Below are 168,738 nucleotides of genomic sequence, written 5' to 3'. Positions count from 1 at the left end.
TGGGATACCGCTTTCGATCACCCATGACCGGGTTAACGCCCGATCCGCCCAGGCGGTCACGACCAGAACTCACATTCAACCCATCGACTGGTCGCCATCAATGGCGAATCTGCCGCAAGGCCACCAACCGGACGCAACGTATAGATCAGATCAAGTTACTGCGGACCGCCCTCTGAAGAGTGGCTTCAGACCCAGAAGAGGGGGTCGCCGAGATTTTGCTGATCGCTGAGGGGCTGGCGGATTGGGCTTGAAGCACCGTCGAGGCTCGTGGTGTACCAGCCAGTGGAGTCGTTGATCGCCACCCGTCTCTTGTCGGAGGCGGGCAGGACCGTCGGTCGGGAAGCCTTGCTCGCCGGCGCGACCTGCTTGACCGTCACCGTCCCAGCAGGCATGTCGACCGTGGCCAGAGCGACGCTCCCGTAATACTGGCGCGACATGTCGAGGGCGGAGGTGCACAAGAACGAGGCCTTGTCGACCTGCGTCTCGCAGTCGTACGAGAAGTCGCCGCTGAGGACATCACCGCCCGGCTTGACCCCGGTGACTATCAGACTGGTGACCGTGTTGCCGCGAACGTAGACCCGCACATCAGACTTCTTCAAGTCGGCGATACGGAACTCTTTCTCCTGTCGAACGCTTCCCGCGCCCTCATCTCTCGGAGCTGTGTCCGGCTGGACCGGATCGACTGACATGACCCGGCCGGGCTCAGACACCGTGGCGCCGACCGTGGCTCGGATCCGGCCGTCCTCGCCGAAAGTCGGGTTGTCGAAGCACTGCTTTGGCTCGCCGAACGTCTGCGGTGGCTGCCACCGTCCCGACGGGACGTAGGTGCCACCGGTCAGCGTCGCCACTTGCAGCTCGCAATCGTTGGTGTAGGCCAGGCGTTGCATCGTCGCGTCGAACGCCTCCCGGCGGTTGACCTCGGCTTCGCCCGGCGCCACCGCAGTGGCGAGCAGATTGCCCGTGGTGACGTCATACACCAGCAAGCCCTTGCTACCAGCGGAGAAGTCGTCCTTCGAGACCACGATCCCCGACGGCAGACCAACCTGGCCCGTCGGCTCGATCACACCGTCGTCGCCCACCGGGGCGCTACTGCTCGTGGGCTGCTCAGACGAGCCTCCACCGCACCCACTCAACAGCACAGCAACAACACACACCACCGCGACCCGCCGCACGACAACCTCCCCAGGCCCGAGGCCGGGTGACGACCCCGCGAGCAGTGATCCTAAGCCACGCAGCTACACCCTGTAGTCCCCTCAATCCGGTCGACCGTGGCCGAGGTAAAGGCACGAGAATCGCTTAAGCCGGCGCAGGGCGAGATTGAGGTTCCCCCGGTAGCTCGGAGGCTTTCGATCAGTCCTGGGTATCGGCTCGTGACGCCAGGCCGGGATGGCGATCTCTTGCCCACACGCCCACGGCGCCGCGCTCATACGGACGCGATTCCTGACCCTGATCGGTAGCTGTCTCCATCAGTCACCACCGGTCAGGTAGGTGAACGCTTGCAGCTGCAGTCGCGCGGCCGCATTGGCAGCGAACCAGGCGAAGAATTCGCTGGTCGGGTCCAGCCCGCCGCGAGCCGTGTCGCACCAGTCCCGCCGATTGAGCACCGCGAGGTACTGCCGCACCAGTTCGTCTCGCTGCCCGCTGGTGCATCCGGACCGGTCAGGGGTGTTGTCGGCCAGGTGGTCGGCGATGGTCGCCGCGTCGACGTACCTGTCGACGGTGGGTGCCTGCCGGGCCAGGTGAGCAGCATGCGCGGCGAGGACGACCGGTGCCGGCGGATAGCGCGAGGGTCATACCCATGCCGCCGCAACCGGCCATGATCTTCAACAGGCACCCGGTGTGGTCGACCAGATCCTCGTCGACCTCACTGCCCACGATTGCCTCGTGCTGGTGAGCCGCGGTGGCCACCTCGCCGGCGAAGTGGGCGAGCCTGGCCCTGCTGGTCGCCGCGTCGGTGGCGACCGCCGGACCGACCCTCATCGCGCTCGTCGCGTACCGGCTGCGGCTGGTCCGGACCGCGGCCGTCTTCCTGGTGCTGGCCATCGTGATCGCCGTGCCCGCCGTACCGTTCGCCGTGCTCGCCGGCCGGGACCTCGCCCCGGCGCCGGCAGCGACGACGCCCGGACCACCGGGGTACTGCGTGGAACACAGCGGCGGTGACACCCGCTGCCCGGGCGGCTGACCGCAGCGGTTCCGTCGGACCGTCGTGCCATGATGCCGCTCACCTCAAGGCAATGGCCACCTGGCTCCGAGACTAACGGTCCGGATTTGTCTCGCTCAGACCGTGTGCTAGAGCCTGTGTCGAAGTCGGTCACCGCTACTCGTTGGTCGCGGCGACCCCTGCCCGGGGCCGCCGCCCCTGGGTCAGCCGGCCAGCATGGGCAACACCGCGACGGCGATCGCCCGGCTGGTATTTCTGGTGGCGTCTGCGATCGCCGGATCGAAGGCGTTGTCCGGGAGCCGGTTGGGCCAGACGACCTCCGTGTACGCGTACCCATTGTCGTTGTTGTACGCCGTGCAGTAGAGGTAGTAGCTGACGATGTCACCCTTGCGGGGCAACGGCAGCTCCGGGTCGAAGTCGGGTGACCAGAGTGTGCAGGACGGCGGTGCGAGCTTCGGCACCAGCTGGGTGTTGGCCGCGCGCAGGGTGTTCTTCAGCCCGTCGGTGGTCAGGCCGGTCCGGGCCCGTGCCACCAGGGCGATCGGCGTCACGATGTTCATCGCGAAACCGAGCTGGTCCACGCTCGCCTTGTCGGTCAGCGCGGAGATCATGCTCTCGATCGCCACCGCGCAGCCGGTGGCGTCCTGGGCGAACCGCTGCATGTTGTCCGGCGTCATCCGCTCGATGTCGAAGAACTCGATCACGGCGTGGTTGGCGCAGGCCCGGCTCTGCGCCGTCGCGATCGTCTGGATCTGCGCCAGGATCTCGGTTCGGGCCGAGTTGACCGCGGTCAAAATCTGCCGGGTCGCCTCCTGGATCGCGGCCTGAGTGTTACCGGCGCTCGCCCACGAGCTGACCGCACTGATCGCTGCGGTGATCACCTGGGTCCAGGCGATCGCGTACGCCGGTCGAGCGCCGGTGGGCGCCACCACCACGATGGACAGCAGGGCGGCCAGCAGGACGCGCACCGGCCGACTCCCGGCTCTCCTCTTTCCTCGGGTCATTTCTACGCCCTCTCGTCGGGGAGCCATCAGAGTCGACCATCCGGGTGACGGTGAGTGGCCGGTGCGGACGCGCCGCGTCACGGTACCGTGATGCCGCCGGTCGGATGCACGCTGCCGACCGCCCCGGCCGGACAGCACCGGACAGCCGGCGGCCGACCCCACCAGCGAGCGAGCGGAAGGTTCACGCCCGTGCCCGCCGACGATCCGGACGAGTTGCTCCGGCACTTCTGCGCTGATCTGCGTCTGCTCTGGACGCAGGCGCGGGGACCGAGCCTGCGGCTGGTGAGCGCCCGGGTCGGTCTCGGCAAGAGCCAGGTGGGCGCGATCCTCAACGGCACGGTCCGCCGGCCACCCGACTGGGACGTGGTGCGTCGCCTGGTGGAGTGCTTCCACGACCACGCGCGGGCACACCACCGGCTGTCCCAGCTGTCCCTGCGTACCGGGGTCGAGGAGACCTGGCGACCCCGGTACGCGATGCTGGAGTACGCCTTCCAGCGCAGGCGCACCCCGCCGGGTGGCACCGGTTCCCGCCCGCCGGCGGCGTCCCGCCGGTGGCCGATGCCCCGGCAACTCCCCCCGGTCGCCCGACACCTGGTGGGCCGGGCAGCCGAACTGGCCACGCTCGACAGGGCCGCCGCGAGCTGCGAAAACCAGGGCGGGTCGGCCACCGTGGTCGTGATCGACGGTACCGCCGGTGTCGGCAAGACCACGGTCGCGCTCTGGTGGGCGCACCGGGCCGGCGGCCGGTTCCCCGACGGACAGCTCCACGTCGACCTGGGCGGCTTCGACCCGAACGGCACCCAGGTCTCCCCCGAGAACGCCCTGCGGGGATTCCTCATCGCGCTGGGTGCCGACCCCCATCGGATGCCGGACGACCTGTCCACGCGCGTCGCGCTCTATCGCAGCCTGCTGGCCGATCGTCGAGTGCTGGTGGTGCTGGACAACGCCCGCGAACCGGGCCAGGTCCGCCCGCTGCTACCCGGCGGCCCCTCCTGTATGGCGCTGGTGACCAGCCGCAACCAGTTGACCGGCCTGGTCGTGGGCGAGGGCGGGCTGCCGCTCAGGCTGGAGTTGCCGACCCCCACCGACGCGGCGGAGCTGTTCGCGTCCCGACTCGGCACCGGCCGGGCAGCCGAGGAACCGGCGGCCGTGGCGGAGATCGTCGACCGCTGTGCCCGGCTACCCCTGGCCGTGGCCATCGCCGCCGCCAGCGCGGCCGCCCGCCCCGACGAACCACTCGCCGCGCTCGCCGCGCAGTTGCGGACCGGCACCGCGGTGCTCGACACGTTGTCCACCGGTACCGACGGCGCCGACGTCCGTACCGCCTTCTCCTGGTCCTACCGACGGCTGAGCCCGATCGCCGCGACCCTGTTCCGGGCGCTGGGGCTGCACCCTGGTCCCGACGTCACGGTGGCCGCCGCCGCCAGCCTCACGGGCGTACCCGTGCGGCAGGTCCGGCCGGCCCTGGCGGAACTGGCCCGCGCGCATCTCGTCTCGGCGCCCTATCGTGACCGGTACCGTACGCACGATCTGCTGCGCGCCTACGCGATGGAGCTGGCCCGGGCCACCGATCCCGGAGCGCGTCGACGGATGGCGCAGGGCCGGCTCCTCGACCATCTGCTCCACACCGCCTACGCCGCCAGCCGGATGCTGGACCCCCAGCGTCACACCATCGCCATTCCGCCGCCCGACGAAGGGGTGACCGTGGTCCCCCTCGGCGACGAGACCGCCGCACTGGACTGGTACGCGGCCGAGGAAACCACCTTGGTCGCGGCGATCCACAGCGCCGCGCGCACCGGCTTTCACGCCCGTGCCTGGCAACTGACGTGGGCGTGCGAGCCGATGCTGTACCGCCAGGTGCCCCGCCAGCAGTGGGCCGTCCTGCAACGGTTGGCACTGGCCGCGGCGCGGCGGCTCGGCGACCCGCTGGCCCAGGGCCACGCCCATCGCGGACTCGGCCGCGCCTACAGCAGCATCGACAACCGCAGATTCCGGGCCAGCATCCACTTCAACCGGGCCCTGAGGAACTTCGCCACCGCCGACCGGCCCGTCGACGAGGGCTACGTACGCTTGAACCTCAGCCTGCTCTGCGAGCGAAACGGTGAGTACCAGGCCGCGTTGAAGCACACCCGATGGGCACTGGAACTCTTCGAGCGTGCCGGTCACCGTCCCGGGCAGGCCCGCGCGTACAACGGCCTGGGCTGGCAGCATGCGTTGCTCGGCGACTACGAGGTCGCGCTCGCCTCCTGCGCCCGCGCCCTCGACCTGATGCGGGCGGTCGGAGACCGGCTCGGCCAGGCCCAGGCCTGGGACAGTATCGGCTTCGCCCACCATGGGCTCCGGCAGTACGGGGAAGCGGTCACCGCCTACCGCCGCGCGCTGGCCCTCATCCGCCGGATCGGTGAGCGGAACAACGAGGCGGAGATGTTGGTGCATCTGGGCGACACCCACCAGGCGGCCGGCTCCCCGGAGGCGGCCGGGCATGCGTGGCGGCAGGCGCTCACGATCCTTGACGAGCTTGGCGTCTCCGAAGCGGCCGCCGTGCGGGCACGGCTCGACGGAACACCGCCCACGCGGCCGGCAACGCCACTCGGCTGACGCGGACGGCGCCGTCCCGCCACCGGCGGCCCCTGTTGTGTCGGTCCCACCCGTCAGGGCCTACGTCGCACTTGTCAGCGGCGCGCGCAGGAGGACTCTTTTCTGGGTCTTCTGCCCGATTCGTGGGTCGTTGTTGATCATCTGCTGCGGAGTTGGGGTCGGTGGCCTCCGAGGCTGAGCATGGCCCGGTCCGCCGACGCTGGTGATGCGGCCGCCAATGGTTTCCGAGCGTCGGCAGGGTATGACGCTTCAGCTGGCCGGCCACAGCCCTGGCCCGGTTCGCGGTGATCAAGCGATCATGGCCGGAAAGCAGGCCGGATGAGGTGGTCAGCCACCGAACGGCTGTCGAGACGGCACAGCGCAGCAGAGGAGCGGTATGTCTGACGAGCTCGGCGTGACCGGCACTCCCGCCTTCGTCAGCGGCTCACCGCGTGACGTCGCGGTGATCGGAGCAGGCATGGTGGGCCTGTCCACGGCCTGGTTCCTGCAGGAAGCGGGCGTACAGGTGACGCTCTATGAGCGTCATCACGTCGGCGCCGGCTCGTCGTGGGGCAACGCTGGCTGGCTGACTCCGGGGCTGACCGCCCCACTGCCGGAACCTGCGGTGCTGCGTTACGGTCTGCGCGCGGTGCTCAGCGCCCGATCCCCGGTGTACCTGCCGCTGCGGGCCGACCGTGACCTGTGGCGCTTCCTGCTGTCGTTCGTGTTCCACAGCACCGCCAGGCGGTGGCGGCGGGGCATGGCCGCCTACGTCCCCCTCAACGAGCGCTGCCTGGATGCCTTCGATGCCCTCGCGGCCGGCGGTGTGAGCGCCGTGACGACGCCGGCGGATCCCTTCCTGGCCTGCTTCGCCCGCGAGCGTGACAGCCGTGGGCTGCTGGACGAGTTGGAACAGATGGGCGACGCCGGTCAGGACGTCACCTTCCGCCCGGTGACCGGACAGGTGGTCCGATCGATGGAGCCCGTTCTGAGCGACCGGGTCGGCGCCGCTGTCCAGATTTTCGGGCAGCGGTACCTGAACCCTCCCGAGTTCATCCTGTCGCTGGCGGATGCGGTCCGGGCCCGCGGCGGCCGCATCATCGACAGCAGCGAGGTGACCGGCCTGCAGCCGGAAACCACCGACGTCCGCGTCACCGGCCCATCCGGGCAGCAGCACCGCCATGACGCTGTGGTCATCGCCACCGGAGCGGAATTCGGTGAGCTGGCCGCACGCTTCGGGGTACGCCGCCCGGTACAGGCCGGGCGCGGCTACAGCTTCAGCGTGCCCGTCGAACGGATGCCCGCCGGCCCGCTGTACTTCCCGGCGCAGCGGGTCGCCTGTACTCCGTTGGGCGGCCGGTTGCGGGTGGCCGGGATGATGGAGTTCCGCCGGCCTGCCGACGAATTGGACCCGCGACGCATCACCGCCGTCGTCGACGCGGTGCGGCCGTTGCTCAACGGGGTGAACCTTGATGACCGCCGCGACGAGTGGGTCGGTTCCCGGCCGTGCACCCCTGACGGCCTGCCCTTGATCGGCACGACCGCCGCGCCGCGGGTGTTCGTCGCCGGTGGCCATGGCATGTGGGGGATCGTTCTGGGGCCGATCACCGGCCAGTTGGTGGCCCAAGCGGTGCTCAAGGGTGAGGTGCCCGCGGAGCTGGCGCCGTTCGACCCGCTGCGTTAGCGGGTGCGTCAGCACTGCCGAAGCCCTTGCCGAACTTCCGGAACGATCAATTCAAGGTGGTCCGATGCTGCTGGTGAGTTCTCGCTTGCACACCGTCGCTGCGGTCGCGGCGTTCGGAGCTGTCGATCTCACGGTGCCGCGGCTGATCGCCGCAGTTTCCGACGGCTGCTCCTCGAGCATGACGACGACCGGGCAACGCAGCCCGCAGCCGTCGGGTCGAGACCCACCGGCGAGCGGGGTAGTTCACATCACGCGACCGATCGCCAGGGCGAAGCCATTCGAGCTTCCGCCCTTCTTGCTTTCCGAAGCACTTTCGGCTTCCCGACCAAGGAGCGGCACATGAGCGTCGACATGGAAGTATCCGACCAGGGCCGGCTCGCTGGCCTCCGCGCGTCGCTGAGCGAGGACTTCGCGGCCCAGACGACCCGGCTCAAGGAACTGACGGAGATCTCGGCCGACACCGGCGACCCCGGCGAAACACACAACCGCGCGGCACTGGTGGCGGCCACCCGGCACAACCTCGAGCAGATCACCGGCGCGCTGCTCCGCATCGCCGAGGGCAGCTACGGTCGCTGCGAAAAATGCGACAGCCCAATCCCCGCCGAACGGCTCGAAGTGCTACCGCATGCCCGGTTCTGCGTCCCCTGCCAGCAGAAACACAAGGGCTGACGGAATGCTGCGGCAGCGGCCGCGCCGGCCTTGTCGCCGGCGCGGCCGCTGATCGTGGCAGCACTCAGCCCCGTCACCCGGCAGCCGGATGGCGGGGCTGCCGAGCGCCGGTGACGTCTACGTCGATGACGTCCAGGATGCCCAGCAGTCCCGCCAACGCGATCGCCTCGCCACGCGAGAGAGTCAGGCTGCAGGTGGCATCGGGATCGTCGCTGACGCCGTGAATCAGCTCGCGTCGACCGCCGGCGTAGTGGGTGACAACGCCGACCCGATGACCGGTGACGGTGGTGAACGCGTGGCACTGTCCGATGCCCGGCAGCGGTGTGAATTCGACGTCCATGACAAAACTCCGGAAGAAGACGACCGCAACCGCGGCCGGGAAGTAGATACGGGTGCGGGACCGGCCCAGGTCAGCCCGTGAGTAGACGGCGCAGGCCGGTGAGCGTGGCCAGCGGAGGTTCGGCGGGCATCGTGACGGAGCGGCCGGTCAGCGCGGCCAACCTCGCGGCGGTTCCGGGGGTGGTCGCACCACCACCGGTGAGCAGCAGCCGCCGCTGACCACCCCGCGGACGGTCGAGACGGCGCACACAGTCGGCGATCGCCGGGATCCGGTCGACGGATCCGGCGTCCTCGACACGCTCCGCCGCGACGATGCTGCGGTCACAGATGCGTGCCACTTCGGTACGTCCAGATCCGATGTCCACCACGACCACGTCACCGCCCGGGTCAGGACGGCAGGCCAGTGCGGCCGCGAGTGGCTCCTCCACTGCGTTGACCCGTCCGCCGACGGCACGGCGGACCGCGGCGACGAGCACGTTGCGCTGGCGCAGGGTCGCGGTCGCCGGCACACCGACCAGTACGGGATAGGCAGTGTCGGATGGTAGGCGGATATCGGCGGTCAGGAGCCGGAGCAGGTACACGCAGGCGAAGAAGTCGCGCACCACACCGTTGCGCACCGGCCACGTGGCGGTCACACCGCGGGCCTGCTCGGTCAGCGCGGCTCGTCCGGCCACCTGCCGGTCGGTGCCGTGGCGGCGGAGCACCATCGGTTCAGTGATCACCGTTCCCGCCTGCGGCGTCCATAGCCGGACGGTGGACGTTCCGAGGTCAAGGGCAAGGCAAGACTGTACGCCCGGACGAGCGTAGGCACCGGCGGTCAGCATGTCGCCCACCCGGGTGCGTCGGGGACCAGGTGTCGAGGGTCAACGAAGGGAAGCGACGTCGCCGGCAGGTCAACGGGCGTGCCGAAGCGAAAGTCATGAACGAAGGGTGGCATGGTGCTCCCAGCCAAGGGGCAGCGTCGTGTCCGACGCCGCGCAACGGGCGGCTTCAGGCGGTGAGCGTCCACGTCGGCGGGGCCCGGTCCGCCGACCATGCCGGTACACAGGCCGGGACCGCACGGCGGGTCAGCCGGAAGACGATGCACAACCCGATGTCCCGGGCGGTGGACACGACCAACACCAGCACAGCCCATACGAGTAACGTCGGCACCGCGACTCGCCGGCCGACGCCGCCGAAGCCGGGTCCGTCATGCATGTCGGCCACCATAGCCGTCCAGAACAGGAAGGGCCACGACACCACGCAAGCCGTCGACCGAGGTCTCGGGCATCCGGCCTGCACCGCGGCCCGTGACCGCAGGCCGGGTTGCCGGGCGTCGGCAACGGGCACGACGAAGCTTCGCCCGATCCGACCGCTGTCACTCAGCTGTTCAGCGGCGACGATGGGATTCGGCAAACGCTCGTATCAATGAAAGTGATCGGTGTGACCGTGTCCGCGAACGTTCTCTCGCCCGACCAGCGCGCTGCCGGCATGTGTCGCTCTGTCCCGCCGACCGCGGTCGCGATCGACTTCGGCAGCAGCTTCATGGGCGTCTGGGCGGCGCACCGCGGCACCATCAGCGCGCCGTGCGGGGACGCGTTCACCTCCGCCGGTACTCTGATCCGGCGCGGCCGCATCGTCGACGCCGACGGCTGCGTGATCCTGCTGTCCCAGTTGATCCGCCGCTTCAGCGAACCGGTACCTCCCGGCGGTGTCGTCGCGGCCTGCCGCCCGGTCCTGGCCGGCGAACACGAGCAGACCGTGATGCGCCGCGTCGTCGAGGCGGTCCTCGCACCCTCCCGCCTAGGTTTCATCGACACCGTCCGCGCCGCCGCGATCGGCTCGGGAGCAGCCGCCGGCAGCCTGCTGGTCACCGACGTCGGAGCCCAGCTGACCGAGGTCGCCCTGCTGGACCACGGGCGGATCGTCGCGGCCCGTCGCGCCGACATCGGCACTCGCGACCTCGCCCGCGGCGCCACCGTCGACCTGGTGAGCGACGTCGTCGCGCACCACCTCAAGGCCCTGCGGGGCACGACAGCGCAGACGCAACTGGCCCCCGCCCTCACCCGCGGGCTGCTGCTCGTGGGCGACGGCGCCACCCATCCCGGCCTGTCCGCAGCGTTGTCCGCCGCGCTCCGCCTGCCGGTGCACCGCGCCGTGTCTCCCCGCACCGCGGCGCTCAACGGTGCCGGGCTGGCCGCCATGTCGTTGCTGCGCCATCCCGCCCCGATCTGACACTCGGCATCGCTGAAGGACACCGATGACAATCCTCAGCACCCGACCGAGACCGGCGGTGATCGGCGAAATCCCTGGAACTGCTGTGCGCCATGATCGAGGAGCAGTTCCGGCGCCGCGTCACTCTGTTGTCGGTGGCTGCCCTGCTCGGCGGTGTGGTCGGCAAGTGCTGCTGCTGACCACACCGTCTCACGCGTTCAACGCTGTTGTGCCGGTCCTGGTGCTGGCAGCGAGTCTTCTGCTGGCCGTGCAACCACGTATGGCGCGGTTGTCGACCCGCTCCGGCGAAGAACGTGCGACCGACGCGCCGGGAGCCAATCCGCGGTCTGGCTTCATCCCGCCGGAGGCGGACGGCACCATCACCTGGACGGCGGCCACCAGGATCGTTGTCCGGTTGTACGCCGATGGGCAGACCGGCACCGGCTGTGGTGGTCACGCTGCCGGGTACGTCACGTGTCCGTCTGCGTCGACCGATGGCATCGCGCCCCACTGGCCCAGTTCGTGCCGTCGTGGCTCGGCGTCTCCGATCAGGTGCCACACCGTCCAGCCCTGGGCCGCGAGGGTGTTGGCGATGAGCAGTCGGTGGCAGCGCCACGGCATTGGCTCGCCGCACATGACCGCGACGCGGTGGTTTTCGGCGAGGCCGGTCAATGTCTCCATGCCTTTCCGATACCCGGTTTCGAGGGTGTAGTCGGCGTAGTTTTTGAAGCTTGGCAGGCGCCACCCGGCGTTGATTTCAGGGTCCACGTCCTGCTTGCGGCGCCGGCCTCCCAGTTCGGGCAGGTGGACGTAGTCGATGCCGGCCCGAGTCAGCCAACGCGGCATCGCGTCGCGCCCGAACTGCGGGTTGCGTCGCGATCCAGGCTGCGCGCGCACGTCGGCGAGCAGATTGATGTCGTGCTCGTGCAATGGCTGCAGGAATGCCGATTCCGGACACGTCCAGTGCCCGATCGTCCAAATCTCTCGCGATGTCATATGCCGGCTTGGTTGGCGTAGAACTGGTGGTCTTCGCGCCAGCCGCCTGCCGCATGCCGATGTGGCGGTAGTCGACGACGGACCCGACAGCCCTGACCCATTTGACCATTTTGAAGCCGAGCTGGGTTTCCAGCCGGAGCCGTGCGGGCGCGCCGTGCTCGATCGACAAGGGAGCGTCGTTCATGTCCAGGGTCAGCACGGCCTGCGGTGCGGCCACCAGAAACAGCGGGATCGACTCGTAGTGGACGCCGGAGTTGCCTTCGGTCTCGGCCTTGTCGTCGAAGGCCGGAGCGGGCCAGCAGCAGCAGGAAGAAGATGCTGAGGAAATGGGTGAGGATCATCCAGAGCGGAAAGAAGCTGGGCATACCGGCCTCCCGGCTAGCCGGCCGGATTGCTTCCCACGTGCCCGGCCGGATCGTTCAACGCCGCCCCTCCCGGGCGGTCAGGGCAGTGCGGCCTCCAGCACGCCGTTCGTGATCCGCGTGGCCAGCACCTGCTGGTCTGTGCTGGCCGGACCGTGCACCGCCGCTCCGTCCTTCAGTTGGAAAGTGCTGCCGTGCCAGGGACAGACGACACAGGCCTGCCCGTCGACCTGGACCAGCTTCCCCTGGTCGAGCGGCCCGCTCTGGTGAGCGCAGCGGGCCGGCATCACGGTGATGTCGCGGCCGTCGCGATAGACCACCGGCCCGCTCCTGCCCGGGCGTCCGTCGCCGCCCGGGCATCAGGTCAAGGATCGCGCTGCTCATCCAGGCGCCTATCGGGATCTGCACCAGCGCCGGGTGCAGCGGGTGGCCCAGCCACACACCGTGCAGAGCATCCTTGACCCGTTGCGGCCGCAGCAGCGACCACACCTTCGGCTGGAGCCGGTCCCCCACACGATCCAGCGCGGACGCCCGCTCCAGCTTGTTCATCAGCCCAGCGCGCATGGCGCCGCCTTTACCCCGCCATCGAGCCCTCAAACCCCACCGCCCGCTTCCTTCGCCTCCGACGAGGCCCACCACTCTCGAAGAACTCGGGCCTGCTGCACGGGTAGGCCCGCCCGACTGGCAGGGTCGGGGGCAATGGCCATATCTGGCTCCTGCCAGCAAGCAGCGGAGGCGTCGAATAACCCGGCTCGCGTGGGCACTGAGGTCCGGGTGTACGTCGTCTGCACCCAACAAGCCACCTACCGAGGTCGCGCGCCCCGCATGCCGCTCGCCACCAAAGTAGGCATGGCCTGGTAGTGGACTGGCCGAACCGGGGACAACCCTGCCGCCGAGCGTTACGGAGGGGCGACTGTACTGCGCCCGGACAGCGGCAAATCCGGGTGCTCGGACGGTGTCGTGGTCGGATCACCCTGGCGAGGGCTCTGGCGTGACTGGATGGTTTACCCGGGCAGTCGGTCCCGACTCGGGTCGGCCGGCACGCTACCGTCTGCATATCGTGGCGGTTACGCTTCCAGATCCGCAGCGAATAGCCCCGTCCTGAACAGCACGAGGAGACACCGATGGCCGACGCCACCAGCGACGCCGATCCCACCGCTGACGCCGAAGCGGGAACCGAGGAGCAGCCGCAGCCCTTCGAGAACCGGGCGGCACGCCGGTCCAAGGGCAAGGCCACCGTCAACCACATCGGGGGTACCGCGAGCCGCGTCCACGGCCGTTCCGGCACGGTGCAGGGTCCTCGCCAGTATGGCAACCGTCGAAGCGGCTGATCTTCGGACCTCCTGGTCACGGCCGTGTTCGGTAGCTGTGGCCGCTACCGGCGTCCAGCCGCTGCCGCAGGTTCGTTGCAGGACGGTGAAGGCGAGCCACCCGGGTGACGATGAGGGCACGGTTAGTACCGGCGCTGTTGCAACAGCAGACTCGACTCGGCAGGAGCCTGCGTCGGCCTCCAAACGGGCCGTGACCGTCGGGTAGCGCGTGACTCGCGGCAGATCAGGACGTGTGATCTTGGCGGCTCGGCTGGCAAATGCGGTGGCGTCAGGTCGCGCCGAGGAGGTCCCACCGGTTGCCGGCGATGTCGAGGAAGACCGCAACCCGGCCATAGGGCTCGGTCCGCGGTCCCCGGACGAAGGTGACACCGGCCTCGTCCATCCGCCGGTAAGCAGCGTCGAAGTCGTCGACACGGAGGAAGAACCCGACCCGGCCGGCTACCTGGTTACCGACAGCGGCACGCTGGTGTTCTCCGTCGGCGCGAGCGAGCAGAATCCCGGTCTGGGCACCCGGGGGCCGGACGACGACCCATCGCTTGGGTCGTCCGTCATTGGTCAGCGATGGAGAGTCCTCGATGAGGTCGAAGCCGAGTACGTCGATGAAGAACGCGATCGCCGGGTCATACTCCTCGACAACCAGGGCAACCAAGTCGATCTGCACCGCGGCAGCGTACGCGGGGTCGTGTCATGCTCGCCGCTCGCGTGCCGACAGCGGCAGAACAGTGCACGTGATCTCGTGCTCGCGTCCACGAATTTCGCCAATATGGAGCCCTTTTCATCCTGCGTAGCGGTTGGCTTCGACGTGGTGCAGGACGAGGATGGCCTGCACGATCGGAGTCGCTCGGCGTGGGCAGCAGCGCAGCTTGGCCAGGATCTTCCAGGTCCTGAGAGTGGCGATCGCACGTTCGCCGCGGGCGCGGATCTTCGCGTGGGTCCGGTTGACGGCTTTCTGCCGGCGTGACAGCTTCGGCCGGAATCGGCGTCGCTTGAATGGGGTGCGCACGCTGCCGCGGGCTCCTTGGTAGCCCTTGTCAGCGACGGTCATCGCGTCTGCGCTGGTCAGCGCGTCGATGATGCCGTGGGTTCGGGCGGCGGTCAGGTCATGGACCGAACCGGGCAGGCCGGGTGAGGCCCTTCGGTGACATGTCCCGTGGCTGATCTACGTCGAGGTCTCGCTGATCATGAAAAGCGTGAGTGTTGGGCTATGCCGTCGATGACGGTGAGGTGGTGCTTGAGTCGGTATGCGTCCTTGATCGCGACGCGCCTGATGACAGGTATGGCCAACCTGTCGATAGTTGGTTCGGGTGACGTTCGATGAGGACGGCCCAGTAGTGGTGGTCCGGCTGTCGATTCCGGTGCCCAGGGCTGCGTCTCGGCCCTGAAGACCGTAATCTTGCGGCGTCGGTCACTGGTGCGTCTCGGAGAGTAGCGAAGAAGTGTTGGTGAGTGCCGCGCCGCGACGATGGCGCGGTAGGTAACGGTCGTCTGGGAGGAACTGCGTGCCGAACCCGCCACGGCTGTGGTGGCAGGACATCGATCCGGTCGTGTGGCGGTGCTTCGGCCAACCCGAGGACCTGGCGCGCGAGCGCAACACGGCAGTGTTGGCAGCCCTGGAGGAGTTGGCGACACGCGCCCCGATGTCGACGCCGGCCGACATCGCCGCGCAGATGCGCGACGTCGGCTTCCGCGACCAGGTGACAGAACTCGAGCTGCGTACGGTGCTCGACTACCTGACGAGCGGGCATCTCGTCGAGCCGTTCCGGGACTATGCGGCGCTCAACGCGGGTTTGGATGCGGTGGTCCGCCGGCAGGAGGCGTGGGCGCTGACCAAGATCGGCCGGGCCGTGGTGGCCGCGGTGCGCACGGCTGTCGTCGACTCGCGGCGGGCGTTGCAACTGCCGAGCCGTCTTCTCGACAGCGTCGAACGCACGGTCCGTGATCTGATCGAGCATCTCTCTTCCGACGCTGGGCTGCTGCCAACTGACCTGGATGACGTCCGGACGAGGCTGGACGAGATGCAGCGTGTCACCGCCGACTTCTACGCTGCGCTGGCGCAGATGGTGCAGTCCGACGTCACCGATGATCTGCTGTTCGGGGAGAACCGTGATCGTGTCATCGAGGCCCTGCGGCAGTTCCCGCGCGAGTATGGGCGAGCGCTGCGCCGGGTCGAGGCGGCCCTGACCGACTTGGAGTCGGCCGGGCACCGGCCGCTGGTCGAGACCGCCGCCATGCACGCGGGCCTGCTCGACGCCCGCGATCAGCAGGACTGGATCGACGAGCGGGTGCGTCGGCTGTCCGACCTTGCCGCCTGGTTCGCCCCTTCGGGTTCGGTGCAGCGGCTGATCTCCTCGGCGGCCGGCGCCGTGCACACCCTCCTGGTGGCCATCGATCGACGCTACACAGCCCTGCGGCGCGGCTCGGATCTGGCCGCCGACTTCCGGGAACTCGCGTACAGCTTGTTCGCCCAGCCGGACGACGAGGCTGCCCGCCGAGTGTATGCGGCCGCGTTCGGCCAATGGCCTGCCGTGCATGCGGTCGTCGGGACGGCCGAAGAAGACGTCGCCCACGCCACCCCGGCAGCCGGTGGGATCAGCCGGCACCAGGTGGATGTGATCCTGCGCGAGCACGAACGCGTCGGTCGCTCCAGCGGCCGTCCCCGCAAGGTCCCGGACGCCGGTGCTGCCCGGGCTGCCGCTCTGGAGAAGGCCGCCGCCACCGCAGCGAACCGGCGGCGCTTCAGCGCGTTGCTGGCCACCGACGGCGAAGTGCCGCTGAGTCATTTCACCGGTCTGGAGACACCGGCGTTGGTGATCCTGCTCGGCGCGATCGAAGTAGCGCGCAACACGATTGATGCCGCTACCGGACACGGCGAAGTCCATGCCGAGGGTGCCAGCGTGGTCGTCCGGGTCCGGTTGGGCCGCCCCGAGACCCACCTGCCGGTCCGGTTTGCCGAAGGGACCCTGGTGGCGCCGGAACTCTTGATCACCGTGACCCCGACCGAAGCCGCCCACGATCCGCAGGTCGTGATGACGGAGGGCGCCGCATGACCCAGCGGCTCCTCGACCCGGATCTCGCCGACGCGGCACGCCACCTGATCCTCACCTGCCGGATCTCTTCAGCCGATGACCCGGTTCGCTACCGTGTGGTGCTGCGCGGCCGGCGGGAGATCACCGACTTCTTCCGTACGGAATTAGGGTGGACTCTGCACATTCACGACGTTGGTGGGATGGTGCGCCTGCATAAGCGCCGTGACGATGTTCCCGGGGACCGCGGACCGCGGCTGCAGCGGCGAAGCGGACGAGGCGAGTTGGCTCCCGCTCAGGTGCTGGTGCTGGCCGCGCTGGTCTGTGAACAGCTGTGGCGGCGTCCGCGGATCAGCCTGCGCGAGCTGTTGCAGTCGGTGGCTCAGGTGTGCGCCGCCGAGGCGGCCACGGGTCGGCTACCGGCTTTCCGGATCGTGGCAGCGGACGGGGTCAGCAAGCGTGAAGCACAGGCCGCACGGGCGAACATCGTGGACGCGATAAAGCTGCTGCAGGTCGACGGGGAGATCAGCGTCGACGCGGACCTGGACCGGGCAGTGACAGACGAGAACGCGGAGGTGTTCATCACCGCTGACCGCGACAGCCTCGCCAACAAGTTCGCCTCGCTGTCACCGACGCTGTTGTCGTTGAGCGACCGGGCCCCCAGTCAGCACGTCACCACGCTGACAGCGATCTCGCTTCCTGACGCCGAGCCGGACGCCGTCGCGCAACGGCAGGCCAGCGTGGAGGGGCGCCGGCTGACCGCGCTGCGGCGGGTGGCGGACGACCCTGCCGCTGACCCGGAGGACGACCCGAACCCGGTCGGCTACCTCGCCACCTCGACCGGCCGGGAACGCGCGTTGAACATCGCCGCCGCGCTGGGGCTGGTCGCCACCGTGCGCCGCGACTGGTGGGAGATCACCGACCCGACGGGAACCGCCTCTGAATTCGACTTCCCGCAGGGCCGCAAGACAGAGCGCCAGGGTGCGCTAGCCCTGCTGTCGCACCTGCCGCACCACGGCGCGTCCGAGGTAACCGCCGGGGAGATCACGACATTGTTCGAGGAGATCCGTCGAGACATGCCGCGGTGGGCGGCCGGCTATGCCGAACGACTGCCCGTTCTGGCCCGTTCCGCTGCCGGGGAACTGGTCACCGCCGGCCTGCTCCGGGTCACCGGCGACGAAGACCGATGGCAGATCACACCGGGCGTGCACCTGTGGCGCGTGCGGGCACGGCATGGCCAGCCCGCTCGTCCGGGCCGCCACCGCACGGAAGCCGACTCGGACACGAGGGAGGAGCCGGCGTGACCCTCATCGCGCACCCAGGCCGACAGCCGACCGGAAGCCACGACAACGCCGGCCCGGTGGCGGATTGGAACGACGGACCGGTCGCTGCCGACAGGTGGCAGCCAACCCGGGCCGGTGCGGTGAACTCGTGGGCGTGGACCGACGAGACGCTCATGTTCGCCGACGGCTGGCTGGCGCTCGCCGGGCCAAACGGATCCGGTAAGTCCTTGACCGCCTCGATGCTGGTCACCGTCCTGCTCGACGGCGAGGTGTCGCAGAAGGCGCTGTCGGTGTCTGGTGAGGCCGTCGGCACGCTGATAGACCGGCACACCGACCGCAACGCCAAGGAGGACCGCACCGGAGCGTGGTGGCTGGAGTACGGCTACCACGACAGCGGCACCGGTGAGGTTCGCTACCTGACGACCGGGTTGTGGCTGCGCTCGCAGAGCAGCGGGTTGCAGAAGGCGTTCTTCATCATGCCGGGCCGCGTCGGAACCGACCTCTTCCTCGCCAGACAGCGGGACCCGGTACCGATCGAAGGGCTCGCCGAGCAGGTTGGCGCCGCGAACGGCCGACTGTTCACCTCCCACGACCGTCTCACCTTGAAGGTCCGGGACTATGTGAACCTTGCCGAGGAGAACCAGTACCGCGACGCGATCCGTACGACGTTGTTCGCGCCGTTGGACTCGGTGCAGTTCGACGCTCTCGTCGGAGTGTTACGCAGCCTGCGCAGCGTTCGCACCGCAGAGGCGATTTCCCCGAATCAGATGCGCGCGGTGCTGACCGAGGCGCTTCCGGCGCTGGATCCTCGCGCGTTGCAGTTCATCGCCGACACCATGGAACGCATCGCCGACCTCGAGGCACAACTGAAGCAGGCCCGTGCCGAGATTCGGCAGCTGGAACAATCGGAGCAGCAGTACCAGCGCTATATCGACGCGATCATCGCCGAGGAAGCCGCCCGCCTGGCGAATGCCCAGACGGTCTTCGACGACCACGCGCGCGAGGCGCGCACCGCCGAGCAGCAGTTGGCGGACGCGCAGGCACACGCTGCGCGGGTGCAGGTCCGGCGCGAGGAACTGCGCGGCGAGATCGCCGGTGTCCGCGGCCGGCTCCAAGCCGCCGAGGACGCGCTGCGTGACCATGCCGGCGCCGAGCTTCCGCATCTCGAAGAACGCCTCACAGATCTACGCAAGCAGCAATCCGAGCTGGAAGCAGCCGGCCTGGACTTGCAGGAAGAGTCACAACACGCCGCCCAGCAGGCAATGGAGTCCGCGGATCAGTTCCGCAACAGTCAGCGCCATCTGACCGGGATCGGCTCGCGGCTACGCGCGACAGCCGCCGATGTCGGGGCGCACGCATTCGTCGATCGTCTCACCGAGGTCACCGAACAGGTAACGGCAGCCAACAGCCTCGACCAGGACCCACCCAAGATTGACCTCGCACAGATCGCCGAAACCCCCCGCGGCTGGATCGAGACGCGCACGACGACCCTCAACGGCATTGACACCACGCTGCACGAACACGACATGGCACAGATCGAACAACGAACCGAGGCCGGGCATCTCCGCGCCGCCGAGGAGGCCCAGGACCGTGCCGCCGACTGCGCTGGCGATGCCCGCGCCGAACGCCGTGCCGCCGAGCAGGACCTACTCGACGAATTGGACCGGTGGGACAGCCGCCGTGCCCAGCTTCCGTCCGTCCCGGCGGACCTGACGACTGATGCCGAGGACCGAATCGACCCTGACCGGTTGGTTGCCTGGCTGCATGAGGCGGGGACCGCCACGCGGGAACGGATCGCCCTGGCAGCCCGGGAACAGGACGTCGTGCACGGCACCCGCCTCGTGCATGCTGCAGAGGGTGCGGTACACCGGGCCGCGCAGGCTCGGGATAGGGCCGAACAAGTCGCCGATCAGGCCCGCCGTGCCCTGGAGGACGCGCAAGCGCAGGCCGACATCGACCGTACGGCCGTCGACGAACAGGCACGCCAAGCCCAAGCCGTCCATGACGCCGCCGTGGACGCTGCCCACGCCACCACCGTCACAGCTGAGCAAGCTCTGGCGGACGGCCGCGTGGACGCCACCCTGGCAGCAACCGAGTGGGGCCGCCAAGTAGCCGGGTGGCGCGCCGGGCTCGTCCACCTCGATGGCCGTACGGTGAACCTGCCCGACGATCCGGATGTCATCGATCTGCGGCAGCCTTTCCTCGATCTGGAACGGGCCCACTCGGCGGCCGTCAGCGGTCTGCAACGCGCGATCGCCGAGGCAAGGCGTGCCGTCGATGATGGGAGGCAACGAGTCACCGGGATCGAGGACGAGCTCGGACAGGCCCGGCGACAGCTGCCGGTGCCGCAGGCGCCGCCGTGGCGGTCGCCGCGCGGTCCGGGCCGTGGCGTGCCGTTGTGGGCCGCCGTTGCTTTCGCCGAGCACATCAGCGCCGAACAGGCCGACCGTATCGAAGGTGCCCTGCTGACCGCGGGGCTGCTCGACGCGCTGATCACCGGAGACCGCCTGGTCGGCGACGGTGACCTGGTGCTCGCCGGGGACCGTCCTGTGATCGGGCAGAGTCTCGCCGACATTCTCATTGCGGAGAACGGCTCGGGCGCCGATCCGCGGCACGTCGAATGGCTGCTGCGGGCCGTCGCCATCGACCTGGCCGGCAGCGACCTCAGCATCGGGCACCTGCGCACCGGCAACGTGATCGCGTCGGCTCCGCCAAACTACCGAGCCACGTTCATCGGCCGGGCCGCCCGCGAACGGGCGCGGCTCGCGCTCGTCGCCGACCTCGAACAGCGACTGACCACCGCGCGCCACGACCTTGAGGCTGAGAAGCAACGCGTTGAGCTCCTTGAAGCCGCTGTCCACGCGTCCCGCCGAGAGCGGGATGACTTCCCTCCCGCCGACGCGGTTGCCATGGCACGCGAGCAGGTCAGCCAACTGCAGCTCGGCGTCGCGAAAGCTCAGCAACAAACCACGCAGGCACTCGCCACCGCCGCAGCGCAACTCACCGGGCTGCTCGCCGAGTTCGACGCTGCCCTCAACGCCATAGACAGGACGATGGAGACTGCCCGCCGACGGCTTGAAGAGGCAGCCGGCGCACTAGGACGATCCCGGCAATCCGAGTCCAACGCCGGCGATGCCCTGATCACCGCGCGGGAGGAGCTGGCGGAAGCCACCGAGCGGCGGCACGAGGCCCGAACGGCTCAGCATCTGTGCGCCGCCGAGGAAGAGCGATTCCCCGACGTGGAGCGTCTGCGCCGCACCACCCGCGATGAGGACGTCGCCGAACGGGACGAGGTCGCCGCCCGCGCCTCTGTCGACGAACACCGCCGCCGGCACCAGCAAGCCAGCGACCGCGTCCGCACGGCGCTGCGCGCACTGCATACCGCCGCGACGCTGCCCGACGGCGCCATCCTGCCAACCGACCGAGAAGTGCTACGACGGCACCGGGACCTGGTCGCTACCCTGCTGCAGCAGATCGAGGCCTGGCAGAGCGCCGGGCAGCGAACCCTCGACCTGCTCGCAACAGCCCAGCGCGAGCAGCGGACAGCGGACCGGGTCGCCGGCCGATTCCAGAAAGCGGTCGCCGCCGCGGACCAGATCCGGCTCACCGCCGAGGAACTGGACGCCCGGATGGAGCAGACCCGCGCGCTGTACGGGGCGGAATACGCCGAGCTACGCCAGACGAAAGACCGGCTCGCCGACGAACTGACCGACAAACTGGCCGAAGTCGAGCAACGCGAGGCCGAGTTCCGCACGCATGACAATGCTGCGGTCGCCGCCACCACCACGCTCGACAAGATCGCGCCGCGTCGTCGAGAGGCCGACCAGCACCGCACCGACTGCTTCGATCGAATGTGCCTGCTGATCACTCACGGCTTCGCCGAAGTGCCGGAAAACCTGCCGCGTGATGGCGACAACCGGCCTGCCAACCTGACCGCCGCACTCACCTGGTCGCGTCAACTGCTCGCCGGCAAACCCACCACCAGCGCCCGGCTGGACACCTTGAGGATTGCTCGGGAACGGGTGCAGAAGCAGCTCGAGAGCACAATGCGGTCCGTCAACCAGGCCCTCGCAGAGTTCGATCAGCAGCTCGACAGCACCACCCTCGAGGGCACCGAGTGGCGGCGCATCACGCTCGCGGCACCCAACGCCGCCGTCGGCGAGGATCTGCGGCAAGCCGCCGAGACACTCCGCGCCACAGCCGAAGGCCTCGAACGAGATCTGCGCCAGGACGTCAAAGCGACTCTCAAGACGTCGATGTTCACCCAGCTGCGGCGTGACATCCAGACCCGCCGCGAGGCGGCAAGGGAACTTGTCCGACAGATCCGGGCCACCCTCGAGAACGTTCGGACCGGCGTGGCCCGCGTCGGCGTCCAGGTCGACTGGAAGGTCCGCGACGACGGCAACTCCCAGCAAATGGTCGCCCTGCTCAAAGCGCCGCCCTCCGACGAGGTCTTCGATCAGATGTACGACATCCTGCGGGAACGGATGGAGGACGCCGGCGAGGAAACCTGGGCCGACCGGGTCGCCCACACCTTCGACTACCGCTCCTGGCACCACTGGGAGGTCAGCGTCACGCACAGCAGCTTCGGCGCGGACCAGTTCAAGCCGGTGAACGCCCGATCCAACCCGCTCAAAGGCCTATCTACCGGCGAATCCCGACTCGCGACGATGCTCCCGCTGCTGGCCGCCGCCTGGTCTATGTACTCCGGCGACACCTACCAGGGGCCTCGCCTGCTGTCCATCGACGAGATCGACGCCGCCTTCGACGACCGCAACCTGCGCCAGATCCTCACCCTGCTGCGAACCTGGGATTTCGACGTCCTCGCTACCACACCCACGATCGCCCCGCTGATCAAACGCGAAGCTCAGCACGTCGTCGTCCACGAAGTCATCACCGACGGGCGGCACCGCGTGACCGTCCCGTGGTTGTGGACGGGCAGCGGGGAACCGACGCCCCTACCCCTCGCCGCACCTACCGCAGACACGACTGCCGGCCGGACACTGAACGATGCCGGCTGACCTCACCTACCTGGCGGAAGACGTCGACCTGCATCCTCTTTGGCGCGCCGTTCACGGACGTCTCTGCGCTGGCACCCGCCCCGAGGCGATCAACACGGTTCGGGTCCTGGCACTGAGCACAGCCGGTATCGCGCAATTGCGGACCTGGCTCGACACCTCCACACGCCGACGCCGCGGCACATCCGCCGTCAGCGTGTCCGGCGATACCGCCACGGTCCCGCTGCGAGAACTCCTCGCCGCGCTCGACATCGATCGAGATGCGCTCATCGCACTGGTCGAGAAAGCGGTGGGGGAACCGGTCGTCGACCGTAGCGCCGCTACGCTCGCCGCGGCGGACCGTCGTGCGCAGCTGTGGCAGTACGCGACCGAGGAGCTTCCCGACCTGCCGCAGCTCGTCACCCGGATGCGGGTCACCGGCGTCGGCGAGGACGATACCGAGATCCGGCACAGCATCGCCGCGCTCGCCGCAGCCCTGCGACGCATTCCAGCCCGGCCACCGGTACCTCTGGCGAAGCTCGCCCACGACATCACCGGCGACCCGCACTACTTCGACCTGACCACCCTCAACGGCATCCGCCTCGTGGCCGCAATCGCCGAACGCGCCGGCCAACCCGAGCCGAATCGGCCGGATCTTGTGCGCGCGCTGCTGGCCACCGTCGGTGTCATCGCGGACCGGCTGTACGCGACCGTCCTGCTCTTCAACGTCGAAGCTGTCGGCGACGGACCGATCGACCGGCGACTGCGCGATTCACCTGCGCCGGTGGCGCTCACCCTGCTCGACCTCGTACACCATCCGCCCATTCTCGCGCCGCAAACCCTGACGGTCGTGGAGAATCCGTCGGTCATGGAAATCGCTTTCACCGCCGGAGTGCGGCAGCCGATCGCCTGCACAAGCGGCCAGTTGCGCGCGATCGATCATGTGCTATTTCAACTCGCTGTCGCGCACGGCGTGCATCTGCGATACGCCGGCGACATCGACGCCGCGGGCAGACAGATCGCGGCGGTCGTCGCATCGACCTACGGCGCCGAAATCGTCGCGATGGACGACGACACTGCGTCCGAAGCTCGACATCACCCGCCGGCTACACCCCGGCCCAGGCCGCGCGAAGGTGAGCAGTCCCATGCGCTCACTGCCGCAACGGCCGCCGTTTACCAGGAACACGACGTCCTCCTCGCGCGAGTCCTCGGTGCTCACCGGCTCTGAACCCGCATGGCCCCGGCGTCCCGGGGTCAGCAATGATCCTGCCGCCCTCGCTGTCTCTTGCAGGGCAGCCCAGATGGAGCCACGCCTACCCGCCAGATTCCGCTGCTACAAGGTCAGCGCCGGGTCCGCCGCAGCAGCCGATGTGAGCGACCCACGCAAAAATCGTCGGCGTTCGCTCCTGGTAAGCGGCGTTGTAGCGGTGACGATCTTCGAGTAGGTGGTAAGCGCCTGCATAGCGGGGGTCACTGAACTGCTCGAATCGAGGCCCGCCGGGTACATGAACCAGAACGATCGCTGGCAGCCGGACCCCAGCCTGGACCGCACGGCGGAGGCTTTCGATCTTGGCGATCCCCTCGGCGTCGTCGGGGTCATCGTGGAGCTGCCATTTCTCGATCTCGGCAACGGGGACGTGCTCCTTCCGGAAGCAGCGCAGTTCGTCGCTGGCAGGCACCGTGCGGTGATCGTTCTTCCTGGCGCAATGCGCACAGCGCCCTGGTGCAGGTGCAAGACCGTAGCGGGTTACGGAAACTCCTACTGCACGCGCCGTGGCTTTTGGACCAGCCGGCAGCCCAGTGGGTCGTCGCTGCAGGGATCGGCCACCTGCTGCCTCTCATGGCACCGTTGCACGCTTTCAGGGGTGCACGAGGATGCGGTTCTGGCGGGGCAAGGCGGCCAGGAGCACGGGTTCACCGGTGGCGATGCCGCACAGGTGTCGGGCGGCGGCCGGTAGGGGCAGTTCCTCGCGGGTGCCCACGACATGCGCGCCATCGGCGGCCGGGGTGATCAGGATTGCGCCGGTTACGACGTCGACGTGCAGCGTGAGGCCCGGTGCCCAGCCCAAGGCCCGCAGCAGTGGACGAACAGTGACCCGGCCGGCGGCGTCGGGCCGGCCCACGTCGAACAGCGCGCCATCGTTACTACCGATCGCGGGCGCGGTCAATGTCGGCAGCGACGCTGGCTCCGGCGATGCGACCGACAGCGGGGTAGGTACTCGTGCCTCGACGAGCTGCTCGTCGGGTTGGCGGGAACGCGGGCGGCCAAGCCTCATTTAAGCCCTTGCCAGGGCGGACGCCGTGGTGTCAGCGCAGGTAGAAGCCACTCCCAGCGTCTGATTGCACAAATGAAACGTAGCGGTTCCCGTCCCCACGCGAGGGGAGTTGATCTCGCGTGGATATCCACACGTAGTGGTGTCCGAGGGGTGATCGATAGCAACCCCACCGTCGCAATCCGCTGACGATTAGGAAACTGCCAGAGACACGCGGCGGTGTGCCGCAGGTCGTGCAAGCGTCGGTCCACACTCGGAGCCACGAGATCGGGCGCATCACGTCGTCGATCGGCGCGCCGTGGCTGACAAGCCACAATGTTGCATCAGGTCAGGATCGAACAGGGCATGCGGGCACTGGAGGTCGGGTCCGGCTGTTGTCAGTCGAACTACTCAACCGCGCTTTGAAACGGTGTCGTTGACAATCTGCCACATCTCATAGTTCCCGCATTCCGCCGTGATCTCAGCCGTCGCCTGAGCTGCGGCGAAGAAGTCGTTGACCAGCGGCGAGGTGCGTGACGCGGCCATCGCGACGAATACCTGGTCGGGCGCCAGATCCGGGACGGGCACGTAGCTGATGTCCGGTCGTGAGTAGAACACGGTCTCCGAACGCCCCACGAACGAGATGCCACGGCCGGCCGCGACGTGCTCGAGCTTTTCCTCCACCCCGCGCACCCGGAGTCCGGAATCGGGGTGTGGGCGTCTGGTGGGCTGCGTGCTCGTGTCGGCGTGCCAGATCAGCGGCTCGCCGGCCAGGTCGGCCTCGGTGACCTCCGCCTTGCCGGCCAGCCGGTGGCCCATGGGCAGCGCCACCATGCGGGGCTCGGTGTAGAGCGGAGTCAGGCGCAGGCCGGTATCGTCGATGGGCAGCCGCACATAGGCGACGTCGACGCGGCCGTCGAGCAGCATCGGGGCCTGGTCGTCCCATTCCATTCGTTGCACGTCCACGACTGCGTCTGGATGCTGGGTCTCGAACACCCGCGTCGCCGGGATGACCGGGATGCCGGCCCGGAAACCGACCACCAGCCGCTGGCCGCCGCGTTCTGCCACGGACACTCGGCGCCGGACCGCGTGCGCGGAGGCGAGTAGCGGGCCTGCGTCGTCCAGCAGCTGTCGGCCCGCGTCGGTCAGCGTGACGCCGTGGCTGTCGCGGGTGAAGAGCGAGGCGCCGAGGTCCTGTTCCAGCGCGCGGATCTGCCGGCTGAGCGCCGGCTGCGCGATGTGCAGCTCTTCGGCGGCGCGGCCGAAGTGCAACCGGTCGGCGACGGCGACGAAGTAGCGCAGCTTGCGCAGGTCCAGATCCACGGAACCTCCCGGTCCGGCAATGCCTCGAGGGTATCACCACGGCTAAAACAGGTCTTGGACACCCGATCAGGGCGGTGGCAATGTTCATGAGGCCGGGAGAACTCGGCACAAGAATTCGGGGTCCGCATTTGACGGCAGTGCCCACAACAAGGATGAGCACATCAAGATTTGGGCCTCTTCTGTTCCTTTCTCGGAAATCCATCAATTCAAAGGAGTGACCGTGGGAAAGCTCGATGGCAAGGTCGCGGTGATCACCGGTGGATCCACCGGTCTAGCACTGGCCGGGGCCAAGCTGTTCGTCGAGGAAGGAGCGTATGTCTTCATCCAGGCCCGGCGGCAGGAAGCGCTGGACGACGCCGTCAAGCTGATCGGCCGTAACGTCACTGCCGTCCAGGGTGACGCGTCCGATCTGGACGACCTGGAGCGCTTGTACGACACCGTCAAGCGGGAGAAGGGCTCGATCGACGTGCTGTGGGCCAGCGCCGGGTTCGGTGAACCTGCCGTCCTCGGCGAGATCACGGAGGAACAGTTCGAACGCTCCTTCTCGCTCAACGCGCGCGGCACCCTGTTCACCGTGCAGAAGGCCCTGCCGCTGATCAACGACAACGGCTCGATCCTCATGACCGGTTCCAACGCCTCCCTCGGCGCCTTCCCTGGCTGGAGCCTCTACGCCGGCAGCAAAGCCGTCCAGCAGGCCTGAGCCCGCGTCTGGCTCAACGAGCTGCGCGACCGCAAGATCCGGGTGAACGTCCTGACCCCCGGCCAGGTCGGCACCGCCAAGCAGGAAGAGCTGTTCGACGAGGGCCGCGTTCGAGTCCCTCATCCCCCGCGGAACGATGGGCCGTCCCGAAGAGATCGCCACCATCGCCCTCTTCCTCGCCTCCAACGACTCCAGCTACGTCAACGGCCTGGAGCTGGTCGCCGACGGCGGCACCACCGCCATCTGAACCACACCACCTGATCCACACACGAACGAGTCAGAGCGGCGCCTGGAGAACAGGGCGCCTTGAGAACAGGAAGAGAGCACAGCTCATGAGCAGCATCACCTTCATCGGTGCGGGGAACATGGCCCGCACGATCGGCACGCGCGCGGTGGCGGGCGGCAACACCGTCGAGATCATGGCACGCGATCAGTCCAAGGCCGATGCCCTGGCCAAGGTTCTGGGCGGTGGCACCACGACAGGTAAGTGGGGTGCCGTCCCGGCCGGGGACATCGTCATCACGGCCGTGTTGTACGCCGGTGTCGTCTCGGCCGTCGCCGAGTACGGAGACGCCCTCGCGGGCAAGATCATCATCGACATCAGCAACCCCTTCAACGCCGCGTTCGACGGCCTGGCCCACAGCGAGCCGACATCGATCGCGCAGGAGGTCGCCAAGGTGGCCCCGGCCAGCGCCAGCGTGTTCAAGGCCTTCAACACCATCTTCCGTGGCGTCCTGGAGAACGGCCGGCCCGACGTCTTCTTCGCCGGCGACGACCCGCAGGCCAAGGCAGACGTGGCGACATTTATCGAGAGCCTCGGACTGCGCCCGCTGGATGTCGGCGGCCTGAAGATGGCGCACTGGCTGGAAGGAGCGGGAGTGCTCACGGTAGGCCTCGCGGGCAACGGGATCGGCCACGGGAACTTCGCCCTGGGCGTCAACGAGTTCACGGGCTGACCTCCTGGGATTGGCCAAACAGCCGGCAAACAGGTTGACGGACCACGGGCTCATCGACGTCAGACATTAATAGTAGCGAAGGAATTCGCCCGAGGAGGCTCATCGCAATGCAGCTCGGTTTTGTGATTCCTGTTGTCGGGCCCTCCGTCAGCGACGCCCCTGCCCTGAGCGCTTTCGTCCGCGGGCTCGAGGACCTTGGCTACGACACCCTGTGGATCGGTGATTGCCTGGTCACGCCGGTTGATGTGGGCAGCGGCTATCTGGCCCGAGGGCCGCAGATGGCCCGCTCTTCGATCCGGTGCTGCTGTTGACCGTCGCTGCGGCGGCGACCAGCCGGGTGCGTCTGAACACCAGCACGCTCAGCACGTTCTACTACGAGCCGCCGCACCTGGCCCGGCAGCTGACCACGCTCGACGTGCTCAGCGGCGGACGCCTCGGCGTCGGAGTCGGGGTGGGGTGGATGAAGCAGGAGTACGACGCGGCTCGCAACGCGGACTGGCAGCGGCGCGGCAAGATGCTTGACGACACGCTGGCGTTCCTGCAGGCGTGGTGGACGACCAGTCCCGTGTCCTGGGACAGCGAGTTCTTCACCATGCCACAGGTCCACGCCGACCTCCGGCCGGTCCAGGCGGGCGGGCCGCCCATCTGGATCGGCGGTGCCAGCGAGGCCGCGATGCGCCGAGTCGGCCGCAGCGGGGTCGGATGGCTCGGGGTCGAGGGGCCGGCACCCGCCGCGTCGATCAGCAGTCAGGACGAGGGCGCCGACCACCTGTGGTCGATCGCGCGTCGAGCGGCGGAAGACGCCGGCCGCGATCCCGACGCACTGAAGACGGCCATGCGGATCAACCTCGAGCCGGGCACGTCCGTCGACTCGGTCGCGGACCAGCTGAAGCGGTACGCCGACTCCGGTGCTGACGAGGGGTACTTCGATGCCTTCGCGATGTTCACCAGCCTTGACCAGCTGCTCGACTTCGCCGGCCAGGTGATCGAGCGTACCGGCCGGTTGTGACCACCTAAGAAACAACCACCCAGAAACGATCACCCACGAAAGAGAGCACTCACCATGAGCAGCATCAGTTTCATCGGCCTCGGGGGCATGGCCCACGCCATCGCCTCCCGCGCGGTCACAGGCGGGCACTCCGTCGAGCTCATCGGCCGCGACCCGGCCAAGGCCAAGGGCCTGGCCGCCGAACTCGGCGCCGGGGCCACGGCGGGGACCTTCGGCACCGTCCCTGTGGGCGACCTCGTCGTCCTCGCCGTGCCGTACACCAGCGCCGTGCCGGTCGTCGCCTGGTACGGGGAGGCACTGGCCGGCAAGGTCATCATCGACATCTCCAACACCTTCAACGCCGACGCCACCGGGCTGCTCACTCCTGAGGGCACGTCCGGTGCGCAGGAGATCGCCAAGGCGGCCCCGGCGAGCGCGCACGTCGTGAAGGCGTTCAACACCGTCTTCGGCCATGTCCTGGTCCAGGAGCGTCCGTTGGACGTGTTCTTCGCCGGAGACGACGCGGTCGCCAAGGCGAGCGTGTCGGCGTTCATCGAGACCCTCGGACTGCGTCCCCTCGACGTCGGCGGCCTGGAGATGGCCCGCTGGCTGGAAGGGGTCGGGCCGCTGCTGATGGGCCTGGCCCGCAACGGCGCGGGCACTTTTGACGTCGCCCTCAGCGTCGACTTCCCCGGCTGAGCGCACCCCTGCTAGTAGCCCGCGGCGCTCCCGCCGCGGATTCTCACGGAGGAGTTATCGTGCGTCTGATATGGCAGCTCTTGGCGGTTGTGGCGGTCTGGATCCTCGGCAATCTGGGCACCGCAGCGGTGAAGGACAAGCCCTGGCTGGCGCTCGTCGCCGGCCTGTTGACGGCCGTCGTCGCGGTCGTGGTCTACGGCCGGGTGGTGCGGCGAACCGAGCACCGGGCCCCCGTCGAGGTGTCGCTGAAGGGAGCAGGTGCCGGGATTAGCTGGGGCACGCTGCTCGGCATCGCGCTGTTCGGGGCAGTCATCGCGAACATCGCCTTTTTCGGTAACTATACGATCAACGGCCTGGGCACACCGTCGAGCGCCGTCGCCCTGCTCGGGATCATGGCGGGTGCCGCCGTGACCGAGGAGCTGGTCTTCCGCGGTGTCCTGTTCGGGAACGTCGAGCACTGGACCGGAACCTGGATCGCGCTCGTGCTGACCGGCTCGCTGTTCGGCCTGATCCACCTGCTCAACGCGACCGCTACCCTGTGGGGCGCCATCGCTATCGCCATCGAGGCAGGCGGGATGCTGACCGCCGCGTACGTCGCCACCCGCAAGCTGTGGGTGCCGATCGGTCTGCACTTCGGCTGGAATATTGCCGCGAGCGCCATCTTCAGCACCAAGGTGTCCGGCAGCAACACCCCGCAGGGCCTGCTGGACGCGACGATGTCGGGTCCCGCGCTGGTCACGGGCGGCGACTTCGGGCCGGAGGGCAGTATGTACGCCGTCGTGTTCGGCGTGGTGGCCACCGTCGTGTTCATGTGGCTGGCACACCGGCGTGGTCATGTGGTCCCCGTCCGTCGCTCGGCCCGGGCGGACGTGGCCGCTAGGCTCACCAGTTGATCGAACCCCCGCCGTCGCGCACGTCGTGAAGGCGTTCAACACCGTCTTCGGCCGCCATGGCGCGGGGAGCTTCAACTTCACCCTCGGCGTCAACACTTCTGCCTGAGCGCGCCCGCACCATTACTTCTCCCCCACATCAATCATAAGGACCAGTAGCATGCGCGTTTTTGTCACTGGCGGGACCGGCCATACCGGTTCGTACATCGTCCCCGAGCTCATCGCCGCCGGGCACGAGGTCACCGGCCTGGCCCGATCGGAGGCGGCCGCGGCGGCATTGTCCGCGCTCGGTGCGAAGGTGCGCCGCGGCGACCTCCAGGATCTCGACGGGCTCAAGGAGGCGGCGGCAGACTCCGACGGCGTCATCCATGTCGCGCACAGACAAGACCTGCTTCCGTCCGGCGGAGTCGCCGCCGTGGCCGCCGCGGAGCTCCCAATCATGCTCGCGTACGGCGAGGCACTCGCGGGAACCGGAAAGCCGCTGGTCGCAGCGGGGAGCATTGGCTCGCCCGGGCAGGGATTCCTGGGCCGGATGGCCACCGAGGAGGACCCGGCCCTTCCCAGCGGCGATGAGCACAAGGGCACCCTGCGGGCCCGTAACGTCGTGGAAACCACCGTAATCGGCCTCGCTGAGCGAGGGGTGCGATCTTCGATCGTGCGGCTCGCCAACATCGCGCACAGCACGACCGACCGTTCCGGCTTCCTCCCCACGCTGATCGCCCTGGCGAAAGAGAAGGGCTTCGCCGGCTACCCCGGAGACGGCGCGAACCTGTGGAACGCCGTGCACGCCCGCGACGCCGCCTCCTTGTTACGCCTCGCGTTGGAGAAGGGTGACGCTGGCAAGTACTGGCACGCAGTGGGGGACGGCGGCATCCCGTTCCGCGAGATCGCCGAGGCCGTTGGCAGCCGCCTGGGCCTGCCCGCCGTGAGCGTGCCCTTGGACGAACTGATGCTGCCGGGATACTTCGGGTTCCTCGCGAACGTGGTCACGCAGAGCTACCCGGCGTCCAACCTCATCACCCGCCGGACCCTCGGCTGGGAACCCGCTCAGCCCGGCCTGCTCGCCGATTTGGACAACGGCCATTACTTCCCGTCAACTGACGGCCCCGCGATCTGAGGGCACACCAAACCCAGGGCCCCGGCAAAGTCGTTGGCCACCAGTCCTGGCAGTGCGGGGCCGCGAGGTCCGCGACCAACACGGGACCACCGCTGATCGCGTCGACGGACGGGCCCTCCCCCAGGGTGAGGGTCAGCTCCTCCAGGTCGGAGGCCACCAGGTCACTGGCACCCAGGACCTCCCGTGGGCTGTCGCGCAGGCACACCGCGACGGCTGCGCAGTCGACACCGGTCACCGCCACCGACACGCCGCAGAGGTGCTCGACCGCGACGGTCGCACCCCGCCCTCGGCCACGGCCACGGCCACGGCCACGGCCACGGCCACGGCCACGGCCAGGGCCTGCGCTCGGTGCTCACCGACACGCCGCAAAGGATACGACCGGGCAGGTTCTGTCGGACTCAGCCGGCCCTGGCGGGTCCGTCGAACTGAACAAGGCCCAGCGGTGCGGTGTCGGGATCTGACCCCGTTGAAAAGCTCGTTTATGATTCACTCCATCAAATAGTTGACGGACAGCCGCCGGGTAGCTGACCGCGGCACGGCATTTGGCCAGTCGAGGCGACCCGTCGAGTAGCTGCAGGTAAGTCAACCCGCGCGATGTCGCCACCCCAATCACAGCCATAGAGGTGCATCGTGGCGAGGGCGGCGTGTCTAGGTTGTCGCGACCCCTTGTTCTTGCGATACGTCGTGCACGATGGTGACCGGGCAGGCCGCGTGGTGCAGGACGGCGTGGCTGACCGAGCCGAGGCGGCGACCATGAAGCCCGCCGCGTCCGCGGGCCCCGAGTACGACAAGTTGGGCGCGGTCGCTGGCGGCGACGAGCGCGTGTGCCGCTCGGCCGGTCGCCAGTTGCCGCTGCACGACCACCTGCGGGTACTTTTGCGACCAGCCCGCCAGTGCTTCGGTCAGGACCTGGTCCTGCTCGACGTATTCGGACCCAGAGTCGCCCATGGCCATCGAACCGTGGTCGGTGATGTTCGATTCACGCCGAGTATGCAGAGCCCGCAGATCAACACTGCGAAGCGCGGCCTCGTGGAAGGCGAAACCGATAGCGGCGTGGTTGCTTGGCGAGCCGTCCACACCGACCAGGACCTCACCTCCGGTCGTCGGCGTCCCACGTGTGATCAGGACAGGGCAGGCGGCGTGCGCGGCCACCGTCACCGCGACCGAACCGAGCAGCAACTCGGGAAAGCCGCCCCGACCGCGGTGTCCGAGAACGAGGAGATCCGCGTCGGCTGACTCGCGGATCAGGACGGTGGTCGGGTTCCCGGCCAGCACCTCGCCGGTCACCGGCACCTCGTCGGTGTTTGCTCGGTCGATGGCGGCTCGGATGGCCCGCTGCGGGTCCGACAGAACTCCGCCGGCCAGTTCGCCGGCCGGGTCGTTGTGCGCCCAGGCGGGGTGATCGGCCCATGGGTCGCAGTAGACGATGCGTACCGGACGTCCGCGTAGCGCGGCCTCACGGACCGCGAGGTCAACCGCGGCGAGGCTGCAGTCAGACCCGTCGACTCCGACAAGGATGGGTGGGCCGGTCATGGTTTACCTCCGGTGGGCGCTGATGAATGTTCGGTGGGCCCTGTACCGCGGGGGTGGGATGGGCGGTGAGGCATCCCGGTCATGAGTGCTTGGCGACGGTGAGCAGCACCGCGGCGTCTTCGAGCGCTTCCAGCGTGTGCAGGCGATCCGGCACGATCAGCAGGTCGCCAGGTGCGCCGTCCCAGGACATTTCGCCAGCGCCGAGCCGGACCCGGCCGTGCAGGACGTGGACCGTGGCCTCGCCTGGGTTCTCGTGTTCGCTGAGCATCTGGCCGGCGGTCAGCGCGATCACCGTCTGGCGGAGTTGGTGCTCGTGGCCGCCGTGAACGGTGGAGCTGCTACGGCCACTGGAGGCGCTGTGCGCGAGCTTGAGCTGTTGGCGGGCCAGTGCGGTCAGGGAGAATTTCTGCATGACACATCCTGAAAGTCTCGTCGTGCGGGTTCTCGTGAACCGCTCGGCCAGCTCAGGTCGACTCCGAGGATTCCGAAATGGGCCTACCAACCTCCGCTGGTGGTGGCGGGGTCGAGTGGATGCGGCGGTCGAGGCGGATGGCGGCGTAGCCCAGGACGGACACGGCCGTCACGATCAGCAGGTCGGTTGCGGTGACCGGTTCGGTGCCGAGCAGCTGACGCAGCGGCGGAGCGTAGATGGCGGCGAGTTGCAGCAGTAGAGCAGCGCCGACCGCAGCGAACAGCATGGGGTTGGCGGCTGTGCCGGGGCGGGCGCGTGATCCCAGGGCCACGGCGAGTTGGGTGAGGCCCAGAGCGAGGAACGTCAAGGTCTGCCATGGCCGGTCGGTGGTGTGCGCCCACACGCCGACGCCGATCGTAACGGCGGCGATGACCGCCGCGACACGCAGGACGCGTTGCCACAGGCCGGCACCGAGGACGGTTTCGGCCGGCGGGCGTGGGGGCTGGCGCATGGCGTCGGGGTCGGCGGGTTCGCTGCCCATTGCCAGGCCGGGCAGGCCGTGGGTGAGCAGGTTGATCCAGAGGATCTGGGCTGGGAGCAGCGGCAGGGGCAGGCCGATGAACGGCCCGACCAGCATCACGGCGATCTCGGCGGCGCCGCCGGAGAGGGCGTAGAGCAGGAACCGGCGGATGTTGGCATAGACGCGGCGGCCCTCCTGGGCGGCGGCAACGACGGTGGCGAGTTCGTCGTCGGCGAGGACCAGGTCGGCGGCTTGGCGGGCGACTTCGGTGCCGCGCTTGCCCATGGCTACGCCGATGTCGGCGCGGTGCAGTGCTGGGCCGTCGTTGACGCCGTCGCCGGTCATCGCGACGACTTCACCGGCGGCACGCAGGGAGTCGATGATGGCGACCTTCTGCTGCGGGGTGGCGCGGGCGAAGACCCGTACGCCGCGGGTGGCTGCCGGGCCGGGATCGGTGGTACGACAGTCGACCGCGGTCTCGCCGGCGTCGATGATGTGCAGTTCGGTAGCGATCGCGGTGGCGGTGGCGGGGTGGTCGCCAGTGATGAGGACCGGGGTGATGCCAGCGTCGCGGCACGCGACGATGGTGGCCGCGGCGGACGCGCGCGGCGGATCGAGGATCGCCACGAGGCCCAGTAGTCGCAGGCCGTGCTCGTAGCCTGCCGCGTCGCCGGGCACGGTGTCGCGTTCGGCCCGGGCCACGGCGAGGACACGGTAGCCCTCTCGGGCGAGCGTGTCGGCTCGGTAGGTGGCCTGACGCAGCACGTCGGGGTGGTCGGTGAGGATCGCCGGTTGCAGCAGCGATTCCGGGGCCCCCTTGCAGTTGATCTGGATGCGTCCGTGGGCAAGTTGGTGTGCGGTGCTCATCCGTTTGCGGTCGCTGTCGAACGGCGCCTCACCGTGCCGGGGCGACGCCTGGTGCAGCGCGTCGACGTCGATGCCGAGCTTGCCGCCGGCGGTCAGCAGCGCTGCCTCGGTGGGATCACCGACGGCCATCCAGTCGTCGTTGTCGGGGCTGGGCGCGCGCAGCGACGCATCGCTGCAGAGCACGGCCGCCCTCAACAACTCCACGAGGTCGGGAGCCTGGTCGCCGACCTGGCCGGCGCCGACATTTTCGCCGTCTCGGTGGATCTGCCCGTCCGGGGCGAAGCCGGACCCGGTGACCGACGCGTCCCCATGTGGGGTCCACATCTGCCGTACGACCATGGTGCCTTCGGTGAGGGTGCCGGTTTTGTCGGTGGCCAGGATCGTTACCGATCCGAGGGTTTCCACTGCCGGCAGCCTGCGGATCACGGCGTGGCGGGCGGTCATCCGGCGTGCGCCCAGGGCCAGGCTGAGGGTGACCACGGCCGGCAGTGACTCCGGTACGGCGGCCACCACCAGGCTGATCGCGGTGACGATCATCAGTTGCAGCGGTTGTCCACGCAGCAGGCCGAGGGCCAGGACCAGCCCGCAGAGCAGCAGCGCGCCGAAAGCGAGCTGGCGGCCCACACCGGCCAGGCGACGCTGCAGGGGCGTCAGGCCGGGGCTGGTGACCATCATGGCGGCGATGCGGCCCATCGCGCTGGCCGAGCCGGTCGCGGTGATGACGGCGCGTCCGCGGCCCCGGACGACGACCGTGCCGGCCGACACGACCGCTGAAGAAGCCGAGTCCGCGCCGGTGGCGGCGAGGGATTTGTCGACGGGGGCGGATTCTCCGGTCAGCGCCGCTTCGTCGACGAGCAGTGCGACCGACTCCACGAGGCGGGCGTCGGCGGGCACGACGTCGCCTTCGGCCAGGATCAGCAGATCGTCCGTGACGAGGTCTGCGGCAGGAACTTCGCGTTGCTTGCCATCGCGGACCACCCGGGCAGCCGGGGCGGACAGGGCGGACAGGGCAGTGATGGCCCGCTCCGCCTTGATCTCCTGAAGCACGCCGACGGTGGTGTTGACGGTGATGACCAGCAGGATGACGGCCGCGTCGGTGAAATCGGCAGTCGCCAGGGTAAACCCTGCCGCGGCGAGCAGGACCAGCACCAGCGGGTCGCGCAACTGGGTGGCGATCCTTCGCCACAGCGGTGTGGGTTGCGGCGTCGGCAGCACGTTGCCACCAACGCGGGCCAGCCGCGCCGCGGCGTCGCCCGACGACAGACCACCGGCATCGGCCAAGGCGGGGTGCAGGTCGCCGTTCGGCGGGGGCTCCGAGCCCACATCCGGTGGGGCCTGCGTCTTCGATACGCTCATTGTGGTTCTCCGCCTTGTTGGATCGTGGTCACCGCCTCGCGGGGGCCGATGGTGTGCGACGGCTGGTCAGGCCCGTTCGATGACCTGTTCGGCGGGGAGCCGTGGGGTGTGCGCAGGAGCGGTGCCGGCCGGATCCGAGGTGCTGAGGCGCAGCACCAGTTGCGGGTGGCCGAGGTCGGCCAGCAAACGCCGCAGGTGTTCGCGGGTGACGGCCACTTCGATCGTGGCGCTCAACGGCAGGACGGAAACTCCGAGTTCGGTGGCGGTGAGCCAGGCGGCGGAGAGTGCCTCCCCGGCACGAAGCCAGTCGAGCTGGCCGTCCTCGAGTCCGTAGAGGATCGCGAAGGTGGCCACGTTCTCGTGCGCCTCGGAGATGGGCAGGTCGCCGTGGTGGCCGAAGTCGCGGCCGGGCACCGTTGCCTGCGGGGCGCGGTCCGGGATGGCCGCGTCCGGGACACCACTGCCCAGGGGCCGGGTGCCACCGGTCCAATAGGTGAGCTCCGACTGCCAGGCGGCCTCGCCGGATTCGGTACGTTGAGCGCAGTCGGCGGCGGCGGCGGCCAGGTCGTACACCTGGTCGGGTTGGAGCAGGTGCAGCCCGGCGCCGGCGGATTCGACGGCCGCGACGATGGAGCGCAGCTTGTCGGCGGCGACCGGGGTGCTCACGACGGGCCTGCGGTCGGTGTGCCGCAGAGCGATGGTTTGCCGGTGGCGTATCGCTGCCGGAGTGACCGGGATGCGGTGGTCTAGGCGAAGCTGTGCGAGGTGGTCGGGGTGTGCGGGGTTCGGCATGCGGGCGATGAGCGTGTGCCAACCGGCGGCGGCGAGGCTGACCAGTGCGTGGTGCAGCGCGGCGCCGCAGCTCAGGATGGCGAGGCGGGAGTCGGGGTCGGTGATCTCGAGGCCCCGGCTGTGATCGAGGTAGAGGTCCAGCTCGTTGCTGGTCAGCCGCCAGCGCCAGGGTTGGGTGTTGTGGATCGACGGGGCGTGGCCCGCCAAGGTCGCGGCGGCGGACAGTGCCCGCACCTCGGCGCGGGTGTCGGCGGCTCGGATGGAAGCGTCGGTGCTCATGGTGGGATCTCCTCCTGCACTGCGAGCGTCTGGCCGATCAGGGCGTGTGCGGCCAGGTCCAGTCGCGGATCTCGGGCAGGTCCTCGCCGTTACGCCGCACGTAGGCGCGGTGCTCGGCGCGCTTGTCGACCATCTCCTGGCGCAGGACGGCTGCCTTGCGGCCAAGGCCGGGGACCCGATCGATGACGTCCATGACGAGGTGGAAACGATCCATGTCGTTGACGACGAGCATGTCGAACGGCGTGGTGGTGGTGCCTTCCTCCTTGTAGCCGCGCACGTGCATGTTCTGGTGGTTGGTGCGCCGGTAGGTCAACCGGTGGATCAGCCACGGGTAGCCGTGGTAGGCGACGATGATCGGCCGGTCGGTGGTAAAGATCGCGTCGAACTCGGGATCCGACAGCCCGTGCGGGTGTTCGGAGTCAGGCTGTAGGCGCATCAGGTCGACGACATTGACCACCCGCACCTTGAGCTCGGGCAGGTGCCGTCGCAGCAGGTCGGTCGCGGCGAGGATCTCGTAGGTCGGTACGTCCCCGGCGGCGGCGAGAACCACGTCGGGGTCGCCGTCGTCGTTGCCCGCCCAGTCCCAGATGCCGAGGCCACGGCCGCAGTGCAGGACGGCGTCGTCCATGTCCAGCCAGGTCGGAGCGGGCTGCTTCCCGGCGACGATGACGTTGACGTAGTCGCGGCTGCGCAGGCAGTGGTCGGCCACCGAGAGCAGGGTGTTGGCGTCCGGCGGCAGGTAGACCCGCACGACTTCGGCTTTCTTGTTGACGACGTGGTCGATGAACCCGGGATCCTGGTGGGAGGTGCCGTTGTGGTCCTGCCGCCAGACGTGCGAGGTGAGCAGATAGTTCAGCGACGGGACGGGGTTGCGCCAGCCGAGGTGCCGGGTGGTCTTGAGCCACTTGGCGTGCTGGTTGAACATCGAGTCCACGATGTGGATGAACGCCTCGTAGCAGGAGAACAACCCGTGCCGGCCGGTCAGCAGATACCCCTCCAGCCAGCCCTGGCAGGTGGTCTCGGAGAGGATCTCCATCACCCGGCCGTGGCGGTCCAGGTGTTGGTCCACCTCGTCGATGCGGGCCTGCCACGCCTTGCCCGTGGTGTCGAGGACCGCGCCCAGCCGGTTCGACTCGGTCTCGTCCGGACCGATGACCCGGAAGTTGCGGTATTCGGCGTTCGCGGTGAGCACGTCACGGAGCCAGCCGCCCAGCACCCGGGTCGCCTCGGCGGTCTCGCCCGCCTTGACCGCGTGGTCGCGAAAGTCGGGCAGCTCCAGGTCGCGGGGGTAGCGGCCGCCGTTGGTGTGGGGGTTCGCCGACATCCGCAGGTCACCGGCCGGCAGCCAGTCCACGACCTCCGCCCGGGGAGCGCCGGCGTCGTCGAACAGCTCCGCCGGCCGGTAGGAAAGCATCCACTCCCTCAGGGCATCCAGGTGCGCCGCGTCGTCGCGGGCCGCGGTGAGCGGGACCTGGTGGGCGCGCCAGGTCCCCTCCACCTGCACGCCGTCCACCACCTTGGGACCGGTCCACCCCTTGGGGGTACGCAGCACGATCATCGGCCACCGCGGACGCTCCGTGGCACCGTCCGCGCGGGCGGCCCGCTGGATCTCGGCGATCTCGTCGAAGACCGTGTCCAGGGTGGCCGCGAGCAGTTGGTGCACGGTGGCGGGGTCGTCGCCGGAGACGAGGTACGGCTGGTGCCCGTACCCGACCAACAGCGCGCACAGCTCGTCGTCGCCGACCCGGGCCAGCACCGTCGGGTTGGCGATCTTGTATCCGTTGAGGTGCAGGATCGGCAGCACCGCCCCGTCACCGACCGGGTCGAGGAACTTGTTGGAGTGCCACGACGCCGCGAGAGGTCCGGTCTCGGCCTCGCCGTCCCCGATCACGCACGCCACCACGAGGTCGGGGTTGTCCAGGGCCGCTCCGTACGCGTGCGAGAGCGAATAGCCGAGCTCGCCGCCCTCGTGGATCGACCCGGGCGTCTCCGGCGCGACGTGCGACGGAATGCCACCGGGAAACGAGAACTGGGTGAACAACCGACCCATCCCGGACGCGTCCTGCGAAATCCTCGGGTAGACCTCGGAGTAGGTGCCCTCCAACCAGGTGTTCGCGACCAGGCCGGGGCCACCGTGGCCCGGACCGGTCACATAGATGACCTCCCGGGACCGGGCCGCGACGATCCGCGACAGGTGCGCGTAGAGCAGGTTCAGACCGGGCGTCGTGCCCCAGTGTCCGAGCAACCGCGGCTTGACGTGCTCCGGCAGCAGCGGCTCCCGCAGCAGCGGGTTCCCCATCAGATAGATCTGACCGACGGACAGGTAGTTCGCGGCCCGCCAGTACGCGTCGAGGCGGTCGAGTTCGTCCGTGCCCAGCGGCGCGGCCTCGGCGATCTGGAAGGTCGTGGCGTCCAGCTCAGGTGGGGTGCTGGTCACGGTCATCGGGGTATCGCCTTTCCGGCTTGGAGCGTCATGCGACGCGGTGGCGCGGCGGGGGGACGAGTCGCGACGAGTCGACGGCACGCCCGGGGGGGGGCAGCCTCAGGAGGCGGGCACCGCACGGACCGCGCCGTTGACCGGCGGGGTGGCGTCCACGACGGGGCCGCGCGACCCCGGAACGACGCCCGCCGCACCGGCCTCCCGGGCGAGGAAGGCACCGAGCTCACCGATCGTGCTCATCAGCGGCGCCGGGAACACCACGGTGGTGTTCTTGTCCACCCCGAGCTCGACCAGGCTCTGCAGGTTACGCAGCTGCAACGCCAGGGGGTGGGCCATCATGATGTCCGCGGCGGCGCCGAGCGCGTCCGCGGCGAGCGCTTCGCCCTCAGCCGCGATGATCTTCGCGCGCTTCTCGCGCTCCGCCTCGGCCTGACGGGCCATGGCGCGCTTCATGCTCTCCGGCAGCTGGATGTCCTTCAGCTCGACGATGGTGACCTCGACACCCCAGTCCTCGGTGGCCACGTCCAGGATCGTCTTGATGTCGACGTTGATCCGGTCGGTCTCGGACAGCGTCTCGTCGAGGGTGTGCTGCCCGACGACCTTGCGCAGGGTGGTCTGCGCGATCTGGTTGATCGCGGCGCCGACGTTCTCGATCGCGACGACGGACTTCACCGCGTCGACGACCCGGAAGTACGCGACCGCGGAGACGTCGACGCTGACGTTGTCCCTGGTGATGATGCCCTGCGACTGGATCGGCATGGTGATGATCCGCAGGCTGACGCGTTTCAGCACGTCGATGAACGGGATGATCACGGTCAGGCCCGCGCGGCGGACCCCGATGACCCTGCCGAGCCGGAACAGCACACCCTGCTCGTACTGCTTGACCACCTTCAACGCCAGCGACAACAGGAACAGAACCAGTACCAGGACGACGACGAGCCACACGTACGACATGACAGGTTCCTGACTTCGGCCGTAGCCGGATCTTCGTGCCCGAGAGACAGTGCCCAGCGAGATACGCACCCGATCGCTGCGGAGGCGAAGAACGTCGACGTGCCCGCAACGGCCAACTACCGGCCACCGGGGTCCAGGGCGACAACCTGACCATACGCCTGTTGGCGGCCTCCGTCGTCCCGCGCGCTCCGCGGCGCTGATCGACAACGCCGACCACGCGCATGGCGCGTACGGTGAGGTCGTCACTCGGGACCCCGGTGGCCCCCTTCCGCTCGCCCCGGCAGGGACGCGGTCGTCGAGCCGACCCTCTGCTGACGGCCTCGGCCCGGTACCGCTCGCACCCGGCCGAGCGCCACCGGCTCGCGCACGACGCGTCCCGCCGTATCCGCGCACTCCGCCCCGCCGACCGCCGCATCGCGCCGCTCCCGCCCCGCACTGCCTGTCCTCGACACCTGAAGGACGCCACGATGACCGCACGGACACCGGCCGCCCCGAGCGACACCGTCCCCTCGGCCGACGGCACCGGATCGGGCGGTCGGCCCGCCGGCGGTGAGGTGGACGCGCGGGAGCCGCTCGTCGAGTTGTTCCGTGACCTGCGCACCTCACCGCACGGGCTGGCCGGCCGCGAGGCCGCCCGCCGGCTGGTCGTGTACGGGCCGAACGGGCTGGCCCGGCGTACCGGTAGGCGCTGGCCGGCCGAGTTGCTCTCCCAGTTCACCTAGCCGCTGGCGATCCTGCTGACGCTTGCCGCCGTCCTGGCCTGGGCCGGCGGCACACCGGCGCTGGCGGTCTTCGGCACCGCAGCGCTCAGTCTCGGCCAGCTGGCAGTCATCGCCCCGTTCCCGTTTCTGGTCTGGGGAGCCGACGAGGTCGCCCGGTGGGTGCTCCGGCGGCGAGACATCGCTCGGTGCGACGCCGTCGACAACCTGCCGGACCCGACCCCGGCCGGTCTGCCCGCCCCGATCACGGCGAGGTGAACGTGCCTCCGGTCATAGCTCTTTGGCGAGCGTGGTCAGCATTCCCTCGACGATCGGCTGTGCCCGGCGCACGCAGTCACAGTTCACGCCGTGAGTGTCCCGGTGCCAGGCGATGAGGTACTGCAGGGCGAGCTGGTTGACCTGGTAGTCGTGCTCGGCCTTGACCCGGTCGGTGTCGGCCTGCCGGTTCTGGCTGAGCAGGATCAGCGGGGCCGCGTACGCAGCTTGGGTGGAGAAGAGCAGGTTGAGCAGGATGAACGGGTAAGGGTCCCAGCGGTACAGGACGGCGATGATGTTCACCGCGATCCAGACGGTGACGATGCCGGTCTGGATGATGATGAAGCGCCAGGAACCGAACACCGCGGTCACTGAATCGGCCAGGCGCTGCCCAGCGTTGCGGTGGTCGTGCCGGTACTGGTTGACGGGATGCCGGTGGTGTGCCGAGGCCATCGTGGCCGCCTCCCTTCCTGAGGGGACGCGTCGTGGGACGCAGGGACCCGGCGGGTGGGTGCCCGACCGTGGTCGGTCGACGATCCGGTCCGGGCCAGCAACTACGGCGTCGTCATGCCGGTGCCGCGACATCGGCGCTGGCGCTCCGCGGCAGGATGGAGAACCGAACTCGGATCGAATCAGCCGGGACGGGGCGGCCGTCGACAGCCCGGAACTCGGTGTTGTGCGTCGGGCGGGCCACCCGCAGCTCCGCCGGGCGAACACGTCAGCGAAGACGGTCAGAGCCACCGGGGTCCGGGGCGGCGCCCTGACCTTACGCGCGGCACGCCGCAGCCGACACCCACCCACCTCGGGAGATCGCCCGTACCGATCAGTGCACAACCCCCGGCGCCTTTTCCACCGACTGGGCGTAGAGTGAGGGCGTCGCTCGGGCCCCCGGTGGCTGACCGCCCACCGTCGTCGATCCGCCCAGGAGCTGACCGGTCCCCCACTGCCGCCGACAACGCCACACGCGTGGTGGAGCATGTCGCGGCCTGTGGATCGCCTTCCTGGCAACCGGAACCACCCATGGTCTCTTCAGGCTGTGGGCCCGTAGTTGAGCAGCGAGGGAATGTGAGTGCGATGGCCTACATCGCCAAGGACCACAACGGCGCGGCGCGCGTCGCCGTACCAACCGCCAGGCTGGCGCAACCGGCGACCGATGTCGCTGGGCACCTGCCCGGGCCGGGTGAACCGGTCGGTCCGGCACCCACCGCGGCACACCGCGGAGCGACCCCACCCGCCGGGACGGGAGTCGGTCCGCAGTTGAGCGCACCGGTCCGTTACCTGCTGGCGGGGATCCGTCTCGCGCTGGGCTGGATCTTCCTCTGGGCCTTCCTGGACAAGATGTTCGGCCTGGGACACGAGACGACCGCGGCGAGGTCCTGGGTCAACGGCGGCAGCCCGACCAAGGGGTTCCTGGGGTCGGCGGCCACCGGCCCGTTCACCGGCTTCTACCACTCGATCGCTGGCGGCTGGCTGACGGACCTGCTGTTCATGGGGGCGCTGCTCGCGGTTGGTGTCGCGTTGGTTTTCGGGGTCGCGATGCGACTGGCCGCCGGGGCCGGCGCGCTGCTCACCGTCATGATGTGGACCGTGGTCCTGCCGCCGGCCAGCAATCCGTTCATGGACGACCACCTCGTCTACGCCGCCGTGCTGGTCGTCCTCGCCCTCCTGGGCGCCGGCCACACCCTGGGCCTGGGCGCGCGGTGGGCCGAGATCCCATTGGTACGACGATCCGCATGGCTGAGGTAGGACCGGCCGATGCCGGCGACTCGAGAGGCCGGGAGGACGACGACATGGTGAACCAGGTCGAGGAACACGACCGGCGCATCGTCGTCGGCGTTGACGGATCGGCGGGGTCCAGAACGGCACTGCGCTGGGCGATGAGCCAGGGCCGGTTGACCGGCGCGAAGGTCGAAGCCGTCAGCGCGTGGCAGGGCCCGCCCGTGTACGGGTTCGCGTACGGGTGGTCGCCGTCGGTGTTCGAGGACGTCGACCTCGCCGCCATCACCGGAAAGATGCTCGCGGAGGCGGTCGAGGACGAGGCCGCCGGGCGGCCACCGGCGGAGATTCTAACCCGGGTCGTGCACGGCCATCCGTCCCAGGCGCTACTCGAAGCCGCCCACGGGGCGCAGATGCTGGTGGTGGGCAGCCGAGGGCACGGCGCGTTCGCCGGGATGCTGCTCGGATCGGTCAGCCAGCACTGCGTTCAGCACGCACCCTGCCCGGTCGTGGTGGTCCCGTCGACCGACCCCGAGCGGAACGAGATCGGGAGTCGGCGATGACCGCCGCCGGGTACGGCTTGACCGGAGGGCGCGACGACGTCGTCCCTCGAACTGCCACCGTGCCAAGCCGATTCGAGGTTCTCGTCGCGGCGGGGCACGGCGACCGGGCGCGCGCCGTGCTGGGGGGCGCGGCACGCTGATCCGGAGACGGTCACGGCCCGACCGGTGTATCCGGTCGGGCCGTGACCCGGTGAGGAATTGCAGGCTGACGTTGCTGCCAGACCTGGTCCGTGACCGCGGGGCAGCAGTCGGGACGTCAGACGCGGCTGAGCACGACCTTCAGCGCTCCGGTCCGTCCGGCGTCGCTGAACGTGTCGTAGGCCCGGATGATGTCGTCCAGGCCGAAACGGTGGGTGACGAAGCGCGCCGCGTCGACCCGGCCGGCGGCGAGCAGGCGCAGCAGGGTCGACGTCGAAGAGGTGTCGACCAACCCCGTGGTGATCGTCAGGTCCCGCGACCAGAGCCGCTCCAGGTGCAGGGTGACCGGTCTGCCGTGTACGCCGATGTTGGCGACCCGCCCCGCCGGCCGCACCAACTCCACTGCCAGCTCGAAGGTCGCCGGCACTCCGACGGCCTCGATCGCGACGTCGGCGCCGAGCCCTCCGGTGAGGTCCCGCACCGCCGCGATCGGATCCTGCTCGGCGTTGTTGACGAGCACGTCGGCACCGAACTGTTTCGCTGCGTCGAGCCGGCCCGGCAACCGGTCGATCGCGACGATCAGACTGGGACTGAACAACCGGGCCCCGCTGATCGCCGACAGCCCGATCGGCCCCGCGCCCACCACGACGACGACGTCGCCCGGTTGGACGTTGCCGTTGAGGACGCCGACCTCGTAGCCGGTGGGCAGAATGTCGGCCAGCATCAGCAACTGCTCGTCACTCACCCCCTCCGGCACCGGATAGGTCGAGTTGTCCGCGAAAGGAACACGCACGTACTCCGCCTGGGTCCCGTCGATCTCGTTGCCCAGGATCCATCCGCCGTCGGTGCACTGGCCGTAGCGGCGGTCTCGGCAGAACCGGCAGGCGCCGCACGCGCTGACGCACGACACCAGCACCCGATCGCCGACCGCGGTGGTCCGGACCGCGGCACCGACCTGGGTGATGGTGCCGACCGCCTCATGTCCGATGATCCGACCGTCCACCATCGCCGGCACATCACCCTTGAGGATGTGCAGATCCGTCCCGCAGATCGTGGTCGTGTCGACCCGCACGATCGCGTCGCTGTCAGTGGCGAGCTCGGGGAGAGCGACGTCCTCCCATGCCTTCGCGCCTGGTCCGTGATAGACGAGTGCCTTCATCGTGAACTCCAAGGTCCGTCGAGCGGCGGAAGTGGGCAGCCACCGGGGACCAGAGCGACAGCTTCACGGTACGCGCCGTGCGCCTGCGGCGGGCTCCCTGTTCCACCGCGTCGGGTGCCCGACCCCCGGGCGGCGTTGTGCTCGGACGGCCTCGTCGGCCACGGTGCCACGGGGGGCCTGGCCTGGCTCCGGGCTTGACCGCCGGCGTACGCTGACGGTAGTTCCAGCCGCCCTGGTCCCTGGTGGTGCCCCGTAGCCGCAGGCACACCTCCAGGAGCGTCGGATGTCGGTTCCGCCGAACGTCGTCATGCCGGGCCCGGAAACAGTCAGTGATCTTGTGAAGCGGATCGGCGACCGCGACCGGGCCGCCTTCGGTCGCTTCTACCGCCGGCTCGTCCGCGCCGTGTTCACCCAGCTGTCGGACAGTCTGGACAGTCCGGCGCTCGCGGTGGCCGTGACCCGGGCGGTCTTCGTGGAGGTGTGGCGGCTCGCGCCGGGGCACGCCTCGCACCACCTCGACGGACTCGCGTGGGTGAACGCCATTGCCGCTCGCCATGTCGCAGACAGGATTGCGGAGTTCGAGCAGCACCGACGCCGGAGCGCTACCGGCGTCGACGACACGCTCGGTCGCGGATTCGTTCTCACTGTCGGGAAGGAACCGTTGGCACGGGCTGGAACGCCGATCCGGCCGCCTCACCGGACCGGTCCGGCACCTGCGTCCTGAACCGCGGACGCACCTGCGACCAGATGGTGGGGCAGACGGTGCCGGGCCCCGTCGGTGGTCTTGTCGGGACGGGCGTGGTCCGATGATACCCGTCGGTCTTCGCGCGGTACGGCGTGCCGATGAGTCCCGAACGCAGGCTCCGGTTGTGGGACCTGGTCGTCGCCGAGGCGCGTGGCGCCGTCGTTGCGGTGGAGCATGTCTGCGCGGTGTCGGTGACGGTGACCGGTGCCGACTCCGCCGCGGTCGCGGTATCACTGCGTAGCACCCCGCGGGAGGTGCTGTGGGCCAGTGACCCGGTCGCTTCTCGCGTGGCGGAGCTGACCGTGACCTTCGGGGAGGGGCCGTCCGTCGATGCGACCAGTGGCGTCCCCGCCCTGGTCGGGGACCTGACGGCACCGTACTGCCAGGCCCGCTGGCCGGCGTTCGCGCCGGCCGCCGTGGCCGGCGGGGTCCGTGCGGTGTTCGCGCTGCCGCTGCAGATAGGCGGCATCCGTCTCGGTGTGTTGGATCTCTACCGCGCGCGTGCCGGGGACCTCGACGGTGAGCAGTTGGCCGATGCTCTGGTCCTGGCTGACACCGTGTGCGCGGTGCTCCTCGACGGGCCGGCCCAGTCCCGCCCGGACCAGGACGGGCGTTGGCCCGCGCAGCCGGAACTGCGGCATCCCGAGGTGCATCAGGCCACCGGGATGGTCACCGTCCAGATGGGGGTGTCGGTGGACGTGGCGCTCGTCCGCCTTCGGGCCTACGCGTACGCACACGACCGAAGCCTGCGGGACGTGGCGGGCGACGTGGTCGGCCGACGCCTGCGCTTCGAGCCCGAACCAGCAGCGGAGCGGGACTCGTGACGAGCGGGGACGGTGGAGCCGTTCACGTACCAGCCGCCCTCCTGTCCGGTATCGCCGACGTACCGGTGGGTCTATGGTGTGGCTGAAGGTGGGTGACATGGCCGAGAGCCAGTTGACGGACGTGTTCGTGGAGATGGCCGACACGCTCGTCGGTGACTTCGACGTGCTCGAGTTCCTGTACGTGCTGACGGAGCGGTGCGTCGAGCTGCTGGGTGTCTCGGCGGCCGGGTTGCTGCTGACCGACCAGCAGGATTCGCTGCAGCTGGTCGCCGCCTCCTCCGAGCGGACCAGGCTGCTGGAGCTGTTCCAGCTGCAGACCGACCAGGGCCCCTGCGTCGACTGCTTCCGCACCGGCCGACCGGTGTCGGTGACCGACCTGCCCGCCGCGCAGCGGTGGCCGAGGTTCTCCGCCGCCGCGGCCGAGGTGGGGTTCGCCGCGGTACACGCCCTGCCCATGCGGCTGCGCACCGAGGTGATCGGCGCGCTGAACCTGTTCGACGTCCAGCCAGGTGCCCTGGACGACGGCAAGCTGCGCATCGGCCAGGCGCTCGCCGACGTGGCGACCATCGGGCTGCTTCAGCACCGCGCCATCCGCCGCGGCGACATCCTCACCGAGCAACTGCAGACCGCGCTCAACAGCCGGGTCCTGATCGAACAGGCCAAGGGCGTCCTCGCCGAACGCCTCCAGGTCGACGTGAGCGACGCCTTCGCCCTGCTGCGCGACGGTGCCCGCAGACACAACCGCCGGTTGTCGGAGCTGGCTCAGGCAGTCGTCGACGGCACCGAGCAACTCGTCCCGAACGTGGTCCCCCACCCTCGCGGCTGATCACCAGCCCCAGGCGGACGCGGCTGAAGGAAGAGACCTCCACCGTCGATCGTCAGCCGCGCCCACTCGGACGACGAATCGTGTGGCAGCACACGGCCCCGTTGGCGCCGGCTCCATCGGCAGAGGACACCGGCTGCCGACACCACGATGCACGCCGATCACCCACATCGCGGTCCGACGCAGCAGGGCGTACGATGAGGTTGTCGCTCAGGTCCCCGGTGGCGAAGAGCCCAGAGCCGTCGAGTGCCCCTCCGTTGCCAGCAGGGGCGTCCACCGAGTCGACCTCTATCACGCAGCATGTCGCGCTATCGCTACGGCAGCACCGCGCTCCCGATCACCGGGGCCGCACGGCCGTTGATCCCGGCAGGCAACGCGTCAGCCGTCGGCACGACCTACTTCTTCGGCTGGGACCGAACCGTCCCAGTTGCCCATCGATGTACCTTGAGGGCGTGATGCAGCCATGCTGCTCCGATTCGATCCGTTCCATGACCTGAACCGACTGGCCGACGAGATCCTCGGTGGACGGCGGCTACCGCAGACGATGCCGATGGATTGCTACCGACACGGCGACGCGCTCCACCTGCACTTCGACATGCCCGGCATCGACGTGGAAACCCTCGACGTCACCCAGGAGAGCAACACGCTGACCGTGCGAGCCCTCCGCAACGCCGCCGCGCCCGAGGACGCCACTTTCCTGGTCGACGAGCGCTCCGGCGGGTCCTACGCCCGCCAGCTGATCGTCGGCGACGGCCTGAGCCTCGACGCGATCGTGGCGAACTACCAGGATGGCGTGCTCACGTTAACCATCCCCGTCGCCGAGCAGGCTCAGCCGCGTCGGATCGACGTGAGTACCGGCGAGGACCACCACGAGGCGATCGATGGGTCCGCCACCGAGACCGACCGGCTGGTCAGGACCGCGGGCTGACCCTTGCCACCTCCCACCCCCGCTGACAGAGACCGCCGAGCAAGCGCCAGGAACAGTCCGGTACGACGTAGGTGGATCATCCACTCGAGGGAATGAGAATGCCGTGACGCACACCATGCAGAGGACAGATGCCGAACTAAAGACCGCGGTGACCGAGGAACTCGCCTGGGGGACGCCCGGCGTGAACAGCACACACATCGGTGTCGCCGTCAACCACGGCACCATCACCCTGTCCGGGCAGGTCGACAGCTACCCGGAGAAGCGCCTCGCCGAGCACGCCGTGCTGCGAGTCCGTGGCGTCACCGCCGTCGCCGAGGAGATCACGGTGCATACCCGCTGGGGAGATGTCACCGACACCGACATCGCCCGCGAAGCCGGACAGGCACTCGATCGCTCCGTAAGCGTGCCGGACGGCCTGGTGACAGCGACCGTCCACAACCACATCGTCACGCTGGCAGGTCAGGTGCCGTGGCACTATCAGCGGGAAGCTGCCGAGCAGGCGGTCCGTCACCTCAAGGGCGTCACCAACCTCCTCAACATGATCACGATCCGGCCCACCGCCTCGGCGGCGGGCATCAAGACCGCGATCACCGCCGCGCTGGTGCGCGGCGCCCAGACCGACGGTCGAAACACCACGGTCACCGCCGACTCGGATGGTGCCGTCACCCTTGAAGGTTCTGTTCACTCCTGGTCCGAGCGCACCGACGCGGAGCACGCCGCCTGGTCGGCACCCGGAGTGACCGACGTGACCAACCGTCTCCGCATCCAGTACTGACATCAGGGGCGCGGTCAACCATCGACGGTGAGCACGGCGGGCACCCAGGAACCACCGGTTCTGCCCGTCGCTGCAACACCCGCGCCCAGGCGCCGGTCAGGGTGGTGCGCCCTGACCGGCACGGCCCGCGTCGCCGTACCCCGCGGCGATCCCGCAAGTCCGCCCAGATCCGCGGTCCACGCCACGGCGGTCGCGTCAGCGCCCCGCGGACAGGCGGCCGTACGCAGGGTCGTCCGGCACTGACGGGCGCGGCGGCGTCGCGTTCTGATCGAGGTAACAGATGTCGGAGATGCCATGAACCGTTTTCCCGTCCAGGTGCATGCCCACCGCACAGAATCCCTGAGCCGATGGCTGTGGCTGGTGAAGTGGCTGCTGCTGATACCGCACTACCTGGTCCTCGCGGTGCTGTGGGTCGCGTTCGTCGTGACGACCGTTGTCGCGTACGTCGCGGTGCTGGTCACCGGCCGGTACCCGCCGGCGATCTTCGCGTTCAACGTGGGCGTGCTGCGCTGGACCTGGCGGGTGAACTACTACGGCTACCAGGTGCTCGGCACGGACCGGTACCCGCCGTTCACACTCGCCGACGTCGTCGACTACCCGGCCCGGCTACACGTCGAAGCGCCGACCCGGCAGCCCCGATGGCGGCCGCTGGTCGCCTGGCTTTTCGCCATCCCGCACCTGGCGCTGATCGGAGCGCTCAGCGGCGCCGCCTGGCGGTTCCGGAGCGACGACACAGCAGCCTCGATGCCGCTCGGCGTCGTCGGCCTCGGTCTGCTCATCGCGGGAACCGGCCTGCTGTTCGCCGGCCGCTACCCCCGTGGCCTCTACGACCTGCTGCTCGGCGTCGCCCGGTGGAGCCTGCGGGTGACGGCCTACCTGGCGCTGCTCACCACCCGGTACCCGCCGTTCCGCCTCGACCAGGGCGACGACGAGCCCGACGGCCCGACCGGACCCGACAGCCCCGACGGCTCGTCGATCCAACCCCATGCCGACGACGGCGCCCGCCTGATCACCGAAGCCCCGCCGCAGGGACCCGCGGCGCAGGGATCAGCGGCTACTCCGGCGGTCGCCCTGGTCGCCGGGGTGGCGATGCTCCTGCTGGGCGCCGGCACCGGCGCGGCAGGCGCGGCCCTCATCGGCCTCGGTCACAACAGGGACGCCAACGGCTACGTGACCAGCCCGAGGCTGCAGGTCAGCAGCCCGACGGCGGCGATCACCGTGGAGGGAGTCAGCCTCCACGTGGGTGATCTGTGGACGCGCAACCTCAGCAGCATCGGTGGGGTCCGCGTCACCGCGACCAGCGCGGCCGGGACACCGCTGTTTCTCGGTATCGCCGAGCAGAACGCCGTCGACGAATGGCTTACCGGCACCGCCCACGACGGAATCATCAACCTCACCAGGACCGGCAGCCGGTACGAGCGCACCAGCGGCACCGTCCGCGGCGTGCCCGCCCCAGCCGGGCAGAGCTTCTGGCTCGCCACCGCCACCGCCACCGGTGCGGCCCCGACGGTCTTGAACTGGCAGGCCACCGACGGCGACTTCGCCGTGGTCCTCACCAACGCCGACGGCACCCCAGCTGTCTCCCCCGCGACCGTCACGGTCGCGACGCAGGTTCCCGATCCGACGCCGCTGGCAGTCGGCCTGCTGGGTGGCGCAACAGCCTTGGTGATACTCGGATTCTGGCTCGTCTACCTTGGCGCGACCCGGATCGGCCGCCGCCACCCGCCCAACCCGCCGGGTGGGTCGCCGACCTCGCCGCCGGTTCCGACTCCGGTCCCGGCTCTCGTTTGAGCCACCAAAGCACCCGCCAACGACACCCACCTCACCAGCAAGCAATCAGACCAGGCGTACGAGGTGCCGCTCCCGTTCGTCGTCGCCCTGGACGACGGCCTCGGAACCGCGCCCCTCAGGGCGCCGAACGTAGCGCCCCGGTGACCTCCGGCACTACCCACACCCGAACAGGACCATCAGAATCGAGCGACGACCGTGAGGGTTCTTGTCAGCAGCGCCAGCAGACACGGCTCCACCGACCAGGTCGCGACCCGCATCGCGCTGACGCTGCGGGTCGGTCTGCGCGGTGACGCCGTCGTCGATGTTCGTCCGGCCGCCGAGGTGAGTGACGCGAGCGCCTACGACGCGGTGGTCCTGGGCAGCGCCGTCTACCTGGGACGGTGGCTCGGCCACGCCCGTCACCTCGCGGACCGGATCGCGACGCGTTCTCCGCGTCCGGTATGGCTGTTCTCGGTCGGCCCGATCGGCGTACCGCCGAAGCCCACCGAGGAACCGGCCGAGATCCGCGCTATCGTCACCTCCACGCGCGCCCGTGAACATCGCCTCTTCGCCGGGCGCCTGGACCGGCACCGGCTCGGCTTCGCCGAGAAGGCCGTGGTAGCCATGCTGCACGTACCGGACGGCGACTTCCGGGACTGGGCCGCGATCGACGCCTGGGGAACGCAGATCGCCGCTGAACTGACCGGTGCCGACGCTCCGGCCGAGGGGACCTGACGCGGGTGCGTACCGTCGGCGCTCCACCCACCGCCGGCCCGCGCACGGTGATCGAGCGGACGAGTCCCACCGACCTGATGCAGCTCACCTGCGAGGTTCCCGGCTCACCGATGCAGGTCGCGGCGGTCCTCGTCCTCGGCGCGGCCACCGCGGTGGACCTGACCGCTGTCCGCGACGTGATCGGTCGACGTCTGTCCTCGGTGCTGCGGCTGCGGCAGCGCCTGGTCCGGGCACCGCTCGGGGCCGGGCGACCCGTCTGGCTCGACGACCCGGACTTCGACGTGGGCCGGCACGTCGACGCCGTCGCCTGCCCCTCTCCAGGCGATAAGACCGCCATGCTCGGCGTCGCCGCCGACGTTGTCATCCACCCGTTGCCGATCGACCGAGCGCTGTGGCCGGCCACCCTGGTCACCGACATGGCTTACGGCAGGGCCGCGCTGATCGTGATGCTCCACCACGTCCTCGCCGACGGTATCGGTGGCCTGGCCGTCCTCGCCCGGCTGGTCGACGGGGCGCCCACCGCGTCGGAGCCCGAATTCCCCGGGCACCGACCGGGCCGCCGCGCTCTCTTCCTCGACGCGTCCGGCGCGCGGCTGCGGGCGCTCACGGCGTCCACGGGCGGCAATTCTCCCTACCCGAGGCCGCCTGCCACCACGTCAACGAAGCAGCCCAGGCCAACCAACACGCGGGGAATCCCGGAGGTCACGGCTGGTGGTTCCGTGTCGCGTTGATCAGGCCAGTGAAGAAGATCCCGTCGTCGGTCAACGTCACCACAACCAGATACACCCCCGGGTGGTCCTGGCGTAGCCAGGCATGCCGCGCAGATGTTGCAATTGGCCGAGTCCTACAGGCCGCTCCATCGTTGTCCATCCATGTCGATAGCTATGGCTGACGGCAAGCCTCGGCATGGGAGGGTTCTGATGCAGTACGCGCCGGAGCTCGATGGCCCTGACCTGCTCGGCTGGTGGACACGGCAGCCGAACCGGCGAGGCCGCCCGCGGAGACGGCGCCCGACAACACACAATCCCTTGGGCATTCGGTTCGCGTTCTACGGCCGGATGTCGACGCGGGAGTTCCAGGACCGGTTGTCGTCGGCGCGGTGGCAGCGCGACTTCGCCGAGGACGTGATCGACGGCCGGGGCGTAATCGTCGCCGAGTTCTTCGACGTCGGCGAGTCCCGTCAGGTGCCCTGGACGCGCCGCCCGCAAGCCGCACGACTACTGGCAGCTCTCGCGGACCCTGGCCGGGGGTTCGACGCGGTGGTCGTGGGAGAGTTCGAGCGAGCGTTCTACGGCAACCAGTTCCGCGACCTCGCGCCGCTGTTCAACCTGTACGGCGTGCAGCTGTTGGCTGCCCGAGCTCAACGGACCGGTCGACGCCAGCAACGAGTTCCACCTGTCGCTGCTGGCCCTGCTCGGCGTGCACTCGAAACGAGAGGTCCAACGCTCCCGGTTTCGGGCCAAGGCGGCGATGCGCGCCCAGGTGGTCGAGCAAGGCCGTCATCTCGGCGGCCGACCGCCCTACGGCTACCGGCTGGCCGACGCGGGCCCGCACCCGAACCGGGCCCACGCCAAATGGGGACGCATGGCCCACCGGCTGGAACCCGACCCCGCCACCGCCCCGCACCTGCAGTGGATGTTCGCCCAGCGCCTCGCCGGCCGCAGCGTCGCCGGGATCACCCGCGACCTCAACGATCAGCATGTGCCCTGCCCGTCCAGCGTCGACCCCGGCCGAAACCCGCACCGCAGCGGCACGGGATGGACCCTGCGCACGGTGGCGTCGCTCCTCGCCAACCCCCGCTACACCGGCCGGCAAGTCTGGAACCGGCAGCACACCGACCGCGGCCCACTCGACGCCGCCGATGACCTCCTCGGCCAGTCGGAGGCACGCCGCTGGAACCTGATGCAGCAATGGGTGATCTCCCGGGACATAGCGCATCCGCCGCTGGTCAGCGAACACGACTTCGTCGCCGCCCAGCAGGCCAACGCCCTGCCCGCACCGGCCGACGGATTGAGCGGACGCTACCTACTCACCGGACTGATCCACTGCCAGGAATGCGACCGGATCCTCGACGCGCACTGGGTCAACAAGCACGCCGCCTACCGCTGCCGCCACGGCCACCGCACCGCCTCAACAGGTGACGCGCCCCGGCCGCGCAACGTCTACATCCACGAAGCCAAAGCGATCACACAACTCGCCGAGTGGCTCGGCGTCCCGGCCACCGACCCCCATGCCGTCACCGACGCACTACTCGAGCACGATCTGCACGTCACCTGCGCAATCGGCGGAACACTGACCATCACCGAGATCCCTGCCCGGGTGCCGGCGCACCGGGCATCCGCGGTCCCGAACCAGCGCGGAACAGCAGTAACCCCCACCGAGGCGCTCCACTGACCGTGAAGACCACCCGTGGGGGCTAACGTGTCCGAGGGGGGACTTGAACCCCCACGCCCTATACGGGCACTAGCACCTCAAGCTAGCGCGTCTGCCATTCCGCCACCCGGACCTGCACGTCCAGCCTACCCAATCGACCGAGGTGATCGCCTCACCGCATCGGCCGGCCCGGCGGGCCGCACGGGGGATTACTGTACACGGCCCGGAACGATCATGCACATCACCACAGCGGCGCCACGTTCGAGCAGCTCAGACCCCCTGCGATCCAGGCGGGTAGCGCGGAACCAGCGAGTCCGGGCAGCATTGCTCACGTGTCCCACCCCTCCCCGCTGACCGCCGCGCAACACCAGGCCCTGGCGCTTCGCGCCGCGGGCGACCTGACCGGAGCCCGCCGCCTGCTCACCGACGCGATCACCGCGGCCCGACCGGCGTACGGCGAGGACCACCAGGACGTCCTGGCCACCGGTCACCTGCTCGCCCGGCTGCACCGGGAGGCCGACGACCCGGCCGCCGCCCGACGGGTCCTCGAGGAGGCGTACGCGGCGGGCGAGCGCCGCCGCGGTGACGCCGATCCGCTGATGCTCGCCCTCAGTTTCGACCTCGCCGGCGTGGCGGAGGAGCTGGGCAACCGGCACGAGGCCCGCCGCAACTACGGCCGGGTGGCCACCGCCGGGCCCGCCGTGCTCGGTCCGGACCATCCCGCGGTACGCGCAGCCCGCCACTACCTCGGCGGCTCCGCCGCCGCTCCCGGCGGTTACGGCCCACCTCCCGGCGGCTCCGCCGCCGCTGCCGGCGGTTCCCCCGATCCGGCCTTGTCCGGGCCCACCGTGTCGCTGCCGGCGGTCACGCCCTCCTACCCTCCCCGTCCCGTCCCACCGCCACCCCCCGCGCCCACCGCGGGACCGGCGCCGGGGGCCGAGTGGGCGCCACCGCCGGGGCCGGCATCCCGGGCGCCCCGGCCAGGTTCCGCGCAGCCGCCCCGGAGCACGCCCCTGCCGCCTCCCCCGGTGATCCCCGCGTCGGCACCCCCGGCCCCGCCTTCCGGAGCGGATCGGCAGGCGAGTCCCTGGGCGCCCCCTCCGACGCCGTCCGGGGACGCGGCCACGCGTTTCCCGGCACCGCCCGAACCGACCACCGCCCGCTTCTCGGCACCCCCCGACCAGGGCACGGCCCCCTTCTCCGCGCCCCCCGCGCCGGCTTCCCCGCGCTTCTCGACACCACCCGACCAGGCGACCGCGCTTTTCTCCGCGCCCCCCGACCAGGCCCTCGCACGTTCCTCGGGGCAGCCCGATCAGGCCGCCCCCCACTCGCCGGCGCCGCCCCACGCCGCCCCGCCGCCCGCGACGGTCCCGCCGCGCACCCCCGCCGCCCCGCAGGTCCCGGGAGTGACGCCGGTCGCGCCGGGCCACGGTGTGACGCCGGTCCCGCCCCGGCCGCCGCTCGTCCCGCCGCCGCTCCCCGGGCGACCGGCGTCGACCGCCGCGGCTGTTCCGCTGCCTCCGGCGCCGGTCATCCCGCCGCCCCGCCGGCCGTCACCGCCGCCCGCAGCCGGGGCGGATCCAGGTGCGCCGGCCCGCACGACGCCCGCGCCCGCCGCGCCGGTGGCGCCGCCTCCGTCCAGCGTGCCGCCGGCACCCCGCCACCCGGCCCCGGTCTCGGGCCCGCCGGCGGGTGGCGTCCTGCCGCAACCGCCGAGCGTCCCGGCCACCCCGCCGATCCCCGTACCGCCCGCCCCGGTGCCGGTATCGGGTCCGCCGGCACCTGCGCCGATGGCTGCGCCACCGCCGGCGGCAGCTCCGGAGCAGGGGCCCGGGCCGGCGGTCGCCCCGCCCGCGCACACGCCGGTCCAGCCGGCCGGACCGGCGGTGGGCGACTCCCCTTCGGGCATGGCGACGTCCGCTCCGGGCTGGGACAAGCCGACCATTCAGGTGCAGCAGATCGGTCCGTTGCTGCGCGAGGAAGCGGAACGGCAGGCCGCCGCCTCCTCGCCCTCGCCCGCCGCGCCCGGCCCGACGGACGAATCGCGCCCGGATGCGCGAGCCGTCAGCGCGCCTCCCGTCAGCGCGCCGCCGGCAGGCGCACCCTCCGTGAGCGGGCCGCCGATGAGTGGACCGCCCGTGAGCGGACCACCGATCACCGCACCACCGCGCGGCACGACCCCGGCGAGCACACCTCCTGTCAGCGCACCGCCGATGAGCGGGCTCCCGGTGAGCGGACCGCCGAGCAGCACGATCCCGGCAGCCGGGCGCCCGCTGAACGCACCGCCGACACCTCCCGTCAGCGCACCGCCCGCACACCCCGTCAGCGGACCCCCCGGATACCCGGCCAGCGCACCGCCCGCACACCCCGTCAGCGGACCCCCCGGATACCCGGCCAGCGGACCCCCCGGATACCCGGCCAGCGCACCGCCCGCGCACCCCGTCAGCGGACCCCCGGGATACCCGGTGAGCGGACCTGCCGCGTATCCGGTCAGCGGGGTGCCGGTCAGTGGCTACCCGCCGGTGAGTGGGCCGCCGGCCGCGCCGGTCAGCGGCACGCCCGTACCGCCGTGGGGGTTGACCGCGCCACCGTGGAGCAGTGTGGCGCCGCCACAGCCGGTCGACCGGTCGGCCGAGGCCGGGCCGGTGACGGACGCCTACGCCCCCGGCCCGGTCGAGGAGCCCCTGATCGCCGAGGAGGGCCACGTCGGCGTCGGGCCGGACCGGAGCATCGCGGGGGACGAGCCGGTCGAGGGGCGGTCGCTGCCGGTCTACGACGGGTTGCTGGACTTTCCCGAGTCGACGCGGCCGGAGCCGGCGGCGTACCCGGAGCAGGGCTCCTGGCCGGCGGTGCCGCCCGCGTTCCACCAGAGCGCCGCGTACCCGGTGGCGGAGCAGCCGGAGCCGCGTGGCCGCAACCGGACGGTGCTGGCCCTGGTGGTCGGCGGTGCGGTGCTGGCGGTGGTGGCCGTGGTCGCCGGGGGCGCGGTGTGGCTGAACCGGGACGCCGCGCCGCCGGCGCCGGCACCCACCGCGGTGAAGCCGAAGGTGACCGGACCTCCCCCGGGTGACCTTCGGTTGCGTGACGACACCACCACGATCACGGTGACCTGGACCGACCCGACCGGCGGCGCGGTGCCGTTCGTGGTGGCCGGGGGGCGCGCCGGGCAGAAGCTCGGGGTGATGGCCACCGTGGACGCCGGGCAGACCCGCTACACGGTGAACGGGTTAAGCGCGAAGCTGGACTACTGCTTCACCGTGCTGGCGGTCTACTCGACCGACACGTACGCCACCTCGGGTCAGGTCTGCACGGACCGGGAGGGCGGCGGCACGCCGAACTGAACGGCCACCGAGGACACGCTCGGTGTCCACAGCGGGACGGTGCGGGTTTCACCAGCCCCGGCCGGCACCTATGATGGCTCCCGGCTCTGGGGAGGGTCGGCCACGGTTGGCGCCTCCCCCACCGACGCGGGAAGGCAGCCGGCTGTGACCACCATCGAGGACGTCACGAGCACCGCCGGGCCGGAGACGGCCCGCCCCCGGAAGCGGATGCGCGGCGGGCTGGTGACCATCGGCACCGTGGCCGCGCTGCTGGCCGCGATGGGGTTGACGGTGCTCGGGCTCGGCGCCGCCGACAACGCGGTGGCCAACTTCGACTCCTCGTCCTGGCTGTGGAGCACCACGCGCAGCGAGTTGGCCCGGGTCAACGGCATCACCGCCCGGGTGGACACCCGGATGGAGGTGCCCGGCGGGCGACGCCACCAGATGCAGGTGGCCCAGACCGACCGGCTGCTGATCCTGCGGGACCTCAACACCGGCCAGGTCAGCTCGCTGGACCTGGCGACGTTGCAGATCACTGCGACCACGCCGACCGCGCCGGGGCTGGGGGTCAGCGTCGCGCTGCACGACGACGCGGCGTTCGTGGTGGACGCGGTGCAGGGCATCGTGCGGCAGCTCGACCCGCGGGCGTTGACGCCGGTGGGCGAGCCGGTGCGCTACCCGCCGGGCGTCACCGGCGGGACGTTCGACGGCGAGGGCAAGCTGTGGATCGCGGTGCCGAGCGAGGGCACCGTCTCGGCGGTCACCGCCGCCGACCTGCCGGCCACGCCGGGTGAGGCGCCGCCCGCCGGGCTCAGCCCGAAGCGGGTCGAGACGTACGACGTGGCGGAGCCGGCGCACGAGCTGGTGGTGTCCACGCTGGACGAAGGCGTGGCGGTGCTGGACCGCACGTCGGCGTCGCTGGTGACGGTCACCGGTGGTGACACGCGGCGGGCCGACCTGACCATGACCGCCCCCGGTAACCTGCCGACGCGCACCAGCGGGCCGCAGGTGCCGGTGACCGTCCCGGGTGAGCGGTCGGTGCACGTGGTCCGCGACGGCGCCGAGGTGAAGCGGTTCACGGTGCCCGGCGCCGGCGCCCGGCTCAGCCCCGCGGTGGCCTGGGCGGGGCGGTTCTACTGCGCCGACGAGGACACCGGCACGGTCTACTCGTTCGACGCCGCCGGGCAGCTGGTGGAGACGATCAAGGGCTCCGGCCGGCCCGGGCCGGTGGAGCTGGAGGTTCGCGAGAACCACCTGTTCATCAACCCGCCGGACTCGTCCACCGCGCAGGTGGTAGACGACCAGAACCGGGTCCGTGAGGTCAACAAGTACGCCAACGACGTGCTCGGCGGCGACCCGCCGCCGGCTCCCCCGCCGCCGCCCCCGCCGAAGAAGCCGAAGGTGAGCAAGCCGGGCGCGCCGAAGTCGGTCCGCGCCGCCGCCGGCAACGCCTCGGCGCGGGTGAGCTGGCAGCCGGCCTCGTCGAACGGCGCCGAGATCACCCGGTACGTGGTCGAGGGCGGCGGCCAGACCCACCAGGTGGGCGCGAACCAGCGCGCGCTGGAGATCACCGGCCTGACCAACGGTGAGACGTACACCTTCTCGGTGCACGCGGTGAACGCCAAGGGCGACGGTCCGGCGCGCCGCAGCAACCCGGTCGTGCCGACCGCCGAGGTGCCGGACCCGCCGACCGCGGTGACCGCCGAGGCGCGTCCCGACGGCACCGTCCGGGTGAGCTGGCCGGAGGCGAACGGCCAGGGCAACAAGGTCGCCCGGTACGCGGTGACCGCGACCTCGGCCGGCGCGAGCGCCCCGGCCGGGGAGTCGCCGAAGACGGAGCTGGTCGTGCCGGCCGGCCAGTTGGAGTACGGCACGCAGTACGCGTTCACGGTGACCGCGGTCAGCGAGAAGGGCGCCGGGTCGAAGGCGTCGCCGGTGAGCAACACGGTGGTGCCGTTCGCGGCGCCGAACGCGCCCACCGAGCTGCGCGCGTCCACCGTGGCCGACCAGCCCGGCACCGTCGCGGTGCAGTGGTCGCCGGCGGTGGAGAACGGCCGCCCGGTGACGAAGTACGTGGTGGAGGCCGGTGGAAAGACTGTCGAGGTGACCGACGTCCGGGCGACCGTGGGCGGGCTCGGCGACGGCCAGAACGTCACGGTGAAGGTCAAGGCGGTCAACGAGGCCGGCGCCGGCGCGGAGGCCACCACCACCGCCCGCACCGTGGCCGCGCCCCGGATCACGGTGACCGGGTCGTCGGCCGACGCCACCTCGGTGACGGTGACGTTCACCGTGGACGCCGGTGGCGGAAAGGCCACCTGCACGGCCGCGACCGGCGGCAAGTCGGCAAGCGGGAGCTGTTCGAGCCTGCGGGTGACCGGGCTGACGCCGGGCACGGCGTACTCGGTGACGCTGACCGCGAGCAACGCCGCCGGCAAGGGCACGGCCACCCGCGCCCAGACCACCGACGCGCTGTACGGGATCGCGACCTGCCGCAACGGCTCCTCCGGCGCCGAGGCGACCTACTGCTCGCGGGACGTGCCCGGCGAGCGCAACGGCAACGAGATCTTCTCGGTCACCCAGCAGGACAACAGCAAGCAGGCGGGCTGGGAGCCCAGCGGCGCGCGGCTCAAGACCTACTGCAAGAAGAAGGGCGAAGAGGTCTACGCCTACATCTACAACAACGACAAGCGCAGCACCTGGTGGGTGCGCGTGGATCACAGCAAGGGTCGCGACTACATGCCGTGGGCCTGGCTCAACCTGGAGGGCGGCGACAACCTCGACCTGCTGCCCACCTGCTGACCGCGATCTCTTCCGAAAGGCACCCCGTGAACACGCACGAGCCGCTGAGCCAGCCGGAGGTGCAGGGCTTCGCTGCCCTGGCCGCCCGGCTGGCCGACAACGTCAACGCGGTCGTGCTGGGCAAGCCGCAGGTGGTCCGGCTGGCGTTGACCGCGCTGTTCGCCCAGGGGCACGTGCTGCTGGAGGACGTGCCAGGCGTCGGCAAGACCACGCTCGCGCGGGCGGTGGCGGCGACCGTCAAGGGCGAGTGGCGGCGGATCCAGTTCACCCCGGACCTGCTGCCCTCGGACGTGTCCGGGGTGACCATCTTCAACCAGGCCAGCCGCGGTTTCGAGTTCCATCCGGGGCCGGTGTTCGCGAACATCGTGATCGCCGACGAGATCAACCGGGCCTCGCCGAAGACCCAGTCGGCGCTGCTGGAGGTGATGGAGGAGCGGACCGTCACCGTGGACGGCGTACGCCACCCGGTGCCGCAGCCCTTCCTGGTGGTGGCCACCCAGAACCCGGTGGAGATGGACGGCACCTACCGGTTGCCGGAGGCGCAGCTCGACCGGTTCCTGGTGAAGCTCTCCGTCGGCTACCCGGACGAGGCGGTCGAGGTGGAGGTGCTGCGCGGCGCCACGGTCCGCTCCCCCGACTCGCTGACCGCGGTCACCGACACCGCCACGGTCGGCGAGATGGTGAAGATGGCCCGGCGGGTGCACATCGCCGAGCCGCTGTACGCGTACGCGGTGCGGCTGGCCGCGGCCACCCGTACCCATCCGCAGGTGCGGGTCGGGGTGAGCCCGCGCGGGGTGATCGCGCTGACCCGGGCCGCGTGCGCCTACGCGCTGATCGACGGGCGGGGCTGGATCATGCCGGAGGACCTGAAGGCCCTGGTCGAGCCGGTCTTCGCGCACCGGCTGCTGCTCACCCCGGACGCGCAGGTGCGCGGCGTCACGCCGGCCGAGGTGCTGCGCCAGGCGGTCGCCTCGGTGCCGGTGCCGCTGCCGTCGGGGCAGCCCGCGCCGGTGCACGGCTGAGCGTGGGGATCACCGCCCGTGGGGTCGGGCTGCTCGTCGCCGCCCTGGCGCTGCTCGGGGTCGGCTTCCGGTACGCGTACCCGGAGCTGACCGTGCTCGGCGCGGCGGCCGGCGTGGCGGTCGGCTACGCCGTGGTGACCGCCGCCTGGCGGCCCCGGTTGACGGTCGAGCGTCACGCGGACCCGGACCGGGTGGCCCGGGGCGAACCGGCGGCGATGGAGCTGGCCGTACGCAACACCGGCCGGCTGCGGGCGGCGAACCTGGTGGCCGAGGACCGCTGCGCCGGCGAGCTGGTGCCGGTGCCGCTGCTGCGGTTGCGTCCGGGGCGGGACACGCGGGTGCGCTACCCGGTGCCGACGCAGCGACGTGGGGTGGTGCCGGTAGGCCCGCTCCGGGTGGTCCGCCGCGACCCGCTCGGGCTGGTGGCGCTGGCCCGCGGCTACGGCGGCACGGCGCCGGTGTGGGTGCACCCGCGGATCCACCCGATGTCCGCGGTGCCCACCGGCGCCGGGCGCAGCCTGGACGGGCGCACCGACAGCGTGCCGCACGGGTCGATCACGTTCGACTCGCTGCGGGAGTACGTGGTCGGCGACGAGCTGCGCCGGGTGCACTGGCGGACCAGCGCGCGGGTGGGTGAGCTGATGGTGCGGGAGAACGTGGACACCAGCCTGCCGCGCCTCGTGGTGGTGCTGGACAACCGTGCCGCCGCGCACCCGGTGCGGTCGGCCGGGGTGGCGGAGTCGTTCGAGGCGGCGTGCGAGGCGGCGGCGTCGGTGGTGGCCGCGGCGGTGCGGGAGGACCTTCCGGTGCACCTGCTGCTGGTCGCGCCGGCCGAGGTCGAGCCGGCGGGGGCGGCCGGGCCGCTGGACCGGCTCGCCGCGGTCGAGCTGGCCGGTGGCGGGACGGAGGTGCTGTCGGCGTCGACGAGCCGACTGCGCCAGGAGCGGCTCGGCGACACGCTTGTCTTCCTCACCGGTCCGGGCGCCGGCGACGAGCTGGGGCACGTCGGCGCGCTGCGCGGCGCGTACCCGTCGGTGGTGGTGGGGATGTTCGGCGCGCCCGCCCCGACGGCGGCCGCCGCGACCGGCCTGGTGGTGCTGGACGCGGCCGACGGCGCGGCGTTCGCCGCCGAGTGGGACGGGATCCGCCGGTGGTGACCGTGACGCCGCCGCGCCCGGGCACCGCGACGCCGCCGGACGCGCCGGCGCGCGGGCGGGTGGCCGGGGCGCTGCGGGCGGCGGTGGTGCCGGTCGCGCTTGTCGTGCTGGTGGCGCTCTCCGGCGTGGTGTTGGGCCGGGTGTACGCGGACCCGCTGCTGACCCGGCTGATGGTCGGCGCGGCGGCCGGTTCGGTGCTGGTCGGCGTGGCCGCCCGGCGGCTGCCGTCCTGGCTGGTGGCGCCGGTGTCGGTGGCCGCCCTGGCCGGCTGGACGCTGCTGTCGCTGCGGTTGGCGGCGAGCCACGCGGCGCTGCCCGGCGGGCTGGGCGAGGTGGCCGGCGACGCCGCCCGCAACGCGATCCCCCGGCTGCTCACCGCGATGATCCCGGTGCAGCCGGCGCCGGACACCGTGCTGGTCCCGGTGGTGGCGGCCTGGCTGGCCGGGATGACCGCCGCCGAGGTGGCGCTGCGGGCCGGCCGGGTGCTGCTGGGCTACCTGCCGCCGGCGCTGCTCTACGCCGGCGCGCTCTACGTGGTGGGGCCGAACGCGGCGCCGGCGGTCGGCCCGACGGTGCTGTTCGCGGCGGTCGCGGCGGCCGGCCTGGCGGCGCCCGGAGGCCGGTCCGGCCCGGACGCGGCCGACCCGGTGGCCGGGCTCACCCCGGCGGTACGGGCGGCGGTGCGACTGCGGCTGGCCGCGGCGAGCGCGGCCGGGCTGGCCGTGGTGGTGGCGCTCGCCGCGCTGCTGGCCCCGGTGGTGGCCGCTCAGGTCGACGAGCGTCCGGTCGACCCGCGCCGCTACGTGGAGCCGCCGCAGGTGGAGTCGCTGGACGAGAACCCGCTGATCCGGATCTCCGGCTGGGCGTTGAACCCGGACCAGCGGCTGCTCGACGTGCGCACGGTCGCCGGCTCGGCCGAGGGCGGGCTGCCGAGGATCCGACTGGCGGTGCTCAGCGACTACGACGGGGTGACCTGGCGGGTGGGCGCCACGTACCGCAACGCGGGGCGGATCCTGCCCGCGGTCGATCCCGCGCCGGGCGCGACGACCGAGGCGGTGCGCCAGGAGATCACGGTGGCCGACCTGACCGGGCGGCTGCTGCCGGCCGTGCCCACGCCGCGCGAGGTGGGCGGCGCGCGGGTGGCGTACGACCCGGCGAGCGGGACGCTGATCCGGCCGGAAGGGCTCGCGCCGGGGCTGCGCTACGACGTGTCCTCGGTCCGGGAGACGCCGGACCCGAATCTGGTCACCACCGCGAACGTGCCGGCCGGTGACGCGGTGTCCCGGGTGCTGCGGGTGCCCGACGGCGCGCCGGAGCAGCTGCGCCGGCTGGCCACCCAGCTCGCCGAGTCCAACGGCGCCCCGTACGCGCGGGCGGACGCGATCGCCACGTTCCTCGCCGAGCACTACCGGGTGACCGCCGACGCGCCGAGCGGGCACGCCTACCCGAATCTGACGTTCTTCCTGTTCGGACCGCGTAACGGCGGTGGGCAGCGGGGGACGTCGGAGCAGTTCGCGGCCGCGTTCGCGGTGCTCGGCCGGCTCGCCGGGCTGCCCACCCGGGTGGTGGTCGGCTTCCGCCCGAAGTCGGACGGGCCGGTGCGGGCCGCCGACGCGTACGCCTGGCCGGAGGTGCTGTTCGAGGGCGTCGGCTGGGTGCCGTTCGACCCGATGCCGCGCCCGGACGAGGAGCCCCGCCCGGTGGAGGAGGACTTCCGGCCGCAGCCGGAGGAGCCGCCGCCGTCGGAGGTGCCGGCGCCGACCGAGCAGCCCACGGCCACACCGCCGGCTGCCGCGCCCGCGCCCGGCCCGGCTCAGCGCGGCCCGGGTACGCCGGTGCTGGTGGGCGGCGGCGCCGGTGGCCTGCTGCTGCTGGTGGGGGCGGTGCTGGCGGCCCTGGCCGCGATGCGCCGCCGGTTGAGCCGGTCCCGGCTGGACCGGGGTGATCCCGGCGGGCGGATCGCGGGCGCCTGGCGGGAGCTGACCGACGCGTTGCGCCTGGCCGGCCGCCCGGTGGGTGACGACCTGTCGGCGGCGGAGGTGGCCGAGCGGGCCCGGGGCGCGCTCGTCGAGGCCCGCGCCGCCACGGGTGGGGACGATCCCGTGGCGGCCGGCCGCGAGGTGGACGAGCTGGCCGACCTGATCAACCAGGTCGCCTTCGCGCCCGGCACCACGACTCCCGACCAGGCCGAGCGAGCGGCGGCGGTGGTCACCTCGTACGGCGATGCCCTGCGGGACGCCCGGCACCGGTGGCGGCGGCTGTGGTGGCGGGTGCACCCGGGCCCGCTGCGCTGGCGCTGAGTTCTGCCGGCCGTGGACGCTCCGGCTGATCCTCGGTCAGCGGTCGGCGGCGCGCAGCTTGCGGACGAGCTTGCGCAGGCCGGCCTGCCAGCCGTCCGGGTCCTCGGCCCGGCGGCGGGCGTAGTCGGCGACCTCCGGGTGGGGCAGGATGAGGAACCGCTCCTCGGCCAGCCCGGCTATGACCGCGTCGGCCACCTGGTCCGGGTTGAGCACCGCGCCGGACGCGGCGATCACCCGGGCGCCCAGGTGCCCTTCGGCGAGGCCGTCGGCGAGCATCGGGGTGTCCACTCCCTGCGGGCAGAGCGCGCTGACCCGGATGCCGTCGTCCCGGTGGGTGATCGCCACCCACTCGGCGAGGCCGACCGCCGCGTGCTTGGTGGCGGTGTACGGGGCGTCGCCGACCGCGGTCAGCAGGCCCGCCGCCGAGCAGGTGAGCAGCAGGTGTCCCTGGCCCCGGCGCAGCATCCCCGGCAGCACCGCCCGGACGCTGTGCAGGTGGCCGAGCACGTTGACCCGCCAGGCCCGGTCCCAGTCGGCGTCGGGCGCGTCGAGGCCGCCGCCGGTGGCCACCCCGGCGTTGGCGCAGAACAGGTCGATCCGGCCGTGGCGGCGCTCGGTCTCGTCGACCAGCGCGCGGACCGCCGTCTCGTCGGTGACGTCCAGCCCGACGCCGGTGGCGACCGGGCCGATCGCCTCGGCCGCCGCGCGGGCCGCGTCGGCGGCCAGGTCGGCCAGCACCACGGCGGCGGCGCCCTCGGCGGCGAACCGGCGGCCCAGCGCCGCGCCGATGCCGCCGGCCCCGCCGGTGATCACCGCCACCCGGTCGGTCAGGTTCATCTCAGGCCACCTCCCCGGTGCCGGCCCCGAGCCGGGGCAGCAGGTCGAGCCAGGTCGCCGCGCCGCCCTCGGTCGTCTCCGGGGTGGGCAGCACCGCCAGCACCGGCACGTCGACGCCGTGCGTGGCGTACCGGCGGGCCTCGGCCGCGCACCGCTCGGGCGAGCCGTGCGGCACCAGCGCGTCGACCACGTCGTCGGGCACCGCGGCGGCGGCGCCGCGCCGGTCGCCGGCCTCCCACGCCCGCCACATCTCTCCCAGGCTGTCCTGCCGGCCCAGCCAGCGGTGGAAGGCCGCGTAGGCGGGCACGGTGAGGTAGCTGGTGATCAGGCGGCGGCCCAGCGCGCGGGCGTACCCGGCGTCCTCGGTGGGGCAGACGAAGATCCGGGCGGCGACCTGGAAGCCGGGGCGGCGCTCCCCCAGTTCGGCGAGCGCGGTCGGCACGTCGGTGGCGGCCAGCCAGTTGAGGATCACGCCGTCGGCCTCGGCGGCGGCGAGCCGCAGCATGCGCGGGCGCAGCGCGGCGAGCAGCACCGGCGGCGGCACCGCCGGTGGGCGTTCCAGCGTGAACCGCCGCACCGAGAACGTGTCGTACGCCCCGTCGACGGTCTCGCCGCGCAGCGCGGCCCGCAGGAAACGCAGCACGTCCCGGGTCCGGCGGTACGGCTCGTCGAACGGCACCGCGTTCCAGTCGCGCACCAGCACCGGCGAGGACGCGCCGACGCCCAGCGCGAAGCGACCCGGCGCGGCCTCGGCCAGCGCGGCGGCACTCATCGCCAGCAGCCCCGGCCCTCGGGTGAAGACCGGGGTGATCGCGGTGCCGAGCCGCAGCCGGGGCGACCAGGCGGCGGCGAGCGCGAGCGGGGTGAACGCGTCGGCACCGGCCACCTCCGACGACCAGACGTCGGTGAAGCCCGCCTCGTCCAGGGCGGCGTAGACGGCGGCGTGGTCGGCGAGCGTGATGCCGCCCAGCGGAACGGTCATGCCCCATCGGTTCGTCACCCGGTCGATCGTGCCCGCCCACCATCGTCCGGAGCAAGATCGGAGACGATACACGTAATTTGCGCAGTTCTGCCTGGTAGGAGTGTTACGACTTCCGGGTGGGCATCGGCGAGAGCGGGAGACGGCGGTGAGAATCGCCGAGCCGGCCGCGCTGCGCTCAGCCGACGGCGACGGCGTACGGGCCACGTTCCTGGAGCTCTTCTTCGATCTGGTCTACGTGTTCGCGCTGACCCGGATCTCCGCGCGCGCGTTCGAGGACCTCGCCTTGGAGGGCGGCCAGAGCACCTGGTCGGCGGTGACCGGCGGCGGCAAGACGCTGCTGCTGCTGCTGCTCGCGCTCTGGATGCTGTGGCAGGGCACCGCGTGGACCACCAGCCGCTACGACCCGTACCACCTCTGGCTGCAGGTCATCGTGATCACCGCGCTGGTGTCGGCGATGGTGATGGGGGTGGCCGTTCCCCGCGCGTTCAGCGGGACCGGGCTGGCGTTCGCCGTCGCGTACGTGGTGGCGAACGTGGGCCGTTCGGCGATCCTGCTGCTGGTGCTGCGCCGGATCCAGTACCGCCGGCTGAAGCTGCGGATGCTGATCACGTACTGCGTCTCCGCGGTGCTCTGGCTGGCCGGTGAGGTGCTGCCCACCGACGCCCGGGTGGCGCTCTGGAGCACCGCGCTGCTGGTGGAGTACCTCGGCAACCGGTTCGGCTGGCCGATCCCGGGGCTCGGCCGCTCGACCATCTCCCGCTGGGACATCCACGGCCGGCGTTCTGACCACGCCGATCGCCTCCGGCCGGTGCGGAGACGCCACGCCCGCACCCGGGCTACCATCCGGCCGTGACCTTCTCGCTCGTCGCCCGCTCCGCCGACGGGCACCTGCACGGCGTGGCCGTGGCCAGCCGGTTCCTCGCCGCCGGGGCGCTGGTGCCGGCCGCCGAGGCGCGGGTCGGAGCGGTGGCCACCCAGGCGCACGCCAACCTCGCCTACCGCTCGCAGGCGCTGACCATGCTGCGCACCGGCGTCACCGCCGCCGACGCGGTGGCCGGCCTCGTCGCCGCCGACCCCGGGCGCGACGACCGGCAGCTCGCCGTGGTCGGAGCCGCCGGCGTCGGCGCCACCTGGACCGGCCCGCACTGCCACCCCTGGGCCGGTGGGCAGGCCGGCGACGGATGGGCCGCGCAGGGCAACATCCTGGACGGCCCACAGGTGATCGACGCGATGCGCGACGCCTGGCTCACCGGCACCGACCTGCCGTTCCCGCAGCGGATGCTGGCCGCGCTGGCCGCCGGTGACCGGGCCGGCGGCGACCGGCGCGGCCGGCAGAGCGCCGCGCTGCTTGTGGTGCAACGCCACGGCGGCTACGCCGGCACCGGCGACGAGCTGGTCGACCTGCGCGTGGACGACCATCCCGACCCGGTCGCCGAGCTGCGTCGCCTGCTCGGCCTGCACACCATGATCTTCGGCCGTCCCGACCCGGCCACCCTGCGCGACCTCACCGGCCCGCTCGCCGTCGAGGTGGCGGAGCTGCTCGCCGCCGCCGGGCACCCGGTGGGGCCGGCCGGTCTGGACGACGCGCTCGCCGCCTGGTCCGGCCTGGAGAACCTGGAGGAACGCTTCGTGCCCGGCCGGATCGACCCGATCGTGCTGGACCACCTGCGACGCGGCGCGGCGGGTCGTCCGTCCGCGGCCGGCTCCGTCGGACCGGCGGGCTGACCCCGCCCCGGCCGCCGAAGGCGGACCGCCGGCGTCAGCGGCCGAAGGCGAGCCGCGGGATGTCGGCCGCCGCCAGCGCGGTGCGCTCCGCGCCGGTCAGCGGCAGCCGGCCGGTGGTCTTGCGCAGCGCGGTGAGCGCGTCCCAGCCGAGCCCGGCCGGCACCGGCCGCCCGGCGGTGAGCACGTCGACCACCACGGCCGCCGCGGCCGGCGTCGTCCAGGGCGCCCGCTCCAGAGCGTCGGCCAGGTCCAGGCCGTGCACCGCGACCTCCACCACCCGGGTACGCAGGAACTCGGTCAACGCCATCGCGTCGCCGTGCCGGGTACGCACCACCCGCCCGGGCGGCTCGGCGGCCACCGCCGCGTCCGTGGCCCGCCAGGCCCGCCCGAACTCGCGCGCCACCTCGACCGCGCCCGGATGGTCGTGCGCCGCCGCCCGTGCCCCGTCGACCCGTGCCCGGTCGACCTCGGGGGCGAACTTGGCCGCGCCGAAGTAGGCGGACGCGGTCACCTCGGGTCGGGACGGCGCGGGTTCGCCGAGCATCGCGACCAGCCGGCCGGCGCCGGTGCCCACGTGCGCCAGCAGGTCGCGCACCCGCCACGGCGGGCAGGGCGTCGGCCGGTCCAGCGCCGGGTCGTCGAGCCCGCGCAGCACCCGCTCCAGCCGCTCGCACTCGTCGCGGAACGCCGCCCGAACCGGCTCCATCCCGGCTTCCTCAGCCCTTCCAGCGGGGCACCAGCCGGTGCACCACGGCGAGGACCAGCGCGGCCACCACCGCGATCGTGCCGACGATGCCGGCCGCGCTGCCGGCGTACCCGACGAAGAGCGGCCGGCGGCCGAGCTCCTCGACGGCGATCGTGGAGCGGTCGACCAGCCAGGACAGCGCCACGGCGGAGACCAGCAGGGCCAGCGCGCCGCCGACGCCCAGCACGACGGCGGCGAGCCGGTGCGCGTCGCCCGGCTCGACCACGGCCCGCTCCCGCTGGAAGACCAGCAGCACCAGACCGGCGACCGCGGCCCACGCGCCGACCAGCAGGTAGGCGGCGACCGCGTCGCTGGGCCGGTGCCACCCGGCGGAGAGCGTGGCCACGCCGGCGGCGGCCGCGTATCCGGCGCCGATGAACGCGCCGACCGCCCGAAGCTGCCGGGGCAGTACCAGGATCAGCGCGACCGCCACCGAGGCCGCCACCGTGGTGTGGCCACTGGGCAGGCTGTTGCCGGCGGTGGCCCGTTCCGGGTCGATGCCGAAGTCCGGGCGGGCCAGGAAGTGTTTGAGCACCTGGGTGCTCACGTTCGCGCCGGCGATCAGCAGCGTCGCGGTGACGGCGAGCGCCTTGCGGCCCCGGATCAGCGCGATGAAGCCGATCACGGCGGTCGCGGCCAGCAGCGACACCGCCGACATGGCGTTGAGGATGGTGTCGACCGGCCCGTCGACCCGGTCCTGCCCGATCTGGTTGCCGGTCAACGCGACCGTGTCCAGCCACTGACCCGGTTCGGTGTGCACGGCGAGCCGCCACAACACCAGGAAAGCGGCCGTCTGGACCAAGGCCAGTACGACCAACCAGACCGCCGTCCAACCCCTCGCCGTCTCCCGCACCCGGACAACTTAGCGGTCGGCCCGCTCCGGCGCGCGTCGGAGCGCCCCGGTTTCCGGCGTAGGTTGAGTCGGGCGTTCTCGAGGAGGTGGCAGGTGACCGGTACGGATCGGCAGCGGTCCGCCGCGGCGGAGCCGGAGTCGCTGGCCGACGTGCTCGGCGGCCGTCGGGGAGCGGTGGACGCCACGCTGCCCCCGCTGGCGTTCGGGCTCGGCTGGGTGCTCGGCGGCCTGGGCGGCGGGGTGCTGGCCGCGGTGACGACCGGCACGGCGGTGGCCGCCTGGCGCTGGCGGCGCGGCGACCGTCCCCGCGCGGTGCTGATCGGCCTGCTCGCGGTCTGCCTGGCCGCGCTGATCACCCTGCGCACCGGCCGGGCCACCGACTTCTTCCTGCTGCAGATCGCCTCCAACGCGGCCAGCGCGCTGGCCTGGGCGGTCAGCATCGTGGTGCGCTGGCCGCTGCTCGGCGTGGTGGTCGGGCTGGCGCTCGGGCAGCGGGGGCGGTGGCGGCGCGACCCGGCGCTGCTGCGGGCGTACGGCCGGGCGAGCTGGGTGTGGACCGCCACCTACGTGCTGCGGGTGGCGGTGTTCGTCCCGCTGTGGCTCGACGGGCAGGTGGTCGCGCTGGCGGTGGCGCGGGCGGCGCTGACCTGGCCGCTGGTCGCGGCGGCGCTGGCGGTGAGCTGGGTGGTGATCCGCCGGTCGCTGCCGGCCGGGCACCCGGGGCTGCGGCACCCGGCGGGGGCGTCCGATCCGGACGGCTCGTCGACGCCAACGGCGGGCCCGAAAAAGTAGTGGAGAGGCCGCCACGGGGGGAGCGGCCTCTCCGTCAATTACGGTACTCCGTCAACGCCACGGATGTGATCCCGTGGAGCGCTGAATTTCGCGTGCCTTTTCGCGCCATGGGTCGTCCCCGGGCGGAGTGGTGGGCCGGTCCGTCCGCTGCGTCGGCCGGACGGCCGGCCCACCCGGCCTGACCGTGGGTGTCAGGCCGTCCGCCCACCCGGCCGCTCCGTTCCCCCATCGGCCGGATGGGCGTCCTCCGTGGGCGGGTGTTGTCCCACCCACGGAGGAGTCGTCACCTCACCCCTGCGGGAAGTAGGTGCCGTAGTCGGCGTACGCCATGGCGACGTCCGCCTGCGCCCAGAACCGGTGGTAGTTGAAGACCGGCTCGGCGCCGCCGTTCAGGTACGCCTGCACCTTCGGCCAGTCCGGGTCCTTCTTGTAGAAGGAGCGGATGTCCAGGAAGCTCTTGCCGGCGGCGATGGCATCGCCGTTGGGCATCTTCCCGGTCCAGCCCGGCGGCACGTAGAGGCCCTGACCGTCGGCGGCGTTGTAGACGTCGTCGAACCGCTTGTAGTCGCCGCGGGTCTCCGGCATCGACACGCCCTTGCTGTCGGCAGCGGCCGAGAGCGCGTCCAGCAGGCCCTTGGCGGTGTTCTTCGCCGCGGTGTTGCCGGACTTGGCCGCGTACGCGATGAGGGTGCGGGCGTAGGCGGCGGCGACGCCGACGTCCTGGCCCTTGACCGTCACCTCGACGTGCAGGTTGGTGTTCGGCTGCGGGCTGCTCGGGTTCCAGTTGGCCGGCTGGCCGGTCCACTTCATGTCCGACGGGATGGACCAGTTGGCGCCGGTGGTGGTGTTGGCGATCGCCCACGGCACCCACTTGTCCAGCAGCGCCTTGGCCTTGGCGTTGCCGGTCTGCAGGTAGAGCTCGGCGATGCGCTGCATCGACCAGGCCTGCATGCCGAACCACTGGTTCGACGGCGGGTCGTTGTAGACCGGGTCGACGTCGTAGAACATGCCGTAGAAGGTGGCGGTGCCGGCCGGCGGCTGGGCGTAGCTGCCGTCCCAGCTGTTGGTGGCGCCGCCGGCGATGCCGCCCTCGGCGGACTGCAGCCAGGTGTAGAACTCCAGCTGCCGGTCGAAGCTCTTCTGCCAGTCCCCGGTCGCGGTGGACGACTTCGGCTTGAGTTCCGGCACGTTGGTCAGCGCCCAGGCCGCGAGCGGGTTCTGGTAGCCGAAGTGGTTGTGGCTGGAGCCGATCCGCCACGACCAGTTCTGCGACGTGTCGTACGCGCCGCCCCAGGCGTAGTACCAGGACATCAGGTAGTGCGCCGAGTCACGGCCGCTGCCGGCCGGGCAGGTGGACGCGCCGACGCAGTTGCCGATCTTCTTGAAGTACTTGTCGAACATCGCGTAGCGCAGGTAGTCGCCCATCTTGGCGGCCTTGGCCACGGTGGCCGCCACGTCGGCCTCCTTGCCCTGCGCCTTGGCCCAGGTCAGCGCCCAGTAGGCGGCCTGGACGGCGCGCGCGTCGGCGTCCGGCGCGTTGGTGTACTTCCACTGCTTGGCCGGGGCGCCGGTGTCCTTGACGAACAGGTCGAGGTAGCCGTACTGACCACCGTGCTTGAACGTGTCGCAGGACGGCTGCGGCACGGTCTCCCACACCGACTCCTGGGTGCCCCGCTGGAAGGTGTTGATGTAGGCCGGCTTGGTGGTGCCGTCACCGCAACGACCGAAGCCGTAGGTGTTGTCGACGTCCATCAGCCAGTGCATGCCGTAGATGTCGCCGGTGCCGTAGGTGGACTGCAGCTCCGAGCGCAGCGGGTCCTGCCCGACCGGGACGTTGGGCTGCAACGCCGAGGGGTACTGGCTGGGCAGGTTGTACTCCGCGGCGTACTGCGGGGTGCCGGCGGAGCCCGCCGTGGGCTGGTCGGCGTGCGACGGGATGATGTACTTCTCCATCACCGTCCAGGAGTTGTTGAACGGGCTCCAGTTCTGGGTGACCCGGCCGTACTGGGCCTCCAGCCAGATCCAGAAGCTGAACGCCTCCGAGGTGGTTTCGTGCCCGTGGTCGGGCGCCTCGACGATCAGCGTCTCGACCGAGTGGTACGGCACGCCCTCGGGGCTGAAGTAGCCCGAGTTCTTGATCTTGCCGTACTGGTCGAGGAACTTCTTGATGTAGGCGTTGTCGCCGCCCGGGGTGTCGTTGTCGACCTCGGTGGCGACCACCGAGACCGGGGCGTATCCGGTGGCCGACGCCGTGATGGTGGCGGTGCCGCTGACGGTGTCGGCGTCCTCGGCCGCGGAGACGGTGGCGGTGACGCCGGTGCTCCAGTTGCTCGGGGTGAGCGTCAGCGTCGACGGCGAGACGGTGATGTCGCTGTCGCCGGTGACGGCGAGGGTCACCGGGACGTTGCCGCTGGGTGCCGCGCTGAGCGTGTAGCGGACCGTGGCGCTGCCGCCCTCGTCGACGCTCACCGCCGACGGGGTGGCGACCAGTTTCGGCCCGGTGGCCGCGGTCACCGTGAACGACTTCTCCGCGGTCGCGGTGCCGCCGGCGTTGTCGTACGCCTTGGCCTGCACGGTGTAGCTGCCGGCCGGCAGGCCCAGCAGGTCGTAGCCGTACGGGGCGGTGGTGTCGGTGTTGACCAGCAGGCCGTTGCGGTAGAACTCGACCTTGCTGATGGTGCCGTCGGGGTCGCTGGCGGTCGCGGTCAGCGGGACGTCCGCCGGGGCGGTGAACGGGCCGGCCGGCACGCCGAGGGAGACCGTCGGCGGCTGGTTGGTGGAGACGCCGTTGCAGGCGACCCCGTTGAGCGTGAACGCCGACGGCTTCGGGTTGCTGCCGCTGAACGTGCCGTTGAAGCCGATGTTGGTGGACGCGCCGGTGGGCAGGCTGCCGTTCCACGACTCGTTGGTCGCGGTCACCTCGCTGCCGGACTGGCTCCACTTGGCCGACCAGCCCTGGGTCAGGCGCTGGCTGCTGTTGGGGAACGCGAACTTCAGCGACCAGTTGTTCAGCGCGTCACCCAGGTTCTTGATGGTGACGCTGGCGGTGAAGCCGCCGCTCCAGTCGTTGGTCGCGTAGGTCACGTCGCAGGCGGGGGCGGCCTGTGCGGCGGTCGCGGGCAGGGCCACCCCGCCGATGGCGAGGGCGGTGGCGGCGAGCATCGCCGTGCGGCGACGTCTGGCCATGAGTCTCATGTGGGCGGTGTCTCCTCGGACCGGGCCGGGACCCGGGGTCCCGGCGGGGCGCCTCCACGCGCCGTCAGGCGTACGCGGGGGGACGGAGGCGTCCGGAAAGGTGGTCGTCCCGGCCGTGCCGGGGATCGGGCGCCGCACCGGTTCTCACCGGGTGCCCTCGGCGGCCCGCGTTCGCGCGAGCTGGCTCCGCGTCGCGTGTCGAGAGTCTGCCATGGAAGCGCTCCCACCACAACGGCCAGGGCAGATACCCACGTCCATGTTTCGATCTCGTTTAGGGGCTTTCACAAACCCGTGACGGGGGTTACAGTCGCAGCATCGCCGATGGGAGCGCTTCCATCGACGGAGATGTAAGTACTGAATTGCCGGGGACACCCGTGCCCGGCAGATCGGCCAGTGGCCGACGGCGATACCAGCCCGGACGCCGCCGCCGGCCATCACCCGCCAGCCGGAGGGAGGTGGAACCAGAGCCACTCGCGTGGCCCGGCTCCCGCGCGACACGCACGACGGACGCCAATTCCAAGTCGTGTGTGTGTGCATCTCGGTGGGGACGGGGGTTGCCCTCCCCCGTCCCCACACTAAACCCCCCGTTGTCGACGGCAAAAGAGGCCGACGGGACAGGCGTGACACGCCACCCGGACGGCCTTTCGCGCTATCTGCCCCATCCTCGCCGCTCGCCCCCGCCCCCCGAGCGACACCCGCCCACCCCACTCCGGCCGCCCGCCGGCCGCGCCGCGCCCGCGCCGCGACCGCCGGAATCGAGGCCGGCCGCCTCCGGCCTATGCTGGGAGCGCTCCCGGCCCCCCGGGCGGCCCGTCACTTCGAGGAGAAACTCCATGTCGTTACTCACCCGACGGCGCCTGCTCCGCCGCGCCGCCCTGTCCGCGACCGCCGCCGGCGCGGCCCGGACCGGGCTCGCCGGCGCCACCGCGGCCGGGATCGCCGCCTCCGCCACCGCCCTCGGCGGCTGTGACTCCCCGCCGGAGCGCGACGCCGACGCGGAGCGGAACGGCGGGCTGCGCTTCCCGCCCGGATTCGGCTGGGGCGCGGCGACCTCGGCGTACCAGATCGAGGGGGCCGCCAAGGAGGACGGGCGGGGTGAGTCCGTCTGGGACACCTTCAGCCGCACCCCGGGACGCACCCGCAACGGTGACACCGGCGACGTCGCGGCCGACCACTACCACCGGTACGCCCAGGACCTCGACCTGATGCGCGAGCTGGGGCTGCGCAGCTACCGGTTCTCGATCTCCTGGCCGCGGATCCAGGCCGACGGCTCCGGCCGCCCGAACCAGCGGGGCCTGGACTTCTACCGCCGCCTCCTGGACGGCCTGCACGAACGGGACATCGCGCCGATGGCCACCCTGTTCCACTGGGACCTCCCCCAGGCGTTGCAGGACGACGGCGGCTGGGAGAACCGCGACACCGCCGAGCGCTTCGCCGACTACGCCGACGCCGTGTTCCGCGCCCTCGGCGAGCAGGTGCCGGTGTGGCTCACCATCAACGAGCCGAAGACGGTGGTGCAGAACGGCTACCTCACCGGTCACCACGCCCCCGGCCACCAGGACGAGGCCGCGGCGTATCTGGTGGCCCACCACCTCCAGCTCGCCCACGGCCTCGCCGTGCAGGCGCTACGCGCCTCCGGCGTACCCGGGCGCATCGGCCCGGCGCTCAACCTGCACCCCTGCTACCCGGCGGACGACAGCGCCGAGGCCGCCGCGGCGACCACGCTGTACGACGGCTACGAGAACCGCCTCTACCTCGACTCGATCTTCAAGGGCGCGTACCCGCAGGACGTCCTCGCCGAGCTGGGCCCGGGCAGCCGGATGGCCAAGGGCATCCGGGACGGCGACCTGAAGATCATCTCCAGCCCGGTGGACCTGCTCGCGGTGCAGTACTACACCCCGTTCTACGTCACCGGCGGCGGCGGCACGATCCGCAGGTGGCCCACCTCCGAGGCCGACTGGCAGCAGATCTACCCCCAGGGCATGTACGACATCCTGACCCGGGTCACCCGTGACTACGGCCGGGTGCCGATCACCATCACCGAGAACGGCCTGCCCTGCCCCGACGCCCCCGGCCCGGACGGCACCGTCGACGACGCCGGCCGGGTCGCCTTCCTGCGCGACCACTTCACCGTCGCCCACCGGGCCATCAGCGACGGGGTGCCGCTGGAGAGCTACCACGTCTGGTCGCTGCTGGACAACTTCGAGTGGAACGAGGGGTACGAGCAGCGCTGGGGCCTGATCTACGTGGACTACCCGACCCAGCGACGGGTCTTCAAGCGCAGCGCCCACTGGTACCGCGAGGTGATCCGCCGCAACGGGCTGTAGGTCCAGCGGGCGTGGCCCGGCCGGCAGCGCCGCCGGCCGGGTGCCCGCCGGCGCGGCAGCGCCCGTTGCCGCTCAGCGCGGCAGCGCCTGTTGCAGCTCGGCACGCAGCGCCGGGGTGAGCATCTCGCCGGCCTGCTTGGCCAGCCGGGCCATCTCGTAGCCGACCACGCCGATGTCGGCGTCCGCGCCGGCCAGCGTGGCCAGGATCGAGCCGTCACGGATCTGCATGACGAGGAAGTAGCCCCGGCCCATCTCGACCACGGTCTGCTTGACGATGTCGCCGTCGAACATCTGGGCCGCGCCCGCGGTGATGCTCATCAGACCCGAGGTGACCGCGGCGAGCTTGTCCGCGTGGTCGCGCGGCAGGTGCGCGGAGAGCGCCACCAGCAGCCCGTCGGAGGACACCACCACGGCGTGCGCCACCCCGGGAACCCGCTCGGTGAACCCGTGCACCAGCCAGCTCAGGTCGCGTGCCTCCTGGCTCAACTCCGTCACTGTCGTCGTCCCCCTTCGTCGCGCGGCAGGTACATCTCGGTTGTCTCCTCGGCCTCGGCTCGTCGCACCCCGCCGTAGAAGCGGGACAGCATACCGCCGACCGCCTCCGGGTCCGGGTCGTGCCGCACCGTCGCGCGGTGCGGCTGGTCGGCCGACGAGACCGCGGCGAGCTGGGCCATCGGCACGCGTACCGGCAGGCCCCGATCGTTGGTCCCCCCGGTCACCGGCGTCCGCGCGGGTGCCGGCGTCACACCGAGCACCGACGACGTCGGCCCCTGCCGGGAGAACCAGCCGCCCGTGGCGGCACCGGCGGCCGGGGTGAGCACGTCCTCGGCGCGCCCGGGCATCGGCCGTGGGCGCGGCACCGCGGCGGGCGGGCCGGCGGGCGGCCCGGACGGCGGCTCCGCCGCGTCGCCGAGCGGCCGGCCGGTCAGCGGCGAGACCGGCAGCGCCGGCGGGCCCGGCAGCGCCGGCGAACCCGGCCGGGGCGGCACCGGATGGCGGCCGGCCACCGGCAGCTCGGCGGTCGCCGCGCCGAGCGCCCGCGACGCCGCGGCGACCTGACCGGCCAGCATCCGCGCCGGCACCGGCGGGTCCAGCCCCGGCGCCGGCGTCTCGGCCAGCAGGCCGGCCGGGATCCGGACCCGGGTGACCAGGCCCTCCCGGCCGGGTCGCAACTGCACCCGGACGCCGTGCCGGAAACTCAGGTGGCTCACCACGAACAGGCCCATCCGCTCGGAGGCGCCCACGTCCGCCGTCGGCGGCTCGGCCAGCACCGCGTTCGCCTCGGCCAGCGCGGCCGGGCTCATGCCGAGCCCCTGGTCGACGATCTCCACCAGCGCGCCCGGGCCGTCCGCCTCGACCACCACCCGCACCACGGTGTCCGGGCGGGAGAACGTGGTGGCGTTCTCCAGCAGCTCCGCGAACAGGTGCACCATGTCGCCGACGGCGTGCCCGACCAGGTACAGGTCGGTGCGGTTCTCGTGGCGCACCCGCTGGTACTGCTCGATCTCCGCGCTCGCCGCGAGCAGCACCGCCCCCAGCCCGACCGGGCGGTTCCACCGCCGGGTGGACTCCGTGCCGGCGAGCACCAGCAGGCTCTCGTCGTTGCGGCGCATGCGGGCGGCGAGGTGGTCCAGCTTGAACAGGTTCTCCAGCTGGTCCGGGTCGCTCTCCTCGCGCTCCAGGTCGTCGAGCAGCTCCAGCTGCCGCTCGACCAGCACCTGGCTGCGCCGGGCCAGGTTGACGAACATGGCGTTGACGTTGCGGCGCATCATCGCCTGCTCGACCGCGACGTCCACGGCGCTGCGGTGCACCGCCACGAACGCCTCCGCCAGCTCGCCGATCTCGTCCTGCGAGTCGACCACCGCCGGCGGCACGTCGATCGCGCCCACCGGGCGGTCCACCGCCCGCAACCGCTGAAGGGTCATCGGCAGCTCCACCTGCGCGATACGCAGCGCCTGGCCGCGCAGCTGGCGCATGGCGCGGGCCACCGACCGGCCCACCAGCAGCGAGATGAGCACCGCCACCAGAAGCACCGCGACGATCCCGCCGGCCACCAGCAGCGTCTCGCGCAGCTGCCGGGCGCTCGCGTCGTCGGCCCGACCCACCGCGTCGTCGAGGATCTCGCCCTCGAGCTGACGGAACAGCTCCTGCCGCTGCTCGGTGGCCGCCCACCACTGCGGCGCGGACGGCAACGCCGGCTCCGCCCCGCCGGTGGGCAGGGTCCGCTCCTCCAGCCGGGTGGCCGTGACGAAGGCCGGGTCCACCGAGGTGCGGTCGTACCGGCGCACCTGGTCGGCGGTCGCCGCCACCCGGAACGCGCCGAGCGCGGTGAGCTGCTGGGCCCGCAGATCACTCAGCGTCACCTGGTCGTCCGGTTCGTACCGGCCGGCGCGGGCCGCCGCGTACAGCTCGGCGCGGATCCGGGAGGACAGCTCCTTGACCCGGGCCAGCTGCACGTAGCGCAGCACCGCCTCGGTCAGCGCCCGCCGGCCGTCGCCCGGCGACGGCTCGGCCAGCAGGTTGAGCAGCGCCGCGACGGCGCGGTGGTAGTTGCTGAGCACGGTGTCGGCGGAGAGCACCGCGGGCGGCACCGCGGCCCGGATGTTCACCACCTGGTCGTACGCCTCCAGCGCCTCCGCGTACGAGATCCGCCAGGCGGCGTCGGCGTCGGCCAGCGGCTCGGCCGCGGCGCGCAGCTCGTCCACCGCCCCGTCGGTGGCCTCCTGCAACGGCCTCAGCGCGGCGACCGCGGCGTCCCGGTCGGCGCCGTTGCCGGCGCGGCGCAGCGCGGCCAGCTCGCCGGCGGAGCGGTCCCGCTCCTGCTGGAGCCGGTCGACCACGGCGGTGATCTGCCGGCCGATGCCGACCTGCTGGGCGAAGTCGCTCAGGGTGGTGGTCTGCCCCACCAGGCCCCGGGTCTGCACGCCGGCCAGGACCAGGAACGCCAGCGAGGGGATCACGAGGACGGTGGCGAGCTTGGTGCCCATCCGCCAGTCCCGCAGCCGGAACCCGGAGCGCCGCCGGTGCGGCGGCGGAGCCGCGCCGCGGGCCGGGTCGGGACCTGCGCCCACACTTGCCTCCTCGGTCCGCTCCACCACGTCGGGGAGCGGGATCCATCCAACCAGGCCGGCGGGCGCTGTCAACGCCCGCCCGGACGGCATGAGCAGGACGGTCAGCGGTTACGCCTCCGGCGCGGCGGGGGAGTCCGTCGGGCCGACGCCGCCGATGTCGGCCGCCTGCCGGACCCGGCCCAGGGCCACCAGCGCCGCGCCGGTCGCCCCGATCTCCGGGTTGCGCTGCCATCGCACCGTACGTGGGACGAGCACGTCGGCGAAGGCCGCGCGCCACCACGGCGAGGCGGTCAGCGCCCCACCGCCGAGCACCACCTCCATCGGATCGCCGACGCCGGCCTCGAGCAGCGCCAGATCGTCGGCGACGAGCCGGCACAGGCCCCCCATCAGCCCGACGAGGATGTCGACCGCGGTGGTGCCGAAACTCAACCCGCGCAGCTCGCCCGAGCCGGCCGGGGCCGTGCCGGGGGGCCGGTCCCCGCCGAAACGGGGATCGGCCCGCACCGTCCGGCCGGCCGCGGCGCGGTGCAGCGCGGCCTCCAGCTCCGCGCCCTTCGGCAGCCGCAGCTCACGGCCGGCCCAGGCGAACAGGTTCCCGCCGCTGGCGTACGCCGCCCCGGTCACCACGTGCTCGTGGTCGACCCGGTAGCGCCAGAGCTGGTCCGACAGCGGCGGCAGCGCCGCCCCGGCCGGCACGGCCTGGATCATGCGAACCGCGGCGGAGGTGCCGACGGTGATCGCGGCCCGGGACTCGTCGACACAGCCGGAGCCCACGTTGGACGCGGCGCCGTCGCCGACCGGCGCGGCCCAGCGCGCGCCGGCCAGTTGCGGCCAGCGCTTCGCGTGCTCCGGCTTCAACCGGCCGTGCCACCCCTGCGGGGCCAGTCGCGGCAGCCCTTCCGGGCGCACCCCGGCCAGCGCGCACGCCTCGGCGTCCCAGTCGAGTCGGCGCAGGTCGAGCAGCCCGGTGCCGGAGGCCAGCGAGATCGACATCGGCGCGTCGTCGAGCAGCGCGCCGAGCACGTACTCGGCCAGGCCGGCGTACCGGGCGCCCGAGTCGCCGCCGCGCTCGGCCAGCCAGGGCAGGCGCACCGGCCAGTAGGAGCGGTGCCACCAGGTGCCGGTGCGCCTGTGGTAGTCGTCCGGATCGGCCGGGCCGACCCCGGCGGGTGGCGCCGGCCGGGTGTCCAACCAGGTCAGCACCGCCCCCGACGGGGTGCCGTCGGCGGCCAGCGGCAGCACCGAGTGCCACTGCGCGGACGTCGCCACCAGCCCGACCTGCCCCAGGTGCCCGCCCGCGGCCAGCTCGTCCAGGCACTCGACGAGGCAGGCCAGGTAGCCGGGGCCGTCCAGCGTCCCGGTGCCGTCGTCGCCGGTGGCCAGGTGCACCTTGCGGCGGGCCAGCGCACCCGGGCGCGGCACCGCGTCCGCGTCCAGCACCAGTCCGCGTGCCGAGGAGGTGCCCAGATCCAGAGCGAGAATGTCCATCGCCGGTCAACCTACCCGGCGCGGGCGGTGACCCTGATCGGGTTCCCCGGCACCGCCCGGTCGCGTACAGTGATCGTCATGCCCGCGCACCTGTCCTGCTGGTGGCCCGCCGACCCGGCGGCCCACCCCCGCGCGTAGCTTCCCCACGCGGCCGCCCGACGAGGCGGCCGCCGGTCTCTCCCCGGCATCCCGGGTCGCCTCGCCGGCGTCCGCCGGCCGACCGAGGAGACCCGATGACCTTCCCGCCCGATCCGCTGGCCGCCGTCGCCGCCGGCCGCGACCCCGGCCCGTTCGCGCTCGTACGCCGCGAGGGCGCCGACCACGTCGACCTGTACGCCGGCCCGGTCCGCCGCGCCGAGCGGCTCGCCGATCTGCCGCTGCCCGACGGACCGGCCGGCCCGCGCACACTGGCCCTGGTGCCGTTCCGGCAGATCACCGAGCGCGGCTTCGCCTGCGTGGACGACGGCCTGCCGCTGGAGTTCCTGGAGGTCCGGCGGCACCGGCGGATCCCGCTGGCGGAGGTGCTGGACGCGCTGCCGGAGACGCCGGTGCGCACCCGCGACGCCGCCTTCGACATCTCCGACGACGAGTACGCGGCCGTCGTCGAGCGGGTGCTGACCGACGAGATCGGCCGGGGCGAGGGGGCGAACTTCGTCATCCACCGCACGCTGCGGGCGAGCGTGCAGGGCGATCCGCTGGTCGCGGCGCTGGCCGCGCTGCGCCGGCTGCTGGCACAGGAGCGTGGCGCGTACTGGACCTTCGTGGTGCACACCGGCGCCCGGATCCTGGTCGGCGCCAGCCCGGAGCGGCACGTCAGCGTGACCGACGGGCTGGTCGAGATGAACCCGATCAGCGGCACCTTCCGGCACCGGGGCGAGGCCGCCGACCGGGCCGCGCTGCTGCGCTTCCTGCACGACCCGAAGGAGGTGGAGGAGCTGTACATGGTGCTCGACGAGGAGCTGAAGATGATGGCCGTGGTCGCCGAGCGGGGCGGCCAGGTGGTCGGCCCCTACCTGAAGGAGATGGCGCACCTGGCCCACACCGAGTACCTGCTGGCCGGGCGCTGCTCCCGGGACGTGCGGGAGGTGCTGCGGGAGACCATGTTCGCGCCCACCGTGACCGGCAGCCCGATGGAGAACGCCTGCCGGGTGATCGCCCGGCACGAGCGCGCCGGCCGGCGCTACTACGCCGGCGTGCTCGCCCTGCTCGGCCGGGACGAGCAGGGCCGGCAGACGCTGGACGCGCCGATCCTGATCCGCACCGCCGAGATCACCGGGGACGGTGAGCTGCGGGTACCGGTCGGCGCCACCCTGGTCCGGCACTCCACCGCCGCCAGCGAGGTGGCCGAGACACACGCCAAGGCCGCCGGGGTGCTGGCCGCGCTGGGCCTCGGCCCGGACGCCCCACGACCCGGCGACGGGGCCGCCGTCCGCTACGCCGACGACTCCGAGGTACGCGCCGCGCTGGCCGCCCGCAACACCCCGCTGTCCCGGTTCTGGCTGCGTCAGCGGGAACCGGGGGCGATCGCGCTGCGCGGGCTGGCCGGCCGCCGGGCGCTCATCGTCGACGGCGAGGACACGTTCACCGGGATGCTCGCCCACCAGCTCGGCGCGCTGGGACTGGCGGTCACCCGCCGGGACTGGTCGCGGCCCGGCCCGCTCGACGGGTACGACCTGGTGGTGGTCGGCCCCGGACCGGGCGACCCGCGCGACGTGGCCACGCCGAAGATGGCGGCGCTGCGGGCGCTGCTGACCGAGCTGCTCGCGTCGGGCCGGCCGACCCTGGCGGTGTGCCTCGGCCACCAGTTGCTGGCCGGGCTGCTCGGCCTGCCGCTGCACCGGCGCGACGCGCCCTACCAGGGCCTGCCCCGGGACGTGCCGGTGTTCGGGGTGACCCGCCGGGTGGGCTTCTACGCCAGCTTCACCGCCCGGGCCGACACCGACCGGGTCACCGGCACGTACGGCCCGGTCGAGGTGTCCCGCGACCCGGTGGACGGCGCGGTGCACGCGGTGCGCGGCGCGGGCTTCGCCGGGGTGCAGTTCCACCCCGAGTCGGTGCTCAGCCGGGACGGCACGGCGGTCCTGGCCGACCTGCTCGGGCATCTGCTCGACCGGCCGGCGCTGAGCGCGCACGGGGCGGCCGGTCGGGGGTAGGCCACCGGGCGACCGGTGGTCCGGACGGGTTTCGAGAGCCCTCGTCCGGACCGCCGGTCGCCCGTTCGGCGCAGGTGGTCAGCCGGCCATGCCCCGCTTGAGCGCGGCGCCCATCAGCACGGCCCGCTTCGCGGTGAGGGCGGTGGCGGCCAGCGCGACGTGGTCCGGGGCGACCTCGCCGTTGTTGCTGGTGTGCGACGCGCCGTACGGGTTGCCGGCGACGAACTGGCTGGGGTCGGTGTAGCCGGGCGTCACCACGACGCCGCCCCAGTGGTAGAAGACCGTGTACAACGACAGCAGCGTCGCCTCCTGGCCGCCGTGCAAGGTCGCGGTCGAGGTGAAGCCGGTGTAGATCTTGTCGGCCAACGCGCCGTTGGCCCAGAGCGGGCCGGTGGTGTCGATGAACTGCTTGAGCTGCGCGGCGATCATGCCGTACCGGGTGGGCGAGCCCATGATCACGACGTCGGCCCAGGACAGGTCGTCCAGCTCGGCCTCCATCACGTCCTGGGTCTCCAGCCGGTGCGCCTGCCAGCCCGAGTTGGAGCGGATCGCCTCGTCGGGCGCCAGCTCACGCACCTTGCGCAGGCGGACCTCGGCGCCGGCCTCCCCCGCCGCCTCGACCGCCGACTGCGCCATCTGGTAGGTGATGCCGGTCGCGCTGTAATAGATCACCGCGACCTTGACCTGGCCATCCATCAGACGTTCTCCTCCTCGATTCGGGATAAGCTCCGGCGACTACCCGTCAGTTGCCGCGTCAAACGGCGCTCAAGATTTGCGCAAGTTCGGCGCGGAACCGCTCGCCCGGCCGCGCGCACCGGGGATCCTGTTCACACCGGCGCCGGCCGTATGCCGCCCCTGCGCCGGGAACCTGAACGGGGGATCGCGCTCCGTCGGCAGCGGCGCCGGCGTAGCGCGATCAGGGGCCCGTCCCCGGCCCACCCGGCGCTGTCGGCCCCCCGACCTATGCTGGCCGTCCACCTGCCGACGGGAGGCCGCCGTGACCGTACGCCTCAGCCCCGCCGAGGCGCTCGCGCTGCGGATGACCGGCCTGCTGCTGCGCCCGCACCCGGCCGTCCGGCCGCGCAGCGTGTCCGACGTGGTCGAGTGGTTCGGCGCCATGCAGGCGCAGGACGCGGCGAGCGGGCTGTGGTCGCTCGGCGTACGCCTGCCGGGCCTGACCCGCGACGACGTCGACGCGGCGCTGGAGCGGCGGGAGGCGTTGCGCACCTGGCCGATGCGCGGCACGGTGCACCTGGTGCCGGTGCGCGACGCGCACTGGATGCTGGCCGTGACAGGCGTCCGCGCGCTCGGCGGGCTGGCGGCCCGGTGGCGGCAGCTCGGGCTCACCCTCACCGACGGCGACCGCGCCGGCGACGTGCTCGGCGCGGCGCTGGCCGGCGGTGGCCGGCTCACCCGCGCCGAGTGCCTGGCCGCGCTGCGCGCCGCCGGGCTGGACACCACCGGCCAGCGCGGCTACCACCTGCTCTGGTACGCCGCCCAGCGCGGCATCACCTGCATCGCCCCGCACGTGGGCAACGAGCAGTCGTTCGTGCTGCTCGACGAGTGGGCGCCCGACCCGCACCGCCCGGAGCGCGACGAGGCGCTGGCCTCGCTGGCCCACCGCTACGTGCGCGGCCACGGCCCGGTGACCCGGCACGAGCTGGCCCGCTGGAGCGGCCTGACCGTCACCGACGCGACCCGGGCGCTCACCCTGGCCGGCGACCTGCTGGCCCCGGTCGAGGTGGACGGCGAGCCGGCCGTGGTCGACGCCGCGCTGCTCGACGCGCCCCGCACCCCGGTCGACGACCTGCACACGCTGCCGGGCTTCGACGAATACCTGCTCGGCTTCAAGGACCGCTCGCTGATGCTCGACCCGGCGCACGCCGACGCCGTGGTGCCCGGCAACAACGGGATCTTCCAGTCCACCGTGGTCCGCGGCGGCCGGGTGGTCGGCACCTGGCGGCGGACGCTCGGGGCGAAGGCGGTGACGGTGACCGTGCGGCAGCTCGTGCCGTTCGACGCCGAGCTGCGCGACCGGGTCGACGCGGCCCTGGCCGGCTACGCCCGCTTCCTCGGGCTGGAGCTGCGGCACTCCTGGTGACGGCGCTCTTCTCGGCAGCGTTTGCCGCGCCTGGCCACGCTCCGCATTCGGCACCGCCGCGCGTCGCCGCCACCGTCACCCATCTCTAAGGCCCTGAACAGGCAATACTCGGTAACGATCTCCAGCCGGCGGTCCATCTGTTCGGCGCCTTTGCTCTGCAGCCACGGACGCAACGGGCTACGTGGAGTAACCGCTGCGCCGACGGCTGCAGAGCAAAGGCACCGCGCGCACCATCATCCGCCCACCGACAAGTCACTCACCGTGCCGGCTTTACCAGCACGCACGGACGACCGAAGGGCCGGCAGCCGAGGCCACCGACCCTTCCGTACGTACGTACGTACGCTCAGTCGGCGAGCGCGCCGGCCGACCGCCCCTCGTGCAGGGTCAGGTTGCGGCCGCTGCCCGGGTCGAACAGGTGGATCTTCTCCAGGTTGAACCACACCCGACGCGTCTCGCCCTCCCGTACCGGCGACTCCGCCGACAGCCGGGTGACCAGGTTGGAGCCGGCGCCGGCGAAGTCGGCGGCGCCCGCGTCGGCGGCCAGCTCCTCCAGCTCGGCGGCGGTGGCCCGCTCCCCCTCGACGGTGAAGTAGACGTACTTGTCCGATCCCATCGACTCGACGATGTCGACCGGCGCCTCGAACTCCACGCCCCGAGCACGGGTCTCGTCGTCAATCAGCGCGGCGTCCTCGAAGTGCTCCGGACGGACACCGAGGATCAGCTCGCGCGGGGCGTCGCCGGCCTCCAGCTCCCGGCGGATCCGCTCGCCGATCGGCACGTCGCCCAGCGCGGTCCGCAGCCGCCCCTCCTCCACCTTGGCGTGCAGGAAGTTCATCGACGGCGAGCCGATGAACCCGGCCACGAAGAGGTTGCGCGGGTGGTCGTACAGCTCCTGCGGCGGGCCGACCTGCTGCACCGCGCCGCCGCGCATGATGACCACCCGGTCGCCGAGCGTCATCGCCTCGGTCTGGTCGTGGGTGACGTAGACGGTGGTGGTGCCGAGCTGCTTCTGCAACCGGGACACCACCGTGCGCATCTGCACCCGCAGCTTGGCGTCCAGGTTGGACAGCGGCTCGTCCATCAGGAACGCCTTGGGCTGGCGGACGATCGCCCGCCCCATCGCCACCCGCTGCCGCTGACCGCCGGAGAGGTTGGCCGGCTTACGGTCCAGCAGCGCGGTCAGCTCCAGCACCTTGGCGGCCTCGTCCACCTTCTGGTTGATGGTCTCCTTGTCCATCTTCGCCAGGCGAAGCGGGAAGGCCATGTTCTCCCGCACCGTCATGTTCGGGTAGAGCGCGTACGACTGGAAGACCATGGCGATGTCCCGGTCCCGGGGGGCCTTGTCGTTGACCCGCTCCCCCGCGATGCGCAGCTCACCGGAGCTGATGTCCTCCAGCCCGGCGATCATGTTGAGGGTGGTGGACTTCCCGCAGCCCGACGGACCGACCAGGATGACGAACTCGCCGTCGGCGATCTCCAGGTCGACGTCCTGCACCGCGGTCGTCCCGTCCGGGAACCGCTTGCTCACCTTGTCCAGCACGATGTCAGCCACTGTTACCACCTATCCCTTGACTGCGCCGGAGGTCAGGCCGGAGACGATGCGGCGCTGGAAGAAGAGCACGAACAGGATGATCGGCACGGTGATCACCACGGCGGCGGCGCAGATCGCCCCGGTGGGGTCCTCGAACTGCGACTCGCCGGTGAAGAACTGCAGGGCCACCGGGACCGTGCGGGACCGCTCGGTCGAGGTGAGCGTGATCGCGAACAGGAAGTCGTTCCAGCAGAAGATGAAGACCAGGATGGCCGTGGTGAACACGCCGGGCGCGGCCAGCGGGGCGATCACCCGCCGGAACGCCTGGCCCTGGGTGGCGCCGTCCATCTTCGCCGCCTTCTCCAGGTCCCACGGGATCTGCTTGAAGAACGCCGACAGCGTGTAGATCGCCAGCGGCAGCGCGAACGTGATGTACGGCAGGATCAGACCGGGCCAGGTGTCGAAGAGGCCGAGTTGCCGCTCGATCTCGAACAGCGGCGACACCAGCGACACCTGCGGGAACATCGCGATCAACAGGGAGACGCCGACCAGCAGCTTCTTGCCGGGGAAGTCCAGCCGGGAGATCGCGTACGCGGCCATCGTGCCGAGCACCACCGCGACCGCGGTGGCGATCAGCGCGATGCCGATCGAGTTGATCAGGGCCCGGACGAACTGGTCGGTGTCGAAGATCGTCCGGTAGTTCTCCAACGTCCACTCCCGCGGCCAGAACTTGCCGTCGGTGAGCGTGGCCGGGGTCTTGAACGACAGCGAGGCGATCCAGAGCACCGGCACGAGCGCGAAGACGACGACCACGACGTCCAGCACGCCCCAGCGCAGTTTCGCCCGGGTGGTGGTTTCCACGGCCATGTCAGCGCCTCTCCCCGTCGTCGCTGCCGGGGGCAGCGGTGCCGAACAGCTTCACGAAGACGAACGCGATGATCGCCACGGTGATGAAGATCAGCACCGACATCGTGGAGCCGATGCCGAGGTTCAGGCCCCGGATCAGGTTGTTGTAGGCCAGCATCGACACCGACGACGTCTCGTTGCCGCCGTTGGTGAGCACGAAGATGTTGTCGAAGACCCGGAACGCGTCGAGCGTGCGGAACAGCAGCGCGACCAGGATCGCCGGCTTCATCACCGGCAGCATCACCTTGGTGAACCGCTGCCACGCCGTCGCGCCGTCGGTGGAGGCGGCCTTGAGCAGGTCCTCCGGCACCAGGGCCAGCCCGGCCATCAGCAGCAGCGCCATGAACGGGGTGGTCTTCCAGATCTCCGCCAGCATGATGATCGCCAGCGAGCTGGCCCGCTCGGTCAGCGGCGCGCTGCCGTCGAACAGGTTCGCCAGGTATCCGGTGCCGGGCGTCCAGGCGTACCGCCAGGAGAACGCCGCGACCACGGTGACGATGCCGTAGGGGATCAGCGCGGCGGTGCGGACGATGCCCCGGCCGACCAGCGTCCGGTGCATCACCAGCGCCAGGCCCATGCCGAGCACCAGCTCGACCGCGACGGTGACCACCGTGATCAGCACGGTCACCCCGAACGCGGTCCACCAGAACTGGTTGCTCAGCACGGTGATGTAGTTCTCCAGCCCGACGAACTGCCGCTCGTCGGGGAAACGCAGGTCGAAGCGCTGCAGCGAGAGCCAGACCGAGTACAGGATCGGGTACGCGGTGACCAGCACCATGACCAGCGCGGCCGGCGCGCAGAGCAGCCAACCGAGCCGCCGCTCGGCGCGCTTGTTGTCGCTGAGCGGGGCGGCGGGGCCGCGGCGGGACCGCTGGGCCGGCACCGCGGCGTGCTTGCCGGTCGGCTGCTCCGCCGCGGCGGCGGCCTCCGCTCCGGCCGGCGTGGCGTTCACGCTCATGGCAGAACCCCCTTCGACTCCAACGCGTCGGCGATGGCCTTGCGCAGCTCGTCCGCGGTCTGCTCGGGCTTGATCCCGGACGGCGGCGACAGGATCGCCGACATCACCGTGGAGATGCTCTGGTAGGCGGGGGTCAGCGGTCGCACCGCCGGCTCCTTCAACTCCTCCAGGATCGTCTCCTTCATCGGGTACGCCTTGGTCATCTCCGGGTCGTCGTAGACCGATTCGATGGTCGGCGGCACGCCGTCGTTGACCGCGGAGAACTTCTGGTGCTCCGCGCTACGCAGGCACCGGGCCACCTCGAACGCCTCCGTCGGGTGCTTCGAGTACCTGCTCACGGCCAGGTTGACCCCGCCGATGGTGACCTTGCTCGGGGTGTTCGCGTCGATGCCGGGCACCCGCGCCCACTTCACGTCCTTGGCCAGCTCGGGGTTGGCCTCCTGCATCGCCGGATACACGAACGGCCAGTTCACCTGGAACGCGCCGCCGCCGGACTGGAACTCCAGCCGCACCGGGTCCTCGACCGCGTTGCTGAACGACGGCGAGGTCACACCCGACGTGGCGAACGTCTTGAGCTGCTCCAGCGCGCGCACGGTACCGGCGTCCATCACCGCCTTCTTGCCGTCGTCGCTGAGGATCTTGCCGCCGGCGCTCTCGGCCAGCGTGTTGTAGAGCACCACCAGACCCTCGTACTGGGCGCCCATGGTGAGCACCCGGTAGGGCTTGTTCTGCTCCTTGAGCCGCTGGGCCGCCGAGATCATCTCGTCCCAGGTCTTCGGCGGCTGGGACACCAGGTCGGCGCGGTACCAGAGCAGCTGCACGTTGGTGTTCTTCGGCGCGGCGTAGAGCTTGTCCTCGTAGCGGGCGGTGTCCAGCGGCCCGGCGAGCGTGCCCTGCTCCACCTCGGCCTTGTCCTGGCCGGTCCACTCCCGGATCCAGTCCGCGCTGGCGAACTCCTGCGTCCAGGTGACGTCCAGGCCGAGCACGTCCATGCCGCTGTCCTGCGCCGCCAGCCGCCGCACCATCTGCACCCGCTGCTCGTCGGCCTCCCGCGGCAGCACCCGGTAGGTGATCCGGTAACGCCCCTGGGCCTGCGCGTTGCAGTCGTCGACCACCTTCTGCAGGTTCTGCTCGGGCGGGTAGTACAGGTTGATCGTCGGCGTGCCACCGTCGCCGCCGGTCCCGCAGGCGGCCAGCGGGGCCACCAGCGCGAGCGCGGCGGCTGCCGCCGCCGCCCGTCCGGCCGGCCGCCGTGCGGCCGTGTCGGGGACTGTCGTCATCACCCTCCCCCTCTCTTCGGCGAGAGCCGGGGAGGTCACCCGTGCCCCGGCGCACGGCGAGACGGTCGAGGCACCGGCCCGTGCGCCCGACGCCCCGGGCGTTTCGTGCGGCTGAACGTGCCCGACCTGGGACGACGCGAAACATCACGGTCACGTGACGGTCACGCGGGGCTGCGCTCCCGCGCGCCCGCGCCTAGGTTGGTGAGATGGACGCCACCTTCTTCTTCGACCCGGCCTGCCCCTGGACCTGGCGCACCTCCCGCTGGCTCGTCGCCGTCGCCCAGGCACGCGGGCTGGGCCTCGAGTGGCGGGCTTTCAGCCTGGCCATCCTCAACGACGGGCAGGTCCCGCCCGAGTTCGCCGAGGCGATGGCGGCCTCCGGCCGGGTGCTGCGGCTGGTGGAGGCGCTGCGCGCGCAGGGCCGGCACGACGACGCGGGCCGCCTCTACACGGAGGTGGGCGCGCGCAGCCACGACGCCGGCGACCCGCTCAGCGACAAGATCGTCGCGGCGGCGGTGGACGCGGCCGGGTTGACCGACGCGGCGGCGGCGCTGGACGACGAGCGCTGGGACGCGGCGGTGCACAAGTCGCACGCCCTGGCGTACGGCTCGGCCGGGCCGGACATCGGCTCACCGGTGCTGATGGTGCCGGACGCGTCCCGGGGCATCCACGGCCCGATCATCACCGAGGTCCCGGGCACCGAGGACGCGCTGACCATCTGGGACTCGATGCTGCCGCTGATGCGCCTGGACACGTTCCACGAACTCAAGCGCGCCCGCCGCTGACCCGGGCGCGGCGTCGTCCCACCAGGTGAACGGGGAGGCTACCCAGCGTCAGCCGGCTCGACTAGCGTTTCCCTAACTCCGTGGCCAGCGCGTCGCCGCCGATGTCGACCCGCCGCCGGCTGTCCCCCACAGCCCGCTCGATCGGTTGGTTCTCCCCGAACCGCCGCCTGCGCGCGTACCGGTTGGGCAGGATTTCCCCGAGGAGGTGCCGTCGTGCAGGACACCCGCGCTCTCGCCCTGTCGTTCGAGGTGAGCGGCCTGCCCCCGGTCAAGACCGAGGCCCTGTCCATCTTCGCCGCCGGCCACCGCCAGGCGACGAGGGTCCGCGCCCTGCTCCAGGCCGCCTGCACGGCGGCCCAGCGCACCGGGTGGACCCCGCTCGCCGGGCCGGTGGAGGTGGACCTGACCCTGCGATGTCCGCCCGGGCACCGCACCTCCGACGCCAGCACCCTGCTGGGCGGAGTGTGCGCGGTGCTCCAGGACAAGAAGCGGGTGGCCAACATCGGCCTCGCCCACCTCGGGGTGCTTGTCGACGTCGCCCTCTGGTCCGACGACCGGCAGATCCGCCGGCTGTCGTACGCGGAGGAGCCGGCGGAGGAGTTCTCCTACCTGGTCCGGGTGGCGGCCGTACCGACCATGGTTTGACCGACGCCCGCGGTCGGGTACCGCGGACGCCGACGAAGGGAGCGCCGATGTCGGAGCCACATGTCACGCTGGATCCGAGCGGGCTCGATCCGGTGCAGCAGAAGCTGCGCGGCCCGCTTGAGGAACAGCTGACCTCGGCCCTGCAGGCGGCCACCGAGCGGGTCCGCGCCACCTATGCGGGCGAGCCCGTGGAGGAGGTCTGCCGTCGGCTGCTCGACGAGACCCGCTCCGGCCTGCACCCGGACATCGCCGCCGGCTTCAACCCGGACATGGACGAGTTCTGCCGGGTGGCGGTGGCGATCGTCCGGAGCGAGATCAACTGAGCCTGCCCGCGCCGGCCGGTCAGCCCCGCCGGACGTCGACCGAGACGACGTGGACGCCGTCCGCGCGGGTGGACTCGCCCAGCCGCACCGGCACCCGCCCGCCGTCCGGCGGCTGGAGGCCGAGCCCGAAGCTCAGGTGTCCCTCGAAGTCGCCGGCCGCGGCCCAGCCCAGCAGCGTCGGGTAGCCGATCGCCGCGGGCGGCAGGTCGGCCGTGCCGCCGCCGCGCGCGTCGTGCCCCCGCGCCGGGGAGAAGCGCACCGACAGGTAGGCGGTGCCGGGCAGCTCGACGGGCGCGCCGCGCCCCTCGGTGACGACCTGCGGCACGTAGCCGACCCGGTAGGACGGGGTGGGTCCGCGGAAGGCGAACGTGATCCGGCTGAAACCCTCCTCCGGATGATCCCCGACCTGCACCGACACCAGGACGGGCAGCGGTTCCCCGGGGGCCGGGGTGACCGGCACCCGCACCGGGTGCGTCACCCGGGCGGGCGTGCCGGGCACCGCCCAGCCCCAGGTCCGCCGCCAGGACCCGGCGGTCGCCGCCGCGTCGGAGGGCGCGGGCGGGGTGACGGCGGGCGGCCGCGGGGCGGCCGTCGTGGGCGGAGCGGTGGTTGTCGAGGGCGCCGGGTCCGCGCCGTCGTGGCCGCTCGCCGTGCAGGCCGCCGCGAGCAGCACGACCAGGCTGGCGAGCAGCGGTACGCGCCGAAGTGTCATGACCCAGTGTCGCTCCGTGACTCCCCGGTGCGCCAGAGGCATCCCGCCCGGCGTCGGCCGGACGGGTCAGGACCGGGTCCGCAACTCCCCGGCCCTGACCCCGGCCGTCCCGCGTGGTATCGGTCTACGCCGCGGGAACACGGCGGACGTGACACGACGTCCACGCCGGGCTCCGCACGGCGAGCCGGTTCGCCCGCACTCAGCTCCACGGTGCTCTCACCACCGGACTCCGGTGCGCCCCCGACTCACCCCGACGAGGCGTGGACGCCGGCCCAGGTTAGGCAGGTACGCCCAGTCCGGACAAGCGGTGGACGGCGCCGACGGGCTGTGATTGATGTCAATGCCGAAAAGCGGCATGTCGACGTAACAGGGTCAGCCGACGGGGCGCTGTTCGTCTTCGAGACGCCGCTTACGGGCGGCCTCCCGGGACGGTGCGGACCGGGCCGCCGCGGCGCCGGCCATCAGCGCCAGCGCCCCCAGGTGCAGCACGCGCACGCCGGCCGGCGCGGCGACGGTGGCCGCCGGCAAGCCGGGCAGCAGCAGCGCCCCCAGTGCGGTGACCGCCAGGGTCACCCGCCAGAACACCAGCGGGTTCGCCGCCGGGGCCGGTGGGGGTTCACCGTCGAAGATCTCGCCACGGCGGGCCGCGTACACCGCCACGGCGACCACCAGCAGCCCGCCGCCCAGGCTGGCCACCACATCCGCGAACTGCCACCAGTACAGCCCGGTCAGGGCGTGGAAGTCGGCGATGCCGAGCAGCCGCGGCAGGCGCTCGGAATGGGTGACCCGGTCCCAGGCGACGTGGCTGAACGCGCCGATCAACGCCGAGCAGACGGTGACCTGCCAGGGATGGCGTACCCCGGCCAGCGCGGCGTACTGCGGCCAGCCGAACAGCCGCGGCGCGGGCAGGTGCACGGCGATGCCGGCGACCACCCGGCGGACGATCCAGGCGTACGCGAGGGCGACCGGCAGGCACCACCAGAGCAGCGCGCCGAGCGTGTGCGTGCGCATCCCGAGGTCGACGCGGGTGCCGCCGAGCAGGTAGCCGACGTCCGGCGCGACCGCGCCGGTGGCCAGCGCCACCCCGTCGAACCAGTGCGGCCGCCACCGCTTCAGCGGCAGCACCGGCGCCAGGTGCGAGGGGAACGTCAGCGGCACATCCCGGACGTTACCGGCCAGCTCAGAAGTGCCGGACCAGGTCGGGAAACGCGGCCAGCCGAATCACCCCGGGGTCGGACGGGTCCAGCTCCTCGTGTTCCAGCACCCAGGTGTTCTCGTTCGGGATGAACACCGCGTTCATGCCCGCGGCGCGGGCGGGCAGAATGTCCGAGCGCGGCGAGTTGCCGATCATCCACGCCTCGGCCGGGTCGAAGGCGTGCTCGCGGGCCAGCCGGCGGTAGGTGTCCGCGTCCTTCTCCGGCACGATGTGCGCCGCGCGGAAGTGGTGCAGCAGCCCGCACGCGTCGAGCTTGCGCTGCTGCTCCTCCCGCTCGCCCTTGGTGAGCAGCAGCAGCTCGTGGCGGGTGGCGAGGTCGTCCAGCGTCTCCGCCACCCCCGGCATCAGCTCGACCTGATGCCCGACCAGCGCGGCCGCGAGCTGCTCGATCTCGGCGCGTTCGGCTCCGGTGGCGGGGCGCTCACGCAGCTTCTCCAGGCAGTCGGCGAGGCTGCGCAGGAAGATCTTGCTGCCGTAACCGTGCGCCAGCGCGTTGGCCCGCTCCACGTCGTCGAGCACGGCGCGCAGCTCCGCCCGGTCCAGGGTCGGATGGTCGAGCCAGGTGAGGAAGTCCTCGATCACCCGCTCGAAGAGGACGTTGTTCTCCCAGAGCGTGTCGTCGGCATCGAAGACCAGCACGGCGGCCTCCCGGCGCTCTCGCATGGCACCCCTCCCCCTCGCGGCCCCGCACACCGTACTACTGCAAGGAGGGGCCCCCGCTTGACGTTTCCGGTAGAGGCGGGGCCCCCGCTCAACACCGGGATGTCGAGCGGGGGCCCTCCTTACCGCCGGTCGGGCCGGCCGATCGTCGGGCGGGTAGGGGCGGCTACCCGACTGCGGAGATCCTGCTCGGGCGGGATGCTTCAGCGATGACGACCTCATCCGTCCCGGCCCGGGCCGGTCGCCGCGCGGTCCTCGCCGGGGCGGCCGCGCTCGCCGTCGCCGGCGGCGCGCTGCCGGCGTCCCCGGCCCACGCCGTCAACGCCGCCCACTCCACCGTGGTCACCGCGAAGCCCGCGGCCTGGACCCCGCACGCGCTCGACGGGACCGTGTACCGGATCCTCCAGGTCGGCAACCGGGTATACCTCGCCGGCTCGTTCACCAAGGTCCGCAACGCCGGGGAGACGGCTCAGCTCGCGATGCCCCGGCTGGTGGCGTTCGACGCCGGCACCGGCCGGATCGACACGACGTTCAAGCCGGTGGTCAACGGCACGGTGAAGGCGCTCGCCGCCTCGGCGGACGGCCGTTCGATCTACCTCGGCGGCGCGTTCACCACGGTCAACGGCGTGGCCGCGCCCCGGGTCGCCCGGGTCGACGCGGTCACCGGCGCCCGGGTCGCCGGGTTCGCCCCCGCAGCGCTGAACAATCAGGTCAACGACATGCGGCTGGTCGGTGCCCGGTTGCTCGTGGGCGGGGCGTTCCAGACCGTGGGCGGGGTGACCCGACGCGCGCTGGCCGCCCTGAACGCGACCACCGGCGCCGCCGACGCGTCGGTGAACCTGCGCCTGGAAGGCCCCCGGGTCACCACCTCCGGGGCCACCGCCCCGGTCAAGATCGAGGCGATGGACGTCTCCGCCGACGGCCGACGACTGGTCTTCGCGGGCAACTTCAGCTCGGTGGCGGGCGCGGCGCGCCACCAGCTCGCGGTGGCCGACCTGAGCGCCACCGGCGCGGCGCTCTCCGGTTGGTCCACCAACCGCTACCAGCCGCAGTGCGCCAGGACGATGCCCACCTACCTGCGCGGGGTCGACATCGCGCCGGACGGCACCTGGTTCACGGTGGTCACCACCGGCGGCCCGTTCCCCGGCTTGCTCTGCGACACCGCGACCCGCTTCGAGTTCGGCGCCGCCACCGGCGGCAAGCAGCCGACCTGGGTCAACTACACCGGGGGCGACACGCTGCTGTCGGTGGCCGTGACCGGCGCGGCCGTCTACGTGGGCGGACACCAACGCTGGCTGGACAACCCGTCGGGGCGCAACTCCGCCGGACCCGGCGCGGTGTCCCGGCCCGGCATCGGGGCGATCAACCCGACCACCGGCAAGGCGCTGGCGTGGAACCCCACCAAGGACCGCGGCGTCGGCACCGCCGAGCTGTACGCCACCGACCGCGGCCTCTGGGTCGGCAGCGACACCGTGACGGTGGCCGGCGAGTACCACGCGCGGGTGGCGTTCCTCCCGCTGCCGTGAGCGGGGCGGAGGGGACGCCCCGGGGCGGCGGCGCGGGGTTCAGCGGCGCAGGGTGAGGATCAGGTCGGCGACCAGGGCCGTCCAGCCGGTCTGGTGCCAGGCGCCCAGCCCGGCGCCGTTGTCGCCGTGGAAGTACTCCGGGAAGCAGATCAGGTCCCGCCAGTCCGGGTGGGTCTGGAACAGTTGCGCGGCGCCGTAGATCGGCCGCCGTCCCCACCCGTCCCGGGTGAACAACGAGATCAGCCGGGCCGAGAGGTCGTCGGCGATCTCGTTGAGGGTCCGCTTGACCCCGGACCGGGTCGGATACTCGACCTGGAGGTCGTCGCCGAAGAACGCGGCGTGGTCCCGCAGCGCGGTGACCAGCAGGAAGTTCGTCGGCATCCAGATCGGGCCGCGCCAGTTGGAGTTGCCCCCGAACAGGCCGCTTGTCGACTCGGCCGGCTCGTAGCCGACGCTGAACTCCTGCCCGCCGAGGGTGACCGTGAACGGCTTGTCCAGGTGCGCGCGGGAGAGCGTGCGCAGACCGTACTCGGAGAGGAACTCGTCGGTGTCGAGCATCCGGGCCAGCAGCCGGACCATCTGCTCCGGGCCGACCATCGACAGCAGCCGCTGCTGGGTGCCGTCCGAACCGAGCCGGCGGCCGCCGATGACGTCGGCGTACTCGGGGCGGTTGGTCAGGAACCAGCGCAGCCGGGCGCCCAACTCGGGCAGGCGGCGCATGGTCCGGGTGGTCAGCCGGGTGACCGCGGCCAGCGGCAGCAGGCCGACCACCGAACGCACCTTCAACGGGACCTTCGTGCCGTCGGCCAGCCGCAGCACGTCGTAGAAGAACGCGTCCTCGGCGTCCCACAGCCCTTGCTCGTAGGCCGCCGCGGCGATGTACGCGAAGTGCTCGAAGAACTTCGTGGCGGTGTCCACGTACGCGTGGTCGTGCTCGGCCAGCACGATCGCCATGTCGAGCAGGTTGAGCGCGTACATGGCCATCCAGCCGGTGCCGTCGGACTGCTCCAGCGTCCCGGCCACCGGCAGCGCGGCCGAGCGGTCGAAGGGTCCCACGTTGTCCAGGCCGAGGAAGCCGCCCTCGAAGACGTTGTTGCCGCCGGTGTCCTTGCGGTTGACCCACCAGGTGAAGTTGAGCAGCAGCTTGTGCATCACCCGGGCGAGGAACTCGTGGTCGCGGGAGCCGTCGATCTCGAAGACCTTCAACGCGGCCCACGCGTGCACCGGCGGGTTCACGTCACCGAACGCCCACTCGTACGCCGGGATCTGCCCGTTCGGGTGCAGGTACCACTCGCGGAGCAGGAGCAGCAGCTGCTCCTTGGCGAACCCCGGGTCGACCCGGGCGATGGTCACGCAGTGGAAGGCCAGGTCCCATGCCGCGTACCAGGGGTACTCCCACGGGTCCGGCATGGAGAAGACGTCGAAGCTGTTCATGTGCCACCAGGCGCTGTTGCGCCCGTGCCGCCGGCCGGCCGGCGGCGGCGCCGACCCGGGATCACCCTCCAGCCAGCGTTTGACGTCGAAGTGGTAGAACTGCTTTCCCCACATCAGCCCGGCGATCGCCTGGCGGGCGACCAGGGCCTCGTCGGCGGTGGCCGCGGCCGGGATCACGCTGTCGAAGAACCGGTTCGCCTCGGCGCGGCGGGCCCAGAGCACGGTGTCGAACCCGTCGCCGAGGTCGGCCGGGGCGGGCGGCCCGGCGGCCGGCGGCGGCGCGGTGCGGGTCAGCCGCAGTCGGATCTGCCGCTGCTCGCCGGCCGGCACGTCGAGCACGTAGTGCAACGCGCCCTTGGTGCCGGTGCGGTCCGGGTTGACCGTGGCAGCGCCGGCCACCACGTGGTCGTTGATCCCGTCCTTCGGGTACGCCGACCGTCCGGGCAGCCCCCACAGCCGCTCCGCGTTGGTCTCGTTGTCGCACAGCAGCGGCGTCGGCTCGCCGTCGCCCTCCAGCAGGAGCTGGCCGAGCACCCAGTGCTCACCGACCAGCCGGGAGCCGGCGCCGACCAGCTTCGGCACCCGGTCGGCGCCGGGCAGCCCCCAGGCCCACGTGTTGCGGAACCAGAGCGTGGGCAGCACGTGCAGGGTGGCGTCCTCGTCGCCCCGGTTCGCGACCGTGACCAGCACGCACATGTCGGTCGGTGACGCCTTGGCGTAGTCGACGGTCACCGCCCAGTACCTGTCGTCGTCGAAGATGCCGGTGTCCACCAGCTCGTACTCGGTGTCGTCCCGGCCGCGCAGCGCGTTCACCGCGACCAGCTCGTCGTACGGGAACGCGGCCTGCGGGTAGTGGTAGCGCCAGCGCATCCACGAGTGGGTGGGGGTGCTGTCGAGATACCACCAGTATTCCTTGACGTCCTCGCCGTGGTTGCCGCCGTCGCCGCCGAGGCCGAACATCCGCTCCTTGAGGATCGGGTCCCGTCCGTTCCACAGCGCCAGCGCGAAGCAGAACGTCTGCCGGTCGTCGCAGACGCCCGCCATGCCGTCGTCGTTCCACCGGTAGGCTCGGGACCGCGCATGATCGTGGGGAAAGTAGTCCCAGGCCGTGCCGTGCTCGCTGTAGTCCTCCCGTACCGTCCCCCACGCCCGCTCGGACAGATAGGGACCCCATGCGCGCCAGTCCTGCTCCCCGGCATCGGCCTGGGCGAGCCGGTGCCGCTCGGGGTCGGAGGTCACGGAGGTCGGGCGGTCGGTGATCACCCGCACATCTTCGACGCCGCCGGGGTACTTCTCCACAGCGGCCATTGTCGTCGTGGCATGTCACACCTCGCTGCCGGTGGAGGAAAGTTGATCGACATCCGGTTCGGCCCGCAGGTCTGCGGGGAGCTGTCCGCCGCCGCCGGGCGGGAATGGCTGGTCACGGACGGCCGCGGCGGCTACGCCATGGGCACCGTGGCCGGGCTGCGCACCCGCCGGTACCACGGGTTGCTCGTGGTGCCCGGCGAGACGCCGGCGTCCCGCAAGGTGGGACTCGTGAGCCTCGACCCGGCGGTCACCCTCCCGTCCGGCCGGCAGGTCCGCCTCGGCGCGCACGAGTGGTCCTCCGGGGTGGTCGACCCGCGCGGCTTCGAACTGCTGGAACGCTTCGACCTGACCGACGGGGTGCCGCGCTGGCGGTGGCGGATCGGCGACGTGGTGATCGAGCGGGAGATCGCCATGGCGTACGGCCGGTCCTGCGTCGCCGTGGTCCACCGGCTGGTCTCCGGCGGCCCGGTCCGGCTGGACCTGGCCGCGGCCTGCACCTGGCGGGACGCCCACGGCGAACGGCGGGCCGACGGGCCCGCGCCGCGGCTGGAGCCGGTGGCCGGCGGCGCGATCGTCGACGGCGCGTTCCGGCTCGCCGGGCCGGACTGGACCCCGGAGGGTCAGTGGTGGCTCGGCGTCCGCCACCGGATCGAGGCCGCACGCGGCCTGAACCCGGACGAGGATCTCTGGCACGCGGGCCGGTTCTCCGGCGCGCTGGACACCCCCGGCGCGACGATGACGGTGCTGGCCTGGGCGGACGACCTGGCCGAGGAGCCGCCGCCGGCGACCGCCGTCGTCGAGGCGGCCCGGCGGCGCAGTCGGGCCGTGGTGGCCACGGCCCGACCCGACGACGCGGTCGAGGCGACGCTGGCGCTGGCCGCGGACGCGTTCGTGGTCCGCACCGCGACCGGCCCGGACGTGGTGGCCGGCTACCCCTGGTTCGGCGCCTGGTCGCGGGACACCATGATCTCCTACGAGGGGTTGTTCCTCTGCACCAACCGGGCCGACGAGGGCCGGGAGCTGCTGCGGGCGTACGCGGGCACGCTCTCCGAGGGCATGCTGGCGAACACCGCCGACACCGGCCGGGTCGAGCACAACACCGTCGACGCCACGCTCTGGTTCCTGCACGCGGTGAGCCGGCACGTCACGGTCACCGGCGACACCGACCTCGGCGACGAACTGCTGCCCGCCCTGCACGGCGTGGTCGAGGCGCACGTGACCGGCACCCGGTACGGCATCGGCGTCGACCCCGCCGACGGGCTGCTCACCCAGGGCGGCCCCCCGGACGTGGCGCTGACCTGGATGGACGCCCGGGTGTACGGGGTGCCGGTGACCCCGCGCACCGGGAAGCCGGTCGAGGTCAACGCGTTGTGGATCAACGGGCTGGCCGGGCTCGCCGAGCTGACCGAGCTGACCGGCCGCGACGCCACCGGCCTGTGGGACCTGCACGGCCGGGCCACGACCGCGTTCCGCGACCGGTTCCCGTCGCCGGCCGGCTGGCTGCACGACGTGGTGGACGCCCCGGCGCCCGCGTACCCGCTCGGCGGCGCCCCACGCCACGACGACGACCTGCTGCGCCCCAACCAGCTGCTCGCCTGGTCGCTGCCGCACGCCCCGCTGGAGGCGGACGAGGCCACGCTCGGCCGGCTCACCGAGGCGCTGTTCACCCCGCTCGGCCCGCGCAGCCTCGCCCCCGGCTCCCCCGGGTTCACCGGCCGGCACCGGGGCGGCCCGGCCGAACGGGACTCCGCCTACCACCAGGGCACGGTCTGGCCCTGGCTGACCGGGCCGCTGCTCGACGCGTACCGGAAGGCGGGCCTGCCCACCGCGGACCTGCTGGTGGGTCTGGAGGGCCACCTCGTCGAGGACGGGTTGGGTTCGGTCAGCGAGACCGCCGAGGGCGCGGCCCCGCACACCGCCACCGGCTGCCCGTTCCAGGCCTGGTCGGTGGCCGAGCTGCTGCGCGCGCGGCGAGCGCGCCGGTAACGCGTTACAGACCGGCAACCCGCGCGTCGCCGCCGGTTATCGACCCCTGGGCAGGATGGGTGGCGACCCCACCGGACACCCTCGGCGGTGCCGTCCCGGGGGCGATGACCACAACTCAGAGGGGGCCGCGTGTCAGCTGACGCCGAAGTGATCGACATCCAGTCCGCCCGGCGCCTGCGGGTGCTGCTGCTCTCCTGGGAATACCCGCCCGTGCTGGTCGGCGGCCTCGGCCGCCACGTGCACGCGCTCTCCGTCGCCCTGGCCGCCGCCGGGCACGAGGTCACCGTGGTCACCCGGCACGCCGAGGGCACACCCGTGGAGGAGTACGCCGACGGCGTCCGCGTGCTGCGGGCCGCCGAGGATCCGGTCCGGTTCCCGCTCGCCACCGACTCCCTGCTGGCCTGGACCATGGCGTTCAACCACACCCTCACCCGCGCCGCCCTGCGTGCCGCCTCCACCGGCGGGTACGACGTGATCCACGCCCACGACTGGCTTGTCGCGCACGCCGCCGTCACCCTGGCCGAGCACCTGGACGTGCCACTGGTCACCACCATCCACGCCACCGAGGCCGGCCGGCACCAGGGCTGGCTGCCCGGCGAGATGAACCGCACCATCCACGGCGTCGAGCACTGGCTGAGCAACGCCTCGGCCCGGGTGATCGCCTGCTCCGGCTACATGCGCGATCAGGTGTCCCGGTTGTTCGACGTGCCGGCCGGGCGGGTCGACGTGGTGGCCAACGGCGTCGACGACCGGGCCTGGCGGGCCCGCCCGCACGCGGTCGCCTCCGCCCGCGCCCGTTTCGCCGGCCGCGGCCCGCTGGTCGGGTACGCCGGCCGGCTGGTCTACGAGAAGGGCGTGCAGCACCTGGTGGACGCCGTGCCGCACCTGGCCGACCGGCACCCGGGGCTGCGGGTGGTGATCGCCGGGGACGGCCCGTACAAGGATGAGCTGGTCGACCGGGCGCACCGGCTGCGCCTGGGCGACACGGTCCGGTTCGCCGGCTTCATGGACGCCACCCAGCTTCCCGCGGTGCTCGCCGCCACCGACGCCACCGTGATCCCCAGCCTCTACGAGCCGTTCGGCATGATCGCCCTGGAGGCGGCCGCCGCCGGCGCGCCGCTCGCGGTGGCGCGCACCGGCGGGCTGGCCGAGATCGTGGAGCCCGAGGTGACCGGCGTGACGTTCCCGCACGGCGACCCGGACGCGCTGGCCGGCGCCGTCGACCGGCTGCTCGGCGACGAGGTCTTCGCCCGCCGGGTGGCACGCAAGGCCCGCGCCATGGTGACCCGGCGCTACGCCTGGTCGGCCATCGCGGCCCGCACCGCCGTCAGCTACGCCGCCGCCCGCCGGGAACACCACTCGTTCCAGGCCCGCCGGGCCGCCGCCCTGCTGGCCGGCAGCCGGCAGGCCATCGCCATTCCGGACGGAAACCTGCTGGCCGGGGCGGCGAGCTGAGGCCCGCCGCCCAGAGGGGATAGGTGCCACCCGATCCGTTGGCCTATTGTGGACCAGACCAGCGGTGAGGAGTGCGGTGCGGGAAGTGGTGATCGCCGGACGGTACCGCCTGATCGATCTGGTCGGCCGCGGCGGGATGGGCCAGGTCTGGCGAGCCCGGGACGAGGAGCTTCAGCGCGAGGTCGCGGTGAAGCAGGTGCTGCCGCCGAACTGGCTCGCCGAGAGCGACCGCGACGAGCTGCGCGCCCGCACGCTGCGCGAGGCGCGGACGGCCGCCCGGCTCAACCACCCCAACGTGGTCCGGGTCTACGACGTGGTCCGGGTGAACGGCGACCCGTGGCTGATCATGGAGTACGTCCCGTCCCGCTCGTTGCAGGAGCTCATCGAGACCGACGGCCGGCTGCCGCCCCGGCGGGCCGCCGAGATCGGGGTGGCGGTGCACGCCGCGCTGCGCGCCGCCCACCGGGCCGGGGTGCTGCACCGGGACGTGAAACCCGCCAACGTGCTGCTGGCCCTGGACGGGCGGGTGCTGCTCACCGACTTCGGGCTGGCCGTGTTCGAGGGCGGCGACGGCGCCATGACCCGTCCGGGCCTGGTCCTCGGCTCCCCGCAGTACGTCGCCCCGGAGCGCGCCGCCGAGAGTGTGTCGAGTGTCGAGGCGGACCTGTGGTCGCTGGGCGCCACCCTGCACGCCGCCGTGGAGGGCCGTTCACCGTACGCCCGCAGCACCGCGATGGCCACGCTGGCGGCGCTGGCCAGCCAGCCACCGGACCCGGCGCCGCACGCCGGCCCGCTGATGCCGGTGCTGGTCGGGCTGCTGCGCCGTAACCCGCGCCACCGGCTCGGCCACGACGACATCGCCCGGCTGCTCGCCACCGCCGCCGAGCCGCCCGCCGAGGCGCCGGACCGGCCGGCCACCACCGCCGAGCCGGGCCGGTCCGACCCGGGGGCTCGGTCCGGGCCCCGCACGGCCGGGCCCGGGTCGGGCGTCCCGCCCTTGAGTGGCTCCCGCATCGGCATCCCACCGGTTCCCCGGTCCGGGCCGGCTGTCCCGCCCCTGAGCGGCTCCAGCATCGCCGTCCCGCCGGTGCCGCGGTCCGGGTCCACCGTCGCGCCCGCGGACGGCACCGGGCGCGCCGGTCCACCCGGGGGCGCGGTCGGACGCGCTGTACCGCCGGGAGGCGCGGCCGGACGCCCTGGTCCGGCGGGGGGTGGGACCGAACACGCCGGTCCGGGGGTGGAGGCGGCCGGACGCCCCGGTCCGGCGGTGGACCCGGCCGGTCCGAGGGCGGGCAGCCCTGGTCGGGCCGGTCCGGCGGCGGGCAGCCCCGGTCGGGCCGGTCCGGCCGTCGGCGGAGCGGGCGGGCAGCCGGGGCATCCGAGCACCGGTGGGTCGGGGCGTCCCGAGCCGGACGGCTGGGCCGGCTGGGACCGCACGACCGGCTGGGGCGGCACCGACGACACCCACGGCACCGACGGCTGGGACCGTACGACCGGCTGGGAGGGCGAGGACGACGGGGACGCGGGCGCCCGACCGACCGTCGGCTATCCGAACCTGATGCCGCCGGCCGCCGCCGCCCGGGCCTGGAGCCGGGCGGCCCGGCGCAGCGAGTGGGCGCGGCCGGCCGAGGGCGATCCGGCCCCGTCCGACGCGGCGGAGGATCGCCGCTCCGACGAGCCGGACCGGCCGGAGATCGGCGAGACGGCCCGGGACGCTCCCGACCGGCCGGTCGGCGCGTTGGGCCCCACGGTCCTGACCAGCTTCGTGGACCCGGGCAACCCCGCCGGCCCGGAGGGGCCGGCGGGGCGGGCCGACGCCGTCAGCCCGGTACACACCCCCTCGCCGGGCGGCATCCCCCCGTCGCCCCCGCCCCCGGTCGCCACCGGCGGCCCGGTCGACAGCGGTCCCCCGCGCGGCGGGACGGGCAGCGGCGCGCTCCGCGACGACCCGGCACGAGGCGGGGCGGCGCGGGGCGCAGCCGGGCCGAGCGGCGCCGCCCACGGCGGGCCGGTGCACGGCGTACGCGCTCCGCACGGCGGCCAGGGGCAGGGCGTGCGCGCCCCCCACGACCAGGCCGGCCACGAGGGAACCGACGACGGCGACGCGGGCGACCCGCCCGCCGACGGCGATCGCGGCCGAGGGACGACCCGACGCTGGGGCTTCGCCGCGGGCGCCGTGGTGCTGGCCGTGATGGTCGGCGTCGGCACCGCGCTCGCCGTCGCCGACGACCACCCGTCGGACGGTGACCGGCACGGCGAGCCCGTCGGTCAACCCTGGGAGCGGCCGCCCGGGCCACCCGGCGGCGGCCAGGCCGGGGTGCCACCCCCGCCGTTTCCCTGCATCCGGCCCGACGTGGCGGGCACACCGGTCCAGAAGGGCCCGCCACCGGCCGACCCGGCGGTGACCGTGCCCGCCGGTTGGGTCTGGCCCGCCGACACCGGCGGGTTCCACATCGCCCTGCCGGCCGGTTGGCTCCAACTCCGGTCGGGCGACACCACCTGCTTCCAGGACCCGACCACCCGGCGCATCCTGGGCGTCGAGCCCTACCCGGGTGGGGATCCGGTCGGCCGGCTGCGCTCGGCCGAGCGGGACCTCACCTCCGCCGGCCGGCTCCCGAAGTACGAGAAGGTCCGGCTCGCCGCCGACGGCGATGGCGCGGAGTGGGAGTGCCGCTGGACCGCACCGTACGGCGAACGCATGCACGCGCTGCGGGTGCTGCCCGGTGAGGGGGCCGGGTGGACGCTGGGCCTGACCACCTCGGACGCCGACTGGGCCGCCGCCGACGAGCAGTTCGCGCTGATCCGTGACAGCGTCCGGCCGATCCGGCCGACCCGCACGGCGGGCTGACCGGTCCGCGTCCCATCGCCGACAGTCGGCACCACCGCGCCCACCTGTGCCGACATACTTCGTGATGCCCCGCCGTCGCACCGACTGACTACAGTGGCGTAGTTTCTGTCGATCAAGATCTCTGGGGAGGGCGAGCCGAGATGATGGGACCGTCGCACGCGCTGTCCGGCGCGGCGGTGTGGCTGACCGGCTCCTGGGCGCTGGACCAGTTCGCCGACTATCACCAGACGCCGCTGGCGCTGGCCGTGGGCACCGCGGTCTGCGCGGGCGGGGCGCTCTTTCCCGACCTCGACCTCTCCGGCAAGGTCACCCGCAACCAGGGCGGCGCCACCGTGGCCCGGACGTTCGGCGTGTTCAGCCTCTTCGTCGCCGAGGTGATGGAGAAGATCTCGCTCGGCGTCTACTACGCGACGAAGCTGAGCAAGGATCCGCGCCGCAACAACGGGCACCGCACGCTGACCCACACCCTGCCGTTCACCGTCCTGGTCGGGTGGGGCACCACCGCGCTCTGCGCCCACTACGGCAAGTGGGCGGTGGTCAGCATCCTGTTCTTCATGATCGGTCTGGCGCTGCGCGGCCTCTTCGACGAGTGGGCCGAGCGAGCCGGCTGGGTGGTGGTCACGCTGGTGTCGGCCGCCGCGGCCTGGTTCACCTTCGCCACCCTTCCCGGCGACCGGGGCTATCCGATGATCGGCCTCGCCGTCGGCGTGGGCTGCTTCGTGCACATCCTCGGCGACATGATCACCCGGGCCGGCGTGCCGATCCTCTGGCCGATCCCGATCAGACGGCGGATGTGGACGATGATCGGGTTGCCGAACAGCATCGCGCTGCGCACCGGAAGCAAGGCCGAGACGGTCGTGCTGCGGGCGGCGCTGACCGTGCTGGCGGTGCTCGCCACGCTGGGCCTGGTCGCGCCCTCGGTGCTGCAACGCTTCGACATCCAGGTGTGACGCGGCTGGGACCTGATCGACTCCGCTTCCCCGAAGTGGCGGCATCCCGGCCCACCCGACCCCACCACTTCGGCGAGATGGAGTCGATCAAGCATGCGTTCTCGCGTCCTGGGATCAGCTTCCCGCTTCCCGGGACGACTGGAGATCTTGGCACGAGAGTGCCCTCCAGGGGCCGCTCCGTACCAAGATTCAAACGTACGGGTCGCCATCACGTTGTCGGCGCTCCGGCCGAAGTCCTCGGACCGGACTCGGATCCGGGTGACGTCCGGCGGTGCACGGGACCGCTACCGGGGCGTCAGGACGCAGAACTCGTTGCCGTCGGGGTCGGCCAGCACCACGTCGTCGGCGGTGTGCCGGCCGGTGCCGACCCGGGTCGCCCCGAGCGAGAGCAGCCGGTCGACCTCCGCCTCCCGGTCGCCGCCGGCCGGGGGCGCCAGGTCCAGGTGGATGCGGTCGCGGCCGCGCCTCGGCATCAACGGCGGACCACTCCAGGTGATCTTCGCGCCGCCGCGGGGCGACTGGATCGCGGTTTCCTCGTCCCGGTCCCAGACCAGCGGCCAGCCCAGCGCCTCGTGCCAGAAGTAGCCGACCGCCTGCGTGCCGTCGCAGTTCACCGCGCCGACGAACCCGCAGCCGGCGAGGAAGTTGTTGCCCGCCTCGACGACGCAGAACTCGTTGCCCTCGCGGTCGGCGAGCACCACGTGCCCCTCGTCGCCCCGCTGCCCGACGTCGGCGTGCCGACCGCCCAGCTCGATCGCCCGGGCCACCGTCTCCCGCTGGCCCTGCGGTAACGCGCTGGTCAGGTCGAGGTGAATGCGGTTCTGCCCGTTCTTCGGCGCCTCGGTCGGCAGGAACCGGATGCGGAAGCCGGCGTCGCCGTCGGGCCGGAGCGCGATCCCCTCGTGCGGGTCGTCGGCCACCTCCCGGCCGAGCAGCTCGGCCCAGAAGCGGGCGAGCCGCAGCGGCTCCCCCGCGTCGAGACTGATCGCGAAGAGGTTGATCGACATCGCGGCGTTCATCTCCGATCCGCTGCCCGGCCCGGTCCGGCTGGTGGCCGAGCGTAGGCCGGAGCGATCGTCGCCGCAGCCGATTATCCGCCCCGACGACGTCGTGGCGTCCGCGTCCGACGCCCGGAGCGGCGGAGCGCCTCAGGCGCCGACGCGTTGCTCGGGAACGGACAGGCCGTAGAGCGCCATCAGCTCCGGGCTGTCGATCCGGCTGCCGTCGGCCACCGCGTCGCAGGCGATGTCGACGATCTGGTCCTTGTGCGCCAGCAGGTACGGCCGGGCGCCGACGTCGGCGCTGGCCAGGGTGGCGATGCCGGGCCAGTGCCGACGGCCGAAGAGCATCGGGTAGTTGCGCAAGCCGTCGTAGGTGGCGCAGACCAGCGCGTCCGGATACGGCAGGGCGGCCACCCGGCGGACCGCCGCCGCGGTGAGCCCGGGCATGTCCACCGGCACCACGACGACCGCCTCGATGTCGTCGTCGGTCAGCGCGGCGAGCCCGGCCCGGATCGAGGAACCCACGCCGGTCCCCCAGGCCCGGTTGACCACGACCTTGGCGCCGGTCAGGTCGGTGGTCCGCCGCACCTGTTCGGCCGCGGCGCCGAGCACGACCACGACCTGCGCGCAGCCGGCGTCGGCCATCGTGTCGACCATCCGGCTGACCAGCGGCTTCTCGCCCTGGTGCAGCAGCGCCTCCGGTCCGCCGATGCGGCGGCCGCCACCAGCGGCGATGATCATTGCAGCGATCCGGTTCAGCGGTGCCCCCTCGACCAGGGGGACGGACCGGGCACAGCAGCGCCCGGTCCGTCCCGTCGTACGCACACCGGGCCCAACGAGCGCGCTCGGGAGCGGGTAGCGGGGCAAAACGGAAAATTGTGTGACTATGCCGCATCGGCGTAGCAGCCCACGGTGGACAGGTCGAGCGGGAAGCGGACCGGCGTGTCGCCGAACAGCAGCCGGGTGGCCCGTACGCCGGCGGCGGTGACCGCGTCGGCGACCACGGCCGCCGCCTCGGCCGGACAGTGCACCACCACCTCGTCGTGCTGAAAGAAGACCAGCTCACCCGCGGTGCCGGCCAACGTCGTGCGAAGCGTGGCCAGCAGCGTCGAGGCCCACTCGGCGGCGGTGGCCTGGATGACGAAGTTGCGGGTGAAACGCCCCCGGGAGCGGGCCGCGCGCGCCGACGGGCTGTGCGGATCCACCTCGCCGTCCGGCGTCTCGTCGCCGTCGGCGAACCCCACCGCACCCGGTGGGCAGGTGCGACCCAGCCACGACCGGACCAGCCCACCGGCCTCGCCGGTGCGCGCCGCCGCCTCGACGTAGCCGAACGCGGTCGGGTAGTTCTTCCGCAGCACCGCCAGGGCCGGCACCGCCGCGCCGCCGGTCTGCCCATACATCGCGCCGAGCAGCGCCACCTTCGCGCGGGCCCGGTCACCGGCGAAGGCGTCGCGGGCCAGCGCCGCGTAGAGGTCGCCGGCGCCACCCGCGGCGGCCAGCCGCTCGTCGCCGGAGACCGCGGCGAGCACCCGTGGTTCGAGCTGGCCCGCGTCGGCCACCACGAACGTCCAGCCCGGGTCGGCCACCACCGCCCGCCGGATCACCTTCGGGATCTGCAACGCGCCGCCGCCCCGCGTCGCCCACCGGCCGGAGACCACGCCGCCGGGCACGTACTCCGGGTGGAACCGGCCGCCGGACACCCAGGCGTCCCGCCAGGCCCACCCGTGCGCCGTCCAGATCCGGTACAGCTCCTTGTATTCCAGGACCAGCGGCACCGCCGGATGCTCCACCCCGCGCAGCACCCAGGCCCGGGTGTTCGGCAGCTCCACCCCCGCCCGGGCGAACGCCCGCAACAGCTCCGCCGGCGAGTCGGCGTGCAACCGGCGTACGCCGAACGCGGCGGCGATCCGCGCCTGGAGATCGGCCAGCCGGCGGGGTGGCCCGCCGACCGGGGACGCCTCGCCGAGCATCTCGGCCAGGATCGCGTCGTGCACGTCGACCCGCCAGGGCAGGCCGGCCGCGCCCATCTCGGCGGCGATCAGCGCGCCGGCCGACTCGGCGGCCACCAGCAGCCGGAACCGGCCCGGGTGTGCCGTCGCGGCGATCCGGGCGAGCTGGTCGGCGTACACCCGGGTCAACGCCGTGATGCCCGGGCCGGGCGGCCCGGACGGCGGGTCGAACAGCGCGCCCTGGCCGTGGCCCGGCGGCTCGGGCGGGCGGGGCGCCGGGTCCGGCGGCACCGGCGCGCCGGTCAGCCGGGCCCAGGCGGCGGGCAGCGCGCGCGGCTCACCCCAGCGGCCGGCGTGCCCGAGCAGCAACGCCTCGGTCAGCTCGACGTCGTGGCAGCGGTCGAGCCGGACACCGGCGCGCACCAGCGCCGGGTAGACACCCGCCCCGGCGGCCCACACCCAGCGGGGCCGGTCGGCGGCCTCCCGCGCGCCGACGGCGGCGGCCAGGTCGGGCACCTCCTCGACCGCCCCCGTCGGCTGGCCGTCGGCGTGCAGCGGTCGCAGCACGCCGCCGCCCCGCTCGTCCGCCACCACCGCCACCAGCACGGACGTGATTCTGCCTCGCCCCACCGACACGCTGCGCGGGTAAGGAGGGGCCCCTTCTCACCACAGCGTGTCGAAAGGGGCCCCCTCCTTACACCGGAAGCGCCTACTTGCCTACGCCGGCGGTCAGGCCGGACTGGACCTGGCGTTGGAAGACGATGTACACGATCAGCACCGGGAGCATCGCCATCGTCACGCCGGCGAAGAGGCCGGACCAGTCGGACTTGTAGCCCTGGTTGACCGACAGCTCGATCAGCCCTTGCGCGATGACCTGGTGCTTCGGCTCACCGGCGACCGACTGCATGAGCAGGGTCGGCAGGTACCACTGGTTCCACTGGCCGAGCACGTTGAAGATGCCGATGCTGATCAGGCCCGGCTTGGCCATCGGCAGCATCACGCTGAAGAACGTGCGGGAGTGCGAGGCCCCGTCGACCTGCGCCGCCTCGGCGATCGAGTCGGGCAGCGTCCGGAAGAACGAGTGCATGAAGAAGATCGTGAACGACAGCGACCAGGCCACGTAGACCAGGATCAGCATCAGGTGCTTGTTCGGGCCGAGCAGCGGGAAGCTGACCCCGGTGTTGTAGACGCCCTTGAACAGCGGCACCGCCGCCAGGTAGATCGGCAGGGTCAGCCCGGACAGGAACATGTAGTAGATCAGCCGGTTGCCGCGGAACTCGAACCGCGCCAGCGCGTACGCGGCCATCGAGCCGAGCAGCATGGTCAGCGTGACGCTGCCGACCAGGACCAGCACGGTGTTCAGGAAGAACGCGCCGAGGTGCCCCTCGGTCCAGGCCCGGCCGAAGTTCTCCCAGTGCAGCTTGTCCGGGATCAGCGAGAGCGGCTCCCGGATGACCTCGGAGTCGTCCTTGAACGACGACATCACCACCCACAGCAGCGGGTAGATCACCATCAGGGTCCACACCACGAGGAAGGTGTGGGAGAAGCCGTTGAAGATCCGGGAGCCGACACCGCCGCGGTGCCGCTCCCCCCGGCGTACGGGGGCGGGGCCGGATCCGGTGATGGCCTTGTCGGCCCGGTCGAGACCGTGCGTCGCCGTGCTCATCGCCGCGCCTCCTTCAGTACTCGATACGGTCACGACGGGTGATCCTCAGCTGCAGGGCGGCGAGCAGGATCGTGAAGATGGCCAGCGAGACGCCCATGGCGCAGGCGTAGCCGAACTGGCCCTTCTGGAACGCGGTGAAGTTGAGCACCGACGCGAAGATCTCGCTGGCGTGGTTCGGCCCGCCCTGACTCGGCGTCATGACGAAGACCAGCGCGTACATGTCCAGCGCGATGAAGCCGAGGTAGACCCAGGCGACCGAGATGGTGTCACGCAGCAGCGGCAGGGTCACCTTGAAGAAGGTGTGGAACCGGCCCGCGCCGTCGAGGATGGCGGCCTCGTAGATGTCCTTCGGGATCGACTGCATGGCGGCGGAGAAGAGCACCATGTAGAAGCCGGCGCCGCTCCACACCGCGATCAGCAGCAGCCACCAGAGCACCGCCGGGACGCCGAGGAACGGCTCCGGGTCGGCGGTGAACGCGATCGGGTTGTCCGCGTCCACCAACCCGATCTTGATCAGCAGACCGTTGATCAGCCCCTGCTCGTCGCTGCGGTAGATCTGCTGCCACATGACCGCGACCACGACCAGCGACAGCACCTGCGGGAAGAAGAAGATGACCTTGTAGAGGCCGGACCCGAACACCCCGCGGATGCCGGCCCTGTCCTCGCGCCCGCCCACGTTGAGCAGGAACGCGAGGAGCAGGGCCAGCCCGATGGTGAACAGCGGCACGGTGACCAGGAAGAAAACGTTGTGCCAGAACGCCTTCCGGATCAGTTCGTCGGAGAACAGCCGGACGTAGTTGTCCAGCCCGACGAAGCGCTGGGAGTCCGAGTACCCACCCCAGTCGGTCAACGAGTACCCGGCCGCCTGCGCGAACGGCCACACCACGTAGAACAGGTACAGCGCGACGGGCAGGGCCAGGAAGCCCGTGACGAAACGCGCGACTCCGTGCCGCATGCGACTCACTTCCTCGACGAGATCAGGCGGTGCGGGTCTGCTTCTTGATCGACGAGTCCTTGGCGACCTTGTCGGCGGCCGCCTGCATCTTGTCGACGAACTGCTGGGCGGTGAGCCGGCCGGCGAAGAGCTCCTCGGAGAGGTTCTGGCTCTCCTTGTCCAGGTCGGCGTAGAAGTCCGGGAACTTGACCGAGATCAGGTCGCTGGTGGCGTTCTTCATCAGCGTGTTGGCCGAGGCCAGCGCCGTGTCCTGCACCTTGTCGCCGGAGCCCTTGGTCGAGGCCAGCGACTTGGTCAGCTCGGCGAACTTCGCCGAACCCTCCTTGGACAGGATGGCCCGCAGGAACTCCTTGGCGGCCTCCTTGTTCGGGGCCTTGCTGGGCACCACGAAGCCCTCGCCGGAGCCGGCGAAGACGTCCTTGGCCGCCTTGTCGCCGCTGTTGCTCCAGTAGTCCGAGAGGGTCAGCTCGAAGCCCGGCGGGATGGTCGCCGCCATCTCGTTCTTCAGCCACGTGCCGACCTGGATGAACGCGGCCTTGCCGTCCAGCCACGCCTGCTGCGACTGGGTGTGGTTGAGCTTGCCCGGCAGCAGCAGCTTGTCCTTGACCAGCTTCTCCCACGGCTGCAGCGCGGCGACGATGCCGTCGGCCTTCCAGGCGCCGTCCTTGAGGTTGTCGATGTCGATGACGGCCTGCTTGCCGAGGGCCTTCCAGATGCTGGCGAACAGCCCCCAGCGGGGGTAGTAGCCGTGGATGGCGTCGTGCACGTACGGCGCCATGCCCTTGGCCTTGATCTTCGGCGCCAGGGCGAAGAACTCGTCCCAGGTGGTCGGCGCCGTCCAGCCCTCCTTCTTGAAGAGGGCGGCGTTGTACCAGTTGCCCCAGACCGTGTAGGCCACGTTCACCACGTAGAACTTGCCGTTCTGGGTGCCGTCGCCGACGGTGCCCGGCAGCAGCGAGTCGGCGACCGTCCCCTCACCGTCCCACGCGGGCGCGGTGAGCAGGTCGTCGAGCGGCTCGATGGCGCCCTCGTTGATCAGCGTGCTGCGGTCCATCATGTCGGCGCCCGAGTTCATCACCAGGTCGCTCGGCTGCGTCGCCATCTTGGGCTGCTCTTCGGTCTTGATCTTCTGGGTGGAAGACATGTTGACCGTGACCTTGGGGTGCTTGGCGTTGAAGACGACCGTGTCCTCCTTGGCCCACTGGTCGCCCAGCCCACCGTTGAAGACGACCACCTTGACGGCGCTGCCGTCCTTGACGCCGAACGGGTTGTCCTTGCTCTTGGCCGCGCCGCCGCTGTCGGACTTGCTCGGCTCGCTGCCGGCGCAGGCGCTGAGCAGGCCGGCCGCCGGGACGGCCAGCAGGCCGGCCGCGCCGGCGCGCTGCAGCAGGGTCCGACGGCTGAGGTCGGACTTCTCGGGAGTAACCGACATCTTGTCTCTCCTTGTGGTGTCGGGTCAGGCGGTCCGCCGGAGACGCCCGGCGTACCGCGACTCGAGGGCGAGGTTGTGCTCGTCCCCACCGGGGACGTTGGCGGAGAGGTAGATAGGGGGTACCTCTCCGGCCTGGTGGAACCGTCGTACGACCTCGGCGGTCAGCAGCTGCGCCAGCAGCGCCGCGGTGACCGACGAGACCGCACAGACCGCGCCGCCGCCCTCGAGCGGCAGCAGTGCGTCGCCGTACGGCGCGCCGTTGTCCAGCACGACGTCGGCGAGGTCGGCGAGCCGGTGCCCGGAGGGATGCCGAGGGGCGACCCGGGCGGTGTGCTCGACCGAGGTGACCGCGATCAACGGATGGCCACCGCGCTTGACCAGCGTCGCCAGCTCGACCACCGAGCCGTTGATGCCGGACTGCGAGGCGACCACGAACACGTCCTCCGGTTGCGGCGCCGCCAGGGCGAAGAGCCGGTGCGCCACCGCCGGGTCGCGTTCCAGCTTGGGGTCGGCGAGCACGTCGCGGGGCGCGTCGCCGTGCAGCACGAGGTCGTGCAGGGAGAGCCGGTTGGTGGGGACCAGGCCGCCGGCCCGGGCCACCAGCTCGGCGGCGAACGCCTCGGAGTGACCGGCGCCGAACGCCTGGAGGACGCCGCCGGCGCGCAGTCCGCCGGCGATCAGGTCCGCCGCCCGGTCCACCGCCACCGCCTGGCTGTCCACCAGCCGGTCGAGCACCGGGCGGACGGCGTCCGCGTACCGCTGGGCACTGATCATGAGAGGGACCCCTTCGCGGCCTTGTGCCCGTCGACGGCCTGGGCGGTACGCCGGAAGGCCGCGTGGGCGCGGTCGTGGGTGCGCTGCGCCACCGCGATGTAGAGCAGGTCGAGCACGACGAGCTGCGGGTGCCGGGCGGAGAGCGCGTCCGGCCGGAAGGTCGTCGCCTGACTGGCGGTGACCAGGACGATGTCGGCGAGTTCGGCCAGCGGCGAGCGGGGGAAGCCGGTCAGCGCCACGGTGGTGGCCCCGTGGCTGCCGGCCTCGGCGAGCAGCTCGATGGTCTCCCGGGTCTGCCCGGTGTGCGAGATGCCGAGCGCGACGTCCCCGACGCCCAGCAGCGCGGCGCTGGCCAGCCCCTCGTGCACGTCGCTCCAGGCCCAGGCCGCCACCCCGATGCGGTGCAGGCTGAACTGCATCTCCTCGCCGACCAGGGCGCTGCCGCTGGCGCCGAAGATGTTCACCCGGCTGGCCCCGGCGATGGCGACCGCCGCCCGTTCCACCTCGCCCAGGTCGAGCAGCGCGGCGGTGTCGTGCATGGCCCGGGTGTCGGCGGCCATGATCTGGTCGAGCACCCGGGACAGCGGGTCGCCGGGCTGGATCTCCCGGCCGATGTCGACGGTCCAGCCCGCGGAGCGGGCCCGGCCGGTCTCGGCGGCGATGCCGAGTCGCAGGTCGGCGTAGCCCTCGAAGCCCATCGCCCGGCAGAACCGGGTGATGGTCGCCGGTGAGGTGCCGCTCCGCTCGGCCAGCTCGACGATGGTCGCCCGGGCCGCCGCCTCCGGGTCGCTGAGCACGTGCTCGGCGACCCGGCGCAGCGCTCCGGTCAGCTCACCCGCGCCGGCCCGGACCCTGGCCAGCACCCCGTCGACGCCCCGCCGGTCGGCCGGAGCGGCATCGACCACCGCGGTCGCCGCGGAGGTCTCGACGTCGTGCTCGGCCATCGGCTGAAGCCTTTCGGAAAAGAGTGTTAACTGTTAGTGGTAAAAGTTCTTACTGAAGGGCCCTCCGTGTCAAGGCTGTGGGCGAAGTTTTCAAACTGTTACCTGCCGCACTGCCGCGATCTTGCGCCGGGAGGGCCCGGCCGACCAGCATGAGGACCATGTCGGACACCGTCGTGGTCGGCCTCGACGTCGGAGGTACGTCCACCCGCGCCGCCGCCCTGGGCCTCGACGGGGCGCGCCTGGGCACCGGCCGGGCCGGCGGCGGCAATCCGACCAGCCACGGCGCCGAGCGGGCCGCCGCCGAACTGCTCGCCGCCCTGCGCGCGGCGCTCGCCGGGGTCGACCCGACCCGGGTACGCGCCGGCGTGATCGGCCTCGCCGGCGCCGGCCGCCTCCTGGCCGATCCGCAGGGGCGCGCCGCGTTCGACCGGGCCTGGGCCGAGGCGGGGCTCCGTTGCCCGTACACGGTGCACGGCGACGCCCTGGTCGCCTACGCCTCCGGCACCGCCGCCCCGGACGGCACCGTGCTCATCGCCGGCACCGGCGCGATCGCCGCCCAGGTACGCGGCCTGCGCCTGGACCGTACCGCCGACGGCCACGGCTGGCTGCTCGGCGACGCCGGCTCCGGGTTCTGGCTCGGCCGGGAGGCGGTCCGCCGGCTCCTGGCCGACCTGGACCGAGCCGACGCGCCGGGGGAACTGGGCCGCCGCGTGCTGGCCGAACTCACCGGTTCGCGCGAGGTGGCCGCCCGGCCCCGGGCGACCGTCGACGCCGTGGTGCAGGCGGTGACCCGCCGCCCGCCGGTGGAGTTGGCCCGATTCGCGCCGCTTGTCGTCACGGCGGCCCGCCAGGGTGAGCCGACCGGCGCCGCCCTGATCGCCGAGGCCGCCGCCTTGCTGGCCGAGAGCGTCTCCCGGATCCGGCCCGCCGGCGCGGCCGAACCCGTGGTGCTCGGCGGTGGCCTGCTCACCGGCGACACCCCGCTGGCCGCCGCCGTCCGCGCCGAACTGGCCCGCCGCTGGCCGACCGCGCCGCTGTACGGCGCCGGGGACGGCGCCGCCGCCGCGGCCTGGCTGGCCGCCCGCGACCTGCCCGAGGTGGCCGACCCGGCGGCGTTGCACGCCCGGCTCGTCCCGCCGCTGGCCTGACCCGCGCCCCGCGCCCCGCCGGACGACCTCGCACGCACTCCTCGCGTGCCTACAAACGTGATGATCTGGATGACTCACCGACGGTCGGCTGCCCCCGAATCGCCCGTGTCATCACGTTTCCAGCCACCAATTGGTATCTCCTCCGCCCGACATCACATCCGGTGCCACTGTGGTCGTCAGGGCAACGCGGCCAGCGTGCCCGCAAGTCGCGCCCGGACCTGGGTACGCCAGCCGCCGTCGAGCAGGGTGAAGGTACGTCGCTGGAGCGGATCGTCCGGGTCGAACCCGGCGTGCTCCAGGAACAGCCGGGTGCCCCGCCCCTCGGGCACCAGCGTCCAGGTGACCACGGTGTCCAGCGTGCCGCCACGCCAGGCCCATCGCATCCGTCGCGGCTCGTCCAGCTCCAGCACCTCGCAGTGGACCACCCCGTCGAACCGCTGGCCGGGGCGCGAGACGGTCCGGAACGTGAACCGATGCCCGCGCGTCGGCTGGAAGTCGTTCGGCATGAGCCAGTGGCCAAGCAGATCAGAATCGGTCAGCGCGCGCCACACCTTCGCCGGCGGGTGGGGCAGGAACTGGTCCACCGCGATGCGCGTCGGCTCACTCATCCGGCATCGCGTCCAACACGTCGCCCAGGCCGGCCAGCCGCTGTCGCCAGAACCGCTCGTACGGGGTGAGCCAGTCGGCCACCTCCCGCAGCGGCTCGGGACGCAGCGCGTAGAACCGCTGCCGCCCGACGGGCTGCTCGGTCACCAGCCCGGCGTCCTTGAGCACCCGCAGGTGCTCGGACAGGCTGGGCCGACGCATGTCGAAGCGGTCGGCGAGCCACTGCACCGGCTGCTCCCCCTCGTCGCGCAGCAGTCGCAGCAGTTCCCGCCGGGTCGGGTTGGCGAGGGCGGCGAAGACGTCCGGCTCAGACAGGGTCTCCTGAAGGGCGAGCCCTACCGGTCAAGCGGAACGAGGGCCGACCGACAAGAAGCCGGCCGGCCCTGGTTGCCCGCTCAGGCGTTCGGGCTGCCCGGCTGCCCCGGCTGCCAGCCCTGCGGAGCCGGCTGCCCGGCGTGCGGCGGGTACGCCGCCCCCTGGCCGGGGTGCCCCTGCGGCGCGGCGCCGTACGGTGCGGACTGACCCTGCGGCGCGGCGCCGTACGGCGCCGGCTGGCCCTGGGCGGGCGGGAAACCGGGGGTCGGCTGGCCGTGCCCGGACGGCGGGAACACGCCCTGCTGGGGCGCGCCGGCGAACTGGTGCGCCGCGGCCTGCTCGCGCGCCTCCTTGCGGGCCTTCACCGCGCGCACGATCAGCAGGATCGGCAGGATGAAGACGTAGAAGAAGATCCGGTAGTCGCCGCCGTCGAAGAGGAACAGCAGGTAGAAGCCGTGCCCGAAGAAGGCCAGCCCACCTTATTGGAGCGCGATCATCCGCACCGCCCCGTCGCCTGTGGCAGCCACCTCACTTGAGCTGCCCGGCGGTCAGGCCCGCCTGGATCTGTCGCTGGAAGGCCACGTAGACCACCAGCACCGGCAGCACCGCGATGGTCAGGCCGGCGAAGAGCTGGGCGTAGTCGCCGGCGTACCCCTGACTGACGGCGAGCGAGCTCAGCCCCTGGGCGAGCATCCGATCCGGCCCGTCGCCGGGGATGAGCACCTGGGGCAGCAGGAACTGGTTCCAGTGGCTGAGGAAGTTGAAGATCCCGACGCTGATCAGTCCCGGTCGCGCCATCGGCAGCATCACCCGGAAGAACAGCCGGAAGTGGCCGCACCCGTCGATCATCGCGGCCTCCGCCACCGAGGTCGGCAGCGTCCGGAAGAAGGCGGTCAGGAAGAACACCGTGAACGGCAGCGAGTACGCCGTGTACACCAGGATCAGCCCGGGCCAGGTGCCGAGCAGGCCGACGCTGCGGACCACGAAGAAGAGCGGCACCAGGGCCAGGAAGACCGGGAACATCATCCCGCCGACGAACAGGTAGTAGACCACCTGGCGGCCGCGGAACTCGTAGCGGGCGAAGACGTACGCGGCGGTGGCGCCGAGCAGCATGGTCAGGCTCAGCGAGCCGGTCACCACCACCAGGCTGTTGAAGAAGAACCGGCCGATGTGGGCGTTGGTCCAGGCACGCGCCCAGTTGTCGAACCGCAACGCCTCGGGCAGCCCCCACGGGTCGGCGATGATCTCGCCGTTGCTCTTCAGCGAGCTGAGCAGCATCCAGGCCAGCGGCAGGATGGTCATCGCCGCCCAGAGCAGCAGGAAGCCGTGCGAGAAGACGTTTGCCACGCCCGACTCGCGGCGCGGCGGCCGGTCGGCCGGGGCGGTGTCGCGCGGCACGGCGACGGTCGGCGCGCCGGTTTCCACTGTGGTCACGAGTACTCGATCCGATCACGCCGGGCGGTCCGTAGCGCCAGCACCGCCACCGAGAGGGTCAGGAAGAACATGGCCACGCCGATCGCCGAGGCGTACCCGAACTTGTTCTCACTGCCGAACGAGGTGTCGTACATCCGCAGGCCGATGACGTCGGAGGAGAAGTTCGGCCCGCCGTTGGTCATGAGCTGGACCAGGATGAATCCGTCCAGCGCCGCGATGGCCAGGTAGATCCAGGCCACCTGGATGGTGTCCCAGAGCAGCGGGATGGTGATCTTCCGCAGCATGGTGGCCCGGGACGCGCCGTCGAGCAGCACCGCCTCGTAGATGTCGCGCGGGATGGCCTGCATGGCGGCGCCGAACAGCACCACGTAGAACCCGACGTTGCTCCACACCATCACCGCCAGCACGCACCAGAACGCGAACCGCGGGTCGCCGAGCCAGGCCGGAGGGCCGGCCAACCCGATCGCGCGCAGCGCGCCGTTGAGCAGGCCGCTGGTCGGGCTGTAGATCTCCTTCCACAGCAGCGCGATGATCACCACGGAGAGCACCTGCGGGAAGAAGTAGACCAGCCGGTAGACCGCGGTGCCGCGTACCCCGGTCACCCCGGCACGGCCCTTGCGGCCCCCCATGGTGAGCATGCTGGCGAAGAAGAGACCCAGCGCGATGGTCACCACCGGCACCACCGCGAGCAGGATCGCGTTGTTCTTCAACGCGTTCCAGACGTACCCGTCGTGCAGCAGGGTGCGGAAGTTCGCCAGGCCGACCTGGTCGGCCTGCGCGGAGTAGCCCATCCAGTCGGTGGTCGAGATCTGGAACGCCTGGAGGTACGGCGAGAGCACGAAGATGCCGTAGAGCGCCAGCGGCGGCAGCAGGAAGCTGAGGATCAGCGGGAGTCGGCCGTGTCGCATCCGATCGTCACGCGGCCCGCTTGTACTTCTTGACCGAGCTGTCCGAGGCGATCGAGTCGGCGCCCTTCTGGCACTGGTCGAGGAACTCGGCCGGGGAGATCCGGCCGCTGAAGAACTCGCCGCAGGCGGCGTCGACCAGATTGCGCTCCAGCTTGCGGTAGTAGTTGTTGTAGACCCAGTTGAACCCGTTGGCGCCGGACGCGTCCAGCGCCTTGACCACGGTGCCCAGCCCGAACGGCAGCTCGACGCCGTCGGTGGCGCCGGCGACCACGGGCAGGCTGGCGACCTTCTTCGTGAAGTCCTGTGCGCCCTTGCGCGACAGCATGGTCCGGAAGTATTCCAGCCCGCCGGCCACGTTCTTCGCCTTCGCCGGCACCATGAACGGCTCGCCCGCGGTGCCCCGGATCGCCTCGAACGGCAGCTTGTCGCCGCTGCCCAGGCTCGGGGTGGGCGCGACGGTCATGTTGAAGCCGGCCGGGGTGACGTCCTTCTGCTCGCTCTCCAGCCAGGAGCCGCAGGAGATGAACGCGGCCTTGCCCTGGCACCAGGCGGTCTGCGACTGCTTGTGGTCGAGCCCGGGCGAGCCGTCGAGGATGAACTTGTCCTTCACGATCTGGTGCCAGGCGTCGGCGGCGGTCTTCATGGCGTCCGACTTCCAGGCGTTGGGCTCCAGGTTGTCGATGGCCAGCGCGACCGAGGGACCGCCCAGCTTGATCGCGGTGGAGATCAGCGGCCAGCTCATGTAGCGGGGGTGCAGGCCGGCGTACGTCCAGGGGGCGATGCCGGCGGCCTTGATCTGCCGGCAGAGCGCGATGTGTTCGTCCCAGGTCTTGGCGTAGTTCCAGCCGCGGTCGGCGAAGAGCTTGGTGGAGTGCCAGATGCCGTACACGGTGTAGGTGTAGTTGAGCACCAGGAACCTGCCGTCGTACGAGCCGACCTCGACGGTGCCGGGCAGCAGCGTGTCCTTGACCGTCTTGCCGGGCGTGTCGAGGCTCGGCGCGGCGAGCAGCTCGCCGAGGTCGGCCAGCGCGTCCTGGGAGACCAGCCCGTTGAAGTCGATCTGGCCGGCGCCGGAGTTGTTGACCACGTCCGGCGGGCTGCCGTCGACGAAGCGGGGCTGGAGCGTCTTGCTGATCTCCTGGGTGGCCGAGTGCTTGATCTCCGCCTTCGGGTGGTTCTCCTTGTACATGGCCTCGTGGGCCTTGGCGTACTCCTCGCCGAAGCCGCCGTTGAAGATCACCACCTCGAGCGGGGCGTCCTCCTTCACGCCGAGCGGGTTCTGCTCGCTCTTGGTCCCCTGGTAGGCGCCGGCGTCGCCCTTGTCGTCGCCGCCGGAGGTGGCGCAGCCGGCGAGCAGCCCGGCGGCGGGGGTGGCCAGCAGACCGGCGGCGGCGCTGCGCCGGAGGATGTCACGCCTGTTCATCGCATCTCCTCGGTGACTCTGTCGCTTCTCTTCACGAGACAGGTTTTCGTTGAAGAATTTCTACGCTGACCGGACGCGGACCACAAGACCTCAAGACCGATCCGTTATCCGTACCGGTCTCCGACGGCTGGCATAGCCTGGGCCCATGCGCCGCCTGCGGCAGCTCGCCGAGCGCACGCCGCCGGGGCGGGATCGCTACGTCGACCTGCTCCGGGCGCTGGCCATCGCCCTGGTCGTGCTCGGCCATTGGGGCGTGACCGTGATCGGCTACGAGCACGGCCGCCCGTCCGGCCACTCGGCGCTGCCCGACCTGCCCTGGGCCTGGCCGCTGACCTGGGTGGCCCAGGTGATGCCGGTGTTCTTCCTGGTCGGCGGCTACGCCAACGCCGCCTCGCTGGCCGCCCGCCGGGGCCGGGGTGGCACCGCGAGCGGCTGGCTGGTGGACCGCAGTGCCCGGCTGGTCCGGCCGACCACCGCGCTGCTGCTGGTGCTGGCCGCCGGCGCCGCGGTCGCCACCGCGCGTGGCGCCGAGCCGGCGCAGGTCCGGACCGTGGTCTGGTTCGCCACCATCCCGCTCTGGTTCCTGGTCGCCTACTTCGTGGTGGTGGCGCTGACCCCGCCGATGTACGCGCTGCACCGCCGGCTCGGGCTCGCCGTGCCGGTGGCGCTGGCCGGACTCGTCGCGCTCGGCGACCTCGGCCGGCTCCTCGGCCCGGCCGCCCTGGCCGACGGCAACTACCTGTTCGCCTGGCTGGCCGTGCACCAGCTCGGCTTCGCCTGGTACGACGCCCGGTCACCCGAGCTTCCCCGCCGTCGGCGGCTGCCGCTGGACCGGCGGGCCGGCGCGACGCTGCTGACGGTCGGGCTGGCCGCGCTGGTGCTGCTGACCACCGTCGGGCCGTACCCGGTGGCGATGCTGCACGTGCCGGGCGAGCGGCTGGACAACGCCGCGCCGCCGAGCCTGGCGCTGCTCGCCGCGGCCACCGGCCAACTCGGTCTGATCCTGCTGCTGCGGCGTCCGGCCGGCCGCCGGCTGCGGCGGTCCGACCCGTGGCAGGCGGTGATCGCGGTCAACGCGGTGGTGCTCACCGTCTTCCTCTGGCACCTCACCGCCGCGATCCTGCTGGTCGGCCTGCTCGACGCGCTCGGCGTGCTGCCCACTCCCCCGGTCGGCTCGGCGGCCTGGTGGGCCTGGCGGATCCCGTGGCTGCTCGCCCTGGCCGTGGTGCTGGCCGCGCTGGTCGCCGTCTTCGGCCCGATCGAGGCCCGCACCCGCCGCCCGCCCGGACCGACCGGACCGCAGGGATCGCACGGCAGCACGCCCGCCGCCGCGCCCGGAGGCCGTGCCGGCACACCCGGCCGGACGTCGACCGCGCTGGCCGTCGCCGGGTACGCCGCCCTGGTCACCGGCCTGCTGCTGAACAGCCTCGCGCCCAAGACCGCCCCGGAGCCGCTCGGCCTGCCCGCCCCGGCGCTGGTGGCGTACCTGGCCGGGGCGGGACTGCTGCGGCTGCTCAGGTCTGGGTGGGGAAGCCGAGGTTGACCCCGCCGTGGCGCGGGTCGAGCCAGCGGCTGGTGACCACCTTGCCCCGGGTGAAGAACGCGACCCCGTCGGCGCCGTGCGCGTGCAGGTCACCGAAGAGCGACGTCTTCCACCCGCCGAACGAGTAGTAGGCCATCGGCACCGGGATCGGCACGTTGATCCCGACCATGCCGGCCTCCACCTCGTGCTGGTAGCGCCGGGCGGCACCGCCGTCGTTGGTGAAGATCGCGGTGCCGTTGCCGTACGGGCTGGCGTTGACCAGCTCCACCGCCTCGTCGTACGAGCCGACCCGCAGCACGCTCAGCACCGGGCCGAAGATCTCGTCGGTGTAGATCGACATCTCCGGCGTGACGTGGTCGAAGAGGGTCGGGCCGAGCCAGAAGCCGCCGGGCTCGCCGTCCGGCGTGACGTCCCGCCCGTCCACCACCGGCACGGCGCCGGCCGCCACGCCGGCCTCCACGTAGGACCGGACCCGCCGGGCGTGCGCCGCGGTGACCAGCGGTCCCATGTCGCAGCCGCGCCGGCCGTCACCGGTGCGCAGCCGGGCCATCCGCTCGGCGATCCGCTCGACCAGCGCGTCGGCCACCGGCTCCACCGCGACCAGCGCGGAGATCGCCATGCACCGCTCCCCGGCCGAGCCGAAACCGGCGTTGACCGCGGCGTCGGCGGCCAGGTCCAGGTCGGCGTCGGGAAGCACCACCATGTGGTTCTTCGCCCCGCCCAGCGCCTGGACCCGCTTGCCGGCCAGCGCACCACGCTGGTGCACGTACCGGGCCACCGGGGTGGAGCCGACGAACGACACGGCCCGTACGCCGGGGTGGTCGAGCAGCGCGTCGACCGCCTCCTTGTCGCCGTTGACGACGTTGAGCACCCCGTCGGGCAGGCCCGCCTCGGTGAACCACTCGGCCAGCAGCAGCGCCGCGCTCGGGTCCTTCTCGCTCGGCTTGAGCACCACCGCGTTGCCGCAGGCGATCGCCACCGGCACGAACCAGAGCGGCACCATCACCGGGAAGTTGAACGGGGAGATCACCGCGACCACGCCCAGCGGCTGCCGCAGGCTGTACGAGTCGACCTCGGTGGACACGTTCTCGCTGAACCCGCCGCGCAGCGCCGAGGCGATGCCGCAGGCGTACTCGATCACCTCCAGGCCGCGTTGCACCTCGCCGGCGGCGTCCGCGAGCACCTTGCCGTGCTCGGCGGTGATCGCCTCGGCGAGCCGGTCCCGGCGGGCGTGCACCAGCTCGCGGACGGCGAACAGCACCGCCGTGCGCCGAGCCAGCGAGGCGTCCCGCCAGCCCCGGGCGGCCCGTCCGGCGGCCTCCACCGCGCCGGCCACGTCGGTGGCCCCGGCCAGCGCCACCTGCCCGGTACGCCGGCCGGTGGCCGGGTCGAAGACGTCGCCGCGCCGCCCGGAGTCACCGGCGGCCCGCCTGCCGTCGACGTAGTGCCCGATGACGTTCACGCCGTTTCCTCCACGCAGGTCCGGATCGCGTCGACCAGGATGGCCAGGCCCTCGCGGGCCTCGTCCTCGGTCAGGGTCAGCGGCGGGCCCATCCGCACCACGTTGCCGTACAGGCCGCCCTTGCCGACCAGCAGGCCGCCGGCGCGACACGCCTCGAAGACCCGGGTGGTCAGCTCCGGGTCCGGCTCGACGGTGCCGGGGCGGACGAACTCGACGGCCAGCATGAGGCCCTTGCCGCGTACCTCGGCGACCCGGTCCAGGCCGGCGGTGGCGGCCCGCAGGCCGTCGCCGAGGATCGCGCCGACCCGGGCGGCGTTGGCCTGCAGGTCGTGGTCGAGCAGGTAGTCGAGGACCGCGTTGCCGGCGGCGGTGGAGACCGGGTTGCCGCCGAACGTGGAGAAGCTGATCGCCGGCACCGCCTCCAGCACCTCGGCCCGGCCGACCACGCCGGCCAGGGCGAAGCCGTTGCCGATGCCCTTGGCGAAGGTGAGCAGGTCCGGGACGACCCCGTGCGCCTGGTAGCCCCAGAAGTGCTCGCCGGTGCGCCCCCAGCCGGTCTGCACCTCGTCGCTGATCAGCAGGATGCCGTGCTCGTCGAGCACCTTCTTCCAGGCGGCGAGGAGCCCGTCCGGGCCGTGCGTGAAGCCACCGACGCCCTGGATCGGTTCGGCGATCAGGCAGGCCACGTCGCCGGCGGTCTGGGTGGCGAGCACCTCACGCAGGTCCTCCACCGCGGCCTCGACCCGGTCGTCGGCGTCGAGCCGGGCCAGCAGGCCGCGCAGCCGCTCGCCGGAGTGCAGCCAGGCCACCTGCAGCGGGTTGAGCGCGCTGGCCGACCAGGCGCGGTTGCCGGTGACGCCCATCGCCGCGTACGACCGGCCGTGGTAGCTGTTGCGCACGGCGAGGATCTGGTGCGAGCGCCGGTGGTTGGTGGCGACCAGCAACGCGGCCTCGTTCGCCTCGGTGCCGGAGTTGGTGAAGAAGACGCGGGCGTCCGGGATGCCGGAGAGCCGGGCGATCTTCTCGGCCAGCTCGACCTGCTGGCGGATCAGGTAGAGCGTGGAGCTGTGCACGAGACCGGTGCGCAGTTGCCGCTGCACCGCCTCCCGGATCTCCGGGATGTCGTAGCCGATCATGTTGGTCAGCACGCCGCCGAAGAAGTCCAGGTAGCTGCGTCCGGCCGCGTCGGTGACCCGGCGGCCGGAGCCGGCGACCAGTTCGAGCGGTTCGGCGTAGTAGAGCGGCATCCAGGACGGGAGCACGGCCCGGTGCCGGGCCAGCAGGTCGTCGGTGGTCATCGGCGCACCCTTCAGCGGCGGTTGGTCCCCGCACGCTCCCACCGCTCGGGGGCAGGGACAACTGTCACTGTGTCGCGCGAGGGCACCACCCACCTGACACCACGTACCCGGCCGGTGGCGGACGCACGGCGGGGCCGGTGCCCGGCGAACCGCCGCGCACCGGCCCGCGAGCCGGGTCGTCAGTTGACGTAGACGCCCGGGCTGCCGGTCTTGCTGGTGTCCTTCACCGGCGAGTACGTCGCGGTGAAGTAGGCGGTGCCGAAGCAGAGCGACGGGCCGGAGAACTTGGTCAGGGTCTGGTTGGTGAAGCTGATCGAGTTGGTGGCGTTCGCCGCCGCGCCGGTGAGCGTGTTCGTGCCGGTCCGGTAGACGCAGGTGATCGTGCCGAGCAGCGAGTTCAGCACGACGGTGCTCTGGATCGGCGCGGCCGCGGTGCCGGAGATGGTGACCACGCCGGCGCTGGTGACCTTGGTGGAGTACGGCAGGTTGTTGACGGTCACGCTCTGCACGCCGGTGGTGCCGAAGACGTTCGTGGTGCAGCTGGTGAACGTCTGCGCGGTGAGGCTCTCGGTGGCGGTGCCGGGGGCGGTCGGGTTGGTCAGCACCTTGGCGCTGAAGCTGGACGCGGCGCACTTGATGCCGGTGGTGCCGCTGGACGAGGAGTAGAAGGTGGCGTTGGTGCCGGTCTTCAGGCTGGCCTGGATGACGTCGCCCACCGAGACCGCGGTGCCGGCGGGGGCCGGGTAGGTCAGCACGGCGCTGGCCAGTGCGGTGGCGGGGGCGGCGGTGGCGGGGGCGGTGCCGATCAGACCGGTCAGCAGCGTCAGGGCGGCGAGGCCCGCGCCGATACGTCCGTACCTGGGCATGATGGTTCCTTCCGGCGGTGGGACGGGGGTGGTGGAACCGGGCGGCGATAATGGCGGCCGGTCGAGCCTCCGCGGTGATCACCAGAGGTGACCGACCGCGAACTGAGCGTGTCGAAAGTTATAAACCTCGGAGGGTCGTAAAGTCAACGCATCAAGGAGGGCCGATATATTGACCATCCAGAGTCCGCCCCCGCCGGCACCCCTGCCGGGCGCGCGGCACGGCCGCGACCCCGACCGCGCGATCAAGCGCGGCCCGCGGCGGGTGCCGGCCGAGGAGGTGGCGGCGACCCAGCGCGACCGCCTCTTCGACGGCCTGGTGCGGGAGGTCGCCACCCGGGGGTACGACAACGCCCGGGTCAGCGACATCTGCCACGCCGCCGGGGTCACCCGGCCGGCCTTCTACGCCCTGTTCAGCGGCAAGCAGGACGCGTTCCTCGCCGCGTACCGGCACGGCATCGCGGTGGTTTCGCAGTTGATGGCCACCGCCTACGCCGAGGCCGGGCCGGCCTGGCCGGATGCCGCCCGGGCGGCGCTGCGCACCCTGCTCGACGTGCTGGCCAGCGTGCCCGCCTTCGCCCGGATGGCACTTGTCGAGGTGGACGCGGCCGGCCCGGACGCCCGCCGGGAGCGGGACGCGTTGCTGCACAGCTTCCGCCGGTTCTTCACCGACGCCGGCCCGGGGCCGACGGTCGACGGGGTGGACCGCGACGTGCTGGTGTCCACCGTGGTCGGCGGCATCTACGCCACGATCCGCGCCCGGGTGACCCAGGGGCGGGCGGAGGATCTGCCGCTGCTGCTGCCGGTCCTCACGTACGCGGCCACCGCGCCCTTCCTCGGCCCCGAGGACGCCCGCCGGGCCACCCGGCCGACCCACCCCGACGACGGACCGAGCACGGTCGCCCCCTGCGCACCCTGACGATCGGTGGAAAACCGCAGCGGTTTTTCACTTTGGCCGCATTTCGCAGATACCGACTAACGATCTGTTGACCGCTCGTTTACTCAGCGGTAACTTCGGCCTGCGCCCTGGCGCGGAAATCTTGCGAAGCCAATTTACATCGTCGTGAATGAATTGATCTCGAAAGGGAGCCGCCATGTCGGAGCAGACCGCACCGATCGAGCCCGGCCAACCGAGCAGCGGCGTGCGCTGGCGCCGGTTCGCCATCACGCTCGGCACCGTCGCGGCCGGCGCGGCCGGCATGGTCGTGCTGACCGCGCAGGGCGTGCTCGGCGCGCAGTTCGCCATCTCCGGCATGCCGTTCACCGTCACCGCCGACAAACTGGAGGGCACCGGGTTCGAGCAGTTCGCCACGCTCGACCAGATGATCCCGGACAGCCCCAACCAGGGCGACACCGGCGGCCAGGTGGTGGTGATCGTGTCGGCCATCGACAAGGCCGAGCTGACCAATCTCTGTCAGAGCATCAGCCTGGGCGGGATCAACCTACGAATCACCGCCGGCGGTTCCGGCAAGCCGGTCACCGCACGCACGCTCGTCGTCGACGGCGACGAGATCGCCGGCAACGCCTCCTTCCGCAACATCAACGTGGGCCAGGACGCCAGCACCGTCGATCAGGTCCCCGGCGTCAAGGGCAACCCCGGCGTCTTCGCCCAGCAGGCCGACACGGTGACCATCAACAACCTGCGGCAGAACAACTACGCCACCACCGCCGCCGTCTTCACACTGCCCAACCTGCACATGGGCTTCAGCTCCGACGGGTGCTGAGGTGAGCGCCGGACAGCACGCGGCGCCGGTCGCCCGCCCCGGCGGGCAATGGCGTCGCTGGCGGCGGGCCCGCCCCTTCACCGCCGGGCTGCTGATCGCGCTCGGCGGCGCCGAGATGCTGGTGACCCTGCGCGCGCCGCTCGGGGTGCTGCTGCACGTCGGGCCGCAGGGGCTGGCCGCGTACCTGGTCCCGGCCATCCTCGTGCTCTGCGGGGTGCTGCTGGTCGCCACCCCGCAGCAGCGGGTCTTCTACGCGGTGCTGTCCCTGCTGCTCGGGCTGGTCTCCTGGCTCACCTCGAACCTGGGCGGCTTCGTGATCGGCATGCTGCTCGCCCTGGTCGGCGGCGCGCTCGCGTTCGCCTGGACCCCGGACAAGCACCGGGGCTGAACCTCAGCGGGCCGTGTCGGCCACCGCCTGCGCGAACACCTCGGAGCGGTGCTCGAAGTTGCGGAACCGGCCGTAGCTCGGCGCGGCCGGTGACAGCAGCACCACCCCGCCGGCCGGCGTGAGCTTGCGGGCCAGGCCGACTGCGGCGACCAGGTCGTCGGCCAGTTCGGTGCGCACCGCCGGCAGCCCGGCGAGCGCCTCGACGATGCGCGGGCCGCTGTCCGGGATGCCGATCACGGTGATCTCCCGCTCGGCGAGGTGCTCGCGCAGCGGGGCGTAGTCGAGCCCTCGGTCGGTGCCGCCGACGATCACGGTCAACGGCCGCCCCTCGTACGCGTCGATCGCGTGCATGGCCGCGTACGGGCTGGTCGCCAGCGTGTCGTCGACGAAGGTGAGCCCGGACGGGTCGGCGATCTCGGTGAGCCGGTGGGCCAGGCCCTGGAACTCGGCGACCGCCACGGCGAGGGTGTCCCGCCGGGCCACCACGTCCACCCCCAGCGCGTCCAGCACGGCCAGCGCCACGCACAGGTTGCCCTCGTTGTGCCGGCCGACCAGCGGCAGCACGGCGCGCGGGAAGAGCGGCGCGTCCCCCAGGTGGAACCACGGCGCGCCGTCCGCACCGGTGGCCACGTGGGTGGTGTCCGGCGAGCCGGCCCGCACCACGGCCCGGTCGCCCAGTTCCACGGCCAGCCGCGGGTCGGCGCCGTTGACCACGACCGTGTGCGGGCCGTTCGCGACCAGGTTGAGCTTGTCCCGGTAGTACTCCCGCTCGCCGCCGTGCGCGTCCAGGTGCTCGGGGAAGAGCGCGGTCACCACCGCCACCCGGGGCGAGTCGGTCAGGTCGGCGCACTGGTAGCTGGACAGCTCCAGCACGTACAGCTCCGCCTCGGGCAGGTCGAGCAGCGGCACGCCGATGTTGCCGCCGAACACGTTCGGCCGGTCCATCGCGGTGAGCAGGTGGCTGATCAGGCTGGAGGTGGTGCTCTTGCCCTTGCTGCCGGTCACCCCGACGGTCCGGTCCGCGTGGTCGGCCATCCAGAGCGCGCTGCCCTGGGTGACCGGGACAGCGCGGCGGCGCAGTTCCACCATCCACGGGTGGGTGTTCGGCACCCCGGGCGAGCGGACCACCACGTCGGCGGCGGCCAACCGCGCGAAGCCCTCCTCGCCGGTGACCAGCGGCGCCGCGGCGGCGAGCGGGCCCTCCCAGGGCAGGGAGAGGAAGTTCGCGCTGTCGTCGACGGCGACCAGGTCGGCCGGGCCGTGCGCGGCGATCGCGATCACGGCGGCCCGGCCCTCGCGGCCGGCGCCCCAGACGGCGACATGACGTCCGCGCAGATCAGACAGGCGCACGGGCTCTCCTCGGGCTCGGTCGGTGCTCGGCGGGCGGGGTCCGGCCCAGCCGGACACGGGCGGACGAACCAGGGCCTATTATGGCGTGTGCCCAACGAGCAGCTGCGGCGGATGGACGCCTTCACCTTCCCGTCCTACTCGATCGACTTCGCCACGGGCGAGGTCCTGTTCGACTACGCCCTGACCGGTCCCGACGGCGAGCGGCGGTTCACCGAGGTGATCACGCTTCCGCTGCCGGCGGAGCCGGTCTCCGACGCCACCGCGGCCACCCTCGGCCGGGTGCTGGAGCTGCTGCACGTGGTCGCCGGCGTCAGCTACTACAAGGCCGCCGCGCCGCCCCGGCTGGTGCTGCCCGCGCCGCTGGGCGCCGCCGCCGTCGAGCTGGTCACCGCCGTCTACACCAAGGGCCTCGCCGAGTACGCGTACCGCAACGAGCTGCCGCACGTGCTGGCCCTGCGCCCCGAGGTGCCGGCCGGTGCGGTGGATCCGGCCACCCCGCTGGACAACTCCGACCGCCGCCCGCTGTCGGCCGTCGGCGGCGGCAAGGACTCCATCGTCACGCTGGAGGCGCTGCGCCGCGCCGGGTTCGACCCGGTGCCCTTCTCGGTCAACCCGAACCACGTCATCGTCTCGGTGAACGAGGCGTCCGACCTGGTGCCGCTGGCCGCCCGGCGGCGCCTCGACCCGGTGCTGTTCGAGCTGAACGCGGCCGGGGCGCGCAACGGGCACATCCCGGTCACCGCGATCAACTCGCTGATCGCGGTCGCCACCGCCGTGCTGCACGGGCTCGGGCCGGTGGTGATGTCCAACGAGCGCTCCGCGTCCGACCCGAACCTCGTCTGGCAGGGCCACGAGATCAACCACCAGTGGTCCAAGGGCGTCGAGGCGGAGGGGCTGCTGCGCGCGGCGCTGGCCGAGCACGCCGGGCTCACCGAACCGTACTTCTCGCTCCTGCGCTCCCTGTCCGAGCTGCACATCGCCCGGCTGTTCGCCGAGATCGACCGCTACGACGCGGTGGTGACCAGCTGCAACGCCGCGTTCAAGCTGCGCGACGCGAGCGAGCGCTGGTGCCGCGACTGCCCGAAGTGCCGCTTCGTCTTCCTGGCCATGGCCCCGTTCATGCCCCGCGAGCGGCTCACCGGCATCTTCGGCGGCGACCTGCTGGCCGACGAGTCCCAGCTTGCCGGCTACCGGGAGCTGCTCGGCATCGACGGGCACAAGCCGTTCGAGTGCGTCGGCGAGGTGGAGGAGTCGGTGGTCGCGCTGAGCCTGCTCGCGCAGCGGGACCAGTGGCGCGACGCCCCGGTGGTCCGCGCCCTGGCGGCGGCGCTGCCGGACACCGCCTGGTCGGCGGCGTCGGCCTCGGACGTCTTCACCCCCGGCGGCCCGAACTTCGTCCCCGCCCCCTACGCCAAGGCCCTCACCGCCCTCACCTGAGGACGGCCCACCCGACTTCGACGGCGGCGTGTCGCCGCCAGGACGACAGTGCCGTGCGAAAGCGCCTTGCCTGGTGCTCCGGTCACCCGGAGCAGCCCGGACCGCTGCGGGCGAGCGAGCAGGCGTCACGGGGTGCGGACGGCGTCCAGTGCCAGCAGGGCCACGTGCAGGGAGAGGCACTGCTCCACGGAGTCGAGGTCGGCGTCGAGGATGCGGCCGATGCGCGCCAGCCGCTCGTAGAAGGCGGGCCGGGACAGGTGCGCGGCCACCGCCGCCGCCGACTTGTTCCGCCCCTGCTCCAGGTAGGCCCGCAGCGTGTCGAGCAGTTGCTCCCGGGGGTGCTGCGCGTCGTACGCCAGCAGCGGGCCGAGTTCACGCTCGACGAACGTCTGCAGCCGGGGCTCGTCACGCAGCAGGTGCAGCAGGCCGGCCAGCCCGACGTGCGGCAGCCGGAAGCAGGGCAGATCCCGCGGATCCCGCCGGGCCGCCTCGGCGATCTGGCGTGCCTCGACCAGTGACCGGCGCGCCTCCCGCAGGCTGCCCACCCCGGACCCGGCCGCGACCACGACCGCCGGCCGGGACGGACCGTCGACCGGGCGCGCGCCCCCGACCCGATCGGCCCCGTCGACCGGGCGGCCCGGGCGCGGGGTGAACGGGCGGAGGGGGGCGGCGTCGAGGCGTACCCGGCGCAACGCCGCGGCGAACGCGGCGAGCGCCTTCTCCTCGGCGCCCGGGTCGGGCAGGGCCAGCAGCGCACCCACCGCGTGGTCGTCGACGGCGCTGGTCAGCGCGGGGAGCTTGGCCTCGCGCACCGCCTGGCCGACCGCCTCGGCGAGGTCGCGCAGCCGGGCTGGACCGGCCTCGGGGCCGACGGCGTCCCGGTCGCGGCGCCGCGCCGCGCCGGGGTCCTCGGCGTCCGGTCCGGTGTCGCCGGCCGGATCGTCGCTGCGGTGCCGGACCACCACGCCGACCAGGTGCCGGCGGTCCAGGGTGACGCCGAGCGCCTTGGCGCGCAGCGCCACCTCGTCCACCGGGCGGGAGTGGTCGATCAGCGCGGTCAGCAGGGTGCGGTGGATCTGCCGTTCCAGGCCCTCCGCGTCGCGGCGGATCAGCCGGCCCAGGGCCAGCGTGGAGGCGGCGCGCTCGATCAGGATGGTGAGCCGGGTGGGCGGCGCGGCCTCGGCCGCCGGCCAGCGCAGCAGCAGCCGTCCCCAGTCCTGTCCCCGCGCGCCGACGGTGGTGACCAGCCAGCCGCTGTCCGGGTCGTACGCGGTGCGCCCGGCCGGCCGGATCCGCCGGGAGTGCTGCTCCCAGCCGTCCAGCAGCAGCTCCGCGCTCTCCCCCGCCGGGTCGTACGCGAGCACCTGCCGGGACAGGTTCTCCAGCACCACCGGGCAGCCGGCCAACTCGGCGGCCTGCCGCAGCACCTCGGCCGGCTCGGCGCCCTCCACGGACAGTTCGGTGAACCGCTGGTGGATCTCCTCGGTGGCCCGCAGTTCGGTGAGCTGGGCGTCCACGATCAGCGCGTGCACCGCCTCGGTGATGCGGACGAACGGGGTGGCCCGGCGCAGCTCGACCAGCGGCAGCCCGCGCCGTTCGGCGGCGGTCGCCATCACCCGCGGCACGGCGCTGACGTAGCGGCGGCCCAGCTCGACGACCAGCCCGGAGACGCCGACGTCGGCCAGGTCGCCGATGAACGCGCGCAGCCCGGCGTCCTCGGCGGGCAGCCCGATCCCGGTGGTGAGCACCAGCTCCCCGCCCCGGAGCAGGGTGGCGATGTCAGGCACCTCGGCCACGTGCACCCACCGCACCGGGCGGTCCAGCCCGGCCTCGCCGGCGACCAGGCGGGGCGCGCCGTGACGCACCGGCACCAGGGCGAGCACCTCACGCACGGTAGGAAACACGGGCGACACGCTACCCTGCGTCACCGCCGATGCCGAGAGCCCGCCCCGGGCGGACGCTCCGCTCAGTCGACGCCGAACTCCATCGCGGCCCGGTCGAGCCACTCGTCCTCGGCCGAGGGGACGCCCCGGGAGGCGATGGCCTCCGCGCCGCCCTCGGGCATCGCGCCGATCAGGCCGGTCGAGGCCGCCTGCGCGGCGCCGACCATCCGCTGCGGGGCGGTGCCGCCGACCATGCCGAGCGAGGCGTACTGCTCCAGCTTGGCCCGGGAGTCGGCGATGTCCAGGTTGCGCATGGTGAGCTGGCCGATCCGGTCGGACGGGCCGAACGCCGAGTCCTCGGTGCGCTCCATCGACAGCTTGTCCGGGTGGTAGCTGAACGCCGGCCCGGTGGTGTCCAGGATCGAGTAGTCCTCGCCCCGGCGCAGCCGGAGCGTCACCTCACCGGTGATCGCGGTGCCGACCCAGCGCTGCAACGACTCGCGCAGCATCAGCGCCTGCGGGTCGAGCCAGCGTCCCTCGTACATCAGCCGGCCGAGGCGGCGGCCCTCGGTGTGGTAGTTCGCCAGGGTGTCCTCGTTGTGGATGGCGTTGACCAGCCGCTCGTACGCGGCGTGCAGCAGCGCCATGCCGGGCGCCTCGTAGATGCCCCGGCTCTTGGCCTCGATGATCCGGTTCTCGATCTGGTCGGACATGCCGAGGCCGTGCCGGCCGCCGATGGCGTTGGCCTCCAGCACCAGGTCCACTGGGCTGCCGAACTCCTTGCCGTTGATCGTGACCGGGCGGCCCTGGTCGAAGCCGACCGTCACGTCCTCGGTGGGGATCTCCACCGCCGGGTCCCAGAACCGGACCCCCATGATCGGGCTGACCGTCTCGATGCCGGTGTCGAGGTGTTCGAGGGTCTTCGCCTCGTGGGTGGCGCCCCAGATGTTGGCGTCGGTGGAGTACGCCTTCTCGGTGCTGTCCCGGTAGGGCAGGTCACGGTCGAGCAGCCACTCCGACATCTCCTTGCGCCCACCCAGCTCGGTGACGAAGGCGGTGTCGAGCCACGGCTTGTAGATGCGCAGCTGCGGGTTGGCCAGCAGGCCGTACCGGTAGAACCGCTCGATGTCGTTGCCCTTGAACGTCGAGCCGTCGCCCCAGATCTGGACGTCGTCGGAGATCATCGCCCGCACCAGCAGGGTGCCGGTGACGGCGCGACCCAGCGGCGTGGTGTTGAAGTAGGCCCGCCCGCCGGAGCGGATGTGGAAGGCGCCGCAGGTCAGCGCCGCGAGACCCTCCTCGACCAGGGCGGCGCGGCAGTCGACCAGCCGGGCCACCTCGGCGCCGTAGCTGAGCGCGCGGCCCGGCACGGAGGCGATGTCGGGCTCGTCGTACTGGCCGATGTCGGCCGTGTAGGCGCAGGGCACGGCGCCCTTGTCGCGCATCCACGCGACCGCGACCGAGGTGTCGAGACCGCCGGAGAAGGCAATGCCGACACGTTCGCCGATGGGCAGGGAGGTGAGAACCTTGGACACAGGAAGATTATGCACCAACCCGCATGGTCATGCAAGCGTGTCGTCGCGGCCCAGTTCCCAGCAGGCCACCGCGGTGGCCGCGGCGACGTTCAGCGAGTCCACGCCGCGCCGCATCGGGATCACCACGCGGACGTCGCTGGCCGCCATCGCCGCCCGGGTCAGCCCGGCGCCCTCCGCGCCCAGCAGCAGCGCCGCCCGGGCCCGCTGGTCGTCGGTGAGCCGCTGGATCGGCACGGCGTCCGGCGCCGGCGTCAGGGCGAGCACGGTGAAGCCCGCCGCCCGCACCTCGTCCAGACCCGCCGGCCAGCGCTCCAGCTTCGCGTAAGGCACCGCGAACACCTCGCCCATGCTGACCCGGACGCTGCGCCGGTAGAGCGGATCGGCGCAGGTCGGCGACAGCAGGACGGCGTCCACCCCGAGCGCCGCCACGGCCCGGAAGATCGCGCCCAGGTTGGTGTGGTTGTTGACGTCCTCCAGGATCACCACCCGCCGGGCGGCGGCCAGCACCTCGGCGGCCGACGGCAACGGCCGACGGTGGAACGAGGCCAGCACGCCCCGGTGCACGTGGAAGCCGGTGGTCCGCTGGAGCACCTCGGCGCTTGCCGCGTACACCGGGGCGTCGCCGGTGTCGAGGTCGGCGAGCTGGTCCGCCCGCTTCGCCTCGACCAGGTACGACCGGGCCGGGTAGCCGGCCCGCAGCGCCCGCCGCAGCACCAGCTCCCCCTCGGCGATGAACAACCCGTGCGGGGGCTCCCACCGGGTCCGCAGCGCCACGTCGGTGAGCGCGCGGTAGTCGGCGATCCGGTCGTCGTCGGGTTCGGTGATCTCGTGGACGGGCACCTGACGGATTCTGCCTGGTGCCCCGGGCCGCCCCGGTGCGGCCCGGGTTTCCGCCGTCCCGGGCGGGGAACGGAGCCGGGGAGGCGGACAGCGGCGAAAGGACCACCACGATGGGCGCGGACCACCCCCACGACGGCCGGCTGCCCCGCGACGCCACCGTCGCCGACCAGATCGTGGCCCGGCTCGCCGAGTGGGGCGTGCGCCGCTACTACGGCTACCCCGGGGACGGGATCAACGGGATGACCTCGGCGCTGCAACGGGCCGAGGGTCGCGCCCGGTTCATCCAGGTCCGCCACGAGGAGACCGCCGGTTTCGCAGCCGGCGCGCACGTCAAGTACGGCGGCGGCCCGCTCGGCTGCGTGGTGGTGACCAGCGGTCCGGGCGCGATCCACGCGCTCAATGGTCTCTACGACGCCAAGCTCGACCACCAGCCGGTGGTGGCGCTGCTCGGGCACACCGCCCTGCCCGCCGAGGGCGGCGGCTACTACCAGGAGGTGGACCTGCTCGCGCTCTACAAGGACGTGGCCGGCGACTTCCTGGCCCAGCTCGACGACCCGTCGCAGACCCGGCACCTGGTGGACCGGGCCTGCCGCACCGCGCTGGCCCGGCGTACCGTGACCGCCCTGGTCCTCCCCTCCGACGTGCAGGACGAACCGGCGGTGCCGCAGCCGCCGCACGCGCACGGCTACTACCGCACCAGCGCGGCGCCGAGCAGCCCGCCGGCCGCGCCGCCGGCCGCGGACGTCCGCCGGGCCACCGAGGTGCTGCGCGGCGGCGAGCGGGTGGCCATGCTGGTCGGGCAGGGCGCGCTGGGCGCCGAGGAGGAGGTACGCCGGATCGCCGACCGGCTCGGCGCCGGGGTCGCCACCGCGTTGCTCGGCTTCGCCGCCGTCGACCACCGGCAGCCCTGGGTCACCGGCGCGATCGGCCTGCTCGGCACCCGCCCCAGCTCGCAGCTCATGCGCGAGTGCGACCGGCTGCTCATCGTCGGCAGCCAGATGCCGTACTCGGAGTTCTACCCGCCGGAGGGCCAGGCGCGGGCGGTGCAGATCGACCTCGACGGCAGCCGGATGGGGCTGCGCTACCCGACCGAGGTGAACCTGACCGGCGACGCCGGCCCGACGCTGCGGGCCCTCCTCGACGAGCTGGGCCCGGGCCCGGCGCCGACCGCCTGGCGGGCCACCATCGCCGACGCCACCGGCAAGTGGCGGGCCGCCCAGCGCGAGCTGGCCGGGCAGCCCGCCGACCCGGTCAACCCGCAGTCGCTGTTCGTCGCGCTGGACGACGCGCTGCCCGACGACGCCATGCTCGCCGTGGACTGCGGCACCGCCACCGCCTGGTACGCCCGACACCTGCGGGTGCGCCCCGGCATGCTGGCCAGCCTGTCGGGCACGTTGCTGTCCATGGGCGGCGGCATGCCGTACGCGCTGGCGGCGAAGTTCGCCCACCCGGACCGCCCGGTGATCGCGTTGCTCGGCGACGGGGCGATGCAGATGAACGGCGTCAACGAGCTGATCACCGTGGCGAAGTACTGGCGGGAGTGGGCCGACCCCCGGTTCCTGGTGCTGGTGCTCAACAACCGGGAGCTGGCGTTCGTCAGCTGGGAGCAGCGCTCCGGCGAGGGGAGGCCGATGTTTCCGGACAGCCAGGACCTGCCGGACGTGGCGTACCACAGGTGGGCGGAGGTGCTGGGGCTGCGCGGCGAGCTGGTCGACTCCCCCGGTCAGGTGCCCGGCCTGTGGAAGCGGGTGCTCGACGCCGACCGGCCGACCGTGGTCAACGCCGTGGTCGACCCGGCGGAGCTGATGCTGCCGCCGCACTTCACCGCCGAGCAGGCCCGCAAGACGGCCGCCGCGGTGCTGCGCGGGGACAGCGACCGGGCCGGCATCATCCGGCGCGGCGTGCCCGCCGCCCTCGCCACCTACCGACCCCGCCGGCGCGGCCGCTGACCGGCCGCGTCCCGCGGGGTGCGGTCACGCCCGCTCGTAGCGCAGCAGCACCGAGCGGCCGTCGAAACCGCGCGTCCCGGTCAGCCGCAGGTCCTGGCGGGCCAGGTCGGGCAGCAGCTGCTTCCCGCCGCCGAGCAGCACCGGGTGCACGACCACCTGGTACTCGTCGACCAACCCGAGCGCGGTCAGCGCCGCCGCCGCGCCGGTGCCGCCGGTGACCAGCAGGTCCCCGTCGAACCGCGCCCGCACCTCGGTGAATTCCTTCGCCAGGTCGCCGCCGCCGACGACCAGGGCGCCGTGGTCGGCCTCGGCGAGCGTGCGGGAGACGACCACCTTCGGGGTACGCCGCCAGATCGGCGCGAACGCCAGGTCGTGCGGGTGGTCGGAGATCGACTCGACCTGTGGCCAGTAGTAGGACATCATCTCCCACACCCGCCGCCCGTAGACGAACGCGCCGGCCCGCTCGGTCAGCTCCAGGGAGTACGCGGACAGCTCGTCCCCCATGGCCGGCCAGTCAAACTCACCGTTCGGCCCCTCGATGAAGCCGTCGACCGACTGGTGCACCCAGTAGATGACCTTGCCCATGGTGCGCTCCTCCGCGTACCGGTGCGCCCGGATCCGGGCGCGCTCGCAGTTGGGTCGGAGCCACCTCCCCAAACCCGACACCCCCGTGACCCCTGTTCCACGGAAAGAGTGGCCATCGGAGCGCGGATGGCCACTCTTTCCGTGGAACAGCGCGCGGGTGGGGGCGGGTGGGGGGGTGGGTCAGCCTCGGTTTTGGAGCCAGCGGAGCAGGTCGGAGGGGAGGTTGCGGTTGTCGGTGCGGGGCGGGGTGGGTCGCTGGGGTTGCGGGCGGGGCTGCGGGCGCTGCGGGTCGCCGACCAGCTCCCGGCCGGGCGCGGTGAAGTCCTGCACCGGCTTGCCGGCGACCGCCGTCCGGATGGTCCGGGCCACCGCGTCGATCACCTTGGCCTGCACCGCGGAGCCCACCAGGTCGGTCGAGTCGTCCGGATTCGCCGCGATGCCGGCGACGGCCACCTGCGGGGTGAACCCGACGAACGTCTCGGTGGCGTTCCGCTCCGAACTGCCCGTCTTACCGGCCACCGGCCGGTCGACGATCCCGTCGACGCCGGTGGCGGTGCCGCCGTTGCACTGCCCGTACGCGGACTGCTGGCCCACCGGGCACCGGGCCGCGTCGGTGGCCGCCCGGGCCACGTCGGGTTCCAGCACCCTCTTGCAGTTCGGCTGACCCACGTCGACAGTCCCGCCGCCGGGCGAGGTCACCGAGACGACCGGCAGCGGGGAGCAGTAGGTGCCCTCGGCGGCCACGGTCGCGTACGCGTTGGCCAGGTCGAGCGGGGTGGTGGCGGCCACGCCGAGCGTGAACGCGCCCCAGTTCGCGGCGTTGTCCCGGGCGAACGCGGCGTCGGAGTCGGCTCGGAACGTGATGCCCAGTCGCTGCGCCATCTCCACCACCTTGTCCTCACCGACCTGCTCGGCCAGCCAGACGAAGTAGGTGTTCACGGAGCGGCCGAAGCCGTCCCACATCATCCGGTAGCCGTCCATCCACTCCGGGTTGGCGTTGCCCGGGCACCACCTGCCGTCGCAGTTGCCCTCGTCGTCGGAGGCGTAGCGGGTGGGCAGCTTGGCCGGCGCGTCGAAGCCGGTGGCGAGAGGCTTGCCGGCCTCCAGCGCGGCCAGCATGGTGAACATCTTGAACGTGGAGCCGGCCTGGTAGCCGTCGACGCTGGCGCCGCCGGAGATCAGCGGGTTGACCGTGTTCGGGTGGTTGGCCTGCCCGTCCGGGTTGTCGGCCAGGCTGTAGTGCCGGTTGACCGCCATGGCGAGCACCCGACCGGTGCCGGGCTGGACCGCCGCGATCGGCAACGCGCGCTTGTCGTCGTACCCGTAGACCTTGGTGGCCTGCGTCTGCGCGGTCCGCTGGATCTTCGGGTCGAGCGTGGTGACCACCCGGTAGCCGCCGCGACGCAGCGCCTGCTCGCGCTCCTCGGCGGTCCCGCCGAAGGCCGGCTGGGTGAGCCACCACTGGCGCAGGTAGTCGCAGAAGAAGCCCCAGTCGTCGTGGCCCTGCGCGGTCGAGGTGCAGCCGTTGGGCTGGGCGGTCGGGTGCAGCGTGAGCGGCTCGGCCTTCGCCGCCGCGGCCTGCTGCGCGGTGATCGCGCCGGTCTCGGCCATCGAGTCGAGCACGTACCCGCGCCGGGCGAGCGCCTGGTTCTTGTCGCCGTCGATCGGGCTGTACTCGTCGGGCGACTGGACCAGGCCGGCGAGCAGCGCCGCCTCGCCGAGCGTCAGGTCGGCCGGCGACTTGCCGAAGTAGCGCTGGCCGGCGGCGGCGACGCCGTACGCGCCGGAGCCGAAGTACGCGATGTTCAGGTAGCGGTTGAGGATCTCGTCCTTGCTGAGGGACTGCTCCAGCGCGTTCGCGTACCGGATCTCCTGGAGCTTGCGCCCGACGGTCTGCTCGGTGGCGGCCTGCCGCTCCTCGGCGGTGCGGGTCGGGTCGGTCTTGAGCACGTTGCGGACGTACTGCATGGTCAGCGTGGAGCCGCCCTGCTCGGTGCCGCCGCCCTTCACGTTGGCCACCAGCGCGCGGGCGATGCCGCGCAGGTCGGCGCCGCCGTGCGAGTAGAACCGCCGGTCCTCGGCCGAGATGATCGCCTGGCGCATCACCGGCGCGATCTCGGCCAGCGGCACGTCGGTGCGGTTCACGTCGTAGAACGTGGTGATCAGTGTCTTGCCGTCGTTGGCGTAGAGGTAGGAGCGCTGGGGCTGCGCGGGGGTGCGCAGCGCGTCGGGCAGCTCCTCGTACGCCCCGAGGCTCGCCTTGGCGACGAAGCCGCCGAGCAGGCCGGTCGGTAGCGCGGCGAGCGCGAGGACGAGCCCGGCGAGCAGGCCCGCGAGCAGCACGGTGAGGAGCCGCGACAGCGGCGACCGGGGAGACGGCATGGACTCCAGGATTGCCACGAAAGTGGCGAGCCGACCACCCTCGGCGACGGGTTGTCAGTTAATTCACCGGTAACCACCGGCCGTCGGTCACGGATCATCCGGGCTGCCGGTTTTGTCCGTCCGCACCGGTGACGAACCCTCTTTTATTGACGACTTGCTATGTTAGCGCTAACAATGACGGAGGTCGGGAACCTGCCCGAAACGAAAGGAACGTCCGATGAGCGCAGCAACCACGAGGGTGGCCGTCGCGGCGGCCGCCCTCACCCTGGTCGCGGCGGTCGCCGGCGCGGCCGCTCCGGCGGCGGTCGCGGCCGAGGCCCCGACGACCACTGCGGCGGACCCGGTGGTAAGCCGGCCACCCATGGGGTGGGCGTCGTGGAACACGTTCGCCGCCAAGATCAACTATAACGTGATCAAGGCGCAGGTCGACAGCCTCGTCTCCAGCGGGTTGAAGGACGCCGGCTACGAGTACGTCAACATCGACGAGGGCTGGTGGCAGGGCACCCGGGACGCCGCCGGCAACATCACCGTGGACACCGCCGAATGGCCCGGCGGGATGAAGGCCATCGCGGACTACATCCACAGCAAGGGCCTGAAGGCAGGCATCTACACCGACGCCGGCCGCGACGGCTGCGGCTACTACTACCCGACCGGCCGGCCGGCCGCCCCCGGCTCCGGCAGCGAGGGGCACTACGACCAGGACTTCCTGGCGTTCTCCCGGTGGGGCTTCGACTTCGTCAAGGTCGACTGGTGCGGCGGCTCCGCCGAAGGGCTCAACCCGCGCACCACCTACCAGGCCATCAGCGACGCGATCACCCGCGCCACCGCGCAGACCGGCCGGCCGATGGTGCTGTCGGTCTGCAACTGGGGCGTGCAGAACCCGTGGGACTGGGCACCCGGCATGTCCACCATGTGGCGCACCAGCGGGGACATCATCTACTACGGCCAGCAGCCGTCCATGGACCGCGTACTGGCCAACTTCGACTCCGCGCAGCACCCGGCCGCCCAGAGCGTCGGCCACTACAACGACCCGGACATGCTGATCGCCGGGATGCCGGGATTCAGCGCCGCCCAGAACCGCACCCACCTGAGCCTGTGGGCGATCTCCGGCGCCCCACTGCTCGCCGGCAACAACCTCACCACGATGTCCGCCGAGACCCGGGCCATCCTGGGCAACCCGGAGGTCGTCGCCATCGACCAGGACCCGCTGAGCCGGCAGGGCGTCAAGGTCGCCGAGGACACCGCCGGACTCCAGGTCTACAGCAAGGTGCTCTCCGCCGCCGGCCGGCGGGCGGTCCTGCTGCTCAACCGCACCGGCTCCGCGGCCACCGTCACGGCCCGCTTCGCCGACCTCGGGCTGGGCGCCGGCGCGACCGTACGCAACGTGTGGACCGCCACCGACCTGGGCGCCCGGACCACCAGCTACAGCGCGAGCGTGCCCGCCCGCGAGGCCGTCCTGCTGATCGTCAGCGGCACCGAGAACCCGGGCGGCGGCGCCCGGAGCGGGTCACTCGTCGGCCGGCAGTCCGGCCGCTGCCTGGACATCAACAACTCCACCACCGCCAACGGCACCCAGGCCCAACTGTGGGACTGCACCGGCGCGACCAACCAGACCTGGACGTACACCTCGGGCCGGCAGCTCACGATCTACGGCAACAAGTGCCTGGACGCCTACAACGCCGGCACCGCGAACGGCACACGGGTGGTCATCTGGGACTGCAACGGTCAGGCCAACCAGCAGTGGACCGTCAACACCGACGGGACGATCCGGGGCGTGCAGTCCGGCCTGTGCGTCGACGCGTCCGGAGCGGCCACCGCGAACGGCACGAAGATCCTGCTCTGGACGTGCGGCTCCGCCGACAACCAGCGGTGGAGCTGGCGCTAGACGGCACCCGGTCAGCCGGCGGCGAGCGGACCGCCGCCGGCGCCGGGCGTCGCGCCGCCGCCCGGCCCGGCAGCCGTGGCGATGCTGGCACTGGCCGCGTCGCGGGCGATGGTCTCGGGCACCAGGCGACCGCTGCGGTAGCCGATGCCGATGCCGGCGACCAGCACGAACAGCGCGCCGAAGGTCTGCAACGAGCCGATCAGCGCGCCACCGAGGCCGAGCAGCGGGGCGGCGATCATCAGCATCGTCCCGTCGCCGTAGGAGAACATCCCGGACCGGGCGACCGACCAACCGGTGAGGAACCAGCCCACGCTGTAGCAGGTCGCCCCGAACAGCACGATGCCGCGCGCGGTCAGCCCGAACACCGGCGTCTGCTCGGCCAGCCCGGCGAACGGCAGCATCAGCACCATCCCGCCGATGCTGGCCAGCAACCCGGCCAGGGCGATCCGGCGGCAGCGGGTGGCCGCGAGCAGGCCGGTGAGCGCGAGCAGGGCGAGCAGGCCGAGCCAGACCGACGCCACCCAGCCGACCAGGTAGAGCGGCTGCCCGTCGGCCGGGTAGGGATCGTTGCCCACCCCGCCGTCGCTGGCCATCGCCACCACGCCGTAGAGGACCGCGTACGCCGGCAGCAGCCAGACCGCCGCGCGGGCGAACCGGCGGACCGACCAGGCCCAGCTCGCGTCCGTGGCCGGCGCGCCCGGTCCCGGCTCGGAGACGAACGGCAGCACCCCGAACCCGCCCCCGCTCCGCCGGGAGCCGAGCGGCCCGCCGGGGTCGTGCGCGCCGGGGACCGGGGTACGGGAGAAGAGCCGGTTCGCCGGTTCCTTCATGCGTCACCTCGTTCGCGTCACGGGCGTCCCGGAACACGCAACGGCGCCCCGGCCCTGGTCACCACCGTCCTTCCAGACCGATGGTGGCAGGCGCCGGGGCGCCGGATGAGCGATTCTCGGATTTGCCGGTCAGCCCCGCTCGCGCTGGTCCGCCGGGTCGGTGAGCAGGGTCTCCGGCGCCACCGGCTCCGGGGCCGGCAGGCCCTTCGCCGTGTTGCCGCCGGTGGCCTGCGCCTCCGCCACCCGTACCTCGTCGTGGATCTGCTGGGCGGCGGCCGCCGCGGCCTGCGCCGCCTCCGCGGCCTCCCGCTCCACCTGGCTCGCGTGGTCGGCCGCCTCCGGCGCGGGAGTGTCCCCCACCATCTGGCTCAGCCCGCCGAGGGCGCCGCCCATCCCCTCCAGGGCCTTGGTCAACTCGGCCGGGATGATCCAGACCTTGTTGGCGCTGCCCTGGGCGATCTGCGGCAGGGCCTGGAGGTACTGGTAGGCCAGCACCTTCTGGCTCGGGTTGGCGGTGTGGATCGCGTCGAAGACGGTCCGGATCGCCTTGGCCTGGCCCTCCGCCTGGAGGATCCGCGCCTGCCGGTCACCGTCGGCGCGCAGCACCGCGGACTGCTTCTCACCCTCGGCGGTGAGGATCTGCGACTGCTTGTGCCCCTCGGCGGTGAGGATCGCGGCGCGGCGGTCCCGCTCGGCGCGCATCTGCTTCTCCATCGAGTCGCGGATGCTGGCCGGCGGCTCGATCGCCTTGATCTCCACCCGGGTCACCTTGATGCCCCAGCGGCCGGTGGTCTCGTCCAGCACCCCGGAGAGGTGCCTGTTGATCTCGTCGCGGCTGGTCAGCGCCCGCTCCAGGTCCAGCGAGCCGATCACGTTCCGCAGCGTGGTGACGGTCAGCTGCTCGATCGCCTGGAGGAAGCTGGAGATCTCGTAGGTGGCCCGGACCGCGTCGACCACCTTGAAGTAGAGGACCGTGTCGATCGACACGACCAGGTTGTCGGAGGTGATCACCGGCTGCGGCGGGAAGCTGACCACCTGCTCACGCATGTCGACCTTGGTGCGCACCGCGTCGACGAACGGGACGAGCAGGTTGAGCCCGGGGTTCAACGTGCGCTTGTACTTGCCGAGCCGCTCCACCACGTCCTGGCGCTGCTGCGGCACGATCCGCACCGCCTTGGCCAGTGTCACCACGACGATCACCGCCACGGCGATCAACAGGATCGCTGCAAACTCCATATGGTTCACCCTCTCGCTTCGGGCAACTCGCCCGGGGCGGAAATGTCGTCCTGCCACACCAGGGCGGTCGCGCCCCGGACCTTTATCACCTGCACCCGCTCGCCCGCCGCATAGCTCTGCATCGCGTCGAACGACCGGGCCGTCCACAACTCGCCATCGATCTTGACCATGCCGCGGTCGGCGTCCACCGGCTCCAGGACCACCGCGGTGGCCCCCTCGATCGCCTCGACGCCGAACGGTCGGTCACCGGTCTCCAGCGCGGACCGGGCGTGCCGACGGATCACCGGCCGGGCCACGGCCAGCGACAGCGCCGAGACCACCGCGAAGATCACCGCCTGGAGCGCCACCGGCGCGCCGAGCGCCGCGGCGCCGGCGGCGGCGAACGCCCCGACCCCGAACATGATCAGGAACAGCGTCGTCGTGAAGATCTCGGCGACCGCCAATACCACACCCAGAACAATCCAGAACACGGCGTCCACGTGACCAACTGTGACACGTCCAGGCACGTGTCATCGAACTGTCATGATCGCTAGGCTCGGTCCACCGCACGGCGACGAGGAGGACGAGATGGTTCTGCTGCCCGAAACCGCACGCCAGGTGGACCTGCTTGTCGCCCGCGCCCAGGCCGAGGGACGGGCCCCGTCGCTCGCGCTGGGCGTGGTCCGCGACACCGAAGTCGCCCACCTCGCGCTCGCCGGCGAGCACCCCCGCCCCGACGGTGACACGCAGTACCGGATCGGCTCGATCACCAAGACCATGACCGCGGTGCTGGTGATGCAGCAACGCGACGCCGGCCGACTCGCCCTGGACGACCCGCTCGACAAGCACCTGCCCGGCACCCCGGTCGGCGCGCTCACCGTCCGGCAACTGCTCGGGCACGCCAGCGGCCTGCAACGCGAACCGGACGGCGGGTGGTGGGAACGCGCCGAGGGCATGGACCTGGACACCCTGCTCGCCGGACTGACCCGGGGCAAGATCGCCTACCCACCGCACCTGACCTACCACTACTCGAACCTGGCGTACGGGCTGCTCGGCGCCGCGCTGGAGCGGATCGCCGGCGCCCCGTGGGCCGAGTTGGTGACCGATCGGCTGCTGGCACCGCTGGGCATGCGCCGCACCACCGTGCCCCCGACCGAGCCGTACGCCAGGGGCTTCGTCGTCCACCCCTGGCACCAGACGCTGCGGGAGGAGCCGCTGACCGACAGCGGAGCGATGGCGCCGGCCGGGCAGCTCTGGTCGACCGTCGAGGACCTGGCCCGCTGGGCGGCGTTCCTCGCCGACCCGGACCCGGCGCTGCTCGACCCGGCGACGCTTGCCGAGATGTGCGTCCCGGTGGCGATCAGCGACCCGGACTCGTGGACCGGCGGGCACGGCCTCGGCGTGGAGTGCTACCGGGTCGGCGAGCGGGTGTACGTGGGCCACGGCGGCTCGATGCCCGGATACGTCGCCGGTCTGGTCGTGCACCGCCCGACCCGGACCGCCGTGGTGGACTTCGCCAACTCGTACGGCTTGCGCGGCGGGCACCACATCTCCGGACTGGCCCGCGACGTGCTCACCCGGGTGCTGGACGCCGAGCCGACCGCGCCCGCCCCGTGGCGTCCGGCCGAGCCGCCCGCCGCCGACCTGGCCGACCTGACCGGGCGCTGGTGGTTCATGGGCGGCGAGTACGAGTTCCGCGTCGATGCCGCGGGTGACCTGGTGGGCGGGCAGGTGGGCGGGCCGCTGCTCCGCTTCACCCCGGAGGGGCCGGACCGCTGGCGCGGCCGTTCCGGCCCGCAGGACGGCGAGATCCTCACCGTCGTCCGCGATTCCTCCGGCACGGCGGTCGCCCTCGACATCGCCACCTTCGTCCTCACCCGCACCCCCGACCAGGCCCCCTGAGCCCCCGGACCGGACCCACTGAGCCCTGCGAGCTTCACCTCCCCGCGGTCGGAACCGAGCCGCGAACCCGGCACCCGACGGGGCCGGGGGCGGCCGTGACCGGCGCAGGGATCAAGCCTGACCGCCCGGAGCCGGGCACGGTCGCCCCCGGCCCTCGACCGCAACCAACTACGAAGGAGAGGTGACGAAGTCGATCAACCGCTCCATGGCGTTGATCAACGGCGTCTCCACGTCGGCGAAACTGTCCACCCGGGACAGGATGTGCCGCCACATGTCCGCCGGCTCGGCCACCCCGAGCGCCGCGCAGACGCCCTCCTTCCAGGGGCGTCCGGGCGGCACCACCGGCCACGCCGCGATGCCCAGCGCCGCCGGCCGCACGGCCTGCCACACGTCCACATAGGGATGCCCGGTGACCAGCACGTGCGGCGACGTCACCCGGGCCACGATCCGGCTCTCCTTCGAGCCGGGGACGAGATGGTCGACAAGCACGCCGAGCCGCCGGCCCGGGCCGGGCGCGAACGCGCGCACCTCCGCGGCGAGCTCGTCGATACCGTCGAGCGGCTCCACCACCACGCCCTCGATCCGTAGGTCGTCACCCCAGATCCGCTCGACCAGCGCGGCGTCGTGCACGCCCTCCACCCAGATCCGGCTGGCCTTGGCGACCTGTGCCCGCACGTCGTCCACCGCGATCGAGCCGGACGCGGTGCGCCGCCGGGCGGCGGGGACCGGGGCCCCGGCCGGTCGGCGCAGGGTGACCGGCCGACCGTCGAGCAGGAACGCGGCGGGCAGCAGCGGGAAGTTGCGCCGGCGCCCGTGCCGGTCCTCCAGCACCACGGCGCCGGAGTCGAAGCCGACCACCGCGCCGCAGAACCCGGAGTCGGCGTCCTCCACCACCAGGTCGGGCTCGGCGTCGACCTCGGGGGTCACCTTCCGCCGCCGCCAGTCGCCCGCCAGCACGTCCCCGTCGTATCGCCCTGCCATGCCGGTCACGCTAACCACCGACCCCGGCGTGTCGCCCGCCGACGCGCCGGGCGGGTCCCCGTCCTGCGGCACGAAACGGTGCGAAGGGGGTAGTTGGGGGCAGGCCACACCACCGGAGCGGCAGCCGAGACAGCGGCGGCGGCTACCACGTACCCTTTCCGCATGTCCTCCCCCGCAACGGGCGCGGCCACGCTGGCTCCGCGCCGGTCGAGCCGGTTCGTCGCCTGGGTGCGCGCCTGGCGCGCCGGGCTCGTGCCGTTCGACGAGGTCGCCGACGCCATCGCCGGCGACGAGGAGCACCTCGTCGCGGACGCCCCCGGCACCTGGACCGACGTGTCCCTGCGGGACGCGCTGCCCAGCCTGGCCAAGCACTCCCCCGACGAGATCCGGCTGGTGCTGCCCGCACCCGGCGACCCGCGCGGGCTGCCCGGCCCCGGCGCGTTCGCCGGCGCCGCGCTGCTGGCCGGCGAGGCGGTGGTGGCCAGCGGGCTCGGGCTGGTGCCCGAGGTCCGCACGCACACCTCCGGCTCGGGGATGACCTGGGAAACCGTGCTCTGGCGGGTCCACCCGCTCCCGGCGGACGCGCCGAAGGCGTCCCTGGTCACGCCGGGCGCGGCGGAGGCCGAGGCAGAGCTGGCCGCCGCGCTGGCCGAGACGACCGCGGCGCTGACCCGGCTGGACGTCGCCCAGTGGCGACCCGAGCTGGCCGGCGCGCTCGCCGCGCTGCGCCGCCCCGACGGCGGCACCGACCTGCCGCCCGGCTTCGACCCGCGGTCCCGCCGGCTGTTCGCCCGCGCGGCCGTGCTCGACCGGGTGCTCGCCCTGGCCGGGGAGAGCGCCCCGGGCGGCGCGGTGAACACCCACGAGGCGCAGCAGCGGGACGCGGCGCTGCGGCCGCTCACCACCGCCTGCCGGCAGGCCCTGGTGGCCGCCTGCAACGCACCGCTGCGGCTCTGACCGCCGGCTCAGACCTCGTCGATCAGGTCGGCCACCGAGTCGACGATCCGGGACGGCCGGTACGGATACCGCTCGGCCTCGGCCCGGCTGCTGATGCCGGTCAGCACCAGGATCGTCTCCAGCCCGGCCTCCAACCCGCACAGGATGTCGGTGTCCATCCGGTCACCGATCATCGCGGTGGACTCCGAGTGGGCGTCGATGGTGTTCAGCGCGGAGCGCATCATCATCGGGTTGGGCTTGCCGACGAAGTACGGATCCACCCCGGTCGCCTTGGAGATCATCGCCGCCACCGAGCCGGCCGCCGGCAGCGCGCCCTCGACCGAGGGGCCGGTGGCGTCCGGATTGGTGCAGATGAACCGGGCGCCGTCGTCGATCAGCCGGATCGCCTTGGTGATCGCCTCGAAGCTGTAGGTGCGGGTCTCCCCCAGCACCACGTAGTCCGGGGCGAAGTCGCTGAGCACGTACCCCACCGCGTGCAGGGCCGTGGTCAGGCCGGCCTCACCGATCACGTACGCGGTCCCGCCGGGCCGCTGGTCGGCCAGGAACTGGGCGGTGGCAAGCGCGGACGACCAGATCGCCTCCTCCGGCACGTCCAGCCCCATCCGGGCCAGCCGGGCCCGCAGGTCGCGCGGGGTGTAGATGGAGTTGTTCGTCAGCACCAGGAACGGCTTGCCGGAGGCGCGCAGCTTCTTGACGAACTCGGGCGCGCCGGGCACCGGCTGACCCTCGTGCACCAGCACGCCGTCCATGTCGGTGAGCCAGCTCTGCACCGGCTTGCGGTCATGCATCGTGTCGTCCCCAGGGTGTCGGTGGTCGGTCGGGCTCAGGGCCGGCGGGCCGGGGGTACGCAGCACAGCGCCGGGCAGGTGTCCCAGGCCGGCAGCTCGCCGAGCCGGCGGCGCTCCCCGTCCGCCGCGGTGCGCTCCCGCACCAGCTCGCGGACCATCGCCACGAAGCGCGGATCGGTGCCCGGGGTGCCGGCGCGGGCGAAGTCCAGGCCGAGCTGCTTCGCCGTCTCCAGGGCCTCGGTGTCCAGGTCCCAGACCACCTCCAGGTGATCGGAGACGAAGCCGATCGGGCTGGCCACCACGCCCGTCACCCCCTGCTCGGCGAGGCTGGTCAGGTGATCGTTGATGTCCGGTTCCAGCCACGGCACCTGCGGCGGGCCGGACCGGCTCTGCCACACCAGCTCGTACGGCAGGTCGGGTGCGGCCGCGGCGTGCACCAGGCGGGCGGTCTCCTCGAGCTGCGCGGTGTAGCGACCGCCGTGCGGCCCGGCGCTCGCCGCCGCCGAGACCGGGACCGAGTGGGCGGTGAAGACCAGTCGGGTGCTGTCCCGCCGGGCCGGGTCGAGCTGGGCCAGCGCGGTACGCACCGCGTCGGCGTGCGGCTCGACGAAGCCGGGGTGGTCCCAGAACTGGCGCAGCTTCTCGATCAGCGGGGCGTCCGGACCGACCGCGGCCCGGGCCGTCGCGATGTCCTCCTGGTACTGCCGGCAGGACGAGTAGCCGCCGTACGCGCTGGTGACGAACGCCAGCGCCCGGGTGACCCCGTCGTCGCGCATCTGCGCCACGGTGTCGGCGAGCATCGGATCCCAGTTGCGGTTGCCCCAGTAGACCGGCAGGTCGACGCCGTTGGCGGCGAAGTCCGCCCGGATCGCCGCCAGCAGGTCGCGGCACTGCTGGTTGATCGGGGACACGCCACCGAAGTGCAGGTAGTGCTCGGCCACCTCGGCCAGCCGCTCCGGCGGCACGCCGCGCCCCCGGGTCACGTTCTGCAGGAAGGGAAGAACGTCCTCGGGCCGTTCCGGGCCGCCGAAGGAGACCAGCACCAACGCGTCGTACGCCATGGGCCCATTCTCCCCCGCCCGCCGTGACGTACGTGCGACGCCCCCTGCTCAGCGCGGTTACACCCCAGGCCGGGAGGTACGGAGGGGCCCCTTGTTAACGCATTCTGCATAGCAAGGGGCCCCTCCTGACGCCTCAGGCGCCGAGGGCGTGGTAGCCGCCGTCGACATGGACGATCTCGCCGGTGGTGGCCGGGAACCAGTCGGACAGCAGCGCCAGGCAGGCCCGCGCCGCCGGCTCGGAGTCGGTGAGGTCCCAGCCCAGCGGGGCCCGCTCGGTCCAGGCGGTTTCGAACTGGTCGAAGCCGGGGATGGACTTGGCCGCGATGGTGCGCAGCGGGCCGGCCGCGACCAGGTTGCTGCGGATGCCCTGCTTGCCCAGGTGCAGCGCCAGGTAGCGGGAGGCGGACTCCAGCCCGGCCTTGGCCACGCCCATCCAGTCGTAGACCGGCCAGGCCTTGGTGGCGTCGAAGGTGAGGCCCACCACGGCGCCGCCCGCGGACATCAGCGGCAGCGCCGCCATGGCGAGCGACTTGTAGGAGAACGTGGAGACCTGCAACGCCGTCGAGACGTCCGCCCAGGGCGCGTCGAGGAAACCGCCACCGAGGCAGCTCTGCGGGGCGAACCCGATCGAGTGCACCACCCCGTCCAGGCCGTCGACGTGCTCGCGCACCTTGTCGGCCAGGCCGGCCAACTGCTCGTCGTTCATGACGTCCAGCTCGATCACCGGCGCCGGCTCGGGCAGCCGCTTGGCGATCCGCTCCACCAGGGAGAGGCGGCCGTAGCCGGTGAGCACGACCTGGGCGCCGTTCTCCTGGGCGAGTTTCGCCACGGAGAACGCGATGGAGGCCTCGGTGATGACACCGGTGACAAGCAGCCGCTTACCGGCCAGGAGTCCGGACATTGCGCAGTTCCTCCGTGCTCTCTCTCAGTGACCCATGCCGAGGCCGCCGTCGACCGGGATGACGGCGCCGGAGATGTAACCGGCCGCGTCCGAGGCGAGCCAGGTGACCACCCCGGCCACCTCCTCCGGCTCGGCGAACCGGCCGGCCGGGATGGCCTTGCGGTATTCGGTGCGGCGCTCCTCGGGCAGCGTCGCGGTCATGTCGGTGTCGACGAAACCGGGCGCCACCACGTTCGCGGTGATGTTGCGGCCACCCAGCTCGCGCGTGATCGAGCGGGCCACGCCGACCAGGCCGGCCTTGCTCGCCGCGTAGTTGACCTGGCCGGGGCCGCCGTAGAGGCCGACCACCGAGGAGATGAAGATCATCCGGCCCCACCTCGCCCGGAGCATCTTCGTCGAGGCGCGCTTGGCGACCCGGAACGAGCCGGCCAGGTTGGTGTCGACCACCCGGGTGAACTGCTCGTCGGACATCCGCATGATCAGCGTGTCGTCGGTGATGCCGGCGTTGGCCACCAGCACCTCGACCGGACCCAGCTCGGCCTCCACCGCGGCGAACGCGGCGTCGACCGACTCGGCGTCCGTCACGTCGCACCGCACCCCGAACAGGCCCTCGGGGGCCTCGCCGCTGCGGTGGGTGACCGCCACCCGGTCGCCCTGCTTGGCGAAGGCCTGCGCGATGGCCAGGCCGATTCCCCGGTTTCCGCCGGTCACCAGCACGGTACGGGCCACGGGTCCCCCTCTGCTCAGCCGATCTCCCGGTCGGTCGGAGCCTAGGGGTTACCCGCAGGTAAGCGCTAACCCGCCCAGCTCACCGCCGGACCGCCGCGACGGCCCCGCCGCCATCGGTCGCCCGAACGCACGGCGCGAGCGCTCCGGGTGTACGCTGATCGCTGTCCGCGGGCCGGTGTGCGCCCGCTTTCCGGGCCCCGCCGACCGCAGGAGGTGATCGCTGTGCGAGATAGCGATCCTCCCAGTCGTGGCCGGGCCCACCGTCAGCCCCGCTGAGCCACGGCTCCGTCGACGCGGCTGACCCGCTTCCCGCCCTCCGCACCGCATCCACTCCCCGGCCGGCATCGCCGGGGGTGGCCCTGCCGCGCGGCGGAGCACCCGGTCACGACTTCGTGTGCGTCTTTCCTGGTCCCCCTCGCGGCCCGCGTCACCGGGCCGACCATCGCCACGGAGCACAACCATGAGCCGTTACGCCGCACCGCTTGGCTTCACCCTCGCCGCTGTCTGGGTGGCGGTCCTGTTCGTCCTGGCCGGCGGGGGCCACTGACCCCCGCCGGCCCGGCCCGGCTCAGATCAGGCGGGACGTCCAGAGCAGACTCAGCCCGCCGGCGCAGAGCGCCAGGAGCAACGCGATCCCCGCGTACCACTGGGTGATCTCGCGCGGCTCCGTGCGGTAGCCGATCGAGCTGCCCATGTCCTGGTAGACCTGCTTCAGCTCGCTCACCGACGCGGCCTCGTAGAAGAAACCCTGGGTGGTCTCCGCGAGCTGGGACAACGCGGTGCGGTCCACCGGCACCCGCTGGAGCTGGCCACCGATGTCCACCTGGCCCGAGTCGGTGCCGAACGCGATGGTGGAGACCGGCACGTTGGCCGCCTGCGCCGCCGCGGCCGCCTCCTCCACCGAGCGGCCGGACGTGCGGTATCCGTCGGAGAGCAGCACGATGCGGGCCGGCGGGATGCCGGCGGCGCCGTCGGCCGGCACCGACCGGATCGACTCCAGGCAGGTGAACACCGCCTCACCGGTGGCGGTCGCCTCGGCCAGCACCAGCCCGTCGATGGCGGTGGTCACCGCGCCCCGGTCCTTGGTCGGCGCCACCAGCACGTTCGCCGACTTGGCGAACGAGACCAGCCCCAGGTTGTAGCTCTCCGGCAGCTCGCCGACGAACTGCTTGGCCGCCTCCTGCGCCGCCTCCAGCCGGTTCGGCGCCACGTCGTCGGCCTGCATGGACAGCGACACGTCGATGGCGAGCATCACGGTGGCCCGCTCCAGCGGCTCCCGGGTGTCGATCGCCGGCCGGGCCAGCCCGGTGGCCAGCACCAGCAGGCAGAGCAGGAACGCGGTCGCCGCCGCGTGCCGGCGCCAGCCCAGCCCCTTGGGCGCGACGGTGCGCAGCAGGTCGACGTTGGTGAACCGCAGGGCGTACTGCCGGCGGTGCAGCTGCCGCCAGACGTACGCGGCGGCAAGGGTGAGCACCGGCAGCACGGCCAGCAGCCACCACGGTTGCAGAAAACGGATCATCGGGTCGTCCCTCGGGTACGGGCGTGCCGCTGTGCGGCGACGAAACGCACCATGTCCAGCAGCCAGTCTCGGTCGGTACGCAGGCGCAGGTGGGCCGCGCCCGCGGCGCGCAGCTCGGCGGCGATCGCCCCACGCTGGGCGGCCGCCGCCTCGGCGTACCGGCGGCGCAGCCCGGGGTCGGCGGTCTGCACCTCGTGCAGCTCGCCGCTCTCCGGGTCGACCACCGGCAGCACCCCCACGTCGGGCAGTTCCAGTTCACGCGGGTCGACCACCTCGACGGCCAGCACGTCGTGACGGACCCGCAGCTTACGCAGCGGCCGGCCCCACTGCTCCGGCGGCGAGAGGAAGTCGGAGATCACCACCGCCACCCCGCGCCGCCGCGGTGGCCGGTTGAGCATGTCGACGAGCGCGCCGAGATCGCTGCGACCGGGCCGGACCTCGGTGCCGGCGACGGCGCGCAGCAGCCCCTGCGCCTCCTTGCGGCCGGCCCGGGCGGGCAGCCGCAGCAGCGTCCCCGGCCCGCCGGCGGCCGCGCCGGTGCCCACCACCGCGCCGATCCGGTTGCCGCCACGCACGGTGAGGTGGGCCAGCGCGGCCACGGCGGCGACCACCACCTCGCGCTTGAGCCACCGCCCGGTGCCGAAGTCCAGGCTGGCGGACAGGTCGACCGCCAGCCACGTCTCCAGCTCGCGGTCGGCCACCGTCCGCCGCACGTGCGGCATGGTGGTGCGGGCGGTCACCGGCCAGTCCATCCGGCGCACGTCGTCGCCGGGGCGGTATTCGCGGGACTCCCCCGCCTCGCTGCCCGGCCCCGGCAGCAGGCCGGCGTAGTCGCCCTGGAGCAGCCCGTCCAGCTTGCGGGTGACCATGAGCTGCAGCCGGGCCAGCACGGCGCCCGAGCGGTCGCCGGTGGCCGGCGGCCCGGTCGGCGGGCTCACGGCCGCTGCCCGGGCCATCCGTTGGGTCCGACGGCCGGCGGCGGTGGCGTGGCCTGCTGGCGGGGCGCGACCGCGGGCAGCGGGATGGTCGACATCACCCGGTGCACGATGTGGTCGGCCGGCACGTCGTCGGCGAGCGCGTCGTAGCTGAGCACCAGGCGGTGGCGCAGGATGTCCGGCGCGATGTCCTGCACGTCCTGCGGCAGCGCGTAGTCCCGGCCGCGCAGCAGCGCCAACGCGCGGGTCGCCCGGACCAGGCCGAGCGAGGCGCGCGGGCTGGCGCCGTACTGGATGAGCTGGGCCACGTCGGGCATGCCGTGCTCGGCGGGGGCACGGGTGGCGAGGACCAGCCGGACCGCGTAGTCGACAAGCGCGTTGTGCACGAAGACCTGGTCGGCCTTGCGCTGGAGGGCGATCAGGTCGGGGGTGTCGAACACCCGGGCCGGCTCGGGCGGCGCGACGCCCATCCGGTAGACGATCTCGCGCTCCTCGGCGTCGGTCGGGTAGCCCACCACGATCTTCATGAGGAACCGGTCGCGCTGCGCCTCGGGCAGCGGATAGACGCCCTCCTGCTCGATCGGGTTCTGGGTGGCCATCACCAGGAACGGGTCCGGCACCCGGTGGGACTCGCCGCCGATCGAGACCTGCCGCTCGCTCATCACCTCGAGCAGCGCCGACTGCACCTTGGCCGGCGCGCGGTTGATCTCGTCGGCGAGCAGGAAGTTGACGAACACCGGCCCCAGTTCGACGTCGAACTTCTCGCTGGACTGTCGATAGATCCGGGTGCCCATGATGTCGGCGGGCACCAGGTCCGGGGTGAACTGGACCCGGGCGAAGGAACCGCCGACGACCTGCGCGAGCGTCTCCACGGCGAGCGTCTTCGCGACGCCGGGCACCCCCTCCAGCAGGCAGTGCCCCCGGGCCAGCAGCGCGACGAACATCCGCTCGACCATCCGGTCCTGACCGACGATCACCCGTTTGATCTCGAACAGCGCCCGCTCCAGCAGCGTGGCGTCCTGCGCCGGGGTGGTGGTGGCCGGGGGCGGCGGGTCCGGCGGCGCCTCGGTCACATTCGGCACGTCGGGCGTGGTCGGCTGGGCCACCGGTCCTCCACAGCTGGGTCGTCGTCGCGGCGTGATGCGTGTCAAGACTGTCATGCCTCGCGGAGAGCCGGAGGTGGGAGAGGCACGATTTTCGCCGCGCCGTGACCTGTCGCACGGAAAACGCTGAACACGGGTGGACAACTGGGGGTCCCGCGCGTGTACGATTCACCCCGTCGCCGGGCGGCTCCCCCCGTGGCCGCCCGGCGCTAAAACTCCCGGCGTGCGGCCACTAGAATCGCCCCGGTGACCACTCCCCTTCCGGACGAAGCGCTGATCTGCTCGGCGCGGGGGTGTCGCGCCCCCGCGACGTTCCAGTTGCGCTGGCAGAACCCCCGCCTGCACACGCCCGACCGGCGCAAGACGTGGCTGGCCTGCCCGGCGCACCGCACGTCACTTGGTGACTTCCTCGACGCGCGCGGCTTCCTCCGCGAGGTGGAGCCGCTGCCCGGATCGCCTACGCTCGAATCGTGAGCGAGCAGACGATCAGGCCCCACCCCGCCAGCGGACGCGGCGGTTCCACCCGGTGAACGCTGACGACCTCGCCGGCCGGCCGGTCACCCCGCCCGACCCGCTGGAGCCCTGGCCGGAGACGGTCCGCTGGCAGCCGATCTCCCGCGACCTGATCTGGGTGGAACTGATCCGGCTCGGCATCGGTCTCACCGTGGCGCTGGTGGTGCTCGGCGGGGCGTGGGCGCTGTCCGGGCACTGGCTGCTCGGCGCCGCCGTCGGCGTGGCGCTGCTGCTCTCCGCCTGGCGGGTGATCACCATCGTGCGCGCGGTCCGCGCCTGGGGGTACGCCGAGCGCGACGACGACCTGCTGGTGCGCCACGGCCTGCTGGTGCGGCGGCTTTCCATCGTCCCGTACTCGCGGATGCAGTTCGTGGACGTGAGCGCCGGTCCGCTGGAGCGCGTCTTCGACCTGGCCACCGTGCAGCTGCACACCGCCGCGGCGGCCAGCGACGCCCGGGTGCCCGGCCTGCGCCCGGCCGAGGCGTCCCGGCTGCGCGACCGGCTCACCGCCCTGGGCGAGGACCGGGCGGAGGGCCTGTGAGCGCGAGCGAAGGGGGTCCGGGGCCGGTCACGAACGGGCACCCGTGGCCGCCCGCCCCGGGGGACGGTCCGCCGCCCGGGCCGCCGCTCGGCCAGGGTCCGCCGCCCGGCCAGGGCCCGCCGCCCGGCCAGGGCCCGCCGCCCGGCCAGGGCCCGCCGCCCGGCCAGGGCCCGCCGCCCGGCCAGGGCCCGCCGCCCGGCCAGGGTCCGTGGCCCGGCCAGGGTCCGCCGCCGCCTGCCGGGCCGTGGTCCGGTCCCGTGCCGCCACCCCCCGGCGGGTGGGGGCCGGCGCCGTGGGGGCCGCCGGCCGGCGAGGAGCCGCGGCAGCGGCTGCATCCGCTGAGCCCCGCGCTGCACGGCGCCAAGTCGCTGGTCGTGGTGATCGCCGGCCTCTCCTGGTCGACCCTGTCCCGGGTCGGGTTCGGCTGGTTCGCCGCCCTGGTCGCGGTCTTCGTCCTCGGTGCCACCGTGCTGTCGGTGATCAGTTGGTGGAACACCGGCTACCACGTGGTCGGGCGCGAGCTGCGGGTGCACGAGGGGCTGCTGTGGCGGCGTACCCGGGCCATCCCGCTGGAGCGGTTGCAGGCGGTGGAGGTGGTTCGGCCGCTGCTGGCCCAGCTCACCGGCCTGGCCGAGCTGCGGCTGGAGGTGGTCGGCGGGGGCAAGACCGAGGCGCCGCTGGCGTACCTGAGTGTGGCCGAGGCGGCCGCGCTGCGGCAGCGGCTGCTCGCCGTGGCCGGTCGCGCCCCGGCGCCCGCGCCCACCGCCGCGACCGGCGCGACCGGCGTACCGGCCGCGACCGCCCCGGCCGGACGCCCGCTGCACGCCGTACGCAATCAGGACCTGCTGGTCAGCCAGTTGCTCACGCCGCAGGCGTTCCTGCTGCCGCTCGGCGTGGCCTTCGTGGTGGCGCAGTTCCTGTCCGAGGGCTCGTGGTCCTTCGTCGCGGTGGCCAGCACGCTGACCGCGATGGCCGGTGTGGTGCTGCAACCGATCCGCCGGGTGCTCGACGACTGGAGCTTCCGGCTCGACGCCGACGGCGACACGCTGCGGGTGCACAACGGGCTGCTGGAGACGCGGGTACAGACGGTGCCGCTGCGCCGGGTGCAGACGGTCGGCGTGACCTGGCCGCTGCTCTGGCGGATGAAGGGTTGGCTGCGGCTGCGGTTGGAGGTGGCCGGCTACTCGGCGGGTGAGCCGGACGACCGGAACCGCCCGGACCGGCTGCTGCCGGTCGGCGACGCCGGCACCGGTGAGCTGGTCGTGGCGGAGGTGCTGCCCGGCGTACGGCTGGACGCGCTGCCCGGCACGCCCCCTCCGGTGCGGGCCCGCTGGCTGCGCCCGCTGACCCGGGCGGCGGTCGGCGCCGGCCTGGACGAGCGGGTCTTCGTGGCCCGCTCCGGGTTGCTGACCCGGCGGTTGACGCTGGTGCCGTACGCCCGGATCCAGAGCGTGCGGGTCACCCAGGGTCCGGCGCAGCGGCGGCTGCGGCTGGCCACCGTGCACGCCGACACCGCCGGTGGCGCCGGCGCGGCCGCGGTCGACCGGGACCTGGGCGACGCCTGGGAGCTGGCCGCCGAGCTGACCGCGCGGGCGCAGGCCGCACGCGCCGACCGTTCCGCGTAAGGAAGGGCCCCTGCTTAACGCCTCCGGTATAGGCGGGGACCCTTCTCAACCACCCGCCTACCCGCCACGCGTCCCGGCCGGTCCGGTCGGGCTCCGGGCCGGTCAGCGGGGTTCCGCGGGCACCGCGTCCCGGTCGGCGGCGAGCGCGGTGTCCGGGCCTGCGGCCGGGGCGGTGACGCCGGTCACGTCGCCCGGCGACCCGCCCCGGCGGGCCCGGCGGGCCCGCCACCAGCGCTCGGCCAGGCCGACCACCAGGAACGTCATCCCCACGTACGCCCAGCCGACCAGCACGTCGATCAGGTAGTGCTCGCCGCTGTACATCAGCGTGAACGTCATGGCCAGCGGGTAGGCCAGCAGCAGCGGCCACCACCGCTTGCGCACCGAGCGCAGGAAGAACAGCACCACGAACAGTGCGAACGCGGTGTGCAGCGACGGCATGGCGGCCACCGGGTTGGAGGCGATCTGCCCGGCGTTGAGCAGATTGCCCGCGCCGTGCATGCCGATCTCCTTCCAGCCCCGGGTGGAGATCCGGGCCACCTCGGTGAGCAGCCCGTTCTGCGCCGCCCACCACGGCGGGGCGGCCGGGTAGACGAAGTAGGTGACCAACCCGGCCGCGCACAGGAAGCCCCACCGGGCCATGTAGCCGAGCCAGCGGTCCCGGTTGCGCATCCAGAGCACCGCGGCGGCGGCCAGCGTCGCCACGAAGTGCGAGAAGTAGATCCAGCTCACCAGCACGTCCCACCAGCGCACCTGGTCCGGGTCGTAGAGGTGCTGCTGGAGCCAGACGGTCGGCACCTCGCCGCCGGTCGCCCACCCGGTCAGGAACCGGTCGGCGACGATGAGCTCCATGGCGTGCGGGGTGGCGCCGTTGTCGGCGAACCCCCGGGACAGGTTGTACGCGGCGAGCAGCAGCACCACCGGGATCCAGTCCCGGGCGAAGCGCAGGTGGCTGCGCCACGGCCGGTTCGAGTTCCAGGCGACGGTGCCGGCCCAGATCCACAGGAACGCGTACGCCGGGTCGGTGGGCAGGCCGATGGCGAGCCAGGCGGCCACGAAGGCGACGCCCCAGACGGCCATCGCGATCACGCGACGGCGCCCGCCGTCGGGGGACGCGGTCGGTCCGGCGGGGGCGGGGGGCGGGGGATCTGTCAGCACGGCCATCGCGGACAAGGTTAACGGCGGGCTACCGGAGGGCCGACGCCGACCGTCGGGAGGCCGCCGCGTCGCGGTGTCGACGGCGGTCCGGACGCCGGACGGCTCCGCGGTCGCTGCACTAGGCTCGGTCGCATGCAGGAGCAGCCGGAGTCGCCCTTCGCACCGGGCCTGACCGCCCGGGTCGAGCTGACCGTGACCGACGCGGACACCGCCCTGGCGCTGGGCTCGGGCGACGTGCCGGTGCTCGGCACCCCCCGGGTGGTGGCGCTGGCCGAGGCGGCGACCGTGGCGGCTGTCGCGTCCCGGATGCCGTCCGGGTCCACCAGCGTCGGCGTCCGGGTCGAGCTGGAGCACCGCACGGCGACCCCGGCGGGGCGCACCGTGTCCGCGCACGCCGAGCTCGTGAAGGTGGACGGCCGCCGGCTGGTCTTCGAGGTGACCGTCACGGACGGCAGCGCGGTGGCCGCGCAGGGGCGCGTCGAGCGGGCGCTGGTCGACCGGCAGCGCTTCGTCGACCGGGCCGCACGCGCGTGACGACGACCGTCGGCTTCTCCGAGATCGCCGCCGGCGTGCACCTGCTGCGCGAGCCGCTGCTGCACGTCAACGTGGTGCTGGTGGTGGGCGACGGCGCCGCCCTGCTGGTGGACACGCTCTCCACCGCCGGGCAGGCCCGGGAGCTGGCGGCGGCCGCGCGGGCCGTCACGCCGCATCCGTGGACGATCGTCAACACCCACCACCACTTCGACCACTGCTTCGGCAACGCCACGCTGGCCGCCGAGCCGGGCACCGCGGTGTACGCGCAGGCCCAGGCCGTGGCAATGCTGCGGGACCGCCCCGACGAGCTGCGCCGGGCGGCGTACGAGGAGATGCGGGCCGAGCAGCCGGCGCTGGCCGAGGAGTTGGCGCGTACCGAGCTGCGGGCGCCGACGCACGAGGTGCACGAGGAGACGGTGCTGGACGTGGGCGGCCGACGGGTGGTGCTGCGCCATCCGGGGCACGGGCACACCGACGCCGATCTGGTGGTGCACGTGCCGGACGCGGACGTGCTGGTGGCGGGCGACCTGGTGGAGCAGAGCGGACCGCCGGCGTTCGAGGAGTCGTACCCGTTGCGGTGGCCGGACGCGGTGGCCGACCTGCTGCGGTTGACCACGCCGGCCACGGTGGTGGTGCCGGGCCACGGCGAGCCGGTCGACACGGCGTTCGTCCGCGAGCAGCACGCGCAGCTCGCGCGGCAGGCCTGGCTGATCCGCGCCGGCCACACCGGCAGCGCCCCGCCGGAGCGGGTGGCCGCCGAGTCGCCGTTCGGAGCCCGGCCCGGCCTGATCGCGGCCCGCCGGGGCTACGCCGAACTCGACGGCACCGCCTGAGCGAGGCCCGGTCGTCCTGGGCCGGCGGCGTCAGGCCGGGTCGGCCTCGGCCACGATCGTCCGCAGGTCCCAGGTGGGGGCCGGTCAGGGGCGGGCGCGCAGCGCGGTGAGCAGCGCGTCGACGTGCGGGGCGGCGGCGAGCACGGCGGCCCGGGCCGGTGGGTCGAGGTCGGCCAGGGCCTCGGTGAGCAGCGCGGCGCGGCGGACCTCGTGGTCGGCCATCCGCCGGTGGGCGGCCTCGGTGAGGCGCAGCCGGACCACCCGGCGGTCGGCGGGGTCACGGTCGCGGACCAGCAACCCGGCGTCGCTGAGGTCGCGCACCAGCGTGCTCACCGTGTTGGGGGCGGTGCCGAGCCGGCGTGCCACCTCCTTGCCGCTGATCCCCGGCGCGGCCCGGACCAGCAGCAGCACCTCCACCTGAGACTCGGGCAGCGGGTCGAGGTCGGCGCGGGCGACGGTCTTGCGGCGCAGCAGCCGGTGCAGTTCCCCCAGCCCTGCCCCGAGCCGCGCGATGTCGTCGGTCGCCACCGGGTCACCTACTTCACATCGCAATAGTTCTGACTACAGAGATAAGGTAACCCGGAACACCGACCCTGGGGGTACCTCTCGTGAGCCAGACCGCGCGGACCGCCGCGCGCCCGCCCGTCGACCGGCCCGCCGCGTCCGGCGCGACCCTGCTGGTGCTGCTCGGCACGCTCACCGCGATCGGTCCGCTCTCGCTCGACATGTACCTGCCGGCGTTCCCGGCGATGACCCGCGAGCTCGGCGCCGACCAGGCCGGCATCCAGCTATCCCTGACCACCTGCCTGATCGGCCTGGCGCTGGGCCAACTGGTCACCGGGCCGCTCAGCGACCGCTTCGGGCGCCGCCGCCCGGTGCTGATCGGCGTCGTCGCGTACGCCGTCCTGGCGCTGGCCTGCGCCGCGGCGCCCAGCGCCCCGCTGCTGGCCGCCGCGCGGTTCGCCCAGGGGCTGGCCGGCGGCATGGGCGTGGTGGTCGCTCGCGCGGTGGTCCGCGACCTCTACTCCGGCCGGGCCGCGGCGAAGTACTTCTCCCGGCTCACCCTGGTCTTCGGGGTCGCGCCGGTGGCCGCGCCGAGCGTCGGCAGCCTGGTGCTCCGGTTCGGCTCCTGGCGGGCGGTCTTCGTCACCCTGGCCGTCATCGCGGCGGTGCTCGCCGTCGCGGTCGCGCTGCGCCTGCCCGAGACGCTGCCGGAGGACCGCCGCAGCACCGGCGGCCTGGCCACCACCGCCCGGACCATGCGGTCGTTGGCCGCCGACCGGGTCTACCTCGGGTACGCGCTGACCCAGGGCTTCGCGTTCGCCGGGCTGTTCGCGTACATCTCGGGGTCGTCCTTCGTGTTCCAGGACGTCTTCGGCGTCTCGGCCACCGTGTTCAGCGTGCTCTTCGGGGTGAACGCGCTCGCGCTGGTGGCCACCGGCCAGGTCAACGCCCGGCTGCTCGACCGGTTCAGCCCGCGCCGGCTGCTGGTCACCACGCTTGTGGTCGGCCTGGTCACCGCCGTCGGCGTACTGACCGGCGCGCTCGCCGGCAGCCTCGCCGTCACGGCGGTGGCGCTGTTCGCGTTCGTCGGCTCGCTGGGCATGGTGATGCCGAACAGCACCGCGCTGGCGTTGGACGCGCACGCCCGGCACGCCGGCACCGCCGCCGCGCTGATGGGCGGGATCCAGTCGGTGGTCGGCGCGCTCGCCGCGCCGTTGGTCGGCCTGGGCGGCGAGGGCAGCGCGCTGCCGATGGCCGCCGTCCTGGCCGGCGCCGCCACCCTCTCCCTGACCGCCGTCCTCACCCTCACCCGCCGCTGACCCTCGGCGCCCGGCGCCGCGGCCCGACGCCCGGCGCCGCGGCTCGGCGTCAACAGGGGGCCCCGCCTCTACCGAAGGCGTTGAAAGGGGGCCCCGCCTTTCACGCGAAGCGGGCGGAGACGGCGGCGCGGGTGGGCATCGCGGTGGCGCCGCCGGGTGACTCGCACACCAGGCCGGCGACCCGTAGCGCGAACGCCACCCGCTCCCGCCAGCCGGCCGCGTCGACCGGCTCGCCGGTGGCGAGCAGCTCGGCCACCAACGCGCCCATCACCGAGTCGCCCGCGCCGGTGGCGTCCACCGCGTCGACCTTCGGCGCCGGCACGCGCACCACGTCGTCGGCGGCCGCGACCAGCGCGCCGTCCGCGCCGAGCGTGACCACCACGGTGGCCGCGCCCAGCTCCCGCAGGTACGCGGCGACACCCTCGACCGGCTCGTCCGGGTAGAGCACCCGGGCGTCCGCGCTGCTCAGCTTGACCAGGTGCGCCGCGCCGGCGAACTCGGCGACCACGGCCCGCAGCGCGTCCAGCGCGCCGGGCGCGGTGAGCAGGCTGGGGCGCACGTTCGGGTCGAACACCCGCAGCCCGCCGGCGATCGACCAGGCCCGGCGGGCGGCGGCCAGCACCGGCGGGTCGAGCAGCACGATCGAGCCGCAGTAGAGCACGTCCGCGCCCTCGACCAGCGCCACGTCCAGGTCGTCCGGCCCGAGCAGGGCGTACGAGCGCGGCTCGCCGTAGAAGCGGAACTCCGGCTCCGGGCCGGCGAAGGTGGCCACGGCCAGCGCGGTCGGGGCCGGCGCCGTCACCGTCCCGGCCACGCCCACCCCGGCGGCGGTGAGGAAGGCGCGGATCCGGCCGGCGAGCGCGTCGTCGCCGAGCGACCCGACGAACTGCGCCTCACCGCCGAGGCGGGCGATCGCCACCGACACGTTGAGCGGCCCGCCGCCGATGGCCTGCCGGTAGACGGGTTCCCCGTCGTGCTCGGCGTCGAGCAGGTCGACCAACGCCTCGCCGAGCACCACCGCGTACCCCATCCTGGCTCCCCTCGTTGTCCTCCCCCGATCCTGGCGCATGGGGCGGGGCGACGTGACGGGACCCGGGGACATCGACCGGCGGCTATTGCGCGTGGCGGCCGGACGTGATGGGATGGCGCTACCGGGAGGGCGCGGGGGCTGCCGCGTCGCCGGGTCGAGCCGACGCGAGGGCATTTACGGTCCGTGGCACGGACCGCAGGCGGTGCGCGCCCCCCGACGGCCCCGGCCGCACGCCGACCGCCGGGCGCGGGCACCGCGATGATCGCATCCGCTCGTCGCAGCGGGGCGGGCCGAACCGGGCCACGCTCCGCGAGTCAGGAGATCCCCGTGCACCGATCCCGTACGGCCGCGCTCGTCACCGCGGCCCTCACCCTGGCCGTGGGCGCGTTCGCCCTGGCCTCCGGGCCCGACCCGGCCGCCGCGCACGGCGCGGCGATGACGCCGGGCGCCCGCACCTACCTGTGTTGGAAGGACGGTCTCACCGGGAGCGGTGAGATCCGGCCGAACAACCCGGCCTGCGCGTCGGCGGTGGCCCAGAACGGGGCGAACTCGCTCTACAACTGGTTCAGCGTGCTGCGCTCCGACGCGGGCGGCCGGACCACCGGGTTCATCCCGGACGGCAAGCTGTGCAGTGGCGGCAACCCGAACTTCAGCGGCTACGACGCGGCCCGCAACGACTGGCCGGTCACGCACCTGACGGCCGGGCGGTCGATGGAGTTCCGCTACAGCAACTGGGCCCACCACCCGGGCACGTTCTACTTCTACGTGACCAAGGACAGTTGGAGCCCGACCCGGGCGCTGGCCTGGAGCGACCTGGAGGAGCAGCCGTTCCTGCAGGTGACCAACCCGCCGCAGAGCGGCGCGGTGGGCACCAACGACGGCCACTACTACTTCACCGGTAACCTGCCGAGCAACAAGAGCGGCCGGCACATCATCTACTCGCGCTGGGTCCGCTCGGACAGCCAGGAGAACTTCTTCGGCTGCTCGGACGTGACGTTCGACGGCGGCAACGGCGAGGTGACCGGGATCGGCTCGGGCGGCAACCCCTCGCCGACGCCCACCAACCCGACCCCGACGCCGACCAACCCCACGCCGACGCCGACCAACCCGACGCCGACGCCCACCTCGTCGCCGACCACGCCGCCGCCCGCCGGTGGCAACTGCATGGCGGTCTACAAGGTGGTCAGCGCCTGGGGCGGTGGCTTCCAGGGCGAGGTCATGATCATGAACCACAGCACCCGGACGTACTCCGGGTGGACCGCGAGCTGGACCTGGCCGAGCGGCCAGACCATCAACCAGGTGTGGAACGGCACGCTGAGCGGCAGCGGGGCGTCGGTGACGGTCACCAACGCCGCCTACAACGGCAGCGTCGCACCGGAGGGCACCACCACGTTCGGCTTCACCGCGAACATCTCCGGCCAGAACACGCTACCCACGGTCACCTGCACCGGCAGGTGACCCCGAACTGAGAAGGGCCCCCGGCAGCACGTCGGGGGCCCTTCGTCGCGCTCCGGGTCAGCGGACCATGCTGCCCACGACCGGCTTGGTGAGCAGCGCGGACTGGTTGCGCTGGATGCCCGGGTCGAGCGTCTTCGCCACGAAGATGGCGTGCCAGATGCAGAAGATCAGCACGGTCCACACCTTGCGGGAGTGGTCGGCCTCCTCCCGCTTGTGCTCCTCCAGCAGTCGCATCGCGTACGACAGGTCGATCAGGTCGCCGGCGCCCGAGGTGGACAGCACGTGCCGGGCCCACTCGTACATCTCGCCGCGCAGCCAGACCCGGGTCGGGGTCGGGAAGCCCAGCTTCTTGCGGTTCACGATGGCCGGCGGCACCACACCCTGCAGCGCCTGCCGCATGGCGTACTTGGTGGCCTCGGAGCGGGGCGGCAGCTTCAGGTCGACCGGGATGCCGGCGGCGACGTTGAACACCTCCCGGTCCAGGAACGGCACCCGGACCTCCAGCGAGTGCGCCATCGAGATCCGGTCCGCCTTGACCAGGATGTCGCCGCGCAGCCAGGTGTAGAGGTCGACGTACTGCATCTTGGTGACGTCGTCCAGCTCGGTGCACTCGGCGTAGATCGGCGCGGTCACGTCCGTGTAGCGCACCGAGGGGTCGTAGCGGCGCAGCAGGTGCTGCTTCTCCTCCTCGGTGAACATCCGGGCGTTGCCGTAGTAGCGCTGCTCGATCGGGGTGGTGCCGCGCTCCAGGAAGCTCTTCCCCTTGACCCCCTGCGGGATCGCCTTGGAGACCGCGCGCAGGCCCTTCTGCACGCCGTCCGGCAGGCCGTTGACCGAACTCAGCGACAGCGGCTCGCGGTAGATCGTGTAGCCGCCGAAGAACTCGTCCGCACCCTCGCCGGAGAGCACCACGGTGACGTGCTCGGCGGCCTTCTTCGCCACGAAGTAAAGCGGCACCAGGGCCGGATCGGCGACCGGGTCGTCCAGGTGCCAGACGATCTTCGGCAGCGCGTCGATCATGTCCTGCGGCCCGATCTTGGTCGGGATCGTGGTCACGTCGAGGTGCCGGGCCGAGTCCTGGGCCACGTCGATCTCGGAGTAGCCGGGCACGTCGTAGCCGACGGTGAAGGTGAGGATGTTCGGGTTGAACTCGCGGGCCAGCGCCACCACGGCGGTGGAGTCGATGCCGCTGGACAGGAACGAGCCGACCGGCACGTCCGAGCGCATGTGCATCCGGACGCTCTCCCGCAGCGTCTCCCGGATCTCGTGGTAGAGCTTCTGCTCGTCGGCGACCGGGGCGGGCCGGAACACCGGCCGGTACCAGCGGCGCACGTCGATCCGGCCGTCCGGGCTCCAGGTCAGGTACTCCCCCGACCCGATCCGGCTGATCCCCTTGTGCAGCGTGCCCGGCTCCGGGACGTACTGCAGGGTCAGGTAGTGGCTGAGGCTCGCGGTGTCGATCCCCGCGTCGCCCTGGTAGGCGGAGTGCGCGAACGGCAGCAGCGCCTTCTTCTCCGAGGCGAGGTAGAGGCCGTCGTGGGTCTGGAGGTAGTGCAGCGGCTTGATGCCGAAGTAGTCCCGGGCGCCGAACGCCCGCCGCTCCTGCCGGTCCCAGATCACGAACGCGAACATGCCGCGCAGCTTGGTGAGCACCTGCTCACCCCAGTAGTGGTAGCCGGCGACGATCACCTCACCGTCGCCGTTCGTGGCGAACTGGGCGCCGAAGTCGCGGATCAGCTCGTCGCGCAGCTCGATGTAGTTGTAAATCTCACCGTTGAAGGTGAGCAGGTAGCGCCCGCCGGCGTAGGGCAGGGGCTCGTGGCTGAGCGCCACGTCGATGATCGCCAGCCGCTTGTGCGCGAAAACGCCGTCCGCGTACCGGCCGGAGGCGTCGCCGACCACCTCGACCCCGGTCTCGTCCGGGCCACGGTGGTGCAGGCACTCCAGTGCGCCGGCGATGTGGTCGCGGTGGGCGGCGGCGTCGCCGCGCGCGCTGAAGAAGGCCAGGAGTCCGCACATGACGGCCATCTTTCCACGCGCCGGAAGCCGCCGTCGCGGCACCGCAGGCACTCCCCGCTCCCGTGCGCGCGGTACCGTCGGGACCAGCGACGAGGCTCAGGGAGGGCGGATCATGGCCGAGGAGCGGACGCAGCAGGGCAAGCCGGCGGACGGCACGGAATCGCACGATCCGGACTTCCCGGAGGCGTTCCTGTCGTTCATGCGGCAGGGCTGGCGGGACACCGAGCTGCCGGTCGCGCCGCGCCCGGAGGTGCCCAACCACGCGAAGCGGCGGGCCGCGGTGGCCGAGGCCTTCCCGGGTGAGACGCTGGTCATCCCCACCGGGAACGAGAAGGTCCGCGCCAACGACACCGACCACCGGTTCCGGCCGGGCAGCGACTTCGCGTACCTGACCGGCGACCTGGAGCCCGACAGCGTCCTCGTGCTGCGCCCGGGCGGCGAGGCCACGCTCTACATGCGGCCCCGGTCGTCGCGGGCGACCGACGAGTTCTTCCGCAGCCGCCACGGTGAGCTGTGGGTGGGCCGCCGGCCGACGTTGCGCGAGAAGTCGACCGAGCTGGGCCTGCCGACGGCCGACCTGGACGAGTTGGACGCGGCGCTGGCCGATCTGGCCCCGGGGCGGACCCGGGTGCTGCGCGGCTTCGACGCCCGGGTGGACGCCGCGGTGCGCCGCTACGACGGGCCGCGGGCCGAGGGACAGCCGGGTCGTGACCGGGAGCTGGCCATCGCGATCTCCGAGCTGAAGCTGGTCAAGGACGAGTGGGAGATCGCGCAGCTCCAGGAGGCGTGCGACGCCACGGTGCGCGGCTTCGAGGACGTGGCGCGGGCGCTGCCGGCCGACCGGGCGATCTCGGAGCGGCTGCTGGAAGGGCTGTTCGCGCTGCGGGCCCGGCACGACGGCAACGACGTCGGCTACGGCTCGATCGTCGGCGCCGGCGAGCACGCCACGATCCTGCACTGGGTGCACAACCACGGCGTCACCCGACCGGGCGACCTGCTGCTGATGGACATGGGCGTGGAGAACCGCAACCTCTACACCGCCGACGTCACCCGGGTGCTGCCGGTCGACGGCCGGTTCACCCCGCTGCAGCGCCAGGTCTACGACGCGGTCCACGCCGCCCAGCAGGCCGGCATCGACATGTGCAAGCCGGGGGTGGGCTTCCGCGACGTCCACCTGGCCTCGATGCGGGTGCTGGCCGAGGCGCTGAAGGATCTCGGGCTGCTGCCGGTGAGCGTGGACGAGGCGATGGATCCGGCCTCCACCGTCTACCGCCGCTGGACGCTGCACGGCACCAGCCACATGCTCGGCATCGACGTGCACGACTGCGCGAACGCCCGCAGGGAGACCTACCGCGACGGCCCGCTCGGCGAGGGCTACGTGCTGACCGTCGAGCCGGGCCTCTACTTCCAGCCGGAGGACGAGCTGGTCCCGGAGGAGCTGCGCGGCATCGGCGTCCGGATCGAGGACGACATCCTGGTCACCGCCGACGGCCCGGTGAACCTCTCGGCCGGGCTGCCGCGGGCTTCCCACGAGGTGGAGACCTGGCTGGCCGAGCAGCGCGAGGCGGGTCCGCGCCTGCCCGGCTGAGGCCCCGCGGGCCGTCCGATCCCTCGGCGGGCCCTCGTCGGCAACCGTGACGCCGTTCGCGTCCCGGGCCGGTGAGGGCCCGCCGTTTTTTCGCATTCCCGCGCCTTACGTGGGCTTTCTTCGGATACGTCATCCTCGTGAGGATCCTTCTCTTACGGTGTCGCTCAGAGGTCACAACCGTTTTGTGGCCTGTCGTACGGCCTGCGGCGGTACGACCCGTTTGAGAAGACACCGAGGGATGGACGGCGCGCATGTCCAACGACGAAACGACACCCGACGGCGGGGCGCCCGTGGTGGCCCCGCCGACGAGCAGGCGACGGGCGCTCTGGGTCGCCACCGGCGTGGCCGGGCTGACCGGCGTCGTCGGCCTGGCGGCGCTCGGGGGCCTCGCCGCCCGCGACGACAAGGCGGGCGACCCGGAGCGGGTGGCGGACAATCGCGCCGCCGCGCCGCAGAACGCCGGCGACTCCCACCGGGACGGCGGGAAGGGCGAGGACCGCGACGGCCGGGGGCAGGAGGGCCGGGACCGGGGCGAGTGGGGCGGCGAGTGGGGCGGCGAGGAGGACCACGGCAAGGCCCGTGAGATCCCGTGCGACGACGACGCCCTCGTCGACGCGCTCGAACTGGCCAACCGCGACCACGGCGGCACCTTGAAGCTCGCCGAGAACTGCACCTACGAACTCGGCGTCAAGGACCGCAAGGTCGGCGGCGGCCTGCCCGAGATCAAGCAGGACGTCACCATCAAGGGCAACGGCTCCACCATCAAGCGCGACGCCGAAGACACCTTCCGCATCTTCCGCGTCGTCGACGGCGGCCACCTCACCCTCAAGGACCTCACGGTCAAGGGTGGAAACGCGTCCGAGTTCACGTACCCGGGCCCGACGACGTCGGGCCCGGCGGACGGGGACAAGGAGCGGGGCGAGGGCGACGGCGGCGCGCTGCTGGTCGAGCGCGGCGGCAGCGCCCACCTGTCCAACGTCAAGCTCACCGAGAACAACGCCGAGCACAACGGCGGCGCGGTGGCCAACTTCGGCCGGGTGTGGCTGGACGAGAGCAAGGTCGTCAACAACCACGCCCAGCGCGACGGCGGCGGCATCTTCAACCGCGGCATCCTCAAGGTCGAGGAGTCCCACGTCGCCGACAACACCGCCGCGGGCAGCGGCGGCGGCATCGCCAACGGCAGCGACGAGCGGACCGAGAAAGGGCCGGTCGAACTCGGCGCCACCGGCGCCGGCAAGGGCGAGCACGGCAGGCACGACGCCGGCACCGTGGAGATCACCGGGGCCCGGGACGGCAAGGAGCCGTCGCCGAGCACGCTGTCGGACAACCGCGCCGGGAAGAACGGCGGCGGCCTGTTCAGCAGCGGCGGCTTCGTCACCGTCTCCTTCACCCACATCACCGGCAACACC

Annotated in this window: 143 protein-coding genes, 1 tRNA gene and 4 pseudogenes; 69 read left to right on the top strand and 79 right to left on the bottom strand. The window is 72.3% G+C overall.

The window, feature by feature from the left end; translation table 11 throughout:
- Positions 1-185: 185 nt before the first annotated feature.
- Positions 186-1,079 carry a hypothetical protein gene (locus ACGFI2_RS18420; protein ID WP_393518160.1) on the bottom strand — a complete coding sequence of 298 codons (894 nt, stop codon included), beginning with the start codon at positions 1,077-1,079 and terminating at the stop codon, positions 186-188.
- A gap of 387 nt (positions 1,080-1,466) precedes the next feature.
- Positions 1,467-1,622, bottom strand: a complete 156-nt coding sequence (locus ACGFI2_RS18415) for a hypothetical protein (protein WP_393518157.1) — start codon at positions 1,620-1,622, stop codon at positions 1,467-1,469.
- A gap of 278 nt (positions 1,623-1,900) precedes the next feature.
- Between ACGFI2_RS18415 and ACGFI2_RS18410 the strand changes: the two genes are divergently transcribed.
- Positions 1,901-2,182, top strand: coding sequence for a hypothetical protein (locus ACGFI2_RS18410; protein ID WP_393518154.1), 282 nt, complete (start codon positions 1,901-1,903; stop codon positions 2,180-2,182).
- A 182-nt stretch (positions 2,183-2,364) separates the two neighbouring features.
- On the opposite strand, the gene ACGFI2_RS18405 is transcribed toward ACGFI2_RS18410, so the two are convergent.
- A complete protein-coding gene (locus tag ACGFI2_RS18405; RefSeq protein WP_393518151.1) occupies positions 2,365-3,129 on the bottom strand; it encodes a hypothetical protein in 765 nt (254 codons plus the stop codon).
- A gap of 225 nt (positions 3,130-3,354) precedes the next feature.
- Here ACGFI2_RS18405 and ACGFI2_RS18400 point away from each other — a divergent pair, with 225 nt between their 5' ends.
- From ACGFI2_RS18400 to ACGFI2_RS18390, 3 genes are all read left to right on the top strand, one after another.
- Positions 3,355-5,763 (top strand): ATP-binding protein, encoded by a 2,409-nt coding sequence (locus ACGFI2_RS18400; RefSeq protein WP_393518148.1) that lies wholly within the window; start codon positions 3,355-3,357, stop codon positions 5,761-5,763.
- Positions 5,764-6,139: 376 nt separating this feature from the next.
- Entirely contained in the window at positions 6,140-7,426 is a 1,287-nt protein-coding gene (locus tag ACGFI2_RS18395; protein ID WP_393518146.1) for an NAD(P)/FAD-dependent oxidoreductase, read from the top strand.
- 339 nt (positions 7,427-7,765) lie between these two features.
- Positions 7,766-8,095 (top strand): TraR/DksA family transcriptional regulator, encoded by a 330-nt coding sequence (locus ACGFI2_RS18390; protein ID WP_393518143.1) that lies wholly within the window; start codon positions 7,766-7,768, stop codon positions 8,093-8,095.
- A gap of 73 nt (positions 8,096-8,168) precedes the next feature.
- Here the strand turns inward: ACGFI2_RS18390 and ACGFI2_RS18385 are convergent, their stop codons facing one another.
- The 3 genes from ACGFI2_RS18385 to ACGFI2_RS18375 form a co-directional block, all read right to left on the bottom strand.
- On the bottom strand, positions 8,169-8,435 hold the full coding sequence (locus ACGFI2_RS18385) for a potassium transporter TrkA (protein ID WP_393518140.1): 267 nt from the start codon (positions 8,433-8,435) through the stop codon (positions 8,169-8,171).
- 70 nt (positions 8,436-8,505) lie between these two features.
- Positions 8,506-9,258, bottom strand: coding sequence for a rod shape-determining protein (locus ACGFI2_RS18380; RefSeq protein ID WP_393518137.1), 753 nt, complete (start codon positions 9,256-9,258; stop codon positions 8,506-8,508).
- Positions 9,259-9,424: 166 nt separating this feature from the next.
- Positions 9,425-9,631 carry a hypothetical protein gene (locus ACGFI2_RS18375; RefSeq protein ID WP_393518134.1) on the bottom strand — a complete coding sequence of 69 codons (207 nt, stop codon included), beginning with the start codon at positions 9,629-9,631 and terminating at the stop codon, positions 9,425-9,427.
- A gap of 108 nt (positions 9,632-9,739) precedes the next feature.
- On the opposite strand from ACGFI2_RS18375, the gene ACGFI2_RS18370 reads away from it, so the two are divergent.
- The gene (locus tag ACGFI2_RS18370) at positions 9,740-10,648 is read left to right on the top strand and encodes a cell shape-determining protein MreB (protein WP_393518131.1); all 909 of its coding nucleotides are present in this window, start codon (positions 9,740-9,742) and stop codon (positions 10,646-10,648) included.
- 432 nt (positions 10,649-11,080) lie between these two features.
- Here the strand turns inward: ACGFI2_RS18370 and ACGFI2_RS18365 are convergent, their stop codons facing one another.
- From ACGFI2_RS18365 to ACGFI2_RS18355, 3 genes and pseudogenes are all read right to left on the bottom strand, one after another.
- Positions 11,081-11,623, bottom strand: coding sequence for a DUF488 family protein (locus tag ACGFI2_RS18365; RefSeq protein WP_393518128.1), 543 nt, complete (start codon positions 11,621-11,623; stop codon positions 11,081-11,083).
- 97 nt (positions 11,624-11,720) lie between these two features.
- Positions 11,721-11,951, bottom strand: a pseudogene (locus ACGFI2_RS18360) (molybdopterin-dependent oxidoreductase); the annotation flags it as partial.
- 114 nt (positions 11,952-12,065) lie between these two features.
- On the bottom strand, positions 12,066-12,305 hold the full coding sequence (locus tag ACGFI2_RS18355; protein ID WP_393518125.1) for a Rieske (2Fe-2S) protein: 240 nt from the start codon (positions 12,303-12,305) through the stop codon (positions 12,066-12,068).
- Positions 12,306-13,109: 804 nt separating this feature from the next.
- On the opposite strand from ACGFI2_RS18355, the gene ACGFI2_RS18350 reads away from it, so the two are divergent.
- Entirely contained in the window at positions 13,110-13,316 is a 207-nt protein-coding gene (locus ACGFI2_RS18350; protein WP_393518122.1) for a hypothetical protein, read from the top strand.
- Between the two features lie 268 nt (positions 13,317-13,584).
- Here ACGFI2_RS18350 and ACGFI2_RS18345 read toward each other — a convergent pair whose 3' ends face one another.
- On the bottom strand, positions 13,585-13,977 hold the full coding sequence (locus ACGFI2_RS18345) for a VOC family protein (RefSeq protein ID WP_393518119.1): 393 nt from the start codon (positions 13,975-13,977) through the stop codon (positions 13,585-13,587).
- 114 nt (positions 13,978-14,091) lie between these two features.
- Positions 14,092-14,448, bottom strand: a pseudogene (locus tag ACGFI2_RS18340) (transposase family protein); the annotation flags it as partial.
- Positions 14,449-14,815: 367 nt separating this feature from the next.
- Between ACGFI2_RS18340 and ACGFI2_RS18335 the strand changes: the two are divergent.
- The 4 genes from ACGFI2_RS18335 to ACGFI2_RS18320 are packed head-to-tail and all read left to right on the top strand — an operon-like array spanning position 14,816 to position 23,847.
- Positions 14,816-16,363 carry a DUF2397 family protein gene (locus tag ACGFI2_RS18335; RefSeq protein WP_393518116.1) on the top strand — a complete coding sequence of 516 codons (1,548 nt, stop codon included), beginning with the start codon at positions 14,816-14,818 and terminating at the stop codon, positions 16,361-16,363.
- Positions 16,360-17,643, top strand: a complete 1,284-nt coding sequence (locus tag ACGFI2_RS18330; protein ID WP_393518113.1) for a DUF2398 family protein — start codon at positions 16,360-16,362, stop codon at positions 17,641-17,643. Before ACGFI2_RS18335 ends, ACGFI2_RS18330 begins: the two co-directional genes overlap by 4 nt.
- Positions 17,640-22,643, top strand: coding sequence for an SbcC/MukB-like Walker B domain-containing protein (locus tag ACGFI2_RS18325; RefSeq protein ID WP_393518111.1), 5,004 nt, complete (start codon positions 17,640-17,642; stop codon positions 22,641-22,643). Before ACGFI2_RS18330 ends, ACGFI2_RS18325 begins: the two co-directional genes overlap by 4 nt.
- Positions 22,633-23,847 carry a TIGR02679 domain-containing protein gene (locus ACGFI2_RS18320; protein ID WP_393518109.1) on the top strand — a complete coding sequence of 405 codons (1,215 nt, stop codon included), beginning with the start codon at positions 22,633-22,635 and terminating at the stop codon, positions 23,845-23,847. Before ACGFI2_RS18325 ends, ACGFI2_RS18320 begins: the two co-directional genes overlap by 11 nt.
- Before the next feature lie 85 nt (positions 23,848-23,932).
- On the opposite strand, the gene ACGFI2_RS18315 is transcribed toward ACGFI2_RS18320, so the two are convergent.
- The 3 genes from ACGFI2_RS18315 to ACGFI2_RS18305 form a co-directional block, all read right to left on the bottom strand.
- Positions 23,933-24,298 (bottom strand): hypothetical protein, encoded by a 366-nt coding sequence (locus ACGFI2_RS18315; RefSeq protein WP_393518107.1) that lies wholly within the window; start codon positions 24,296-24,298, stop codon positions 23,933-23,935.
- A gap of 180 nt (positions 24,299-24,478) precedes the next feature.
- Complete coding sequence (locus tag ACGFI2_RS18310) at positions 24,479-24,787, bottom strand: hypothetical protein (RefSeq protein WP_393518104.1); 309 nt, start codon at positions 24,785-24,787, stop codon at positions 24,479-24,481.
- 495 nt (positions 24,788-25,282) lie between these two features.
- Positions 25,283-26,194 (bottom strand): LysR family transcriptional regulator, encoded by a 912-nt coding sequence (locus tag ACGFI2_RS18305; RefSeq protein WP_393518101.1) that lies wholly within the window; start codon positions 26,192-26,194, stop codon positions 25,283-25,285.
- 220 nt (positions 26,195-26,414) lie between these two features.
- Between ACGFI2_RS18305 and ACGFI2_RS18300 the strand changes: the two genes are divergently transcribed.
- From ACGFI2_RS18300 to ACGFI2_RS18265, 8 genes are all read left to right on the top strand, one after another.
- Positions 26,415-26,894 (top strand): SDR family NAD(P)-dependent oxidoreductase, encoded by a 480-nt coding sequence (locus ACGFI2_RS18300; RefSeq protein ID WP_393518099.1) that lies wholly within the window; start codon positions 26,415-26,417, stop codon positions 26,892-26,894.
- 136 nt (positions 26,895-27,030) lie between these two features.
- Entirely contained in the window at positions 27,031-27,141 is a 111-nt protein-coding gene (locus ACGFI2_RS18295) for an SDR family oxidoreductase (RefSeq protein WP_393518097.1), read from the top strand.
- Positions 27,142-27,226: 85 nt separating this feature from the next.
- A complete protein-coding gene (locus ACGFI2_RS18290) occupies positions 27,227-27,850 on the top strand; it encodes an NADPH-dependent F420 reductase (protein ID WP_393518095.1) in 624 nt (207 codons plus the stop codon).
- Between the two features lie 107 nt (positions 27,851-27,957).
- Positions 27,958-28,161 (top strand): hypothetical protein, encoded by a 204-nt coding sequence (locus tag ACGFI2_RS18285; protein ID WP_393518092.1) that lies wholly within the window; start codon positions 27,958-27,960, stop codon positions 28,159-28,161.
- Positions 28,158-28,859 (top strand): TIGR03619 family F420-dependent LLM class oxidoreductase, encoded by a 702-nt coding sequence (locus ACGFI2_RS18280; protein ID WP_393518090.1) that lies wholly within the window; start codon positions 28,158-28,160, stop codon positions 28,857-28,859. Before ACGFI2_RS18285 ends, ACGFI2_RS18280 begins: the two co-directional genes overlap by 4 nt.
- A 54-nt stretch (positions 28,860-28,913) precedes the next feature.
- Entirely contained in the window at positions 28,914-29,537 is a 624-nt protein-coding gene (locus ACGFI2_RS18275; RefSeq protein WP_393518087.1) for an NADPH-dependent F420 reductase, read from the top strand.
- Between the two features lie 59 nt (positions 29,538-29,596).
- Complete coding sequence (locus ACGFI2_RS18270) at positions 29,597-30,430, top strand: CPBP family intramembrane glutamic endopeptidase (RefSeq protein ID WP_393518085.1); 834 nt, start codon at positions 29,597-29,599, stop codon at positions 30,428-30,430.
- A 157-nt stretch (positions 30,431-30,587) separates the two neighbouring features.
- Positions 30,588-31,544, top strand: a complete 957-nt coding sequence (locus ACGFI2_RS18265; protein WP_393518082.1) for an SDR family oxidoreductase — start codon at positions 30,588-30,590, stop codon at positions 31,542-31,544.
- A gap of 648 nt (positions 31,545-32,192) precedes the next feature.
- Here ACGFI2_RS18265 and ACGFI2_RS18260 read toward each other — a convergent pair.
- From ACGFI2_RS18260 to ACGFI2_RS18235, 6 genes are all read right to left on the bottom strand, one after another.
- Positions 32,193-33,077, bottom strand: a complete 885-nt coding sequence (locus tag ACGFI2_RS18260) for a universal stress protein (protein ID WP_393518079.1) — start codon at positions 33,075-33,077, stop codon at positions 32,193-32,195.
- A gap of 79 nt (positions 33,078-33,156) precedes the next feature.
- Positions 33,157-33,489, bottom strand: a complete 333-nt coding sequence (locus tag ACGFI2_RS18255) for a cupin domain-containing protein (protein ID WP_393518076.1) — start codon at positions 33,487-33,489, stop codon at positions 33,157-33,159.
- Between the two features lie 52 nt (positions 33,490-33,541).
- Complete coding sequence (locus ACGFI2_RS18250; protein ID WP_393518073.1) at positions 33,542-36,232, bottom strand: cation-translocating P-type ATPase; 2,691 nt, start codon at positions 36,230-36,232, stop codon at positions 33,542-33,544.
- Positions 36,233-36,298: 66 nt separating this feature from the next.
- Positions 36,299-37,303 carry an Acg family FMN-binding oxidoreductase gene (locus ACGFI2_RS18245; protein ID WP_393518070.1) on the bottom strand — a complete coding sequence of 335 codons (1,005 nt, stop codon included), beginning with the start codon at positions 37,301-37,303 and terminating at the stop codon, positions 36,299-36,301.
- A 37-nt stretch (positions 37,304-37,340) separates the two neighbouring features.
- A complete protein-coding gene (locus tag ACGFI2_RS18240; protein ID WP_393518067.1) occupies positions 37,341-39,746 on the bottom strand; it encodes a phosphoketolase in 2,406 nt (801 codons plus the stop codon).
- Positions 39,747-39,845: 99 nt separating this feature from the next.
- Positions 39,846-40,697 (bottom strand): slipin family protein, encoded by an 852-nt coding sequence (locus tag ACGFI2_RS18235; protein ID WP_393518064.1) that lies wholly within the window; start codon positions 40,695-40,697, stop codon positions 39,846-39,848.
- 467 nt (positions 40,698-41,164) lie between these two features.
- Here ACGFI2_RS18235 and ACGFI2_RS18230 point away from each other — a divergent pair, with 467 nt between their 5' ends.
- Complete coding sequence (locus tag ACGFI2_RS18230; RefSeq protein ID WP_393518061.1) at positions 41,165-41,419, top strand: cation-transporting P-type ATPase; 255 nt, start codon at positions 41,165-41,167, stop codon at positions 41,417-41,419.
- A gap of 267 nt (positions 41,420-41,686) precedes the next feature.
- Here the strand turns inward: ACGFI2_RS18230 and ACGFI2_RS18225 are convergent, their stop codons facing one another.
- Complete coding sequence (locus ACGFI2_RS18225; RefSeq protein ID WP_393518058.1) at positions 41,687-42,124, bottom strand: DUF1003 domain-containing protein; 438 nt, start codon at positions 42,122-42,124, stop codon at positions 41,687-41,689.
- 804 nt (positions 42,125-42,928) lie between these two features.
- Here ACGFI2_RS18225 and ACGFI2_RS18220 point away from each other — a divergent pair.
- Positions 42,929-43,417: a hypothetical protein gene (locus ACGFI2_RS18220; RefSeq protein ID WP_393518056.1), complete on the top strand. Its 489-nt coding sequence runs from the start codon at positions 42,929-42,931 to the stop codon at positions 43,415-43,417.
- Complete coding sequence (locus ACGFI2_RS18215) at positions 43,405-43,950, top strand: universal stress protein (RefSeq protein ID WP_393518054.1); 546 nt, start codon at positions 43,405-43,407, stop codon at positions 43,948-43,950. The genes ACGFI2_RS18220 and ACGFI2_RS18215 overlap by 13 nt, the downstream gene beginning before the upstream one ends.
- A gap of 256 nt (positions 43,951-44,206) precedes the next feature.
- Here ACGFI2_RS18215 and ACGFI2_RS18210 read toward each other — a convergent pair whose 3' ends face one another.
- The gene (locus ACGFI2_RS18210; protein WP_393518052.1) at positions 44,207-45,247 is read right to left on the bottom strand and encodes a zinc-dependent alcohol dehydrogenase family protein; all 1,041 of its coding nucleotides are present in this window, start codon (positions 45,245-45,247) and stop codon (positions 44,207-44,209) included.
- Positions 45,248-45,530: 283 nt separating this feature from the next.
- On the opposite strand from ACGFI2_RS18210, the gene ACGFI2_RS18205 reads away from it, so the two are divergent.
- The 9 genes from ACGFI2_RS18205 (at position 45,531) to ACGFI2_RS18165 (ending at position 54,241) form a co-directional block, all read left to right on the top strand.
- Positions 45,531-45,971, top strand: coding sequence for a hypothetical protein (locus tag ACGFI2_RS18205; protein ID WP_393518050.1), 441 nt, complete (start codon positions 45,531-45,533; stop codon positions 45,969-45,971).
- Positions 45,972-46,090: 119 nt separating this feature from the next.
- A complete protein-coding gene (locus ACGFI2_RS18200; RefSeq protein ID WP_393518047.1) occupies positions 46,091-46,816 on the top strand; it encodes a GAF and ANTAR domain-containing protein in 726 nt (241 codons plus the stop codon).
- 97 nt (positions 46,817-46,913) lie between these two features.
- Positions 46,914-47,642, top strand: coding sequence for a GAF and ANTAR domain-containing protein (locus ACGFI2_RS18195; protein WP_393518045.1), 729 nt, complete (start codon positions 46,914-46,916; stop codon positions 47,640-47,642).
- A 460-nt stretch (positions 47,643-48,102) separates the two neighbouring features.
- Positions 48,103-48,567: an Hsp20/alpha crystallin family protein gene (locus ACGFI2_RS18190; protein ID WP_393518044.1), complete on the top strand. Its 465-nt coding sequence runs from the start codon at positions 48,103-48,105 to the stop codon at positions 48,565-48,567.
- A 103-nt stretch (positions 48,568-48,670) separates the two neighbouring features.
- Positions 48,671-49,342 (top strand): BON domain-containing protein, encoded by a 672-nt coding sequence (locus tag ACGFI2_RS18185; RefSeq protein WP_393518042.1) that lies wholly within the window; start codon positions 48,671-48,673, stop codon positions 49,340-49,342.
- 294 nt (positions 49,343-49,636) lie between these two features.
- Entirely contained in the window at positions 49,637-51,133 is a 1,497-nt protein-coding gene (locus ACGFI2_RS18180) for a DUF4389 domain-containing protein (protein WP_393518040.1), read from the top strand.
- Positions 51,134-51,328: 195 nt separating this feature from the next.
- Positions 51,329-51,847, top strand: a complete 519-nt coding sequence (locus ACGFI2_RS18175; protein WP_393518037.1) for a flavodoxin domain-containing protein — start codon at positions 51,329-51,331, stop codon at positions 51,845-51,847.
- Positions 51,848-51,852: 5 nt separating this feature from the next.
- Complete coding sequence (locus ACGFI2_RS18170) at positions 51,853-52,578, top strand: wax ester/triacylglycerol synthase domain-containing protein (protein ID WP_393518035.1); 726 nt, start codon at positions 51,853-51,855, stop codon at positions 52,576-52,578.
- A 739-nt stretch (positions 52,579-53,317) separates the two neighbouring features.
- The gene (locus ACGFI2_RS18165) at positions 53,318-54,241 is read left to right on the top strand and encodes a recombinase family protein (RefSeq protein ID WP_393518032.1); all 924 of its coding nucleotides are present in this window, start codon (positions 53,318-53,320) and stop codon (positions 54,239-54,241) included.
- Between the two features lie 28 nt (positions 54,242-54,269).
- Here the strand turns inward: ACGFI2_RS18165 and ACGFI2_RS18160 are convergent.
- Positions 54,270-54,353 (bottom strand) — tRNA-Leu (locus ACGFI2_RS18160).
- Between the two features lie 199 nt (positions 54,354-54,552).
- Between ACGFI2_RS18160 and ACGFI2_RS18155 the strand changes: the two are divergent.
- Positions 54,553-54,726 (top strand): annotated as a pseudogene (locus tag ACGFI2_RS18155) (hypothetical protein); the annotation flags it as partial.
- A 1,439-nt stretch (positions 54,727-56,165) separates the two neighbouring features.
- On the opposite strand, the gene ACGFI2_RS18150 reads toward ACGFI2_RS18155, so the two are convergent.
- A complete protein-coding gene (locus tag ACGFI2_RS18150) occupies positions 56,166-56,471 on the bottom strand; it encodes a hypothetical protein (protein WP_393518195.1) in 306 nt (101 codons plus the stop codon).
- A 214-nt stretch (positions 56,472-56,685) separates the two neighbouring features.
- Here ACGFI2_RS18150 and ACGFI2_RS18145 point away from each other — a divergent pair, with 214 nt between their 5' ends.
- The 5 genes from ACGFI2_RS18145 to ACGFI2_RS18125 all read left to right on the top strand — a co-directional run bounded on the left by ACGFI2_RS18145 (position 56,686) and on the right by ACGFI2_RS18125 (position 64,818).
- Positions 56,686-57,561, top strand: coding sequence for a fibronectin type III domain-containing protein (locus tag ACGFI2_RS18145; protein WP_393518192.1), 876 nt, complete (start codon positions 56,686-56,688; stop codon positions 57,559-57,561).
- 144 nt (positions 57,562-57,705) lie between these two features.
- Positions 57,706-60,339, top strand: a complete 2,634-nt coding sequence (locus ACGFI2_RS18140) for a fibronectin type III domain-containing protein (RefSeq protein ID WP_393518030.1) — start codon at positions 57,706-57,708, stop codon at positions 60,337-60,339.
- A 26-nt stretch (positions 60,340-60,365) separates the two neighbouring features.
- Entirely contained in the window at positions 60,366-61,361 is a 996-nt protein-coding gene (locus tag ACGFI2_RS18135; protein WP_181569257.1) for a MoxR family ATPase, read from the top strand.
- Between the two features lie 2 nt (positions 61,362-61,363).
- Positions 61,364-62,518, top strand: coding sequence for a DUF58 domain-containing protein (locus ACGFI2_RS18130; RefSeq protein ID WP_393518028.1), 1,155 nt, complete (start codon positions 61,364-61,366; stop codon positions 62,516-62,518).
- Positions 62,494-64,818 carry a DUF3488 and transglutaminase-like domain-containing protein gene (locus ACGFI2_RS18125; RefSeq protein WP_393518026.1) on the top strand — a complete coding sequence of 775 codons (2,325 nt, stop codon included), beginning with the start codon at positions 62,494-62,496 and terminating at the stop codon, positions 64,816-64,818. The genes ACGFI2_RS18130 and ACGFI2_RS18125 overlap by 25 nt, the downstream gene beginning before the upstream one ends.
- Positions 64,819-64,854: 36 nt before the next feature.
- Here the strand turns inward: ACGFI2_RS18125 and ACGFI2_RS18120 are convergent, their stop codons facing one another.
- Together ACGFI2_RS18120 and ACGFI2_RS18115 are read right to left on the bottom strand one after the other, a co-directional pair.
- Positions 64,855-65,655: an SDR family oxidoreductase gene (locus ACGFI2_RS18120; protein WP_393518024.1), complete on the bottom strand. Its 801-nt coding sequence runs from the start codon at positions 65,653-65,655 to the stop codon at positions 64,855-64,857.
- A gap of 1 nt (position 65,656) precedes the next feature.
- Positions 65,657-66,637: an LLM class F420-dependent oxidoreductase gene (locus tag ACGFI2_RS18115; protein WP_393518189.1), complete on the bottom strand. Its 981-nt coding sequence runs from the start codon at positions 66,635-66,637 to the stop codon at positions 65,657-65,659.
- 145 nt (positions 66,638-66,782) lie between these two features.
- On the opposite strand from ACGFI2_RS18115, the gene ACGFI2_RS18110 reads away from it, so the two are divergent.
- Both ACGFI2_RS18110 and ACGFI2_RS18105 read left to right on the top strand, forming a co-directional pair.
- A complete protein-coding gene (locus ACGFI2_RS18110) occupies positions 66,783-67,490 on the top strand; it encodes a low temperature requirement protein A (RefSeq protein ID WP_393518022.1) in 708 nt (235 codons plus the stop codon).
- Positions 67,487-68,362 (top strand): DUF1028 domain-containing protein, encoded by an 876-nt coding sequence (locus ACGFI2_RS18105; protein ID WP_393518019.1) that lies wholly within the window; start codon positions 67,487-67,489, stop codon positions 68,360-68,362. The genes ACGFI2_RS18110 and ACGFI2_RS18105 overlap by 4 nt, the downstream gene beginning before the upstream one ends.
- A 34-nt stretch (positions 68,363-68,396) precedes the next feature.
- On the opposite strand, the gene ACGFI2_RS18100 is transcribed toward ACGFI2_RS18105, so the two are convergent.
- Together ACGFI2_RS18100 and ACGFI2_RS18095 are read right to left on the bottom strand one after the other, a co-directional pair.
- A complete protein-coding gene (locus tag ACGFI2_RS18100) occupies positions 68,397-69,068 on the bottom strand; it encodes a maleylpyruvate isomerase N-terminal domain-containing protein (RefSeq protein ID WP_393518016.1) in 672 nt (223 codons plus the stop codon).
- 10 nt (positions 69,069-69,078) lie between these two features.
- Complete coding sequence (locus tag ACGFI2_RS18095) at positions 69,079-69,960, bottom strand: phosphatase PAP2 family protein (protein WP_393518014.1); 882 nt, start codon at positions 69,958-69,960, stop codon at positions 69,079-69,081.
- 93 nt (positions 69,961-70,053) lie between these two features.
- Between ACGFI2_RS18095 and ACGFI2_RS18090 the strand changes: the two genes are divergently transcribed.
- The gene (locus ACGFI2_RS18090) at positions 70,054-70,752 is read left to right on the top strand and encodes a DUF3159 domain-containing protein (protein ID WP_393518012.1); all 699 of its coding nucleotides are present in this window, start codon (positions 70,054-70,056) and stop codon (positions 70,750-70,752) included.
- Positions 70,753-71,040: 288 nt separating this feature from the next.
- Here the strand turns inward: ACGFI2_RS18090 and ACGFI2_RS18085 are convergent, their stop codons facing one another.
- Complete coding sequence (locus ACGFI2_RS18085) at positions 71,041-73,938, bottom strand: glycoside hydrolase family 48 protein (protein WP_393518186.1); 2,898 nt, start codon at positions 73,936-73,938, stop codon at positions 71,041-71,043.
- An 842-nt stretch (positions 73,939-74,780) separates the two neighbouring features.
- Here ACGFI2_RS18085 and ACGFI2_RS18080 point away from each other — a divergent pair.
- Positions 74,781-76,274 (top strand): GH1 family beta-glucosidase, encoded by a 1,494-nt coding sequence (locus ACGFI2_RS18080; RefSeq protein WP_393518010.1) that lies wholly within the window; start codon positions 74,781-74,783, stop codon positions 76,272-76,274.
- Positions 76,275-76,346: 72 nt separating this feature from the next.
- Here ACGFI2_RS18080 and ACGFI2_RS18075 read toward each other — a convergent pair whose 3' ends face one another.
- From ACGFI2_RS18075 to ACGFI2_RS18065, 3 genes are all read right to left on the bottom strand, one after another.
- The gene (locus tag ACGFI2_RS18075; RefSeq protein ID WP_393518008.1) at positions 76,347-76,760 is read right to left on the bottom strand and encodes a roadblock/LC7 domain-containing protein; all 414 of its coding nucleotides are present in this window, start codon (positions 76,758-76,760) and stop codon (positions 76,347-76,349) included.
- A 5-nt stretch (positions 76,761-76,765) separates the two neighbouring features.
- Positions 76,766-79,345 carry a nitrate- and nitrite sensing domain-containing protein gene (locus ACGFI2_RS18070; RefSeq protein ID WP_393518007.1) on the bottom strand — a complete coding sequence of 860 codons (2,580 nt, stop codon included), beginning with the start codon at positions 79,343-79,345 and terminating at the stop codon, positions 76,766-76,768.
- Between the two features lie 108 nt (positions 79,346-79,453).
- The gene (locus ACGFI2_RS18065) at positions 79,454-80,833 is read right to left on the bottom strand and encodes an FGGY family carbohydrate kinase (RefSeq protein WP_393518005.1); all 1,380 of its coding nucleotides are present in this window, start codon (positions 80,831-80,833) and stop codon (positions 79,454-79,456) included.
- A gap of 233 nt (positions 80,834-81,066) precedes the next feature.
- On the opposite strand from ACGFI2_RS18065, the gene ACGFI2_RS18060 reads away from it, so the two are divergent.
- Positions 81,067-82,986, top strand: coding sequence for a chorismate-binding protein (locus ACGFI2_RS18060; RefSeq protein WP_393518002.1), 1,920 nt, complete (start codon positions 81,067-81,069; stop codon positions 82,984-82,986).
- A gap of 78 nt (positions 82,987-83,064) precedes the next feature.
- On the opposite strand, the gene wrbA is transcribed toward ACGFI2_RS18060, so the two are convergent.
- Positions 83,065-83,682, bottom strand: coding sequence for an NAD(P)H:quinone oxidoreductase (wrbA, locus tag ACGFI2_RS18055; RefSeq protein ID WP_393518000.1), 618 nt, complete (start codon positions 83,680-83,682; stop codon positions 83,065-83,067).
- A gap of 301 nt (positions 83,683-83,983) precedes the next feature.
- On the opposite strand from wrbA, the gene ACGFI2_RS18050 reads away from it, so the two are divergent.
- Complete coding sequence (locus ACGFI2_RS18050; RefSeq protein WP_393517998.1) at positions 83,984-85,087, top strand: winged helix DNA-binding domain-containing protein; 1,104 nt, start codon at positions 83,984-83,986, stop codon at positions 85,085-85,087.
- 343 nt (positions 85,088-85,430) lie between these two features.
- Here ACGFI2_RS18050 and ACGFI2_RS18045 read toward each other — a convergent pair whose 3' ends face one another.
- The 4 genes from ACGFI2_RS18045 to ACGFI2_RS18030 are packed head-to-tail and all read right to left on the bottom strand — an operon-like array spanning position 85,431 to position 89,762.
- Positions 85,431-86,639 carry an ABC transporter ATP-binding protein gene (locus ACGFI2_RS18045; protein WP_393517996.1) on the bottom strand — a complete coding sequence of 403 codons (1,209 nt, stop codon included), beginning with the start codon at positions 86,637-86,639 and terminating at the stop codon, positions 85,431-85,433.
- A 9-nt stretch (positions 86,640-86,648) separates the two neighbouring features.
- A complete protein-coding gene (locus tag ACGFI2_RS18040) occupies positions 86,649-87,485 on the bottom strand; it encodes a carbohydrate ABC transporter permease (protein WP_393517994.1) in 837 nt (278 codons plus the stop codon).
- A 1-nt stretch (position 87,486) separates the two neighbouring features.
- Complete coding sequence (locus tag ACGFI2_RS18035) at positions 87,487-88,482, bottom strand: carbohydrate ABC transporter permease (RefSeq protein WP_393517991.1); 996 nt, start codon at positions 88,480-88,482, stop codon at positions 87,487-87,489.
- Positions 88,479-89,762, bottom strand: a complete 1,284-nt coding sequence (locus ACGFI2_RS18030; protein ID WP_393517988.1) for an ABC transporter substrate-binding protein — start codon at positions 89,760-89,762, stop codon at positions 88,479-88,481. The genes ACGFI2_RS18035 and ACGFI2_RS18030 overlap by 4 nt, the downstream gene beginning before the upstream one ends.
- Positions 89,763-89,968: 206 nt before the next feature.
- Here ACGFI2_RS18030 and ACGFI2_RS18025 point away from each other — a divergent pair, with 206 nt between their 5' ends.
- The 3 genes from ACGFI2_RS18025 (at position 89,969) to ACGFI2_RS18015 (ending at position 91,515) form a co-directional block, all read left to right on the top strand.
- Positions 89,969-90,547, top strand: a complete 579-nt coding sequence (locus tag ACGFI2_RS18025; protein WP_393517986.1) for a DsbA family protein — start codon at positions 89,969-89,971, stop codon at positions 90,545-90,547.
- A 213-nt stretch (positions 90,548-90,760) separates the two neighbouring features.
- Entirely contained in the window at positions 90,761-91,192 is a 432-nt protein-coding gene (locus ACGFI2_RS18020) for a hypothetical protein (protein ID WP_393517984.1), read from the top strand.
- A gap of 47 nt (positions 91,193-91,239) precedes the next feature.
- Entirely contained in the window at positions 91,240-91,515 is a 276-nt protein-coding gene (locus ACGFI2_RS18015; RefSeq protein ID WP_393517982.1) for a hypothetical protein, read from the top strand.
- A gap of 19 nt (positions 91,516-91,534) precedes the next feature.
- Here the strand turns inward: ACGFI2_RS18015 and ACGFI2_RS18010 are convergent, their stop codons facing one another.
- The 3 genes from ACGFI2_RS18010 to ACGFI2_RS18000 all read right to left on the bottom strand — a co-directional run bounded on the left by ACGFI2_RS18010 (position 91,535) and on the right by ACGFI2_RS18000 (position 94,106).
- Positions 91,535-92,227: a hypothetical protein gene (locus ACGFI2_RS18010; RefSeq protein WP_393517980.1), complete on the bottom strand. Its 693-nt coding sequence runs from the start codon at positions 92,225-92,227 to the stop codon at positions 91,535-91,537.
- Positions 92,228-92,599: 372 nt separating this feature from the next.
- A complete protein-coding gene (locus ACGFI2_RS18005; RefSeq protein ID WP_393517977.1) occupies positions 92,600-93,385 on the bottom strand; it encodes a DUF4184 family protein in 786 nt (261 codons plus the stop codon).
- A gap of 22 nt (positions 93,386-93,407) precedes the next feature.
- On the bottom strand, positions 93,408-94,106 hold the full coding sequence (locus tag ACGFI2_RS18000; RefSeq protein ID WP_393517975.1) for an HAD family hydrolase: 699 nt from the start codon (positions 94,104-94,106) through the stop codon (positions 93,408-93,410).
- A 206-nt stretch (positions 94,107-94,312) separates the two neighbouring features.
- On the opposite strand from ACGFI2_RS18000, the gene ACGFI2_RS17995 reads away from it, so the two are divergent.
- The gene (locus ACGFI2_RS17995; protein WP_393517973.1) at positions 94,313-95,629 is read left to right on the top strand and encodes a hypothetical protein; all 1,317 of its coding nucleotides are present in this window, start codon (positions 94,313-94,315) and stop codon (positions 95,627-95,629) included.
- Positions 95,630-95,668: 39 nt separating this feature from the next.
- Here ACGFI2_RS17995 and ACGFI2_RS17990 read toward each other — a convergent pair whose 3' ends face one another.
- Complete coding sequence (locus ACGFI2_RS17990) at positions 95,669-98,371, bottom strand: glucosidase (protein ID WP_393517971.1); 2,703 nt, start codon at positions 98,369-98,371, stop codon at positions 95,669-95,671.
- A 42-nt stretch (positions 98,372-98,413) separates the two neighbouring features.
- Here ACGFI2_RS17990 and ACGFI2_RS17985 point away from each other — a divergent pair, with 42 nt between their 5' ends.
- The 4 genes from ACGFI2_RS17985 (at position 98,414) to ACGFI2_RS17970 (ending at position 105,610) form a co-directional block, all read left to right on the top strand.
- Positions 98,414-100,357 (top strand): amylo-alpha-1,6-glucosidase, encoded by a 1,944-nt coding sequence (locus tag ACGFI2_RS17985; protein ID WP_393517969.1) that lies wholly within the window; start codon positions 98,414-98,416, stop codon positions 100,355-100,357.
- Positions 100,358-100,486: 129 nt separating this feature from the next.
- On the top strand, positions 100,487-101,812 hold the full coding sequence (locus ACGFI2_RS17980) for a glycosyltransferase family 4 protein (RefSeq protein WP_393517967.1): 1,326 nt from the start codon (positions 100,487-100,489) through the stop codon (positions 101,810-101,812).
- 76 nt (positions 101,813-101,888) lie between these two features.
- Positions 101,889-104,660, top strand: coding sequence for a protein kinase (locus ACGFI2_RS17975; RefSeq protein WP_393517965.1), 2,772 nt, complete (start codon positions 101,889-101,891; stop codon positions 104,658-104,660).
- 140 nt (positions 104,661-104,800) lie between these two features.
- Positions 104,801-105,610, top strand: a complete 810-nt coding sequence (locus ACGFI2_RS17970; RefSeq protein ID WP_393517963.1) for a metal-dependent hydrolase — start codon at positions 104,801-104,803, stop codon at positions 105,608-105,610.
- Positions 105,611-105,894: 284 nt separating this feature from the next.
- Here the strand turns inward: ACGFI2_RS17970 and ACGFI2_RS17965 are convergent, their stop codons facing one another.
- The 8 genes from ACGFI2_RS17965 to ACGFI2_RS17930 all read right to left on the bottom strand — a co-directional run bounded on the left by ACGFI2_RS17965 (position 105,895) and on the right by ACGFI2_RS17930 (position 114,331).
- Entirely contained in the window at positions 105,895-106,629 is a 735-nt protein-coding gene (locus tag ACGFI2_RS17965) for a VOC family protein (protein WP_393517960.1), read from the bottom strand.
- A 129-nt stretch (positions 106,630-106,758) separates the two neighbouring features.
- Positions 106,759-107,352, bottom strand: a complete 594-nt coding sequence (locus ACGFI2_RS17960; RefSeq protein WP_393517958.1) for an NTP transferase domain-containing protein — start codon at positions 107,350-107,352, stop codon at positions 106,759-106,761.
- A gap of 143 nt (positions 107,353-107,495) precedes the next feature.
- Entirely contained in the window at positions 107,496-109,166 is a 1,671-nt protein-coding gene (locus ACGFI2_RS17955; RefSeq protein ID WP_393517956.1) for a bifunctional 3'-5' exonuclease/DNA polymerase, read from the bottom strand.
- A gap of 103 nt (positions 109,167-109,269) precedes the next feature.
- Positions 109,270-110,226, bottom strand: coding sequence for a carbohydrate ABC transporter permease (locus tag ACGFI2_RS17950; protein ID WP_393517954.1), 957 nt, complete (start codon positions 110,224-110,226; stop codon positions 109,270-109,272).
- Positions 110,227-110,239: 13 nt separating this feature from the next.
- Complete coding sequence (locus ACGFI2_RS17945; protein ID WP_393517952.1) at positions 110,240-111,181, bottom strand: carbohydrate ABC transporter permease; 942 nt, start codon at positions 111,179-111,181, stop codon at positions 110,240-110,242.
- Between the two features lie 22 nt (positions 111,182-111,203).
- Positions 111,204-112,613, bottom strand: coding sequence for an N-acetylglucosamine/diacetylchitobiose ABC transporter substrate-binding protein (gene ngcE, locus ACGFI2_RS17940; RefSeq protein ID WP_393517950.1), 1,410 nt, complete (start codon positions 112,611-112,613; stop codon positions 111,204-111,206).
- A gap of 24 nt (positions 112,614-112,637) precedes the next feature.
- Complete coding sequence (locus ACGFI2_RS17935) at positions 112,638-113,387, bottom strand: SIS domain-containing protein (RefSeq protein ID WP_393517948.1); 750 nt, start codon at positions 113,385-113,387, stop codon at positions 112,638-112,640.
- Positions 113,384-114,331, bottom strand: a complete 948-nt coding sequence (locus tag ACGFI2_RS17930; protein ID WP_393517946.1) for a MurR/RpiR family transcriptional regulator — start codon at positions 114,329-114,331, stop codon at positions 113,384-113,386. Before ACGFI2_RS17930 ends, ACGFI2_RS17935 begins: the two co-directional genes overlap by 4 nt.
- A 158-nt stretch (positions 114,332-114,489) precedes the next feature.
- On the opposite strand from ACGFI2_RS17930, the gene ACGFI2_RS17925 reads away from it, so the two are divergent.
- On the top strand, positions 114,490-115,479 hold the full coding sequence (locus ACGFI2_RS17925; protein ID WP_393517944.1) for an N-acetylglucosamine kinase: 990 nt from the start codon (positions 114,490-114,492) through the stop codon (positions 115,477-115,479).
- A 176-nt stretch (positions 115,480-115,655) separates the two neighbouring features.
- On the opposite strand, the gene ACGFI2_RS17920 is transcribed toward ACGFI2_RS17925, so the two are convergent.
- From ACGFI2_RS17920 to ngcE (ACGFI2_RS17895), 6 genes are all read right to left on the bottom strand, one after another.
- On the bottom strand, positions 115,656-116,087 hold the full coding sequence (locus tag ACGFI2_RS17920; protein ID WP_393517942.1) for an SRPBCC domain-containing protein: 432 nt from the start codon (positions 116,085-116,087) through the stop codon (positions 115,656-115,658).
- Positions 116,080-116,400: an ArsR/SmtB family transcription factor gene (locus tag ACGFI2_RS17915; protein WP_393518183.1), complete on the bottom strand. Its 321-nt coding sequence runs from the start codon at positions 116,398-116,400 to the stop codon at positions 116,080-116,082. The genes ACGFI2_RS17920 and ACGFI2_RS17915 overlap by 8 nt, the downstream gene beginning before the upstream one ends.
- Positions 116,401-116,480: 80 nt before the next feature.
- Positions 116,481-116,774, bottom strand: coding sequence for a hypothetical protein (locus tag ACGFI2_RS17910; protein ID WP_393517940.1), 294 nt, complete (start codon positions 116,772-116,774; stop codon positions 116,481-116,483).
- Positions 116,775-116,928: 154 nt separating this feature from the next.
- Complete coding sequence (locus tag ACGFI2_RS17905) at positions 116,929-117,834, bottom strand: carbohydrate ABC transporter permease (protein ID WP_393517938.1); 906 nt, start codon at positions 117,832-117,834, stop codon at positions 116,929-116,931.
- Positions 117,831-118,742 carry a carbohydrate ABC transporter permease gene (locus ACGFI2_RS17900; protein WP_393517935.1) on the bottom strand — a complete coding sequence of 304 codons (912 nt, stop codon included), beginning with the start codon at positions 118,740-118,742 and terminating at the stop codon, positions 117,831-117,833. The genes ACGFI2_RS17905 and ACGFI2_RS17900 overlap by 4 nt, the downstream gene beginning before the upstream one ends.
- Before the next feature lie 7 nt (positions 118,743-118,749).
- The gene (ngcE, locus tag ACGFI2_RS17895) at positions 118,750-120,165 is read right to left on the bottom strand and encodes an N-acetylglucosamine/diacetylchitobiose ABC transporter substrate-binding protein (protein WP_393517933.1); all 1,416 of its coding nucleotides are present in this window, start codon (positions 120,163-120,165) and stop codon (positions 118,750-118,752) included.
- Between the two features lie 145 nt (positions 120,166-120,310).
- Here ngcE (ACGFI2_RS17895) and ACGFI2_RS17890 point away from each other — a divergent pair, with 145 nt between their 5' ends.
- Positions 120,311-121,708: an acyltransferase gene (locus ACGFI2_RS17890; protein ID WP_393517931.1), complete on the top strand. Its 1,398-nt coding sequence runs from the start codon at positions 120,311-120,313 to the stop codon at positions 121,706-121,708.
- On the opposite strand, the gene ACGFI2_RS17885 is transcribed toward ACGFI2_RS17890, so the two are convergent.
- The 3 genes from ACGFI2_RS17885 to ACGFI2_RS17875 all read right to left on the bottom strand — a co-directional run bounded on the left by ACGFI2_RS17885 (position 121,680) and on the right by ACGFI2_RS17875 (position 125,334).
- Positions 121,680-123,170 carry a CoA-acylating methylmalonate-semialdehyde dehydrogenase gene (locus ACGFI2_RS17885; RefSeq protein WP_393517929.1) on the bottom strand — a complete coding sequence of 497 codons (1,491 nt, stop codon included), beginning with the start codon at positions 123,168-123,170 and terminating at the stop codon, positions 121,680-121,682. The two genes, ACGFI2_RS17890 and ACGFI2_RS17885, sit on opposite strands and share 29 nt — an antisense overlap.
- A complete protein-coding gene (locus ACGFI2_RS17880; RefSeq protein WP_393517927.1) occupies positions 123,167-124,468 on the bottom strand; it encodes an aspartate aminotransferase family protein in 1,302 nt (433 codons plus the stop codon). The genes ACGFI2_RS17885 and ACGFI2_RS17880 overlap by 4 nt, the downstream gene beginning before the upstream one ends.
- 179 nt (positions 124,469-124,647) lie before the next feature.
- Positions 124,648-125,334 (bottom strand): Tat pathway signal sequence domain protein, encoded by a 687-nt coding sequence (locus ACGFI2_RS17875; RefSeq protein WP_393517924.1) that lies wholly within the window; start codon positions 125,332-125,334, stop codon positions 124,648-124,650.
- Positions 125,335-125,503: 169 nt separating this feature from the next.
- Between ACGFI2_RS17875 and ACGFI2_RS17870 the strand changes: the two genes are divergently transcribed.
- From ACGFI2_RS17870 to ACGFI2_RS17860, 3 genes are all read left to right on the top strand, one after another.
- Positions 125,504-126,250: a TetR/AcrR family transcriptional regulator gene (locus tag ACGFI2_RS17870; RefSeq protein ID WP_393517921.1), complete on the top strand. Its 747-nt coding sequence runs from the start codon at positions 125,504-125,506 to the stop codon at positions 126,248-126,250.
- A 175-nt stretch (positions 126,251-126,425) separates the two neighbouring features.
- Positions 126,426-127,055 (top strand): DUF6230 family protein, encoded by a 630-nt coding sequence (locus ACGFI2_RS17865; RefSeq protein ID WP_393517918.1) that lies wholly within the window; start codon positions 126,426-126,428, stop codon positions 127,053-127,055.
- 1 nt (position 127,056) lies between these two features.
- Positions 127,057-127,443, top strand: coding sequence for a DUF6114 domain-containing protein (locus ACGFI2_RS17860; protein WP_393517915.1), 387 nt, complete (start codon positions 127,057-127,059; stop codon positions 127,441-127,443).
- A 3-nt stretch (positions 127,444-127,446) separates the two neighbouring features.
- Here ACGFI2_RS17860 and murD read toward each other — a convergent pair whose 3' ends face one another.
- Positions 127,447-128,793: a UDP-N-acetylmuramoyl-L-alanine--D-glutamate ligase gene (gene murD / locus ACGFI2_RS17855; RefSeq protein ID WP_393517912.1), complete on the bottom strand. Its 1,347-nt coding sequence runs from the start codon at positions 128,791-128,793 to the stop codon at positions 127,447-127,449.
- An 87-nt stretch (positions 128,794-128,880) separates the two neighbouring features.
- Here murD and ACGFI2_RS17850 point away from each other — a divergent pair, with 87 nt between their 5' ends.
- Entirely contained in the window at positions 128,881-130,230 is a 1,350-nt protein-coding gene (locus tag ACGFI2_RS17850) for a hypothetical protein (RefSeq protein WP_393517909.1), read from the top strand.
- Between the two features lie 125 nt (positions 130,231-130,355).
- Here the strand turns inward: ACGFI2_RS17850 and ACGFI2_RS17845 are convergent, their stop codons facing one another.
- From ACGFI2_RS17845 to ACGFI2_RS17835, 3 genes and pseudogenes are all read right to left on the bottom strand, one after another.
- On the bottom strand, positions 130,356-132,143 hold the full coding sequence (locus tag ACGFI2_RS17845; protein WP_393517906.1) for a PucR family transcriptional regulator: 1,788 nt from the start codon (positions 132,141-132,143) through the stop codon (positions 130,356-130,358).
- A gap of 53 nt (positions 132,144-132,196) precedes the next feature.
- Positions 132,197-133,648 carry an argininosuccinate synthase gene (argG, locus tag ACGFI2_RS17840; RefSeq protein WP_393517903.1) on the bottom strand — a complete coding sequence of 484 codons (1,452 nt, stop codon included), beginning with the start codon at positions 133,646-133,648 and terminating at the stop codon, positions 132,197-132,199.
- A 27-nt stretch (positions 133,649-133,675) separates the two neighbouring features.
- Positions 133,676-134,579: pseudogene (locus ACGFI2_RS17835) on the bottom strand (TrmH family RNA methyltransferase).
- A gap of 19 nt (positions 134,580-134,598) precedes the next feature.
- Between ACGFI2_RS17835 and ACGFI2_RS17830 the strand changes: the two are divergent.
- Entirely contained in the window at positions 134,599-136,437 is a 1,839-nt protein-coding gene (locus ACGFI2_RS17830; RefSeq protein WP_393517900.1) for a thiamine pyrophosphate-requiring protein, read from the top strand.
- A gap of 24 nt (positions 136,438-136,461) precedes the next feature.
- Here ACGFI2_RS17830 and ACGFI2_RS17825 read toward each other — a convergent pair whose 3' ends face one another.
- Positions 136,462-137,022, bottom strand: a complete 561-nt coding sequence (locus tag ACGFI2_RS17825; RefSeq protein ID WP_393518180.1) for a dihydrofolate reductase family protein — start codon at positions 137,020-137,022, stop codon at positions 136,462-136,464.
- A 180-nt stretch (positions 137,023-137,202) separates the two neighbouring features.
- The gene (locus ACGFI2_RS17820) at positions 137,203-139,404 is read right to left on the bottom strand and encodes a transglycosylase domain-containing protein (protein ID WP_393517897.1); all 2,202 of its coding nucleotides are present in this window, start codon (positions 139,402-139,404) and stop codon (positions 137,203-137,205) included.
- 217 nt (positions 139,405-139,621) lie between these two features.
- Between ACGFI2_RS17820 and ACGFI2_RS17815 the strand changes: the two genes are divergently transcribed.
- Positions 139,622-141,289: a glycoside hydrolase family 27 protein gene (locus ACGFI2_RS17815; protein WP_393517894.1), complete on the top strand. Its 1,668-nt coding sequence runs from the start codon at positions 139,622-139,624 to the stop codon at positions 141,287-141,289.
- An 11-nt stretch (positions 141,290-141,300) separates the two neighbouring features.
- Here ACGFI2_RS17815 and ACGFI2_RS17810 read toward each other — a convergent pair whose 3' ends face one another.
- The 3 genes from ACGFI2_RS17810 to ACGFI2_RS17800 all read right to left on the bottom strand — a co-directional run bounded on the left by ACGFI2_RS17810 (position 141,301) and on the right by ACGFI2_RS17800 (position 143,834).
- On the bottom strand, positions 141,301-142,119 hold the full coding sequence (locus tag ACGFI2_RS17810) for a hypothetical protein (RefSeq protein WP_393517891.1): 819 nt from the start codon (positions 142,117-142,119) through the stop codon (positions 141,301-141,303).
- A 129-nt stretch (positions 142,120-142,248) separates the two neighbouring features.
- Positions 142,249-143,355, bottom strand: a complete 1,107-nt coding sequence (locus ACGFI2_RS17805; RefSeq protein WP_393517888.1) for an SPFH domain-containing protein — start codon at positions 143,353-143,355, stop codon at positions 142,249-142,251.
- Positions 143,356-143,360: 5 nt separating this feature from the next.
- On the bottom strand, positions 143,361-143,834 hold the full coding sequence (locus tag ACGFI2_RS17800) for an NfeD family protein (RefSeq protein ID WP_393517885.1): 474 nt from the start codon (positions 143,832-143,834) through the stop codon (positions 143,361-143,363).
- 88 nt (positions 143,835-143,922) lie between these two features.
- Here ACGFI2_RS17800 and ACGFI2_RS17795 point away from each other — a divergent pair, with 88 nt between their 5' ends.
- A complete protein-coding gene (locus tag ACGFI2_RS17795) occupies positions 143,923-145,236 on the top strand; it encodes a serine hydrolase domain-containing protein (RefSeq protein ID WP_393518178.1) in 1,314 nt (437 codons plus the stop codon).
- Positions 145,237-145,404: 168 nt separating this feature from the next.
- On the opposite strand, the gene ACGFI2_RS17790 is transcribed toward ACGFI2_RS17795, so the two are convergent.
- Positions 145,405-146,217, bottom strand: a complete 813-nt coding sequence (locus ACGFI2_RS17790) for a DUF3097 domain-containing protein (RefSeq protein WP_393517882.1) — start codon at positions 146,215-146,217, stop codon at positions 145,405-145,407.
- Positions 146,218-146,379: 162 nt separating this feature from the next.
- On the opposite strand from ACGFI2_RS17790, the gene ACGFI2_RS17785 reads away from it, so the two are divergent.
- Positions 146,380-147,174: a hypothetical protein gene (locus ACGFI2_RS17785; RefSeq protein WP_393517879.1), complete on the top strand. Its 795-nt coding sequence runs from the start codon at positions 146,380-146,382 to the stop codon at positions 147,172-147,174.
- An 8-nt stretch (positions 147,175-147,182) separates the two neighbouring features.
- Here ACGFI2_RS17785 and ACGFI2_RS17780 read toward each other — a convergent pair whose 3' ends face one another.
- The 7 genes from ACGFI2_RS17780 to ACGFI2_RS17750 form a co-directional block, all read right to left on the bottom strand.
- Positions 147,183-148,049: an HAD-IIA family hydrolase gene (locus ACGFI2_RS17780; protein ID WP_393518175.1), complete on the bottom strand. Its 867-nt coding sequence runs from the start codon at positions 148,047-148,049 to the stop codon at positions 147,183-147,185.
- Positions 147,998-149,023 carry a ferrochelatase gene (locus tag ACGFI2_RS17775; RefSeq protein WP_393517876.1) on the bottom strand — a complete coding sequence of 342 codons (1,026 nt, stop codon included), beginning with the start codon at positions 149,021-149,023 and terminating at the stop codon, positions 147,998-148,000. Before ACGFI2_RS17775 ends, ACGFI2_RS17780 begins: the two co-directional genes overlap by 52 nt.
- 133 nt (positions 149,024-149,156) lie before the next feature.
- Positions 149,157-149,924 carry an enoyl-ACP reductase FabI gene (gene fabI / locus ACGFI2_RS17770; protein ID WP_393517873.1) on the bottom strand — a complete coding sequence of 256 codons (768 nt, stop codon included), beginning with the start codon at positions 149,922-149,924 and terminating at the stop codon, positions 149,157-149,159.
- A gap of 24 nt (positions 149,925-149,948) precedes the next feature.
- Positions 149,949-150,653: a 3-oxoacyl-ACP reductase FabG gene (gene fabG / locus ACGFI2_RS17765; RefSeq protein ID WP_393517870.1), complete on the bottom strand. Its 705-nt coding sequence runs from the start codon at positions 150,651-150,653 to the stop codon at positions 149,949-149,951.
- Positions 150,654-151,221: 568 nt separating this feature from the next.
- A complete protein-coding gene (locus ACGFI2_RS17760) occupies positions 151,222-152,172 on the bottom strand; it encodes a VWA domain-containing protein (protein WP_393517867.1) in 951 nt (316 codons plus the stop codon).
- A complete protein-coding gene (locus tag ACGFI2_RS17755; protein WP_393517864.1) occupies positions 152,169-153,128 on the bottom strand; it encodes a DUF58 domain-containing protein in 960 nt (319 codons plus the stop codon). Before ACGFI2_RS17755 ends, ACGFI2_RS17760 begins: the two co-directional genes overlap by 4 nt.
- Positions 153,107-154,213, bottom strand: a complete 1,107-nt coding sequence (locus tag ACGFI2_RS17750; protein ID WP_393517861.1) for an AAA family ATPase — start codon at positions 154,211-154,213, stop codon at positions 153,107-153,109. The genes ACGFI2_RS17755 and ACGFI2_RS17750 overlap by 22 nt, the downstream gene beginning before the upstream one ends.
- 243 nt (positions 154,214-154,456) lie before the next feature.
- On the opposite strand from ACGFI2_RS17750, the gene ACGFI2_RS17745 reads away from it, so the two are divergent.
- The 3 genes from ACGFI2_RS17745 (at position 154,457) to ACGFI2_RS17735 (ending at position 156,889) form a co-directional block, all read left to right on the top strand.
- Positions 154,457-154,684, top strand: a complete 228-nt coding sequence (locus tag ACGFI2_RS17745) for a hypothetical protein (RefSeq protein ID WP_393517858.1) — start codon at positions 154,457-154,459, stop codon at positions 154,682-154,684.
- A gap of 52 nt (positions 154,685-154,736) precedes the next feature.
- Positions 154,737-155,264, top strand: a complete 528-nt coding sequence (locus ACGFI2_RS17740; protein ID WP_393517855.1) for a PH domain-containing protein — start codon at positions 154,737-154,739, stop codon at positions 155,262-155,264.
- 257 nt (positions 155,265-155,521) lie between these two features.
- Complete coding sequence (locus tag ACGFI2_RS17735) at positions 155,522-156,889, top strand: PH domain-containing protein (RefSeq protein WP_393517852.1); 1,368 nt, start codon at positions 155,522-155,524, stop codon at positions 156,887-156,889.
- Between the two features lie 102 nt (positions 156,890-156,991).
- On the opposite strand, the gene ACGFI2_RS17730 is transcribed toward ACGFI2_RS17735, so the two are convergent.
- Positions 156,992-158,050 (bottom strand): phosphatase PAP2 family protein, encoded by a 1,059-nt coding sequence (locus ACGFI2_RS17730; protein ID WP_393517849.1) that lies wholly within the window; start codon positions 158,048-158,050, stop codon positions 156,992-156,994.
- Between the two features lie 126 nt (positions 158,051-158,176).
- On the opposite strand from ACGFI2_RS17730, the gene ACGFI2_RS17725 reads away from it, so the two are divergent.
- Both ACGFI2_RS17725 and ACGFI2_RS17720 read left to right on the top strand, forming a co-directional pair.
- Positions 158,177-158,578: a thioesterase family protein gene (locus ACGFI2_RS17725; RefSeq protein WP_393517846.1), complete on the top strand. Its 402-nt coding sequence runs from the start codon at positions 158,177-158,179 to the stop codon at positions 158,576-158,578.
- A complete protein-coding gene (locus ACGFI2_RS17720; protein ID WP_393517843.1) occupies positions 158,575-159,411 on the top strand; it encodes an MBL fold metallo-hydrolase in 837 nt (278 codons plus the stop codon). The genes ACGFI2_RS17725 and ACGFI2_RS17720 overlap by 4 nt, the downstream gene beginning before the upstream one ends.
- An 84-nt stretch (positions 159,412-159,495) precedes the next feature.
- Here ACGFI2_RS17720 and ACGFI2_RS17715 read toward each other — a convergent pair whose 3' ends face one another.
- Positions 159,496-159,939 carry a MarR family winged helix-turn-helix transcriptional regulator gene (locus tag ACGFI2_RS17715; RefSeq protein ID WP_393517840.1) on the bottom strand — a complete coding sequence of 148 codons (444 nt, stop codon included), beginning with the start codon at positions 159,937-159,939 and terminating at the stop codon, positions 159,496-159,498.
- A gap of 80 nt (positions 159,940-160,019) precedes the next feature.
- Here ACGFI2_RS17715 and ACGFI2_RS17710 point away from each other — a divergent pair, with 80 nt between their 5' ends.
- Complete coding sequence (locus ACGFI2_RS17710; protein WP_393517837.1) at positions 160,020-161,234, top strand: multidrug effflux MFS transporter; 1,215 nt, start codon at positions 160,020-160,022, stop codon at positions 161,232-161,234.
- Positions 161,235-161,334: 100 nt separating this feature from the next.
- Here the strand turns inward: ACGFI2_RS17710 and ACGFI2_RS17705 are convergent, their stop codons facing one another.
- Positions 161,335-162,264 carry a carbohydrate kinase gene (locus ACGFI2_RS17705; protein WP_393517834.1) on the bottom strand — a complete coding sequence of 310 codons (930 nt, stop codon included), beginning with the start codon at positions 162,262-162,264 and terminating at the stop codon, positions 161,335-161,337.
- A 327-nt stretch (positions 162,265-162,591) separates the two neighbouring features.
- Between ACGFI2_RS17705 and ACGFI2_RS17700 the strand changes: the two genes are divergently transcribed.
- Positions 162,592-163,722, top strand: a complete 1,131-nt coding sequence (locus ACGFI2_RS17700) for a lytic polysaccharide monooxygenase (RefSeq protein ID WP_393517831.1) — start codon at positions 162,592-162,594, stop codon at positions 163,720-163,722.
- Positions 163,723-163,779: 57 nt separating this feature from the next.
- Here ACGFI2_RS17700 and asnB read toward each other — a convergent pair whose 3' ends face one another.
- Positions 163,780-165,741 carry an asparagine synthase (glutamine-hydrolyzing) gene (asnB, locus tag ACGFI2_RS17695; protein WP_393517828.1) on the bottom strand — a complete coding sequence of 654 codons (1,962 nt, stop codon included), beginning with the start codon at positions 165,739-165,741 and terminating at the stop codon, positions 163,780-163,782.
- Positions 165,742-165,853: 112 nt separating this feature from the next.
- Between asnB and ACGFI2_RS17690 the strand changes: the two genes are divergently transcribed.
- Together ACGFI2_RS17690 and ACGFI2_RS17685 are read left to right on the top strand one after the other, a co-directional pair.
- A complete protein-coding gene (locus tag ACGFI2_RS17690) occupies positions 165,854-167,329 on the top strand; it encodes an aminopeptidase P family protein (RefSeq protein WP_393517825.1) in 1,476 nt (491 codons plus the stop codon).
- Between the two features lie 251 nt (positions 167,330-167,580).
- Positions 167,581-168,738 (top strand): hypothetical protein (locus tag ACGFI2_RS17685; protein WP_393517822.1); only part of this gene is annotated, 1,158 nt, incomplete at its 3' end.

The sequence above is a fragment of the Micromonospora sp. NPDC049282 genome, assembly GCF_043197045.1.
In the GTDB taxonomy this organism is placed as follows: domain Bacteria; phylum Actinomycetota; class Actinomycetes; order Mycobacteriales; family Micromonosporaceae; genus Micromonospora.
The sequence above is the reverse complement of the archived record's forward strand: the minus strand, read 5'-3'. Positions and strand labels throughout refer to the sequence as shown.

What these genes read in the sequence shown, in the direction of transcription:
- ACGFI2_RS17730 (WP_393517849.1), bottom strand. Translation starts at nt 158,050, where the DNA reads ATGGCCGTGCTGACAGATCCCCCGCCCCCCGCCCCCGCCGGACCGACC.
- ACGFI2_RS18330 (WP_393518113.1), top strand. Translation starts at nt 16,360, where the DNA reads ATGACCCAGCGGCTCCTCGACCCGGATCTCGCCGACGCGGCACGCCAC.
- ACGFI2_RS18100 (WP_393518016.1), bottom strand. Translation starts at nt 69,068, where the DNA reads ATGGAGCCGGTTCGGGCGGCGTTCCGCGACGAGTGCGAGCGGCTGGAG.
- ACGFI2_RS18225 (WP_393518058.1), bottom strand. Translation starts at nt 42,124, where the DNA reads ATGGCCTCGGCACACCACCGGCATCCCGTCAACCAGTACCGGCACGAC.
- ngcE (WP_393517933.1), bottom strand. Translation starts at nt 120,165, where the DNA reads ATGAACAGGCGTGACATCCTCCGGCGCAGCGCCGCCGCCGGTCTGCTG.
- ACGFI2_RS17880 (WP_393517927.1), bottom strand. Translation starts at nt 124,468, where the DNA reads ATGACCACCGACGACCTGCTGGCCCGGCACCGGGCCGTGCTCCCGTCC.
- wrbA (WP_393518000.1), bottom strand. Translation starts at nt 83,682, where the DNA reads ATGGATGGCCAGGTCAAGGTCGCGGTGATCTATTACAGCGCGACCGGC.
- ACGFI2_RS17795 (WP_393518178.1), top strand. Translation starts at nt 143,923, where the DNA reads ATGGTTCTGCTGCCCGAAACCGCACGCCAGGTGGACCTGCTTGTCGCC.
- ACGFI2_RS17930 (WP_393517946.1), bottom strand. Translation starts at nt 114,331, where the DNA reads ATGGCCGAGCACGACGTCGAGACCTCCGCGGCGACCGCGGTGGTCGAT.
- ACGFI2_RS17810 (WP_393517891.1), bottom strand. Translation starts at nt 142,119, where the DNA reads ATGAAGGAACCGGCGAACCGGCTCTTCTCCCGTACCCCGGTCCCCGGC.
- ACGFI2_RS18065 (WP_393518005.1), bottom strand. Translation starts at nt 80,833, where the DNA reads ATGGACATTCTCGCTCTGGATCTGGGCACCTCCTCGGCACGCGGACTG.
- ACGFI2_RS18205 (WP_393518050.1), top strand. Translation starts at nt 45,531, where the DNA reads ATGTCGGTTCCGCCGAACGTCGTCATGCCGGGCCCGGAAACAGTCAGT.
- ACGFI2_RS18035 (WP_393517991.1), bottom strand. Translation starts at nt 88,482, where the DNA reads ATGAGCGTGAACGCCACGCCGGCCGGAGCGGAGGCCGCCGCCGCGGCG.
- ACGFI2_RS17830 (WP_393517900.1), top strand. Translation starts at nt 134,599, where the DNA reads ATGGGCGCGGACCACCCCCACGACGGCCGGCTGCCCCGCGACGCCACC.
- ACGFI2_RS17970 (WP_393517963.1), top strand. Translation starts at nt 104,801, where the DNA reads ATGATGGGACCGTCGCACGCGCTGTCCGGCGCGGCGGTGTGGCTGACC.
- ACGFI2_RS18395 (WP_393518146.1), top strand. Translation starts at nt 6,140, where the DNA reads ATGTCTGACGAGCTCGGCGTGACCGGCACTCCCGCCTTCGTCAGCGGC.
- ACGFI2_RS18080 (WP_393518010.1), top strand. Translation starts at nt 74,781, where the DNA reads ATGTCGTTACTCACCCGACGGCGCCTGCTCCGCCGCGCCGCCCTGTCC.
- ACGFI2_RS18030 (WP_393517988.1), bottom strand. Translation starts at nt 89,762, where the DNA reads ATGACGACAGTCCCCGACACGGCCGCACGGCGGCCGGCCGGACGGGCG.
- fabI (WP_393517873.1), bottom strand. Translation starts at nt 149,924, where the DNA reads ATGTCCGGACTCCTGGCCGGTAAGCGGCTGCTTGTCACCGGTGTCATC.
- ACGFI2_RS17945 (WP_393517952.1), bottom strand. Translation starts at nt 111,181, where the DNA reads ATGCGGCACGGAGTCGCGCGTTTCGTCACGGGCTTCCTGGCCCTGCCC.
- ACGFI2_RS17725 (WP_393517846.1), top strand. Translation starts at nt 158,177, where the DNA reads ATGCAGGAGCAGCCGGAGTCGCCCTTCGCACCGGGCCTGACCGCCCGG.
- ACGFI2_RS18210 (WP_393518052.1), bottom strand. Translation starts at nt 45,247, where the DNA reads ATGAAGGCACTCGTCTATCACGGACCAGGCGCGAAGGCATGGGAGGAC.
- ACGFI2_RS18365 (WP_393518128.1), bottom strand. Translation starts at nt 11,623, where the DNA reads ATGACATCGCGAGAGATTTGGACGATCGGGCACTGGACGTGTCCGGAA.
- ACGFI2_RS18245 (WP_393518070.1), bottom strand. Translation starts at nt 37,303, where the DNA reads ATGAGCACCGACGCTTCCATCCGAGCCGCCGACACCCGCGCCGAGGTG.
- ACGFI2_RS18350 (WP_393518122.1), top strand. Translation starts at nt 13,110, where the DNA reads ATGGCCGACGCCACCAGCGACGCCGATCCCACCGCTGACGCCGAAGCG.
- ACGFI2_RS18165 (WP_393518032.1), top strand. Translation starts at nt 53,318, where the DNA reads ATGCGCGCCCAGGTGGTCGAGCAAGGCCGTCATCTCGGCGGCCGACCG.
- ACGFI2_RS18115 (WP_393518189.1), bottom strand. Translation starts at nt 66,637, where the DNA reads ATGACCGTTCCGCTGGGCGGCATCACGCTCGCCGACCACGCCGCCGTC.
- ACGFI2_RS18320 (WP_393518109.1), top strand. Translation starts at nt 22,633, where the DNA reads ATGCCGGCTGACCTCACCTACCTGGCGGAAGACGTCGACCTGCATCCT.
- ACGFI2_RS18085 (WP_393518186.1), bottom strand. Translation starts at nt 73,938, where the DNA reads ATGGCCAGACGTCGCCGCACGGCGATGCTCGCCGCCACCGCCCTCGCC.
- ngcE (WP_393517950.1), bottom strand. Translation starts at nt 112,613, where the DNA reads ATGTCGGTTACTCCCGAGAAGTCCGACCTCAGCCGTCGGACCCTGCTG.
- ACGFI2_RS18215 (WP_393518054.1), top strand. Translation starts at nt 43,405, where the DNA reads ATGGCTGAGGTAGGACCGGCCGATGCCGGCGACTCGAGAGGCCGGGAG.
- ACGFI2_RS18200 (WP_393518047.1), top strand. Translation starts at nt 46,091, where the DNA reads ATGAGTCCCGAACGCAGGCTCCGGTTGTGGGACCTGGTCGTCGCCGAG.
- ACGFI2_RS18190 (WP_393518044.1), top strand. Translation starts at nt 48,103, where the DNA reads ATGCTGCTCCGATTCGATCCGTTCCATGACCTGAACCGACTGGCCGAC.
- ACGFI2_RS18250 (WP_393518073.1), bottom strand. Translation starts at nt 36,232, where the DNA reads ATGAGCGTATCGAAGACGCAGGCCCCACCGGATGTGGGCTCGGAGCCC.
- ACGFI2_RS18265 (WP_393518082.1), top strand. Translation starts at nt 30,588, where the DNA reads ATGCGCGTTTTTGTCACTGGCGGGACCGGCCATACCGGTTCGTACATC.
- ACGFI2_RS18385 (WP_393518140.1), bottom strand. Translation starts at nt 8,435, where the DNA reads ATGGACGTCGAATTCACACCGCTGCCGGGCATCGGACAGTGCCACGCG.
- ACGFI2_RS17995 (WP_393517973.1), top strand. Translation starts at nt 94,313, where the DNA reads ATGACGACCTCATCCGTCCCGGCCCGGGCCGGTCGCCGCGCGGTCCTC.
- ACGFI2_RS18010 (WP_393517980.1), bottom strand. Translation starts at nt 92,227, where the DNA reads ATGACACTTCGGCGCGTACCGCTGCTCGCCAGCCTGGTCGTGCTGCTC.
- ACGFI2_RS17890 (WP_393517931.1), top strand. Translation starts at nt 120,311, where the DNA reads ATGCGCCGCCTGCGGCAGCTCGCCGAGCGCACGCCGCCGGGGCGGGAT.
- ACGFI2_RS17865 (WP_393517918.1), top strand. Translation starts at nt 126,426, where the DNA reads ATGTCGGAGCAGACCGCACCGATCGAGCCCGGCCAACCGAGCAGCGGC.
- ACGFI2_RS18275 (WP_393518087.1), top strand. Translation starts at nt 28,914, where the DNA reads ATGAGCAGCATCAGTTTCATCGGCCTCGGGGGCATGGCCCACGCCATC.
- ACGFI2_RS18285 (WP_393518092.1), top strand. Translation starts at nt 27,958, where the DNA reads ATGCAGCTCGGTTTTGTGATTCCTGTTGTCGGGCCCTCCGTCAGCGAC.
- ACGFI2_RS18390 (WP_393518143.1), top strand. Translation starts at nt 7,766, where the DNA reads ATGAGCGTCGACATGGAAGTATCCGACCAGGGCCGGCTCGCTGGCCTC.
- ACGFI2_RS17950 (WP_393517954.1), bottom strand. Translation starts at nt 110,226, where the DNA reads ATGAGCACGGCGACGCACGGTCTCGACCGGGCCGACAAGGCCATCACC.
- ACGFI2_RS18230 (WP_393518061.1), top strand. Translation starts at nt 41,165, where the DNA reads ATGACCGCACGGACACCGGCCGCCCCGAGCGACACCGTCCCCTCGGCC.
- asnB (WP_393517828.1), bottom strand. Translation starts at nt 165,741, where the DNA reads ATGTGCGGACTCCTGGCCTTCTTCAGCGCGCGCGGCGACGCCGCCGCC.
- ACGFI2_RS17760 (WP_393517867.1), bottom strand. Translation starts at nt 152,172, where the DNA reads ATGATCCGTTTTCTGCAACCGTGGTGGCTGCTGGCCGTGCTGCCGGTG.
- ACGFI2_RS17690 (WP_393517825.1), top strand. Translation starts at nt 165,854, where the DNA reads ATGGCCGAGGAGCGGACGCAGCAGGGCAAGCCGGCGGACGGCACGGAA.
- ACGFI2_RS17935 (WP_393517948.1), bottom strand. Translation starts at nt 113,387, where the DNA reads ATGATCAGTGCCCAGCGGTACGCGGACGCCGTCCGCCCGGTGCTCGAC.
- ACGFI2_RS17920 (WP_393517942.1), bottom strand. Translation starts at nt 116,087, where the DNA reads ATGAGTGAGCCGACGCGCATCGCGGTGGACCAGTTCCTGCCCCACCCG.
- ACGFI2_RS18255 (WP_393518076.1), bottom strand. Translation starts at nt 33,489, where the DNA reads ATGCAGAAATTCTCCCTGACCGCACTGGCCCGCCAACAGCTCAAGCTC.
- ACGFI2_RS17820 (WP_393517897.1), bottom strand. Translation starts at nt 139,404, where the DNA reads ATGCCGTCTCCCCGGTCGCCGCTGTCGCGGCTCCTCACCGTGCTGCTC.
- ACGFI2_RS18375 (WP_393518134.1), bottom strand. Translation starts at nt 9,631, where the DNA reads ATGCATGACGGACCCGGCTTCGGCGGCGTCGGCCGGCGAGTCGCGGTG.
- ACGFI2_RS17705 (WP_393517834.1), bottom strand. Translation starts at nt 162,264, where the DNA reads ATGGGGTACGCGGTGGTGCTCGGCGAGGCGTTGGTCGACCTGCTCGAC.
- ACGFI2_RS18000 (WP_393517975.1), bottom strand. Translation starts at nt 94,106, where the DNA reads ATGCGAGAGCGCCGGGAGGCCGCCGTGCTGGTCTTCGATGCCGACGAC.
- ACGFI2_RS17925 (WP_393517944.1), top strand. Translation starts at nt 114,490, where the DNA reads ATGTCGGACACCGTCGTGGTCGGCCTCGACGTCGGAGGTACGTCCACC.
- ACGFI2_RS18120 (WP_393518024.1), bottom strand. Translation starts at nt 65,655, where the DNA reads ATGAACCTGACCGACCGGGTGGCGGTGATCACCGGCGGGGCCGGCGGC.
- ACGFI2_RS17875 (WP_393517924.1), bottom strand. Translation starts at nt 125,334, where the DNA reads ATGCCCAGGTACGGACGTATCGGCGCGGGCCTCGCCGCCCTGACGCTG.
- ACGFI2_RS17825 (WP_393518180.1), bottom strand. Translation starts at nt 137,022, where the DNA reads ATGGGCAAGGTCATCTACTGGGTGCACCAGTCGGTCGACGGCTTCATC.
- ACGFI2_RS17775 (WP_393517876.1), bottom strand. Translation starts at nt 149,023, where the DNA reads ATGGCGTACGACGCGTTGGTGCTGGTCTCCTTCGGCGGCCCGGAACGG.
- ACGFI2_RS18260 (WP_393518079.1), bottom strand. Translation starts at nt 33,077, where the DNA reads ATGACCGGCCCACCCATCCTTGTCGGAGTCGACGGGTCTGACTGCAGC.
- ACGFI2_RS18290 (WP_393518095.1), top strand. Translation starts at nt 27,227, where the DNA reads ATGAGCAGCATCACCTTCATCGGTGCGGGGAACATGGCCCGCACGATC.
- ACGFI2_RS18195 (WP_393518045.1), top strand. Translation starts at nt 46,914, where the DNA reads ATGGCCGAGAGCCAGTTGACGGACGTGTTCGTGGAGATGGCCGACACG.
- ACGFI2_RS17805 (WP_393517888.1), bottom strand. Translation starts at nt 143,355, where the DNA reads ATGGAGTTTGCAGCGATCCTGTTGATCGCCGTGGCGGTGATCGTCGTG.
- ACGFI2_RS17990 (WP_393517971.1), bottom strand. Translation starts at nt 98,371, where the DNA reads ATGGCCGCTGTGGAGAAGTACCCCGGCGGCGTCGAAGATGTGCGGGTG.
- ACGFI2_RS18235 (WP_393518064.1), bottom strand. Translation starts at nt 40,697, where the DNA reads ATGTCGTACGTGTGGCTCGTCGTCGTCCTGGTACTGGTTCTGTTCCTG.
- ACGFI2_RS17755 (WP_393517864.1), bottom strand. Translation starts at nt 153,128, where the DNA reads ATGGCCCGGGCAGCGGCCGTGAGCCCGCCGACCGGGCCGCCGGCCACC.
- ACGFI2_RS17900 (WP_393517935.1), bottom strand. Translation starts at nt 118,742, where the DNA reads ATGCGACACGGCCGACTCCCGCTGATCCTCAGCTTCCTGCTGCCGCCG.
- ACGFI2_RS18015 (WP_393517982.1), top strand. Translation starts at nt 91,240, where the DNA reads ATGTCGGAGCCACATGTCACGCTGGATCCGAGCGGGCTCGATCCGGTG.
- ACGFI2_RS18295 (WP_393518097.1), top strand. Translation starts at nt 27,031, where the DNA reads ATGGGCCGTCCCGAAGAGATCGCCACCATCGCCCTCTTCCTCGCCTCC.
- ACGFI2_RS17790 (WP_393517882.1), bottom strand. Translation starts at nt 146,217, where the DNA reads ATGGCAGGGCGATACGACGGGGACGTGCTGGCGGGCGACTGGCGGCGG.
- ACGFI2_RS18060 (WP_393518002.1), top strand. Translation starts at nt 81,067, where the DNA reads ATGACCTTCCCGCCCGATCCGCTGGCCGCCGTCGCCGCCGGCCGCGAC.
- ACGFI2_RS18025 (WP_393517986.1), top strand. Translation starts at nt 89,969, where the DNA reads ATGGACGCCACCTTCTTCTTCGACCCGGCCTGCCCCTGGACCTGGCGC.
- ACGFI2_RS18240 (WP_393518067.1), bottom strand. Translation starts at nt 39,746, where the DNA reads ATGACCGTGACCAGCACCCCACCTGAGCTGGACGCCACGACCTTCCAG.
- ACGFI2_RS17960 (WP_393517958.1), bottom strand. Translation starts at nt 107,352, where the DNA reads ATGATCATCGCCGCTGGTGGCGGCCGCCGCATCGGCGGACCGGAGGCG.
- ACGFI2_RS18180 (WP_393518040.1), top strand. Translation starts at nt 49,637, where the DNA reads ATGAACCGTTTTCCCGTCCAGGTGCATGCCCACCGCACAGAATCCCTG.
- ACGFI2_RS17785 (WP_393517879.1), top strand. Translation starts at nt 146,380, where the DNA reads ATGTCCTCCCCCGCAACGGGCGCGGCCACGCTGGCTCCGCGCCGGTCG.
- ACGFI2_RS17965 (WP_393517960.1), bottom strand. Translation starts at nt 106,629, where the DNA reads ATGAACGCCGCGATGTCGATCAACCTCTTCGCGATCAGTCTCGACGCG.
- ACGFI2_RS17815 (WP_393517894.1), top strand. Translation starts at nt 139,622, where the DNA reads ATGAGCGCAGCAACCACGAGGGTGGCCGTCGCGGCGGCCGCCCTCACC.
- ACGFI2_RS18380 (WP_393518137.1), bottom strand. Translation starts at nt 9,258, where the DNA reads ATGCTGACCGCCGGTGCCTACGCTCGTCCGGGCGTACAGTCTTGCCTT.
- ACGFI2_RS18040 (WP_393517994.1), bottom strand. Translation starts at nt 87,485, where the DNA reads ATGGCCGTGGAAACCACCACCCGGGCGAAACTGCGCTGGGGCGTGCTG.